We start from the raw sequence: 227,745 nt of genomic DNA, 5'->3' as shown, positions 1-227,745 counted from the left end.
GGCGAACCCGATCTCCCGGAACCTTTCAGCGAGATACCGCCGCGCCATCCCCGCAGCCTGGGCCGTAGCCCCCAGAACCAACGCCGGCATCTCCGGCGCCAGAGCCCCAACCACCATCCCCACACCTCCGAACGTGTCCGTTGTCTGCTCGTAATTGATGCAGGCGACCCTTCGGAGAAGTCATCAAGCGCGAGAGAAAAAGAAAACCGACCATCGCCAACTTGAAGACAAGTTGAGGCCAGTTGAGTCACCATGGCTGTATGGCAGCCTCCCGACAGCAAGGCAAACGCAACGGCGCGTCCCCCATGCTGATCGCCTTTGGCAAGGCACTGCGCCGCTACCGCACCGCCACCGGACTCAGCCAAGAACGATTGGCAGCAAAACTGGGCGTAACAACCCAGTACGTGTCTCTCGTAGAGCTCGGGCGCACTCGCTGCACCTTCGAGTTCGCCGCAGCGACAGATGGGGCGCTTGGGACTAATGGGGAGATTCAGGAACTCTGGAGAGACCTCGTCATGGACGCGGCCTACCCCACGTGGTTCGACTGGCCTACCGTCGAGGTCGAGGCGGCGGAGATCACGGCGTACGGCATGCCAGTGGTCCCAGGACTCCTACAAACCCCTGCGTACGCGAACGCCATCCTGCACGGAGACAAAGAAGCCGTGGATGCTCGTCTCAAGCGTCAGGAGATTCTCCAGAGGGAGAAGCCACCCGCGATGACCGTGCTGTTGGACGAGGTAGTCCTCACCCGCGAGGTCGGCAACAAGGAGATCATGCGCGAGCAGCTGGAATACTTGATCAGCATTGCCAGCCCCAACCTCACCATCCAGGTCGTTCCAAGTCGCGGCGAGCATGCGGGGAACTCAGGCGCGTTTGCTGTGGCCACTCTCGCGGACCGATCGGAGGTTGCGTACGTGGAGAGCGCGTATCGTGGTATCACCTTGAGCGAGCCCGATGCGCTAGCTATGATCGCAAAAACGCTACGGGAACTTCGCAGCCAGGCACTACCGATGGCTGCAAGCATCGAACTGATTCGCAGAACGGTGGACGAGAGATGGACCTGAGCAAAGCCGTGTGGCGCAAGGCCAGTCGCAGCACGTCCAACGGCGGTGACTGCATTGAAGTCGCCAGCGTCCCGCGGACCATAGCAATTCGGGACAGCAAGGATCCCGAGGGTCCCAGCATCATCATCAACCACAACGACTTCCGCCACCTCATTAAGACAATCAAAAACGCTTAGCGGACGGTGGACACGATGGACCCAAGTCACACCAGATGGCGCAAGGCCAGCCGCAGCACCTCCAATGGAGGCGAATGCATCGAAGTCGCCAGCAACCCTGGAGTCATAGCGCTTCGAGACAGCAAAGACCCCGAGATTGTGGTCAAGCGTAACGACTTCCAGCACCTCATCAACGCCCTTAAGAAGCTCTAACTCGGAAGCCCGCACCGCAGAACGGCAATGAGGCGGTCATGAATAACGCAGTGTGGCGCAAGGCAAGTAAGAGCACCGAGAACGGCGGGAACTGCGTAGAACTCGCGCCCCTAAACAACATCATCGCAATCCGCGACAGCAAGGATCCCAACGGCCCCAAACTCGTCATTGAACGCAACGACTTCCGCTGCCTTACTGAGGCACTCAAGAACGTCTGACCACGAAGTGCGTGCAGAGGAGCGGCAGACAGGCCGTCCCACAGAGCCGACTCGCCCTTGAGCGATTACCGACTTGGGTCGTTTTCCGTCTTAGAGACGAGGGTGTAGTCGGCTAGGCCGTCGGCGAGTTCTTCTTTGTCGCCGTCGCGGAGTGCGTAGAGGGCCTGTTGCAGGGCGAATGTGCCGCGGATTGCGGCGATGCGGGTCGTGAGTCCGTGGTCTGACCAGTTGCCCAGGGCGAGAATCCGCTCTAGGAACTCAGGGCCGTAGCTGGCGCCGATGGCTGCGAGGTCCTCGGCCGGGTCGCCTAGTGTGACGTCGTCCCAGTCGAGGACCCCGGAGAGGTGCGGCAGGCCGTCCGTCCACTCCCATAGGACGTTCTCGGCGCCGAGGTCGCCATGCACCACCGCTCGGGTGAGGTGGGGAAGGATGTCGAGTGCTGCTAGTTCCCGCTCGGCCTGTAGGCGTCCGCCGTCGGACATGAGCGGGAGCAGCTTCACGCGCACGTTCTCCGCGAACCGCCGCCACTGGCCTTCTGGGGCCGGAGGGATGACTGCTTGTGCCGTCTTGTCGGTACCGGCACGGGCTAGATCGGACAACAGCGCGGCATACTGCGCCGCCACGGTGTCGGCCACATGGGGATTGTTGAGTGCCTCCGCCTCCAGCGGTTCCCCAGGAATGCGGCTGAGGAGCAAGTACGTGGCCTCTTCGTCGCCGTGGGCGCCGCCCAGGAGCAGCGGCTCAGGTGTGTGGAAGCCGAGGTCAAGGCTGGCAAGTGAGTGCAGCGTGGCCGCCCGCTCGGGTAGCCGGATCGCTGCTGCCCGGGTACGCGGGAAGCACACGACGCGGTCAGAGCCAACGACCACGGTGTAGAACTGCCCCTCACGTACTGCGAGGTCGTCTGGACTGTCGTTGGGCAGCAGACTGCTAAGCAGTGCGCGATGAGTCGTACGGACGCTCACGATTTTGACCTCTGGATCTTTGATGGTACGGGTCCATCCAACCGCTCCTACTAAAACCCCACAAACCTATTCTCCGTAGTACTAGGTGGACGTACTCCTACTATCGCCAACCACTTTGGCGATCACGGTCCGTCACTGGTTCATAACTCTTGCCATTCGGTCACCCTGGTGATGGGTTACCTTTCCAGATGAAGTCCACAACAAAGGGGCGTACCGCGGTGGGGAAGCATGACGACAAAAGGGACGGCGATGCTCACAGGCCCGACAAGCCGATTCCTCCGCCTGAGAAGGACGAGAAGGGCAAGGGCAAAGGTAAGTGACCACCCCGACGGCGGACGAAGCGCGTAGGGTCGCGGCCAGGGTCGATCGGCTTGCCGACGCGCTTCAGGCCGTCGGGGATCTCACCGACCCACGGATACGCCGGGCCTTGCATGTTGTGCCGCGGCATTTGTTCGCGCCTGATCGGGGCTGGTGTGCGCCGGATGGGCCCGGGGAGCGCCAGGTGATCGACAAGCGTCGCGACTCGGAAGGCTGGTGGGAGGCCGTCTACTCTGATGCGTCCATTGTCACGCAGGTTGACGATGGTCGCGGTGATCCCGCAGGTGGAGTCGGAGAGGCTACGTCGTCGTTGTCGGCTCCCGGTGCCGTCGTGGCTTTTCTGGAACTTCTCGACCTCCAGCCCGGTGACCGTATCCTTGAGATCGGTACCGGCACTGGATGGACGGCCGCGCTGCTGACCGCGCTCGGCGCCCATGTCACCACTGTGGAGGTCGATTCGGGTCTTGCAGAGCAGGCCGCCGCGCGACTCGAACGGCATGGGAATGGCGTGGAGGTTCTTGTTCAGGACGGTGCCATTGGCGCGCCCGGCCGTGGCTCATTCGACGCCGTGCATGTCACCTGCGGGGTCACCCACCTGCCGTACGCCTGGGTGGAGCAGACCCGTCCCGGCGGTCGCATCGCCGCGCCGTGGATGCCGGAATGGGGAGACGGCCACAAGCTCAACCTGACCGTCACCGGCGACGGCCTGGCTTCCGGTCGCCTTGTGGGCGGCGCCGACTACATGATGCTTCGAGCCCAGCGCGGCACCCTTCGGGTTCCCAGTGATACGAGCGATGCGCGGGAGACGGGAACGCGGATCGACCCGCGTCGTGTCGCCTATGAGAGCTATGGTGCGGACGCTGCGATCGCGGGTCTTCTTCCCGACGTCGCGGGCGTCGCCTGCGACGGTGACCGGTTCGAGCTGGTCTTGGCGGACGTGGCGGGCACCTCGTGGGCGCGGTGCCGCCGAACCGGCACCGCCGAGCACCAGGTACTCCAGGCCGGTCCACGGAATTTGTGGGGCGAGGTCGCTGATGCCTACCAACGGTGGGAGAGCTGGGGTCGTCCGGGGCGGGGCAGATTCGGGTTGAGCGTCGGACCCGGTGGGCAGGTGGTGTGGCTCGACGATCCCTCCAACGTCCTGCGCCGATGAGTTTTCGTTCGCGTTCGGGTCAGCAGATCGAGGACTACTGGGGCCTCTGACGAGGAGGAAGCGAACGTGGAAGACGAGCGTCTGGTGCCGGTGAACGGTGTGAAGCTGTGCGTCCAGACCTTCGGGGAGCCGACCGGGTCGGGCGAGGTGCGCGAGTGGCTGGCCCGGACGCCGCGCCGGGTCGTCCGGTACGACCTGCGCGACACCGGCCAGTCCACCACCGGCGACCCGGACAACCCCGGCTACACCCTGCGCGACCTGGTCACCGACGCGGCGGAACTGCGTCCGTGACAGCAAAGACCTGGACTCTAGGTGGATGAGGTCGAAAAGCGAGCGACGGCAAGGACGGGCGAAGGACACGAACGACAGTTGTCCTACTTGCGGTGAAGTCCGTTGACCTGGCCCGTCCGATCCACGTCGCGCGTCGTTGGCGGGCCACTGGATGACGTGGCGTGCTGGATGGGAGGTGCTCGTGGGAGCGTGGATTCGCTAGGAAACACGAGGTGACGTACACGCCTCGGCCGCTACCTGTGGGAGGGCAGACCCAGTTCCTTGAGGTAGGTTATCCGGGCGCTTATGGCGGCAGAAAAGTGTTTCCAGTCGAGGCTTTCGACCAGTTCGATAGGTTTCGGATTTTCCGCTGATGACGTGATGTAACAGACGGCATCGTACAAGCCTTCCGCTACTAGACGTTCGCAGAACAACGCGAACCTCGCCTGGTACGACCTCCCGCGCCAAATATCTTCGACGGGCGAAGCGCCTTCCATGAGACGGACGGGGCGACTTGAGCCGGGAGCGTCCTGCATGATGAAGAAGTAGCCGAGCCAGGGTTTCTCACCGGAGTAGAGGTCGGCCAGTACCGCGCGTCTGAGGTCGACGGCACTGCCCAACGCCTCCTCTACCCGGTTGTTGTAGTTGTTGCCGAAGGAGGGCCCGCCGAGCGCCTTCAACTCGAATGCCGCGACGAGCGTGTTTCCATGCGACACCACAAGGTCCCATTGCTTCTGTGGACGATAGTAGCCGGGGAGTTCCAATCCCTGCCCCCTGGTGACCCGGATTTCTTCGGGGGCGTAGCCAGCTTCAAGGAAGAACTTGGCTAACAGGGCAGCTATGTCATCGAAGTGCTTGCCACTCCGCACCGAACCGGCGGTTCCTGCACCGACCGCATCTTTGATTCTGGAGAGCTCCCCCTGTGACTTTCTGGCACCCCAGTAAGCGGCGACCGCGTCCTCGAAGTCTTCGCGTGTGACAGCCAATACGTATTCCTCACTCGGGGAGTTCCGTGAGCCCGTAGGCCCGCAAAGCGGCCTCCGTGGCCGCCAGGGCGTCACGGCGGTCGAATGCTTCCGCCAATGCTCTGCCGGTCTCTTCATCGATCTCTGCGGGATCAGGCACCCGGATCTTGCGCAGGTACTGAGCTTGGAAGCGCAGTGTTCCGCCTCGCATCTTGACGGCGTACGCCTCCACAAACGCCTCAGCGACTCTGGAGAGCAGCAGGCCACCGAGCACTCTCAGATCCCATACATCGGAGACAACGAAGTACAGATTGTGATGAGGGTACAGGCCGCCTTCGTCCAGCACCGGGTGAATGACCTGCTTCATGTCCGGGACCAGAAGTTTGGGGCGTGTGTTCAGCCGAGGGTCGACCTTGTCTATCGTCTTGTACCAACGTTCCGGCTGTTTGATCGCAATATGACGCTTTTGTAGCGTGGCCCTGTTGCGTGTGAGATACGCGCGTAGTCGAGGATAGTCCGCCAGATCGACCAGGCCACCCGCATTGTTCCACGGATTGACCAGGTACTGGCCGCTCCAGAGAAGATGACCCGACGTCGTGTCGCGGACCATCGCGAGCGGAAGCAGCCGGTCTTCTTCCACCAGGTCAGGTTGTTCGGTGATGAAAACCTTGTCCGCACCCGTCGCGACGCCGATACCGACACGTGTGCCCGTGGTCTCGTCCTCGAGGAGACGGAACCGGTCGCTCAGGTCTTCCAGCACGGCCAAGCGTGCAGGAGAAGCAGCGGGCCAAGAGTCCTCGCCCGGAAACCAATGCGGTAGACGCACAGCATGAAAGGACGTCGCATCGATGGTTCGTTGTCTCGGATCGGCGACCCATCGGAGGAAGTCCTGTGCCTGGACGTGTCCAAACTCGCGGTCGCTGTCGGCGGCGATGGCGGGGCCCTGTGCACCGTTGCGGATGACGGTGATGGCTGGATAGGCGGAAACCTGGTCATGGAACGCGTCCACATCGTGCATCACGAGGACGAGATCCATGCTGTAACGCTGTGTCACCATCTGCCGGAGACGTCGTCCGTACTGGTTGCGCATCCAGCGATCGGCGCAGATGAAACCGAGTTTGCCCCCTGGCTTCAAACTGCGGAGACCGATCTCGTAGAAGCCCACGTAGATGTCGGCCCGGCCGCCCATCGTCGGGCAGGCTGACCGATAGGCCGCCATACGTCCGTCCGGTACGTCCTCAAGCCGGATGTACGGAGGATTGCCGACGACGAAGTCGGCTCCAGCCGTTCCGTCAGCGGTAAGGAGGTAATCCCCCTGGCGCACCCAGTCTTGTACCACGGTGTCGACCTCGGCGTCTTCCCAACCATCGGCTAGGAGCCGGTCGCGGACGAGCGCTCGTGCCAGCTCGACGTTGCCGCCGAGTAGATCCAAAGCCCCGATCGACTCAGCGGCATCCGCGAGCGAGCGTCCATGAGCGCGGCACGACCTGCTCAACCGCTCCACGATCGGGCCGAGGAAGGCACCCTGCCCGCACGCCGGTTCGACGAGCCGCAGGCCCGCGAGGTCACGATCAGCGGTGTAGCCCACAACGTCGAGGATCAGTTCGACGACCCAGCGGCGGGTGAAAATCTCACCATGCCGCACGGCCTCCTGCAACGCCACTGGAGGTGAAGCCTCATCGACATCGAACAGCGCCTGAGTGACCACCGACCAGACGATACCGGCAGACGCGCGAATCCCAAGGTCACACCGTCCACTTGTGGATAACTACGGGTGACGGACGCGACCGACACAGGTTCGCCGTGAGGAACCGGGCGCCGGTGCGCGGTAGAGAACCTGACACCCTGCGGTAGCAATCGTCCCTGGTGGAGCCGGGACGCAGGCCGGCACGGATGGCGATGTGTCCTCCAGGTATCCGCATTCGATCGCGTTATGGAGCTCACAACATCGAGACGACTCTCTCCTCAGCGACAGCGAGGAAGAGTCCGTAGCCATCGTGCAGGACGACCATCACCAAGACGTGTCCTCTGCTGGGGCGTGGTGAGGCCAATGCCCAACAGTGTCCAGTGGTGTTCGGGTCGGGCGCGATGAGTTTTCGTTCGCGTTCGGGTCAGCAGATCGAGGACTACTGGGGCCTCTGACGAGGAGGAAGCGAACGTGGATGACGAGCGCCTGGTGCCGGTGAACGGTGTGGAACTGTGTGTGCAGACCTTCGGCGAATCGGCTGCGCCGCCCGTGTTGCTGATTGGCAACACGTTGCTGACCTGGCCGGACGAGGTGTGCGAGCGGCTGACCCGGAGACCGCGTCGGGTCGTCCGGTACGACCTGCGCGACACCGGACGGTCCACCGTCGTCGACCCGGACAACCCCGGCTACACCCTGCGCGACCTGGTCACCGACGCGGCCGAGTTGCTGGCGGCGCTCGGGTTGCCCCGCGCGCATGTGGCGGGCTTCGGGGTCGGCGGGTGGATCGCGCAACTGCTGGCGCTCGACCACCCCGACCGGGTTTCCGCGCTCACCCTGATCGCGACCCGGCCGACCGCGCCGGGCCCGGCGGACGCCGACCTCCCGGAGCATGATCCGGAGCTGATGAAGTTCATCTTTTCGGCGCCGCAGCCGGACTGGGCCGACCGCGCTTCGGTGGTGGCGGCCATGGCGGAGAGCGCGCGGCACATGGCCGGGCGGGCAGGGTTCGACGAGGCCGCGGTGCGGGAACGGGCAGGTCGGATCTTCGACCGCGCGGTGGTGCCGGACGGCGCTGACCCCGCGGCCGTGCACCGCTCGAACCAGATCGGGACCGCGTTCGCGGCGATGGACTCCGGTGACCGCTGGCGCGAGCGGCTGGGTGAGATCAGCGCGCCGACCGTGGTGATCCACGGCGAGGACGACCCGTTCTTCCCCATCGGCAACGGCGAGGCGCTGGCCCGGGAGATCCCCGGCGCCGAGCTGATCCGGTTGCCGGGCACGGGCCAGGAATTGCCGCCCCGGGTGTGGGAGGAGGTCATCGCCGCACTCGCCCGTCCCTGAGACTCCACGTTAGGGCGTTGGTGATTGGTGGCGGCTTGCGGTGCGGGGGCGATGGGCGCGGATGTCCACGGGGCGCCCATCGGGGTCGTAAGCCGTCATCGTCCACTGCGTGGGCAGTGTCTCGATCTCTCCAACCGGGGACCCGGCGGCCAGGAGTCGTTCGCGCACCTCGCACAGTTGCGCGTGCGTTGCGACGCGCAGGCCCCAGCCCGCCCGGCTCAGCGGGTCGAGACCTGGGGTGGGGGCGGTGGCGGTTTCGACGATCATCAGATGGTCGTCTCCGCCGACGTCGACGACGGCGATTCGAGGATCAGAAGCGGTGGCGGCGCGCTCGAATGCCAGCCGCGCTCCGAGCAATTCCGTGTAGTACGTGACGAGACGGTCCAGGTCGGTCGTGGACAGCGTCAGATGGTTGATACCGAGCAGGTCGGGCATGATCAAGCGACTCTAGTACGGCTGCCGTCCTGCGCCCAGACCGTGATGGTTGCGGTCCTGGGCCTGGGCGATGGCGGCGCCGTTCTCTTCGGCCCAGCGGGTGAGCATGGCGATCGGCTCGATGAGCGTGTGCCCGAGCGCGGTGAGTTCATAGTCGACGCGCGGCGGGGCCTCGGCGTGGGCGGTGCGGAGCACCAGGCCGTGATGTTCCAATCGGCGCAGCGTCTGGGTGAGGACCTTCTTCGAGATGCCGCCAATGAGTTCGATCAGGTCCTTGTGACGGCGCGGCCCGCGGCTCAGGCCGTAGAGGACGACCACGGCCCACTTGTCGGCGATGATCTCGACGGCGAGGCGGGCGGGGCAGTCGGCCAGAAAGACGTCGCCGGGGCCGTCGAACTCGCTCACGTTCCGAAGGTTACCGGGAGGTTCCCGGCGGATTCCTAGCGTGGAGGGTGGCGACCGCCGCTCGGGCGGTCCGCTGTGATGGGGAGAGTCGTGAGCGATCGAATGCGTGCCGTCGTCCAGCGGTCCTTCGGTGGTCCGGAGGTGCTCGAGTACACCGAGGTCGAGCGGCCCGTGCCGTTGCCGACCGAAGTCTTGGTGCAGGTGCGGGCGATCGGGGTCAATCCCGTGGACGGGTTCATCCGGTCGGGTGCGTTCCCGATGCTGGGCGAACCTCCGTTCATCCTCGGCTGGGACGTGGCGGGCGTCGTGGTGGCCTTGGAGCCCGGCGTCACCCGTTTCGCTGTGGGGGACGAGGTGTACGGGATGCCGATGTTCCCCCGGCAGGCGGGCGGATACGCCGAATACGTCGCCGCGCCGTCGCGACATTTCGCCCGTAAGCCCAAAGGACTGGACGATGCCGAGGCCGCCGCGCTGCCGCTCGTCGGGCTGACCGCCTGGCAGAGCCTGGTGGACACCGGCGGGCTCCAGGACGGGCAACGCGTGCTCGTCCACGCGGCGGGCGGGGGCGTCGGGCATGTGGCGGTGCAGATCGCCAAGGCGCTGGGCGCCCATGTCACCGCGACCGCCAGCGCCGCCAAGAGCGAGTTCGTGCGGGGGCTCGGCGCGGACGAAATCGTCGATTACCGGGCTCGTGACTTCGCCGAGGTCGTAAACGACATGGACATCGTCCTGGACACCGTCGGTGGCGACACCGCGTTCCGTTCGATTCAGACCCTGCGTCCGGGTGGCCTGCTCGTCACGGTCGCCGACCGCCGCAACATGGAGCTGGCCGCGCGCACCGAGGCGGCCGGTCGGCGCTTCGCGGGTCTGACCGTGGAGCCCGATCACAGCGGGCTGGAGGCGTTGACGCGATTGGTGGAGACGGGCCGCCTGCGCGTCCACGTCTCGCACCGCATCCCCCTGGCCGAGGCGGCCAAGGCGCACGCCCTGGTCGACGAGGGCCGAAGCACCGGGAAGGTCGTCCTGACCCCTGATGACCGTTAGGACGGGCGGCGAGCGAGTAGGTAGGCGCGGCGGGTGTCGACCTCATCGGGATAGTGGACGCGCTCCATTTGCATTTCCAGTGTGAAGCCTGCGTCTTTCAGAAGGTCGATGACCTGTGTGGGCTCGTAGAAGTAGAAGTCGACGTTCACTTCGTGGTCCCACCACTCGTCCAGATGCCTGACCTCGGTGCCGACATGGAACGTCACGAGGAAGTGGCCGGACGGGCGCAGCACCCGGTAGACCTCCGCGAAGGCTTTGGGCAGTTCGGACGGCTCCAGGTGAATGACGGAGTAGCACGCGACCGCCGACCCGAACTCGCCGTCCGCGGCGGGCAATGCGAGCAGGTCGCCTTCGCGGAATTCCACGTCCGGGTACTCGCGCCGTCCAGCCGAGACCATCGCGGCGGAAAGGTCGATCCCGACGCTCTTCGCGCCCCTCTCGGCCATCCAGGCGGCCACATGACCCGGTCCACAGCCCAGGTCGGCGACCGGAAAACCGGGCTCCGACTGCTCAAGCAGGGACGCCAACAACGCACGATCCAGCGGCTTGCCAGCGAGTTCGTCACGAAATCTGGCGGCGTACGTTTCGGCAACGGTGTCGTAGCTCTGACGAGTCGCGTCGTGTCCCATACGCACCAGCCTCGCACGGACTTAACAGTCGGCCGTGTGGTGCGGTACGAAGGGAGCGTGCCGGAAACGGGTGTGGAACAGGCGCTGTCGTCCGCCGATGCCGAGGCGTTGTCCGATCTCCTGCGGGACGATCCGACGGCGGCGACCACGCCGATCGACGGGAAGGCACCGCTGCTGGTGTTGCTGAAACCGCTGTTGGGCGGCCCGGCGAATGCCAACCCCGGGATGCTTGAGTGCGCGCGGTTGCTGCTGGAGGCCGGCGCCGATCCCTCCAGCTACGAGGCGGGCGACTTTGAGCACGTCAGCGCGTTGTACTGCGCCATATCAGCCTGCCACGTCGAGCTGGTCGAACTGCTCCGTGCCCATGGCGCCGAGACCGACCAGGACGCCTGGGAGCACGCCGCCCTGAGCGCCGAAGGCTCCGTGGAGGACACGCCCGCGACGGAGATCTTCAGAATGCTCTAAAGGAGCATGCCAACAAGAATTGCAAGATCGGTGTCGAGCCCGGAGCCTGGGCCGCCGGTATCTACCGACCAGGAGCCGCGCCGGCGCGCGGCGAAACCCAGCCCGACCACGACTATTCGTCCGAAGGGGGCCAGGCCGCCGTTGGCCCCGCGACACCTTGCGGGATCATCAATGATCTCTCGTGTTCACAAGGACGCGGGCTGTGTAATGCCTGTTCGGGTTGCGATGCGGTATTCACCTGGTGTGGTGGCGTACTCGCGCCGGAATGCCTTGGCGAAAGCGAAGGCGGAGCCGTATCCGATGGCACCGGCTATCTGCTCCAGGGACTTGTCGGTGTCGCGGAGCAGGCGGGCGGCGATGGTCATCCGCCAACGCGTGAGGTAGGTCAAGGGCGGCTCGCCGACGAAGGTGGTGAACCGGCGTGCGAACGCGGCCCGGGACAGTCCCGCGATGAAACCCAGTTGCTCGACCGTCCAGGGACGTGCCGGCTCGGCGTGCATGGCGGCCAGAGCCCGTGCGGTCGCTGGATCAGCGAACGCCGCGGACCATCCGTCCGGTGTGTCGCGCAACCAGGCGCGCAGCATGTACACGAGGAGGGCGTCCACCAGCGACGGTGTCACCGCCGCGGCACCAGGGGACGGGGATTCCAACTCGTCGCCGAGGAGTTCGACCATGGCGCGGAGCCCGTGGTGCCGTCCTGGAAGCGCCGACAGGTGGACCACGTCCGGGAGATCCCGCAGGAGCGGGTGTGGCCGGTGCCTGCGCAGGCGGTAGGCACCGCAGACGATCGTGGACCGGGCACCCGGTCCGGGCAGGACCATCCGTCCAAGGGGTGAGGCCGTCGGATTTCGCACCGGTGAGAAGTCGGTGAGCGGCGTTCCGGGCGTTGACGTGATGGCGTGTTTGGCGCCGCTTCCGAGTAGCACCACGTCGCCGGGTCCGAGTTCCAACGGCGCGAACTGGGCGGTATCGCCGGGCAAGGGCGTCAGCCAGCACGAACCCTGGAGGACGACATGGAACCCGGCCCCGGTGGTGTGGTCGAACCGCAATCCCCACGGTGCGTGCGCTTCGGTGTGCGCCGCGACCGGTGTGCCCACACGCATGGCCGTAAGGATGTCCGCGAGTACGTCCACATAACCACGATAGACGTCTTCGTCCGCAAGACGCATGGACAAAGGCACGCGCTTCTGAGCCATCGCCCGTCTCGCTCGTCGAGAACTAGCGTGTTCATTCCAGTCACCGGCGAACGGAGGATGCAAATGACGGTATGGGTCGAGGGCGCTACCGGCAAGGCGGGCAGGCGCGTGGTGAGGGCCCTGGCCGACGCCGGTGTGCCGGTACGTGCCGCGAGCCGCCACCCCGGTGCGCCGTCCCGCGGCGTGGTGCCCGTGCGGTTCGACTGGTACGACCCGTCGACCTGGTCGTCGGCGTTGGGCGATGCCGACGCGCTGTTCCTCAAGGGCCTGGACGCCGACGACGACGCCGCCGAGGTGATGACCCGGTTGATCGCCGCCGCTCCGAACGTCCGGCACGTGGTGCTCATGTCGGCGGTGGGCGTCGACCGCGCACCGGACGAAACACCGCGTCGCGCCGTGGAGTCGGCGGTGCAGAACTCCGGAAGGCGATGGACCATCCTGCGGCCGAACTGGTTCCTGCAGAACTTCGACGAGGACGAGTGGGTGTTCGCCAAGGCGCTGCGAGAAGAGGGCGCGTTGTACGCCTCGGCGGGCCGGTCCGAGGTCGGTTTCGTCGACACCCGTGACATCGCCGACGCCGCCGTCACCGTGCTGACCCACGACGGGCACCACGGCCGCGGTTACACCCTCACCGGACCTGAATCGGTGACCTTCGGCCACGTGGCCGACACACTGAGCAAGGCCTCGGGTCGTCCCATCACGCACGTCGACGCGACACCCGACCAGCACCGCGCCTACTTCGCCAGGTCCGGTCTCTCCGAAGATTGGGTCGAGCACATGGTGGACCTGTTCGCCCTCGTCCGGGCCAACGTGTTCGCCCGAGTCTCCGACGATTACCAGGAGCTGACCGGTAACCCACCGCGCACCCTGGAGGCGTACGCCAAGGAAATGTGGAGCCGCTGATACTCCACTGTTCAGCGAACGGGCCCGGCGGCAGGTGCCGCCGGGCCCGTCCGTCAGGTGAGCGTCAGCGACCCTGGAGTCGGCGGACGTTGTCGCCGAACGTCCAGTTCTTCGAGCCGTCCCAGTTCATGGACCAGGTCATCAGGCCCTTGAGCTGGCCGTTGAAGCTGTTCCACGCCTGGGCGACCAGGCCCGGCGACATGTAGCCGCCACCGGCGCCCGGCTGCGCGGGCAGGCCCGGGGCCTGCTTGTCGTAGGGGACGCGGATGGTGGTGCCCTGGATGACGAGGCCCGCGTTCAGGCATTCGGTCTGCTTGACGAAGCCCTCGACGGTCCCGGCGGAGTAGGAGTCACCACGGCACCCGTACATGCTGCCGTTGTAGTACTGCATGTTCAGCCACCACAGGCGACCGTTGTCCGCGTACTTCTTGATGATCGGCAGGTAGGCGCCCCAGATGGAGCCGTAGGTGACGCTGCCGCCCGTGACGTAGGCGGTCTCGGGCGCCATGGTGAGCCCGAAGTTGGACGGCATCGCGGCGAGCACGCCGTCGATGATGCGGATCAGGTTGGACTGCGACGCCGACAGCTGGTTGATGTTGCCGGAGCCGGTGAGGCCGGTCTCGATGTCGATGTCGATGCCGTCGAAGTTGTACTTCTTCAGGATCGGGACGATCGTCTCGACGAACTTGTCCGCGACCGAGCTGGAGCTGAGGTCGATGCCCGCGGTCGCGCCGCCGATCGACATCAGGATGGTGGCACCGGCCTCCTTGGCCGCGCACATCTGCTCGGGGGTGGCGACCTTCACCGTGCTGTCCATGCCGTCCTCCCACAGGACGGTTCCGTCGGAGCGGATCACGGGGAACGCGGCGTTGTACACGTTGTAGCCGTGGTTCTTGAAGACCGGGTTCTCGATCGGGCTCCAGCCGAACGGCGGGTGGACGCCGTTGGACGCGCCGTCCCAGTTCTCCCAGTAGCCCTGAAGGATCTTGCCCGCGGGCTTGCCCTTCACCGCGCAGGTCGCGTCGCCGTTCCCGGGCGGATCGGTGGTGGGAGGCGTGGTGGGCGGCTGCGAGTCGTCGCAGGCGCCCAGGTCGCGCCAGAGCGTCGGGGTGGACGCGGGGTTCCAGTTCGAGCCCCGGTAGGCGGTGTGGGCGCTGCGGGCCTCGTAGCCACGGCCGCTGTAGGTGACCTTGCTTCCGGCCGTGTAGCTCTCGCCTTCGGCCCACGTGGGGAACGTACAGGCGACCAGGGACGGCTGGGCGGACGACGGCGCGGACAGCACGACCAGCGCGAGGGCCGACAGCAGGAGCGCCGCGGCGGCAGTCGCGACGGCGGTGACGGCCGCCGACCATCGCTTGTGCATAAATGACACACGTTTGTGCTGGGGGTTCACGGGACTCCTCGGCAGACGGGGGTACTGAGGAGCCGGTGCAGCGCCAAACACAAGTCCCGGACGGGACTCTCCCAGGGCGCATGGCACAAAACCGGCATGGACGCCAGTAGCAGAGTAGCCGCGTCGCTTCAGACCGGGAAGACCTCTAAATGGCGGGTGCGGACAGGGCGCAACCGAACGGGTTGTCGATCACGTAGCGCCAGTGGCCGTCGGGGCCGCGGCGGGCGACATCGGTGGCGGTGCCCTCGATGTGGACGGGACGGCCGGTACGGTCCACGCCGTCGATCACCCAGTCGACGATCAGCAGCGTGACGTCCCCGGTGGTGTAGGCATGGCGGGGGCGCACCGTGATCGGCACGCCGAGTTCCATGAAGGAGACGTTGGCGGCGAGGCCGTCCGCGCCCGCGAGGGGCTTGCCCGGTTCGGGGACGAACACGGCGTCGTCCTCGTACATCTCGGCGAGCGCGTTCGCGTCGCCGCTGTTGAAGCGGTCCGCGAAAGCCAGGGGCACGTCTTCGGGGCGGTCGGCCAGGGGGCGCATCGGCGTCCTTTTGGTAGACGAATGATCCATGCCCAGGACGCTAGAAGCCGCCTTCGTGACTCACCAAACGGTTCGCCGTCCCCTCTGTCTGAGGCTCGCAGTAGACATTGGTCATCACGGTGGTGCGGGTCGCCACCGACAGCGGCGCGGCGGGTTCGGGTAGACAGAAGGGCACGAACGGAACGCTAGGAGGCGCTCGTGACTCACCAAACGGTCGACCGGCCGGGGCTGCCCGACGATCCGCGGGCGTTCGTCACCGAGCCGAGCCCGTCCTGTCCGGTCGAGATCACCCTGGACGCGCTTCGTGGACGTTGGACGACCCTGGTGGTCCGTGAACTGCTGCGCGGCGACCATTCGTACACCGAGCTGCGGCGGGCGCTGCCCACGCTGTCGGACAAGGTGTTGACCGATCGGCTCGCGCATCTCGTGGACTGCGGGGTGCTAGACCGGCGACGCGAACCGGGGTGGCCGCCGCGCACGCACTACGCGTTGACCGCACGCGGTCGCCGCCTGGGCCCGGTCCTCCAGGCGCTGTGGGAGTGGGGTGCCGACACCGGGGCAGCGCCCTGATTCCGACCGCGTCGTCAGCTCTTCTCGGGTCGGGCGGCGGACGGAGGGAACTCGCAGTTGACGGTGACTTCGCCGTAGCAGGTGTCATGGCCGGGCCCGCCGTCGATCAGGTCCCAGCCGTTGTCGCCGTTGATCGTGTCGTCGCCTTCGTTGCCGAAGAGGTTGTCGTTGTCGTCACCGCCTCTGATGTCGTCCTTGCCCAGTCCGCCGTGGAGGGTGTCGACGCCGCCTTCGCCGAGGATATGGTCGTCGCCGTCGAGCCCCCAGATGGTGTCGGTGCCCTTGTTGCCGTTGAGGATGTCGCCGTTTCCGCCGCCCCGGATGGAGTCGCCGTCGTCGCCGCCCAGGACGGAGAGCGTGCCCCTGGCCGGAGAGTTGATGAAGCCGATGGAGTCGCTGCCCGCGTCACCGCAGATCACGACGTCGGACGAGAACGGGCTGTCTTCGACGGCGTCGTGGAAGAACCAGTCGTCGCCGTCCAGGCCGGAACTGACATCGGTCTGGATCAGCAGGAGCGCGTCGGCGTCGGGGGTTCCCGGCTTGGTGACGGTCAGGTTCAGCCCGGATTTCTGGTCGCGGCAGGTCGCGGAGTCGGCGTGGGCCGGGCCCGCCGCGGCGACCGGGCCGAGTGCCGCCCCCAGCAGGGTCAGTGTTCCAATGATCGGTCTGATGCGCATTGGATCGTTCCTTTCGGCGCCGATCGGTCGCCGACGCCACCCCTATTTCCGCCGCGTTTGTTTTCGGTCACAAGATGGTGGCCGGAAACGGACTCGCATGAAATACACCGCCGGTGCCCGTGCTCAGGATTGGAGTACGACAGCGATCACAGACCTAGGGCTATAAGGTCACGACCACGAGTATATTACTTGTTTATGACATGAATTGACCGGGATAGGTCATTGCAGTTCATGAAAAGCGGGTCCGAATTTCGGTGCGGCGTGTCGTCCGGCGGAGACTGAGCGTCGCGTCGGAGCGCGGCCCACGGATGCGTCATGATCTGCACGTGGGGCGATGGTGGAAAGGGGCCGATATGCGGGTGTTGCTGCACTACGACATGGACCACGAGGCGCCCGGCCTCGACATCGTGAGCTGCTCCGAGCAGGACGACGAGCGGTTCGCGGAGTTGCTGCCGGACACCGAGGTGCTCTGGCACGTGCTGCGTCCGTTCACCGCCGCCGACATGGACCGGGCGCCGAAGCTGCGGCTCATCCAGAAGCTCGGCACCGGGGTCAACACGATCGACCTGGACGCCGCCGCCGAACGCGGAATCGCCGTGGCGAACATGCCGGGACAGAACGCGCAGGCCGTCGCGGAGACGAGTCTGCTGCTGATGCTGGCCGTGCTGAGAAGGGTCGTGCCGTTCGACGCGCGGACGCGGCGGGGCGAGGGGTGGCCGGCCGACCGGGCGCTGGTGGGCGGGGAACTCGCCGGGCGCACCGTCGGGCTTCTCGGCGGCGGCGAGATCGCGGGCCTGTTGCGGGGCATGGTCGAGGCGGTCGGCGCCCGCGTCCTGTACACGTCGCGGCGACGCCGTCCCGGAGACCCGGCCTGGCGGGAGTTGGACGAGTTGCTGCGGGCCAGCGACATCGTGTCGGTGCACGTCCCGCTGACCGACGAGACCCACCATCTGCTGGACGCGGAGCGGCTCGCGCTGCTGCCGGACGGCGCGATCGTCGTGAACACGGCGCGCGGGGCCGTGGTCGACGAGGCCGCGCTGGTCGAGGCGTTGACGTCGGGACGGCTCGCCGGTGCCGGGCTGGACGTCTTCGAACAGGAGCCGGTCGACGCGGGCAACCCGCTGCTGAAGCTCGACAACGTCGTCGTCCTGCCGCATGTCGCGTGGCTGACCCGCGAGACTTGGGACCGGTACTTCGCGGTCGCGGTGGAGAACTGCCGCCGTCTCGGACGAGGCGACGAACTCCTCCACCGCGTCCGTTAGCCGAGGCTGTAGCGGACGGGCAGGCGTTTGAGGCCGCCGACGAACGTGGTCGCGATGCTCTCCGGCGGCCCCGCCAGCTCGATGGACGTGAGGCGCGGCAGCAGTTCCTCGAAGAACGCGCGGACCTCGATGCGGGCCAACGCCGCGCCCAGGCAGTAGTGGACGCCGAAACCGAACGCCAGGTGCTTGTTCGGGTCGCGTCCCACGTCGAACCGGAACGGAGCGTCGAAGACGTCCTCGTCCCGGTTGGCGGACGGGTACGACAGCAGCAGCGAATCGCGCTTCCGGATCGTGACGCCGTGCAGTTCGTAGTCTCGGGTGGCGGTGCGCATGAACTCCTTGACGGGCGTGACCCAGCGGATCATCTCGTCGACGGCGAGCGGCATCAGGTCCGGGTTCGCGCGGAGCCGGTCGAGCTGGTCGGGGTGCTCGATCAGGGCGTGCAGGCCACCGGCGATGGTGGCGCTGGTGGTGTCGTGCCCGGCCGTCGCGACGATGACGTAGTACGACGCGGCGTCGAAGTCGTTCAGCGGTTCCCCGTCGATACGGGCGTTGGCGATGGCGGACGCCAGGTCGTCGGTCGGGGTGGTGCGGCGAGCCTGCGTCAGCCCTTGGAAGTAGGCGAAGAAGTCGAGCAGGACCTGGAGTTTCTCCTCCTTCGACGTGCCGCGCTGGAAATCGTCGTCGTCGCCGCCGAACAGTTCCTGGGTGAGCTTAAGCATCCGGTCGAAGTCGCTCTCGGGCAACCCGAGCAGCGAGAGGATCACATACAGGGGGAAGTGGACGGCGATCTCCTGCGCGAAGTCGCATTCGCCGCCGAGGTCGACCATCCGGTCGACGTAGCGTTTCGCGAGTTCCCGGACGCGGGGTTCCAGCGCCCGCATCGCCCGGGGCCTGAACCAGTCAGCGCCGATCGCGCGGAACACCCGGTGGTCGGGGTCGTCCATGTGGACGAGGGTGCGCAGGCCGATGCCCTGTTTGGCGCGCTCGCGGTTCATCTGGTCGAGTTCGGCGGTGGCGAGCACCGGGCGCGGCGCGTTCAGGAACAGGTCGTGGTTGCGTTCGACCTCCATGACGTCGTCATGTTTCGTGACGGCCCAGAAGGGGGTGTAGTCGGGTGCCTCGACCCGGTGCACGGGCGAGTCGCGGCGCAGTAGGGCGAGCGCCTCGTGCAGCCGTTCGTCGTCGGCGTAGGTCTTGGGGTCGGCGAGCGCGAGCCCGGCCTCCTCCAGGGTCGGTGTCATGCGTTCGGCTCCTCCGTCGGGTCGGTCACCGCCGGTCGTCGATCAGCGCGCCGTCGGCCAGGTCCTTGAAGCGGTCGAGCTCCTCGGCCGGTGCGTCGATCGCGCGGAGCGGACCGGCGTCGGCGAGATGGGTCCGAGCGTAGAGCCGGGCGACGAGCGCCTTGCGATGGTTGCCGGTGTCGGCGCGTTCCCAGCCCGCCTGTTCCAGAAGCAGCGCCGCCGCGTATACATCTGCCATGAACTGGGCCAGCGGGTAGAGCCTCGCCTCGGCGACGGTCCTGTCGAGCCCCCGCCATTTTTCTATGGCCTGCCGGAGGTGGCCGATGCGTTCGTGGACGAGGTCGGCGGTCCCGTCGTCTCCGGTGGGGGCGTGCCGGGCGGCTTCGGTGAGCCGGTCGAGGAACGGTTCGTGCGCGTCGTGCCGTTCGACGGCGCGGCGCACGTCCAGGCAGAGGATGTTGTCGCCGCCCTCCCAGATGGGGTTGACCTGCGCGTCCCGGAGGATCCGCGCGACCGGCCACTGTTCGATGTAGCCGTTCCCGCCGTGGATCTCGACGGCGTCGCTCGCGGCGGTGACGCCGAGCCGCGCCGCCCGCAGTTTGATCAGCGCGGCGCCGATCCGCAGCGCCGGGCGACGGAGGTGCCCGTCGAACACGAGCGCCTGGACGGCCTCGGTCTCCACGATAAGTTCGGCGAGTTTCCTTCGCATGAGCGGCTGTTCGGCGAGCGGCGCGCCGAACGCCTCCCGCGCCCGCGTGTAGCAGAGCGACTCGACCAGGGCCCGCCGCGCGCATCCAAGGCCCATGGTCGCGATGGCGAGACGCGCGCCGTTCGTCAGCTCCATCATGCGGGCCATTCCCCTGCCGTCCCCGGCCGTGCCCTGGGGGGCGAGGAGGAACGCCTCGGCGCCGGTGAACTCGATCTCGGCGGACGCCACGGACCGGGTGCCGAGCTTGTCCTTCAGCCGCCGGATCCAGACGCCGTTGCGCGTCCCGTCCCGCCGCTCCTTCAGGACGAGGAACGGCGCGACGCCCCGGACCCCGTCGACGGCGCCCTCGGGTTTGGCCAGCACCACGAACGCCGAGCCGCCCGCGTTGGACGCGAACCATTTGAAGCCGTCGAGCCGCCACGCGTCGCCGTCCCTGCACGCGGTCGACTCCAGGGCGCCGAGATCGGAGCCGCCCGCGCGTTCGGTGAGCAGTTGTGCCGCCTCCCCGCACATCGTTCCGGCGGCGAACAGTTCCCGTACTCGCGCTTTGACGTCGTCGGGCGCGAACATCTCCGTCAGCGCCACGACCATCTCGCCGCCGGTGCCGAGCGCGCACGTCATGCCGATGTCGGCCTGGTTCAGCAGGTAGCCCCAGGCGAGGGCCAGCGGGGCGGGATCGGCGCCGTTCTTCCGCGCCTCCGCGACGAACTCGGGGCGGGTGAAGGAGGCGGCGACGAGGTCGCGCCTGGCGGCCTCGAACGACGGCGGCGGGACGACCCGGCTGATGTCGTGGCCCCACCGGTCGTACTTCTCCAGCCTCGGCGGGTTCCGGTCGGTCTCCTCGGCCCGTTCGGCGATCGGGCCGCCGATCAGCGCGCCCAGCTCGCGGAGCCGGGGCTCGGCCCAACCGAACCCGTCGCCGAGGTGGCGGCGCATCAGGAACCGCAGCGTGGGATCGCAGTCGTACCAGTTGAGACCCACCGCGCCGGGGTAGCGTTCGGTGGCGTACCGGCGGGCCTTTCCCGCGTGGCTGAAGGGGAGCCGGTCCAACGGCTCGACCGGATGGTCGGATCGGTTCGACGCCATAGCTGGGACATTACGCCTCATCATCGCATGGCGGAAGGTTGTAATCTGGAGAGGGTCTCCGCCCACCGGGATTAAGGTCTCGACCAGTTATGGAAAGCAGTCTGGAGATTCGCCCGCTCACCGCCCGTTCGATCGTCCTGAGCACGTTGTTGGGCGTCCATCCGCCCCGGTTGCCCGCCCGGTATCTGGTTCGCGTCGGCGAGATGTTCGGCGTCGCCGAAGGAACGGTCCGGGTAGCGCTCTCCCGCATGGTGAACTCCGGCGACCTGGTTCAGGGCGGCGGCGCCTACGCGCTGACCGAGCGGCTCCTCGAACGGCAGGCCCGCCAGGACGAGAGCCGCCTCCCCCGGGCCCTTCCCTGGGACGGCACCTGGGAGATCGCCGTCATCACCGCCGAGCGCCGTCCCGCCGCCGACCGCGCCGCGCTGCGGCAGGCCATGTCGGCGCTGCGGCTCGCCGAACTCCGCGAGGGCACCTGGCTGCGTCCGGCCAATCTGACCCGGCATGGGACGGACCCGGGCGGCGGCGAGGCGCAGGGCGCCCTGGACGACCGGCCCGGCATCGTCGCCCGGCAGTGCACGTTCCTGCGGGGACGTCCCGAGGGCGATCCCGCCGCGCTCGCCGCCGAACTCTGGGACCTGGACGCCTGGACGGCCAAGGCCCGAGCCCTCCAGACCGCCCTGACCGAGACAACCGGGATGGCCGAACGGTTCACGCTCGCCGCCGCCGTCCTCCGCCATCTCGTGGACGACCCGATCCTCCCGCCCGACCTGCTGCCCGCCGACTGGCCGGGCCCGGGTCTGCGCGCCGAGTACGAGCGTTTCGAGAAGGAGTTCGAGCGGCTCCTCACCGAGCAGGTGCTCGCCTGAGGGCGGGCCCTACTCGTCGTCGGCCCTCGGATTCAGGGTGCCCGCCCACTCCTGGTCGGACAGTTTGCGGATGGCGTCCATGACCTCGTCGGTGATGACGCGGCGGGCGCGGCCCGGCGGCAGGTCCTGGTAGCGGGAGAAGTCCATCGGCTCGCCGAAGCGGACGGTGGGACGGACGGAGAGCCGCGGCCGCCACGTGCCGAGCGGGATGATCTGGTCGCTTCCGCCGAGCGCGACGGGAACGACCTTCGCGCCGGACTTGAGGGCCAGCCAGGCGACGCCCCGTCGGCCGAGGTAGAGGCGCCCGTCCGGGGAACGACTGCCCTCCGGATAGATCGCGACGCCGCCGCCCGCGTCGAGGACGTCGACCATCCGGCCGAGGGCCCGGACGGCCGCGCGGGTGGGGCCGCGCCTGATCGGGACGTTCCCCAGCGCGAGCATGCCCCGCCGGATCAGGCGTCCACCGATGCCGGGGAGCTCGAAGTACTCCGACCTCGCGAGCCACCACAGCCGGCGGGGGATGACGGGTGACAGGACGAAGCTGTCGACCATCGACAGGTGGTTGCTCGCGAGGATGAACGGCCCGTCGGCCGGGATGTTCTCCCTGCCCTCCACCCGCGGGCGCAACGCCAGGCGGAGCAGGGGCCCGACCGTGTGGGCCAAGACACCGTAGAACACGCAGCCTCCCGTGACTCTGCGCACCCGGACGAGCAGGTGCGCGAGGCCGAATCTAGGGAGCCCGGCCCGGGTTCGCATCCGCCATGTGACCAGCCTCATGCTCGCACATCTGGAAATTAATCGAACGAGCGATTATTTTTTGGGGCATCGAGCGAGGAGGCAGTGATGCGAGACGAGCGGACACACGACAGGCGCAAGCCCATCGCCGTGCTGGTGGTGGTGTCGCTGATCGGACTGATCTTCACCGGGTCCTTCCTCGGGGCCCTGCACCACTTGGAGCCGCACAAGGTGCCCGTCGCCGTCGTCGCGCCGCCGCACGCCGTGGACCGGCTCGGCGCGTTGATGGAGCGGAAGGCCGAGGGCGCGTTCGACCTCACGGCGTACGACGACCAGCGGAAGGCGCGGGACGCGCTGCTGGAACGCGACGTCGACGCGGTCTTCGTCCCCGGCGCACCCGGCGCACCCGGCAAGGGCGGCGCGACGCTGATCGTCGCGGGCGCGAACGGACGGACCGTGCAGAACGCGGTGACGGCGGCTTTCCAGGGCGTCGGCCAGGCCACCGGGCAGCCGGTCACGGTCAAGGACGTCCGGCCGCTGCCGGACGGCGACAATAACGGGGTGTCCGCCATCTTCTTCGTGATCACGACGGTCATTCCGGCCGTGATCCTCGCGGTGCTGCTCGCGGTCGCCGCGCCGCGGGTCGGGGCGGGGCGGCGCCTCGGGCTGCTGGCCGCCGGGTCCGTCGCGCTCGGCGGGGTCAACGCCTGGGTCGCCGCCGGGCTGACCGGCGCGCTCACGGGAGCGCCACTGGAGCTGTGGGCCCTCGCGAGCCTCCTGGTGTTCGCGGTCGCGTCGTTCGCGGCGGGCGCGTGGCGCGTCGCCGGGCCGCCCGCCGTGGGACTGACCGCGCTGCTGTTCATCCCGATCGGCGTCCCGGCGAGCGGAGGCCCGATCGGACCGCAGTTCATCCCCCAGTGGTACGCGACGGTCGGTGACTGGCTGCCGGTGGCGGCCTCCGTCGACGCGGTGCGCAACACCGTCTACTTCGACGGCAACGCGATCGGCGGGCCGCTCCTCGTGCTGGCGCTCTGGGTCGCGGCCGGGCTCGCCCTGGTCGTGGTGCCGAAGAAGGCGCGGGAGCGGGCGGCGGTTACGACAGAACCCGCCGTGGGCTCGTGAAGCCGGACGACGACGCGAAGCGCGGAGGCAGGTCCACCGGAACGTCCGGTGGACCTGTCCGTCACGCTTCTCCCAGCGAACGAGGAGGTAGTAGAGGTGTCACTGAAGCCTGGGGGGCCGATGCGGCGGCGTCCGGGACGTCCGCCCAAGAAGGAGGCCGGGGACACCAAGGCCGAACTCGTCGAGGCGGCGCTGCGGCTCTTCGCGCAGAAGGGGTACACGGGCACGTCGATCCGCGCGATCGCCCGCGAGGTCGGGTTGAGCGAGAGCGTCCTGTACGCGCACTTCGCGGGCAAGCAGGACATCTTCGACGCGGCCGTGGCCAGGCTCGGGCCGCAGGGCCTGGTCACCGGCCTGGAGAGCCTCGATCCCGCGCTCGCCGACCGTGACCCCGCCGCGTATCTCCGCGCGCTGGTGACGCACGTCCTGGACGCGTGGGACTCGCCGAGCGGACGGCTCTTCATCAGCCTGATGGTCCGGGACGGGCTGGTCCACAGCGCCGCCATGGGCGACACCGTCATGCGGTCCATGGGCGAGACCGCGACGCTGTTCCAGAACTGGATCGACGCGGGTCGCATCCCCGCCGACCTGGGCGGTCCCGTCGATCTGGCGTGGGCGCTGTTCGGGCCGATCGGCCAGGCCCGGCTACTGTGGTTGCACGCCGACGCCGCCCCCGAGGAGCGGCGGGAGGCACGCGACAGGGCGCTTCGACACACCGAACTGTTCATCAGGGCGGTCTTCCGCGAGCGGCGGGAGCCGCCGACGGGTGATCGTGAAGGACGTGATCATTCATGACGGGCAGGGACGGTGAGTCCGCGCGGGCACCGGTGAACGTCGCGTCCGGGGGGCGTGGGGAGCCGCCCCACCAGGAGGGCACGACCATCCGGATTCTGCTGGCCGAGGACGTCGCGCTGCTCCGAGGGGCGCTGACCGGGCTGCTGGATCTGGAGCCCGACCTGGAGGTCGTGGCGGAGGTCGGCAGCGGCGACGCGATCGTCCGGGCGGCGCTGCGGCACCGTCCCGACGTCGCCGTGCTGGACGTCGACCTGCCCGGCATGGACGGCGTCACCGCCGCCGCCGAGCTGCACGAACGGCTACCGGAGTGCCGCGTCCTCATGCTGACGGGCCTCGGACGCCCCGGCGATCTGCGGCGCGCGCTGGACGCCCACGTGCACGGCTTCGTCCTGAAGGACGTGCCGCCCGCCGAACTGGCCGCCGCGATCCGGCGGGTCGCGGCGGGCGAACAGGTCGTCGATCCGCAGCTCGCGCTGGTGGCGCTGCGCCAGCCGGAGAGCCCGCTGACGCCCCGGGAGGCGCAGGTCCTGCGGCTGGCGGCGGAGGGCGCCGACGTGGACGACATCGCGATCGTCCTCAACCTGACGGTCGGGACCGTCCGCAACTACCTGGCGAGCTGCATCACCAAGCTCAACGCCCGCAACCGCATCGACGCCGTGCGCATCGCGGGCGAGTTCGGGTGGCTGTGACCGAGATCCCGGTTTGAGACCGGTATGAGAAACACATGGTCCGACCCCCGGGCGATTCACATGCGGATCGGTGCGCACCGCACTGGCCGGGCAGAACGCCCGATGAAACCCTCCAGGGCATGGTGGGGGAACCTCTGTACGGGCGCTCGGCCGAACTCGCCGAGATCGACCGGCTGCTCGACCGTGCCCTGTCGGGCGCGGGCGGCGGCGCGCTCGTCCTTCGGGGTGACGCCGGAATCGGCAAGACCGCGCTGCTCGACCACGCCGCGACGCGGGCGGCGGGGCTGTCCGGCGAGATGGACGTTCTCCGTGGAAGCGGCATCGAGGCGGAGAGCGGCGTCCCGTTCGCGGCCCTGCATCTCCTCCTCGACGGCCGGGCCGATCACCTTGCGTCCCTGCCCACCCCTCAGGCAGAGGCTTTGCGGGCCGCGCTCGGCCTGACCCGGCCGGACTCCTCGGACAGGCTCCTCACCGGCCTGGCACTGCTGAACCTCCTCGGCGGACCGGCCACCGACAAGCCGCTGCTGTGCCTCATCGACGACGCGCAGTGGCTCGACCGCGAATCGGCGGACGCGCTGCTGTTCGCCGCCCGCCGCGTCGCCTCACGCGGTGTCGTCTTCCTCATCGCCGTCCGGGACGACGGCCGACCGCGCACCGGGCTGCCCGAACTGAACCTGACCGGCCTCGACCCGGACGACGCGCGGCTCCTGATGGAGGAACGCGCCCCCGACATGCCCGCCGACCGGATCGATCGGCTGGTCGAGCAGGCGGGCGGCAACCCGCTCGCGCTCGTCGAGTTCGCCGCCGCCGGGTCGGGGCGGCTCGCCCGCGTCCCGGAGGAGTTCGCGCGCACCGTCCGTGACCTGCCCGAACAGGTGCGGCTGCTGCTCGCCGTCGCCGCCGCGGACGGCACCGCCGAGCCGGGCGTGGTCGTCCAGGCCGCCCGCGGGCTCGGGCTGCCGCCGGACGCGCTGGAGGCGGCGGAGGAGACCGGCCTGCTCGTCGTGACCCCCACCGCCATCGGGTTCCGGCATCCACTCGCGCGGGCCGCCGCGTACCAGGGCGTTCCGGTCACGCGGCGCATCGCCGTGCACCGGGCGCTCGCCGAGGCGCACGCGCGGGCCGGGGACGCCGACCTGCGGGTCCGGCATCTGGCCGCCGCCGCGCTCGGCACGGACGAGACGGTCGGCGCCGAACTGGAGTCCGCCGCCGACGACATCGCGGAGCGGTCGGGCCCGTCCGTCGCGGCGTTCGCCTACGAGCGCGCCGCCCGCCTCGCCGGTGACCCGGAGGTACGCGCCCGCCGGCTCGTCGCCGCGGCGGAGGCGGAACTCGCCGCCGGGCGGCTCTCCCCCGCCAGGACGCTCGCCGACGAGGCGGCCCGCACGGGCGACGCGGACGACACCTCGGCCCGGGTCGACATCGTGCGCGCGGGCGTCGAGCTGGAACACGGCGTCCCGGAGGCGGCCGGTCGGCTGCTGCTGGAGCGGGCCCGCGCCTACGACGATCCGGAGATCCGCGCACGGCTGCTCGAAGAGGCCGTGTTCCACGCGTGGTCGTGCGGAGACCGGGACACGGCCGTCCGGGCACGGGACGGGCTCGCGGGCGAAGAGCGTCCGTCCGTGCTGTTCGAGGCGTTGTCGGCGCTGCTCGACGGCGACGTCGCGGTCGCCCGGCGCGTCCTCGCGACCTCCGAGGGGGCAACGGACGAGCGGCTGCGGCTGCTCGCCGCCGAGATCGCCCTCCAGGCGGGTGACGACACGGCCGCCGCCGAGATGTCCGCGCACCTCGTGGCCCGGTGCCGCCGCCGGGGGCTGCTCGGCCTCGTCCCGCGCGGGCTCGTCGTCCAGGCGTGGTCGCGGCTGCTGTGCGGCGAGCACGACGAGGCCCGCGCCCTCGCCCGGGAGGCGCTGGAGGTCGCCGCGGAGACGGGCCAGCGCGGGCAGGCCGCCGCGCTGCGGTCGGTCCAGGCGCGGCAGGCGGCGATCGAGGGCGACGAGGTCCGCTGTCGCGCGCTCGCCGCCGACGGGCCGGTCGGCGACGCGCTCGGGCTTCTCGCCCTCGGTCTCGGACGTCCCGAGGACGCGTTGGAGCACCTCCAGGACGGCGCGCGCCTCGCCACGGCCGCCGACACCGTGGAGGCCGTCGTCGCGGCGGGCCGCCCGGACGGCGCCGCCGAGGCCATGGCCCGGCTGGAGGAGTTCGCCCGCGACGCCGGGCAGCCGTGGGCCGACGCGGTCGCGTCCCGATGCCGGGCCCTGCTCACCACCGACCCCGACGAGGCCGAACGGCACTTCACGCTCGCGCTCACGGCCCACCGCGAGGGCGGGCGGCCGTTCGAACGCGCCCGCACGGAACTGCTGTACGGGGAGTGGCTGCGCCGGTCGCGGCGCCGCGCGCAGGCCAGGGCGCGGCTGCGCGCCGCGCTGGACGTCTTCGAACGCCTCGGCGCGGTGCCGTGGGCGGAACGGGCGCGCGGCGAGCTGCGCGCCGCGGGCCAGGCCGTCCGCGCGGACGGCGACGACCTGCCGGCGCGGTTGACCGCGCAGGAGATGCAGGTGGTCCGGCTGGCGATGACCGGGGCGACGAACCGGCAGATCGCGGCGCAGCTCCGGCTCAGCCACCGCACGGTCGCCTACCACCTCTACAAGGCGTTTCCGAAGCTCGGAGTCGCCTCACGGGCCGAGTTGCACCGCCACGTTCCCGCCTGACCCGCACGCCACAAAACTGGCGCCGTGAAAATATTCACGCGCTTAGTTCCCTTGCCCAGACGGCTCCGGCGTTTCATCATCCGATGGGGCGGCGTTGAGGAGCCGGTGATCGAAGCGTGACCAGGGCACGACCAGCAAGACCCGGATGGCGGCGGGACGAGCCGGCGGGGCCAGGCGGCCTCGCGGGCCGGACGCCCCTGTTCGCGCGCACCATCACCGGGATGTACCTCGTCCTGATGCTCCAGACGAGGCTGGTGAAACAGGCGGAGACGGGGCCGGCGCACATGCTCCCGTCCGCCACCATCGTGATCTTCGGCATCTTCGCCGTGCAGTGGCTGCTGGTCCTGTACGGGCCGCGGTCGCAGCGCCCGCGCCGATGGGTGATCGTGACGCATCTGGCGACGCAGACGGCGCTGGCGCTGCTGCCGCTGCTGGTGTTCGGCAACGACTGGTATCCGGTCGTCGGCGGGTTCCTCGCCGGGTCGATGCTGCTGTTGCTGCGTCCGCCGCTGTCGTGGCTCATGGTGGCGCTCGTCACGGCCGGTGAGGGTCTGCTGCGGTACCACCAGGGCTGGTCGGCGGTCGACGTGTCGTTCTGCGTGGTGGCGACGGTGAACACCGGCATCGCCATGTACGCGATCACGCGGCTGTCGGGGTTCGTCCGGGAGCTGCACGCGACACGGGCGCAGTTCGCGGCGGCCGCGGCGGCGCGGGAACGCCTGGAGGCGGCGGGCAGCCTCCGCGCGGTGCTCGGCGCGGCCCTCACCCGCGTGGAGGAGCTGAGCCGCCGCGCCCGCGACCTGCTGCCGGTCGACCCGGCGGCGGCGCGCGACGACCTCGACGAGGTGGCCCGGACGTCGCGGCAGGCGGCCACGGACGTCCGGTCGATCGTCGGCGCGTTGCAGGGTCCGTCCCGCCGCCGGGAGCGTCCCGGCCGGGTGACGCAGTCCCGCCTCGCCTGGACGATCCTCGTCATCATGACCGTGGGCTTCGCGGCCGAGCAGGTCATCAACGTCCACGCGGGGTCCGGCGGGTCCGGGCGGGCGACGGCGGCGGCCGGGGCGGTGGCCGCCGCGATCTCCGCGCTGATGCTCCGGCACACCTCGACCCTGCTGCGCCGCAAGACGCCGCGCTTCGGCGCGTGGACGCTCGCCGCGCAGGTCCTTCTCGTGTTCGGGCCGTTCGCGCTGTTCGGCCCGGAGTGGGCGACGATGGCGTGCCTGGCGACCGGGTCGGTGCTGCTGGTGTCGCGGGGACGGCGCGCGTGGATCATGTTCGCGCTGACCATCGCGGCGTGGTGCGTCCCGGCGCTGTGGGCGTCGCACGGATTGCTCTTCTACCTCTACACGTGCGCGATCTCGGTGCAGATCGGCGTGGTCGTGTACGCGCTGTACCGGCTGCCGATGCTCGCCCGGGAGGTCGACGTCGCCCGGGAGCGGCTGGCGCGCATGGCGGCGCTGCACGAGCGGCTCCGGATCTCCCGCGACGTCCACGACCTGCTGGGCCTCGGGCTGTCGACGATCACGGTGAAGGCGGAGCTTGCGCGGCGGCTCGTCACCGTCGACCCCGTGCGGGCCGCCGAGGAGATCGGCGAACTGGCCGATCTCGCGGAGCGGTCGCGGGCGGAGGCCCGCGCCGTCGCCGCGGACGACCGTGCCCTGGCGCTACGGGACGAGGCCGTGTCGGCGCGGGCCGCGCTGGCAGCCGCGGGCGCCGACGTCCATGTGGACCTGCCCGACGAGACGGAGCTGCCGCCGTCCTCCCCGGTGGACGGCGTGTTGGCGGCCGTGCTCCGCGAATCCGTCACCAACGTCCTGCGGCACGCCCACCCGGAGCACTGCGCCGTCACGGTCACCGCGCAGGCCGGTGTGGTGCGCCTCACGGTGCACAACGACGGAGTCATCCCACCGTCGTTCACGGGCTCCGACCCCGGGTCGGGTAAGGGCCTCTCGAACCTCACCGCCAGAACGGGCGCGCTCGGCGGCTCACTGTCCGCCGGGACCGACGGGAAAGGCGGTTTCACCCTGGTCGCGGAGGTCCCCCTCGCGGCGGGCACGGGCACGAGGGACGTGCCCCGTCACATGACGGATTCGCCCCTTCCCTTCCGTGTCTAGCCTTGCCCGACATGACGCAGGACTTCCATCCGACGCGCGCCGGAACGCCCCCGCGTCACCGCATTTCCCAGACGGCCTCCGACTGGGCGCTGGCCCACGCAGGCGTACAGAGGAGGGGGGTCACCGCACCATGAGTGACAGGCTCGCCGGGCAGACGATTCTGCTCACCGGCGTCACCGGGTTCATCGGGCAGGCCATGCTGGAGCGCCTGCTGTCCGGATATCCCGACACCCGCGTCGTCGCGGTGCTGCGGGAGCGACCGGGCGTCACCGCCGACCAACGGCTGGACGAGCTCATCGCCAAGCCCGTGTTCGGACCGTGGCGGGAGCGGGTCGGGGAGGACGAGGCCCGCGAGATCGTGCGGAAGCGGGTGCGGATCGTCCCGGCCGACCTCACCGATTCCGTGCCGGAACTCCCCGACGACATCGACGCCATCGTGCACGGCGCGTCGATCGTGTCGTTCGACCCGCCGATCGACGAGGCGTTCCAGACGAACGTCGTCGGCACCGTCAGCCTGTACGAGGCGGTCAGGCGGGCCGGGGAGCGCGGCGGGAAGAAGCCGCACATCGTGCACGTGTCGACCGCGTACGTCGCGGGCTCGCGGAAGGGCATCGTCCCGGAGACGACCCTCGACCACGCCATCGACTGGGAGACCGAACTCGACTGCGCGGTGGACGCCCGCCGGACCGTGGAGCGCGGTTCGCGGCGCCCCGAGGTGCTCGGCCGGCTGCGCGCCGCCGCGCTCCGCGAACAGGGCAAGGCGGGCCCGACCGCCGTGGCCGCCGACACCGAGCGGCGCCGCCGCGAGCAGGTCGACGAACGCCTCATCGCCTACGGCCGGGAACGGGCCCGCAGCCTCGGCTGGCCGGACGTGTACACCTTCACCAAGGCGCTCGGGGAACGCGCCGCCGAGCAGACCGCCCATGACCTGCCGCTGTCGATCGTCCGTCCGGCGATCGTGGAGAGCAGCCTGCGGCACCCGTACCCGGGCTGGATCGACGGGTTCAAGATGGCCGACCCGCTGATCCTCGCCTACGGGCAGGGGCTGCTGCGGGCGCTGGCCGGAATCCCGGACGGCATCGTCGACATCATCCCCGTCGACCTGGTGGTGAACGCGCTGCTCGCCGCCGCCGCGTCACCGCCTGAGCCTGGCAGGCCCGCCTACTACCACGTCGGGTCCGGCGCCCGGAACCCGCTGACGCTGCAACGGCTCGTCGAGCTGGTCAAGGAGTACTTCAGCGAGCATCCGCTGCCCGCCGCGGACGGGCGCGGCGCGATCCGTCCCAGGGAACTGAAGCTGCTCAGCGAGGGCCGCGCCGAACAGATGCTGGGCACCGCCGAACGCGCCATGGAAGTGGCGGAGAAGGCGCTGCTGATGCTGCCGAGCGGCGACCGCACCCGAGGTTGGCAGCGCAACCTGTACAAGCAGGGACGCGAGGTCCGGCTGCTGCGCCGCTACCGCGACCTGTACGGCGCGTACGGCGCCGCCGAGGTGGTCTACGCCGACTCCGGCACCCAGTCCCTCAGCGCCTCGCTGCCGGACGACGAGGGCTGCGACTCCGCCGTCATCGACTGGACGTACTACCTCCGCGACGTGCACTGCCCGGCCGTGACGGCGGCGTTCCGCCTGATGCAGCAGCCCGTCAAGGCGCCGCGCCCGGTGCTGACGGCGGGTCCTCCGCCACGACCGCCGGTGAAGTTCGAGGAGCGCCGGGACGTCGTCGCGGTGTTCGACTTCGACGGCACGATCGTCGCGTCCGACGTCGTGGAGGCGCACCTGTGGGCGCGGCTGCTGGACGTCCCGCTGAAGTCGTGGCCGGGGACGCTGGCGCCCGTCCTGCGTAAGGTCCCCCACTACCTGCGCACCGAGCACCGCGACCGTGGCGAGTTCCTGCGGGAGTTCGTCCAGCGTTACGAGGGCGCGAACGAGGCGGAGCTGCGCGCCCTGGCCCGCGACCGGCTGTCGGACGTGCTGCTGCGCCGCGCGTGGCCACAGGCGATCCGCCGGATCCGGCGGCACCGGGAGGCCGGGCACCGCACCATCCTGCTCACCGGCACCCTCGACGTGTTCGTGGAGCCGCTGCGCACCCTGTTCGACGACATCCTGGCCGCCCGCCTCCGCGTCGTCGACGGACGCTGCACCGGCACCTTCGAACAGCCGCCGCTGATCGGGGAGGCACGCGGCGCGTGGCTGCGCGCCTGGGCCCGCGAAGAGGGCGTCGACCTCGCCGGCAGTTGGGCGTACGGCGACCACTACTCTGACCGTCCGGTGCTGGAGCAGGTCGGCAATCCCGTCGCCGTCAACCCCGACGCCCGCCTGTACCGGCACGCCAAGAAGCAGCGCTGGACGATCGCGGACTGGGACGGCGACGCCGGCGCCGTGTCCACGCTCCTCGACGCCGCCCTGGAGGAGGCCCGATGATTCTGGCGCTGGAGTACCACCGCTCACCCGCCCGGTACCTCGCCGCCTCGCGGCTCCCCGGCAGGTTCCGTTCGGCGGCGGTGCCGTCGCTGGCGCCGCTGCGGCTGACGAACCGGGAGGCGCCCGGACTGCCCGGCCCCGGCTGGGTGCGGCTGCGTCCCGTGCTGTCGGGGATCTGCGGATCCGACCTGTCGATGGCCGCCGGGAAGGTGTCGCCCTACCTGTCGCCGCTGGTGTCCATGCCGTTCGTGCCGGGCCACGAGGTGGTCGGTGAGCTGCTGGACGACGCGTCCGACGACATGCCCGCCGGGACCCGCGTCGTCATCGACCCGGTGCTGCCGTGCCGGGCGCGCGGCACCGGCCCCTGCCCGCCCTGCGCGGACGGCAACGAGAACCGGTGCGACCACATCACGTCCGGGCGGATCTCGTCGGGGTTGCAGACCGGGTTCTGCGCCGACACGGGCGGCGGCTGGTCGGAACGCCTCGTCGCGCACCGCACCCAGCTGCACCGGGTGCCGGAGTCGCTGCCGCCGATGCGGGCCGTGCTGGCGGAGCCGCTGGCGTGCGCGGTCCGGTCGGTGCGCCGCATCGACGTGCCGCGCGGCGCGTCCATCGTCGTGGTCGGCGCCGGGACGGTCGGGCTGCTGACCGTCCTCGCGCTGCGGGAACTCACCCCCGCCGGGTCGATCACCGTCATCGCCCGGCACGCGGGCCAGCGGCGCCGCGCCCTCGCGCTCGGCGCCACCGAGACCATCGACTCGTCGGCGGCGCTGCGCGGGCTGCGGCGCATCACCGGCGGGTCGCTCGTCCGTCCCGAACTCGGCCCCGGGTACCTGCTCGGCGGCGCCGACATCGTCGTCGAATGCACCGGCGGGGAGGGGCTCGACACGGCGCTGCGGCTCGTCCGCGCGGGCGGGACGGTGCTGCTGTCGGGCATGCCGGCGAAGCCGGTCGACCTGACGCCCGCCTGGTTCCGGGAGCTGAACATCGTCGGGTCCTACGCCAGTCGCGGCGCCGACGACTTCGGGGCCGCCCTCGACCTGGCCTCCCATGACGCGCTCGACGGCTTCGTCGACAGCGTCTACCCCCTCACCCGCTGGCGGGACGCGCTGTCGCACGCGCTGTCCGCCGGACGCTCCGGCAGCGTCAAGATCGCCTTCGACCCCCAGAACGGGGACGGGGCCGCGTACGGCGACACCACCTCGACCGCTGAAGGCACAGACCACCTCGAACGCGAAGGAGCCGATGGATGAGCAGACCGGGACTCGTGCTGGAGGTGGACGAGCGGACGCCCCCGCTGCTGGTGCACGAAGGAGAGGGGTTCCGGCTGGAACGGTTCCCGCTCGGCACCCGGGTGATCTACCCGCCGGATTCGCTGCCCGGCATCCGGGACGTCAACGGCCGGATCCGGGACGCGCTGCTGAACCCGCTCGGCAGCGAGCCGCTGCCCGAACTGCTGCACTCGGGCATGCGGCTGACGATCGTGTTCGACGACCTGTCGCTGCCGCTGCCGCCGATGCGGGCACCGGACGTCCGGGGCCGCGTCATCGAGCAGGTGCTGGAGATGGCGGCCGCCGCTGGCGTCGACGACGTCGAGCTGATCGCCGGTAACGCGCTGCACCGCCGGATGACGCCCGCCGAGATCAAGCACATCGTCGGCGACCGGGTGTTCAACTCGTTCTGGCCGGACCGGCTCCGCAACCACGACGCCGAGGACCGCGACAACCTCACCCTGCTCGGGCAGACCCGGCACGGCGAGGACGTCGAGATCAACCGGCGGGCCGCGGAGAGCGACCTGATCGTGTACGTGAACATCACGCTCGTCGCGATGAGCGGCGGCGCGAAGTCGGTGTCGGTGGGCCTCGCCTCGTACAAGAGCCTGCGGCACCACCACAACGTCCACACGCTGCGGCACTCCCGGTCGTTCAACGACCCGCCGAACTCGGCGATGCACCACTCGTACGAGCGGATGCACAAGCTCCTGTCGGAGTCGGTGCGCATCTTCCACATCGAGTGCACCGTCAACAACGACCAGTTCCCGTCGCCGTTCGAGTTCCTCAACAAGCGCGAATGGGAGTGGACGCTCAAGGACCAGGCGAAGTTCCTCGCCGCCAAACGCGCCAACGACCTCGCCCCGGCCGGAGCCCGGCACAAGGTGTGGCAGGGGATGCGCGCCCCCTATGGGATCACGGGCGTGCACGCGGGCGCGACGGACCTCGTCCACGAGAAGACCCTCGCGAGCGTGCACCGGCAGCAGCTCACCGAGGTGCACGGCCAGTCGGACGTCCTGATGCTGGGGCTCCCGTACCTGTGTCCGTACAACGTCAATTCGGTGATGAACCCGATCCTCGTGTACAGCCTGGGGCTCGGCTACTACTTCAACATGTACAAGAACAAGCCGCTGGTCCGTGAGGGCGGCGCGCTCATCATGTACCACCCGATGAAGTCGGAGTTCCATCCGCTGCACCACCCGAGCTACATCGACTTCTACGAGGAGGTGCTGACGCAGACGACGGACCCGGCGACGATCGAGACGAAGTTCGAGGAGCAGTACGCCACCGACCCCTGGTACATCCACCTGTACCGGAACTCGTACGCCTACCACGGCGTCCACCCGTTCTACATGTGGTACTGGGGCGCGCACGCCCTCAACCACCTCGGTGACGTCATCTGCGTGGGCGCCGACCGGCGGGTCGCGTCCCGGCTCGGTTTCCGTGCGGCGAGCACCCTCGCGGACGCGTTGGAGATGGCGGGCGACACCGTGGGACGCAGCCCCAGCATCAGCTACCTCCACACGCCGCCGATGACGCTGGCGGACGTCCGATGAGCGGCCGGAAGGGCCGGATGAAACTGGTCGAGGAGGTCCGGCTGCTGCGCCGCGGCCGCGACTGGCGTGGCCGGGCGCCCGCGCCCCGGTCGGCGCAGCCGTGGACGAAGGCCCCGCCCAGCCGCGCGTTCCCGACCGAGTGGGCGCGCACCCCGCTCGCCATCGCCGCCCGGAAGGTCGCGTTCGACGGCGTGCTGCGGACCGTCACGTGGAGCCAGACCCGGCCCGAGATCCACGGCGCGGAGATCCTCGACGACATCAAGGGCCCGGTCGTGTTCGTGGCGAACCACGCCAGCCACCTGGACACGCCGCTGATCCTCGGGTCGCTGCCCGTCCGGCTGCGCCGCCGCGTCGCGGTCGCCGCCGCCGCCGACTACTTCTTCGACGCCCGCTGGCGCGCGGTCGCGACCGCGTTGACGTTCAACGCGTTCCCGATCGAGCGGCGCGGCGCGGGCGGCGCCCTCGACCTCGCGACCGAGCTGCTCGAAGACGGCTGGAACCTGCTCATCTACCCGGAGGGCACCCGCTCGACGGACGGTTGGGCGCGCCGGTTCCGGATGGGCGCGTCGCTGCTGTGCCGCGAGCAGGGCGTTCCCGCCGTGCCGCTGGTGCTGCGCGGCACGTACCGGGCGATGCCGCGCGGCGGGTTCTGGGTGAAGAAGGGCCGCCCGGTCGTGTCGGTCCGGTACGGCAGGCCGCTCGTGCCCGAGCCCGACGAGACGACGACCGCGTTCAACGCCCGGCTGGAGGACGCGATCGGCCGCCTGTGGGTCGAGCACGACACGGACTGGTGGACGTCTCTGCACTCGTCCGACCGGCGCCGCGCCCCCCGGGGCCCGGAGGCGTCGGAGTGGCGCCGCAAGTGGGAGTCCACCCGTCCGCAGGCGCCCTCGTCCACCCACCACCGCGTCTGGCGCCGCCGCTGACCCGTGGGCGCCCGCCGCGTGGCGGGCGCCCAACGCGGACTACGCGGACTACGCGGTCTGGCCCAGGACGACCTGGGTCACGTTGGGGAAGTCCCCGAAGATCTTCGTTCCGGCGCCGAACCCGTTTCCGGTGACGGTCATCGCGGGCATCGGCCCGAACCCGTCGGCGAGGGTGACCAGCAGCGCCGTTCCGGTCGGCGTGGCCATCTCGGCGTCGATGTCGTGCCCCTGGATGGGGGCCTTGGCGCGGGCCAGCAGTTCCACGACCGCCGGGCCGGGGTTGGGGATCAGGCCGTGGCGGCACCGGATGAAGCCGCGTCCGACCGGGATCGGCGCGGCGCGCACCTCGTCCACGCCGAGGGTTTCGAGGGCGGCGCACGTCCCGACGACGTCGACGATCGCGTCGTGCCCGCCGACCTCGTGGAAGTGGACGTCCTTCGGCGGCATCCCGTGCACGGCGCCCTCCGCCTCCGCCAGCGTGCGGAACACCCTCAGCGCCCGGTCCCGGACCCGCTCCGGCAGCGGCGCGGCCTCGACGAGTTCCTCGATGACGGCGTGCGTCCGCGACACGGCGTCGTCCTCGACGTCGACGACGGCCCGCGTGGCGGCGATTCCCCGCCGCGACACCCGCTCCACGTCGAGGGACCAGCCGGGCACGTCCAGCCCCTTCAGCATGGCGCGGACCTCGCCCAGGTCGGCGCCCGCGTCGAGCAGCGACCCGAGCGCCATGTCACCCGCCACCCCGGCGAAACAGTTGAAATAGGCGATCTTCTTCATGCGAGCATCCTTCGCGCTAGTACCGCGGCCCCCAGGCCGTCGTCGATCCCGGTGACGACCAGCCCCGGCGCACCCGACGCGAGCAGCGCGGACAGCGCCGCGAGCCCGCCGCTCGAACTGCCGTAGCCGACGCTGGTCGGCACGGCCACCACGGGACGGCTCGTCACCCGCGCCACGACCGAGGGAAGCGCCCCGTCCATCCCGGCCGCGACGATGAGCAGCCGCGCCTCGTCGAGCCGCTCCCGGACGGCCAGCAGCCGGTGCAGCCCCGCCACCCCGACGTCGGCGATCAACGCGGCGTCGAGCCCGAACGCGGCCGACCCCGCCAGCGCCTCCTCCGCCACCGGCAGGTCGGCCGTCCCCGCCGAGACGACGGCGACAGGCGCAGACAGGGCCGGGCGCGGACGTGTCAGCACGACGAGCCCCGACCGTGGATGGTGGACGGCGTCCGGCGCGGCCTCCCGCGCCGCCTCGAACTGCTCCGCCGACGCCCGCCGGAGGAACGCCACCTCCGCGTCACGGGCGAGGAGTTCCTTGACCCGGCCGCGCACCTGGTCGGCGTCGAGCCCCGCGGCCTCGGCGACGGCGACGATGGGACGGTTCACCCGCCACCCCCGTTGATCAGGTGGGCGGCGTATCCGGCGCCGTACCCGTTGTCGATGTTCACCACGACGACGCCGGGCGAGCACGAGTTCAACGCGGACAGCAGCGCGGCCCGTCCCGGAAGCTCACCTCCGGCCGACGTCGGCAACGCGATGACCATGCGGTCGGTCAGCCCGGACACGAGGGTGGGCAGGGCACCGCCCGTCCCGTCCGCGACGACGAACACCCCGGGCGCGTCCTGCTCGCGCAGCCACCCGGGCAGCACGGCTGGGTCATGCACGGGGGCGTCATACCGCCGGACGACCCGGCTGCCCATCGCCTCTGCCACCAGCGCCGCCTCCTCGGCGACGGCCTCGTCCTCCGGCCGCCCGCACACCACGTCAACGCGTCCCACACCGGGCCCGGCGACCGGCGCCAACACCACCAACCTGGCGCGTTCGTGCACGACAGTGCCGGGAAAGGCGGAACGCAACGCGTCGCGTGTCTCCCTGTTCGCCCGCGTCGCGAGCACGTTCGTCGCGCCCGACCCGATCAGGCTCTCCGCGATCGCGACGACCTCGGCGACCGTCTTCCCCTCGCAGTAGACGGCCTCGGGATGCCCGCGGCGGCGTCCCCGCCCGATGTCGACCCGGGCGAACCCCAACTCCTCGACGGCTTCCCCGGTCACGTGGCGACCCGCACACGCGGCAGCCCCAGGACCGCGTTGTGGCTCCCCTGCCGGTACGGCTCCAGATCCAAGGTCACGTAGCGGAACCCGGCGGCCTTGAGCAGCGCGACGATCTCACCGGCCCGTTCGGCGGCCCGTCCGATGTCGCCCGCCTCCACCTCGATCCGCGCCAGGTCACCGCCCTGGTCACGCACCCGCATACGGCCACCGAACCCGGCCCCGCGCAGCGCGTCCTCGGCCTCCTCGACCCGCCGCAACGCCTCCAGCGTGACCGGCACCCCGTACGCGAGCCGCGACGACAGGCACGCCGACGCCGGTTTGTCGGACGTCGGCAGCCCGAACTCGCGGGCGGCGTCCCGCACGTCGGCCTTGCTCAACCCGGCGTCCACCATGGGGAACTTGGCGCCCAGCCGCCGCGCCGCGCTCTGCCCCGGCCGATGGTCGCCGAGGTCGTCGGTGTTCACGCCGAGCAGCACGGGCCAGTCCCCCGCCTCCGCCGCCACCGCGGCCAGCACCGAGACGAGCGCCTCCTTGCAGAACCGGCAGCGGTCCGCGCGGTTGGCGGCGTACCGCTCGTCCTCCATCTCCCGCGTCTGGACGACCCGGTGCCGTATCCCGAGCCGTTCGGCCTGCGCGCGGGCGTCCGCCAGCTCCGCCCTCGCGAGCGACGGCGAGTCGGCGGTGACCGCGAGGGCCCGGTCTCCCAGTTCCCGGTGGGCGAGGTAGGCGAGCAGCGAGCTGTCCACCCCGCCCGAGTAGGCCACGACGGCGCCGGGCAGCGCGGCCAGCGCCTCCCGCAGGTCCGTCACCTTGGTCGAAGCGAGGCTGTGGGCCATGCAATTCTCCTTCGGCGTCGTCCTCCCGCTGGTGAGGCTAGACGCACGGACCGCATGGTCGAATCCGTCATCCGACGGGCACGGCGCCCTCCAGGCCGCAGGGAAAGGGTTCTGAGCACGATCCCGGCCTGGAGAGCGCCGTGGTCTGGGGGTCAGCCGCGAGCCGCGTCGAAGCGCGACTTCACGTCCGACCAGTTGACGAGCGACCAGAGCTTCTCCACATAGTCGGGCCGCACGTTCCGGTATTGCAGGTAGTAGGCGTGCTCCCACGCGTCGAAGACCAGCAGTGGCGTGGTGTTCATACCCACGTTGCCGTGGTGGTCGTAGATCTGCTCCACCACGAGTCGTCCACCCAGCGGCTCCCAGGCCAGCACACCCCACCCGGAGCCCTGCACGGTGGACGTCGCCGTGGTCAGCTGTTTCTGGAACGCCTCGAACGACCCGAAGTGCTCGTTGATCGCGGCTGCCAGCTCTCCGTCCGGACGGTCCCCACCGTCCGGCGACAGGTTCTCCCAGAAGATCGAGTGCAGCACGTGCCCCGACAGGTTGAACGCGAACGTCTTCTCCAGACCGACCAGCCCGCCGTACTGCTCCTTGTCCCGCGCCTCCGCGAGCCGCTCCAACGTGTCGTTGGCGCCCTTGACGTAGGTGGCGTGGTGCTTGGAGTGATGCAGCTCCAGGATCTCCCCGGTGATCGCGGGCTCCAGCGCGGCGTAGTCGTAGGGCAGGTCGGGAAGCGTGTAGTCAGCCATACCGCCACTATTGCAAACTCATTGCAACTACGTCCAACCCGCAATAAGCCGATGTCTCCGGCTCCCGCTAGCGTCCGGCCGCATGGGAGCGAAGACGGCACTGCTGGCGTTCAGCGACGGCGACATCCGTCCAGTACTACGAGGCGCCACACGCTCGGACCGAACCGAAACCGAGGCCCTGGTGCGCCAGGTCCACCCGGGCCACTACGTCGAACCCGCCGGAGAGAAAACCCGTCCATCAAGACGGAGCAGATCCCTCTACACCGCTTCAAAGTCACCGACTTCCCGCTGTAGAGACGGATGGCGTTCTGTCTCCTGATTCGCGGGGTTTGACCGGTCGTGGACGGGCGGCTCGGCCTGTCGGTGGGTTCTGGCAGGGTGAGCACCGGTCAACTCGTGCGGGCGGTGGGAGCGGTTGTGAAGGCTGATGCGTTGAGCCCTCGGCAGTTGTTCGACGGGACGATGCATTACGAGATCCCGGCGTTCCAACGCCCCTACGTGTGGAACGAGGAAGACCAGTGGGCGCCGCTGTGGGCCGACGTCATCCGGGTCGCGGAAAGCCATGTGGTCGCCGACGGCGGCGAACCCGAGGTGCCGCATCACTTCCTCGGCGCGGTCGTCTACGAATCGAAACCGCCGGTCGTGGGCGATGTCACCCGGCACAAGGTGATCGACGGGCAGCAGCGCACCACGACGCTGCAACTGATGATCGACGCGGTGCAGTCGGTCGTCGCCGAACGCGGTCACGTGCTGCTCGCCGAAGACCTCGAGAACCTCATCCTGAACCGGTCGTCGGCGTTCCGGGGCAAGCCGGAGCGGTTCAAGCTGTGGCCGTCCAAGCAGGACCGGGCGGCGTTCGCCCAGGCGATGGACCCCGCTCCCGACTGGAGCGGGGAACACCGCATCCTGGAGGCGCACAGGTTCTTCGGCGACGAGGCGCGCACCTGGCTGTCGGGCACGCCCGACCCGGACGGCAACGAGCCACCGGGTACCGAGGAGCAGCGGGCCACCGCCCTGGCCGCCACGCTCCGCGACCGCCTGCTGCTCGTGGCGATCAACCTCACCCGTCATGACGAGTCGCAGGTGATCTTCGAGACCCTCAACGATCGTGGCACGCCGCTGCTGAAGGCCGACCTGATCAAGAACTGGGTGTTCCAGAAGGGCGACGCGATCGGCGCCGACGTCGAGGCGTGGACGGAGACCCACTGGGTCGACTTCGACGACGACTGGTGGCGAGCGGAGATCACTCAGGGCCGCCACCAACGTTCCCGGATCGACATCTTCATGCAGTACTGGCTCACCATGCGGCTGAGCAACGAGGTGAAGACCGAGCAGGTGTTCCGGGCGTTCAAGAACTACGCGGGCCCGCACATGGTCGACCCGCGGAGCGCGGACGGGTTCCTCCGCGAGTTCCGCCGGGACGCCGACACCTACCGGGCGCTGGCCGACCTGCCGGAGGACACGGCGCAGGGCTCGTTCTACTCCCGTGTCATCGAGACGATGGGGCTGGCGGCGACCAGCCCTCTGCTGCTGTGGCTCCTGTCCGACAACCACAAGGTGCCCGAGGACCAGATCGAGACCGCGCTGAGCGCCCTGGAGAGTTGGGTGCTGCGCCGCACGCTGCTGCGGATGACGATGAAGGACGTCAACCGGTTGATGGTCACGATCCTCAAGCTGCTCGACCGCGGCGAGGCGGCCACGGCCGGGGACACGGTTCGCGCCTTCCTGACAGCGCAGACGACCGACACGCGGTTGTGGCCGTCCGACGAACAGATGAAGTCGGATCTGCCCCGCCTGAGGCTGTACGGGTACCTGGGCCAGCCGCGCCTGCGCGTGGTGCTGGAGGCGATCGAGCGGAAGCTGCGCACCGACTTCCACGAGGACGTCCCGTTGCCGTCCAGGCTGGAGATCGAGCACGTCATGCCGCAGGCGTGGCGCACGTACTGGAACCCGGAACCACCCCTCACGCCCGAGCAGGCCGCCGAGCGGGACCACCGGCTCCAGACGCTCGGGAACCTGACCCTGGTGACCCGGAGTCTGAACGGGGCGCTGTCGCACCGTCCCTGGACGGACGCCCAGGCCGCGGGCATGAGGAGCGGCGGGGAGGCGGGCCTCGGCAAGCGCGGCCTGCTGGCGAAGTACAGCCTGCTCGCCCTGTCGAAGGATCTCGTCAACGGCCACCCGGACGCGTGGACCGACGACGACATCGACGCCCGGGGCGCCGAGATGACCGCGATCCTGTGCGAGGTGTGGCCGGGACCGCCCTCGGGCGGGGCTCCCGCCGAGGTCATCGAGGAGACCGGGGAGCCGAATCAGGCCGGTGAGCTGCCGCGCGTGGAATGGACTGTGGAGCAGCTCGCCGAGTTCGAGGCGTCCACGACCGACCTCACGCGGGGGTTCCTCGACTACGTCGCCAAGAACCTGCCCGGTGAACTGTTCGTCGGGGACGACCTGGAGAACTCCGGGTACGTCTCCGGCCAGGTCTCAGGCATCACCGGCGCGATGGCCCGCAGGACGTACCAGGAGTTCCAGCGCATCAACCCGCCCGTGGAGTTCGTGAACACCAACGGCCGCTGGCACTACCGGATGGACCCCGCCGTAGCGAAGTTCTGGCTGTCCGTCCGGAGCTGAGCCGCCCGACCTCGCGTTCAGGGGTGGAGTTCGAGGAGGACGCGGGTGGCGGCCCGGTCTGCTCGTGCCACGGTCAGCCCGGCCTCGACGGCCAGTGCGGACAGGTCGTCCACGGTCCGGTCCGGGTTGATGGTGACGGCCTCGCGGCGCAGGGTCATGGCGGTGTCCTCCAGCAGGAGGTCTTCGGGCAGGCAGACCTCGGTCACGAGGATCCTGCCGTCCTTGCCCGCGGCGTCGGCGCAGTTGCGCAGCAGCCGGATGGCGTGCTCGTCGTCCCAGTCGGCGAGGACGGCGCAGAGCAGGTAGATGTCGGCGCCCTCGGGCAGCGGCTCGAAGAAGCTCCGACCGACGGCGGTGGCCCGGTCCGCCAGCCCGGACTCGGCGAAGCGCCGTCCCGCCGCGTGCGCGAAGGCGGGCAGGTCAAGCATGGTCGCGCGCAGGTGCGGGTGTCTGGCGAGCAGCGCCTCGACCAGCGCGCCGGTGTTGCCGCCCACGTCCACGAACGTCTTCACTGCACGCCAGCACGGATCGTCCAGCACCAGCTCGACGTCGAATCCCGGTGTCAACTCGAAGTGGACGGGTGGTTCATTGTCAGTACTGCCGCTCTCATCGACATAGGACCATATGTCGCTTCCGAACATCTGGTGATATGCGGATTCCCCTGTTCTCAGTGTGTGCAGGAGATGGATGACGGCGAGTTCCGTCTGACCGACGACCTCATTGAGGTCCAACTGCTCGAACGGCCACGGCGAGTCGTCCTCTCGCCGCAAACTGGCACCCAATTCGGTCAGGCGATAACGACCGCCGTCAATAGCGATCATGTTCAGGGTGACCAGGTGATTCAGGAGCTTACCGAGCGGTCGGGGCTGTGTGCCGGTACGCTCCGCGAGATCCGCGAGGGTCGCTCCACCTTCACCCATGTGGTCCGCGATGCGGAGGGTGACCGCGGCCCTGACCGCCATGGGGGTGACCAGGTCTGATAACGCGATGATCTGTTGTTGGAGCGCGCCATCCGTCGTCATCGGCCCTCCCGTTCGCACGGTCGCCTTCACTCTGCCGCGTTAATGGTAAATCAGAAGAACGATCTAGCCAGTCCCCTGCGATTTCCTTCCGGAGAGTATGCGATTCGAGGCGGCCGGAAAGAGTAGAGGTGGTGGCCCGAGGGGAAGAGTGGGCGGGGGACGGCTGTTGGCATGGAGGTGAAGATCGGTCGAGCGGCGCAGGTGAGCGGGGCGAGCGTCAGGGCCCTGCGGTACTACGAGGATGAAGGGCTGATCACGCCCGGTCGTCTCGCGAACGGGTACCGCGACTACTGCCCGTCCACGATCGCGACCGTGCTCCAGGTTCGCGCGTTGTTGGAGGCCGGGCTGCCGGTGCGGCTGGTCCGGGAAGCGCTGCCGCAACCGGAAGCCGTCCCCGGCGATGAGTTCCTGGACGACGTGCGGCGTTACCGTGACCGGCTCGACCGGCACATCGCGGAACTCGCCGCGCGTCGAGCGGCCCTTGACGCGTACCTCCGCGAAGTCCGCGACCCGGCTTGACCCTGACGTATGCGTGAGGCTTCTACGGTCGCCGCATGGAGATCGCAGAGACGATGCGGGCCCTCGTCCAGAAGTCGCCGGGCGGGCCGCCGACACTGGTAGACGATGTTCCCCGTCCAATTCCGGGGCGGGGAGAGCTGCTGATCCGGGTCGCGGCGGCCGGGGTCAACTTCGCCGATGTCATGCAGGCTCAGGGGACGTACGGCGGTGGGCCCGAGACACCCTATGTCGCGGGTTTCGAGGCGGTCGGCGAGGTCATCGACGCCGGTCCGGGGACTGCGACACCCCTCGGCACCCGCGTCGTGGGGACGGGGCCGGGCGCGTTCGCCCAGTACATGACGATGCCGGACGCGGGCGTGCTCCAAGTGCCCGAAGGGTGGCCGGACGCCGCCGCGCTCGGCATGGTCTTGAACTGGGCCACCGCGCTGACCGCGTTGCGGCCCTTGGGGGACGTCCGACCCGGGTCCGTGGTGCTCGTCCACGCGGCTGCGGGAGGGGTCGGCCAGGCCGCCGTCCGGCTCGCCCTGCACCACGGCGCGCGAGTGATCGCCACCGCCTCACCGCCGAAGCACGACACGGTCCGCGCCCTGGGCGTCAAGGAGGTCCTGGACGGTTCCCGCCCCGACCTGGCGGACGCGATCATGCGCCTGACGGGCGGTGTGGACCTCGTCCTGGAATCGGTGGGCCTGACCACCTTCGCAGCGAGCCTGTCGGTGGCCAAGCCCTACACCGGACGAGTCGTGGTGTTCGGAGCGGCATCCGGTGACGCCTCACTGACCACACACGATCTTGTGTTCAGGTACCCGGTTCAGGTCAGGGGCCTGCACATCGGCACGTTCGCATCGACCGTCCCACACCTCTACGAAGAGGTGGTGGCCGAACTTCACGCACTCATCACCAAGGGCGTCTACCCACCCGGCAACCCGCACGTCCACGCCCTAGCGGACGGCCCGCAACTCCTCCAGGACCTCGAAGCCGGACGAACGATCGGCAAACACGCACTCGACCCATGGGCCTAGGACCTATGTCGAAGTGGCCTCAGCCCGCACGCGAACGCGTTACCCGCCCGGTGGAGCGAAGCCGGAGGCGAGCGGAGCCGGACGGATCGCGAAGCGATGTCGCGTTCGCCCCAGGCACGGTCACGTAGCGAGCCGCCAGGCGAGCGGAGTGGGCCGGGCCTGAATATTAACGCCGGGCGCCGCCGCCGCGGCGTTTGGACATCAGGCGGCGGACCTTGGCCTGGGTGCGCGGGTCACGGGCGAGCCGCTCCGCCCTGGCCCGCGCCTTCTGGCCCTGCGGGCTCCGGAGAAACATCTTGATACGGGTAATGATGGAAGCCAACGTTCTTCCTCCTCGGCCTGGCCTTTGACGGTCGCCGGGCCTTATCACCTCAACGCCTGCCCACTCAGGAAAGTTCGGAACCCCTCAGGGGCGTCGCGTGCGCCACATGGCCGCGAAAGTCAGGACGGTGAGAGCGGCCCCGAACCATAGCACGGCGGTCGTGGACGCTCCGTTGACCACGAAACCGCCGAAGAGGGCCCCGAGGGCGATGGCGAGGTTGAACACGACGGTGTTGAGGGCCGTGGCCGCTTCCGCGTGGTCGGGTGCCGCCTTCAGAATCCACATCTGGACGGTGACGGGCACACCACCGAACGCCAGACCCCAGAGAATCAGCAGCGCGACGCCCGACACGGCCACCGTGCCGAGGAGCGGGAACAACGCCAGGACGGCGGTGAGCAGAACCGTGACGGCGGCGATGGTGGCGCGCACGCTCCGTCCGGCGGCGGTTCCTGCGAGGAAGGTGCCCGCGACCCCGGCCGCGCCGAATACCAGCAGGAAGGGACCGACGAGGTTTTCGTCGACGCCGGATACGTCCTGGAGGATCGGGCTGACGAACGTGTAGGCCGCCGTGTGGCCGCCGACGAGCAGGAACGTCGCGATGGTGGCGCCCCGCACGAACGGGTCGCCGAACAGAGCGAGCAGCGCGCGCAGCCGGATCGATCCGGTCGCGGGGATACCGGGCAGCAGAAGGAACAGCGCCGCGAGGGCCAAGAGCCCGAGGCCGGAGAGAATGAGGAACGCGACGCGCCAGTCGGTGAGGCCACCGATGAGCGTCCCTGCGGGGACGCCCAGGACGTTGGCGGCGGTCGCGCCCCCGAACGCGATGGACGTGGCGCGCGGAACATGCCCGGACGGGACGAGTCGCACGGCGATCCCGGCCGCCAGGGCCCAGAACCCGCCGATGCTGATCCCGACCAGGAAACGGGACGCCAGCAGGAGCGGGAAGTTCGGCGCGGCGAACGACAGGAGGTTGGCCACCACCATCAAGCCGATCAGTCCGAGTAGCACGCTTCGACGGTCAAGCCGTCCGATCGCCACCGGGACGAGCAGCGCCCCCGCGGACGCGACCAGCCCGGGGACCGTGACCATGAGGCCCGCCGTCCCCTCGGAGACCCGCAGGTCACCACCGATGGAGGTCAGCAGCCCGACGGGCAGTTGCTCGGCCGTCACCACGAGGAAGGTCCCCACCGCGACCGCCACCACGGCCAGCCAGCGCCTGAGGGACACATGCTCGGAGACGGCCTCGGCCGTGTCGACGCGGGTCATCGCACTCGACTCCTTCGCTCAACATAGATCCAGTCAACGTAAACTATATGAACATTGAGATTATTTCCTCCGTAGTCGAAGCGGACGCGCACTACGACGACGTCCTGGCCTACGCGGCCAGACGCGTCGACCACGAGACCGCGCGGGACGTCGCCGCCGAGACGTTCCTGGTCGCGTGGCGGCGGCGGAAGGACATTCCCGCCGACCGCCCTTTCCCGTGGTTGCTGCACGTCGCCCGCAACGTCCTGGCGAACGAGGCCCGCGGACGGCGGTGGCGCGGACGGCTGTGGGGACGGTTGCGCGACGACCGGGACCACCAGCGTCCGGTCGACGACATCGCGACCGGGCTGGCGGAGGGCGGACGCATCCACGCGGCGCTGCGACGGCTCCCGGAACGCGACCGCGAGGCTCTGCGGCTCGTCGGCTGGGAGTGCCTGAACACCCAAACTGGAGATCTCGCCCACCGGCGCGTTGCCCCCGTCGGACTACGCGTCCCTCGCGGCGCTGCCACGCGACCCGGATGCTCTCCTGGCCTAGGTGCACAAGAACGCGGGAATTCCCGACTCCACCGACGAACAGCGCAACGCCAACGCGTTCGCCCTCCTCGGCAACCTGGAGGGACGCCCGGTACTGGCCGTCTCCCGCCTCGTCGAGGGCTGGCTGAGGCAGGAGATCATGTTCGTCCCCGACTCCTACACCTTCCACGGCGCACGGACCGTCGCCGCCAAGGACCACTCCGCCGACGGCTGGACGATCAAAAGGGCACCGTGGAGAACATCGTTTAACGTCGCACCGCCGGAATAGTCGACCACCCCGGCCAACACCCCACCTCGAACTGACCTAACCCAACCCCCTTAACCGCCCGTTCCTGGAACCATCCCGGGAACGGGCCATTTTCTTGGTGTGATCTTAACCACCTTGCCCTCTTATCCCCGGTGCCATTACCTTCGCTGTCAGCCCGCGTCACCCCGTAGTCAGATGCGCGGAACCCGAGTCCACAAAGGATGGGTCGAAGAGTCGCAGGTCGGGGTCACCACCGTGGCTGGAGCAGTGCTCGCCGCAGCGTTCGTCATGACAATGGATCGCGCCGCTATTTCGGGCTGAGCACGCGACGATCAAAACTGGCGGTCGCCACAGGTCTACGGAGAGCACTTGTCGCTCCAAGGGCCAGGGAGTTTTCGCTCGCGTACTGACCGGCGCGTCTGAAGAACCAGCCGAGAACCGGGTTCGCGCTTGATGTCGTCGCAAAGGACGCCCGTGGTACAGAAAGCGCTTCCCGACAGCACGGACTCTCTCAAACCGAAGGAGCGACCCCGGCACCCAAGGCTGGTCCTCAAGTTATTACCCGGTGCGGCGTGGGTCGCGGGTTCCGTCATGACCGCGCTGGCCGCCTACCATGCGCTCCATGGACCGGAGGGCGTCCACGGCCTGGACGACCTGGAGGTCTATCTCGGGGCCGTCGAGTCCTTCAGGCAGGGCGACGGGCTGTACACGTTCCATTCCGCGGACATCGGTGACGGGTTCGCGTACCCGCCGTTCGCCGCGATCACGATCATGCCGCTCGCCTCCGTCCCCTACACGTGGGCGGCGGTGCTGTGGACCTGTACCTGTGCGGCGTGCACGGTAATCATCGCGGTCGTCGTCGGCAGACACATCGCGAGGAAATGGCCGGACGGCGTCCTCGACGATCCGGCGTCCTCCAGCGGCCTGGTGTTCCTCGCCATCTCGGTCAGCGCGCCGTTGGCGAGCAACCTGCGATTCGGCCAGATCTCCATACTGTTATGCACCCTCGTCGTCGTCGACCTTCTGTGCCTCAGCCGCACACGCGCCGCAGGCGTCCTCGTGGGAATCGCCGCCGCGATCAAACTGACACCGCTGATCTTCATCCCGCTGCTCTGGCTCGCGGGTCGACGGCGCGCCACCGTAATGGCTTTGGGCACCTTCGCCCTCTGCATCATAGGTGCCTGGGCCGTTGGTCCCGCTGAGAGCGAAAAGTTCTGGTTCTCGGTGGTGTTCCAGGGGGACGCAGTACATGCGTTCACCTCCAGCGGGAACATTTCCTTGGACGCCTCCCTGCAACGACTCGGCCTGCATGGCAACGCGCATACGGCCGTCTGGGCGGTGCTCTGTCTCGCCGTCCTGGCCGCTGCGATGTACCGCGCGGCGCGGGCTGGTCGCGCTGGAGATCACTTCGCGGCGCTGGTCATCGTCGGTGCCGCGAGCCTCGTGGTGTCTCCCATTTCTTGGACGCACCATCAGATCTGGCTGGTGCTGGCGCCCTTCGCGGTCGTCCGGTGGCCCGAGTGGCGGTGGGTGACTCAGGGCGCGTGGGCGGCGGCGGTGCTGGCGGTCATGACGCTGTCGCTCGCGGAGGTCCGGCCGTTGCTGGCGATCGCCGTGGCCGCACTCGTGCCGTTCCGGAAACCCGCCGATAGCTGAGGTCGTGCTGTGGTGTGCCGGACGGTTACCCGAGCGGCACACCACAGGGGAAATCAGAAGGATTCGTTGAGGGTTACGGTGCCTTCGATGGCGACCTGGTAGGCGGAGACGCGGCGTTCGAAGAAGTTCGAGAGTTCCTGGACGTCCTGGAGGTCCATGAACGCGAACGGGTTCGCGGTGCCGTAGCGGGGCGGGACGCCGAGGCGGACGAGGCGTTGGTCGGCCACGTACTCCAGGTAGGCGCGCATGTCGTCGGCGCTCATTCCGGGCAGGCCGTCGCCGCACAGGTCATGGGCGAAGGCCAGTTCAGCCTGGACGGCCTCCTCCATCATGCGGGTGACCTGCTCTGTCAGTTCGGCGTCGAACAGTTCCGGTTCTTCGGCGCGGACGGTGTCCACCACGGAGAACGCGAAATCCATGTGCATGCTCTCGTCCCGAAAAACCCAATTGGTTCCGGAGGCGAGGCCGTTCAGGAGGCCGCGGGAGCGGAGCCAGTACACGTAGGCGAAGGCGCCGTAGAAGAACAGTCCCTCGATGCACGCGGCGAAACAGATGAGGTTGAGCAGGAACGAGCGGCGGTCGGTGGACGTGCGGAGCTCGTCCAGGGAACCGAGGGAGTCAATCCAGCGGAAGCAGAACTCCGCCTTCGCTCGGATGGACGGAATGTGCTCGACCGCCGCGAAAGCCTTGGCGCGCTCGTCGTGGTCGGGAAGGTAGGTGTCGAGGAGGGTCAGGTAGAACTGCACATGGACGGCCTCCTCGTACAGCTGCCGCGACAGGTAGAGGCGGGCCTCCGGGGCGTTGATGTGCTTGTAGAGGTTCAACACCAGGTTGTTCGCCACGATCGAGTCGCCGGTGGCGAAGAACGCGACCAGGCGGTTGACGAGGTGCAGCTCCGCGGGGGTCAGGCGCTTGAGGTCTGAGAGGTCGGACGCGAGGTCGACCTCCTCGACCGTCCAGGTGTTGCGGATCGCGGCGCGGTAGCGCTCGTAGAAGTCGGGGTAGCGCATGGGCCGCAGGGTCAGGTCCATACCGGGATCGAGCAGCATTACTGGCAGGCCTCGCAGGTCTCGGGGTTCTCCAGGGAGCAGACGGCGGCGGCGACCGTCGTCTGCGCGATGCGGGTGGCGGGACGGGAACGCAGGTAGTAGGTCGTCTTCAGGCCGCTGCGCCACGCGTAGGCGTACATCGAGGAGAGCTTCCCGATGGTCGGCGTCTCCATGAACAGGTTCAGGGAGTGGGCCTGGTCGATGTACGGGGTGCGGGCGGCGGCGAGGTCGATCAGGGACTTCTGTGGCAGTTCCCACGCCGTGCGGTAGAGGACGCGCATCTCGTCGGGGAGGTCGACGAGGCCCTGGACGGAGCCGTTCGCCTTCTTGATCGCCTCGCGGACGGCGGGCGTCCACAGGCCGAGCGACTTCAGATCGTCGACGAGATAGCCGTTGATCTGGAGGAACTCGCCGGACAGCGTCTCCCGCTTGAACAGGTTGGACACCTGCGGCTCGATGCACTCGTAGCAGCCCGCGATGGACGCGATCGTCGCGGTCGGCGCGATCGCGATCAGGAGGGAGTTGCGGAGCCCGACCTCGGCGACGCGTGCGCGGAGTCGCTCCCAGTCGGCGGGGCGGGTCGGCTCCGCGTCCGGGAAGTGGTCCAGGTGGAGTTGACCGCGGGACGTGCGGGTCCTGTCGTAGGCGGGCAGGGTGCCGTGGGCGGCGGCGAGGTCGGCGGACGCGTTGTAGGCGGCGAGGGCGATCTCCTCCGCGATGCGGGTCGACAGCGCGCGGGCCTCGGCGGAGTCGAACGGCAGGCGCAGCGTGAAGAACACGTCGGCGAGGCCCATGACCCCGAGCCCGACCGGACGCCATTCGCGGTTCGCCGCCTCCGCCTCCGGGGTCGGGTAGAACCCGCGGTCGATGGTGCGGTCCAGGAAGCGGACGGCGATGCGGACGGTCGCGCGGAGCCGCTCCCAGTCCATGCCGGACGGGCCCACGTGCGCGGCGAGGTTCACCGAGCCGAGGTTGCACACGGCCGCCTCGCCGTCGCTGGTCACCTCCAGGATCTCCGTGCAGAGGTTCGAGAGGTGGACGGTGTGACCGGGCTCGGCCGTCTGGTTGCAGGCGCGGTTGGCGGCGTCCTTGAACGTCATCCAGCCGTTGCCGGTCTCTGCGAGGGTGCGCATCATCCGCCCGTACAGCTTGCGGGCCGGGAGTTGCCGGACGAACCGTCCCGCCCGCTCGGCCGAGCGGTACGCCTCGTCGAACTCGTCGCCCCACAGGTCGGCGAGTTCGGGGACCTCCTTCGGGTCGAACAGCGACCAGGTCTCGTCGTTCTCGACGCGGCGCATGAACTCGTCGGGGATCCAGTTGGCGAGGTTCAGGTTGTGGGTGCGGCGCGCGTCCTCGCCGGTGTTGTCGCGCAGTTCGAGGAACTCCTCGACGTCGGCGTGCCACGGCTCCAGGTACACGCAGGCCGCGCCCTTGCGGCGTCCGCCCTGGTTGACGGCCGCGACGGACGAGTCGAGCGTCCGCAGCCACGGGACGATCCCGTTCGAGTACCCGTTGGTGCCCCGGATCAGGGAGCCGCGGGAACGCACCTTCGTCCAGGAGATCCCGATTCCGCCCGCGTACTTGCTGAGCCGGGCGACCTGCCCGTACCGCTCGTAGATCGACTCCAGTTCGTCGCGCGGCGAGTCGAGCAGGAAGCAGGACGACAGTTGCGGGCGCCGGGCCGCGGAGTTGAACAGGGTCGGTGAGCTGGGCAGATACGACAGGGTGCTGAGCAGCCCGTAGAGTTCGGCCGCCTCGTCGACGGTGTCGGCGAGGCCGCAGGCGACGCGGAGGAAGAAGTGCTGCGGACGTTCGAGGACGAGCCGCGACCGCGGATGTCTCAGCAGGTAACGGTCATAGAGGGTGCGGAGCCCGAAGTACTCGAAGCGGTCGTCCGCGGACTCGTCGATGAGCGCGTCGAGCGTCGCCGCGTTCGCGGCGACGAACTCGGCCGGGGCGTCGGCCAGCAGGCCCTCCCGGTGCGCGGCGGCGACCGACTCGGCGAACGTCCGGGCCCCGGCGGTCGCCGTCTCCTCCCGGATCCGCGTGCCGAGCAGCCGGGCGGCGACCCGGGAGTATCCCGGTTCGACGGCCACCAGCGCGCTCGCCTCGCCGATCGCGAGGTCCCGTAGGGCTGACGGGTCCAGCCCGTCGCGGACGGCGGCCAGCACCCGTTCCGCCTCGGTGCCGGGTATCCCGTCGCAGGCCGCCTCGACCTCGGCGGCGATCCCCGCCACTGCCGTGGACGGCGCGACCAGATCCTGTGTCACGTGCTCACTCCCCTCGCAGCCGCCCCGCGGACGGCATGCGAACGGGACACGGCGATCCCCACGCTGGGCAGGCCGCGCTCCGCCCCCGGCCCACCCGCGAAGCCTGGACGTACAACCGTGCGGGCAGGTCTTCGGACTCGCGGACATCGCCTCGTCTTCGAGGCGTCCTACTGGCCGTCGCTTCCCGGGCCGTCGCGGCCCAGTGCCTGATGACGGCGGTCGTTTCCGCTCACCGCTGCGGGGCAGCCCCGGATTCTCACCGGGTTCCCTCTTACGACGCCCCCGCCGATGAACGGCGGGGGCGAACCAGCACGGGACTCAGACCCTACATGTAGTTTCCGATCTCTGCACAACCCCAAGATGTTGGGCGTGTCGGAAAGTTCGCGGGGGCGCCTATACGCGTCACGGGAGTGGTGGGACGATGGGTGCGCCATGTCCCCGCGTCCCCCGCAGCCGGGCTTCCGAACCGCACGCGCGGTGGTCTTCGCCACCGTGTGCGTCACGCTGGCCTCCACCGGGCACATCCTCTCGGCGGGGACGACGATCCCGATGTGGGCGGTGCTGACGGGGTTCGTCGCGGTGCTGGGCGTGACGCTCGTGCTGGCGGGTCACGAACGCTCGCTGGCGACGATCCTGGGCGGCCTTCTCGGCGGCCAGTTCGCGCTGCACGTGCTCTTCACCCGCGCCACGGACCCGATTCAGCTCACGGTCGCGCACGACCCCGGCCACCCGGGGATGCACCGGCCGGGCGTCTCCGAGGCGGCGATGGCGGGCTCGGACCTCCTGATGCCGGTCGCGCACGCCACGGGCACCAGCACGATGACGCTGGCGCACACCATCGCCGCGCTGGTCGCGGCCTGGTGGTTGCGGCGCGGCGAGCGGGCCGCCTGGTCGCTGGCCCGGCGGATCGCCGGTGCCGCCGACCGTCCGATGCGGCTCCTGCCGGCGCTGCTCACGATGGACGTCCCGGAGGGCACGCCGCGCGCCTCCGCGGCACCGGCGACGACCGCCGTCAGGGCCGCGGGACGTGCCCTGCGGCACCAGGTCGTCCGGCGGGGTCCCCCGCCGCGTTCGAGGGCGCTCGTTTCCGCCTGCTCCTAGGGCGAGCGCCGAACGTCACCGGACGCCGAGGAACGGCGCATCCGGGTTCGGTTCGTACACTCGAACGGAGTTTCCGCCATGCCTTCTTTTCCCCATGCCGCCCGTAAAGTGGGCGCCGTCACAGTGCTGACCGCCATGTCGGTGATCGGGTTCGCCGCCGCGGCGTCCGCGCACGTCACCGTCAATCCGAAGACCGCCGAGCAGGGGGCGTACGCCAAGGTCGCGTTCCGCGTGCCGAACGAGCGCGACAACGCGTCCACGACCAAGCTCGTGGTGCACCTGCCAGGCGACCATCCGTTGTCGTCGGTGTCGGTCCGTCCCGTCCCCGGCTGGACGGTGAAGGTCGAGAAGTCGAAGCTCGCGACACCCATCAAGAAGCACGACCGCACGGTGACCGAGGCCGTCACCAAGATCACCTGGTCGGGCGGCGAGATCGAGTCCGGGCAGTTCCAGGAGTTCGACGTCTCCATGGGCCCGCTGCCGACGGACACCAACCAGCTGATCTTTAAGGCCGACCAGACGTACTCCAACGGCGAGGTCGTCAAGTGGGATCAGCAACCGGCCGAGGGCGCGGCCGAGCCCGACCATCCGGCGCCCGTGCTCAAACTCCTTCCGAAGGGTTCCTCAGACGTGACCACCAACACCGCCAAGCTGGTGTCCCAGGGCAAGACCGAAGTGACCGCGTCCTCCGATGACGGGGCGGCGCGGCTGCTCGGCGGCGCCGGTCTCGCCGTCGGTGTGATCGGCGTCGGTCTCGGCGCCTACGGCCTGACCCGCGCCCGGAGCCGGTCATGACGCGTACGGCAACGCGTAAGGCGACGCGCGGGGCGACGCGGGTCGCGGCCGGGGCCCTGGCCGTCGGGACGGTGCTGGCGATGACGGCGACCCCCGCCATGGCGCACACCAGGCTCACGGGTTCCGATCCGAAGAAGAACTCGTCGGTCGCGTCGCCGCAGCAGATCGAGCTGACGTACACGGATTCGATCCGGCTGCCACGCGTGATCCTGTCGGACGAGTCCGGCCGGCAGCGCCAGACCGGAAAGGCCGAGGCCGTCGACAACAAGGTCACGCTGCCGATCAGCGGCACGCTGGCCAACGGGAAGTACACGGTGGGCTGGCGTGTCGTGTCCGCCGACGGGCATCCGGTGACGGGCAGCTACTCGTTCACGGTGGAGGGCTCGTCCGGTGGCGCGGGGACGTCCACGGCCCCGTCGGCGCAGCCCGCGGCCCCGGCCCCGGCGCCGTCCCCCAGCAACGCCTCGGCCACCGAGGAATCGGACGGCGGCTCGTCGGGCTGGCTGTGGATCGGGCTGATCGCGCTCATCGGGGCGGCGGCGGCCGGTGCGGTCGCCTGGCTGCGCCGCTCGCGCACGTCCCAGGGTTGATCGACGCGCTACCGGTCGGGTGATTACAGGATTACAGTGATCACCCGACCGGTTTCGCGCGTCCTGGGGGCCTGATGATCGTCGAGTACGTCCGCTATCGCATCGACCCGGCGGAGTCGGAGGAGTTCGAGGCCGCCTACGCACGCGCGTCCGCCTCCCTGGCCGCCGCGCCGCAGTGCGTCGACTACGAACTCTCCCGGTGCGTCGAAGAGCCCACGTCCTACATACTGCGCATCGGCTGGACGTCCGCCGACGACCACATGCGGGGCTTCCGCGGCGGCGAGCACTTCCCGGCCTTCTTCGCCGAGATCAAGCCGTACGTGCGGCAGATCGAGGAGATGCGGCACTACGAGCGGACGGCGGTGCGCGGCGCGGGCTCGTCCGTCCCGACGATGTACGAGTGGGCGGGCGGCGGTGAGGCCCTCGAACGGCTCACCGAGGTCTTCTACGCGAACGTGATGAAGGACGACCTCCTCCTCCCCCTGTTCGAGCACATGGCCGCGGATCACCCGAAATGGGTCGCGATCTGGTTGGGCGAGGTGTTCCGCGGGCCGGAGCGCTACAGCCGGGAGCGCGGCGGCTACCACCACATGGTCCGGCAGCACCTCGGCAAGGCCATCACCGAGCCGCAGCGCCGCCGCTGGGTCTCACTGCTGATGGACGCCGCCGACACGGTCGGCCTCCCGGACGACCCCGAGTTCCGCGCCGCGTTCACGTCCTACATCGAGTGGGGCACCCGCATCGCGCTCGCCAACTCACAGCCGGACGCGAAGCCGCCCCTGGAGGCTCCGATGCCGCACTGGGACTGGGGTGTGGCGCCGCCCTACATCCCGTCCACACCCTGACCGGCCCGCATTCTCGGCCGTACCGCGACGAACGTGCCGCCCTCCCAGCACCACGGGAGGGCGGCACGTTCGCGTTGGAGCCCATGTTGACAGAATTCGCTACTTAACTAACACTTCCTATGTCAGTAGCGAAAGAAAGTGGGCTGTCATGGCGGTGTTCCTCGGTCGACTCGGCCGGTTCTGCTTCCGGCGGCGCCGCCTGGTCGCCCTGGTGTGGGTCGGGCTGCTCGTCGCCGCCGTGGCGGGCGCGGCCGCGCTGTCCGAACCGGCACCGGACACGTTCACGGTCCCCGGCACCGAGTCACAGCGCGCGAACGACCTGCTCAAGGAGCGGTTCCCGCAGGCCGCCGCCGACACGGCCACGGCGAGGGTCGTGTACGCGGTGCCCGCCGGACGTTCGCTGACCGAGCCCGGGAGCCGCGCCGCCGTCCAGCGGTCCGTCGCCCGGATCAAGGCCGTTCCGCGGGTCGCCGAGGCCACCGACCCGTACGCCCTCCGCGCCGTCTCCGGCGACGGCCGGACGGCCTTCGCCGAGGTCGCCTTCCGGGTCCCCGCGCACGAGTTGACCGGTGCCGACCGTGACGCGTTGCGCACCGCCGCGACCGTGCCCGGCCTGCGCGTGGAGCTGAGCGGCGACGCGGTGCCGCCGCCGGAGGAGGGCGCCGGGGAGCTGCTCGGCGTCGCCGCCGCCGCGATCGTGCTGCTCGTCACGCTGGGCTCGCTGGTCGCCGCCGGGCTGCCGCTGCTCACGGCGATCGTCGGCATCGTCATCGGCCTGTCGGTCATCAGCGCCGCGACCGCGTTCGTCGAGTTCAGTGAGGACGGCATGGCGCTCGCGCTGATGCTGGGTCTCGCCGTCGCGATCGACTACGCGCTGTTCATCATCTCCCGGTACCGGCAGGAGGTTCTGGACGGACGCGAACCCGTCGACGCCGCCGGTCATGCCGTGGGCACCGCCGGGTCCGCGGTCGTGTTCGCCGGGTTGACGGTCGTCATCGCCCTCGCCGGACTGGCCGTCGTGGACATTCCCGTCCTGACCAGGCTCGGTGTGGCCGCCGCGTTCACCGTCGCCGTCGCCGTCCTCGTCGCGCTGACGCTGCTGCCCGCCCTGCTCGGATTCACCGGACGCCGCGCCCGAGGCGGTCGCCGTCCGGCCACGGCGGCCGGGCGCCGGTGGGGACGGTTCGTCACCCGGCGCCGCGTCCCGGTCCTGGTCGTCGCGACCGCCGGGCTGCTCGCCGCGGCGACGCCCGCCCTGGACCTGCGGCTCGGGCTGCCCGACGACGGCACCGCCCCGTCCGGGACGACGCAGCGCAAGGCGTACGACCTGCTCGCGGAAGGGTTCGGTCCCGGCGTCAACGGCCCGCTGATCCTGATCGTCCAGGCGCCGAACGACACGAAGGCCGCCGCGGAACGGGTCGCCGCCACGGTCAAGTCCCTCGACGGCGTCGCCGCCGTCGAACCGCCCGCCGTCAACCCGGCGGGCGACACCGCGCTTCTCTCCGTGATCCCCACCGGCGGGCCGACCAGCGAGGGCACCGCCAACCTCCTCGACACCATCCGCGACCGATTCCGCTCCGACGACAAGGTCACGGTCTCCGTCACGGGCCAGACCGCGATCGACATCGACACGTCGAGCAAGCTCGCGGGCGCGCTCGTGCCTTATCTCGCTGTCGTCGTCGGCCTGGCGTTTCTGCTGCTCACGCTGGTGTTCCGCTCGTTCCTGGTCCCGTTGACGGCGACCGCCGGGTTCCTGCTGAGCGTCGCCGCGACCTTTGGCGCGGTCGTCGCGGTGTTCCAGTGGGGCTGGTTGAACGGGCCGCTCGGCGTCCACACGTCCGGCATCATCGTCAACCTGCTGCCGATCATGCTGATCGGCATGGTGTTCGGGCTGGCCATGGACTACCAGGTCTTCCTCGTCACGCGGATGCGCGAGGAGCATGTCCGCGGCGCGTCCCCGGTCGACGCGACCGTCACCGGCGTCGCGCACGGCGCCCGCGTGGTCACCGCCGCCGCGATCATCATGATGAGCGTGTTCGCCGGGTTCATCCTCTCCGACACCCCGATGGTGCAGTCGTTCGGCTTCGCGCTCGCCGCCGCCGTGTTCTTCGACGCTTTCGTCGTCCGGATGACGATCGTCCCCGCGGTGATGGCGCTGCTGGGCCGCGCGGGTTGGTGGCTGCCCGCCCGCCTCGACCGCGTCCTGCCCGACCTGGACGTGGAGGGCGCCCGGACCTCCCCGGGCCCGCCCCAGCCAGTAGGCTCCTCGAAGGCGAGTTGACCAAGAGGCGAGGGATGGCGCCAAAACAGGGTCTCCGCGAGTTGAAGAAGGCACGGACGCGCGCCGCGATCCAGCGGGAGGCACTGCGGCTCTTCACCGAGCGCGGGTACGAGTCCACGACCGTCGAGCAGGTCGCGCAGGCGGCGGAGGTCGCGCACACGACCGTCTTCCGCTACTTCCCCACCAAGGAGGACCTCGTCCTCAGCGACGACGCCGACCCGCTCTTCTTCGACGCTCTTCGCGCCCAGCCACAGGGCCTCACCCCGATCCGGACGCTGCGCGGCGCCCTGCGCGACGTCTTCGGCGGGTTCTCGTCCGACGACCTCGCCGCCGGACGCCGCCGGACGGTCCTCATCCTCTCCGTGCCCGCGCTGCGCGGCGCCGCGTTCGGCAACTTCGTCGACACCATGCGCACGGTCACGGCCATCCTCGCCGAACGCACCGGCCGCTCCCCCGACGAGGTCCGCACCCTCACCGGAGCCGCCTTCGGCATCATGCTCGACCTGATGCTTCGCTGGGCGGACGACCCGTCCCTGGATCTCCTCCAGGCCCTGGACGAGGCCCTCGCCACCCTCGACGCCTGACCACCCCGGCAGGCGATAGTCTGCGACGGACGTTCCGCCACTGCGACGAGGAGGTTGATGAATATGGCCTGCGCCGTGCTTCGTCAGCATGCCCTCGTCCGGGTCGCGCGGGGTTGAGCGCGGCCCGGTCGTCCAGTACGACCCAGGAGCGTTCATTGTCATCGCAACTCATCCCCGACCTGACCACCGAGCGTCTCGCCCTTCGACCGTGGACCATGGCCGAGGTGACCGCAGTTCTCGACGGTGACCGGCAGGCCCACTGGGCCGACGACTTCCCCGCCGAAGGCGACCGTGTCATCGCGGGCTTCATCGCCGAGCAGCACAGGACGGCGCTCGGCGAGTACGGCCAGCGCCAGATCGTCGAGCGGGCCACCGGCCTGGTCGTCGGCAGCGTCGGTCTGTTCTGGCCGCCCGTGGACGCCACGGTCGAGTTCGGTTACGGCGTCGTCGCGTCCCGGCGGGGCCGCGGCTACGCCACCAAAGCGGCCCGCGCCCTGGTGGCGCACGCGCTGACGGCACCGGGCGTCTCGTCCGTGGTGGCGAAGGTGGAGCTGTCGAACCCGGCGTCCGTCCGGGTTCTCGAGAACGCCGGGCTGCGCCGCCTCCACGGCGACGCGCTGACGGCCACGTTCGGCACCGCCTGACCCCGGTCACATGCCGCCCTCCCGGCATCGGCGCGGGAGGGCGGCTGGACGACCACCCGTCAGCTCTGGCCGAGGACGGCCCGCGTCTCCCGCTCGATGATCTCCCACAGCGGCGCACCGTCGCGGTTGGTGAGGATGACGCCGACCCAACCGGAGTCGGGATAGATGGTCCAGTTGGCGCCGACACCGGGGTTGGCACCGGCGCGAGCCCACAGCCACTGGCCACTGACCAGGCCGACCGGCATCTGATACGCGCCGAACCCCGCGTCGGCCGGAGCATTCCCCGCGGCCCGGCGAGCCAGGCCGCCGCCTCCTTCCGGAGCGAGCGGGAGCTTCGGCCCGGTGAGCAGCTCGGCGTAGTGCCGGTCCAGCAACGTGCCGTCGCCCAGGGCACGCGCGAACCGGACCAGATCCGGCGCGGTGGCGAAACCGCCGTCCCCGGGAGCGTCGATGAAGGCGCGGCCCGGGTTCTTGCCGAGGACGAACGGGTCCGAGCTGCCCTTGTCCAGGTTGCGGACCGCGTCCACCACGCTCCCGTCGGCCACCCGCATGTACGGGTGCGCGATGTGCTCGTCGGCGAGCCACTGCGGCCTGGTGTAGAACCCCGAACCGGTCATGCCGCAGCGCTTGAAGATGTTCTCCTGGACGTAGTCCCAGTACGTCGCGCCGGTCACCGCCTCGATGATCTGCGCGGGGATGGCGACCTCGGCGCCGGAGTGGCTGCTGGACGTGCCGGGCGGGGCCTCCGGCGTCGCCTGCCGGGCCCATCTCTCGTAGAAGTCGTGCACCTCCTTCTGACTCTGGAAGATCCGTTGCACGTCCTCGTCCGGGGTCTTCATGCCGGACGTACCGGTCAGCATGTGGTGGATGGTCACCTTCTCGGCGATCTCCTTGGCATAGCCCGTGAGGTAGGTGCCCACCGTGTCCGACAGCTTCACCTTGCCCTGCTGCGCCAGTTGCAGGATGGCGACCGCGTGGAACGGCTTGCCCGCCGAGCTGAGGCTGAACGCGGTGTTCATCCCGTTCCGGATCTTCCTCTCCTCGTCGGCCATGCCATGGCCGCGTGCCAGTACCGTCCGCCCCCGATGCGACAGCAACACCACGCCGGAGAACTTGCCCTCGGCGGCCAGCTTCGCCACGTACCGGTCGTACGCCCCGCCGGGCCGGGTGTCCGGTGGAATCGCGGGGGAGTCGGCCAAGGCCCGGGCGGTCCCGGGCCAGGCGTCAGTCGGCGGCGCCCCCGCCGCCACCGCACCGGCCGCCGCCAGCCCGCCCCACCCGAGCAGGCGCCGCCGGTCAACACCACGCACGGAGTCCGAGCCCATGATCACCTTTTCCTGTCGGCGAGCCGACCGTTGATGCGCTGTGGTCCATGCCGACCCAAACCGCCGGACCGTTGCGAGGGCGTATGCCCTTTTCGATACATCCGCGATACGTCCCAATCCCCGGGGATCGGCCATTCCCGGCAGGGGCCGAGGGTGGGTAGGACGGTCTCGACTACCCCCGTTCGGGGGTGGCGTGGGTCACTCGGGATGGCGAACGATCCTCCTACCGGGTGTCCGTGCGGCTTCGAGGAGAGACCATGCCCGCAGTCGAGTTCCGGGCGGCGCGCGACTTCCTGCTCGCGCATCGTGACGACTACGCGACCGCGTACGAGAAGTTCCGCTGGCCGGTCCTGACCGGGTTCAACTGGGCGCTGGACTGGTTCGACAAGATCGCTGAGAGCAATGACTCGCCCGCGTTGTGGATCGTCGAGGGGGACGACGGCACCGAGGCGAAGTACTCGTTCTCGCAGCTGTCGCGCCGGTCGAACCAGGTCGCGAACCTGCTGCGGCGGTCGGGGGTGCGGCGCGGCGACCGGATCATCCTGATGCTCGGCAACCAGGTCGAACTGTGGGAGACGGTGCTGGCGGCGATGAAGCTCGGCGCGGTGCTGATCCCGTGCACACCCCTCCTCGGGACGGCGGATCTCCAGGACCGGGTGGTGCGCGGCAAGGCCCGGCATGTGGTGGTGGGGTCGAAGGACACCGCGAAGTTCGACGGCGTCCGGGGAGACTTCACGAAGATCGCCGTCGGTGACCCGGTCGACGGGTGGGTGCGCTACAACGACGCCTACGAGGAGGCGGAGTCGTTCACCCCGTACGGCCTCACGATGTCGCGGGACACGCTGTTGCTCTATTTCACGTCCGGGACGACGGCGAAGCCGAAGCTGGTCGAGCACACGCACGCGTCCTACCCGGCCGGGCACCTGTCGACGATGTACTGGATCGGACTGCGGCCCGGGGACGTCCATCTGAACATCTCGTCGCCGGGCTGGGCGAAGCACGCGTGGAGCAACATCTTCGCGCCCTGGGACGCGGAGGCCTGCGTCTTCGTCTTCAACTACACGCGGTTCGACGCCGACCGGCTGCTCGACACCCTCGAACGATGCGGCGTCACGAGCTTCTGCGCGCCGCCGACCGTGTGGCGGATGCTGATCCAGTCGGATCTGGGCCGCCTCACGAACCCGCCACGCGAGGTCGTCGCGGCCGGGGAGCCGCTCAACCCCGAGGTGATCGAGCGGGTGAAGGTCGCCTGGGGCCGGACGATCCGGGACGGGTTCGGGCAGACCGAGACGAGCGTGCAGATCGCCAACACCCCTGGGCAGACGGTCAAGCCGGGGTCGATGGGACGGCCCGCGCCCGGCTACCGGGTGGCGTTGATCGACCCGGTGACCGGGCGACCGGGCGACGAGGGCGAGATCTGCCTCGACCTGGAGGACCGTCCGCTCGGACTGATGACCGGTTACCACGGCGACGACAAGCGCACCGAGGAGGCGATGGCCGACGGTTACTACCACACCGGCGACATCGGCTCCCGCGACGAGGACGGATACATCACCTATGTCGGGCGCGCGGACGACGTGTTCAAGGCGTCCGACTACAAGATCTCGCCGTTCGAGCTGGAGAGCGTGCTGATCGAACATGAGGCGGTGGCGGAGGCCGCGGTGGTGCCGTCGCCCGATCCCGTCCGCGCGGCCGTGCCGAAGGCGTACGTGACCCTCACCGCGGGGTGGGAGCCGAACGCGGACACGGCGAAGGCGATCTTCGAGCACAGCCGGGCACAGCTGTCGCCGTTCAAGCGCGTCCGGAGGCTGGAGTTCGGCGAACTGCCCAAAACCATCTCCGGCAAGATCCGCCGGGTCGAGCTACGGGACGGCGAACGCGTCAAGCACCCAGGTGCGGACGATCGACCGGAAGGCGAGTTCAGGGAGGATGAGCTGCGATGATGCGGCTCCACGCGTCGGGGTCGTACGCGTCCGGCACCTCGGCGACCCCGCTGCTCGGCGACACCATCGGCGCGAACCTCGCCAGGACGGTCGCCGCCTTCCCCGACCGTGACGTGCTCGTCGAGCGCGCGTCCGGGCGCCGCTGGACGTACGAGCAGTTCTCCGAGGACGTCGACGCGGTCGCGCTCGGCCTTCTCGACCTCGGCGTCGTCAAGGGCGACCGGGTGGGCATCTGGTCGCCGAACTGCGCCGAGTGGATGCTCGTCCAGTACGCCACGGCCAGGCTCGGCGCGATCCTCGTCAACATCAACCCGGCGTACCGCGTCCACGAACTGGAGTTCGTGCTCGCCCAGGCGGGCATCCGGACGCTGGTGTCGGCGACCACGTTCAAGACGTCCGACTACGCGGCGATGATCGACGAGGTCGCACCGAAGTGCCCCGCGCTGCACGATGTCGTCCTCATCGGCACCCCCGGCTGGGACGCGCTGCTGGAGGCCGGCCGAACAGGCCACCCCGCCGTCCTCACCGACATAGCTCGCACGCTCACCGCCGACGACCCGATCAACATCCAGTACACGTCCGGGACGACAGGTTTCCCGAAGGGCGCGACGCTGTCGCACCACAACATCCTGAACAACGGCTTCTTCGTCGGCGAACTGTGCGGCTACGACGAGGAGGACCGCGTCTGCGTGCCCGTGCCGTTCTACCACTGCTTCGGCATGGTGATGGGCAACCTCGCGGCGACGAGCCACGGGGCGTGCGTCGTCATCCCGGCACCCGCGTTCGACCCGAAAGCCACATTGGAGGCCGTCGCCGCCGAACGGTGCACGTCGCTGTACGGGGTGCCGACGATGTTCATCGCGATCCTGAACGAGCCGTCGCTGGACGGTCTCGATCTGTCCAGCCTCCGCACCGGCATCATGGCGGGGTCGCCGTGCCCCGTCGAGGTGATGAAGCAGGTCATCGAGCGGCTCGGCATGGCCGAGGTCGCGATCTGCTATGGGATGACGGAGACGTCGCCGGTGTCGACACAGACCCGGGCGAGTGACTCGCTCGACCGGCGCGTGTCCACCGTCGGGACCGTCCTGCCCCACCTGGAAATCAAGATCGTCGACCCGGAGACGGGCGTGACCGTCCCGCGCGGCACGCCCGGCGAACTCTGCACCCGCGGCTACTCGGTGATGCTCGGCTACTGGAACGAGCCCGACCGGACGGCCGAGGCGATCGACGCGGCCCGCTGGATGCACACCGGCGACCTCGCCGTGATGGACGGCGACGGCTACGTCACCATCACCGGCCGCATGAAGGACATGGTGATCCGCGGCGGCGAGAACATCTACCCGCGCGAGATCGAGGAGTTCCTCTACACCCACCCCGACATCGTCGACGCGCAGGTCATCGGCGTCCCCGACGAGAAGTACGGCGAGGAGCTGATGGCGTGGGTGCGCCTCCGCGAGGGTGTGCCGGACCTGACCGCGGCGGACCTGCGCGCGTTCTGCCAGGGCCGCCTCGCCCACTTCAAGATCCCGCGTTACGTCCATGTCGTGGACGAGTTCCCGATGACGGTCACCGGAAAGATCCGCAAGGTGCAGATGCGCGCGGAGGCCGTCGACATTCTGGCCCTCGGCGACTCCGAGGCCGCCGAGCGGTGATCGCCGGATGGGGCTTTCGAGACGCCGTCCCGCCGGGCATGCTCGGAGCATGGGTGTGCAGGACGACCGACTCCCCCGAAGGACACGTGACGACGCGGGCGCAGTGCGCTCGGGCATCCTGGCCCTGCACCGCACGACCGGTCTGCCCGTGGTGTTCGGCGGCGCCGTGTCCGGCGGCGCCCACGACCGGCTGCACATCACCGAACTCGTCGGCACCACGACGGACTCTTTGGACGGCCTGGTCGTCCGGCACGGCAACGGGCTCGGCGGCAAGGCGATGGCCATGGCCCGCCCCGTGTGGGTGAGCAACTACCCGACCTCCGCGTCGATCAGCCACGACTACGACAAGCCCGTCTCCCGTGAGGGACTGCTGTCGATCCTCGCGGTCCCGATCGTCGTCCGGCGTCGCGTCCGCGGCGTCCTGTACGGAGCCCTCCGCGAACCACTGTCCCTCGCCGACCGCGTCATCGGCTCGGCGATCCAAACCGCCCGCGACCTCGAACAGGACCTGGCCGTCCAGGACCGGGCGGACGAAGCCCTGGCCCGCTCCCGCCCCGACACGACCACCGCCCGCTGGGAGGAGGTCAGAGCCGTCCACGCGGAACTACGCGCCCTCGCCGAACAGGTCGACGACGTCACCACCCGCGACCGGCTCCGCGAAGCGTCCCTACGCCTGGCCGCCGCGGGCCTGTCCGAGCCGAACACGGCGCCCCGCCCCATCCTGTCGCCCCGAGAGCTGGACGTCCTGTCCTACGTGGCCCTCGGCTGCACCAACGCCGAAACCGCCGACCACCTGGGCCTCATGCCCGAAACGATCAAAAGCTACCTCCGCTCGGCCATGCGCAAACTAGACAGCCGCACCCGCCTGGAGGCAGTCAACACAGCCCGCCGCACGGGCCTCCTCCCTTAACCAAGGGAGACCCGCACCGCACCTGCGCGACAACCCCAGCCCGCCTCCGCAACCCCGCGACAACCCCGACCCCTGCGATCGCGTCCGAAGGCAGGTTCAAGCGAAGCGAGAACCTGATCGCGCAGCGAGCCGCCAGGCGAGCCGAAGCGATGCCAGCGATCGCACGCAGTTCACGACGATGGAGGGCCCCCAGGGCCCGAAGGAGGAGTGCACTGCAACAAACACAGCAGCGAGCCGCCAGGCGAGTCGGAGCGATGCCAGCGATCGCACCGCTTTATCGACGATGGAGGGCCCCCAGGGCCCGAAGGAGGAGAAAAAGCCAATAAACACAGCCCCGGCGGCGGGGTCAGCAGGTGTATGTGGCGGTTCGTACAGGGCAGATCGGCCCCCGTGGCGCACTGCCTGGACGGAACGTTCACCACACGCCGGCTGCGCCGGGCCGTGGATACGCACAGCACGGTAACACCTCTGCGAACAAACTTGTTCATAGTTATTTCGTTGCGGTGGGCTCCTTGATCACGTTGGTAGCTTGTGCGTGTGGACTCCGACGGCTTCCCCTCGCTGCCGCGCGGGCGTCATCACCTCACCCGCGCGCAGGTGTCGGCCTCCCAGCGTGATCGGCTGCTTCAGGGCATGACGCAGGCGGTCGCGGAGAAGGGCTACGCCTGTACTTCCGTCGCCGACGTGCTGAAGCGGGCGCACGTGTCCCGTGAGACGTTCTACGAGCATTTCACCGACAAGCAGGCGTGTTTCCTCGCCGCCTACCAGTCGGCCGCCGAACGTATCGAGGGTGTCGTCCGTGAGGCGCTCCAGGCCGCCGGTGAGCCGGTGATGGGACGGCTTGAGCGCGCGTTAGGCGCCTACCTGCGGGAGTTGGCGGCCGACGCGAGCGCGGCGCGCATGTTCCTGTTGGAGATCTACGCGGCGGGCCCGACGGCCGCGGCGGTGCGGCACGGCGTTCAGCGGGAGTTCGTCGAGCTCGTCGACGGGTTGTTGATGGAGGACGAGCGGTTCCGCCGCCTGCCCGACCACGAGTTCGCGTGCACGATGCTCGTCGGCGGGGTGGCGTCCATGGTGACGGGCGCGGTCGCGATGGGTCAGCACGCGTCGCTGCCGAAGTTGTGCGCGCCGATCCTGGCGCATTTCCGGTCGTTGCTCGACTCCTAGATGAAGACGCTCAGCCCGGCGGCCATCGCGAAGCCGACGATCGACAGGATCGTTTCCAGGACCGTCCAGGTCTTGATGGTGTCGCGTACCGACATGTTGAAGTAGCGGGAGATGATCCAGAAGCCGCCGTCGTTGACGTGGGAGGCGATGATGGAGCCCGCGGAGATCGCGATGGCGATGAGCGCGATGTGCGGGTCGGAGTAGTTCTCCGCCTGGACGAGCGGCGCGACGATGCCGCCGGTGGTGACGATCGCGACGGTCGCGGAGCCCTGGGCGATCCGGAGGCCGCAGGCGATGAGGTAGGCGAGCACGATCACCGGTAGGCCCGCGTCCGAGAGGGTGGTGGCGAGGGCCTTGCCGACGCCGGTCGCGGAGATGACGGCGCCGAAGAAGGCGCCGGCGCCGATGACCAGCAGGATCATGCCGATGGGGCGGAGCGCTCTGCCGGCCAGGTCGGACAGTTCCGCGGTGGACACGCCGCGGCGGATGCCGAGCGTGTACATGGCGAGCAGCACGGCGATGGTGAGGGCGACGACGGGGTTGCCGAGGAAGGTGAGCGTGGGCAGCGCGGGGCTGTCCTCCCACCAGACGGTGCCGAACGTGGCGAGCAGGATCAGGACGAGCGGCACCGCGATGATGAACGCGACGAGGGCGAGGGACGGCTCGGGCTCCGGCTCCTCCTTCTCGGCCTTCTCCTGCTCCGCGACGATGTACTCCTCGGGCACCTCGACGAACACGCGTTTGCCGATCCAGGCGCCCCAGGCGACACCGGCGACGAGGAACGCGGGGATGCCGCAGACCAGGCCGAAGATGATGAGCCAGCCGAGCGGGACTTCGAGGAGCCCGGCGGCGGCGACCGGGCCGGGGTGCGGCGGCAGGAACGCGTGCGTCATCGACAGCCCGGCGAGCAGCGGCATCGCGTACAGGACGAGGGAACGCCCGCCCTGCTTGGCGGTGACGTAGACGAGCGGCGCCAGGACGAATATGCCGACATCGAAAAAGACAGGCGTTCCAAAGATGAGTCCGGCGATGCCCATGGCGAGGGGCGCGCCGCGTTCCCCCGCGACGCTCAGCAGGCGGCGGGTGAGGACGTCGGCGCCGCCGGACCGCTCCAGGATCGCCCCGAGGATCGTGCCGAGCCCGACGATCGGCGCGATATGGCCGAGGAGCCCGCCGAAGCCCTTCTCCAGCACGGACTCCTTGGAGCTGAGCGCGGTGCCGACGATCTCCTCGACGCTCAGGCCGGCGACCAGCGCGAGCGCGAGGCCGGAGACGAGCAGCGCGATGAACGGTTCCAGCTTGACCTTGATGATGAGGAACAGCAGGACCGCGATGGACACGGCGCACAGCGTCAGCAGGCCGCCCGTCTCGTGTTGCAGCCAATGGACCATGGCGGGGGGACCCTCTCGGTGGTGGGGGTGGGGGGATCCGGGTCAGCGGGTCGTTCCGGTGGGCGTGCGGCGGAGGGAGCGGCCCGGGAGGGCGCCGGTATGGTGCCCGTCCTCGATGACGGCGGTTCCGCCGACGAGGACGTGGGTGATGCCTTCCGCCTGTTGTTTCGGGTCGTCGAACGTGGCTGTGTCGCGGACGGTCGCGGGGTCGAACAGGACGAGGTCGGCGTGGTGTCCGGGCCGGACCAGCCCGCGGTCTTCGAGGCGGAGCCGCCGCGCGGCCCGTCCGGTGAGGTGCGCGACGCACTCTTCGAGGGTCAGGACACCGAGGTCGCGGACGTAGTGGCCGAGGTAGCGCGGGAACGTCCCCCAGGCGCGCGGGTGCGGTTTCGCGGCGGCGAGGAGCCCGTCGCTGCCGCCGGTGTGGCACGGATGCCGCATGATCGCCTGGACGTTCTCCTCGTGCCCGACGTGCTGGAGGATCGTGGTGGCGAGGTCGTCGGCGATGAGCCGTTCGCAGTAGACGTCGAACGCGGGACGGCCGGACGTCGCGGCGAGGTCGGCGATGGTCCGCCCGACGACGGCGCGGTCGGGGGAGCCGGAGATCTCGATCGTCTCCCATTCGGCGGGGACGCCGTGGCAGCCGTCCGACCCCTCGACCTCCATCGCGTGTTTGATCCGGGCCCGTTCGGCGGGGTCGGTGAGCCGCGCGAGCAGCGCGGACGGGCCGCCCGCCGCCGCCCAGCTCGGCAGCAGTGCGGCGAGGGTCGTGGACCCGGGCAGGTACGGGTAGGTGTCGAGGGTGATGTCGCAGCCGTCCGCGATCGCCTCGTCGAGGAGGCTCAGCAGTTCGGGGGCGCGTCCCTTGTTGACGCCGAAGTTCATCGTGGCGTGCGCGAGGTGCAGGGCGCAGCCGGTGCGGCGCGACAGTTCGACCATCTCGGCGTACGCCTCCAGCGCGCCCGCCCCGTACGAGCGGTGGTGCGGCGCGTAGAAGCCGCCGAGGGACGCGACGACGCGGCACAGCTCGGCCAGTTCCTCGTCGGCGGCGTACATGCCGGGCACGTAGGTGAGGCCGCTGGACATCCCGACGGCGCCTTGGCGCAGGCCGGTCGCGACCAGTTCGCACTGCCGGTCGAGTTCGGCGGGCGTCGGCGGACGGTCGTCCCAGCCCATCGCGAGCATCCGCACCGTGCCCTGCGGGACGAGGTAGCAGGCGTTGACGGCGATGCCCCGGTCGAGCCGGTCGAGGTATTCGCCGACGCTGCGCCATGACCAGTCGAGGCCGGGCGGGTCGCTGTTCCAGCCCGCGATGGCGCGGCGGGTCTCGGCGAGGGTGGTGTCGTCGACGGGGGCGTAGGACAGGCCGTCCTGCCCGATGACCTCGGTCGTCACGCCCTGGCTGACCTTGGCGAGATGGTCGGGTTCGATGAGCAGCGCCAGGTCGGAGTGGGCGTGCATGTCGATGAATCCGGGCGCGAGGACGAGTCCGTCCGCGTCGATGGTGGTCGTGCCGGACAGGCCCGGCCCGATGTCGGTGATGCGGCCTTCGGCGACGGCGACGTCGGTGACGCGGCCGGGGGCGCCGGTGCCGTCCACGACGGTGGCGCCGCGGATGACGGTGCCGGGCATCAGAACCACGTCCTGACGAGGTCCACGACGACGGGCCGTTCGGCGTCGGCGTCGTCCACGACGGGGAGGAGCGTCCACTTGTCGAGCGCGGTGCACGGATGGGACAGGCCGAGTCTGACCACGTCGCCGACCTCCACGGACGGGTCGACGAGGAAGTCGACGAGGAACGCGTGCTGGTCGTTGACGGCGGCGACGCTGGCCTTCTCGACCGGTTCGGGGCCCTTGCCGCGGATGAGCTGCGGTTCGGGGAGCCCCTCGTCGAACGGCAGGTCGCGTTTGCCCGCGTCCAGCAGCGCGAGCGCGGGTTCCGGCCGGGACACGACGCGCGCCCAGCCGTGCATGGCCGAGCGCAGCGCCGTGCCCGTCGCTCCCCGCGAGAACGGTGAGATCTTCCGGTAGAAGCCGTCGTCGTGGACGATGTACGCCCCGGACCGCAGGACGACCCGCCCGTCGAGGCCGCCGAGCACGTCGGCGACCTGGTCGAAGAAGGAGCTGCCCCCGGCCGTCACGATCGGCTCGTCGGTCTCGTACTCCAGTCGCCCGAACAGGTGCGCCATCCGGCGCAGGTAGGCGTCGACGGAGCGGCGGCCCTCGTCGGACGCGTCGTGCGCCAGCGCGCCCTCGTATCCGGCGAGGCCGGCGAGGCGGAGCGTCGGCGCGGCCCGGACGGCGTCCGCGAGGGCGAGGGCGTCGCCGTCGTCGCGGACGCCGGTGCGCCCGTGCGGCCCGCCGATCTCGACGCACACGCCGACGCGGCGTTGGGCGTGGGCGAGGCGGAGCGCGTCGTCCATCAGCTCGACGGAGCGCACCGAGTCGACCCAGGACACGAACTCGAACTCGGGGTTCTCCTCCAGTTCGGCGGCCAGCCAGGCGAGGCCCGCCGGGTCGAGGAGCGCGTTGGCGAGCATGACCCGGCGGACGCCGAACGCGCGGGCCACGCGGAGCTGCGGCAGGTTCGCGACGGTGATGCCCCACGCGCCCGCGTCGAGCTGCCGCCGCCACAGCTGCGGGGCCATCGTCGTCTTCCCGTGGGGGGCGAGCGCGACCCCGGCCGCTTCGGCCCACTCGGCCATGGTGCGGAGGTTGTGGTCGAGGGCGCCCGCGTCCAGTGTCAGTAGCGGGGTGCCGAAGGCGTCCAGGGACGGGCGGGTGCGGCGCACCTCGGCGACCGTCGTTCCGTGCAGGGACGCCGGGATCGCCTTGAAGCGCCAGTCGAGCCGCTCGTCACCGAGGGCATCGACCGCCCCGACGTCGATGCTCGCGACCATCACGACCTCCCGTGTTGCGCAATATGCAACATTTATTGCGCTTCATGCTATTGTGGTTGTAGCACCGTGTGCGGGTGCCGGTCAACGATCCGGCTGGAAGACCCGGGAGACAGGGGAGTCGGATGAGCCAGAGCCTCGGCCGCGCGCTCACCATCCTCGGCGAGTTGGGCGAGGGGCCGCGCACGCTTGACGAGCTGGCCGCGAAGGTCGGCGTGCACAAGACGACCGTGCTGCGGCTGCTGCGCACCATGGAGGACGAACGCTTCGTCCACCGCGACTCCGACCACCGCTTCCACCTCGGGTCCCGCCTGTTCGCGCTGGCGGGCGCGGCGCTGGAACGGCGCGGCATCCGCGACGTCGCCGCCCCGCACCTCGCGCGGTTGAACGACGAGACCGGGCAGACCGTCCACCTCGGCGTGTACGAGGGCGGCAACGTCATCTACCTGGACAAGTACGATTCGCGGCACGCGATCCGGATGTACTCGCGGGTCGGGCTGAGCATGCCGCTGCACGCCACCGCGATCGCCAAGGTCCTGCTCGCCGACCTGCCCGAGCCGCGCCGCCGCCGTGTCGCCGCCGAGATCGAGTACACCTTGTTCACCGAGCACACCATCGACGGCCCGGCCGCCCTCCTGGACGAGCTGTCCCGCGTCGCCGACAAGGGCTACGCGCTCGACGACGCCGAACACGAGACGTTCATCCGCTGCGTCGCCGCACCCGTCCGGGACGCCACCGGACGCGTCGTCGCCGCCGTGTCGATCTCGGTGCCGGAGGTCCTGCTCAACCGTGACGAGGTCCTCGCCCTGCTGCCCGACCTGCTCCGTACCGTCCGCGCCATCTCCGCCGACTGCGGCCACGCCGAACCGTGACGGCACGGCCACGGGCGGTGCGGCCGTCCGGCGGTCACCGGCTCCCGACCTCACCTCATGTGCGGAGTGACCGTCCGGCAAATGAGATGAAGATCCCATAGCGTCCTCCTACCCCGTTAATCCTCGATAGCGTGGGAGTTGTGGAGGTTGATGTGGACGGTGCGGCGCCCTCCCCGCCATCTCGCCGCAGAGCACTCTGGCTGATGGGAGCGGCCGCCTTGGGGGTCACCGGGCTGGCGGCCGACGGCGCCCGGCCCGCCGAAGGTTCCGCGGCCTCGGCGGAGCCCACCGTGCGGGCGCGCCCGGTCATCCACCCGACGCCGACCCCGACGCCCACGCCCACACCGACGCCGCGTCCCGCGTCCTGGGGGCCCGCGAAGCTCACCTCGACGGAGACGCCCGTCCGCGAGCTGACGACGCTGTCGCCCCCGCCGCCGCCGAAGTCGATCGCGCTCACCATCGACGACGGCCCGCACCCGGAGTGGACGCCGCGGGTCCTCGACCTCCTCGCCGAGGAGAACGTGCGCGCGACGTTCTTCATCATCGGCGAGCAGGTGAAGGAGTACCCGGTGCTGACCCGCCGCATCGCCGACGCCGGCCACCAGATCTGCAACCACACCGAGACGCACCCGATCGACATCGCCGACCTGTCGACGAAGAGGGTCCGCCAGGAGATCGTCGACGCGCACGACCGGATCGCCGACACCACCGGCATCGTCCCGCGGTTCTTCCGGTCGCCGGGCGGCGCGTGGTCGGACACCGTCCTGGAACTGACCGCCGAGCACGGCATGCTTCCCATCGACTGGGCCGTCGACCCCCGCGACTGGGCCCGGCCGGGGACCGGCAGCATTCGCAGGGCGCTGCTGGAGGGCGGGGACGGTGACATCCTCCTCTGCCACGACGGCGGCGGCGACCGTTCCCAGACCGTCGCGGCGCTGAGGTCCGTTCTCCCCAAGATGAAGAAGCGCGGCCTGACGTTCGTCACCCTCTGAACAGACGGGAACGCCGCCCCGTGTCGCAGTTCACGGGACGGCGCTCGGCGACGTCAGCCGTTACCTACCGCAGTCAGGCGACCCTCTGCATGGGCACCAGCGTCTCGCCCGCCTGACGCTTGCTCATGTCGAAGAGGGTCAGAGAGGCGAACGTCGGGCCGTCCTTGCAACGGTTGTCGAGCAGCGTGGAGCGGCCCTTGAACGCGTTGATGGTGGAGTCCATGTAGGGGCCCTCAGGGCACAGGACCGTGAGCTGCACGGTACCCGCACCCATGCAGGTCGCCGCGACGAACGGGCCGGCCTTGCTGTCGAGGGAACAGGTGACCGGCGGCGGCTTGGGCTTGTCCTCGTCCGCGAACGCGGGGCCGATGCCAAGGCCGTACAGACCGAGGGCGGCGGCGCCGACACCGAGCGTGGACAGGGCGAACTTACGAGCCTTCATGACGCACTTCCCTATGGGTGGCTGGATGGTGGAAGCAGTGTGATCACGCTTGGCGCCGGCGTCGCATTACCGGCCTCGATTCCGCGGAACCGGACCGGCGAATGCAGACCCATCATCGGATGCCGCCGGCGGGGTAGGTAATACCAGAACCCCATCAGATTCAGTTATATCGACCTCTCACCATGGCAAACGATCAACGAACATGGCGGGGCCGTGTTGTGCGATGCAAAACCATTCGATCGATCTTGAAAATCTGACCATAATTGACAATGGTTCGACCTGGAACGGTAGCGAAAAATCGTTTGGTTTCGAATATGCCAACCGTCCGTGATAGCGCGTTAAAAAGGCCCGTCCGGAAATGCCGGTGCCCGCCGAGCCCGCAGCCGGCGGCACCGTCCGGGTGTAGCCAGGTACACCCCCGCTTCGGGTTCCGGGCACACTGTGCGTACGGCCGCTCGCCAGAAGACTGGACGTCATCGGGCAAGCGACCTGCGGAGGAACCGGTGGACGGCAACTTGGTGAGCGGCGGATCCGTGTCGGTGACACGGGCGGAAGAGACACCGATGGAAGAGACACGGCTACAGCGGCACATCAGAGCGCCATGGCGCGGGCTCGCGCTCTGGCTGCTCGGCATCCCGGCGACGCTCGTCGGGCTGTGGTTCCTCACGGTCGTCTCGATGATCACGAGCTTTGTGGGGGTGCTGCTGTTCCCGTCCGCGGCGATGCTGCTGCGCACCCAGCTCGACGCGTACCGGATCAGGATCAACCGGTGGACCGACGCCAAGATCCAGCGGCCGTACCTGCCCGAAGGGGAGATCGAGCCCGGTCTGAACGGGATGTTCAAGCGTTTCATCGCGCTGATCAAGGACCCGGCGACCTGGCGCGACTACCTGTGGGTGGTCGTCGACCCGTGCGTCACGGTGTTCACGGCGGCGCTGCCGGGCCTGCTGATCCTGTACGGCCTGTGGGGCTACACCCTCGCGCCGTTCACGGGCGGGCTGATCGGCCACTACGGCGGCAGTGACTGGTACGCCTACATCCCGATCGTCGACTCGCTCTCCCTGGACGCCGGCCGCTTCGTGTCCACTTTCACGATCGCGACGGTGTGCATCGTCGTCGGGTACCTCATCGGCCCGAAGATGCTGAACGTGTACGGGCAGTGGGGCCGGTTCATCCTGGGCCCGACGCGGAAGTCGGAGCTGGCGCTGCGCGTCCAGCACCTGACCGAGACCCGGTCGGACGCCGTGGACGCGTCCGCCGCCGAGCTGCGCCGCATCGAACGCGACCTGCACGACGGCGCCCAGGCCCGCCTCGTCGCGATGGGCATGAGCCTCGGCGCGATCGAGCACCTGCTCGACAAGGACCCGGAGAAGGCGAGGACCCTGCTGGCGGAGACGCGGGAGTCGTCCGCGAAGGCCCTGCACGAGCTGCGCGACCTCGTCCGCGGCATCCACCCGCCGGTGCTCGCCGACCGCGGCATCGCCGACGCGGTCAAGGCCCTCGGGCTCGACCACCCCCTGCGGGTCGAGGTCGACGCCGACCTTCCGGCCCGACCGGAACCGCCGGTGGAGTCGGCCGCCTACTTCGCCGTGTCGGAACTCCTCACGAACGCCGCCAAACACTCCGGCGCGTCCCGCGTCTGGATCGACCTGCGATACGAGAGCGGAATGCTGCGGATCACCGTCACCGACGACGGCCGCGGCGGCGCCACGATGACGAACGGCACGGGCCTGCGCGGCATCGAGCGACGGATCGGTACATTCGACGGCGTCCTCGCCCTCAGCTCGCCGGTGGGCGGCCCGACGATCGTGACCATGGAGCTGCCGTGCGCGTTGTCATCGCCGAAGACCTCGCCCTCCTGAGAGCGGGCCTGGTCAGCCTGCTGGAGACGCACGACTTCGAGATCGCGGCCGCCGTCGACAACGGCCCCTCGCTCCTGAAGGCGCTCCTCGACCACCGCCCGGACGTGGCGGTGGTCGATGTGCGTCTGCCGCCGTCCTTCACCGACGAGGGGCTTCAGGCCGCGCTGGAGGCGCGCCGCCGGGTGCCGGGCATGCCGATCCTGGTGTTGTCGCAGTACGTCGAGCAACTGTACGCGCGGGAGCTGCTCGCGGACGGCAGCGGCGGCATCGGCTACCTGCTGAAGGACCGGGTGTTCGACGCCGCGCAGTTCGTGGACGCGGTCCGCCGGGTCGCCGCCGGCGGCACCGCCATGGACCCCGAGGTGATCTCCCGGCTTGTCGCCAGCAACACCCGCGACACGCCACTGAGCCGCCTCACACCGCGCGAGACGGAGGTCCTGGAGCTGATGGCGCAGGGACGGTCGAACGCGGCCATCGCGGAACGACTCGTCGTCACCGAACGGGCCGTGACCAAGCACACCGCGAACATCTTCACCAAGCTGGACCTGCCCGTGACCGGCGACGACAACCGCCGCGTCCTGGCGGTGCTCGCCTATCTGAACCGCTGACACCGGACGCGCACACGGGCGCGGCGCCGTGGCTGCGCCGCGCCCGTGTCTCCCCCCGACCGGACCGCCGACGAATCGGCGGCCACCGGTTTCCTTCCGCCGTTCCCGCGGCCAGTGATGATCTTCCGTTCTGCATGTTGAGATGCACGGCGGACCCTCCAGGTTCGGACTTGTCGCCAATACTTGATCTGTCGCACGTCGCGAGGGGTGGCATAGTTTGCTCTCGCGAGATGGCCCTATTCAGGAGGGGCGCGATGACGGTGATTCTTGTCCTGCTCTGCCTGGCGATCGCAGGCCGGGAGCTGTATCTGGCGTTCGAGCGCAAGCGGATTCCGGCCGCGCCCGAGATCGCCGATATCCGCACCCAGCTCCGCGCGCTGCGGGGAACCCGGGACGAGCTGGAAAGCGTCCGCAGGTCCCAGGCGGAACGGCTCGACCGGCTGACCAGGGAGCAGGACCGCGACCGGGAGGCGCTCGGCGAGGCCGACGCCCGCATCCGGTCACTGATCACGCAGATCAACGACCGGATGGTGCCGGACGTCAACGACAAGCTCCACCGGCAACGGGAGGCGACGGAACGCCTGGCCGCCGACGTAGCCGGGCTGCGCACCCACCTGGCCCGGCGCCTCGACCAGGCCGTGGCCGCGTCCCTCGGCGCCGACCCCGTGGACATCGTCGCCGGAACGCTGCGCGTGGAACCACCGGAGGCCCGGCCCCCGGTCGCCGGCGCGTACGAGCGCTTCACCGCGCACCACGGCCTCCGGGTCGAGTTGACCGACCTGGACCGCTACTACCTGTCGGGCCGCAGCCCACGCGGCCTGGAACGAGACTTCATAGAACTCATGCGAGTGTCCCGAGCCGACGACGCCAAGGACACAGAACAACTCCAGGACCTCGAACGCGCCCTCCGCGACGCCGAATGGGGCATGGCCCAAATCGGCCCGCTCCTCCTCGTCCGAACCCCCGAATCGACGGCGTGCGGCGTCCTGCCACTCGCGGACCTCCTACGCCCCGAAACCGCCGGCCTCCTGGACGACCTACCCGCCGCCCTCCGCCGCCTACACCAACTCCCCGAAACCCGCTTCCACGTCCTCAGCGGGTCGGAGTCGTCCATGTGAAGACGGGTGGGCGGCCTGTGAGGAAGGCGGTGACGCCTTCCTCGCCCTCGGTGGTCGTGGTGGCCTCGTCCGTCCAGTGACGTGCCTTTTCCGCCACGTTGGTCGAGGTGACGATGGCGTCGACGAGGTCCTTGGCCGCCCGTTGGGTGAGCAGGGATCTTGACGCGAGTGTCGCGGTGAACTCGGCGACCCGCGTGTGGAGGGCCTCCGCGGGGACGACCTCGTCGAGGAGGCCGACGCGGAGCGCGTGGTCGGCGCTGATCAGATCCGCCGAGTAGAGCAGGTATTTCGCGGTGGACGGCCCCACCAGGCCGACGAGTCGGGCCGTCGCCGTCACCGGGTAGACGAGGCCGAGCTTCGCCGGGGTGACGCCGAACACGGCGTCGTCGGCCGCGAAACGTAGATCGCACGCCGCGGCGAGCTGGCAGCCGCCGCCCACGCAGTAGCCCTCGATCGCCGCGAGCGCCGGTTTCGGGAACGCGGCGAGCGCCCGCTCCGCGGCCACCGACAGGTGCGAATCGTCGGGGCGGTGGATGTCGTCCAGCTCGGCGATGTCGGCGCCGGCGCAGAAGTTCCCGCCCGCGCCCGCCAGCACCGCGACCCGCACGGCGGGATCGGCCGCCAGATCGTCCAGGATGCCGGGAAGCGCCCGCCACATCGCCGCCGACATGGCGTTGAGCTTGGCCGGACGGTCGATCACGACCGTGCCGACACCGTCCGCGACCTCCACGCGCAGCCGCCCGTCCGGCGACCCGGCCATGATCCTCCTCTGCTCGGACGCCGCTCATCGTAACGGGCGCCGGAACAATCTCACCGACCTCGGGGAATGCGAAACCGCCCTGGAGTGCTGTACTGTCGAGGCAGCGTCTTCGTATTCCGCGCCTCGCGGTGAGGGCGCTTCTTCCCCGCCCCGGGTCATCTGAGAGCCCGGTGACTTCCCCGGTTCGGGCGCGCGACGGGCGTCCCGAGCCACCGTCCAAGGGAGCCGACTTCAGCCCGGTGAACCGAGCTGCTTCTCTTTCTTTCCACTCGCGTACGAGCCGCGGAATCCGCCGCCATACGCGGGATTCGACCGCGGGCCACGCGGAACGTTCCGCGACGGCCTGAGAAGGGACCCGCATGTCCACTTCCACACTCACCACCGAACGTCCCACCACGGAACAGGCCACGAGCCGCACGGCGCCCGGCCGCAAGGTTCAGGGGGCGCACAGCGTCTCCGCGTCCGGCGGACGCAGGGGCGGCCGGCAGGCACGGCGGCCCGTCGAGGAGACGCCGACCGTCCCGTTCCACGGCATCCTCGCCGTCCAGGACAAGCACGCGTTCGTGCGCACCTCCGGCTACCAGTCAGGGCCGAACGACGTGTACGTATCGCTCGCCCAGGTCAAGGCCGCCAATCTGCGTCCCGGCGACGCCGTCGTGGGAACGGCCCGGCCGCCGAAGTCCAGCCGGGAGAAGTTCTCGGCCCTCGCCCACGTCGAAACCGTGAACGGCGTGACGCCCGAGCAGGCCGCGGACCGTCCCGCGTTCTCGCAGCTGACCCCGCTGTTCCCGGACGAGCGGCTCCGCCTCGACACCGGCCCGCTCGCCACCCGCGTCATCGACCTGATCGCGCCGATCGGCAAGGGCCAGCGCGGCCTCATCGTGTCGCCGCCGAAGGTCGGCAAGACGATGATGCTCCAGGCCCTCGCGAACGCGATCGCGCAGAACAACCCGGAAGTGCACCTCATGGTCGTGCTCATCGACGAGCGGCCGGAAGAGGTCACCGACATCCAGCGGACGGTCCGCGGCGAGGTCATCCACTCGACGTTCGACCGTCCCGCCGCCGACCACACCGAGCTCGCCGAACTGGCCGTCGAACGCGCCAAGCGCCTGGTCGAGCAGGGCCACGACGTCGTCATGCTGCTCGACTCGATCACCCGGCTGGGCCGCGCCTACAACCTCGCGGCGCCGTCCAGCAGCCGCATCCTCGCGGGCGGTGTCGCGACCACCGCGATCTACCCGCCGAAGAAGTTCTTCGGCGCCGCCCGCAACATCGAGAACGGCGGCTCGCTCACCATCCTCGCGACCGCGCTGGTGGAGACGGGGTCTCGCATGGACGACGTCTTCTTCGAGGAGTACAAGGGCACCGGCAACATGGAGCTTAAGCTCGACCGGGGCCTCGCCGACCGCCGCGTGTTCCCCGCCGTCGACATCGAGGCGTCCGGGACGCGCCGCGACGAGCTGCTCATGACGCGGGAGGAACTGGAACTCTCCTGGCGTCTGCGCCGCGCCCTCCAAGGGCTGGAGAGGCAGCAGGCCGTCGAGCAGCTTCTGGAGAAGATGAAGGGCACGTCGTCCAACGCCGAGTTCCTGCTCCGCCTCCAGCAGACGACCTAAGGCGCCCTTTCGGGACGGAACGACTTCAGAATTCGGTCGTAGAGGCGTTGGCCGGGCGTCCATTCCCGGTCGGGCGCGTGGAAACAGAACTCGTATCCGGCCGCCCGGCTGCACAGCACGTGCCTGGTCCTGTTCCCATGGGCGGTGTCCCGCCAGGTGAACTCCCACTCGGCGGCACCGGCGATGACCTCGGGCACGGCTTCGAGTCGCAGCCGCCGGTATTCGGGGTAGCGGCCCTCGGCGACGGCCGCCCGCTCCTCGGCGAGCAGACCGTCCAGGGGATTTCCGGCCGCCGGGGAGATGCGCAGCCCCCGGCTCGTGCGCAGGTCTCTCCACCGCATCACGGCCCCGCGCCTTTCCGCCTGCCATCCCGCGGGCACGCGCACGGAATAGGCGCCGGCCTCCCGGTACTTCGTCGTCTTCGCCGTCACCCCCGCCGCCGGACGCAACGCCACCGCGTCGCCCTTGCCGATCGACGTCCACCGGGCCGTCCACGTGCCGGTCCCGGCCGCGAGCGCGGCGAGCACCACCACCCCGAGGACGGCGCCGGGCCGCACCCGCCGTCCCACCGGCCCCCGCGCACCGCACGCCGCCGACACCCGCGGCGGCAACGTCCACGGGACGCGCGGCCCCCGAAACACCCGCGTCCGCACCGCGCTTCGCGAAACCCGGCGGGTCTTCGGGAGTGTCGCTCGCGTGGCCCCCGGTTTCGGAACGGTCCCAAGCACGTCCTGCAAGAGTTGTGCGGTGGCCTCGGCCGTCAGCCGATCTTCCGGCCGGGCCCGCAGCAGCCCCTCGATGATCGGCGTCAGCGGCCCGGCCCGCACCGGACGCGCGTAGTCGCCCATCAGCACCGCCACCATCGACGCCAACGCGTGGCAGCGCAGGAACGGCGAGAAACCCTCCACCGCCGTGTAAAGCGTCGCGCCCAGCGACCAGAGGTCGGACGCCTCCACGCCGGGCTGGCCGTTCACCCTTTCCGGCGGAAGATACGCGGGAGAACCCTCAATCCCCGCGGGCATCGTGTCGACGGACTCGCGCCCATTGTCGATGTGCACGGCCAGACCGAAGTCGGTGAGAAGCACCCGCCCGTCATCGCAGATGAGCACATTGCTGGGTTTGACGTCGCGATGCAGGATTCCCACCGCGTGCGACGCCCTCAGCACCGACAGGACGGCCGCGCCGATCTCGGCCGTCCGGCGCACGCCCAGCGGACCGTCCTCGGTGACGAGCCGGTGCAGCGAGCACGCCTCCAGGAACTCCATGACGATCCACGGACGCCCCTGTTCGATGAGCAGGTCGTGGACGGCGACGACCCCGGGATGTTTCAACGCCGCCGTGGCCCGCGCTTCAGCCAGCAGACGCCGACACATCACCTTGCGTTCGCTCTCGGTGACACGCCCCGGAAGGTGGACTTCTTTGACGGCGACGTCCCGGTCCAGCGTCTCGTCATAGGCCCGCCAGACGGTCCCCATGCCGCCCCGGCCGACCACAGAGAGCAGACGATACCGTCGCGCGAGCGGTATCAACCGATCCCTCTTCATGCGCAAGTTAATCGCCGGTACGCACCCAAGCCATGCTCCCACCGCCCCAATCATTTCTTGACCGGTGCGTGCAGTAGAGAAGGCGTCCGAGCGTGGTATAGGCCACACTCCGCACACAAGTCATAACTATCTGTAGCAACTTCGTGAACGACGCGCACACCTCAACCGGCCACGCCCGCCGTCCTTACACGGCTCTTATCCGGGTACCGGCATGCTTGGCAGTAACGATTCAGTATCAGACGGGGGTAGTGGTGAGCGCAGGCGCTATGGCGTGGACCCCGCCGACCTGGGAGGAGATCGTCACCGAGCACTCCACACGGGTGTTCCGGCTGGCGTTCCGGCTGACCGGCAACCGGCACGACGCCGAAGATCTGACCCAGGACGTCTTCATCCGGGTCTTCCGTTCGCTGTCGTCCTACAGCCCCGGCACGTTCGAGGGCTGGCTCCACCGCATCACCACGAACCTGTTCCTCGACCGCGCCCGCCGCAAGCAGCGCATCCGCTTCGACGCCCTCGCCGACGACGCCGCCGAACGCCTCCAGGGCCGCGAACCGTCCCCCGCCCAGGCCTACGACGACCGCCTCCTGGACGCCGACATCCAACGCGCCCTGGACGGCCTCGCCCCCGAGTACCGGGCCGCCGTCGTCCTGTGCGACATCGAGGGCCTCAGCTACGAGGAGATCGCCGCGTCCCTGAACGTCAAACTCGGCACCGTCCGCTCCCGCATCCACCGAGGCCGCGCCCAACTACGCGACGCCCTGGAGCACCGCCGCCCCACCGAAGTCCCCACCACCTGCCACCAATGACTAAGGGCAGGTCTTCCAGGCGAGTTGGACGTCGTGGTGAGGCAGGCCGGTTTCGTCTCCTATGGAGATGCTGCTGAGCTTAAACCGATCCGAGTAGCGCTGCTCAATCTGGAGTTCAGTGCGAGTGCTCAAATACCCATCCTCGTTGCACGGCTTCCAGGCGATCTCCATATGCGGCCACCCACCGGTGTACTCCCAGAAGCCGTCGAAAGGTTTGTTCACGGGATGCCAGAAGTAAGCGCCACAAGGGAAGAAGTAATACTCAATACCTATGGTGGCCTTCGAACGCCCTTGTATCCGAGCATATCCGCGGTGGGACGAGGACACGATGCCGTAGGTGAAGCCCTCCGGGACTATCGAGACATAGTGAGTTGCGGCGACACGCCTGCCAGCAGCATGATTGACGCCATGACGACACGAAAGGGCCATGCCGCGTAGGCGCCCACGAGATCTCAGAGCCAAACGATGCAGCCGACCCGACCGGAATCCGGCGGCCCAGGACCGGCTAGCGCTGCGCGTCTTCCGTTCCAGGCCTCCTGTGTTGCGCGGTGTTCACGTCCTGGTCGAGATCAACGACATACCGCTGCTGAACTCGTATCACGACGGAATCAGCCACGTCATCGGTGTACACCCGGAAACGTTCTTCGCCCCCGACAGCGCCCTGTTCCATAACGGTGAGAACCAGCAATACCTGCCCCTCGGTGATCCGATCGACGGCTGTGCCCACGACTGCTGTGGCGCCGGGGTAGCGGTCTGTCGGCAGGGAGCCCGCGTCCACTGGCGCCTGATCGGCGACAACTGGAACCGTCATCTACCGTCGACAGAGCTGACGTTCGACCGCGAGGAGTACCTGTTCACGATCGAATGGGCCCGCGACACATGGATTGCCCAGGAGCAATAGGCGTCGGCCTGGGCATGGTTCTAATCCGACCCGTCCACCGACACCCCGTTCCACGGTCGCGGACCACTAGGCCGTTTCTGACAAAACGCCGCCGCTGTGCGGCGGTGGTTTGCTTGATAAGGCGTGCAACGAGAACTTCCCCGGATGGGACGACCTCAAAGGCCCTGACGGCAAGCCGCTCCAGGAGTGCGACGAGTTTCCCTTCGCCTCAACCTACGACGGGGCTGGCAAGTTCAACTGGGACGGGGCGCAGTTCAGGACATGTTCTCCGCCCGCCCAGTCCACCGTGACCACAACAACGCCGGAGGCATCGCCTTGAAGCTGTGGTATCACTGGGATCGGATCACCGATAAGGACAAGTTTGACATCAAGGTGAAGTGACACGCTCAAGTGACGGCCCGGGGGGCGAGTCGGGACACAAGCCGGGCTCGCCCCCTTCATCTAATCAATGGATGGTTGAATGCCTGCGCAACAGAACTTTCACTTCCATGCTTCTTGGGACTGGCTGGTCAGCCCCTGGTACGGAACCATAACGGTCGATGCGCAGGAGCCGCCGTCGGACTCGATACCGGCCACACCTTTACACGGCTTCGTTGCCTGTCAAGGGTCCAAGCTGGTGATCTTCACCAGAGGGGAGGACAACCTGAGAATCCGTGTACGGGTGGAAAGCTGGAGCGGCGAACCAGTGATCGCTGACGACCACGCTGAGATCGGCCCCGAAACCTGCGAACTTACGACACCCTCAGGTGTCATCACCGTCAGCGATGGCGAGGCAAGCGTCAACAGGTTCGAACTCCCTGCCCCAGGTACTTACCACGTCCGTGTCACCGGCCATGGGATGGACGCAGCCGAGCTTTACCGCGCGGCCGAATCCGGTTCGACAGATTTCGAGGATGCACAGTTTCAGGCGGACTGGGCTCTGCTGCAAGGGCGGGAAACGTACATTGTGCGCTTGTGGCCCGCCACCTGATAGTCCCGCCTTTGGCGGGCTAGGGGGTTGCGTATCGAGTTTGTCCAGGGCCACCAGCTCTGAGGGGCCGGACGGTCGGACTAGGGGCAGGTCTTCCAGGCAAGGTCGTAGAGGTGGTGGTGGGAAGAGGCGTCCTCGGTCTCCATGGAGATGTAACTGATCTTCGATGGCTCCGAGCTTCCTTGGTAAGCCTGAAGGTCACTGGTGAAGTTGAGGTTCCAGTCCACGTTGCACGGCTTCCAGATAATCGAGTCCGACGGCGGGCGGTCCGCAAACCGCCACCTGTCGCCGAAGGGGCCGTAGATGGTATGCGTGACCTCTGACGGCGTGGACTCCTGGAAGAAGTGGCCGAGCTTCACCGTGGCGTACGCGCCTTCCTCCATGAAGGCGTCACCAGCGTTGGACGATGACGAGATGGCGTAGGTGAAGCCCTTTGGCACGATGAGTTTCAGGACGACCTTGCAGGTCTTGCGTCGGTCCAGGGGATGCGACGAACCGCCCGTCTGCGCCAAGGGGCCCTCGTAGTGGACGCTCAATCGCTTGTTGTCCGACAGGATGGCCGCCCAGACGGTGCCGGTCGGGCACCCGGAGCCGTAGTAGCCAACGATCTCGACGGTGACCCCGTCCGGTTCCCGGACGGGCCGAGAACCGGCCGCCGCCGGTGCGGCCGAGGTCACTGTCACGGCCAGCCCCGCAACGACCACGGCGGAAATGGCAAGCCCCTTACGCATGCGATCCCCATTTCACCGGCAACGACCGACCATAGCGGCGTCTTCCAAACCGCTCGAACGCCCAACATTGGACGGAAACTGAGAACTGGTCGGACGGTATCTCGCACCTCCGACACCGTCAATCGTCAGTTTTCAACAGCCTTGCCATCGCCAAAACCTCCGCCTCAGCCGCGCAGCCGCACACAATAAACCTGGCGACATCGGCGATCACCGCCGCAATAATGGCGAACGTGGAGGAGGTCGAGGTCGTCGTCGCCCACCAGGAGTGCGCGACCCTACGCGTTGGTGACGTGTTCCTGAAGATCGACGCCGATCAGGCGCGCACCGGCCTCGAGGTCGAGGCGATGGCCCTGGCGCCGATTCCGACTCCTGGAATCCTGTGGCGGAACCCGCCCGTGCTCGCGCTCGCCGCCCTCCCAGGAACGGCACTCGCCCGCCTCGGCAAGCCATCGAACGCGTCACCGGCGGCATGGGCCGCCGCGGGCGCCGCCGCACGGATGCTCCACGAAGCGCCACTGCCCCCCTGGCCGGGACGAAGCCACAACGAGATCGCCTCGGAGCTCGACGACCAATGCGAGTGGCTCCTCACCAACGGCGTCCTCCCCACCAAAGTGGTCACCCGTAGCCGCCGGATCGCCAAGGCCGCCCTCCGCCCCTGGACACCCGTATTCATTCACGGCGATCTCCAGGTCGCCCACGTGTTCGTCCACGGCGACAAGATCACCGGCGTCATCGATTGGACCGAAGCAAGCCAGGGCGACGCCCTCTTCGACCTCGCCACCCTGACCCTCGGACATCCGGAGCGCCTCAACGACGTCATCGCGGGCTACGGCACCGACGTGGATCTCGACGTGATCCACGCCTGGTGGTCACTGCGATGCCTGCGAGCCATCCCCTGGCTGATCGACCACGGCTTCGACCCATCCCCCGAGATCGCCGTACTGACCTCACGCCTGTAAGCCCGCCGCTCCCCCAGGGCGACGCACTCAAATTCCGGGGCAACTACGTCAGGTCGTATCGTCCAGCCAGGACGTCAGCGTGGAAGGCCCGCCAGGACGCGACGCTGAACGCCAACTTCGGCCCATCAGGGTCCTTGCTGTCCCGCACAGCCGTCCCACAGCACTCACACCCCCCAACCTCAACACAATCAACTCCGCCATCACCGCTATGACTGCTGATCCTCCAGGACGCCACCTCGACGCACGCTCCGTTGTTCCCACTGCGACTGCTCTTGCGCCACGTGAGTTCGTGGATCACTCTCATTTAGCTACCTCTTCACCGTGGGTTCTAGCTGCTTCCTTGATCAGCGAGCGCGACTCTTCGGGGCCAAGAGCGCGAGCGCGTAGTTGATCGAACACCGCAGAGTATGTTGCGATCTCGTCTGCCTGCTCGAGGTACAGTCCGATTGGGCGAAGCTCAAGGTAGACAACGTCCGGGTCAACTGGTTCGGGGAAGCCGAGGATGCTGAAACCACCAGTGGCGATAGCCGGATGGGCCCCCGCCGCGAAGGGCAGGACCTGGAGATCCACACTGTCGCGCTGAGATATGGCCACCAGGTGTTCAAGTTGATCGCGCATCACAGCTGAGCCTCCGACCCGTCGCCGGATCGCATCCTCGTTGAGGACGAACCAACTTTTCAACGGCTCATCCCCAACGAAGCGTTCCTGCCGCTTCATGCGAACGGCGACCGTTCGATCGATTTCCTCTTCAGAGTAAGCCCGCAAGTCTGCCGCGTGTAGTGCCCTGACATAGGCGTCCGTCTGGAGTGGGCCGGGAATCACATCCAGGCTGTAGTCCTGAAGGGTACTGGCCTCTTCCTCCAGCCCGGTGTAGGCGCTGACGAATTCCGGGAGGTCGTACTTCTGCCACCAGCCCTTGATGCGGCATTGGCGGGCCAGGGTGACCAGTTCGTCGGTCTCGCGGTCGCTGAGGGAGTAGAAGCGGCACAGCATGGCGATGTCGCCGGGCTTGGGGTTGTGGGCGGCGGCTTCGATGCGGCTGATCGTGACCGGGCTGATTCCGGCGAACGTCGCCGCCTCTTCGCGGGTCTTCTTCGCGTCCTTGCGGAGCTGGCGCATGATCGCGGCCAGACGTCGGCGGCGCACCGTGGGGCTCGTCCGTCTTGTCGCCATCGTTACCTCCCGGGAAGTTCATCCATCGGATGACCGCAGATTTTCTGAACTAGGTCACGCAAAGCGGTTGCCATCTCACGGATGGTCACCAACACTCGGAGCGTAGCGACTCATAACGCGGCGTGTTCGGGTCTTCTGGGGATTCGACGGGATACGTCCGCGCTGGACGAGGGGACGGCCTGATGGGCATCGTCGGACGGGTGGGCAGGCGGCTCATGACTCGGGAGGGCCTGGACGGCCAGCGGCGGCTGGTGAAGGGGTCTCTTCGGTTGGAGACCGAGATGGGGAACGTGTCGGTCGGGCGGCAGTGGCTGCGGGACGTTCTCCGGCAGGAGTTCGGGGTCGGGCACTCGGTCACCGACGATGCCGTTCAGGCGCTGTCGGAGATCCTCACGAACGCGATCCTCTATGGGACGGGGCGTTTTGTGCGGGTGACCTACCTGCTGGACGGCGAGTGGGCGGAAGTCGCTGTGCACAATGACCGGCGGGCGGACGGTGTGTGGCCGCGCAAGCAGTCGCCCGCGCCGGACGCCGAATGTGGGCGTGGGCTGGAACTCGTCGAGGCGTTCTGCGAGCAGTGGGGCATCACGGCTCTGCCCGACGACGCGGTCAAGGTCTGGTTCAAGGTGAGGTTCACGTGAACGGCTACCGGGCACCCGCGCGGCATCGGGGGCCGTCCGACCGGTATGCCCGGGGCATCGTGCACGGCGTGATCGTGGGGGTCGGCCTGGGGTTGGTGCTGCTTGGCTTGCTGCTTCTCGCGTGGGGTGGTTGAGGCCGAATCTGGCCTTGCGGCGGCGGAGTCTGGGATGGGTGGTTTGCGTCTACCTTGAGGGCGTGGGTGTCGCGTACGGGCTTCGGGTCGGAGAGTCAGCGATCCGGGTTTGACATGTTCTTGAACCCTCAACTAATCTTCGAGATGTCGTTGAAGTTTCAAGCATAGGAGCCAGCATGAGCATCACCGCCGTCGCGCCCGGACTGACCGCCGGTACCTGGAACATCGACCCCGCGCACTCCGAGGTCACCTTCGTCATCCGGCACCTGATGACCAAGGTGCGGGGCACGTTCACCGAGTTCAGCGGGTCCGTGCAGATCGCGGAGGAGCTCGCCGAGTCCACCGCCACGGCGGAGATCAAGGTCGCTTCGCTGGACACCCGTAACGCCGACCGGGACGCGCACGTGCGCACCGCCGACGTCCTCGACGTGGAGAACCACCCGACCATGACGTTCGTGACCACGGGCGTGCGCGCCGAGGACGGCGAGTACTACCTGGACGGCGACCTGACGATCAAGGGCGTGACCCGTCCGGTCAGCCTGGAGGTCGAGTTCAACGGCGTCGCCGAGGACCCCTGGGGCGGGACGCGCGCCGGGTTCTCCGCCTCCACCACGATCAACCGCAAGGACTGGGGCATCGAGTTCAACGTGCCGCTGAAGGGCGACAAGGCCCTGCTCGGCGACAAGGTCGACCTGCTGCTGGAGGTCCAGGCCGTCCGCGCCTGAATCCTTGTTGACCTGCGGCGTGTCGGGAGGGGCGGCACGCCGCATGTCAACGTGGCAGGCGTTCCAGGGTGGTGATCAGGGGGAGGCGGAGCGCGAAGCGGGCACCGTGCGGGTGGTCCTCGACGCGGAGCGTTCCGCCGTGCGCCTGGGCGACCTCGCGGGCGATCGCGAGGCCGAGGCCGGTGCCGCCCGCGTGGCGGCTGCGGGCGGTGTCGAGGCGGGTGAAGCGTTCGAAGACGCGTTCGCGGTCGGCGGGGGCGATGCCGACGCCGTCGTCGGTGACGGTGAGGACCGCGTGCCCGTTCTTGCGGGTCACCTCCAGCGTGATGGTCGAGTCGGCGTAGCGTTCGGCGTTGTCCAGGAGGTTGCCGAGGAGCCGGGCGAGCTGCACGCGGACGCCGCGCACCATCACATGCCGGTAGAGCTGTGTATTGATCTTCCGGTTGAAGGAGCGTCGGCGGATCTCGGTGGAGGCCAGCTCGGACAGGTCGATCGGCTCCAGGGCGAGCATCCCGCCGGTGCCGATGCGGGCGAGCAGCAGCAGGTCGGTGATGATCGCCTCCAGCCGGTCGGTGTCGCGCAGCGCCGACTCGACGACGGCGTGGAGGTCGTTGTCCTCCGGGTGCATCGAGGCGTCCTCCAGGTTGGCGCGCAGTGCCGTGATGGGCGTGCGCAGCTCATGGGACGCGTCGGAGGCGAACTGCCGCTGTCGCGCGACGGCGCGTTCGAGCCGGTCGAGGGTGGCGTTGGCGGTGCGGGCGAGCTGGCCTATCTCGTCCTCGCGCAGCGGTTCGGGGACGCGGCGGCTCAGGTCCGTGGCACTGATCACGGCGAGTTGGACGCGGATCGCCTCGACCGGGCCGAGGGTCCGGCCGACGACGCGCCAGGTGATCCACGCGACGAGACAGGTGAGTAGCAGGACGGCCAGCGCCAGGATCATCTCCAGCAGCCCGTTCACCAGGTAGGACGGGAGCCGCTCCGCCGAGTACACGACGACGGACTCGGGCGCGGTGGTGACACGAATGGCCTCGATGACGGAACACTCACGTATCGGCCACGCACCACGGCACTCTGTGTAGTCGCGGATGCGCACATTGCTCGACGGCCAGAGTCTGCTCACCGGCGGCAGACTCGCGGCGGCCGGGGTGGCGTTTGTCACACGTCCACCCGGCTCGACGACCTGAACCAGGACCCGCCCGCGGGTGCCGTCCGGGATCTGCCCCTCCAATGATCCGTCGCGGACGGCCGCGCTGATCCTCCTGCCCGGGACCTGCGTGTTCTGCATGAGATCGGCCTTGACGACCGTGCGGACGGTGACGTCGACACCGACGGCCGTGATGCCGAGGACGAGGGCGGCGATCACCGCGGCGATGATCGTGTCCCTGGCCCGGATGGACCGGGGGCGCATGCGCATGAAGCCCTCCGCCGGGGGGATAGGCGGGATTCCAGACGAAGCAACACGCTACCTGCCGGTTACGAAAGGGGCGCCGTAATCGACAGGCCTGGTTTTCACCTCCGCGCACCGGGAGATCCCGTTTATGACGGTTCCTCCGAATCACCAGGGACGGACACATGGGCAGGGACGTGGCCCCGGCCACCATCAGCGGCGAGGATCGGCGGCGGTACCGCGACAAGGTTCGCGCGTGCCTCGACGTGCTGGCCCGCATGCTGGGCGAATCCCAGTTCGACTTCCAGCACCCCCATATCGGGCTGGAGATCGAACTCAACCTGATCGACTCACTCGGTGACCCGCTGATGCGCAACGCGGACGTGCTCAAGGCGATCGCGGACCCGGCCTGGGCCACGGAGCTCGGCCAGTTCAACCTGGAGATCAACATCCCGCCCCGGGAGCTGGGCGGCGAGAGCACCGGCGAGTTGGAGGCGGAGGTCTGCGACCATCTGGCCCATGCCGACGCCCGCGCCCGCGAGCTGGGCGGACGGCTCGCCATGATCGGCATCCTGCCCACCCTGCGGCGCTCCGACATCGGCGAGGAGACCCTCTCCGCCAACGCCCGCTACAAGATGCTGAACGACCAGATCTTCGCGGCGCGCGGCGAGGAGATGCAGATCGCCATCGACGGCCCCGAGGCGCTGCGGATGCACACCGACAGCATCACCCCCGAGGCCGCGTGTACGAGCGTCCAGTTCCACCTCCAGGTGAGTCCGGACGAGTTCGGCGCCTACTGGAACGCGGCCCAGGCCGTGTCGGCGGCGCAGGTCGCGATGGGCGCCAACTCCCCGTACCTGTTCGGGCATCGGCTCTGGCAGGAGACCCGGATCACACTGTTCGAGCAGTCCACTGATACCCGTCCCGACGAGTTGAAGGCGCAGGGCGTCCGGCCGCGGGTCTGGTTCGGCGAACGCTGGATCACGTCCGTGTTCGATCTGTTCGAGGAGAACACCCGCTACTTCCCCGCGCTGCTGCCGCTGTGCGACGAGGAGGACCCGCGGGCCGTCCTGGAGGAGGGCGGCATCCCCGAGTTGGGCGAACTGACCCTCCACAACGGGACCATCTACCGCTGGAACCGTCCCATCTACGCGGTCGTGAAAGGGCGTCCGCACCTACGGGTGGAGAACCGTGTTCTGCCGGGTGGGCCTTCCGTCGCCGATGTCATCGCCAACGGCGCCTTCTACTACGGCGTCGTGCGCATGCTCGCCGAAGAGGAACGTCCCGTGTGGACGCGCATGTCGTTCTCCGCGGCGGAGGAGAACCTGCATCGCGCGGCCCGTGATGGGCTCGAAGCCAGCCTGTACTGGCCTGGGATGGGAGAAGTGCCCGCGTCGGAGCTTGTGTTGAAGACGCTTCTGCCGCTGGCCCACGAGGGGCTGACCCGGTGGGGCGTCGAACCGTCCCGCCGTGACCGTCTCCTCGGTATCGTCGAACGGCGCTGCGTCACCGGTCAGACCGGGGCCGCCTGGCAGATCGGTACCGTCGAGGCCATCGAGCAGTCCTCCGGCGTCTCGCGGCACGACGCCCTGCGCGTGATGACCCGCGCCTACGTGGAGCGGATGCGCGACAACGCCCCCGTCCATACCTGGCCGATCGGCCCCTGATCTTCACAACTCCTGCACATCTTCCGCTCAAGGCGGACAAGTCCGACTCCTAGAGTCTGGTTGCGTGACCGAGAACCAGACGCGGCTGCTCGTCGTCGAGGACGAACCGACGATCGCGCGGGCCGTGGCCGACCGGCTGGCGGCCGAGGGGTTCGCCGTCGACGTCGTCGGTGACGGCCCGTCGGCCGTCGAACGCGCCCGCGCGTTCGAGCCGCACCTGATCGTGCTGGACGTGATGCTGCCCGGATTCGACGGGTTGGAGGTCTGCCGTCGGGTGCAGGCGGAACGTCCCGTCCCGGTGCTGATGCTCACGGCCCGCGACGACGAGACGGACCTGCTCGTGGGGCTCGGAGTCGGTGCCGACGACTATGTGACCAAGCCGTTCAGCATGCGGGAACTCGTCGCCCGCGTCCGCGCGGTGCTGCGCCGCGTCGACCGGCCCCCGGCGAGCGCGCCGAAGGACGACGCGGTGCGGGTCGGGCCGCTGGAGGTCGATCAGCGGGGCCGCCGTGTCCGGCTGGACGGGCATGACGTGCACCTGACACCGACCGAGTTCGATCTGCTCGTCTGCCTGCTGCGCAACCGCGGAACCGTTCTGACCCGCGCCGTCCTGCTCGAACAGGTGTGGAACTGGGCGGACGCGTCCGGTACGCGCGTCGTCGACAGCCACGTCAAGGCGCTGCGCCGCAAGCTTGGGCAAGGGCTCATCCGGACCGTCCACGGCGTCGGGTACAGCTTGGACACGGCGTCGTGACCGCCGTCGACCGCGGCTTCGTCCACAGGCTGTGGGCAAGGTTGCCCCGACCGCTTGACCCGCTGCGCTCCATCAAGGTGAAGTTCGGCGTCGTGGTCGTCGTGACCGCGTGCGTCGCCGTCCTCATCGTCCTGTGGGGATACCCGATGGGGTTCCGGGCGCGGGAGACCCTGCCGGTCGGTGTGATCATCTCCCTGGTCGTGATCCAGCTTCTCGCGCACGGGATGACGGCGCCGCTGCGGGAGATGACGGCGGCGGCGCGGGCGATGGCGCGCGGCGACTACAGCCGCCGGGTGCGGGCCACGTCCCGGGACGAGGTCGGCGAGCTGGCGCAGGCGTTCAACCGGATGGCCGCCGACCTCGCCGAGGTCGACCGGCAGCGCCGCGAGTTCGTCGCGAACGTGTCACACGAGCTGCGCACCCCGATCAGCGCGCTGCACGCCGTGCTGGAGAACGTCGCGGACGGTGTCACGCCCGCGACGCCCGACGTCCTCGAAACGGCGCTGGAGCAGACCGAACGGCTCGGACGTCTCGTCACGCAGCTCCTCGACCTGTCCCGGGTCGAGGCGGGCGCGGCGGCCCTCGACGTCACCGACATCGACGTCGCCGCGTTCGTCGACGACGTCGTGGCGGAGGCCGCCGCCGGGCACCCGGACGCCGTGTTCGAGTTCGACGTGACGCCCGGCCTGCGCGCCGCCGCCGACCGCGACCGCCTCCACCAGATCGTCGCGAACCTGCTGGACAACGCGGTTCGGCACGGCCCGGACGGCCGGCCCGTCCTCGTCACCGCGCGTCCCTGGGCGGCGCCGGGCGGAATCGCCATCGAGGTGGCCGACGAGGGGCCCGGCATCCCGCCCGAGGAACGGTCCCGCGTGTTCGAACGGTTCACCCGCGGCTCGGCGTCCGGCCCGCCCGCCGGCACACCGGGCGGCGGCACCGGCCTCGGCCTCGCCATCGCGAGCTGGGCGACCGAGCTGCACGGCGGCGACATCACCGTCCTGGACACGGCGCGCGGCTGCCGCATCCGCGTCATGATCCCCCCGAACACCGGAGAGCACGGATGACCAACCCACCGCAGAACTCCCCCGACAAACCCGGCGAGTTCGTCCCGCCCGACCCCCCGGTGACGACGAAACGGCCACCTTCTTCCGCTCCCCCGCCGCCCCGCCGTCCGTACGGTCCTCCGGCCCCACCGCCGACGAAGCTGGGCAAAGCGATCGCGGGTTGGAAACATCCCGCTCTCCCGATGCCCCCGGCGCTCGCGGTCGGCGCGGTCATCGCGGGCTTGATCGGCGCGATCACGCTCGGCCCCACGCTGAGCAGCGGGCGTGTAGGCGTCGGCGTCCTCATCAGCGCGGCGGCCGTCGCGTACATGTCGGGGGTCTCGGTCTGGTCGGCGGGACGTCTCACCCGTCCCGCGAAAACCGGAACGGCACGCTTCAACCGGACCTGGCTCACGTTCGTGCCGCTCGCGCTCTGCTTGTCCGCGATACCGGCGGTCCGGGACGCGGAGTGGGTCGTCCTGCCCGCACTTCTGCTCGCCATGGCGATGGGCTCGTACGCGGCGTCCGGCGGAAGGTCCTGGGTGGAGGTCATCGGCGGCGGCGTCGCCATCCTGCCCGCGACCTTCCTGATGCTGCCCTGGGCCGGACGCGGCGCGTACCGGACGATGTCGTCCGGACGGGGCACCGCTTGGCCGATCATCCGGACGGGCCTGATCGCCGTGGGCCTGCTCGCGGTGTTCGGCGCGCTGTTCGTCGGCGCGGACGCCGCGTTCGGCACCCTCGCCTCCGGTCTCCTCCCGGAAGTGTCAACGAGCACCGTCGTCGCGTACGGATTCACGGGCATCGTGATCCTGCTGCTGGCGGCGTCGGCCGCGTTCCTCGGGCAGGCGCCGCCGCCGCTGCGGATGCTCAACCCCGACCCGGCGAAACCGGCCGGACGCTGGTCATGGATCGTGCCGATCGCCGCGCTCGACCTGCTCTTCCTGATGTTCTGCGCCATCCAGGCCCGCGTCTTCCTCGCCGACGACAAGAACGAACTGCTCCGCTCCACCGGCCTCACCTACGCCGAGTACGCGCGACAGGGCTTCTTCCAACTCGTCGTCGTCACGATCCTCGTCCTCGCGGTCGTCGCCGCCGCCATGCGGTACGCACCGTCCGCCGACCGCCGCGACCGCGTCACCGTCCGCGCCCTCCTCGGACTCCTGTGCGCCCTCACGCTCGTCGTCGTCGGCGTCGCCCTGCGGCGCCTATACTTGTACGAGGAGACGTTCGGCTGGACGCGCCTCCGCCTGTGGGTGCACGCGTTCGAACTGTGGCTCGGCTTCGTCATCGTCCTGGTAGCCGCCGCGGGCGTCGTGAAGGGCCGCGTCGCCTGGCTGCCCCGCGCGGTGGCGGCCAGCGGCGCGGTCATGATGCTCGCCCTGGCGTCGATCAACCCGGACGGCTACATCGCCGAGCACAACGTCGCCCGCTACCTCGAAACCCGCAAGATCGACGTCTACTACCTGCGGACCCTGTCCGCCGACGCCGTACCCGCCCTGGACCGGCTCCCGGAACCACGCCGAACCTGCGCCCTCATCGAACTCGCCGCCGACCTCTCCGACGACGAACCGTCCATGAGCGCCAACCTCGCCCGAGCCCAAGCCCGCAGAATCCTCACCGCCAAACCCATAGACCCCACCGCAGACTGCTACCCCACCTATTCCTTCTGAGCCGGACAGTTACAAACCCACGCCTGATAGCATGCGATGCATATAGCGTTCAAAGCATGGGACTGTATGAGGTCGAGATCGAACCTGAGGTCCGCGATTGGCTGGACAGACTCACCGATCGCGAATTCGGGCGTGTGGAAGAGTTCGTCGGGATTCTCGCAGAGCAAGCCGAGACGCTTGGGGAACCATGGTCCCGGCACCTCGGCGACGGTTTACGAGAACTTCGGATTCACCTACATCCACGCCAGGTGCGCATCACGTACTGGCTCGCGTCAGGTCGCCGCATCATCCTCCTCACGGTCTTCTACAAGACTCAGGACCGGGAGATCGCCCAAGTAGAACGAGCCAGACGCGCACGGAAGACGTGCGAAGCAGAACACGGCCACGCACAGGACGACTACTTCAGGGAGGCGTGAAGCGGTGGCACAGCAGCAGAGCCCGCACAGCCGGTGGGTGCTCGGGGCGGGGCGCGAGAGTGCAGAGGTCCGAGCGGGCCGCGAGGAGGCACGGCTGGCCTTTGAACTCGGCAACGCGGTCAGGGAGCGACGGCTGGCGCTCGGCCTGTCCCAGGCGGAACTGGCTAAAAGGGCCGGAATGACTCAGCCTGCCCTGTCGCGGCTTGAGTCGGGGGGTCCCACACCGACCATCGGCACGCTGGAGCGGCTCGCGCATGCTCTCGGAGCCAGGCTCACGGTGAAGTTCATCGACGCCGCCTAACCTCCCGGCGCACACGTGGGTGTGCTCTCTATCGGAGTTGCTCTTGGGGGCGGGGTTCGGTGGCGGTGATGTAGTGCTGGAGGGTCTGGCGGGAGCGGACGAGTGTGGTGATGTGGTCGTCCAGGTTCTGGAGGCGTTCGCGTAGGGCGGTCAGGAGTTCGGGGCACGGTTTCAGGTCGGGGTCCGTGCCGGTGGCGCAGGGGAGCAGGAAGCCGATCTCCTCGGTGGAGAGCCCGGCGTCGAGGAGTCTTCTGATCTGGGTCACGACCACGACGGCGTCATCGGTGTACTCGCGGTAGCCGTTCGAGCCGCGCCGGGGTCGGAGCAGGCCCTGGGCCTCGTAGTAGCGCAACTGGTGTGCGTTCACTCCCGTTCTGCGGCTCAGCTCCCCGATCAGCACGCCGTTTCCCCCTTGACCTTCATATCGGTGTGAACGTTGATGATTCTGCCATGACCACGAATTCTTCTCAGGTGGCGCGCATGGCGCGGAAGCACGACGGCAGTCCGGTGACGGTGCTGGGGCTGGGGTTGATGGGGCAGGCGCTCGCCGGGGCGTTTCTGCGCAAAGGGCACGCGACGACCGTCTGGAACCGGACGGCGTCGAAAGCGGAGCGGCTCGTCGCGCAGGGCGCGAAGCTCGCCGGGTCGGTGAGGGACGCGGCGGCGGCGAGCCCCCTCGTCGTCATCTGTGTCTCCGATCACGAGGTCGTCGGGGGCCTGCTGGAACAGCTGGACGACGTTCTCGACGGCAAGGTCGTGGTGAACCTCAGCTCCGGGACCTCGGCGCAGGCCCGTGACCTCGCCGCGCGGGCGGCGCGGCGGGGCGGTGCCCTTCTCGACGGCGCGATCATGGCCGTTCCGGACGAGGTCGGCTCGAAGGACGTCGCCGTCGTGTACAGCGGGTCGCGGGCGGCGTTCGACGCGTACGAGCCCGTGCTGCGCGACCTTGCCGAGGCGACGTACCTCGGTGAGGATCATGGGCTTTCGTCGCTGTACGAGGTGGCCGTGATGCCCTTGATGTGGGGCATTCTCAACGGGTTCCTGCACGGCGCGGCCATGCTCGGAGCGGTGAACGTGAACGCGTCGGCCTTCGCTCCGATCGCCGAACAGGCGATCGGGAGCGCCACCCGGTGGTTGGCGGGCTACGCCCGGCAGATCGACGAGGGAGTGTTCCCGCCCGTCGACGTCTCCATCGACCTGCACCGGGCCGAGATGCAACACGTCGTCGCCGAGAGCGAGGCCCTCGGCGTCAACGCCGAGCTGCCGAAGTTCATCAGGGCGATGGCCGACCGCGCGGTGGCGGCCGGGCACGGCGGCGAGAGCTACCCGGCCATGATCGAACTTTTCCGGGCGCCTGGATGACCTAGGGCCGCGTGGAAGGGGACGCGGGCGAGGCTTTGGCTTCCGTGAGCTGGGTAGCTGTGAGGCTGACAGAGGTTTCGACGGCTGGGTGTGACATGTTGAAGGTCGAGGACATTCGGGAGTGGCGCGGTCACCAGGTGATCGACGCGTCCGGGAGCAAGGTCGGCGAGATGGAGGCCGTCTACGTCGACACCGCGACCGACCGGCCGTCGTTCATCACCATCAAGGTCGGCCTGCCGACCCGGCAGCGGCTGGTGTTCGCGCCGCTCGACGGGGCCACGGTGGGGCCGGGGCACGTCCGCGTCGCCCACGGGAAGCGGCAGATCAAGAACGCCCCGTCGATCGGCATGGACGGCGAACTTCTCGCCGGGGACGAGCAGGCGGTCTTCGCCCACTACGACATGCCGTACGAGGCGGCCCCGGACGAACGCAGGCTGGCGCGTCGCTGAGGAGATTCCACGTGGCTTTGTTCCTGTTCATCCTGCTGGTCGCGCTCGCGCTGGGAATCGTGGGCTTCCTCATCGAGGGGCTGTTCTACCTGCTGGTGATCGGTGTGGTGCTGTTCCTGGCCGATCTCGTCCTGAGCGGAATGCGGATGGGGCGCCGGCGCGGTTCGCGTCCCGCGCGCTGACGCCCCATGCGCTTGCCGTGCTACTGGTGGACGATCCAGTGGTCATTGGCTCCCGCGCGGTCGAACTTCAACGTCGGGCACCCGTAGTCCTTCGGGTTCGGTTGGGCGGTGGGCTCCCAGGGGGAGTCGACCGGGCTCGCCAGACGCCAGACCTCCTTCAGCCGGAGCCGAATGGAGCTGCTTTCGAACACGTCGCTCTTCGCCTCGCTGCAGAAGTAGGAGGTTCCCGAGCTCGGGTCGCTGGTCGTGTAGAGCTCGAAGATGTCCCAGCCGTAGGTCACGTTGCTCTGGTCGCGGCCTGACTGGCGGTAGAAGAGGTCCCAGGCCGCCGTCTTGTGGTTGTAGAGGTAGGCCGCCCACTCGTTGGCGGCGGCGTCCGTCTGGACGAGCTGGACGTTGTACGCCGGGTGGTCGTTCACCGGTTTCGTGTAGGTCTCGATGAACGCGTCGTCGATTTTTATCTCTTTCGCGGGCCCCTCGTGGCCGCACCAGTCCCAGGCCCACAGGCCGTTCCCCATCGTCAGGGAATAGACGGTTGTGACCTCCACGCAGGATCCGGCCGCCTTGAGGGTGGGCGCATAGGTGAAGTCCTCGGAGGAGGAGACCCGGTAATTGGGGGCGACGCTTTGCGTGGCCATTATTCCGTCGTGCGTGTCGCCGGCGGGTCGGACACCCCAGTACCCATGGATTTCGTCGCGTGCGACGCGGGCGCGACGCAGTTCACGGAAACGGTCGGCGGCCCGGCTGTTCCGCGCGCCGGGCGCGAAGGCGTGCGCGCCCGCGACGATCCCGCTCTTCGGGGCGTTCGGATCCGGCGAGGCGGCGGTCCCGGGCCCCGCCTCGGTGGTCGCCGCGGCGGTACCGGCGGAGGTGAATGTGGTGGCGATGAGAACGGCGCACGCGAACAGGCTTCGACGTTTCATCACACGACTCCTTGCGACGCGGCGGGCGGGGACCTGGCGGCATGCAGGTCGGACCGTCCGGAATTGGAGCATTCATGCCGTCCACAAAGAATCCCGAAACGTCTCTCAACAGTCAATGAGCCATTTTTCAAACCGTTTCAAGGAGGACTCGAATATTTTTCAGTGCGCGTCACTCCGGTGCCCGGCCGTCGTCCAGGGCCTTGGCGGCCGCACGATTCAGCGCGATCCGCCGTCTCCACAGGCCGATGCACGCGGCGGTCCACAGCAGGCCGAACTCGGCGATGAGCGCGATGCCGACGACGACGGCCCAGTCCATCCCGTCCCCCTCGTTCAGGCCGGCCGGGGACATCAGGGTCATCTGGCTCTCACCGGCCGGGGCACGCGGTTCGCGGGGCGCCTGCAACGGCGGCAGGACGGCCGCGTCGGGCTGCGGCACGGGCGGGAGGAGCGGCGGACTCGGCGCCGCGGGCTCGGGCGGCAGACTCGGAGCCGGAGGCAGGTTCGGCGCCGGAATCTCCGGGATTTCTGCGTTCCCCGGGTTTTCTGGGTGCTCCGGCATTTCTGGGAATGCTTCGGCTTCGCCTGGCTCGTGCGTATCGGGTTCCGTCCCTCCGGCGCCGCCGGGCGGCATCGGGCCTGCCGGGCACTCGCCGCCCCGGCACGGCCGGTCGACGGAGGGCTCGGGATGCGGCCTCGTCTTACCGGGCACCCGCGACTTCGGACCGTCGCCGCCCTGGCATTCCCTGCCGCTTCTGCACGTCACGCTACCGCCCGGTCGCCGCGACGTCGGTTTGTGGGACGTCGGCTTGCGAGGCGAATCGCCGTTAGCGCCGGCTTGATGGCTGGGCTTCGGTGAGCGGGTCTTCGGCGTTGCCGTGTGGCATGTGGGTCTGCCCGAACTGCCCTTACACGGCTTGGTGGAGGGCTTGCCGTCTGCGCTCGGCTTCACCGGTGAAGGTCTCACCGTGGGCGGTTTCGCCGTGGAGGGCTTCTTCGTGGTCGGCTTTCCGCTTCTCGGTTTCCCCGACGGCTTGCCGTGCGTGCCGGAGGGAGCCCTCGGGCTCGGGCCGGGCGTGCGGCTACTCGGTGCGGTGGGTTCCGTTCTCGGCTTGGTGCTACCGCCGGGCGTCGGCCTCGTGGTGGTACTGGAGAAGTCGACGACAGCACGAATCCAGCGATGGGTCGCGTTGGCTGCGTCCGCCATGGCCAGGACGGTCAGAGACCCCGCGGACGTCTCCGAAACAGCGGAACCGGGAATTCGGACGATCGCCGTCCGTTCGACAGTCTTCGTGCCGACGTCGCCGAGATCGCACCTCACCCGGTAATCAGAACGGTCTCTCACGCACTCGGACGAGTACTTCAACCAAGTCATCGGACGCTCAGCGGTGAGCCGCAACGCCACATCCCGGGCCGTCCCGCCTTGGGCACGCACCCGAACCGTGTAGCTCAGGACGAAATCCCGGCCGGTCGCCATGGCGCCGTCGGCCTGCATGTCCATCATCAACCGGACGGACGACGAGCGTCCGGCCAGGAGGGCCGAGGCGCTCGGACCCGCAAGCGTCAACGCCAGTCCGGTCAGCGCGCCGCCCAGCGCGATCGCACGCCAAGGCCTTCTTCGGCGCCCTGTTCGCATCCGGTCCCCCTCGTCCGTACGGCTGCCGGGGGGCGGCGGCGTAGCGCCGGGCAACGACAGTTATTGCCAGGTCAACGCCACAAGTAACGTGCGTCACTCCACCAACCCGCTTTTCTTTCACATAGCGAAATAGCCCGTCCGTACACTCGGGGGTGTTCCGAGGGGGAAGGAGTCGGGGGTGGCGGAGGCGGTCCGCTCGCTGGAGCGTGCGTTCGACCTGCTCGAACATCTCGCGGACGCGGGGGGTGAGATGGCGCTGTCCGAGCTGACCGAGGTCTCCGGACTGCCGATGCCGACGATCTACCGGTTGATGCGGACGCTGGTGAACAAGGGGTACGTGCGTCAGGAGCCGTCCAAGCGGTACGCCCTCGGCCCGCGTCTCGTCCGGCTCGGGGAGGGCGCCGGCCGCCTGCTGGGCACCTGGGCGCGCCCGGTCCTGGCCCGTCTCGTGGACGAGGCCGGCGAGACCGCCAACATGGCGGTGCTGGAGGGCGACGAGGCCGTGTACGTGGCGCAGGTGCCGTCCAAGCACTCGATGCGGATGTTCACCGAAGTGGGACGGCGCGTCCAGCCCCACTGCACGGGTGTGGGGAAGGCGCTGCTGTCACAACTGCCCGATGAGAGGGTGCGCGAGATCCTCGCCCGGACGGGGATGGAAGCGCACACCCCCAACACCGTCACCGACGCGGACGCTCTGCTGACCGAACTGGAACGTATCCGCGAGCAGGGTTACGCCCTGGACGACGAGGAGCAGGAGATCGGCGTCCGCTGTGTGGCGGTACCGCTGCGCGGGGCTCCGGCGCTGACCGCGCTGTCGGTGTCCGGGCCGTCCGGTCGCATGACGCGTGACGCCGTCTCGAACGTCGTGCCCATCATGCGGGACGCCGCCGAACGCTTCACCCGGGAGCTGGGCCCGAGCGCGTAGGTCGCAGGTGGTCAGTCGACGGGTTCGCCGACGAGGACCGTCGGGCGTCCACCACGCTCCCAGCTGACGAAGTCGCCCGCGGACTTGACGAGAACCGCGAGCATCCACAGCGCCAGCCCGGTGTCGTCCATGATGCCGGCGACGGGGATCACGTCGGGAATGGCGTCGATCGGGGAGATGAGGTAGACGACGCCCAGGACCAGCAGTCCGAGTGTCTTGAAGGACAGTCCCTTGTACTGTCCGCGCATGACCGACTTGACCATCCGGGGAACGGCTCGTACGCGCTCCCAGAACCCGGGTGCGGTGGGTTCGAGCGTCTCGGCGTAGATCTGCCAGGCCTGCCCCGCGGCGGCCGCGCTGCGCTTCCTGTCCACGTGCACTCCTCAGCGGAACGATCAGGATCGGGGGGCGCGCCCCCGCGGCGCCCACGACTAACTACGACGCGATCAGTGCCGGAAATGTTCCCCGGAACCGTCCGGGAAACCCGTGTCACACGCGCCACACGCTCAACGGCACCGGAACTTTCGCGGAACCCGCTGTTCAGGCGCTCTCTCGAATACCGACGCCGAGTTACCTCAGGTGAGTTCTTCATCACTCTCATGGGCGAGGTGCGGCGATTCGCGGCGTGTTGCCCGGCGCCCGCTGGAAGCATGGGCAGGCGGCAGGTGCCGCCTCCCCCCGCACGACCGGCATCGCCCGTCGAGCACCGCAGGAGCTGAGTACCGACATGAGCGGCGACCACCATACGAACCACCCCGTCCACGGAACCGCGGCCGGCGACGCCTACATCGCGCTGCCTCCGACCGCCGTCGACGCGACCGTCAAGGGGTCCACCCGGCTGATCGTGGCGTGGCCCGGTTTCGATCCGCCCCGCACGGCGAGCGCGCTCGCCGCCGCCGTTCCGATGACGGGCGTACCGGTGTGGCGCGTCTACCTCGACCTGCCCGGCCGTTCGCCCGGCGGGCTCGGCTCCGGCGCGATCCTGGAGACCGAGACCATCGAGACGTACTGCGCGGCGGTTGAGAGCGCCGTGGAGCGCCTCCCGGCGGCCCTGGCGGACATCCGCCGCGACCTCGGGCTCGCCGACGGTCCCGTCGCCCTGGCGGGCTTCAGCGTGGGCGGGGCGGCGGCCCTGCTGGCGGTGGCGCGCGACGCCGTCCCGGTGACCGCGCTCGCCCTGGTCACGCCGGTCGTGTCGCCGTCACGGGCCGCACGGGCCGTGGAGAAGCGGTCCGGCCGCGACCGGACCTGGTCGGACTCCGCGACCGCGCTCGCGGACGGCCTCGACCTCGGCTCCCTCGCCGAGAACCTGGCCGGACGGAACGTGGCGACCCTCCTCATCGGCGGCGCCCAGGACCGTGTCGTTCCCGCCGGTGACATCACGTCCCTGCGCGACGCGCTGCGCCAGCACGGCACCGGGTCGGTCGAGTCGACGACGTTCCGCATGGGTCACGCGCTGGCGGCCGAGCCCGGCACCGAGGCCCGTCCTCCGATCACGGAGGCCGTGCGCGTGGACGGCGCCCTCACCGACTGGTTCCGCACCCGTCTCGCCCGATCCGTCCCGGTCCGGGCCGACAAGGCCTCGTCCGACACCGATGCCCGCGCGGTCGACACGAGCGCGGACGCCGGGTTCGACGAGGTCGACCTGGAGCAGACGCAGCCGGACGGCTTCGACCGGTGGCTGAACGTCGAGCCACCGCCCGCGGGCGCCAGACCAACGCTGCCCGACGACCCGCGACCGACGGACGTCCCACTCGGCGCCGAGGGAGACGGCACGTGGTCGAACGGCCCGCAGGACGTCCCCTCCGCACCCCAGGACACCTTGTCCACGCTTCAGGACCCGGTGTCGCACTCCACGGCGACCGTGAGCGCCGCCGAACAACCCCGGTAGGACGGCTCCCCTACGGCCCGATCAGGTCAGCCGCGGGAAAGAATCTCGTACCGGACGGGAATCACGCCCGACCCGGTGCCACCGACCTCCTCCATCGCGGCCTTCGACAGGTCCAGGCAGCGACCGCCCGCGTACGGGCCGCGGTCGTTGATGCGGACGATGACGGAACGGTCGTTGTTCTTGTTGGTCACACGCACCTTCGTGCCGAACGGCAGCGTCTTGTGCGCGGCCGTCAGCTCGCTGGGGTCGAAGCGTTCACCGCTGGCGGTCATCTGCCCCTCCCAGTAGTAGGAGGCCTGGCAGGAGCCCGTGCTCACGACGTTGGGCTTGCTGCTCTTCTTCTTGGGCTTCGCCACGTGGCCGGCGGTGCTGTCGGCCTTCTTCTTCGGCGATTTCGTCTTCTTCTTCTTCGTCGGGGACGGGTCCGGTGTGCGGTTCCCGCCGCGACTCGCGCGGGTGGGTTCCGTTCGCGGTTCGTCCCGCAGCGGTGCCGTGTCCTGCGGCACGGGCTGTGCGGCGGAGGCCGGTTTCGCGGGTGCGTTCCCGTCGACGAGGGCGAACGCCCCCACCGCGAGGACGGCGACGGCCGCGCCGGAGACGAGCAGGATGGTGCGGAGGCGCGCTCGAAGAAGACGCCTGACAGGGCTACCCACAGAGGAGTCCTTTGGTAGGGGACAGGACCCCGGACGCCCGGTGTTCTCACGGCGTGTTCAGGCGACGTCGTCGTCCGGCCCTGAAGTGCCCACCGTCCGCGGGCTCGTACGCCCGCCTCCGCGCCCTCGTTCGTGGCGCTCCCGCCTCATCGCGGTTCCGGCGTCCGGCAGGTGCGGCGAAGGAAAGGCATCTTTACTTTTGATCTCTAAGACGCCGCACAAGTCCTTGACCGTACGTCGCGTCCCACGTTGAACACGACAAAGACCGGGAAATTGTGGGGTTTGTCACCTCAGCTTTTGCCCTGAGGAGTTGATCAACTCCAGCGGGTAGCCGAGATGGTAGATCAGCTTTACTACCCATAGAAGCGGCGATCTCGGACATATAACAAGCGTCCGACCGCCGCCGGAACGGGACGTTCCGCGAATGCGCCACACCTCGCGCGCATCCACGGAACGCCCCTTCGAGTGATCGTTTTCGGGCCGGATCTCGATCGGCCGGACGGCTCGTCTCCGCCGACTACGGCAGGGACAGCGGGGCCGCGACCGGGCCCACGGCGCGGTCGCGTGACTTCAGCACCTCCACCACGCCGCGCACCTCGGTCGTGGCGTTGTCGACGCCGTCACCCGTCATGCCGACTCCCCGGGCCGCCTCGTCGAGCACGTCACCGGACGGCTTCGGCCCCGCGAGCCGTCCACCCGGAGCGACCCGCTGCCCCCCGAGCGGCAGACCGCCCTTCGCCACGCCCAGGGTGGACAGCACGTCCGGGAGGGGCAGGCTGATCGGGCTGGGAGTGGGCGGGTTCATCGCCACCCGGCGGCCGGAGGGGAGGCAGTCGCCCTTGGGCACCACGCCCAGGGCGTCCTTGCTGAGGGTCGGCAGCTTCGTTTCGGGGAGGCCGATCCCCGTGTGCGAGTTGACCGCCTTGCCCGGATTTAGCGTGCAGCGTCGTCCGGCCACGGAACGGAGCTTCGGTGAGACCGGCCCCGCCTTGACGGCCTTGTCGACGACGGTCGTGCCTCGTTCGGCGGTCTTGCCCGCGGTCCGGACGACCGGTTCGGGGAGGGATCGGGTGGCGGGCGCGGCGCCGGTGGCCGTCTCGTAGAGGAGCGTGGTGGTCGGCCCGGGCGCCGCGTTGGCCGGTGCGGCCGCGACGGCGAACGCCATCGCCGCCGGAACGAGAACGGAGACGGTCAGCAGGCTTTTGGCGGATCGATGCATTTTTCCCCCGGTTTTCGGATTGGCCCTGCACTTGTGGTGCGCGTCCGCGCGGCTTGCAAAACCGGCGCACCGTCGACCGGGGACGTTAGTACAGACGGTAGACCCACATGGGCCATTGGAACATCGATCGGTAAACTCCGTGTAGATCTCCACAGACACGACCGAATATGTCCCGGAATTTCCCGAATAAGGGGAAGGAAGCATCACTCGGCCGCGCCCGGGGAGATCATCTGCTCGACCTTGTAGCGCTTCTCGCTGACGACGATATGGACCCGCCCGGGACACGGAGGTCGGCGTACGGTCCGCCGTCACGCGAATGTAGCCGGAGGCGGCCCGGGGGGACCGGGCCGCGGGCGCGTGTCAGCGGGACTGGAGGGCGTCCAGGCCGACGGCCTGCGCGATGACCAGGCGCCGGTCCAGGCGCGGGTCCTTGATGTCGACGACGTAGCGGTCGCGGAACCCGAGCTTCTTGTCGACGGAAAAGACGACCTGGTCACCCGCGTAGAAGTCGAAATGGTACGGCCAGGCGAACGGCAGAACATCCACGTACGGGATCCACTGCCAGACGCGGCGTAGCACCGCCACGGCCTTGTTGCGCTCGCTGCCGGTCGTGACGCCGAGGCCCGGTTGCTCCAGATGCCAGGTCGACGCGAGAAGCGACTTCTTGAAGTCCTTGCGAAAGACGCCGATCGGCTGCCCGTTCGCGTCCGTGACGTCGTACGCGGAGGCCAGGTCGATGCGTTTCCTGGCCTTGAACCCGAGGATCGGACGCGTCTTGGAGTCGTCCGAGTAAAGGGTGACCTGTTCCTTGAACGCGAGACGCTTCTGCTGCGCGAACGCGAGCAACTCACCCTCGCCGCCGCCGGGGGCCTCGGCGTGCACTTCGTACTGGTTCACCATCAGACGCAGCCGCTGGCGGATCAGCAGCTTGTTCTGCGCCTGGAGCCGTTCTTCGTCCAGCGAACTCACCCGTTCTGTAGCGTTCTGCGGAGTCTGCCACAGATGATGGGGTGGGGTCAGGACTCCTCGATATGCGCGGCAAGGTAGCCGTGGATCAAACGTTCCGCCTCGGCGACGATCAGCGGATCGCCGTCCGGGTCGCGGCGGAACGCCATCTTCAGGACGGCGTCCCCGGCCTCCACCGCGATCGCGAGCGCGGTGGCCAGGGCGGGGGTGTCCTGGACGCCGAACGTCCCGACGATCATCTTGCGCAGCCGTCCCGCGACCACCGCGTTGTTGTCGGCGTCGGAGTCGAGCAGGTTGACGTCCGCGACGTCCCCGAACCGCAGCACACGGAAGCCTGGCACGGTGCGGTGCATGTCCACGAAGATCTCGATGATCGCCCCGACCGTGTCGGACCAGTCGGCGAAGCCGCCCTCGGCCAGCCGTGCCGAGATCCGCTCCCCGAACTCTTCCAGGTTCCGCAGCGCGAGCGCCTGCGCGACGGCGCGCTTGTCGGGAAAGAACTGGTACACCGAGCCGATGGCCACCTCGGCGCGCTGCGCGATCCGCGTCGTGCTGAGGCCGTCGTAGCCGTCCTCGTCGAGGATCTCCGCGCAGGCGTCGAGCATTCGCTGGACGCGTTCGGCACTGCGGCGCTGGGCGGGACGGCGGCGGAGCGGGGTCCGGGTCTCGGTCACCCCACCATTGTCACCCCAGGGCCACGGCACGGTACTCGAAGTGCGTACGGTTGGCGACCCGGGGTCAGGGGAGTCTTCCGTGCGCACCACCCGGGCGGGTGCCGTTCCGGGACGCGCGGTCCCGGAACGACCCCCTTCGAGTTCCCGGGGAGGTGACGCATGTCCGGCGCTCAGTCCCACGTCGTTCCGGCGGGTTCCCTGACGGACGCGTTGAGCCGGTTGAACATGTTCGTCATGCCGATCGTGAAGAGCAGCGCGGAGATCTGCTTCTCGTCGAACGCGTCGGTGACCCTGTCCCACAGTTCGTCGGGCACCGGCTCCTCCGACAGGTCGGCGAGGCGGGTGACCCGTTCGGTCAGCTCCAGGGCCGTCCGCTCGTCGTCGGTGAAGAACGGCGCCTCCCGCCAGGCCGCGACGGCCGCGATCCGCTCGGGTGTCTCACCCTCCTTGGTGAGGCCGTGGACGTGACCGTAGACGCAGGCGCTGCATCCGTTGATCTGGCTGGCGCGCAACGCGACCAGCTCCTTGAGCTGCTTGGAGATGCCGCCCTCCTCGATGGCCCGGACGAGGCCGCCGATCCCCTTCACGGCGCTCGGCAGGGCGTAGGCGGGGTTCTGCATCCGTGCTTGCATGGTCTCCTCCTGCGGTTTCGCATCGGCGCGGTTTCTGCGCCGGCCTTCACTGCACTGACGGAGCACCCGGGACGGATGTGACACGCCTGTTCGTCAGATCGTGAGGGTCGCCTCCACCGCGTAGTGGTCGGAGAGCGGCACGAGATCGCCGTCAGGGAGGCGGACGTGCTCCTCGAAGCGCAGCCGTGTGGTGGCCTCCACACCGGGCGTGACGAATATCTGGTCGATCGGCTCAAGAACCGCGTACTCGGGCCGGAAGGTGGGTGCGGTGTCGCCGTCGGTGGCGTCACGAAGACCCGTCCTGGACGCGAAATCGCGCAAATGCGCATGGGCGCGGGGAACGTTGAAGTCGCCCATGACGACCTTCGGTTCCGCCGGGTCGATTTTGCCGATGAGGGAGGCCAGTTCGCCCAACTCGGACTCCTCGACCTTCGTGTAGGCGTTGGCCGTGGACCAGTCCATGTCCATGTTCGCTGAGAGGTGCGTGTTGACTACGGTCAGAAACCCTTCCGGGAGCCGGACACGCGTGAACAGGGCCCCTTTGCGCAACAGCCATTCGGGCCGTGCCGGGCGGGTGGGCGTGAACGACTGGAAATGGCGGCGGGTGAGGGGACGGCGCGAAAGTGTCACCAGCCCGCCGCGCACGAGAGGGAAAGTCGACGCGTACGCGACGTGCTCGTACGACGTCGCGGCGCGGCGCAGGTGGGACAGGTTCCGTGGGGAGATGACCTCCTGAAGGCAGACGACGTCGTAGTCGGACTGCTCGATGAGCTGGGCGAACACCCCCAGGCGGTCCCGGGAGCGGTTCCGGAACAGGGTGTTGAACGTGAGGACGCGGACCCTCATGACGCGGGGCCGTACCCGGCGGCGCGGCGCCGTACTGCGTAGTCCCATTCGGCCATGCGGGCCACTCTACGTGGACGTGACGGCGACCCGCCGGATGGGCTGGCCAGGGCAAAATAATGGCAAAATCCCTAGCCGAAGTGCGCGGTGAGATGTCCGGTATGCGTTGATGTGACGGGAAGGCTCGTGCATCATTGAGGCCCAGCCCCGGCCGGTCTCTCGAAGGCGCGATACCTGCCCCTTGCCAAGGTGGTCATTGAAATTCGGACCACCACGGTAAGCCCCCCGCCACCGTTCACTCCGCGAGGCCCGAAGTGCCCCCGATACACCCCGCATATCACTCACCCGCCGACCGGCTCACATGCTCGACGGCCCGGTGCGGACGTCTGTCCTGTTTTCAGGTACGCGTGGAAACGGCGGCCGTCGCCTTGGACAGGCGCGGCGAACGCCCCTCCTGCGGCGCGCATCTCGGTGACGTCGTCCATGAGTTGGCGTTGTGGGCGCGGGGCCAGCCTCGGCGGCCCGCACGCGTCGTGGTGTACGCGATGACGGACGATCCGTCCTCGAACGCCACCGAACCCTTCGATCGGCTCGTCCTCGGCACCATCTCGGTGTGACCTCGGCCGCTTCCAGCCATTGCCTCCCACCGAAGGACTTGCGATATTGGGCGAGCACCGCCGTCAACGATCGGGCACGGAGCCGGTCACGGGGGCTGCCGCCGCGAACCACCCCGCCGATACGACCATGATGACCCTTTCCGAGACATCACCGCCCCTGTCCGCCTACAAGAGGGTCGCCAGCCACGACATCGACGTTCTCCACGACGCGGTCGAACCGTTCGCCGTGGGCCACGACCTCCAGGCACGCCGTCCCGGCACGCCGCTGGACGGCCAGGTCAACGCGCTCGGCGTCGGCGCGGTCAACCTCGTCTGGGTGCGGTACGGCGGCGACGGCGTCATCGTGGACGCGCCGCCCACCGAGGGACACTTCGCCATGTGCGTGCCCCTCGCGCCCATGGACATCGAATACCGGGTCTCCAACAGTCGACACACCATCGGCGACAGCCACGTCCTGCCCCACGACGAGCCGATGCGGGTGATCCCCGACCCTGCCCAGGGCTGTCTCGTCATCGCGACGAGCGCCGGGCGCCTCACCGACCATCTGTCCCGTCACCTCGGGGGCGAGCACGCCCCACCGCTGCGTTTCCTGCGCACCGGCAGACCGGCGCTGGCGTCCTCGATCATCGAACGCACCTGGCGGCACGTCTGCGACATGCTCGACGACGCGACGGCGGGCGGCGGGCTCCACCCGATGGCGGAACGCACTCTGGAAGAGTCGCTGCTCACCGCCATCCTGCTCGGCCTGCCGCACACGGCGACCGGCAGCCTCACGCAGGCGCCGTCCCCGCCCCCGCACCGCCTCGCGGGCGTCATCCGCGAATGGGTCGAGGCCCACCATCACCGTCCGATCGGCGTCACCGACATCGCCGCGGCGGTGGGCATCAGCGTCCGGCAACTCCAGGTCATCTGCCAGGAGCAGTGGGGCGTCACCCCGACGCGGCTGCTGCGCGCGGTGCGGCTCGACCACGCCCGCGCGGCGCTCCTCGCCGCCCGGCCCGGTCCGCGCACCGTCACGGACGTCGCCGAGGCGGCCGGATACCTGCACATGAGCCGTTTCGCCGCCCACTACCGGCAGCGATTCGGGGAGACGCCCACCCAGACCGTCAGGCGGAACGCGGCGCCGTAGGGCGCCCGTTCGCGCGGGCGCGGGCGAGCGCGGGGGTCTCCGGGGCGCCGTCCACGTGTTCGGCGAACTCGGCGACCCAGCGGGCGATCAGGTCGGGATGGCTGCGCGCCACCCAGTGCCCGGCCGGTGCGCGGCGCACGTACAGGCGGGTCGCCTGCCCGCGGGCGGACAGCAGCAGCGACGGCGACGCGTACCGGTCCCTGATCGGGACGATGAGCTGGACGGGCACGTCCGTGCGCCCGTCCCCGTCCCGGCTCGTGCCGCGTCGCAGCAGGTTCGCCCGGTACAGGCCGAGCCCGTTGCGGGCGTCCTCCGGAAGCGTCCTGGCCGGATGGCCGTCCCGGGGAGCGGCCCCCTCCCGCATCCTCAGCACCTGCGGAAACCCGAGGGCGACCAGGCGCGCCATGGCCTCGCCGACCTTCGGCGCCACCAGCACGGGCATGTAGGCGCTGCGCATCGCCTGGTCGGCGACCTGGAGCACGCCCCGCGGCCCCGACCGGACCGTCCGGGCGATCCAGGCCGCCATGTGCCGCCCGTCCGGCCCGGAGATCGAGGTGAACGACTTGATCCGGTGCCGTAGCCGGTCGCCGATCACGGCCTCCCAGCCCTGCACCGAACCCCAGTCGTGGCCGACCAGGTGGACGGGCTCGCCGGCGCCGACACCGTCCAGGACGGCTCCGAGGTCGCCGACGAGCGCGTCCAACCCGTAGTCGGCCGGGTCGGACGGGCTGGTGGACGCCCCGGCCCCGCGCACGTCGTACACGACGACGCGGAACCGTCCGGCGAGCCGGTCGGCGACCTCGTCCCACACCGCGCCCGTGTCCGGATATCCGTGGACGAGCACGACCGTCGACCGGTGCTCCTCACCCCGCACGCGTACGGCCAGCTGGATCTCGCCCGACCTCACCCGCTGCTCTCGCATGGCTCGCCCGTCAGGACGGGTCCGCCTGGAGCCCGGTGCAGTCGCGCAGGCCGTTCCACCGCTGGAGGGCGGACTGCGCCGCCGCGCCCTTCAGCGGGATCGGGAGGCCGCCGGAGATCCGCGCGGGCGCCCACTTGTCCTTGACGACCTTGCCGTCCTGTACGCGCAGGAACAGCACCCCGGACTCCGCGGTCTTGCCGTTCGCGGAGTAGAACACGAAGTTGCCCATGCCGTAGTGGACGTACGCGTTGTCCAGGTAGCCGCCGCCGAGCGGAATGTGCGCGTGGCCTCCGACGACGATGTCGGCGCCCGCCGCGACGAGTTGCTTGGCGAGTTCCTGCTGGCGCGGCAGCGGGCAAGGCTGAAGCTCCGCTCCCCAGTGCAGGTGGACGATGACGACGTCGGCTCCCTGGCGCGCCTCCTTCACCGCCTGCACCATCCGGGGGACGTCCTTCGCCGACGCGAGCCCGCCCTTGGTGTCGGTGGCCGTCCACGCCTGGATCAGGTTGTCGTCCAGTACCTGGGTCGCACCGACGATGGCGAGTTTGTTGCCCTTGACGGTGACGCGGTACGGACGGAAGGCGTCGTTGGCGTTCTTACCGATGCCGACGACGGGGAACCCGCTGCGTTTGATGGCGGCCAGCGACTCGCGCAGGCCGCCTTCCATGTAGTCCATGCCGTGGTTGTTCGCCATGGACACGACGTCGACCCCGGCGGCCTTGAGCGCGGTGAACGCGGTCGGCGGGGCGCGGAACGTGAACGCCTTGGGCGCGGGCGTCCCACCGCCCGTCGTGATCGCCGTCTCCAGGTTGATCATGGCGAGGTCGGCGGCGCGCAACTGCTTCGCCACCGGCCCGAGCGCCGTTTCGGGGTTGCCGAGCCGGGACCGCAGCATCCCCTCGAAATGCGTGTCGCCGCCGAACGCGAGAAGGATCGGCTGTTTGGCGCGCGGCGCGGACGACCTCCCGCCGGAAGAGCCGCCCTTCCCCTTGGACGCGGACGGCTTCGTCGCGCCCTCCACGGTGGACCCGTCGGTGCCGCCGCACGCCGCCGCGGCCAGCGCCATCGTCCCGGCCACGGCCGCCGCCGCGACCCTCCTGGCACCCCTGCCCATCGCCCACCTCCCGCCCGGCCCGACACGGACCCGCTCCATCGGACGCCCAGCATCCCACGGCGGGCGTTCACGTCCACCCCACGGGTGTCACCCGACCCGCTAAAGATCCACGTCTTCGAGCCGTGAGGTGGGGGCGCTGACCGTGTGGTTTAGGCCCTGCCCGCTACAGGTAGGTATGACTGGCCGCGGGGGAACGCGGAAAGCTAGGGTCGCGACAGGGAGCCGGCACGACCGCGGAGGAGGGGACATGGAACGCCGAGCGAAGATCTTCCGTCGTATGTCCCGGCCGCAGGGATCGACGCGGCTGGCCGATGCGACCGAAAGCCTCGAACACGTCCGCGGTCTCGACCGCGTCATCCGCGTCATGGCCACGGGGGTGCGGCGGACGCTGCGTCCCGGGCCGGTGAAGGACGCCCTCCACGGCGTCCCCCTCGGGCATCCGGCGCACCCGCCGCTGTCCGACATGCCGATCGGGTTCTGGGTGTCCGCGGCCGTTCTCGACCTTCTGCCGGGCGGGCGCCGGGCGTCCCAGACGCTCGTGGCGGCCGGGCTCGCGAGCGCCGTCCCGACCGTCCTCACCGGAATCGCCGACTGGTCGGCGCTGCACCGCGAGCAGCAGCGCGTCGGCCTCGTCCACGCGGCGGGCATGGCCACGGCGAGCACGCTGTACACGGTGTCGCTCGTGGCCCGCGGCCAGGGACGGGACGCCGCCGGACGCGCCTTCGGCTTCGCCGGGCTCGGCGTTCTGTTCGCGGGCGCCTACCTCGGTGGCCATCTGGCGTTCCGGCAGGCCGCGGGCGCCAGCCACGCCGACCAGATCAGCCACCTTGTCCCGCTCGGCTGGCACGACCTGTGCGCCGCCGACGAACTGCCGGACGGCTGGCCCGTCCATCGCCGCCTCGGCTACATCAGCCTGTTCGTCCTGCGGAAGGGCGGCGACATCCACGTCCTCGCCGACCGGTGCAGCCACCTCGCCGGGCCGTTGCACCAGGGGCGCATCGTCACCGACGACAACGCCGACACCTGCGTCATCTGCCCGTGGCACGGCAGCACGTTCCGCGTGGACGACGGCTCCGTCGTGCACGGCCCGGCGACCGCGCGCCAGCCCGCGTTCGAGTCCCGCGTAACCGACGAGGGCACCGTCCAGGTCCGTCCCTACTGAGGTCCGCGCCGACCAGGCCGCACCTGGCGTCCCGCATGAACGGATTCGGACCGCACGTGAAGACGCACGCCTTGCTCGGCAGTGGAAGCGCGGCCACATCGATCCGGCGAGGCATCGGTGGGGCGAGAGTCCACCGGGAGGGAAAACCCGGAACTAGGCGTTTTCGGGAGGGACGGAGACGGGGTGTTCGACGAGGGCGAGGACGCGGCTGGACATGAAGCGGGCCGTGCGGACGGCGGTGCCCGTGCGGGTCACCTCGCTGACCTCCACGACGCCACGCCGGTTGGCGATCTCCACGCGGCGGCCCGCACGGCTCGCCACGACCTCGTACGTTCGCGTTCCCTCGCCCCCGGCATCGATGACGATCTCGACCCTGTCGCCCTTCATCGGCACGAACCTCCGGTAGTCGAACGTATATTCGATCTATACCCCGAAAGGCGGGCCGCCAACCGCGTGCGGCGGGGCGTACGGCCTGGTCAGGCAAGCAGATTGACGATCGCGATGACGCCGACCGCGACGATGACGCCGCGCAGCGCCAGCGGCGGGATACGGCGGCCGACCCTGGCCCCCAGCAGCCCGCCGACCGTGGTGCCGAGCGCGATGAGCAGCACCACACCCCAGTCGATCTTCGTGTCGAAGAACATCCAGGTGAGGATGAACAGCACCGCGGCGGCCCCGTTCACGACGGCCGACAGAACGATCTTGGCCGCGTTCACCCGCTGGAGCTCCTCGTCCAGCAGGATGCCGAGGAGCGCGATGAGGATGATGCCCTGCGCGGCGCCGAAATAGCCGCCGTAGACGCCCGTGAGCAGGATGGCGACCCAGAGCACCGGGCCGCCATGGGGACGGTGCTCACCCTCCCGGCGCCGCAGCACCCACCGCTGGAGGCGCGGCTGCGCCACCACCAGGATCAACGCGATCATGATCAGCGCGATGACGATGACGTTGAACGCCTCCGCCGGGAGACCGAGCAGGAGGAGGGCGCCGATCACGGCGCCGATGACGGAGGCGATGGCGAACCGCAGCAGCCGCGAGCGCTGCCCCCGCAACTCCTCGCGGTACCCGTAGGCTCCGGCCACGCCGCCCGGGACGAGCCCGAGGTTGTTGGACACGTTCGCCACCACCGGCGGATACCCGAGCGCCACCAGGGTCGGGAACGTGATCAGGGACCCGGATCCGACGATCGTGTTGATGCCGCCCGCGGCGACCCCGGCCGCGAACACGGCGACCGCGTCCAGGACGTCCACGTAAGCACCACCCCGGCCCTATGAGATCCCCACGGCGCACACATCGTAGGTTCCACGCCGCCCTCAACCGTCGATGGGGTGGCGGTTCCTGGGTGATTAAATCGGATTCAGCGGGTGGAACGTGCGTACCAGCGGCCATTCTGACGGTCCACGGCGAGCGGAAGGCCGAATGTGGCCGACAGGTGCTCCGCGGTGAACACCTCGTCCACCTTGCCCTGCGTGACGACCTCACCGCCGCGCAGCAGCAACGCGTGCGTGAAACCCTCGGGGACCTCTTCCACGTGGTGGGTGACCAACGCCATCGTGGGCGCGGCGGGGTCGTCGGCGAGGGCGGCGAGACGGGTGACGAGGTCTTCGCGTCCGCCGAGATCGAGGCCCGCGGCGGGCTCGTCCAGCAACAGCAGTTCGGGGTCGGGCATCATCGCGCGGGCGATCTGGACGCGTTTGCGCTCGCCCTCCGACAGCGTGCCGAACGTGCGGCGGACCAGATCGGCGCAGCCGAGCGCGTCGAGCAGCGCGACCGCGCGGTCCACGTCCGTGGAGTCGTACTCCTCCCGCCAGCGTCCGAGGATCGCGTACGAAGCGGTCAGCACCAGGTCGATGACCTTCTCCTCGGGCGGCACCTCCGCCGCGAGGGACGAGCTGGCGAGGCCGATCCGGGGACGCAACTCGAACACGTCCGTGCGGCCGAGCCGCTCCTCCAGCAGGACGGCCGTGCCCTCGGTCGGATGCATCATCGCGGCCGCGATCTGGAGCAGGGTCGTCTTGCCCGCGCCGTTCGGTCCGACGATGACCCACCGGTCGCCCTCGTTCACCGTCCATGTGACATCGCGCAGCAGGTTCGACCTCCCGCGCCTGACCCCGACTCCGCGGAGCTGAAGTACCTCGCCGGCCATCGCGCGCCTTCGTCCAATCCGCTGGTCCCTGAATTCTCAGGAAAGAACCTATGCGATGCCTTGGTGGACGTGGCGCCCGGGTTTGCCGTCGGAGAGGCTTCGGCGCAAGAGGTTCCTTACGGTCCGGTGGCGTCGTCGGTCCGAACGCTTATGGTGGGTCGCATGCCCATCAGGGAGTGTTGGGAACGGCGATGAGCAAGGACGTTGCGACCGCACTGGCCGCCTGGGGCAATGCCTGGCTGGCGGGTCACGTCGGCCTGGACGAGGCGGTCGACGCGGTCGAGAAGAGTTCCGGGCCGCAGATCCTCGACTGCGAATCCGCCGAGGTGCCGTTGCGCCGCGGCCTCGGCGAACTGCGCGTCGGCGGGATGACGGCGCTGCGGCTGTCGCTGCCCGAACCGGGCGACCCGCTGGGGCTGACCGGCCCGCCCGCCCTCAACCGCGCCGCGATCGACGCGGGCGCCGCCGTCCTAGCCGTGCTCGGCGACCGGACCATCGGGCTCGTCCCGTCGGAGGACCGGCGCGGCTCGTCGTACGTCGGGGTCCGCTGGGCCGCCCATGACGCGTCGCCCGGCCCGCCGGACGTCCCGTCCCTCGCGGACGCCGACCGGCAGCTCACCCTGGCGATGCGGGACGCCACCGAGGCGCTGGTGACCGTCGACGACGTCGCCGCCGTTCCACCCGAGATCACCGACGCGCTCGCCGCGCTGCGCGACCCGGACCGCGGCGACCATCCACTCGCCCCCGGCTACCCGGCCCGCGCGCACCGCGTCGCCGCGCTCGCGCGCCGCCTGTCCCTCGTCGTCGACCTCGCCCGACAGATGGACGACCGTGGCCTCGGAGCCGACCAGATACGCCGCCGGGGTGAGGCCCTGCGGCTGCTGGACGGTGCCGTCCGGCGGGCCCTCGTCGCCGCGTGCAACAGCGCGTTCGACCCCGTCCCGTAATGAGAAACGGGGCGCCCCCGGAAGGGACGCCCCGTTCATCGTGACTCGGCTCAGTTGCGGACCACGATGGTGTTGCAGATCTTGTCGGCGAAGGTCTGCTTGCGCTCGTCCCACAGCGGCCAGAGGTAGCCGATGCAGCACAGGGCCTGGTCGAGGAAGTGCGCGAGCCGGCGAACGAACGCCATGCCGAACCCGATCGGCTGACCGGTCTGCGCGCTGACGAGCCGGATGCCCATCTGCCGCTTGCCGATCGTCTGGCCCGTGGTGCCCTCCTGGTAGCACAACCACAGGGCGCCACCGAACTGGACGCCGATGGCGATGATGTAGAACAACACGCCGATCAGGGCGGCGCCGCTGCTGCCGGAACCGAACAGCAGGCCCGCGACGATGAAGAGCACAATGGCCGGAGCCGCGATGACCAGGCCGTCGATGATGAGGCCACCCGCCCGCGAACCCCACTCGGCCAGCTGACCGGTCGAGCCGTAGTGGTGGTGGTGCACCTCCTGGTAGCCCGCCTGTGCGGGCTGCGCCGGCGCCCCGTACCCGGGCTGCGCGGCGGGAGGCGGCTGCTGCCCGTAGCCGGGCTGCGCGGCGGGCTGGCCGTAGCCCGGCTGCTGCTGACCGTAGCCCGGCTGGGCCGGAGGCTGGCCGTACCCGGGCTGGGCCGGGGGCTGCTGGCCGTACCCGGGCTGTTGCTGCCCGTAGCCCGGCTGCTGGCCGTAGGGGTCGTAGGGGTTACCCACACTTGCTCCTTATTGATTGACCCTGTCTTAGGTGACGCCCGCCGGACCCGGTGGGCTCCGCAAGTCTGACCGAGGACCGACCGCGGCTCAAACCCGCAGAACGCCGAACCGGACGAGCTGCCACAGCTCCGACCCCACCAGGGCGGTGCCGAGCATCCAGGCACGGGTTGTCGGCTGGAGTGCCCACCACCGTCGTCCCGTGCCCAGCGGCGCGAGCACCAGCGCGACCGCGCCGGTGAGGGCCACCGGGTTCGCGAGCACGGCCTGACCGGGACGGCCCGAACCGAGCTCGATGAAGACGGTGGTCCCCCCGCACAGGGGACACGGAATTCCGGTGAACGCCCGAAGGGGACAGAGCACGCCGGGGTCGTTGACACGGTGGATCCATGCCGCGCCGATGGCCGCGACGGCCAACGCCGCGACGCGCAGCACGACACCCTGGGGTCCGTGCCGCGCCGCGGTGAGGGTCCGGTCGACGAGCCCGCCGAGCGCACCTCGCGGTGCACCGGCGACCACCGTCCCGGGCGACTCCCCCAACGAAATCCTCCGCCTCGATGACATACAGGTGAGTGACCCGTATATCGGGTTCACCCGGAGGCGGGTCAAGCCCGGACCACGATCCGCGATCGGACCGTTACCCCACGCTCGGCGACACCGCCCCAGAGCAAGAGTAGGACAAATCACCAGCTACGTGGGCGTCCTTTCGCCCGAACCGTCGAACGAATCCCCAAACCCCCGACGCTGCCACACCTGAGACGACTCGCCCCGTTTCAGACGGAGAACCGGTCCAGCACGAAGCGGCAGGACGGGCCGGCGGCGCCGCCTCGGGTGGTGCGAGATCTGTTGACGCGGACTCTCGAAACGAGAGGAGCGGGCGGGGGATCGACGGTCAGTGCGGCGTTAGGGCATGCCGGAGGAGCATCGCGGGAAAAGCGGGGCGGGGGGCGAGCACGGGTCGGCAGGGCTCGCGGCGTCTGCTCGGCTTGTGCGGGGCGTGTCGAGGCGGACGCTGGGTCAGGACTGGGCGGCCGCGCCCACGATCAGGGGGGGTTCGTTGCCGGTGACGTGGTCGGGTTCGACGACGTCGGCGACGACCGCGGTGATGTTGTCGGGGCCGCCGTTGTCGCGGGCCTGCTCGATCAGGCGGTCGACGGCGCGTTGCGGGTCGGCCTCGGCGGAGAGCACCTCGTAGATGCGCTGGGCGTCGACCGGGCCGCTCAGGCCGTCCGAGCAGAGGAGGTACCGGTCGCCGAGGCGGGCCTCGCGGAGGCGCAGGTCGGGTTCGCGGTCCTCGCGTCCGTCCAGGACCCGGTAGAGCACGTGCGACAGGCGGGACGTCTCGGCGGGGTCGGCCTGCTGGCCCGCCTGTTCCGCCTCCGCCTTGAGCAGTTCGTCCATGGTGTGGTCCTGCGTCATCTGGAACAGCTCGCCGTCGCGCAGGAGGTAGCCGCGCGAGTCGCCGACGTGCGCGAGGGCGACCGCGTCGCCCGACCAGAGCATGGCGGTGAGCGTGGTGCCCATGCGGCTCAGGTCGGGACGTTCCTCCCGGACGATGCGCAGCTTCTCATTGGCCTCCGCCACGGCGCGGCCCAGTATCTCGACGAGGTCGTCCTTGGGGGCGCCCGTGTCCAGGGAGCGCAACGAGCCGATCACGGTGGAACTCGCGACTTCGCCGCCCGCGTAGCCGCCCATGCCGTCCGCGACCGCGATCAGCCGCGCACCGGCGTAACCCGAGTCCTCGTTGTTCTCTCGGTTGCAGCCGATGTCGCTGCCTGCTGCGTATCTGATTGCTACGTTCATACCAATTTCGATGACGATCCGGTCAGAGGAGTTGTATCAGTCACGGGCGGCGGCGTCGCCATCGGCGTCGGACGGGCCGACGCCGTGCCGGACGGCGTACAGAGCCGCCTGTGTACGATCCTGGACTCCCAGTTTCATGAGCAGATTACTGACGTGCGTCTTGACCGTCTTCTCGGACACCACGAGCGCACGGGCGATCTCCCGGTTGGACCTGCCCCGCGCGATATGCACGAGCACCTCCCGTTCGCGTTCGGTCAGCGCGGCCAGGCCGCGGTCGTCATGCGATTCCGGCCCGCCCGCCAGCATCGCCTCGGCCGCGTCGGCCGCGAAAAGCACATGTCCATCGTTGACCGCCCGGATCGCCTGGACGAGCGCCTGCGGGTCGACGTCCTTGTACAGGTACCCGGCAGCGCCCGCTTGAACGGCGGGCAGCACATGCCCGCGTTCGGTGACGCTGGTCAGGACCAGGACCCGTGCCGCGACCCCGCGCGCCCGCAGCTCCGTCAGCGCGACCAGGCCGTCGGCGCCCGGCATCTTGAGGTCCATGAGCACGATATCGGGCTCCAGGGATTCGGCCAGCTTCACGGCCGACACGCCGTCCTCGGCCTCGCCGACGACCTCGATGTCGTCCTGGATGCCGAGGAAGGTGCGCAGCCCCTGCCGGACGACCGGATGGTCGTCGGCGATCAGGACCCTGATCGGCCCGCGCCCGTTCGCGGTCACAGCGGCACCTCCAGCCGGACGGTCGTGCCCTTCCCCGGCGCGGCGTCGATCGTCAGCTCCCCGCCGATCGAGTACGCGCGGTCGCGCATGGACGCGAGGCCCAGCCCGTTCTGCGGCTCGGCCGTCCCGCCGCCGGACGCGTCGAACCCGGAGCCGTCGTCGGCGACCTCCAGCACGGCCTGGCCGTCCCTGGTGCCGAGTCGCACCTCCACGGTCCGCGCGCCGGCGTGCCGCAGCGCGTTGTAGAGCGCCTCCTGGGTGATGCGGAACGCGACGGCCTCGTGCTCCTCGGGGAGGACGACGGCCTCGTCGGCGGCGATGCGCACGCTCGTCTCGTGCGCGCGGTCGAGGACCTCGACGTGCTTGCGCAGCGAGGCGACGAGTCCGTCCACGAGGTCGGCCGGACGCAGCTCGAAGATCACGGCGCGGAGTTCGGCGAGGGCCTCGGCGGCGAGCCGCTCGACCTGTTCCAGCTCCCGGACGGTCCGGGCCGGATCCCGCTCGGCCAGCGCGGACGCGGTGCGGGCGGTCAGGCGCAGCGAGAACAGCTTCTGCGCGACGGCGTCGTGCAGCTCACGGGCCATGCGGTTGCGTTCGGCGACGACCGTCAGTTCCCGGTTGTGCTCGTACAGGCGGGCGTTGGTGATGGCGATCGCGGCGTGCGCGGCGAACAGGGTGAGCAGCTCTTCGTCCTCGTCGGTGAAACCGCCGGGGCTCCGCTTGTTGGCGAGGAAGACGATGCCGAGGACGCTCTCGCCGTCGCGGATCGGGACGCCGAGGAAGTCCTTCAGGACGGGATGCGCGTGCGGCCACCCCTCAAACTCCGGTTCCCTGCGGATGTCGGTGAGCCGTTTCGGCGCGTCGTCGCGCAGCATCGCGGCGAGCATCCCGTGCTGGCGGGGCAGCGGGCCGATGCGCTCCCAGTCCTCCTCGGTGACGCCCTCGACGACGAACTCGGCGAACGAGCCCTCGTCGTCCGGGACGCCGAGCGCCGCGTACCGGACGTCCAGCAGCCGCGCCGCCGCCCGCACGATCACCTGGAGGACCTCGTGGACGGACAGATGCCGGGTCACCGCGAGCACGGCGGAGCTCACGGCGTGCAGGGTCGCGCCCTGATCGCCGCGGCGGCCGTCGCCCGTTTCCATCCGGTCTCTCGTCTCCGCTGGCCGAGCACCCGATGGCGCTCACATGTGAAGACCGTACTCGCTGCGCGGCCCTTCCCGAATCAGCCCCCGGGAGGACGTCTCCGCCCGCGCGGTCGAGACGTCCGGGACGCCGGTCCTAGGACCATCTGACCAGCACCCGAACGGGCCCTCGGCCGATGCCGCGAAGCCCGCGGGTCCCTAGCGTCGAGAGCATGAGAACAGCATTGATCACCGGGGCCTCGCGGGGGCTCGGCCGGGCACTGGCCCGCGAGCTCGCCCGGGACGGCTGGCGGCTCGTCGTCGACGCGCGGGACGCGGACGCGCTCTCGGCGGCGGCCCGCGCCATCGGCGGCGACGCCGACCCGGGGAACATCACCGCGATCGCCGGGGACGTCGCCGACCCGGCGCACCGCGCCGACCTCGTCCGCGCGGTGGACGGCGGGCTCGACCTGCTCGTCAACAACGCGAGCACCCTCGGCCCGACACCGATGCACCGGCTCGCGGCCCTGCCCGTCACCGACCTGGCGGACACGTTCGCGACGAACGTCCTGGCGCCGCTGGCGCTGATCCAGGACGTCCTGCCGGGCCTGCGGGAACGGCGCGGCGCGATCCTGAACGTCACCTCGGACGCGGCCGTGGAGAACTACGAGACGTGGGGCGGCTACGGGTTGACGAAGGCGGCCCTGGAGCAGTTGTCGAACGTCCTCGCCGCCGAGGAGCCCGAGGTGGCCGTGTGGTGGGCGGATCCGGGCGAGATGAACACCGACATGCTGCGCGCGGCCGGTGAGGACGCCGACGCCGCTCCGCCGCCGGAGGAGGCCGCGGCCGCGTTCCACCGCCTTGTGACCGAGCGTCCGCCCAGTGGACGCTACCGGGCCGCCGACCTGGCCGGCACGCGATGACCACCGTCCTCGAACCCGAACACACGGCGGGGGCCGTCCCCGGGCGGGGCCTGCTCGGCGCCGGATACCGGGGGACGACGTTCGGGATCGTCCTGGTCGTCACGCTGCTGGCGTTCGAGACCATGGCCGTCGGAACCGTGATGCCGGTCGTCGCGGACGACCTCGACGGCCTGTCCCTGTACGCGTGGGGCTTCAGCGCCACGCTGATCATGAGCCTGCTGTCGACGGTGCTGGCGGGCGGCTGGATCGACCGGTCGGGGCCCGTCCGACCGCTCATGATCGGGCTCGGCACCTTCGTCGCCGGGCTGCTGGTCGCGGGCGCGGCGCCGACCATGTGGCTGTTCGTCGTGGGCCGCGCCGTGCAGGGCCTCGGCACGGGCGTGTCGCTGGTCGCGCTGTACGTCGTGATCGCCCGCGTGTACCCGGAGGCGCTGCGTTCCCGGGTGTTCGCGGCGCTGTCGGCGGCGTGGGTGCTGCCGTCGCTGATCGGCCCGGCGGTCGGCGGGGTCGTCGCCGAGCACGTCGACTGGCGCTGGGTGTTCCTCGGGCTGGTCCCGCTGGTGATCCCGCCGACGCTGCTGCTGGTGCCCGCGCTGCGCGGCATCGAGAAGACCAGGGGCTCCGCGTCCGAGGGCAGGGGCCGCGTGGTGGCCGCCGTCGCGGTCGCGGCCGGTGCCGGGATCCTGCTGTACGGCCTGGACAGGTCCGCCTGGACGATGGCGCTCGCCGCCATCGCCGGGGTCGGGGGCCTCGCCTACGGGCTGCCGAGGCTGCTGCCCGCCGGGACGCTCCGGCTGCGCCGCGGGCTGCCGAGCGTCGTCCTCGTCCGGGGCCTGCTCGCCGGGGCGTTCTTCGGCGCCGACGTGTTCATCCCGCTGGCGCTGACCCGGCTGCACGACTTCACCGCGACGCAGGCGGGGATCGTGTTGACCGTCGGGGCGCTCGGCTGGTCGGCGGCGTCGCAGATCCAGGGCCGGTCCGAGCGTCCCCGCGAGTTCTACGCGCTGCTCGGCGCCGTGCTCGTCACGGTCGGGACCCTCGCCGTCGCGGTCGCGCTCCAGATCTCCGGCTGGCTCGCCGTGCCCGCGTGGATCATCGGCGGCGCCGGAATGGGCTTCTCGATCGGCAGCCTCTCCGTCCTGCTTCTCGACCTGTCGCCCGAGGACGAGCAGGGCGTCAACTCGTCCGCGTTGCAGATCAGCGACACCCTCGGCTCCTCCCTCGTGGTCGGGATCGCGGGCGCGCTGGTCACCGGCTTCGGCGGCGACCGGCTCGGCACGGGCCTCGCCGTCGCCGGGGCGCTGTTCGCGGCGATCGCCGCGTTCGGTGTGATCGCCGCACTTCGCCTGGAGGTCCGGACATGACTGTAGATTTCACCCTTCCCACCGCTTTGGAGGCCCATGAGCCTCCGGAGGCGCGCGGCCGGACCCGCGACGGCGTCCGGCTCCTCGTCTCCCGCCGCGCCACCGGCGAGATCACCCACCACGAGTTCCGCGACCTGCCGGACCTGCTCGACCCGGGCGACCTCCTGGTCGTCAACACCTCGTCCACGCTGCCCGCCGCCGTCCGGCTCGACCGGATCAGCGTGCACTTCTCCACGCCGGTCCCGGGCGCTGACGACCGGCTCTGGCTCGTCGAACTTCGCCGCATCACCGGCAAGGCCAGCAAGCCCTACACGGGCGGCTGCGCCGGCGAGTGGATCCCCCTTCCCGGCGGCGCCACCCTGACCCTCGTCGGACGCCACGGGAAGTCAGAACGGCTCTGGGAAGCGCGGTTGAGCACGGACGTCGTCCCTTACCTGCGGCGCCACGGCACACCGATCCGGTACGGGTACGTCCGCCGAGACTGGCCGACCGCCGCCTACCAGACCGTGTTCGCCCACGACCGGTCCACCGGCAGCGCCGAGATGCCGAGCGCCGCCCGCCCCTTCACACCCGAACTGGTGACCCGGCTCGTGGCGCGCGGCGTCCTCATGGCGCCGATCACGTTGCACACCGGCGTCGCGTCGCCCGAGGCCCACGAACCGCCCTACGCCGAACGCTACGAGGTCCCCGGCTCGACGGCCGCGCTGGTCGAACACGTCCGCTCCCACGGCGGCCGGGTCATCGCCGTCGGCACGACCGCCGTTCGGGCCCTGGAGACGTCCGTGGACGCCTCCGGGCACGTCAGGGCGTCCACCGGGTGGACGGAGCACGTCGTGACTCCCGACCGCGGCGTCCGGGCCGTGGACGGCCTCCTCACCGGCCTGCACGAACCGAGGTCGTCCCACCTGATGATGCTCACCGCCCTCGCGGGCCCCGACCTGCTCACCGCCACCTACGACGCCGCCCTCACCGAGGGCTACCTCTGGCACGAATTCGGCGACGCGAACCTCATTCTGGCCTGAGCGGACGCGCGGCGGACCCTCGTGCACGGACCGTTCATCTCCGCCCGGTACCGTTGTGACCAGCTATGGACGGGTCAGCGCAACGCACACTGCTCATCACGCTCACCGGGCGCGACCGGCCCGGCGTGACCTCGCGACTGTTCACCACACTCGCCGAGTTCCCGCTCACCGTCGCCGACGTCGAGCAGGTCGTCATCCGGGGGCGGCTCATCCTCGGCGTCCTGCTCTCCTACAGCGAGGGCACCGACATCGGCCGCGTCTGGAACGCCGCCGAACGCGTCGCGAACGACCTCGACATGGAGATCGAGTTGGCGACGGGCCGCAACAAGCGGACACCGAAGCGCCGCGGCCGCCTCCACGTCACCGTCCTCGGCGCGCCGCTGAAGCCCGCCGCCATGGCCGGGATCTCCGGCCGGATCTCCGCGCACGGCGCCAACATCGACCGCATCGAACGGCTCGCGCACACGCCCGTCACCTGCATCGAGATGGACGTGTCCGGCGCCGACCCCGACGCCCTGCGCGCCGGGCTCGCCGCCGAGGCCGCGCAGCAGCAGGTGGACGTCGCCGTCCAGCAGAGCGGCCTGCACCGGCGCGCGAAACGCCTGATCGTCATGGACGTCGACTCCACCCTCATCCAGGGCGAGGTCATCGAACTGCTCGCCGAGCACGCCGGCTGTCTCGACGAGGTCGCCAAGGTCACCGAGGCCGCGATGCGCGGCGAACTCGACTTCGAGGGCTCCCTCCGCGAACGCGTCGCGCTCCTCGCCGGGCTGGACGCCGCCGCGATCGACGACGTCCGCGACAAGGTCCGGCTCGCCGCGGGCGCCCGCACCATGGTCCGCACGCTGAAGCGCCTCGACTACAAGTTCGCCATCGTCAGCGGCGGCTTCACCCAGGTCACCGACGCCCTCGTCGAGGATCTCGGCATCGACTACTCCGCCGCCAACACTTTGGAGATCGAGAACGGCAAGATCACCGGCCGGATCATCGGCCCGGTCATCGACCGCGCCGGCAAGGCCACCGCCCTCGAACGCTTCGCCCGCGAGGCCGGGATCCCGATCAGCCAGACCGTCGCCATCGGCGACGGCGCCAACGACCTCGACATGCTCCAGGCGGCGGGCCTCGGCATCGCCTACAACGCCAAACCCGTCGTCCGGCAGGCCGCCGACACCGCCGTGAGCGTCCCCTACCTCGACACGATCCTGTTCCTCCTCGGCATCTCCCACGAGGAGGTAGAGGCCGCCGACGCCCTCGACCCCCAGGGAACCGGCTGAATCCTCGGGGGGACGCACCGTGCACAGGCGGGCGCGCGAAGCCTACGCCCAGGTGGGCGGGGCCGCGGCGCCGATGTACGGGGTGGCGGCGGCGCTCGCCATGGCGGTGCCGCTGCTCGTCGGCGCGCTGACCGGCCACGACGCGCAGGGCTCGATGATCGCGCTGGGCGCGTACCTGGTGGCGTTGCGGGCGCCGGAAGGCCCGTACGGGGCACGGGCCAGGGACCTCGCCGTCGGGGTTCTCGTCGTCTCCGTCGGGGCCGCGGTCGGCGGGCTGCTCGCCGGGCACACCTGGCCGTCCGTCATCGTCGTCCCGCCGCTGATCGCGCTCGGCGTCGCCGTGCCGCGGATCGGGCCCACGGCCGGGCTCGCGGTGCTGCTCAGCGCCGTCCGGCCGCCGTCCGCCGACGTCATCGGCATCGGGCTGCTGGAGTTGACCGGCGGGCTGCTCACCGCCGGTCTCCTCCTCGCACCATGGCCCGCGCGGCGGCTCCGTCCCCTGCGCGCGGCCCTGAGCGACGCCGCCGACGCGGTCGCCGAGGCGCTGGACGCGGTCGCGCAGGACGTCGCGGCCCCCGACAGCAGCCCCCTCGACGCGGTCGACCTGACGAACCCGGACCTGCTCGCCGTCACCCGTATCCCCGACTGGGAGGCCAAACGGCGCGCTGCGTCCGAGGCGCTCACCGCGGCACGCACCACCTACGGCCTCTACAGATCGGGACGCAGCGACCCGACCCGACCGGAACGACTCATCGACGGCCTAGGCCGCGTCCTCCACGAGACGGTGACGCTCCAGGCCGTCCTGGAGGCCGCGAAGAACTACCCACCGGACCGCGACTGGGAACTCGAGACACGGACCGCGATCTCGGCGCTCGCCGCACGCCTGCGGCTGCTGGCCGGCGCCATCGCCACCGCCGGTGACGCGCCGCTCGGCGGGGAGGAGTCCGCCGCCGTCCGCCGCATGGGACGGGCCGCCGAACACATCAGACGCGCCGGGCTCGCCGGCGACGAGGACCTCATCGCGGTGTCGCTGATCGGCCAGGTGCGCCGCTCGATCGACCGCATCGCGGGCGAGGTCGCGTCCACCCGCCGCATCGTCGCGGGCGGCCTGCGGCTCCGCCCCCGCGCGCCCAAAATGCCGGAGACTCTCGACCCGATGCCGATCTGGGCGCGGATGCGGCGCGCCGTCCGCACCCGCTCCCCCGGATTCCGGCAGGTCGCACGCGTCTTCGTGACGGCCCTCGTGGCGATGTCGCTGGCCGCCGCCCTCGGCCTCTCCCACGGGCACTGGATGACGATCACCGCGATGCTGAGCCTGCGCGCCACCTACGGCGAGACGGTCGAACGGGTCGTCCAGCGCGTCGGCGGCACCGCCGCCGGATCCGTCATCGCCGCCGTGATCCTCACCCTCGCCCCCGGCCCACCCACCGTCGCCGTGATCGTCTTCGGTTTCGCGCTCGCCGGATTCGCCATGCGCGCGGTCAACTACGCCTACTGGGCCCTGTTCGGAACCCCCTTGGCGATGATGCTGCTCGACTTCTCCACACCCGCCGACTGGCGCACCGCCGGGGAACGGATCGTGCTGACCTTCGCCGGGACACTCCTGACCTACCTCGCCGTAAGGCTGCTTTGGCCCACCGGTCACCTCGAACGGCTACCCGTCCAACTCGAACGGCTCCTCAGCGCCCACGCCCGTCTCGTCCGGACGACGGCGGACGTCCTCGCCGGGGAACGCGTCCGGCTCCCCCACGACACGATCGTCGCCGCCGAACGCTCCGCGGAGGCCGTCGCCGAGACCCGCGCCCGCCTCGGCCACGAACGCCTCCCCGACCTCGATCTGATCGGAGAACTCCGCACCGCCGTGGACGCCGCGCACCGCACCCGCGACCACCTCATCGCCGTCGCGCGGCTGTCCCGCGAGGAGGCCGTCGACACCGGCCCGATCCCCGAAATCCTGGACCGCCTGGCCGACCAACTCGAAGAGGCCGCGGAGAACCTGGAGGAACCCGAGGACATCGACCCGGACGCGGCCACCCCCGCCGACGAACTCCGCGAAGAACTAGCCGATCTCGACTCCCACCTGTCCACGCTGACCCGCCGCCGCCGCGCCGAGATCAAGTCGGGCGTCGGGCGGGACGACTTCACCCCCGTCCAGCACGCCCTCTTCCAGGTATCCGGCACCCGCCACACCATCAGATCACTACGCCGCGACACCGCCACGGTCATCGAGTCATCCCTGTCCGCCGCCACCCCACGCCCCTGAACCGTGTCTCAGCGGCGCACAGGCGTCCGCCACACCCCGATCCAGCGACGCGAGACGGGCATCAGCGCACTCCATGAAACGACGTAGAGTTCGCCGACGGCCCGGCGCCGTCACCAGCGTCCATGGGCAGTACAGCTAGTCCTTCGGCGTGTGGACCGTACGAAGCGTTCCGACGCCCGGACGGACGTCCGCCCACGTGCCCGGCACCTCGATCACGGCGAGCGCGCAGGTCGGGAACGCGTCCGGCGCCTCCCCGGAGAGGTCATGGACGAGCTGGTGCACGGACGGGTTGTGCCCGACCAGCAACACCCGCTCGACGTCGTCCGGGACCTGGGCGACCAGGTCGAGCAGCCCGTCCGGGTCGTTGTCGTAGATGCCGGACTCGAACCTCACCTCGGCGTCGACCGCGAGCAGGGCCAACGTCTCCCGCGTCCGCGCGGCCGTGGAGCAGAGCACCAGCCGGGGAACGAGATCGTTGGCCCGCAGCCACTCCCCGGCCGCCGCGGCGTCCCGCCGTCCGCGCTCATTGAGCGTTCGATCGACGTCCGGGATCCCCAACCCCGCGACGGCCTTGGCGTGACGAAGCACTACTAGTTCTGGCATCTCTCTCCTCCATCGGCCCGGGGATCGTCGAGAAACGCGACGCGATCACCGGCATCGTCTCGCTTCTGCTTCAGCCCCCGGCCGGGCCTTCGGACGCGATCGCGAACCTGGAGATCGTGGCGGGGTCGCCGTGGTGACCGGTGTCGTCGCGGAACGCGGGACGCCGTGCTCACAGGAAACGCGCGGCGGACGTCAGGGGGCGACGAGGGCCGCCAGGCCCCAGATCAGAAGCAGGATGCCGAGCATCGCGCCGAGCATGAGCGCCATGCCCTTCGGTCCCGACATCGTCGGCTTGTCGCCGCTCGCCACAGCGCCTCCCGCGTTCACTGCTCCCGCGCCGCCCGATGGACGTCCGCACTTCCCAACAGCGTATGGCCGCCGTCCACCAGACCATAACGAGGCACCCACACGGCTGAGCCGCACCCGGCCGTGACGACCCCGAGACACCGTCCCCAACCGCGACTGGAGACCGACGGCAGCTGCGCCGTCGCTCCTCATGGTGAACGCTCAGGCTTTGTGAGCCTGTCCGAGCCTTTCGGACGCAGGCGTCCGCGCCGGTCACCGGGCCCACGGTGGCGGGCACGCCACCGATCCCGCCGATCGACCAGTCAGGCCCTGCCGAAGACTCTCCACCACACAGACCTCCACAAACGCCGACCAGCCGGTCACCGGCCCGGAGGGGGTGGCTGCGGGACATCGTCCTCGAAATGCGCACGGGGACCGGTGGCGGGTGAGCCACCGGTCCCCGTGGTCAGACGGTCAGGCCTTGTTCGTGGACGATTCTTCGGTTCCGGACTCGGCCGCGGTGCCGTTGTCGGCGCCGACGGCCGCCTCCTCGGGGGCGCCCTTCTCGATGGCGCCGCCCTTGGCCGCGCCGCTCTCCGTCGCGCTCGGCTCGGGCGGGCCGCCCTCGACGGCGGGTTCGGCGATCGGGTCGGCGCGCCGCTTGGAGACGAGGATGGCCGCGACCACGACGGCGACGGACAGCGCGGTCACCGCGACCCGCAGGACCATGTTGCCCGCGTAGGTCACGACCGCGTCCGCGATCAGCAACGCGACCAGGTTCATCACCTTGATCAGCGGGTTGATCGCGGGCCCGGCGGTGTCCTTGAACGGGTCGCCGACGGTGTCACCGATGATCGTGGCCTCGTGCGCCTCGCTGCCCTTGCCGCCGAGGTGGCCCTCCTCGACGAGCTTCTTGGCGTTGTCCCAGGCGCCGCCGGAGTTGGCGAGGAACACCGCCATCAGCACACCGGCCGCGATCGCGCCGCCCAGGTACGCGCCGAGCGGCGCGTAGCCGAGGGCGAAACCGACCGCGATCGGGGTCATGATCGCCAGCAGTCCGGGGGTGGCGAGCTCACGCTGCGCGTCCCGGGTGCAGATGTCCACGACCCGGTCGTAGTCGGGCTTCTCGGTGTAGTCCATGATCCCGGGCTTGGTGCGGAACTGCTCGCGCACCTCGACGACGACGCGTCCGGCCGCGCGGCCGACCGCCATGATCGCCAGGCCGGAGAACAGGAACACCACCGCGGCGCCGATGATCAGACCGATCAGGACGTTCGGGTTGTCGATCGACAGGCTGAAGACGCTGAAGTCGCCGAGGGCGTCCTTGGCGTCGTCGGACGCGTCGTTCAGCGCGGAGATGACCGTCGTCCGGAACGAGCCGAACAACGCCGTCGCGGCGAGCACGGCCGTGGCGATCGCGATGCCCTTGGTGATCGCCTTGGTGGTGTTGCCGACGGCGTCCAGCCGCTCCAGGACGGCCGCGGCCTCGCCCTGCACGTCCCCGGACATCTCGGCGATGCCCTGCGCGTTGTCGGACACGGGACCGAAGGTGTCCATCGAGACGATCACGCCGACCGTGGTCAGCAGCCCGGTACCGGCCATCGCCACCGCGAACAGCGCGACGGTGGTGTTGCCGAAGCCGAGCAGGAACGCCCCGTACACGGCGCCGCCGATGACGAGCGCGGTGTAGACGGCGGACTCCAGGCCGAGCGAGATACCGGACAGGATGACGGTCGCGGGGCCCGTGCGGGCGCTGTTGGTGACCTCCTGGACCGGCTTGCGGTTCGTCTCGGTGAAGTAGCCGGTGAGTAGCTGGATCGCACTGGCCAGCACGATGCCGATGATGACCGCGCCGAGCGCCACCAGGCGCGGGTCGGCGTCCAGGCCGCGGATCTCGGTGTCGGTGACGCCGTTCAGCTCGGCGAACGACGAGGGCAGGTACGCGAACGCGGCGATCGCCACGAGCACCGCCGAGATCGCCGCGGAGATGAAGAAGCCCCGGTTGATCGCCGTCATACCGGAGCGGTCGCCTTCGCGGGGCGCCACCGCGAAGATTCCGATCACCGCGGTGATGACACCGATCATCGGGACGATCAGCGGGAACACCAGGCCCTCGGTACCGAACGCCGCGGTGCCGAGGATGAGCGCCGCGACCAGCATCACCGCGTACGACTCGAACAGGTCGGCGGCCATGCCCGCGCAGTCGCCGACGTTGTCGCCCACGTTGTCGGCGATGGTGGCGGCGTTGCGCGGGTCGTCCTCGGGGATGCCCTGCTCGACCTTGCCGACCAGGTCGGCGCCGACGTCGGCGGCCTTGGTGAAGATGCCGCCGCCGACCCGCATGAACATCGCGAGCAGCGCCGCACCGAAACCGAAGCCCTCCAGGACCTTGGGCGCGTCGCCCTGGTAGGCCAACACGACGACCGCCGCGCCGAACAGGCCGAGCCCGACGGTGAACATGCCCGCGACGCCGCCGGTGCGGAACGCGATGCGCATCGCGACCCGCTCGCCGCCCTCCTCACGGGCGGCCGCGGCGACCCGGACGTTGCCCCGGACCGCCAGCCACATGCCGGTGAACCCGGTGACGGCCGAGAACAGCGCACCGATGACGAAGAAGACCGACCGTCCGATCCGCTCACCGGTGGAGTCGGCCGGCAGCAGCAACAGAACGAGCGGGATCAGGACGACGAAGACCGCGACCGTTCGGAACTGGCGTTTCAGATAGGCACCCGCGCCTACCTGAACGGCCCGCGCGATCTCTTGCATCTTCGTGGTGCCCTGGCCCGCGGCCAGTACCTCACGTACGAGACCCGCGGCGACGGCCAGTGCCAACAGTGCGATCACGGCGACGACGACGACCAAAGAAAGGTCGCCGCCGCCGAGATCCACCTCCGCGCTGGCCGGGCTTGACAGGGAAAGCCCAGACATCCGTCCTCCTCGACAGGGGTTTTGCGATCTCGACCGTCAAAAGACGATCTTTACCGCGTACCCCGCGAGTCATGATTTCGAACGCCTCGCACGGCAGCGCGGGTCCCGGGAGTCTACGCACGCGACAGTCGATTGTTAAGGCCGCACGGCCATGGACAGAGATGTCGCCGAATTGCAACAAACGATATGCCGGAATTTGACATGACTGCCGATCCATGCGGCATTTCCGCAGGTCAGCCCTGGTTAGCCCGCTATTACCCCGCGGCCACACCGGCAGGCGCGCACCACACTCCACACATCAGCGCCCTACCAGCACTCCATTTAAGCTAGGCATTAAATCGCAAAATGTCTAGACCTAAATCCACACCAACCAAGATCAACAGCCGCAGGCCCGCGCCACCCACACCCCACAAGTCACATCAGCCCCAGAAGAAACTCCCCCCGGAACCTCCGTCCGGACCCCCCGGACGCCTGCCCTACCTCCGCCGGCACACCCGGCACCCAACGCACCCACACTCGGGGACCAAGACGTCCCACCACACCACCCAGCACATGCGCTGAGGCGTGTTTCAGGACGCTCGCCCGACGGCTCACGCCGCTGCTGGCCGTCAGTGAACTCGACGTCCCTTCGCAGAGCGCCCCATCACGCCCACATCTCAGGGCGGACGGCGGCGCTCCGCTGGGCGTTGCCGTCCGCCGCGCGGGGGCTGCCGTCGCCGCATCAGCTCAGCCCGACGCCTGCGCGACACGGCCGGGGTCCGCCCCCAACCACCAGCGCGCCGCCAACCCACAGCAGCGTCCCGACACTGCATGTCCTAGTTGCCCGCCCTGGCACACCGTCGACCGCCCCACCCTCATCCAAGCTAGGACGTCCTAGACCACACCCCCGCCACGCACCAAGGCTCTGTCTCAAGTGCCGTAGGAGCGCTCGCCTTGCCGCAGCGAATCCGACGCTCCTTCGCAAAGTGTCCCCATATGCCCACTCCCGCGCCTGCTCGGACGCTGACGCATGACTGAAGGCCAACCTTGAGACACCCCTGGGCTCCCACCTACTGTCGCGCTCGCAGCCAAGGGCCTCACGTCCCTGGCCCCGCACCGCCTGCGGTACTCCCCAGCCCCCGATCACTGACGCAACACCCATCCATCAATCTGCGGCAGTTCGGAGATCGAGGCGGTGGCATTGCCTCGTTTTGCAGGACGTCACGATGAAGGCCCTGTCGCGGGTGCGGCAGGGCCTTCGTCGAAATCGGGCGCGTCAGATGGTCGCCTCGGCTTCGGCCGGCCAGCTCATCCGTATCTGGACCCCCTTGGGCGTCGCGGCGATCTCCACATCGTCGGCGAGCCCGGCGATGACGGCCAGGCCGAGTTCGGCGGCGTCCTCGCCAAAGCCGTACTCGAACTCCGCCGCGTCCGGGGCCGTCGGCAGGCCGCCCGCCGGGTCGTCGCCGGGGACGGTGTCGCTGACGGTCACCTCGAACCGGCGGTCGGCGCCGCTCAGTTCCAGGCGGACGGGCTCGTCGGGGCAGTGCCGGCGATGTGTCTCCACCGCACGCGAGCACGCCTCCCCGACCGCGAGCCTGACCTCGTCCAGCAGTGACTCCGCGACACCGCTGCGGCGGGCCACGGCGGTCACGATCAGCCGGGCGGTCCGGACATGGACGGGCAGCGCGCTGAAGGACAGTTCGACGGTCGACATCTCAGCCGCGGGCCGCCTACTTGGCGCCCTTACGCTTCTCCTCGGCCTCGGCGATCGAGTCGTGGATGCCGAAGACCTTGGTCAGACCCGTGATCCGGAAGATCTTGAGGATGCGCTCCTGGGTGCACACCAGTTCCAGCGAGCCGTCGTGGGCGCGCACCCGCTTCAGCCCGCCGACGAGGACACCGAGGCCGGTGGAGTCGAGGAACTCCACCTTCTCCATGTCCACGAGCAGGTGGAACTTGCCCTTGTTGACCAGGTCGATGAGCTTCTCGCGAAGCTTCGGCGCCGTGTAGACGTCGATCTCGCCCTCCACGTTGATGACGGTCAGGCCATCGTCGGTGGTGTAGTCGTTCACCTTCAGGTCCACAGATCCATCCTCCAGCGCGCCGTGCAGCACTATCCGATCTCGAATTCCGGCCCCCCGGGGAGGTGACCGGCCATCGAGACTTCGCCGTGATTCAACCACGCTCCAGCACCCGGCACGCACGTTATCGTCCACACGGACGTAAGTTCGCGTCGTCCCGCCTGACCTGCTGATCTCATGGGCAGGATAGGGGGAACCAAGCCACCGGCGCCGGGGCGTTCCCGTTGTTTTGCCCCGGCTGGCAAACTGAAAACCTGATGGGCGCCCAAAGAACCTCAACCCCTCTCGACCGGCTGCTGGCCGACCCCACGCGACGCGACCGCATCACCCACGTCGAGGACGTTCCCGCACGTCAGGGCCGTCACGCCGAATGGCCCGCCTGGTCGACGCCGCTTTTGCTGCAGCGGCTCGCCGCGGCGGGCATCGACGCTCCCTGGGAGCACCAGGCCATCGCGGCCGACCACGCCCACGCGGGACGCTCTGTGATCATCGCCACAGGGACCGCGTCCGGTAAATCGCTCGCCTACCTGCTGCCTTCCGTCGCGGCGATCTACACCGAGGACGACAATCCCCGGTACGAGGGGACGGTCCTCTACCTGTCGCCGACCAAGGCGCTCGCCGCCGACCAGTTGCGCGCGCTCCGCTCGCTGCGGCTCACGCGGGTGCGGGCGGCGACATACGACGGCGACACCCCGCAGGACGAGCGGACCTGGATCCGGCAGCACGCCAACTATGTGCTGACGAACCCGGACATGTTGCATCGGTCGATCCTGCCCGGCCACGCCCGCTGGTCATCGTTCCTGCGCCGCCTCCGGTACGTCATCGTCGACGAGGCCCACGGCTACCGTGGCGTCTTCGGATCGCACGTCGCGCAGGTCCTGCGCCGGTTGCGCCGGTTGTGCGGCCGCTATCACGCGGACCCGACGTTCATCCTCGCCTCGGCCACCACGTCCGAGCCGGCGACCACCGCGTCCCGCCTCACCGGCCTCGACGTCGTCGCCGTCGAAGACGACGCCTCGCCACGCGGCCCCGCGACGTTCGCGCTCTGGGAGCCGCCCCTGACCGAGCTGCGCGGCGAGCGCGGCGCCCCCGTCCGCCGCACCGCCACGGCCGAGGCGGGAGACCTTCTGGCCGACCTCGTCGTCGAGGGCGTCCAGACGCTGGCGTTCGTTCGTTCCAGACGCGGGGCGGAATCGGTCGCACTGAGCGCCAAACGCGCCCTGCGTGAAGTCGAACCCGCCCTGGCCGAACAGGTCGCCGCCTACCGCGCCGGGTATCTCCCGGAGGAGCGGCGCGCCCTCGAAGCCGCCCTGCGTTCCCGCTCGCTCATCGGCTTGGCGAGCACCAACGCCCTCGAACTCGGCGTGGACGTCTCCGGGCTGGACGCCGTCGTCGTCTGCGGGTGGCCCGGTACTCGCGCGTCACTGTGGCAACAGGCCGGACGTGCGGGACGCTCCGGACAGTCGTCGCTTTCCATACTGGTGGCCCGGGACGATCCGCTCGACACGTTCCTCGTCCACCATCCCGAGGCGATCTTCGGGACCCCGGTGGAGGCGACCGTCCTCGACCCCGACAACCCGTACGTCCTGGAACCCCACCTTTGTTCGGCGGCGTCCGAGATGCCGCTGACCGAGGACGATCTACCCCTGTTCGGCCCGGCCACCGCCGATCTGCTGCCCGACCTCGTCCGCCGGGGCTTCCTCCGCCGCCGTCCAGCGGGCTGGTACTGGACGCGCCGCGAGAAGGCCTCCGCCCTGGCGGACATCCGAGGCGCAGGGGGCGAACCCATCCAGGTCGTCGAGATGGGTACGGGACGCCTCCTCGGCACCGTGGACGAAGCGTCCGCGCACACCACCGTCCACGACGGCGCGGTCTACATCCACCAGGGCGACTCGTTCATCGTCCAGACGCTCGACCTGGACGATTCCGTCGCTCTCGTTGAATCAGCCGACCCCGACTACTCCACCACCGCCCGCGACGTCACCGACATCACCATCATCGAACAGCTCCGCTCCATCTCTTGGGGCGACGCGACCCTCTCCTTCGGCACGGTGGAAGTCACCCGCCAGGTCGTCGCCTACCAGATGCGTCGCCTGCAAACGGGCGAGATGCTCGGCGAGAAACCCCTCGACCTCCCACCCCGCACCCTGCGCACCCGCGCCGTCTGGTGGACACTGTCCGACGCGCAGATCTCCGACCTCGACCTCGACCTCCCCGGCGCCGCCCACGCCGCCGAGCACGCCGCCATCGGCCTGCTCCCCCTCTTCGCCACCTGCGACCGCTGGGACATCGGAGGCGTCTCCACGGCCGTCCACCCGGACACCGGCCTCCTCACCGTCTTCGTTTACGACGGCCACGAGGGCGGAGCGGGCTTCGCCGAACGCGGCTACGCCAACGCCCCGTCCTGGCTACACGCCACCCGCGACGCGATCGCCTCCTGCGAGTGCGACACAGGCTGCCCGTCCTGTATCCAGTCACCCAAATGCGGCAACGGCAACGACCCCCTGGACAAACACGGCGCCCTGAACCTCCTGGCCATCCTCCTCGCCGAGGCCCCCACCCCTCCGCACTGACACAAACCCTCACCCGCACCAACCCCGGCCACGCACAACGAAGGCCGACCCACACCAGCAAGACTCCGTCTCACCCCTGACGCGAAAGCGCACCCACACAAACGCACCCCACCACCCAGGCGCACCGACCAAGACCCGGACCGGCGGCGAAAGAAGACTGTTCAACCAGCCAGACCACCAACGGGCAACCCGCGCCACCTAGACAACGCCCCAGACCCGACCCAGAAGCGCACCCACGCGAACGCCATCCACCGCCCACCGACACGTACGGCGATGGGCCCTACCTAGGCAGCGTCTCAACATGACCAGCGGACACGCGCCGGCGTCCGAGCGGACGACGGGACGCAAGCACTCTCTGAACCACGTCGAGTTCGCTGCGGCGTAGGCTCTTAGGCGAGCGCTCTGACGGCACTCTGAGCCACGCCCTAACCGCCTGTCCGATCCACACGCAACGCGTCGAGCATCCGAGCCAGGGGCGGCCAGACCTCGACAAGGCCGCTCCCCGGGTCACCGGACGCGGCCAGCCACAGCGCCGCCTCGTTCATCGCCCCCGACAGGAGATGTGTCAACGGAGCGACCGGCTGCGCCCCGATCACACCCTCCGCGATCAACTCGCCGAGCGCGTCTGCGAGGTGGTGGGCCGAGCCGGACTCGTCCATCGCCCGCCACTCGTTCCAGCCCAGCACCGCCGGACCGTCGACGAGCATGATCCGCTGGACGTCCGGGGCCGTGCTGGCGGTGAGGAACGCCCGGCAACCGGCCGTGAAGCGCGTCCACGGGTCGTCTTCGCCGTCGGCGGTGTGCGCCACCGTCCGGGCCACCTCTTGCTGCACCTGCTCCAGGACGGCTCGAAACAGGTCCGCCTTGCCCTGAAACAGGTGGTACAGCGCACCCTTGGTGACCCCGGCCGCGCCGACGATCTCCGCGAGGCTCACCTCGCCGTATCCCCGTGTGGCGAACAGTCGCCTGCTCTCGCGCAGCAGCAACTCACGCGTCCGCTCCCGCTGCTGAACCCTGACGTTCACGCGCCCTCCTTGACATACCGCCGGTATGTCAGCGTATCTTCACATACCAACGGTACGCGAAAAGGAGAGACCATGCGACTGACGAGCTTCTACCCGGTGATCGGCACGACCCGCCTCCGGGAATCACACCGCTTCTACACCGAACTGTTCGGCTTCGAGACCACGTTCGAGGCCGACTGGTATGTGAGCCTGCGCCTTCCAGGGCCGTCCCCCTACGAACTGGCCCTGCTCGACCCCACCCACCCGACGGTGCCTGAGGGCTACCGCGTCCCCGTCCAGGGACTCCTGCTGAACTTTGAGGTGGAGGACGTCGACGCCGAATGGGAACGGCTCGTCCTCCAGGGAGGCCTGCACCCGGAACTCCGCCTACGCGACGAGGACTTCGGGCAGCGCCACTTCATCGTCGCCGACCCCAACGGGGTCCTCATCGACGTCATCACACCCATCGCCCCGACGGACTCCTACGAGGCCCAGTACCTGACCACGTGACCCCCACGGGTCAGGTCGAAGCAACCCGCTGGGCCGGCACCGCCGCCTGCTCTTCCATCCCGCGCCGCGCCTGGGCCAGCGCCTGCTGCAACTTCCGCCGCTCCAGCTCCAGCGTCTCCAAGGACTCCTGGTGCTCGTCCCGCAGATCCCTCAACTCCCGCCGCATGCTGATCGCGCGCTTGAATCCCAGCGCCGCGATCATCACCCCGACCATGAGAACGATCGCCAGCACGGCCCCGGCGGTGAACACATGCCACTGTTCTGTGATCCCCGGAATCTCGCTACCGAACATGGTCATCTGGGCTCCGCCCGAGTTGTCCAGCACCACCGCGACGCCCGCCGCAACAGCGGCGAACACCACGATCAGCCCCAAGAACATCATGCGGAGGGTCTCCTCTCCATCAGGCCCTTTCTTTCGTCCCGGTCGGGACGGGGCCGAAGTCTCGGACGATAGGCATGCATTGCCGGACGATCCGGGCGATCCGACTGGCAAGGCAGCCTAGACCCCGACGCGCCGTCAGACCAGACCACCCAGAACCAACCGCACCGCCCCACACCACTCACGCCCACCAAAAAGCACAGGCCACCACCCCCAACATGCTGATCATCTGAGTTGCAGGCGTTCCGGAGGCCAAGCGTCGTCCTGAGTTGTACCGATCCCACACCTGACGAAATTCGGCCGCGGCGAATTCCCGTGAGATCCCCTCAACCAGCGAACGGCGCGAGTACCTGCAAGAGCACGACCCGACGCTGCCGATGACCAGGACGCACCCGATCTCATCGCATTGGCGGACCCGGCGACGCGCAATCGCATGCACGATCCCCGAACCTGCCGACCAGCTCGGTAACCGCGAGCGACGCGGCTCGACCGGCGGCCACCCGCCCGGTTTCGATCCTGAGGACTACAAGGCACGGCACGCCGTCGAGTGCGGCATCAACCGGCTCAAACGCCACCGGGCCGTGGCGACCGGGTACGACAAGCTCGTCGTCAGATTCGAGGCCACCGTCTTGATCGCGATGATCAACGATTGGCTACGACCGGTGTGGGCCGACCTGCGATGGTGGGATGTTCCGCGTACGGATCGACAACGGTGAGGGACGGGCTGATGGGGCAGGACTACTTCCCGTTGATGGCCGAAACCGAGAACGGCGAGTTCATCGGCGAGCCGTCCGAGGACGCTGTTTTCGGGCTGATCGTCGAGTTGGCCGGCCCGGACAACACCTTTGTCATCATCGAGCCCGACGAAGACGACCCCGCCTGGTTCGCCTCGGTATCCCTGCTCGATGACGGCCGGTACGAGGTCGAACTCCGCGACCCGACCCACCACCGGCACAAGCTCAGTACCGACACCAGCCCCGACAAGATCGCCAACGCCGTCACCCACTGGATCACCGAGACGGCCCGCGCCCACGCCAGACTGCGCAAATCCCAGCGTTAACGGACTCCTGAAACACGCCCTAGGTCGATGCCATCTCAGTGCTTCCGCGCATGCAATCTGTCGCCGCGCCTGCCTGACCCGCTCGCGACCGTTCTACCTCGCCTCCTCACCAGAAGCCGAGGTGGACCCGGCAACGCGAACGACCACACCAGCGGATCGCTCACCAGCACTCGCCGCACTCCCAACAGCCTTCACGTCCTTAAACGACAGGGTGTGGGCCACCGTGTCGCCGGAGCGTGAACCATTCAGGTTCTCGCCTCTTTCCTTAGCAGCGTCTCCGAGTTCGGCCGGTGCTGCCTTGGCGAGTGCTTCAGCGCGTGCGATCTCGCGCTGGGCCTGCCTGACCCGCTCGCGACCGGTCCCGCTGCGCGCCATGCGTGCTGCCGTGCCACTCCTGCTCACCCGGGCTTGAGCGACACGCGAACCGCGCGTCCACATCCCGAGGTGGGCGGCGACGATCAGCAGAATCAGCGCGATACCGATGTTCTTGGCCCATCGGAGGCGGTCAGTAGCCGCGACGTGCTGTGCCTCCGTCGCACCATTGGCGACCTGCGGCGCCGGATAGGCGACGCCGGGCGCCGCACCATCGGGCCGGGCGGACGGCAAGGTGACCGGCGACTGGTCGTTGAGCGGTGCCAACGGAGTGTCAACGCCAGGTAGTCGGCCCGAACCCGCAGACGACGAATCGCCCCCCTGCAACCTCGAACCACCGCTCACGGTGGCACTCGCAGTCGCGGTACCCGAATACAGCGACCCACCCTTGCCTGCGGAACGGCGTGCTCGAACACCCACGGACACCAAACCGCTCGACCGTGTCACCGAAAGCTTGGTGGAGCAGCTCGTTTCCTGGCAGAACGAGCCAACAGAACCGGACTTGGACGCGACACCGGAACCCGAAAGCGTGTAACCGGTCAGATCGTCCTCGGAGCCACGCTTCCAGCCCACGACAAGTTCGCGCCCGGACACCCGCGCCGAAACCCCAGATGGCACCGCCGGAGCTATGCGCACTTTGATGGTGTTGGAGTCGTAGATACGCCCGGTCTGCTTGCCTCTCAAGTAGACCGTGTACTCACCGTTCCGGCCGATGGGAAATGTGCCGGACAACTTGCCCGTGAGAACCCGCTCCTGCAGGAACTTGTTACCGATCCCGGGGCCCTCGACCCAGAGCTGCATCGTGAGCGCCAACTCAAAGCGTGCCGTGGCGCTCAATTCGGAGCCGCTAGTAATGACCGCGCCGTTCGCGGGGGTGATGACGCTCGGCGCAGCGGCCTGCGCAGGTGCGGCGGCGAACACCGGGACACCCATCGCAAGCAGAGCCGCCAACGCGACTGCACCGATCCTGCGCATGAAGGTCACGGCCTGATCCCTTCGACAACGTCCGGTTCGTTTCGTCCCGCCGAAGACCGGTGGGGACACGGTGTCGAGTGATGATTACGCGCTACGGCAGGGTAACGTACCACTGAGTAGCGGTGGCGAAGAGCGACAAAACGGTTTCATCTCGTCGACCTCATCGACACCCGATGCAACGATCTCCGCCAGACATTCGCACCGCAGGGCCGGCCCTCGCCCGTGACCCCACCGTCATGGCACCAAGGCCCATAGGCACCAGAACGTCCACCGTCACCGAGACCTCCACGTCCTCTCCCTGTACCTGGCAGCGCACCAACCGCGCCCCCGACTCGGCGGCAATGCTCTTCGCCCTCCCGCACGCACCCACCTGCCCTTCCATCACCCGTCCCGCGCCCGCCAACGCCGCCAAGTCAGCCGCCGCGTCCGCCCGATGCCGAGCAGCCCGCACTCCGCCGACCGCCACAGCGGCAACCCCACCGACCCAGATAACGGCAGCAAAAGCCACCACCCAGATCGTCCCCGACCCGCGGTCGGCCCCCCACCCAACCCTGCGCACGAACACCCCTACCTCACCTCCCATTCGGCCCCTTCGGACACTTCCCGGCCCGCCACCCACACGACCGCGAACAATCAGCGCCCACAAACAAACAACGATCACCAACCAGACCACTCACACATCGGCGCCCCGCCCCACACCAGCGCCCGCACGCCCCCACCGCTCCGGCCGACCGACCGACCACGAACGACCAGGCCCGGGCCTAACAACCGCCACCGAGCAGATCGGTCGCCCGTCGGGGCACCCACGGCCTGACCGCTCCGTTGCTCCAGCCACGCAACCTGAATGGCCAGCGCCTGCTCCTAACAACTGTCATAGAGCAGATCACTCAGCCACCGGCGCACCCGGCTCCACGGCAGCAGTCACCTGGCCATCGGCTCGACCCGCTTGGCCCTTTATGACCAGGGCCCCGTGTTCGGACAAAGGTCACCGAGCAGGTCGCTGACCCGTCTACGGGCTCGGGCCCGTGGCGGCGGACGCGTAAGTACACCCTGTTCCAGTCGACCGGCTATTAACGATCAGGACCACGGCCGAACAACCTCCTTAGAGCAGATCACTCGTCCTAAGCACTCGAACCCTCTGCGGCGGTCGCATGAACAGTCAGTGCTGGCGTCCGGACGACGGTTGTCGGGGTGGTCACTCGCTCGTTGAGGCGCCCGGTTCCGTGGCGGCGGTTGCGTGACCGTGGACGGTTAGAGCTGGGAGTTCTGCGGCCGCAGGTGCCCTGACGCGGGTGGAGACGTCCACTTGGACGGTGGCTTCGTCTCGGTGCACCCGCACTGTCGCTCCATCGGGGACGGCCTTCACCACGAGTTCGCGTACGGCGGTGAGGGATTCGCCTCTTGCCGCGGCGCGGGCACCGGTTCGGGCGGCATCCGTGCAGGTGAGTTGGACGGAGGCGACCCTCAGACCCCACAACGCGATCGCGGTGATCAGAACCAGGGTGGGGAGCGCCACGGCGATCTCCGCCGTGACCATCCCGCCGTCGCTCAACCGGCCAGATTGAGGGCCCTCTCGATGATCTGTGAGAGGAGGGACTTCACCTGCGAACTGGTCACGATCTTGAACAGGACACCGGCGAACGCGGCCGCGGCGATCGTGCCGACCGCGTATTCGGCGGTGGACATCCCGCGATCCTTGGTTACTCGGGAACAGCGTCGCACCGCCTTCTGTATGGCCCGCATAAGGGCTCCTTTCGCTTGTGGTTCTCCTCAGCTTGCTTCGGCGAGGGCTCGGCGGACGGAGAAACGTCGACCTGTGGATAACCCAGCTCATCTGGGGAGGAGGATCGTTGAGGCGATCCCGGCGATGGCCGGGACGACGCCGAGCAGCACGAAGGCGGGCAGGAAGCACAGGCCCAGTGGGGCAAGCGCGCGGATGCCCGCCGCTCGAGCTCTGGCAGCAGCGGCCGTCCGCGCCACCCGCCGTTGGTCTCGTGCGAGCCGACTTAGGGACGGCGCCAGCGACGCGCCAGTTGAGGCCGTGCGCCCCGCCGTCCGAGCCAGGGGAGCAAGCGCCGGTTCCTTCGCGAGCGCCCGCCAAGCGTCGGCAGGATCGGCCCCGAGCCGGATCTGGACGGAAACGGCGTTCAACTCGTCGCCGAGCGGGCCACCCACCGCATCCGCAACCGCGTCCACCGCCTCGTTCCAGGGAGCGCCACCGCGCAGACAAGCCGCCAACAGATCAACTGCCACGGGCAGGTCAGCGACGAGGCGCGCCCGCCTGCGTCTCCGTTCCGCACCCCCGAGGCGACCGAATGAGACCCAGACGCCGACCGCGGCCAGAACTCCGGTCGCGATGCCGAGCAGCCCGCCAAGCGTCGCCACACCCACGATTCCAGCCACGCCCGCTGCCGCGCGCCGGAGTAGAACATCACGATGCCCAGGGCGCTCGCCCGAAGAAGGCTCGGTCGCACGACTCGAGACCTGCTCATCGGCACCTTGAGGCCCCAGGCAAGCACCGGCGTTCCCCCGACCCCACGAGCCCCCCTGCTGGACGAGATGGGAACTCGAGGTTTCGGAACCCGAGGGTGTCCTCGGGAATTGGGCTGTGAGTCTCCGTGTGGCAGTGTTCGGCCACTTGGGAAAGAGGAAGCCCGCAGCCATCGCGCAGAGCACGGCCAACAAGATCGTCATGCGTCACCTGCTCGTCGAGGTCCGGTTGCTTCATCGTCGGGGTCTGTCTGTGGGTGGGGCTTTGGCAGCCCGTTTGGGGTCCGGCGATTTGGATGGGGTGGGAAGCGACGGGGCGGCGACGGTCGTGTGAGGCGATGTGTGGTGTTGCCGGGTCGCTTCGTCTGCGGTTGGGCCGGGGTGGTCCTGGGTGCCTTTAGTGGGGGGACTCGGCGGACTTGGCGAGGCGGCGGGTCCAGTAGAGGCCGGTCAGGTTGAGGGCTGTGCCTGTGACCAGGCATGCCATGCCTGGGAGCGTTCCGAAGAGGAAGGGCAGCGGATGTGCGCCCAGGGCGGCGGCCATGGCCAGGCCCAGGAGGGGAAGTACGGCGAGGAGGCGGGCTGTCGCGCGGGGCCCGGCGAGTTGGACGGAGACGTCTTGGCGTTGGGCCTCCTCATCTCGGAGGGCCGTGGCCAGGCCGTCCAGCACGGTGGCGAGGGTTCCGCCGCGTTCGGCTCCCACGCGCCAGCATGCCGCCAGCAGACGCAGCCCCTCGGCGCCCGGCCGGGCCGCGAGTTCTGCCAGGTGGTCGGGAGGTGGACGGGGGATGCCTAGGAGTTCCTTGGAGACGCGCGGATCCAGGGTGGTGGTGGCCGCTGTGAACGCCTCGTCAGGAGTGCGGCCCGCGGCGAGTTCGGCGGCCATCGCGTCGCAGAGTTCGATGACGGACGTGCGCCGGAGCTGGGGGAGAGCCCGGCGTTCACGCAGTGCCACCGTTCTGGCTTTGACGGTGAGTAGGAGGTCGACGGGGTTGCCGGGAGGAGAGGTGAGACGGTTCAGGCGGTGGACGGCGGGAGGCGGGGCCAGAAACGTCCATACCGCGACCGCCGCGCACAGGGCCGTAAGCGTGGTGATCACGTTGCTCCTTCTCGGGCGTTCGGGTGGTCGCGCAGTCCACCTCGCCCGGCAAGATCGAGGCGGTCAGGGAGGCGGGCCCCCAATCTGGTGGTGAGGGCCTGGGCGCCGGAACCGAAGTGGATCTCGCCGGATGCGGTGAACGACACCGCCGGGACGACGCCGACCAGGCCGTCGGGCCCTCGGCGAAGGAGGCATATCTCGGCGACGCGTCGGTGGCCTCCACCCGGGTCGCGCACCAGGTGGACGACGATGTCCAGGGCGGCGGCCAGTTGGCTGTGGACGGCCTCCCGGGACAGGCCCGCCGCGCAGGCCAGCGCTTCGAGCCGCGCCGGTACATCCGCCGCTGTGTTCGCGTGGAGTGTTCCGCAACCTCCCTCATGTCCCGTGTTCAGGGCCTGGAGTAGGACCACCACTTCGGAGCCTCTGCATTCGCCCACGACGAGGCGATCCGGGCGCATGCGGAGGGCTTGGCGTACCAGGTCGTTCAAGGTGACGCCTCCGGCGCCCTCCATGTTGGGCGGACGTGACTCCAGGCGGACCACGTGCGGGTGGGACGGGCGCAGTTCGGCGGAGTCTTCCACCAAGACGAGCCGTTCGCCGGGGTCGACCAGCGAAAGGACACAGCTCAGGAGAGTCGTCTTGCCGCTTCCTGTGCCGCCGGTGATCAAGAACGCGGCATGGGATCGGATCAGGGCCGCGAGCAGTTCGGCACCCTCGGGTGGGACGGTGCGGGCCGCGACCAGCTCGTCCAGCGTGAAGGCGCGGCGTCTGGGAAGGCGCAGGGAAAGGCACGTGCCGGTGGCGGCGACCGGTGGTAGTACGGCGTGCAGGCGCACCCCGCCGGGGAGTCGGGCGTCGGCGTATGGGGAGGCGTCGTCGAGGCGGCGTCCCGCCGCGGCGGTGAGGCGTTGGGCCAGGCGGCGGACGGACTGCTCGTCCGGAAAGCTCAAGGATGTGCGGACGAGGCCGGAACCCGTGTCGACCCAGATCTCGTCCGGGCCGTTGACAAGAACGTCGGTGACGTCTGGAGAGCGCAGAAGCGGCTCCAGTGGACCGGCGCCGACGAACTCGGCGCGTAACTCGTCGGCGAGTGTCAGGACTTCGCGGTCGCCGAGCAGTCGCTCCTCCGCGCGGAGTGCGGCGGCGACCTGGCCGGTGGTCGGTTCGCCGCCGGTGCCCGCGAGCCGGTCACGCACGGCATCAGACAACCTGGTCATGCGATTCCCCTTTGAGGATTGGCTGGCCACTGCTACGCCGAGGCCCCGTACCTGAACCTCCGAACGGGGACGTCTGGGAGCCGTCGTGCGACTGGGGCCCCGCGCCCGCACGAGAGAACCCTGAGAGCCCAGAGCCGCCCGCGCGTTGTTCGGTTCGCGTTTGACGACCTCCTGAGTCGTAACGTGGATGCCGTCTCGCGAGCCAAGTTCGAGGCCGTTTCGCCGCACTGGGGAGTGGCCATAAATCCGGTGGCCAGGACGTCGGGGCTTGTCGGCGGCCCCTTCACAGTGGGCGCACCGGCCGGAGATCGAAGTCGGCGAGAACGCCGGTGCAACCGAGGAGCACCAGAGTCGGGATGTGGATGCCTGCTGCGTAGGGTCTCGCGCGCAAAGGTCGAGGGCCGTTTGCGCTGCGCTGGGAGTGGCTAGAGGTCCGGTGGCCAGGACGTCGGGGCTTGTCGGCGGCCCCTTCGCGGTAGGCGTACTGGCCGGAGGTCCAAGTCGGCGAGGACGCCAGTGCAAATGAGGAGGATGGGAATCAGGGCGTGGATGCCCGTTGCGGCGCATCTCGCGAGCCAAGTCCATGGGCCGACTGCGCCGCGCTGCGGACCAGGAGCTCGGGGCCTGTTCGGTAGGCATTAGGCGGCCTCCTCGCGGTACGCGTACGGCTGGAGGGCGAGGTCGGCGAGGATCTCGGTGCAGAACTCGGTGAGGGGGCCTCGGCGGCAGGCCCGTTCGAGGCCGCCCTCGTCGATGGCGGCGGGGAGGCGGCGGTCGCGTTCGAACGCGCCTGCGGACGGGAGGTCGAGCGCCTGCACGACCGCGTCGGGCGTCAGCCCGCCCGGGGCCGGGCCCTGGACGACGAGGCGCAGGTCGGTGGTGTGGCGGCGGAGGGCGGTGGCGAGGCCGTCGGCGGCTACGGTCGCGCGGACCTCGGCCGGGACGAGGAGGAATGTCGTGTCGGCGGAGCGCAGGGCGGCGCGGCCGAGGTCGTCGGGGTAGCGGGGGACGTCCACGACGACCAGGTCGAAGCCGCGCACGGCGGCGTCGAAGAGGGACCGGGCCGCCTCGTAGGAGACGGGGACGGGTTCACCGCGCAGCCAGGACAGGACCGACAGGTCGCCGGATCGCGGCAGCGCCTCGCGCAGGGTGGCGGTGTTGAGCCGTCCCCGCCGCTCGGCCAGGTCGGGCCAGCGGACGCCCTCGTGCTTCTCCAGCCCGAGCATGAGGTCGACGCCTCCGCCGAAGGGGTCGGCGTCCACGAGGAGTGTGCGCAGGCCTTGCCCGGCGGCGGCCAGGCCGAGCGCGGTCGCGAGGACGCTGGCGCCCGCGCCGCCTCGGGAACCGACGACGCACAGGGTCGTCGCCCAGCCGCTTTCGGGTTCGCTGGCGGTCGCGAAGGCGTTGATCAGCCAGTCTTCGTGGTCGGGAAGGGTCGCGACGTCCTGCGCACCGGCCTCCACCGCCAAGCGGAACGTGTCGGGTGTGGCCGCTGAAGCCGTGACCAGGACGAGGCCCGGTCGGCGCTGGAGGTCGGCGGACGCCACGTCCTCGGCCACGTCGGCGCCGACGAGGATGAGGGCGGGCCACGTCCAGGCGGCTCTCGCCTCATCGGCGCCGTAGGCGACCTCCGCGTGGGCGTCGGCGGCGGCCGCGAGACGGAGCAGGCCGTCGGCGAGCGCGGAGTCGCCGGTGACGATCAGTGCCGCGAGGTTCATCGGGATGCTCCTTCGACGTTCGGAGGTCTCCACCTTGCGGTCCCAGGCGTCGGCCCTGAAGTCCTTCGGCGAATTGTGGATAACTTCGCCCCGGGCGGCACGTGACCTGCTGATCAGGGACTCGGCGGGCTTGTTCCCCTCGGACCGGGCCGAGTCGCGGGTCGGGAACGGTCGTTCGGCGCGATGGCACGTCCATGCGCTGCCGCACTGCTCGGGCGAGGGGGCAGCCTCAGACCTCCTCGGACGGTGGGGGCGGAACTCGGGAGGTGGGCCGGTGAGCGAATACGGGAGCAGCAGGGGAGGCGATGTCGACGCTGGCGGCCTTGTTAACGGTGGCGGCGTCGCTGACTTGGGCGTCGTTCGCGTCTCAGCCTGACGTGTCGCAAGGATTCACCGCCGCTCTCCGGCGGGAGCGGAAGCCGGGGCAGACCGTGGAGCGACCGAAGGGAGCGCGGTGGTGACGTTGGAGGCATTGGGAGGTGGGTGTTGTTCGCGTCTCAGCCTGGCGTGTCCCCGGAACTCACGGCTGATCTCCAGTGGAAGCGGAGCCAAGGGCGGGCCGTTCAGCGACGCTGAGGAGCAAGAAGAGCGTCGCGGTGACGTTGGTCGCGTTACTGATGGGGGCGTTGTTCGCGGACCAGCCTGACATGTCGCAAGGCTGGTCTCCAGTGGGAGCGGGAGTCAGGCGGGCTGCAGCGGGGAGGCGACGTTGGAGGCGTCGGGGGGAATGTGTTCGCGTCTCAGCCTGAGGGGTCGCAGTGCACTACCGCCGGTCTCCGGTATGAGCGGTAGCCGGGACCGGGTCGTTGAGCGAGTGTGAGAACCGGCGTGATGCCGGGCAGCGGCGGAACCCAACGGCGGGGGCATCGGACCCGCCCGCGCCAAAGAAATGATCCTGCTCGGCGAGCCAATCGACGCCGACCACGGCATCGGCCTCGTCACCCGCGTCGTCGACGACGGACAGGGCGCCTGGACGGCGTCCGCGACATGGCGGAGACGCTCGCCTCCCGCAGGTTCGTCGCGAGACAACTACCCGGCAGGGGGCGTGGTGTGGGAGGTGTTGTTCGCGTTCAGGTTGAGGGGGCGGCGGGGGGGTTGCCGTTGGGGTTCGGTGGGGTGGCCTGTTCAGGGTGGCGGAGTTGGGGGGTTCGTGTCGGAGGAGGGTATGGGACTGCCCATGTTCGGGGTCGTCTCAGGGGTGTCTGCACGTTCAGGGCGCGGCGGCGGGTTGGCGCTCGGGGACGTGCGGAGCGTGGTGTGGTCGGGCGGTGGCGTTGGGGCGCCACCGCCCGACCGGTGAAGACTGGGCGACCCCCGCCGGGGGGGAGAGCGGGGGTCGCCAGGCGGTCCGGCTCCGGGGGGGTAGAGCCGGGCCGCTTTCCCAAGAAAGTCTCAGGGAGTTCGGTATGCCGGACACAAGTCTGCCCTAAGGAGAGGCAAACTCACTGCCTCCAGTCTAGGCAGATACAACATATGCTGCCCGATCGTTGATAGTTCCGTCGAGGCGCAAAGTCGCCCGCCAGGTGACGATTTTTCTCATCTGGTTGGGACGATCCCTTCGACACGTGGCGAGTCGGTGCCTCAGGCACCGTCCCGCCCTCGACGGGGCAACCCCGATCCCCAGCACATGGAGTACATCAGAACAGGAGTGGGAGCGTACAGGAGAACTAAAGATCTTTCCGGCTACACCGTCGGATCAGTCCTTTCCAATGGAAACGATCACAGTGAGTGATCAATTCCGGAAGCATCACGTAGTTCCGGTTAGTCCGGAATAGCGTGTTCCCTCCCAGGCTGCCGCGAGTGCGGTGCTCGGGGCGGTACTCGTCGGACGGACGAGTTTCCCGAACAAGGGCTTGTCAACTGGGCAAATGAGGCGTAGACAGGTCATACGGACCACGTGTCCGCGCACGGCAGCCGGGCACCCACGCGCGACCAGCCGCGGGAGGCGCGTCGAGACGGGCTTGACCCGGTCCGACGGATATGAGGTGCACGCTTGGTAACCCGGTATGACGTGCTCTGCGGCGGCGTCCCGGCAGTGGGACGCCGTTCGCTTGTTCAGGATGCCCGGTCGCGGACGTCCAGACCCAGGGCCGTCGCCAGGACAACCGCCTGATATGTGTCGATCACCGTACGCTTCAGATCGGTGGTGTGCGGGTCCAGCGACGAGATGTCGCTTCCGCGGAGGTCGCAGCCGGAGAAGTCGGCCTGGTGAAGCCAGGAGCCGGACAGATCGACGTCGCGGAACTCGGCGCCCGCGCATCGCGCGCCGGTGAGGTCCGTTTCGCGCATGCGGACGTCCGTGAACGACGCACGGCGGAGGTCGGCCCCGGGCAGGCCGGTGAACGACCAGTCGCCGCCCTTCACCTTCAGCAGGTCGTACGTGCAGCCGTCGAACATGCTGCCGACGAGCTTGCATCCGGTGAAGGTGGCGTCGAAGAACCCGCAGCGGACGAAGGCGCAGTTCACGAACGCCGCGTCGGTGTGGGTGGACGCGTTGAAGCGAACACCACGGAACGTGCAGTCGGTGAAGACGGCGCCGACGCCACTGGCCTCGGTCATGTCCACGTCCACGAACAGGACACGTTCGTGCTCTTCACCCGTCAGGTCGCGCGAATCCCAGTTCGCCGAAGCGATGGTGGTCTCGGTGGGTGAGGCTTTGCGTTCGGCCATCCGCCCAGCATGCAGGAGACCACTGACAGCCTCAGCCGCGCATGAACGCCTCGCAGATGGCCTGCGAGTCCCGTGCCGCAGCTGCCACCGCGTCGGAGCAGTGCCCGATCCACCGGGCGACGCCCTCCGAAGTGCCGGACGCGTAGGAGCGGAGCGCTTCGGCGTACTCCTCGGAGAGTTCCAGGTGTCCTACTTCTGGGGCGACCAGCGATTTGGGGTCGAGTCCACGGGCGATGAGCGTGAGCCGCTGTGCGGCCCGTGCGATGAGCCCGTCCCCCCAGCCGAACGGACGCAGGGTCAGCAGTTCGCCGTGTACGACGGCCGCGACCACTAGCGCGGGTGCCTTCGTCGGTGTGGTCAGCAGGGTGCTGAGCACGTCCAGGCGGGCGGCCACGTCGGACGGCTCAGGCGCGTCATCGAGGCTGTGGTCGCGCGGACGTCCGAGTACTGCGCTATCGACCGCGTCCGCTGCCGCGAGGACGTGGAGCCGTGCGAGGGCCTGCCTGGGCGCTTTTCGCCATGTCTCGGTCAAGGTCCCCAGTTCTGCCGATACCCGCAGGGACCCCTGGACGACCGGGTCGGACGGGTGTTCCGTGGCACGCAGTTCGTCCAACGTGACGGAGACTCCTTCGAGGACGGCCGAGGCTCGGGCACCTCGCAGCGCCGACTCCGTGGACACTTCGGCACTACGTCGACGCAGAACGCGGTGCCCGAGAAGTCGATCCACAGCGGAACGCGCGTCGTCGACGGCGCCGGACACACCGCGCAGGTTCGCCACGTCAGCAAGGGCATCGGTCACGGGCCGACCCTACGCGGTGGGTCGCCAGCGTGGACGAGAGGGTATGCGGGCACGTAAAACGGAAGCGATTCCCTGACCAGATATCGGGAAGGTCTGCTGTGTCGGGCGTCACACGACACCATCGACGGTCGTCCGCGCAGGTCGCGCTCATCCGTGACTTCCGGTACCGCGGCCTTGTGGGACAGCGGACCTTCCTGGTGAAGTGGGGATACCGGGCGACCCCCGCTTCCGCTACCAAGGAGTATTCGCGTTGAGCCAGAGCCAAGAGACACTGTCGAACCTGCTGCAGGAGACGCGCCGCTTCGCCCCGCCCGCAGAACTCGCCGCGTCGGCCAATGTCAAGGCCGAGGCGTACGAGCGAGCGTCCGAGGATCGCCTGGGGTTCTGGGCGGAGCAGGCGGACCGGCTGTCCTGGACGAAACGTTGGGACGAAGTCCTCGACTGGAGCAATCCCCCCTTCGCCAAGTGGTTCGTGGGTGGCGAACTGAACGTCGCCTACAACTGTGTCGACCGTCATGTCGAGGCGGGACGCGGGGCCAAGGTCGCCTACCACTGGGAGGGTGAGCCGGGCGACTCCCGTACCCTTACCTACGCCGACCTCCAGCGTGAGGTGAACAAGGCCGCCAACGCCTTGCTGGAGCTGGGTGTCCGCAAGGGCGACCGGGTCGCGATCTACCTGCCGATGATTCCGGAGCTGCCGATCTCGATGCTGGCGTGCGCCCGTATCGGCGCGACCCACTCGGTCGTGTTCGGCGGGTTCTCGGCCGAGGCGCTCCGCACCCGGATCGACGACGCGCAGGCCAAGCTCGTGATCACCGCTGACGGCGGGTTCCGGCGCGGCAAGCCGTCCGACCTGAAGGGCATCGTCGACGAGGCCGTCGCACAGACGCCGACGATCGAGCATGTCCTCGTCGTCCGTCGCACGGGTGAGCCGGTCGCCGAGAACGACCGTGATCTGTGGTGGAGCGACGTCGTCGACCGGCAGAGTGACCAGCACACGGCCGAACCGATGGACTCCGAGCACCCGCTGTACATCCTGTACACGTCCGGGACGACGGGTAAGCCGAAGGGCATCCTGCACACCACGGGCGGCTACCTGACCCAGTGCGCGTACACGCACTACGCGGTGTTCGATCTGAAGCCGGAGACGGACGTCTACTGGTGTTCGGCCGACATCGGCTGGGTGACCGGCCACTCCTACATCGTGTACGGGCCGCTCGCCAACGGCGCGACCAGCGTCATCTACGAGGGGACGCCCGACACCCCCAACAAGGGACGCTGGTGGGACGTCATCCAGAAGTACAAGGTGACCATCTTCTACACCGCGCCCACGGCGATCCGCACCTTCATGAAGTGGGGCGACGACATCCCGGCTCAGTACGACCTGTCGTCTCTGCGCGTGCTGGGCTCGGTCGGTGAGCCGATCAACCCGGAGGCGTACGTCTGGTACCGGAAGCACATCGGCGGCGACAAGACGCCGGTGGTCGACACGTGGTGGCAGACGGAGACCGGCGCCATCATGATCAGTCCGCTGCCGGGTGTGACGGAGGGCAAGCCGGGCGCGGCGATGCGTCCACTGCCGGGCATCGCCGCGGACGTGGTGGACGACCAGGGCCGGTCCGTCCCGAACGGCGGCGGTGGGTTCATGGTGGTCCGGGAGCCCTGGCCGAGCATGCTCCGCACGATCTGGGGCGACGACGAGCGCTACGTCAAGACCTACTGGTCGCGCTTCGACGGCCTGTACTTCGCCGGTGACGGCGCGAAGAAGGACGAGGACGGCGACATGTGGCTGCTCGGCCGCGTCGACGACGTCATGCTCGTGTCCGGTCACAACATCTCCACGACGGAGGTGGAGTCGGCACTGGTCGCGCACCCGAAGGTCGCCGAGTCGGCGGTGGTCGGCGCGACGGACCCGGTCACCGGGCAGGCCATCGTCGCGTTCGTCATCCCGCGCGGGGACGCCGGCGGGGACGTGGAGGGCGAGGAGTTCCTGCGGGAGCTGCGCGACCATGTCGCCAAGACGCTCGGCCCGATCGCCAAGCCCCGCCAGATCATGATCGTGCCGGAGCTGCCCAAGACCCGCTCCGGCAAGATCATGCGGCGTCTGCTGCGGGACGTCGCCGAGAACCGCAGCATCGGCGACGTCACGACGCTCGCCGACAGCACGGTCATGGACCTGATCTCGGAGAAACTTCCGAGCGCCAAGTCCGAGGACTGACCCTCGCGAGGACGGCCCGCGCCCGGCACGCACCGGACGCGGGCCGTCGCATGACCGGCCCCAGCTGCCCAACCGTCGCATGACCGGTCACACCACGCCCGGTCACACCACGCCCGGTCACACCACGCCCGGTCACACCACGCCCGGTCACACCACGCCCGGTCACACCACGCCCGGTCACACCACGCCCGGTAACACCACGCCCGGTCACACCACGCCCGGTCACACCACGCCCGGTCACACCACGCCCGGTCACACCACGCCCGGTCACACCACGCCCGGTTGCAGCAGGACCGAGAGCGCTAGGCGGAGCGCGGGACCGGGGCGCGGGAATGGGAGTGTTCGGCCGGGGGCCGGGGCTGGTGAAATCGCCCACTCAGGAGGTGTCGCCCTATAACCGGCAGCGATTGTGCAGGTAGGGTCTGAAGTGGTGCGCCGGGAAGTCTGGTCGGCAACGCCGGGTCCGTCGCGCATGGCGGGCCGGGCTTGGACCTGACCGTTCGCCACCTCCCGGGAGTCACCCATGACGCGCCCTCCTGTGCGGCGCCGCGTCGCCGCGACGTGGCCGTTTCGTCCGACCGTCCGCTACGGCACGCAGGTCGCCATGGCGTTGCGCACGGAGACGATCGGCGGCGTGGTCATGTTGCTCGCCGCGGTCGCGGCGCTCGTGTGGGCGAACACGCCCTGGGCGGACGCCTACAAGAAGCTCCAGACGTTCGAGATCAGTCCGCACTGGCTGCACCTCGGGCACATGGACGTCCAGCACTGGGCGTCCAGCGGCCTGCTCGTGGTGTTCTTCTTCATCGCCGGGCTGGAGCTGCGCGAGGAGCTGACGCACGGGGAGTTGCGCCACGCGAAGGACGCGGCGTTGCCGGTGCTCGCCGCCGTCGCCGGAGTGGCCGCCCCGGCGTTGATCTTCCTTGTGGTGAGCGCGGGCGAGACGGGCGCGGGACGCGGCTGGGCGGTGCCGACGGCGACGGACATCGCGTTCGCGTTGGCGGTGCTGGCAGTGACGTTCACGGCGTGTCCGCCTCCCCTGCGCGCGTTCCTGCTGACGCTCGCAGTGGTGGACGACCTGATCGCCATCACCATCATCGCGTTGTTCTACACCGATGAGATGCACTGGACGCCGCTCGCCCTCGGAGTGGTCCTCATCGCCGTGTACGGGCTGTTGCAGTACAGGAACGTCCGATCCCCCTGGATTTACGTGCCGCTCGCCGTTCTTGCCTGGTACTGCCTCCAGCGGAGCGGTGTTCACGCGACCGTAGCGGGCGTGGCGCTGGGAATGCTCACCAGTTCGAAGGAGGCCCCGGACGGACGACCCACGAACGCGGAACGCGCCGACCATGCGCTCCGTCCGTTCTCGGCGGGCGTGTGCGTACCGGTCTTCGCGTTCGTCTCGGCGGGCGTCGGGCTCGGCGTTTCCCAGTTGGGGGACGTGTTCCAGGACCGGGTGGCCCTCGGTGTGATCGCCGGTCTGGTCGTCGGTAAGTTCGTGGGGGTCTTCGGCGGCGCGTGGGCGGCCGTGCGGCTGGGATGGGCCACGCTCGGGGAGGACCTGCACTGGCATGAGATCGCGGGGGTCGCGCTGCTCGCCGGGGTGGGTTTCACCGTTTCGCTGCTGATCGGCGGTTTGGCCTATACCGACCCGTCACAATTCGAGAGAGTGACGACTGCGGTCCTGATCGCGAGCGTTCTCGCCTCGGCGGCCGCGGCCGTCGTCTTCCGGAGAAGGGCGCGTCTGCGTGCGGGCCCGGACTAAAGGAGAAGCAGCGATATGTCCGAGGTAGTACCGGAGGAGCGCGTCGAGGACAAGTCTGTCGGTGAGCTGGTCGCGCTGGCGTTGAGCGACGTCTCCGCCTCCATCAAGCTGGAGATGGAGCTGGCGAAGGTCGAGCTCAAGGCCGACGCCAAGAAGGCCGCCGTCAGCAGCGTGATGTTCACCATCGCCGCGGTGATGGGCGGAATCGTCGTCATTCTGCTGTCGATCTCGTTGGCGTACGGGCTGATCGGACTGGGTTTGTGGCGGTGGGCCGCGTTCCTCAGCGTCGCGGTCGTGTACGTGATTCTCGCGCTCGTGTTGATGCTCGTCGCGAAACGCATCATCAAGAAGATCGAAGGGGCGAAACGTACCCGGAAGTCGCTGAAGGGCGACCTGTCGAAGTTGCGGCGCCGCGGTGACTCCGACGTCCCCGAGCTGACGGAGTGACCGGACGCCATGTCGGGGCACGACGCGTCCCTGGTCGAGGTCGAAGGGCCGTGGACCCACCGGCAGGTCAGCGCCGGGGGGACGCGGTTCCACGTCGCCGAGGCCGGTGAGGGGCCGCTGGTCCTGCTGCTGCACGGCTTCCCGGAGTTCTGGTGGTCGTGGCACAACCAGCTGGTGTCGCTGCCCGCGGCGGGCTACCGCGCGGCCGCCGTGGACCTGCGTGGATACGGCGGGAGCGACAAGCCGCCGCGCGGGTACGACCTGGTCACGCTGGCGGGGGACGCGGCCGGGCTCGTCCGGGCGCTCGGCGAGGCCAACGCGATCGTGGTCGGGCACGACTGGGGCGGGCTGCTGGCCTGGACGATGGGCGTCTACCACTCGAAGGTCGTCCAGCGGCTGGCGGTGGTGAGCGCCCCGCATCCGCTGCGGCTGCGCCAGTCCTTCGCCGGTGATCCGCGTGGGCAGGGCTGGGCGGCGCGCCACACGTTCGGTTTCCAGGTGCCGCTGTGGCCGGAACGGCGCCTCGTCCGGGACGACGCCGCCCTCGTGGGGAAACTCCTGCACGACTGGTCAGCCCAGGGATGGCCGGACGAACGCACCGAGCGGCTCGTCCGGAAGGCCGTCCAGATCCCCGGGGCGGCGCACAGCGCGCTTGAGTATCACCGTTGGTTGTTCCGGTCACAGGCCCGCCCGGACGGCATCCGCTACGCGCACCGTATGCGCGCCACCATCCAGGTGCCGACACTCCAACTGCACGGCGCGCTGGACACGTGCACACTCCCCGCCAGCGCCCAAGGCTCCGGACGTTACGTGTCGGCTCCTTACCGCTGGAAGCTCATCGACGGGGCCGGTCACTTCCCGCACCAGGAACGTCCCGACGCGTTCGACGCCCAACTCCTCGGTTGGCTCTCCGATCCCGAACCCGAACGCTGACTACGACGTACGTTTGAAGCATGCGCGATCGGGACGAGTCTGGACGCCCACGCAACGCACGGCCCAGGGACGCCTACGGCCGTCCACTGCCCCACGGCACGTCCGGTATACCCACGATGCCGGACGACCTCGACATGCCCCCGGAAGAGGCCCTGGTAGAAGCACAGCGGCTCCTGGACGCCGACCGACCGTTTCATGCGCACGAGGTACTGGAAGCGGTCTGGAAGGCCGCTCCGGAGCCCGAACGGGAACTCTGGAGGGGTCTGGCGCAGGTCGCAGTAGGGGTGACCCATCTCCGTCGAGGAAACACGCGCGGCGCCGAAGCGCTCCTCAGTCGCGCCGCCGAACGTCTCGTCCCGTACGAATCCGCCCCTCCGCACGGTGTAGACGTCCAGGGGATCGTCGAACGCGCACGCGACCTGGCGGCCAACGCTCCCGCTAGCGGTCCCATCACGTTCCGGCTAACGCACGGCTGACGCGGGGCCAGCTCAGTCGGAGCACCTCTGTGTGGACACCGGTTCGGTGGCCTTCGCGCCCGCACGCACATCAGGGGCGACCTCGTCGGCAGTGAGCGCGTACCCCGTGGACGGGGTGTCCAGCGCCGCAGCGAAAATGACGCCGTAGACCCGGCCGTCAGTAGACAGCAACGGCCCGCCCGAGTTACCGGGCTCGACCTTGCCACGGATGGCGTAGATCTCGCGGGTGACCTGGCCGGAGTGGTAGATGTCCGGGCCGCGCGCCGTCTGCCGGGCGCGGATGCGGGCGGCCCCAGGCGTGAACGGCTGGTTCTTCGGGAACCCGGCGATGATCGCGCTGTCGCGGACGCGGGCCTCGTCGGCGAACTTCAGCGGCGGCGCGTCCAGCCCCGGCACGTACAGGACCGCCACGTCGCGCTTCGGGTCGTACAGGACGACCCGTCCGCGGCCGGTCTCTCCCTCCACGGTGGCGACGCTGGACTGGCCGCGGGCACCGGCGACGACGTGCGCGTTGGTCATGATGTGCTGCGGCGCGAACACGAACCCGGTGCCCTCGATCCGGCGCTGGCACTGCGGCGCCGTGCTGACGATCTTCACGATGCTGGCGCGGGCGGCCCGCAGCCCCCGCGTGTTCAGCACGGACTCGTCCGGCGGCGGCACCTGCACCACCGACTCGCCGCCGAGCCCGTTGAAGACCTGCGGGAAGTCGCTGCTCTTCACGAAGCCCTGGAAGGACGTGAACCAGGTCTGGGCCTGCGTGGGCATCACGTCGTCGATGCCGTTGATGATCGAGGAGCCCTTGACCTGCGTCCGGACGGGCTTGAACTCGGAGTTGGCGACCAGGCTCCCGAAGAACCAGGCGACGATCAGCAGCGACAGGGCGCTGACGAGGGTTCCGCCGACCGCGTCCACCGTGCGCGCGCTCATCCCCGTCACACGGTTGCGCAGGACGGCGCCGAGCGAGGAGGCGACGAGTTGCCCCAGGGTGGCGGCCAGGAACGCGATCACGATGGCGAGCAGTGCCTGTTGCGCGGCGCCGTCCACCGCGGCCTCCGCGATCGGTGGGGCGATCAGCACCCCGGCGACGCCTCCGCCGACGAAGCCGACGAAGCTGAGCAGGCTCACGATGAAGCCCTGCCGGTAGCCCGAGACTCCGAACAGCACGACGAGCACGAGCAATATGAGATCGAGAACGTGGTCGTGCAGCACCGCTTCACCGTACTGTGCCGCGACGCCGCTTAACGTCCCCTCGATGTACCAGATTGGGGCGTGTTGGGTAGCCGTCTGGTGTGATGCCGTTCCGTCCGCGTCGTCGTTCTGGATGAGGGTGGCCGTCTGACCTGCGGTCGGACGCGTCGTCGGTCATGCGACCACGCGGTGGAGGCCGTCAGTCGCGTACGGCGAGGTTCACGATGTCCTGCGGGAGTTCTTCGACGCGGTCGGTGTTCCAGGGTCGGTTCCACCCTCCGGCGTCCAGGACGCGGGTGAGCAGCGCCGCCGTGAACCCCCACACGAACATGTCACGGACGCGGAACGCGGGCCCCAACCTGAGCCCGGTCGTGTGCCGGACCATCACCCGGTTGCTCGGATCGACGAGCTCGGCGATAGGGACGCGCGCCACCGCCTCGACCTCTCCAGGGTGCCCGGGTGCGATCTCCGACGGTTCGCGCCACCAGGCGGCGACGGGCGTGACCCGGTGTTCGCTGTGCGACAGGTACAGCTCGGGCAGCATGCACAGGACGTCCACGCCGGACGGTTCGACCCCGGCCTCCTCCCACGCCTCACGGAGCGCGGCGCCGACCGGGCCGTCGTCGCCCGGGTCGATGCGGCCGCCGGGGAACGCGGGCTGTCCGGCGTGCTTGTTCAGGGTGGCGGCCCGCTGGGTGAGCAGGATGTCGGGGCCGTCCGGTCCCTCACCGAAGAGGATCAGGACGGCCGCGGCGCGGGCGCCCGGGGTCGGCTCGGTCATCGGCGGCGCCGTCATCCGGGGCCCTTCCACCTGGAAACGGGCCAACCAGGGAGGGCCGATAGGGGAGATGTCGGTCACGTCCGTCCCAACTCCGGTACGTCCGTGTTCCTTCCCGCAGGCCCGGAGGCGCGGGTCATGAGAAGGGCCCCGGTTTGACGAGCTTGCGGGCCGTCTCCTCGTCCGTCGGCCCTTCGCCGAAGGAGGGGCAGAGGCGGGCGACCGGGCACGCTCCACAGGCCGGACGGCGGGCGTGGCAGATGCGGCGACCGTGCCAGATCAGCCGGTGGGACAGGATCGTCCAGTCCTTGCGCGGGATGAGCGTGCCGATCTCCTGTTCGACCTTCACGGGGTCCTCTTCGGACGTCCACGCGAAACGTCGGGCGAGACGTCCGAAATGCGTGTCGACGGTGATTCCAGGGACGTCGAACGCGTTGCCCAGAACGACGTTGGCCGTCTTACGTCCAACACCGGGCAGGGTGACGAGGTCTTCGAGCCGCCCTGGAACCTCACCGTCGAACCGGTCGCGCAGTGCCGCGGACAGCCCCATGACCGACTTGGTCTTGGCGCGGAAGAACCCGGTGGGTTTGAGGATCTCCTCGACCTCTTCCGGGTTGGCGGCGGCCAGGTCCTCCGGCGTGGGGTATTTGGCGAACAGCGCGGGGGTGGTCAGGTTCACCCGCACGTCCGTGGTCTGCGCCGACAGGACGGTCGCGACGAGAAGCTGGAACGGTGTACCGAAGTTCAGTTCGCAGTGCGCGTCCGGGTACGTCTCGGCCAGGATCCGGTTGATCCGGCGGGCCCGCCGCACGAGCCCCAACCGCGTCTCGTTCTGCCATTTCCGGGCTCGCGGCCTCGCGGACGCCTCCGTCGCCATACCGGCCAGCCTAAGGCCTCACCGGGGCCGTCCGGCTTCTCTCGAGCCATCTCGGGCCGTCCCGGGCCGTCGCCTGCTCCTTGGGACCCACGAGGTCGCGACCCGTTCCGTTCGACTCCAATATCACGCAACGTGAGCATGACCACACTTCAAGGAAGGCGGACGAACCCTCCCCCGGCCGTGACAGGACCCCTCGACTCCGCGTGACGGCGCGTGTTCGCCCCTGGGGAACGGGCCCGGAGCAATCCCGGACATCTGATCAAATTACGGCACGGCCGATACTTGCCCGGGACGTCCGGTAACAGGTGTTGAGACCGGTGTGATGGCATTCACCCAATGGTCCGTACACTGGGCGAACGGGACCGCGGCGGCCCCGGGGAGGACGGTAAGCCCGGTCTTTCGTTTCGGCGCGCCGTGACCCTGCCTTCACGTACGCGGTGGGACGTACGTCACACTAGGCATGTCGGTGTTCGAGGAGGAAGAAGCGTGACCGATCGCGACGTGGACGTTCTGAGCAGAGCCCCGCTCTTCGAAGCCCTCGACGAGCAGGGCGCCAAGGCGCTGCGCGCCAACGTGGCCGAGGTGCGGCTCGCCCGCGGTCAGACGCTCTTCAACGAGGGCGAGACCGGGGACCGGCTCTACGTCGTCCTCGAAGGGAAGATCAAGCTGACCAGGACGGCCCCGGACGGCCGGGAGAACCTGCTGAGCGTGCTCGGGCCGAGCGAGATGTTCGGCGAGCTGTCGCTGTTCGACCCGCGTCCGCGCACCGCGAGCGCCATCGCGGTGACCGAGTGCCGCCTGGCCGGGCTCGGCCACGACGACCTGCGGCCCTGGCTGACGGGACACCCGGAGGTCGCCGTCCAGCTCCTACGTGCGCTGGCGCAGCGGTTGCGCAAGACCAACGACGTCATGGCCGACCTGGTGTTCACCGACGTGCCGGGGCGTGTCGCCAAGGCGCTTCTCGACCTGGCGGAACGGTTCGGGCAGCCGTCCGAGGCGGGTCTGCACGTGCATCACGACCTCACGCAGGAGGAGCTGGCGCAGCTCGTCGGCGCGTCCCGCGAGACGGTCAACAAGGCGCTCGCCGACTTCGCCCAGCGCAACTGGCTGCGGATCGAGGCCCGCGCCGTCGTGATCCTCGACATCGAGCGCCTCCGCAAGCGCTCCAAGTGACCGTACGTCCCGTTTGATCCCCGGTTGACCATCGGGCCGCCGCCGCGCCCGCGTCACACAGCGTCGTGTGGCCCCCGGCGTTCGTTCAGATAGTCGAGCTGCGCCTGGACGGACCACTCGGCCGCCCCCCACAGGGACCTGTCGACGTCCGCGTACACGCGTTCGACGACCTCCCGCGCCGTGCGCGCACCCGCGGCGACGGCCGCCTCCACCTGGGCGAGACGCTCGCGGCGATGATCGATGTAGTGGTCGAGGACGGCGATCGGATCGTCCAGCTTCGGCCCGTGACCGGGGAGGATCGTCGCGGCCTCGACATCGGCGGCGAACGCGCGGAGCCGGTCGAGCGAGGCGAGATAGTCGCCGAGGCTCCCCTCCAGGACGGTCGTCCCGTACCCGAGGACCGTGTCTCCGGTGAGGACGGCGCCGTCCGCCGGAAGCCAGAACGTCAGCGAGTCGTCGCTGTGACCGGGCGTCTCCATGATCCGCAACTCCAGGCCGCCCAGGGTGATCACGTCGCCCTCGCCGAGCCCTTCGTCACCGAGCCGGTGCCGGGGGTCGAGCGCCCGGACCTGCACCGAACCGCCCGCGAGCCGCGCGAACTTTCCGGCCCCGGCCGAATGGTCGGGATGGCCGTGCGTCAGCAGAACCAGGCCGACCCGGCGTCCCTGGGCCTCGACCGTCTCCAGGACGCGCCTGAGATGCTTGCCGTCCTTGGGGCCCGGATCGACGACGACGGCCTCGTCCGAGCCGGGCTCGGCGATGATCCAGGTGTTGGTGCCGTCCAGGGTCATGGCGGACGGGTTCGGGGCGAGTACGCACGTCGCCCGCTCGGTGCCCATCCCGTCGATCTCCGACATGCCACCCATCCTGCCCGAGGCCCGATCCGGGTGACGGACCGGGTTCCAGCGGAAACGGTCGAGACGCCGCAGCGCCGACGTCCCCGCCAGCCACCGCAGCGCGGCCCTGGACACCGGGTCCCGACGGCTCATCGGTAGTGCCGCGCCGCCGACTCGGGGAGCACGAGGTACGCCTCGCCGTCGATGATCTCGGCGGTGGGCTCGTGGGCGACGATCTCACGGGACGCGGCGAGCACGTCCGCGACCGTCTCGAACTCGGCGAGATCGGCCAGCGTCGCGAGCGTCGGCGGCAACATCGGCCACGCGCCGTCGAGGGCCCGTTCGACGGCCTCCGCCGGACGCACCCACGCCACCCGGTCCGCCTCCGTGCTGACGTCCCTGGCCCGCTGCCCCTCCGGCATCGCGGCGACGAAGAAACGGGTGTCGTAGCGCTTCGTCTCGATCTTCGGGGTGATCCAGTGCGCCCACGGCCGCAGCAGGTCCGAACGGAGGACGAGGCCGCGCCGGTCGAGGAACCCGCCGAACGACCGGGAGCGATCCAGCAGTGCCCGGCGGTCGGCCTCCCAGCCCTCACCGCGCGTGTCCGCCACGACCGTCCGCGCGGTCGGCCCGGCGAGCAGCACGAGCGTCTCCTCGAACGTCTCCCGGACGGCCGCGCACACCAGTTCGCGGGCGAGCGTCTCGTCCGCGTTGAGCGCCTCGCCCCACACGGCCGGCGACGGACCGGACCACGCGAGGTCCGCCTCCCCGTCCCGCGGATCGACCGCGCCGCCGGGGAACACGTACATGCCGGGCGCGAACGCCATGGACCGGACACGGCGTAGCAAGAATGCCTGCAGCCCATGCCTCTGGTGATCGCGAAGTACGGCGACGGTGGCCGCGGGACGCGCGGGAACGGGCTCGATCCTGCCCGACCGGAGGTCCTCGACCCGGCCCCGGAACGACTCCGGCAACTTGCGCCCGTTCACTTCACCCCATCCGAAACGGCACTCCCGGCGGCCCATTCGGACACACCGAACGTCATTCCGTCAACCCCGCCCGCACGGCCCGGGTGCCGCCCGACCTGCCTGAGCCGCCCCGGCCGTCCCGGTCACCGATCTGGGGCCGCCTTCGGTGACCGCGCATCGTGACGCTCACGGGCGGCATGGACCTCGCTCATGTGGTGATTCGCCCAGTGCAGCATCGACTGGATCAACGGGATGACGCGCTCACCCAGCGGCGTCAGCGCGTACTCCACAACGCCCTGCTGTCCTGACCTAGTGCCTCGGCCCGGCGTCCCGCCGAGCGTTCCGGCCGAGCGTCTGGCCCGGCATTGTGGACGCCGCGGCGTTGGGCCGCCGGGGGTCAGGCGATCTCGGCGATCAGCTCTACCTCGACTGGGGCGTTGAGTGGCAGGACGGCGACGCCCACGGCGCTGCGTGCGTGCTTGCCCGCGTCCCCGAACACCTCGACCAGCAGATCGCTCGCACCGTTGATCACCTGAGGCTGCCCGTGGAAGTCCGGCGCGCTGGCGACGAAGCCGACGACCTTGACGATCCGCGCGACCCTGGACAGCTCGCCGACCTCGGCCTTGAGCGCCGCGATCGCGTTCAGGGCGCAGATGCGCGCCTGCCGGGCCGCCTCCTCCGCGTCGACCTCCGCGCCCACCTTTCCGGTGACCGCCAGCTCACCCTTGACCACCGGGACCTGCCCGGACGTGTAGACGAGCGACCCCGTCCGCGCCGTCGGGACGTACGACGCGACCGGCGGAACGGGCTCGGGCAGCTCAAGCCCCAGTTCGCGGATTCGTTCTTCAGGCGTGCTCATGACCACTCCTCGTGAAAGCGCTGCTCGATCGGTTCAGGACTGCACTTCGCGCTTGAAGTAAGCCACGAGATTCTCAGGATTCGGCCCCGGCAGGACGGTCACGAGCTCCCACCCGTCCTGGCCCCAGTTGTCAAGAATCTGCTTGGTCGCGTGCACCAGCAACGGAACGGTCGCGTACTCCCACTTCTTCATGGGCCTCACCTTAGCGATCGACCCAGCCACGTCCCTCTGGAACCCGCCCGTACGCCCCGACAGGCGCGGACTCGACCGGTTCCCGGCCCCCGCGCGTCCTTCGGCCGCAGCGATGCACGGATCGCTATCGATGCGGCTCGAGACAGCATCGCCGTTTTGTTGATCTTCACATATCCGCTGCGCAGAGTCGAAGCGACAAATCCGGCTACGCCCCGACTTCTGCACGGCCATTGCCGGAAAACGGGGTACAAGGAGAGGCAACGAGTATTGAAGGCCGCCATGGCACTGGTCGCCATGGTGCCGCTCGGCGTAGTCGGGCTGTCCGCACCGGCTTCGGCGGGAGAGTGGTGTGGATGGAACGAAATCTGCATGTTCGAGGACGCCCTCTACCGCGGTGACCGGTACGTCAGCCATACGGCGGTTCCGGGGAGATACCAGATCGACTGGTGGAACGGCGACAACGAGATCTCTTCGGCGATGAACAACTCGTTCGACTTCTGCGTCCGGCTCTATGACAACGACGACTGGACCGGGGCCACCTACACGATCGGCTACGACGAAGTGCACAGCACCCTCCCCGGCTTCAACGACCGGGCGGAAAGCTTCATCGTGTGGCGATGCCGATAACGGTCACCGTCATCCCCTGGGGGTGACCGCTTTACCGGACCCGGGCCCCGCCCCGCGGGGCGGGGCCCGGGTTCGCTGCGGCAAGCGGTCGGTACGCCACCATCCGCGCCGCCTGCCGGACGGCCAGGACATGCGGTTCGTTCCCTCGCGACGACGACCACACCAGCGCCGACGTGCACGGCGACAGACCAACGACATCGACGTACGCGACACCTGGTCGGGGGAAGAACCGGCGCGCTGCCTCCGGCATGAACGCGATCCCCGTCCCTGCGCGACCGTCGCCAGGATCGACTCCACGTCCTGGGCGACCGGCCCGTCCACCACCGGTGACCCGTCCGGCCATGGATCGACCGCCCAGAAGTCCCGCCACACCTCGGGGCAGGCGTCGGGGGCCGACACGACGGCGCGTCCGGCGAGATCCGCCAGTGTGACGGCGTTCCGTTCGGCCAGCGGGTCCCCGATCGGCACGCACGCCACCCGGGGTTCGGTCGCAAGTTGGAGGGTGCGGATGCCGTCGGGCGCCGGGGGGCGGCAGAACGCCAGGTCGACCTCGGCCCGCTCCAGGGAGCGGTGGTGCTCGATCAGGTTCAGCAGTCGCAGTTCCACCTGCAAGTCCGGGCTGCGCCGCCTGAGTTCGGTCAGGACCGCGTGGACGTGCGGCATCGCCCCCTCGGCGCCGACGGTGCCGATGACGACGTGAGCGCTCACCACACGCGCGTGCGCCCGCGCCACGCGCCCCAACCGCGACAGGCCGTCGACCACCGTGCGCGCCTCGACCAGCGACGCCTGCCCCGCCGGTGTGAGGGCGACCGACCGGCTGGTCCGCTCGACCACGGCGCGCCAGCATCAGGAACGCCTGCAACTGCGCCGCGGTCGGCGTCGCCACGTCTTCCACCATGACCTCCGGTGGCCGTCCCTCACGCCCCGGGCCGCAACACCCCGGCGACCGGGCGGGCTTCCACCAACCTTGATCTTCCTCTTCGCCTCCCACGTTCTGGAGGCCACCACCCGGACATACGCCCGGACGTCAACGATCCGAAGGACGGCGGCGCCGTGCGCGGGCGACAGGCCGAGGGTCAGAACGCGGACCGGCACAGCGCGGACGTGCTCGTTTAGCCAGGGGTCAAGACCGCACGGCGCGAACCATGACGGAGCGGAGCAGACCAGACAGGACGCGGCGCCCGTCCGCGTTGAAGGACGCCGAGCAGCCGGGCGACCTCGCCCGAGCGCACACGTCGGGCGGACCCAGGGTCAAGAGTTCTCGGCGCGGAGCATGACGCGGCGGAGCAAGTCGGAGAGGACGCGGCGCTCGTTCGCGTTGAGGACGCCGAGCAGCCGGTACTCCTCGTGCCCCACACCGCCCATGGCGGCGAGCCACACGCCCCGCCCCTCGTCGGTGAGTTCGACGACGATCCTGCGGCGGTCGGTGGCGGACGGCGTCCGGCGGACGAACCCGCGGCGTTCCAGCCCGTCCAGCCGCCCGGTGATCGAGTTCGGGGCCATGCCGAGGTCGGCGGCGAGTTGCGAGGGTGTGGCGGAGCCGTGCCGTCCGGCGAGCGCGTGGAGCGTGTCGTACTCGTGTCGTTGCAGGTCTGAGGCCACAAGGGAACGGTCACGGACGTGCTTGAGGTGTTCGACGAGTTTGACCATCCGGGTGACGGCGCCCTCGATGTCGGGGTCGAGGCCGGGCAGGATCGGCGTCCACCGCTCCACATGTTCGTCCGTCCGGTCCCGTGCCGTGTCGCCCATGACCGCGATCGTAGCGACCGCTCCCCATTACTTCGACACCGAGTATTTCGTTGACGATTAATTCGGTGACGAACTAGATTCACCCGGTATGGCCCATCCACTGCGCGGTCGGGACTTCCGGTTGCTGTACGGCGCCCGCGTCCTGTCCCTGACCGGCGAGGCCGCGGTTCCGGCCGCGCTCGCCCTCGCCGTGCTGCGCGCGACCGGGTCCGCCTCCGCGCTGGCCCTGGTCCTCGCCTGCGCGATGGTTCCCCGCGTGCTCCTCCTTCCACTCGGCGGTGTCGCCGCGGACCGCCTCAACGCGCGCCGCGTCGCGCTGGTCACCGACATCGTCGGATGCGCCGCCCAGCTCGTCGCCGGGATCGAACTCCTCCGCGGAGATCCCGAGCTGTGGCACCTCGCCGTCACCCAGGCGATCGGCGGCACCGCCTCGGCGTTCCAGACCCCGACGATCTCGCCGCTGGTCGCCGGAACCGTGGAACCGTCCGGGTTACAGAAGGCCAACTCCCTCCTCGGCGCCGCCACCGGCGCCGCCCGGCTCGCCGGTCCCGCCCTCGCCGGAACGTTCGTGCTCACCATCGGCCCCGGCTGGACGTTCGTGCTCGACGCCGCCACGTTCGCCGCCAGCGGCGCCCTGCTCGCGGCGACGCGCGTCCGGCACGTGCCGCAGCCGGACCTCCCGGACGGCCGGACCGGCGCGTTCCAGCGACTCACACGCGACATGGCCGAAGGCTGGACGGAGGTCCGGACGCGCGACTGGTACTGGACGAGCCTGATCGCCCACGGCGTCTGGAACGGCGCGTCCGCCGTCCTCCTCACCCTCGGACCGGCCATCGCGATCGAACACCTCGGCGGCGAGGAGACATGGATCGCGACCGTCCAGGTCGGCGCCGTCGGGCTCGTCGCCGGGTCGCTGCTGGCGTCCCGCATCCACCTGCGCCGCCCGGTCCTCGTCGCGAACCTGGGCCTCGCGATCTTCGCCCTGCCGCTCGCCCTGCTGGCCGTCCCCGCGCCCGCGCCGCTGGTCATCGGCTCGTACGGGCTGGCGCTCGCCGGGCTCGGCGTCCTCAACCCGACGTGGCAGACGGTCGTCCAGCTGACCATTCCGCAGCACGCGCTGGCCCGGGTGACGTCCTACGACTGGCTGCTCTCCCTAGCGGCGGCACCACTCGGCTACGCGCTCGCGCCGTTGGCGGCGTCGGCGTGGGGAACGGCCGTGCCGCTGACGGTCTCCGCGTTCCTGGTCGCCGCGTCCTGCCTGGGCACGGCCGCGGTGCCGGGCGTCCGCCGACTGACCATGCCCACGCCAGAGCCCCCGGCGCTCCTCAAGACCCCTGGTACCGAGCCCGCCCAGTAACAGCGGGGGCGGCCTTGCCAACCGTCAGGCAAGGTTCCCGGTCACCGCATCAGGGAGCGGCGGTCGGTGGGTCGCCGGGCTGGGGGTCGCCGCCCGTGATGCCGGGCCGGTCGTCGGACGACCGATCCCGCACGGCCGGTGCCTCGTCACGCTGCTTCGGCTCGTCCAGGCCGATGACCGGCGGAACGTCCTCGGGGGACTCCAGCGCGGCGGAGGCCTCCGCCGCCTTCGCCAGTTCCTCCTCCGCCTTGGCGAGCCGCTCCCCGAGACCCGGCCCGCCCTGCTTGCCCGCGGCATCGCCTCGACCGGTGTCGCTCGTGACACGGTCGAAGAACCGCAGCACCTCCACCGGCAGCGGCATGACCAGCGTGCTGTTCTTCTCCGCGGAGACCTCGACGACCGTCTGCAACAACCGGAGCTGGAGGGCCGCCGGGTCCTGCGACATGATCTCCGCGGCGGCGGCGAGCCGCTTGGACGCCTGGAACTCGCCGTCCGCGGTGATGATGCGGGCACGCCGCTCCCGCTCCGCCTCGGCCTGCCGGGCCATCGACCGCTTCATGCCCTCCGGCAGCGAGACGTCCTTGATCTCGACCATCTCGATCCGGATGCCCCACGGCCCCTCGGTGATCTCGTCGATGATCGACCGCAGCCGCGTGTTGATCTTCGCGCGCTCGCCGAGGAGTTCCTGCATGTCGGCCTGGCCGATGACCGACCGCAGCGACGTCTGCGCCACCTGGGAGACCGCGTACCCGTAGTTCTGGACGTTCACGATCGCCTTCACCGGATCGATCACCCGGAAGTACACGACGGCGTCCACACGGACGCTCACGTTGTCCTGGGTGATGCCGTCCTGGCCCGGAACACCCATCGTGACCGTCTGCCGACTGACCTTCTGCATCCGTTCGATGATCGGCACGATCGCCGTGATGCCGGGCTCGCGGACCGCGCCGGGCCGCAACTGCCCGCCCCGCTGCACCTGGCCGAATCTGAACACGATGCCGTGCTCGTACTGCTGGACGACGCGGATCGAAGACGTCAGGACGATCAGCCCGCCGACGAGGACGATCAGCAAGACGACAAGGGCCACCGCTTCCATCACGGGCACCTTTCTCTCGTGATCGGCGGGACCACGGGGAGCGCCCAGGCCCCGACAGCTCGGAACCACCCGGAGGACGGTTCACGTTTCCCAGCTAACCGCGCGGGCACGCCGATTGACAGTGCCCGCGCCAACGATCGTGGCCGGAACCGTGTCTGGGATCACTTGCAGCGGGACGGGCGCACTCTCAAGTGTTTGTCGAGTGAACGATATGGTCGATCGAGTGAGCGCGAGAGACACCGACTGGGACGGCGTACGCCTCCACGTGGTCACCGGGAAAGGCGGAACCGGGAAGACCACCGTTGCCGCCGCACTCGCCCTCGCGTTGGCCGCCGGAGGCCGCAAGGTCCTGCTCGTCGAGGTCGAGGGACGCCAGGGCATCGCCCAGCTGTTCGACTGCCCGCCCCTGCCGTACGGGGAACGGCGCGTCGCCGTCGCACCGGACGGCGGCGACGTCTACGCGCTCGCCATCGACACCGAAGAGGCGCTTCTCGAGTACCTCGAAATGTTCTACAACCTCAAACGCGCCGGGAAGGCGATGACCCGACTCGGCGTCGTCGACTTCGTCACCACCATCGCGCCCGGTCTACGCGACGTGATCCTCACCGGCAAGACCAGCGAATCCGTCCGGCGCAAGAACAAGGACGGCTCGTTCGTCTACGACGCCGTCGTCATGGACGCGCCGCCCACGGGCCGCATCACCAAGTTCCTGAACGTCAACGACGAAGTCTCCGGCCTCGCCAAGGTCGGGCCCGTGCGCAACCATGCCGACACCGTGATGAAGGTCGTGCGCAGCCCCGAAACGGCCGTGCATTTCGTCACGATGCTCGAGGAGATGCCCGTCCAGGAGACGATGGACGGCATCCGTGACCTCACCGAGGTGGGCCTGCCCATCGGCGGCGTCATCGTCAACATGGAGCACCCGCCCGTCCTCCCCGAAGACGCGCTCGCCGCCGCCGCGTCCGGCGACCTCGACATGGACGAGATCATCCGTGGCGTGAAGGCGGCCGGTCTGGAACACGACGCCGAGTCGATCGCCGCGGTCCTCGCCGCGGAGGCCGCCGACCACGCCCGCCGCACCGCACTCCAGCGGCGCGAGAAGGAACGCCTCGAATCGATCGACCGTCCCCGCTACACCCTCCCGCTCCTGTCGGACGGCATGGACCTCGCGGGCCTGTACGACCTGGCCGCCGCCCTCCGCGCGCAGGGCGCCGCATGACCGAGCACAGCGGGAGGTACATGACCGGCGACGACCGTGTCGCGACGGAAGGGGCGAACGGATGAGCCCGACCGGCGGCAAGACCCCGCCCGCTCTCGACGTGAACGCGCTCCTCGACGACCCGCGCACGAAGATCATCGTGTGTTGCGGCTCCGGTGGCGTCGGCAAGACGACGACGGCCGCGGCCCTCGGTGTCCGCGCCGCCGAACGGGGCCGTGACGTGGTCGTCCTCACCGTCGACCCGGCCCGGCGGCTCGCCCAGTCGATGGGCCTGTCCGAGCTCGACAACAACCCGCGCAAGATCGAGGTCGAGGGCGACGGCGAGTTGCACGCCATGATGCTCGACATGAAGCGCACCTTCGACGAGATCGTCGAAGCGCACGCCGACCCCGACCGGGCCAAGCAGATCCTCGCCAACCCGTTCTACCAGTCGCTGTCGTCCAGCCTGTCCGGGACGCAGGAGTACATGGCGATGGAGAAGCTCGGCCAGCTGCACCGCTCCGGCGCCTGGGACCTGATCATCGTGGACACTCCGCCGTCCCGGAACGCGCTCGATTTCCTGGACGCGCCCGAGCGGATGGGCCGGTTCCTCGACGGCCGCTTCATGCGGATCCTCGCCACCCCGGCCAAGACCGGCGGACGGTTCGGCGTCAAGGTGATCAGCGCCGGTTTCGGCATGGTCACGGGCGTGCTCAACAAGGTCATCGGCGTGCAGCTCCTCCGGGACGTCCAGACGTTCGTCGCCGCGTTCGACACGATGTTCGGCGGGTTCCGGGAACGGGCCGAGAAGACGTTCCGGCTCCTCCAGACGCCCGGCACGGCGTTCCTCGTCGTCGCCGCACCGGAACCGGACGCGCTCCGCGAAGCCTCCTATTTCGTGGAACGTCTCGCGGAGGAGCGCATGCCGCTCGCCGGACTCGTCGTCAACCGCGTCCACGAGTCCGCCGTCGACACGCTCTCCGCGGCCCGCGGCCAGGCCGCCGCCGAAACCCTGGAGGAACGCGGCGAACACACGCTGACCGCGGCCCTGCTGCGCCTCCACACCCAGCGGCTGCAACGCTCCGCCCGCGAGGAACGGCTCCGCGAGCATTTCGCGTCGGCGCACCCGAACGTCCCGGTCACGGCCGTCGCCGCGCAGGCGGAGGACGTCCACGACCTGGACGGCCTGCGCCGAGTCGGCGAGGACCTCGCCGCCTGACCTACCTGTTCGGCACGACCCTCCACCAGGTGAGGCAACGCCACACCCACTCCGCGGGCCCGTACCGCGCATGGCGCAGCCACCACGAACTGAAGGCCGCCTCGGCCACGAACACGCACACACCAAGGACCATGACCTCGGCCGCCGTCCCGAGCCTCAGGAAATGATCCGCCGCCACGACCATAACGGTGGCCCCCAAATAATTGGTCAACGCCATCCGTCCGGCTGGCGCAAGTCTCAACAGCACACCCCAAGCACGCGAACGCAACAACACCAGAACCGCCCCCACATAGGCGGACGCAGTCACCAACCCCGCCACCGCCGAAAGCCGCGCCCCACCACCGATCTGCCAGACATTCAGAACGATCGCCCCCAGAAAAACACCCCCCACCCCCAAGGCGAGTCCGCGCCCAGAAAGACTCGACAACCTCCCAATCCCGTAACGCTCCGCACCGTACCCCAGCAGGAACAAGCCAGGGATCAACACGCTGCCACCCCCTGTGACCAGCACCGCGACTATCTCGGCGACGACTCCGATCACCAACACGAAACGTCGCGACAAAAACGACGCAGGCAGAAGAACGCCAATGCCGACAACCGCGTAGGTCAACAACACTTCGTCCGGCTGCAACACCCGATGCATCGCACCGAAGGGCACAAGAAACCCCAACCGAGCCAGCACGACCAGCCGCGGATGACGCGTTCTCTCCCGTACCACATCGAGAAACAGCCCAAAGCTAACCCCGAACAGAAACGCGAAGACAGGAAAGAACCGCTGATGCAACAGGGTCTCGTAGACCCAGTTCGCCACCCCGCCCGTGGACACCCCACTGAGCCCAACGGCGTTCACGATCGAGATGCCGAAAAGAGCGAACCCGCGGAGCACATCGACCTCAACGAGGCGCGCCGTCTCAGGCCCAGCGGACGTCTCAGAGGTTCGGGACGAAGTCGGCACTACCCCCTCCCAGAGCCCAGCCAACACCCCACGAAACCACGCCCAACCTCGCCCCCGCACCAGCAAAGGCACCCAACTCACACCACACGGCCCGCATCACCGACCGAACACCAGTCGCACTCGTGGGCGACACCCTCATCCCGTCCGCCACCACCTCATCGTCCCAAGCCGAAGCATCACAACGAACGAACCAAGCACACAGCACAGCCCAGACGACGAGCATGGCCGAGCCCGAAGGCGACGTTCCATCCGGTGGCCAGCGCCCTCACCCCCGCTACCGCCGGACAAAACGAAGGCACGTGCTGGTCTGCCCAACGGGCGGAGCCGTGGATGTTCGGACCGAAGTCGACACTGCCCCCATCTCGCAGCCCAGCCAACGAAACCCAGACCACGCCCAACCCCGACCGCCACCACCAACCTCGCCCCCGCACCAGCGAAGGCATCAAACGCACACCGCACGGCCCGTATCACCGACCGACACAACCGACTTCACCGCACAACAACCGATTGCGAGCGACAGTCGAACTTGCGGGGGGATGCCGCCCTCACCACCTCACCATCCCCAGAAGCCGCATCCATACAGGCGACAGCCCGCCGACAAACGCCCACACCACACCAACAGGCAGCGGACGACGAACCGTGGAACACGGCAGGTGCGTTCGGCGCTGAGGGTCAACGATGCCGAAGGACATGCGACGCCCGACCACGTCCGGGAACGTGTTGACAGGCTCGCATCTCGGTGTGATACGAGCCCGCTGTCACGCTCGCGAGTGGACCGGGTAGGTCATCAGCCTTGGACGGGCCGCTCTCAAAGCCCGTGAAATCAGACGATCGCCGTCGCGGCGTATCGGGTCAGCTCGCGACGAGTTCCTGCTCGTCAACGTCGACCGACCGCTCGTACTCCTCCTTGGCGGTCTCCAGAAGGTCGCGCCACGAACGTACGTCCGGCCGCCGACGCAGCAGAGCGCGACGTTCCCGCTCGGTCATCCCGCCCCACACGCCGAACTCGATCCGATTGTCGAGGGCGTCAGCGAGACACTCCGTGCGCACCGGGCAGCCGCGGCAGATCATCTTGGCCCGGTTCTGCGCTGCTCCCTGCACGAACAGGGCGTCCGGATCCGCGTTACGGCAGGCGGCGCGGGCGGTCCAATCCGTGATCCACATCTTGGCCCCACTCCCCTAGGGTCTGTGTGTCGATTTGCGCTCCTTGGCCGGACGGGCGCGGACGTCAGGCCGCCAAACGAAAGCCGTGGGGAAGAACTTACGGAAGCGAGGCACGTTTCGACAGTCCCCGATGGGCCCATTCTCGATATGGCCCACCGGGGCCATATCGCCGGAACGGACTAGTTACCTGTAGTAGACGCGCCAGACACCGCGCAGGTTGTCATGAGGAGGGCATAAGGGACGAACGTCATGGTCAGCGAGGGCCCGGAAGGTACGACGACGGGGGGCGCGTCCCAAATGCACTGGTCATCCCGCGTACCCTAGTGCCCGTGCGCGTTGCGAATATGGATCGGGCGAAGGCGGCATCCACTCTTCTCAGGCTTCTCGGGGCGGGGGTCGTCGCAGGCGTCCTCGCCGCCTTCATCGCGCTGCCAGCCGTGGGCAGCGCCGGGCTGACCGCACGCGACGCCGCGAACAACTTCGAGGACATGGACAGCCAACTGAAGACGACACCACCGTCCGAGAAGACGGTGGTGTACGACTCGGAGGGCAAGCCGTTCGCCACGTTCTTCGACAAGTACCGCGAATCCGTCCGGCTCGACCAGGTCGCGCCCGTCATGCGGCAGGCGATCATCGACATCGAGGACTCGCGGTTCTACGAGCACGGCGCCCTCGACCTGAAGGGCACCCTCCGCGCGCTGGCGACCAACGTGGAGTCCGAGAAGACACAGGGCGGATCGACCCTCACCCAGCAGTACGTCAAGAACCTGCTGGTCGACGCCGCTCGGACGCGTGAGGAGTACCGCGACGCCACCGCACCGACCGTCGGACGAAAGGTCCGCGAACTGCGTTACGCCCTCGACATCGAGGAGCGGTTGTCGAAGGACCAGATCCTTGAGGGTTACCTCAACATCTCGTACTTCGGCGCGGGCGCGTACGGAGTCCAGGCCGCGGCCAAGCGGTACTTCAGCGTCCCCGCGTCCCGGCTCACGCTCGGCCAGGCCGCGCTGCTCGCGGGCATCACGCAGAACCCCACGGCCTACGACCCCATCCGCAACCCGAAGGACGCCCGGAGCCGCCGCGACATCGTCCTTAACCGGATGGCGGAACTAGGCCACATCACGAAGCAGCAGGCCGCCGCGGAGGCCGCCAAGCCGATCGAACTGAACCCCACCGATCCTGTCGGTGGTTGCGAGACCAGCAAGGCGCCCTACTTCTGCGAGTACGTGAAGTACGACCTGCTGAACATCCTGTCGGACGGCAAGTACTGGCAGCTCACCCCGAAGGAGCAGGAGAACGTCGTCAACAAGCTCAACCGGAACGGCTACACGATCCGCACCACCCTCGACCCCCAGAGCCAGCGCGCCGTCGACAAGACCCTGCGCAGCACGGTGCCGCCGGCCGGCAACCGCGTCGCCGCCGAGGCGATGGTCGAGCCCGGCACCGGCAAGGTCAGGGCGATCGGGCTGAGCAAGCAGTTCGGCCCCGGCAAGGGCCGGACGACCATCAACCTCCCCGCCGACGCCGCGCACGGCGGAGGCAACGGGGTGTCCGCGGGCTCGACGTTCAAGGTCTTCACGCTCGCCGCCGCCATCAACCAGGGCATTCCGGTCAGCACGACGATCAACTCGCCGCAGACCACCACCGTCGGCGGCTTCCAGTCGTGCAAGTACACCGGGAACTACCAGGGCAAGAAGTACGAGAACGACACTCTCGGCGGCGGGACCTGGACGTTGTCCAACGCGGGTGACAGCGAGAAGGGCAACTTCAACCTCAAGACCGGCACCTGGCACTCGGTCAACACCTTCTACGCGTACCTGGAGAAGCGCGTCGGCGTCTGCAACGCGGTGAAGATGGCCGAGAAGTTCGGCATGAAGCAGGGCAACGGCAACGCGCTGCTGCCGCTCCCGTCCCAGGTCCTCGGCGTCAACGACATCGACATGGTCCACCTCGCCGCCGCGTACGCCGGATTCGCCGCCCGCGGCAAGTACTGCGCCCCGATCTCGGTGACGGAGGTCGTCGACGCCGAGGGCAAGCAACTCGAACTGCCCAAATCGGACTGCCGCCAGGCCCTCGACGAGGACGTCGCCGACAAGGTCAACTCGATCCTCCAGGGCGTCCTCACCCAAGGGACCGCCACGGGCCGCGGAATCGGCCGTCCCGCCGCGGGCAAGACCGGCACCTGCGAAGAGTTCACCTGCGCCGTGTTCGCCGGTTTCACCCCGAACATGGCCGCGGCCACCGCCTACTGGGACTACCGCGGCCCCTGGCGGTACAAGGTCCACGGCGTGTACGGCGCCGACATCCCCGGCGGCATCTGGCAGCAGAGCATGCAGCGCGCCCTCGCCGGAAGGCCCGCCCCCGGGTTCCGGACCCCGTCCCGCGACTTCGGCGACACCGCCCGCGTCCCGGACGTGAAGGGCAACACCATCGCGCAGGCCACCGCCAAACTCCACGCCGCCGGCCTCAGGGCCCGTGTCGCGCCCGGCTCCGTCCCCTCGGACAAGCCCAAGGGGACGGTCGTCTCCACCTCACCGGCCGCCGGCAGCGAGGCCCCACCCGGAACCAGCGTCATCCTCTACGTGAGCAACGGCGAGAACCGCGGCGGCTCCCCGGGCGGCGGCCGCCCCCGACGTGGCGGCGACTGACACCCGGGGCTCACGCCGCAGCCAGACCTACGTCACTTCACCGAGCCCGCAGCGGCCACGTTGGCCGGGGGACGGTCAGTCGATGAGTCGTTGGGAGGACGGTCCACTTCGCGCCGCCCCCTCAGACGCTGGCACAGACTGTGGACGCCAGGCCAAGGGCCCTACTGCGCGAGCTGACGCTTGACCTCGGCGGCGACACGTCCGCCCTCGGCGCGCCCCGAGACCTTCGGGTTGACGACCTTCATGACCTGACCCATCGCGCGGGGCCCGGCCGCGCCCGTCTCGGCGATCGCGTCCGCCACCAGCGCCGCCAACTCTTCATCCCCGAGCTGCGCGGGAAGGTACCCTTCCAGCACCTCGCCCTCGGCCCGCTCCGCCTGGGCCTGCTCCTCGCGCCCGGCGTCCCCGAACGCGGCCGCCGCCTCGCGCCGCTTCTTCGCCTCCCGGGTCAGCACCCTGACGACGTCCTCGTCCGACAGGGCACGCGACTGCTTGCCGGCGACCTCCTCGTTCTTCACGGCCGTGAGCGCCATCCGCAAGGTACGGGTCCGCACCTCGTCGCGCGCCTTCATCGCCGCCGAAAGATCGGTCTCCAGCTTCTCCTTCAAGGTCATGCACACCATCATGCCCCTCCGGCATCCCAAGCCCCATCAGGATTACCGCGCCGTGCAATTCTCTGGAAGCATGGAGGGGTGCGAAAGTTCTACGCCGTGCCGCTGGCGCTCCTCGGCGCGGGCGCCGCGACCTTCGGGTACGCCTCGGTGATCGAGCGGAATTGGTTCCGCCTCCGCCGCGTCGACGTGCCGATACTCGCGCCTGGCCGCCCGCCGGTGAAGATCCTGCACATCTCCGACGCGCACCTGACGCCCGGCCGGACCCGCCTCATCGACTGGGTCCGTTCCCTGGACGCCCTGGAACCCGACCTCGTCGTCAACACCGGCGACTCCGTCTCCCACCGCGACGCGGTCGGCCCCTTCCTGGACGCGCTCGGCCCCCTCCTCGAACGCCCCGGCGTCTTCGTCTACGGCTCCAACGACTTCTACTCGCCGATCTTCAAGAACCCTCTCCGCTACATCTGGCGGACCAGCAAGTCCGACTACGACCGGCACCGCCGGGAACCCGACCTCCCCTACCGGGAGCTCGGCTCGTCCCTCCAGACCGCCGGCTGGCTCGACCTCAACAACCGCATCGGCCGCCTCAAGGTCGGCGAACTGGACATCGAGTTCGGCGGCATCGACGACTCCCACATCAACCGCGACCGCTACGACAAGATCGCGGGCCCGGTCGACCCGCAGGCCGACGTCCACCTCGGCGTCATGCACTCGCCCGAACCCCGCAACCTCGACCGCTTCACCGCCGACGGCTACGACCTCCTCCTCGCCGGTCACACCCACGGCGGCCAGGTCCGCGTCCCCTTCTACGGCGCCCTCGCCACCAACTGCGGCATCGACCGTCCCCGCGTCAAGGGCCTCCACCGGCACCGCGGCGCCTGGCTCCACGTCTCCGCGGGCCTCGGCACGTCCCCGAAGGCCCCCATGCGTTTCTGCTGCCCGCCCGAAGCCTCCCTCCTCACGCTGGTCCCACGCCAATGAACCTGCGCGAACGCTGGAAAGTCGGCGGCTTCCAAGCCGCCGCCTACGACTACGCCGTCCAGAACCCCTACCTCTCCCGCCTGGGCGCCCGCCTCCTCTGGAACTACGACATCACGCACCTGCGACAGAACATCGCCGCCCAGGACCCGTCCGCCCTCACCCTCGACATCCCCTGCGGCGGCGGCGTCGCCTTCGGAGACAACCCCCGCCACGTAGGCGTCGACCTCTCCTGGACGATGCTCACCCGCGCCCGCCGCAAGACGTCCACCCTCCTCCAGGCTGACGTCTACGCCCTCCCCTTCCCCACCGACACCTTCGACGCCTGCGTCACCTACAACGGCCTCCACTGCCTGACCGACCCACCCGCCGCCATCGCCGAGATGGCCCGCGTCCTCCGCCCGGGCGGCACCCTCCGCGGCACGACCATCGTCCGCGGCACCTCCCGCGACCGCGTCATCCGCCACATGCAGCGCCGCGGCCTCTTCGGCCCGTCCGGCACCGCCGACGACGTCCGCACCTGGCTGACCTCCGCCGGCCTGACCTCCATCGAACTAACCCGCTCCGGAGCCATGACCGGCTTCACAGCCCGCAAATAGAGGACGCAAGCACCCCTCACCATCCGCTAAGGTGTACTAGGCGCCGGGAGAACGTACGCCTCCCGGGCAGCCACCACCGGGGTGTAGCGCAGCTTGGCAGCGCGCTTCGTTCGGGACGAAGAGGTCGTGGGTTCAAATCCCGCCACCCCGACAAAAACCGCCAGATCAGAGGCCGGCTCTCCCCCAAGGAGACCGGCCTCAAGATCTTTTCTCCGCCATTCGTCCGCGAACTCTGCCGCCACCCACGAACACCGTCCGCCCCGGACCAGCACCGACCGGACCACCTCCACCCACAACAGGTTCAGATCCCCATCCCCTCCGCCCCTCATCTGCCCCCACTCACCCAGACGCCCCTCCACCATTCGGGACTTGCTCAGCAGACTCCTGAACACCGAGATTGCAGTCGGGTCCGGCCTGCCAAGGGCCCCGCATCACCTCGGCTCCATGATCCTGGGATGCTGATCGCCGGTTTGCGCCGCTCATCTGCACTCGCACCGTTGCATTAAGTGCTCTCGGCTCACCAACGCCATCGATGCAGTTTTAGAGGGTCGCTGCGTCGCTACATCCGACCCGCCTAGGGCGGTCAGTGACAGGACTTCGTACGTAGGAGACATGCCAGACCTCAAGCGCATGGCGAATTGCGGCCGTCCCGCGCTCGTAACTACACTCGACCGGTTAGCTATGAGGCTGCAGTTTCCGCGCAGTAGGCAGGATGGGGAGCAACAGGTGAGGACGGACAAGCGCAGGGCAGTGGTCCTGCTGAGTGGTGGCCTCGATTCGACCACCGTGCTGGCGATCGCCCGGGATGAGGAATACGAGACATACGCCCTCAGCTTCCGGTATGGACAGCGGCACACCGAGGAGCTCGACGCAGCGCAGAAGGTGGCTCGCGAGCTGGGGGCGACCGACCACGTGATCGCTGACATCAATCTTGCCGTCTTCGGTGGCTCGGCACTCACTGATGAATCCCTGGCTGTCCCTCACCACGCCAATGCGGACGAGTTGGGCGAGGAGATCCCGGTCACCTACGTGCCTGCGCGTAACACCGTCTTCCTGTCGTTCGCGCTCGCCTGGGCCGAGACCCTGGGCTCATCGGATGTGTTCATCGGTGTCAACGCCATGGACTACAGCGGCTACCCCGACTGCCGACCGGAGTATATCCAGGCGTACGAACGCATGGCGAACCTCGCCACCAAGGCCGGCGTCGAAGGCACTCAGAAGCTCAAGATCCACACCCCGCTGATCGATCTGACCAAAGCTCAGACCATCGAGCGAGGTCTGTCCCTCGGCGTGGACTATGGCTGGACGCACAGCTGCTACGACCCCGTCGACGGCCGCGCCTGCGAGACGTGCGACTCGTGCCTGCTTCGCAGCCGGGGCTTCGCCGAACTCGGCCTTGCGGACCCCTCCTTCACGTCAGCGAAGGCTTGACGGGCCTTATGTATCGAGTCAAAGAGATCTTCTACACGCTTCAGGGCGAAGGGAGCCACGCGGGGCGTCCTTCCGTGTTCTGCCGTTTTACCAGCTGCAATCTGTGGACCGGCCGCGAGAAGGACCGCCATCGGGCGATATGCCAGTTCTGTGACACTGACTTCGTCGGAACCGACGGCCCAGGCGGCGGCCGGTTCCAGACAGCCGCCGATCTCACAGCGGCCGTCGCCAAGACCTGGCAGGGACGCGCACACCCGCGCAGCCGCCCATACGTGGTCTGCACAGGCGGCGAACCACTCCTGCAACTGGACCGCGAGGCTGTAGATGCTCTGCACACCGAAGGGTTCGAGGTCGCAATCGAGACCAACGGAACACGCCCCGCCCCAGAGGGTCTCGACTGGATCTGTGTCAGCCCCAAAGCCGGCACAGAGATCGTGCTGACCTCGGGAAATGACCTGAAGTTGGTCTATCCCCAGATCGGGGCCGAGCCCGAACGCTTTGAACACCTGGCTTTCGACCGGCTGCTCCTGCAACCGATGGACGGTCCTGACCTCGTCGCCAACACACGGGCGGCGATCGACTACTGCCTCGCCAACCCGCAGTGGCAGTTGAGCGTCCAGACCCACAAGACCCTGGGAATCCGTTGATGGAGATCTTCCGCGAGTTCACGTTCGAGGCTGCCCACCGGCTGCCGAACGTGCCCGACGGCCATAAGTGCGCTCGACTGCATGGCCACAGCTACCGCTTCGAGGTGCACGTAAGCGGCGAAGTCGACCCGGCCATGGGGTGGCTGATGGACTTCGCGGAGATCAAGGCCGCTGTCAAGCCACTGGTCGCACGACTCGACCACTACTACCTTAACGAGGTGCCAGGGCTGGAGAACCCGACCAGTGAGGTGCTTGCTAAGTGGATATGGGACAGGCTGGTCGATAAGTTGCTGCTCTCGGCCGTCATGGTGCGTGAAACCTGCACTTCCGGCTGCGTCTACCGGGGGGAAGAGTGATTCTCCAGGACGTTCAGGCCACGCCGGACTCGCGTGGTGTCCCCCTTGACGAGGTCGGCGTGGAAGGGCTTCGTTATCCCGTCCTGGTCGCCGACGGCCAGGGCGCCAAGCGTGAGACCGTCGGCACCGCCGCCATGTCGGTCAGCCTCGGCCCAGAAGTCAAAGGAGCGCATCTCAGCCGCTTCATTGAGGTGCTACACGAAGCTCGTGAGCAACTCAGCCTCAGCAGCATCGCCACCCTCGCCGAGGACCTGCGGCAACGTATGTCCGGTCCCACAGCGCGTGTCAGCCTCGACTTCCCCTACTTCCTTGAGCGGTCTGCCCCGGTGACCGGGGCGCGCGGCTTTGTTGACTATGCGTGCTCACTGGCCGCCGTCAGCGCCCCCGAGGAAAGCCGGGTCACGATGGCCGTCACGGTACCTGTGACCAGTGTCTGCCCATGCAGCAAGGCCATCAGTGATCGGGGCGCCCACAACCAGCGTGGCCACATCACGATCGTGGTTGAGCCGACCGAGCCACAAGGCGGTCTCTGGTTTGACGACCTGATCGACATCGCGGAGCAGGCGGCGTCCTCGCCCGTCTACGCCGTCCTCAAGCGGCCGGACGAGCGCCACGTGACCATGGCGGCCTATGACCATCCTGTCTTCGTCGAGGACATGGTCCGCAACGTCGCCCAGGTTTTGAGGACGCTGGACACCATCGCCGCGTACCGGATTCGGGCATTCAACGACGAGAGCATCCACAATCATGCCGCATACGCAACGGTGTCCTGGACTCGCCGAGCCGGCGAAGCATAGGCGATGGGCGACAAAACGAGCACTCCAGGCGAACGGTCTGTCCACCTGGTCGTCACCTGCGCTAACCGCAAGCGAGGCTCGCTTTCCTCCACGCTCCGGGCACGCGAACTTCCCCAGAACCAGGACACACAAGCGCGTTGCCACGACTGGATCCGCCGCCTCGCCGTCAGCGCAGCGACCACCCGCGCAGCCGACCTGTACGCCGGCGAGTATTGGCAGGTAGCGAAACAACTTGGAGCAGTGGTTGGCCCCTCTGCTTCGATGTGGGTTTGCTCCGCCGGATACGGGCTGATGCCGGAGGACGCATCCATCGCCGCCTATGCGGCCACCTTCGCCTTCGGGCAGAAGGACTCTGTCGCCTCCACAACCGACGATGCCCGCAGGTGGTGGGGAGCCTTGGCCGAGTGGCCCGGCCCCGCCCCCGGTGCTCCTCGGACGTTCACCGACCTCGCCGCCAGCAACCCGGACGCTGCCGTCATTGCCGTCATGTCGGACGCCTATCTGAGGCCATGCGCTCACGATCTTCAGCAAGCGGCCGAGAAGCTAGTCGATCCGGACAACTTTGTCATCATCGGGCCTGGCCACCGGTACCCGGACCTGGAGAACTTCATCGTCCCTGTCTCCGCGGCGGTCCAGCCTGCAGTAGGCGGGAGCCTGCTCTCCTTGCATGCACGGGCCGCCCGCCACGTGCTGGAGATGGCCAGAAAGCAGCAAAAACCGTTCACGCGGCCGACGCTTGCCGCCCTTATGAAGGAGCTGAGGGAGTCGGCTCCCCCAGCAATCTCCCGGACTCCGGGTGCCAGGCTTAGCGACGATGAGGTGTTCGCCTTCATTCGCACAGCCATGGCAGAGGAAGCAGGACCCGTCTCTGCGACCAAGCTGCTGCGCCGGCTACGCAGTTCTGGGCGGTCTTGCGAACAGGCCCGCTTCAAGGGGCTGTTTCAGAAGATCATGCAGGAAGACGCGCTCAAGGACTGGTCCTGATGTCCATGTCCAGAAGCGAGCCGTCCATCGAGGTGCGAGCACTTCGGATCATCCAGGTCAAGGACTACCCGCTCTACATCTTCATGTTGAAGGCCGAGCAGGTCCTAGAGTTCGCCGACATCTCCCGCGTGAGCCGCGATGAGGCAGGCAAGCTGATCGGCTATCAGCGCCCCCAGGTACGCAAGCACATCCAGGAAATCGTCGAGTATCTGGACAGCCCGCTACCGATCTTCCCTAACCCGATCATCATGGCGCTCTCGCCTGACGTCCGTTTCAAAGCCACCCGCGGCGGCAACCGGCTCCCAGATGATGGCGCCTCCGACACTGGCCGGTTGTTCCTTCCCCTGCCGAGGGAAGGCAAGCCGAAGCCCGCCTGGATCGTCGATGGACAGCAACGCGCGTTGGCCTTGGCGCAAGCTAAACGCAGAGACTTGCCCGTCCCAGTCACGGCATTTGTCGCCGATACAGTGAGTTTGCAGCGCGATCAGTTTGTGCGCATCAATAATACACGCCCACTTCCTCGCGGCTTGGTCACCGAATTGCTACCCGAGGTGGACAGCCCCCTACCGGCTCGCCTAGCGGTACGCAAGGCTCCATCGAGCCTATGCGACGTGCTGAACACCGACGGAAAATCCCCCTTTCATGGGATGATCAAACGAGCTTCCAGTGCCGGGAGCCGCCAGCCAGGCCCGGTAGTTACCGACACTTGCGTCGTCGACATGATCCAAGAAAGCCTCACCTCCCCTTCCGGCTGCCTGTTTCCATATCGCGACATCGGTCGCGGCGAAACGGATTACGACGGAATCATTCAGGCCTTGACCATCTACTGGACGGCAGTCCGGGACACTTTCCCTGAAGCTTGGGGCAAACCACCGGAAAAAAGCCGGTTGATGCATGGTGCTGGAATTAAGGCAATGGGTCGCCTCATGGATCGCATCCTCGGTACTATTGATCCTCAGCGCGATGATGCATACGAGCAGATTCGCCAACACCTCGAACTCATCGCTCCACACTGTCACTGGACCACTGGGACCTGGGAGGGCCTTGGGCATCGCTGGAACGAGATTGAGAATGTGGGGAAGCATGTCCAAGAGCTTTCCAACTACCTGATCCGTCTGTACCAGAGCGCACGCAGGGAACTCCTTTGAAGTTTTTCTTCCCAGATAGCCAAGACCAGGTCAGCCCGACCTTTGACTTCCGCAATGAGGAATATTCTCCGTACCGTGTACGGCAGCGCGACGACCGCTATGCGCATGAGGTCCTGGCGAAGCGCCCTTACCACGGGATCCTGGTCAGCAAAGCTATCGTGGACGGCTCGGTTAGGGGATCCGGGAAGTACACGATGCCGCAGCGGGAACGGCTTCATAGGTTGGGCGTACAGAAATACTTCAGGCTGCCGGATGGCGTCACCACGCTGGGCGATTGTGGCGCCTTCAACTATATTGACGAAATCGAGCCGCCGTACAGCGTGCCCGATGTCGTGGATTTCTATGAACGCTGCGGATTTGATGAAGGCGTTAGCGTTGACCACGTGATCTTTCACTACGACCGGGACGCCACAGAATCCACCATCGAACCAAAGTGGGCTGAACGCCGCAGGATCACACTCAAGTACGCGCGCGATTTTCTCGATGAGGTGGAGAAGCGAAAGCATTCCATCGTCCCGGTGGGCGCTGCCCAGGGGTGGAGTCCCGCCAGTTACGCCGACAGCGTCCACCAACTCGAAGAGATGGGCTACCGCCGCATAGCGCTCGGAGGAATGGTGCCCTTGCGGACTGAGGACATCTTGGACTGTCTCTACGAGATCGAAAAGGTGCGGCAGAACGCAGAGTTGCATCTGTTGGGGATCACTCGGGTCGGCACCATCGAAGAGTTCGCCACTCTCGGAGTCACCAGTTTCGACAGCACATCGCCCTTTCGCCAGTCGTTCATGGACGACAAGAATAACTACCACACCGCTGATGGCGCTTACATGGCAATCCGGGTGCCTCAGGTCGACGGAAACCCGTCCCTGAAGCGAAAGGTGCTAGCTGGCGAGGTGTCACAAGCCGAAGCCAAGCGCCTCGAGCGCGAGACACTTCGCCTACTGCGAGGCTACGACGAAGGTGACACTAGAGCCTCTCTGGAGAAGGTACTGAACACCCTTCGCGACTATGAGCAGCTGGTTGAAGGCGACAAGTTGGATCCTAAGAAGGGCGCCAAGAAGTCTCGTATCCCCAAGTATGAGATACTTCTTCAAGAGAAACCATGGAAGACATGCAACTGTGGACTGTGCAGCAAGCTTGGCATTGAGATAGCCGTATTCCGAGGCACGGAACGGAACAAGAGCCGCGGCTTCCACAACCTTGCGGTCTTCGCCGCTAAGATTCAGCACATCGGCCGTGCGCCTAGTCAGGAGAACCAATGACCGACCAGCACACGCTTCGTCTTCCGGCGCTGGAGGTCCGGCAGGGTGATCGCCGCATCTACTGCTTCGCGGTTGACGGCAAGCGCCTGCATGAGTTCGCGGCCGTGTCCCGAATCCGACGGGATGACCAGGAAGAGTTGCACGGCTACCAGCGTCCGGAGGTAGCCAACCACATCAAAGCGATCAAGCGCTATCTTGAGTCACCCTCGGCGATGTTGCCGAACGCGATCGTGCTGGCATTCGACAGCAGGGTGAAGTTCGAAGCCGGGACAACCCCTGAGACAGGGGAAGGCTACTCGGTGCCCGGAGTACTCGTCATACCCGTGGACGAGGACCTTCCCGAGTACCAGAAACCCGCTTGGCTGGTGGACGGCCAGCAGCGCAGTGCTGCCATCAGGGAAGCAGAGATCGACACGTTTCCCGTCGCAGCCGTAGGCTTTATCGCCGACAACGAGGCTGAACAGCGAGCCCAGTTCATCCTGGTCAACAACACCAAGCCGCTGCCCAAGGGCCTGATCCACGAGCTACTCCCCAACACCAGAGGTCACCTGCCGCCGGCTTATGCCCGCCGGCAGTTGCCGGCGGTGCTCATGACCCGGCTGAACGGTACCGGCGCCGGCCCGTTCTACAAGGCGATCGCAACCCCCACCTCGCCGGACGGCTACATCAAGGACAACAGCGTCCTGAAGATGATCGAGAACAGCATGTACGAGGGGGCGCTCTACCAGTACCGCGACGAGCAAGGCGGCGGAGACGTCGAACGCATGCTGCTCCACCTCAACACGTTCTGGGGCTTGGTCAGGGACGTCTTCCCGGACGCTTGGAGCAAGCCGCCCCGCACGTCGCGGCTAACTCACGGCGTCGGCATCCAGGCCATGGGTTACGTGATGGACAAGCTCACCGAAGACGAGCCGGCCGAAAAGCTCGACCGCCACCACATCCTCGAGAAGCTGAGGAACATCAAGGTCGTAGCGGCCTGGACCGAAGGAAGCTGGCACTTCGGCAGGGACGATGAGCGCAAGTGGAACGGCCTCCAGAACACCCCCAACGACGTGAAGTGGCTGACCAAGGGCCTCCTCGTCATGGTCGACCAGGACCCGCTGTTCTGATCCTTCACTGAGCCTGGGCCCCGGGTCCTCACAGGTGCGTGTTGCGGTGTGGACAGCCATAAGTTTCGAAGTGCGGAATCCAGTGGCCGTCCATAATCGACCAGCCATTATGCGGACGAGAGATGCTGTTCAAGAGCCTGCATGAAGCCCGTGACTCCTTGGCCCTGCGGCATGATCTGTTTGTCTCTATCCCTCGCTTGATCGATCGCGGATGTCGCGGGATGGGTAGCGTGCCATGTGTCAACGATCAAGTAGTCGGCCCGGGCGGCGAGCGAGCGCAAAGTTGCTGTTCCCACCTTGTCGGTGTTGCCCTCGACTGCCCTGGGAGAGCAGAGTCTGGACAGGCGCTTTTCAAGTGACGCAGCCGCTCGAGGCAGAAGTGAGTAGACACCGACTACCGAACCGTCTAGCCGCTTCCAGACGGTGTCCACGTCGGATGTCTGCTCGTGCGGCTGCCGGACCGGGAGGCCGGCCTCGCCTGCCAGGGTCTCCAACTCTGAGTCCTGGCGCGAGCTGAGCCTTTGCTGGAAGCTCCGGATTTTGTTGATCACCTCGGAGACGGTGGCCAGTCTCGCTTCCGGCACAGGCGAGGGAGCATAGAGCAGGACGTCCACGAGGCTGAGCCCCCAGTCAACCGCAGCAGGCGAGGAGATCCGTCTCCACAGGAGCAGCGCATGGTTCAGGGTCTCTTGGTAACGGGACTCGGTAGGTCCGCCTTCCAGAAGCCTTACGATGAGGAGCAAGTAGGCATCACGTACTGGAGCGCTCAGACTCGGCTGATCCACCAGCAGCATCAGGACGACGTCGAAGAACTCTCCTGCTTGTATCGTCGCGGCCGCTTTGGCCGCTGCGCTGCATAGCAGGTCCAGCGCAGCCACAATCTGTTCTTGGTTTGCGCCTGCCCAAGCGCTGAGAACGTTGTCGGCCGCCGCACGGGCCTCGGCATACGACAGTGACCCCAACCCCGCCCATTGATGGTGCTGCGCCCGCAGGACCTGCGCTGCATCAGGCCAGTGCTCGTTTCGTCCCAGACGGGCACACCACTCCGTCCAACTGTGGCAAGATCCCCCGACCAGCCGGTCCAACTCCTCCAGGTCTCTGAGCAACCGGCGGTCCGGACGCAGCCGTCCCTCTTCGACAAACCCAGACACCAGTGAGCGGACGGCGGGTGCTTGGTTGGTCTCTTCGCCTTCGAGAACGGCCTGCACTGCCATATCGGCTTCGGACGGCTCAGGTGATTCGAGGAAGGCACGGGTTACTGCGCCGTACTGTGCCTGTTGAAACAGTTCCTGAATGGTCGGGAGGATGACTGGTCGCGGGCGCGCAGCAGTATCACCATGTGTGACCAGAGACCGCAACCACCCACGTTCGGCGTCGGTGGCGGCGGCGCGCAGCAGCCTCTCCAGTCGGCCTCGGTCCCCTTGTACCTGAGCGGCTACGGCCGTAACCTTCCGGCCGTTCTCCGTGATGGGCACATCAACGGCGTTGAGGATCACTCCGTAACGAGAGTTGAGGTCCGCGCGTGTGTAGACGTCCTCAGCGGACAATTCTGAGGTAGAAAGAGGGGCTACCTCCTTCCACCACAGCATCTCCAGGAGGATCTCGTTTACCGCACGGGGTCGCCGGGCGCGGAGCATCTCCTGAAGGTAGGGAAGATCTTGCAGTTCGCTCCAGCGCTCGAGACGACCGAGCAACTCCACCTTCAGGAACCTGAGGTTCTCGGCGCTTAGCCGCCCGGTCAGCCGCAGTTCGTCCAGGGCGTGCTCGGCGACGCGACCGTTCCCCCGCAACAGCGCCAGCCGGAAGTCACGGAGCAGGTCCACGTGCGATGGCCGAACAGAACGCCGCCGTACGTCCGTCCCGGTCACGGTCGCGACCGCATCCTCCAACCGCTCAAGCATGACCAGCGCCGATGCGTCCGTACGTTGCAAATGGGACAGATGGTTGATCCCAACAGCCCGCAGTATCCCGTCGGCCCCTTCGTTTCCTGGAGATATCGGCGCTGGTTCGATAGTAGCGACCGTTGGGCCGAGGAAGGCAGCGAGCACCTCCTGTCCGCACCGCTGTCCTTCACGGTCTTCGGATATTAAGTAGAAACCGGCGGGTTCGCGGTCCACTGGCATCACCAGCCAGCCACTCGTCCCCCTGGACCAAGTGCGCACTTGGCCTTCGAAAAGAACTTCTATTCGATCTCGCAGCGAATTAAAGCGCGCCGTGTCACCGAGAACCCGACGCAACGCTTCGAAAGCACTCACAAGTCATCCCCGAACCGGTCGCGGGCGTCCATACGAGCCTGGGCCACGTAAGCTGGGTCCGTGTTCAGTTCCACCTGCTCCTCGCGCAGGTGGATACCATTGTAGGTAATGTTCATACTGCCCGCCAACGCATACCCATCCCCGGTGAGCGACTTCGTATGCAGCAGGCCGGTTGGATCTGTCACCACCTTGATATTTGTTTCAACGTCCAGGTCACGGGCGAGAAATTGGAGTCGGCGCTTGAAGGTGTTGTTATGACTGTCGATTGTCGTGGCAACGATCACATATGTGCGTTCCGCCGCCAACGTGGCCAGGACTTCGGCAAGGCGGATGTGGCGCCGTCCGAAACGGGTGAGCGCGGGAAAGGTACCGAGGGTGTTGTCGATGACACCGACATCTGAGATCCAGGGAGAGACGAGCCAAAGGTGGGTGCTCTGATGAACGAGTTCCGCAGCAAATAGTGCACCGAGAAGGTCCAGGACCTCGTTGGAACTCTGAGCACTGGACTTGCGGATGACTCTGTTCATAGCGCCTCCCTTAGCAGTACGCGGGCCTCAACGTACTGAGTCGTAATGCGAGTCCCGACCACGACTGGATGACATAGAAGCGTTCCGACCTCGACCGGGCGAGTCTGCAGGTCCAGGATGGCTGATCGGAGAACGGCGCTGTTCGTGTGAGGTGCGAGCAGAATTGTCTCGCCGCACTCCCGGAGGATGTCGTGCACTGCATCTCGGCGTTCATCGTCCCAGGGAACGGCGCTAAGTGAGGGCGGGCTGAAGTTGACAAAAGCGCGCAGCGCCGGAATCGAAGCCCGGAGTCCCGAAGCGTACGGGTTGTGCGAGAGGTCCGCTTGCGCAGTCTCGCCCCACGGCCACAAAACATTGGCCACGGCGCGAGCACGCCGTTGCCTAGTCGTTCTCTCGCTGAGATGCAGGATCTCGTCCAGACCTTCGTCTTCGGCGACAAGGGCAGCCAATGTCCTGGCACCTACTGCAAACCCTGCCTTGACAACGACCGTGTCGCGCAGATCGAGCCAGGATCTGACTGCGGCCTGCAGGCCAGAATGGGCGCCGGGTCCGGCAATGCGAGTGCTCAAAATGGAACGGGCCGGGCCGCCCAGGGCGAGACCGTGGTTCCGGGCGACATCGTCCAGCCGCTGCGCCGCGAACGCCACGACCGCATGACCTCCCCGCCAAGCGTCCCGAAGCCCGGCCAGCGCGGACTGTACCTCGTCTGCGTCATTGCGTAGAAGGGTCGTGAGTTCGTGGTCCACGGTCTCAATCGAGGAGGGATATAGCGCATCCTCAAGTGCTCGTGTACATGCCTCGGGCTCCTGTACGAGTACGCGGACAAATGCCTCGATCTGGCCAGTGCCTCCAGGGGTCGGTTCCGAGATCCAGAATCGGCCTTCGTCACCCGGGGCAAGATCGACCAAAAGTTCTTCCGCATCCACTCCAGGGCAGAGTGCCGAGAGCGCAGCCAGCACCAGGTGTGCGGCGGATAGTGTATGGCGCCCACGCCACCAGGACGTCCAAGCGTCCGAACGTACCTTGTGCTCGGCTTCCGCGAGTGCTTCGCGGACTGCGGACAACACATCCGGGTCCTCGAACCAGTCGGTCCACGATCTACTGGCTCGGCCTTCATGTTGTGCATCCTCAGTGAGCAGTCCAAGGGTGGTCGCGGCCTCCCTCATTGCTCCCGCCAACTCGGTCTCCCAGCGCGGTGATTCCTCCTCCAACTTCGTGGTGGTCACCGCCAGCAGGACGACCTCGACGAGTGTCTCCCGGTCGAAGGATGACATCGTGGCGGGGAGAGTCGCCTCGACCTCGAGGACATGCCGCAGACGCTGGCTACGTTCCTCCGAGCCGGGTGGCTCCACGTGGTCGGGCAATCGGACAACGCCCTCGAGTGCGTCACAGTGATGTTCGACCCCGAGCGCTTCCGACCTCCAGTCGTCTTTGACGCCGTGGCCAAAGCGGAGCCGAACTGGTCTCGACCGCGGGTCCCAGACCGTCCCGGACGCCGTCTTGGCGTAACGCAAGGTGCGTGCACCGCCCCCTTGAACATGCAGATGCGCGGTGATTCCTGTGATGAGTTTGTCCGCCCCCGGGGCAACACGTAGTTCGCACCCCTGGCCGAGAGGTGACACCTGGAACTCCCAGTCCGGTCGAACTGCGGAGGCATCCTTCACCAGCTTGGGAACAGCCTCCAACGCGGCGACCGTCGGTGCGTAGACCGTCACACGCTCGTTCCCAGTCTCGACAACATCAACAGGGACGCCACGATACAGCTTCACGACGTCGATCCTGTGCTCGTCCGTTCCGGGAGCCATGGCGGGGAGGGGAACCCAGTGCCGCTTGTTGGTAGCCCACACTCCGAAGTGCCTGCTCACATTGCCGGGGCAGAACTCACGAAGCGTCCGAAATGCGGGGAGATTTTCGACTTGGACGTCTTGCTGTAGACCAGGCACGAGCAGTTCCACATCGGGAACCAGAAGATCGTCGAAGAGATTGCCTGGTACGAACTGGCGCAGGGGTGTGCGCGTCCGCAATCCGGTGTCCCGCGGCAAAGGCTCCTCCCCCCTCCACTGATTTTGCAGTCGACGTCGTATCGTCGGGACGACAGCCAGCAGCAACGGCCGGGGGGAGTCCCATAGCAGGCTGTCAACCACAGACTCCGCCCGTTCCCCGGCGCCCAGTCCAAGCGCAGTCCGAAGATGGCGCCGAAGCCGTTCGCGTTCGGGTCCGGGCCGAAGTAGCCGAGTCAGCAGGTCCGCGATCCGCGTTTGACGGATCAGAGCCTGATCCTGCCTAGATGTGCTATTCGGATAGAGTGCTCTCGCAGGGCCGGCGAGATCCTCCCAGGTCGATTCGCGACCGGAGTAGCGCAACTCGATGGCTAGCCAGTCAAGGAGTGCGTAAACCGCCTGGATCCTTAGCACATATAGATTCTCGAGAGGGAGGTTACGCGGTGGGAGTTCAGGGTCGAAGAGGGCATCGTATGCCTCCCATGCCCGGCGGTCCCTGCCCCAGTCACTGAGCACCACCACTGTCCAGGGACGGGTCGCCGGGTTTCGTCCAGCGCGTCCTTTACGCTGTAGAAACTGCGCAGGATCATGTGGGGCCTTGTGCTGCACAACCGCACCGACACGGTCGTCGTCGAATCCCACTTCGAGCGTCGCCGTCGCGATGACCACTTGAGCATCGGCTGATACACCGCGATCCTGCGAACTGGTGCGGCCTAGCCGCTGTGGGCGGTCGGCTTCGACTCCATGTCCCAAGTGCTCCGGCAGCCACCACCACTGCCCGTCAAGATCACGCTTCCCGGCCGGCTCTTGGCGTTTTGCATCCAGACGTCCCTGTCTCTCTGCCCGTAGGTGAGCAAGAGTCAGGACTCGTCTCTCATGGGGTCGGCCCGGCCAGCGCCAGCCTTCAGCATCCAGGAGGTCCCAGAAGAGCCGATTGGTGCTGTCGAGCTTGTCGGTAAAAGCAAAGAGTCTGCTTCCGAAGACTCCATCAGAGTTAGGCGGCGGGTTGAAGGGGTTGTCCGCCTTCGAGTCGAGGCAGCGGGCCAGCGCCATGCACGTCTGGATGCTGGTGGAAATTGTCCCAGTCTTGGAGTGCGGATCGTGCCGGAGTGCCAACAGGTATTCGGCTCCGGACTCCTCCAGTTCCTCGGTCCTGGGCTGGACGACGGTCACCGCGCCCGGCGATAGGCCGACCAGTTGGGCGAAGAAATCCCCCGCATTGCGCAACGTGGCGGAGAGCCCGACCCAGACAGGTGAGCGGCGTAGCGTCTGCGAAAGGCGGCGCAGGAGGATTGCATTTTGCGCTCCGGTCGTGCCCTCATAGGTGTGTACCTCGTCTAGAAGAACAGCGGCGAGGGTCGCCGGACGTACCCCGAATGCTCCGAGATTGCCGGGAGCGGAGAGTTGACGGTTGAGCGACTCTGTGGTGCTGAGCATGAGATCGGCGGGGTTCTGGCGCGCGCTCTCGCGAGTCAGTCGTAGGAGTTGCCCGTCTACTTCGGACCGGCAGGTGCCCGCACCGCAGACCAGCCGTTCCCGGTTCATATCCAGATCGACTCTGCGCCAGAGCAGTTCCGAGTCGCAGTCCAGGCAGCGAAGGTATGGGCAGACGTAATCGTCGCCACGCTTACTCCAGCCCTCCGCCCATCCCTGCTTGACCGTGTAGACGGACGCCGGAGTCAGGCCGAACCAGGTGGCCAGGCTCGGGGGGGCGGTCTGGAGGTCACCGGCGACCTGAAGACCCTGGACGTAACCTAGAAGTGCTCGGAGCTGATCCTTGAGGAGTTCATTTCGCGGGTACAACGCCAGTGCCAAAGTTCCGGCACTCCGTCGTCTTTCTGGCTGATCTGCGAGCCATGAGAGAAGCGGCAGGTAGAACGCCAGAGTTTTTCCACTGCCCGTACCAGCGGTTACCACGACGCCCGAGGATTGAGTGCTCCCGAGCGCGTCGATGATAGCGTTAGCGCTGCGCCGTTGGAATCCCGAGAGTTCAACCGGCAGAAGCCGTTGCGCGACAGCAGAACCACCCGGACCTAGCAACTCTCGGATCTCATCCAGCACCTCCTGAGCAGGGATACTGCGCTTGGGCCGACGCCGCGGACGGTGCAGGAACCTGTAGTCCAGCACCAGGGGCCTGCCATCGGTAACCCGCTGTTGGGGAAATGCCTGTCTGAGCGTGGCGAGCAGCCGGATTGTCTCCGCACTGCGGGAGCGGTAGCCGCCGTGAGGCGTGCGGACGACCAGAGCTGCTTCAACTAGCTGGGACAAAAGTTCCGAGGCGCTCCCGTACGCCGATAGGACCGTGAGGAGTTCGCCTTCAGTCCACTCAGCCCCCACTGCCCCCCAGGAGAGAAGTTCCGCCTCCCGGAGTTCGATCATGGTCAAAGCCTCAAGCAAGTATTCATCCATGTCGCACCTCCTGGGGGCGTCCCGGGACCGCCCTGAAGTTTTGCAGAGCGCCGTTGTCGATAAGCCATTCCCGTACTTCGGCATCAACCAGTTCGAGTGAGGCACCGCCGCGCGCCGCGGCGGACACGAAGGTCTTCACCGCTGCGGGCAGTCTTCCCTCCAAAAGCCCGAAGAGCGCACTAACCTCATCGAGGACCTCGAGCGAACGTGTGTCGGGCAGTCGCCTCTCGAGCCTGGCCAGCCTGCCGAGGGCTTCGTTGAGCTGTCGGGCTACATCGGCGATACCTTCGGCGCCGGATAGCACTTGCATCAGGTCACGCAACTCGGCGGCGTCGCCGGCTTGCGACGCAACGTACTCCTTCCAGGCGGCCATAGCTGACTCACGCAACCGTGGTTCCAGGCGAGTGAGCTGTCGTGCGACGTTCGTCAGCTTTCGCCTCTCCAGGGCTTGTTGCCGCGTACCCAGGCCTGTCTGAGCCTTGTCCAAATCAGCCAGCAGGCCAGGATTGACGTCCAAGCCGGTCCACCAGACGCCCCGGCCCAGTTCCGCAGCGTTGTGGAGTTCAGCAAGGCTGGGCAGAACCTGGCCCAGTTCTTCCGACGCCGTGATTAGGGCCTCGAAATCCATCTGAGCGCGGTCCGCCTGACCAGCCCGGTCGACCGCTACGCGTGTCTCCTCGATCCATTGAGGGATGTCAGCAGCCATCGTTCTCCTTCTCGGCACTGCCCAGTGCGTGAAGGTGTTTCTTGGCCTGGCCTAGTTTTTGACGCACGTCCTGCGCCTGTTGATCCAGGTTCCCGCTGACGCCGTCGCTCCGCTCGCACTCCAGCCGGGTCGCCATCATGCTCCGCCGGATCACTTCAAGTGCTCTCGCACCTCTCACAGCCACACGGGTCCAATGTTGTGTGGTAAGGGCGTCCGACGCCTCATGTCGTCTGTCGCCGACGTATTGCTCGAGGGGGAGTCCAGCGGGTACAGACTTCAGCGTGTCCAGCGCGTCACTGAAAGCGTTCCAGCCGTCAGCGGGCCTGAAAAACCCACTCTCCAACGCCCGTCGCCCAACTTCACGGGCTGCCCTGGCCACTGACGCCGGCTCCTGCCCTTCGAGACCCAGCACGAGTGTCTCAACCGCTGTGCCGATCTCATGCAATTGGGCAGGGGCCGCCTGTTCCACTGCGGTTACCAGAGTGTCCGCTGATCCGGCCAAGACTGGAGCTGCCTCACGGAACTCCTCGACCACGTTTCGGAGGAAGACAACAGGTGCTCGCAGGGTCTGCTTAAGTCCCTCTTCTAGCTCGACCGCATCGACGAGTTCAGCAGCACCAGTGTCGCCTTGCCGTACCCCAGCGACCTCACCGACCAGGTCGTGAATTGAGGAGTTCAACAGGATGTCCCGGGCAGCCCGATCCGCAGCCGCCCAAGACGGCGTGGCTGGAGTGGAGGCAGGCGCCCCGGCGGTCATGATGTCGTCGACCCGCTGAACCGACGCAGGCGACAGCCCTGCCGCGATTAGCGCGACGGCACGCGTCCCGACGGCCGCACGGGCCAAACCGCGGCCTCGAACCCGCTCTATAAAGGCTGTGCGGACCTGGTCAGCCCAGTCATCTAGGCGGCATTCGAGGGCTAGCATCAGATCGAATGGATCGTAACCCTCAGGCCAGGGCCAGACCCCGTTCTCCGGGATCCAATGACCGTTGTCGTAGAACCATCGCGCAGCCGCCAGCACTCTGATGGTTTCATCATCACGTCCGATGCTGAAAAGCACTTTCCCGGTACCCGCGCGACGGCCTCTCGCGTCCTTCCCGAAGTCAAAAGAGGTCCGGTTGAAAAGTTCGTTCAGGATCCTTGCTCCCTCGCCACTCGCAGTGTGGAACAAGGCGTGCTCGAGATCCAGTCGGGAGCGGACCAGGCGATAGAGAAGATCTCGGTAGAGATCTGTCTCACTGTCGGGAAGACGGTCTCCAACCTGCCATTGGAAAAGTTGAGGGAGCGGACTCGACCTAAGAGGGAGGGGCTTCTCCCCCGGATCAGGTTTCGGCGGGGAATCCTTCGGAGGCGTCGGACTTACGGACTCCCGCCCGGCCGGCACTTCCAGAGCGAAAGCGTCGGCCACTATCGAGTTGAGGCTCGACTCATCACCCCAGACCACCAAGGCGCGAAATAGTCGGTCGGCCTGCTCGCCGACGTGTCCTGCCAGGATGGTGTCTTTGGAACGCCTGATCGTGAAATCGAAACGGTCACGTACCCGATCATGCGGGTAAGTGCCCCGTCCAATGTGCGCATCGGCCTCGATCAACGTCTCTGAGACGCAGACATCGAGGATGTCTCGCGGGGTGGCGCCCTTGCCTCTGTTGTTCAACGAACGACGTACTGCTACGTCGTTGTAGGGATAGAGACCCACACGACCGAGGCCGGAAACTTCAACTGTTCCGAAGCCTGCGTGGCACTCCTCCCTAACCCGGCATGGCAGCCCGTCTTCCCGGGTATCACAGGCGTTGCGGACCCAGCCCTCCGTACTGTCGTCCTGGACCCGCGACCAGGCGGACTCGACGTCCTTACGTCCAACCCTGACGAGGTTGAGATAGCGGGCGACAAATGCCTCACGGTCAGCAAGAGCAGATGATTCGATCTTGAACTGGTGTGTGATTCGCGTCTGGACGGTCTCCGGAAGCTTATTGTATGGAGCGTCGGTCACCGCGAACACAACCCGCAAAGGCGCGAGATCGGCCCCCGGCTGAGTGGCGAACTGATCATATAGTTCACCATCGATAAGACCGAACTGAGCCAAGTCTTCAAAGATAAGGACCAGTTCCTTTTCCTGCCTTCGCATCAACTGTCGGGAACGGCGAAAGAGCTCGTCAAGCGTTACCCCACTGCCGGAAGTCCGCATGCCAAGCGCCCTAGGTACTGCCTTGCGCAGGGCTTCGTCGAGCAAGTCAAGGGCCGGTTCGGGATCGTAGCGGACGACCTCCCACAGCCCTTTGAGGTCTACGTTTCCTGCCAGTGCCCTCAGTACTCCGGTCTCACGCAACGGGAGATCCTCTGGCTCGAACTCCTCCTGCTCCCCGTCACGCCGTGAGGTCTCCTCGTACACGGACGCCACGAACCGATGAAGTCGGCCTTCCTTGCGGAGCAGGACGCGGTTCACCGGGGGCAAGGCCAGTAGATCCGCCAGGCCGTTTCGTCGTTTACCCAAATCATCGGTGTCACCGAGCAGGCTGTTGCGTTCCTCCCGGGCCTCTCGTTCCTTCTCGCTCTCACCGTCCCGGGGAAGTTGGGGTTCGAGCGCCCAGTTCAACGCGAAACGCATCTCCTCCAAGAGTCGGTCCTGGAGTTCCGCGGGGCCTGTGTTACCCACCGCCGCATCGATCCGTTCCATGAACTCATCGCCGCCGTCACCGGGCAGCCCGACCACGATCCTGCGCAACAGTTCCCTGATGGTCTGGACCGCCCGCGGCACATAGAGGACGTGATACCGCTCGTCAGCCCGATCCAGGTGAGCGTGTACCCAGCGCACGACATGGCTTTTGCCGGCGCCGGACCCTCCGGTCACGGCGATGAGGGTGTTCCTGTCTTCGTCTCCAATACCGGAGAGCAGGGCGTCAAGCACCTGTCGCTCATCTGAGTCAGAATCCGGCTGTTGTTCCCCCTTAGGGTGGGCCAGCGTCATGGGGGAGTGCGCGGCGAGAAACACAGCGTCAGCACCGCTGGGTAGCGCTCCGATATCGGAGTACACCGTTTCTCGGACTGACCTGGCGCTCCAGCAGCGAAATCCCTTCATCGAATTGCTCACGCCAGGGCCTCCAGGATGTGCACCTCACCGATGCGGCGGTCGCCTCTAGCGAGTCGCAGGGCGACGGCGTTGCTCGAGTCATCCGAAGCGACGAGCTTTAACTTCCCCATGCGTTCCAGTTTCCTCATCGCGAGCACGACTGGCATTGGAACCTCATCGACGGAGCCACTGACCTGCGGTAGAACAGATGCCAGCCTCGAGTCGCCCAGAACCGGCAGAAGTGAGTGCAGGTGCCGGAACCACTCATCGGCGAGCAGTCGACTAGGCATCTCGCCCAGGACGATCTCTATGGCTCGCGTCGGATCAGCGATCAGAGCCGATTTCTGCCCTCCAAAATCAGCGCGGACAGCAAGCCCCAAAGATCTTGCCCACCTCATGAAAGAGCGCCACTGCTCCGCGTTGCCAACCGGGGGGTGATCTTCTTTCCACCCATCTTTGAAGGCAGCCTCTGGACCGTCCCCCCAAGTGACGGAAAAAGGCGCGAGCGGGTTCTGCATGAGAAACCAAGTGAGCGCAAGCCCGAGGTCCGGCGGCGGGTCCCCTGCCTCGATGGCAGTCGCCGCACGAGCGCCCAAGCGGCGCAACACGAGGCTCCTGACGATCTGAGCGCCGGGTGACGTGTCCCTTTCGATCGCCTCCTGCAGGGATTCACTCACAGCCCAACGGCGCCGGTTACGCGAGACCTCCTGGGGCTCGATGATCCTCAGATCCTGACCGACTCTCAGCGAGGCGACGAAAACGCCGCCATCCGACCTGGTTCCCTGACTCTTAGCCGGAACGTGCGGTTGTAGGGCACTTCGGAGTTCGGCTTCTTCTACGCCCTGGGGGTGTGCGGCCAGATACCTGCAGATGACGACGAGCGCAGGAGCGCTGGCTGTGACATGGCCTTTCAGATAGTCCACGGTTAACCTCCGAGAACTTGGAGCGCGGTCACGGCGTCGAGCGCGGGCAGGTCGGGTCCTACCTTCCGATCCCCGACGGTAGCGCCGCGCGGAAGCAGGAGGACATCGAACGCGGGTAGAGCGCCACCGTGCTGGGTCAGTCGTCTCCTCGACCTCAACCAGGTGCCCGGGACTCGACTCGCCGGCGGGTACACGACGAAGGACGAACAGGGGGTCAGGTCGCCGGGTCCTATAGGCAACGAGTCGACAAACAGCCAGTCTCCATGGTGTATCGGCTCACCTATCGGACCAGCGAGATGCCTCACTCCGCGACGGACCATAGCCCGTGCCAAGGGCAAGGCCACGGTGTCGTGGTTGTCGGTCGTAAGTAACACGAGCCGGTCTTGGGCAGCGGCGGCATTCGCGAGATCCTCAAGCCGGGGGGTGAGGTAATTCGAGACGGGCCATTGCTGGATAGGACTGGGGGACGGGTCTTCGGGCGGGGCAACGCCGTCTTGCCGACATCCTGGGCACCTGCCGCAAGGAGTCAGCGGTTCAGCCCAAGCAGTGGAGGGACCGAAGATACGGCGGGTCTCCTCGTCGGGCCGGTAGGACCCTGCGATCGCCTCGCACGCGCGCACGGATCCGCGTACCAGATTGACAACGGAGTCCAAGGCCCTTCGTGATCTCAGCCATTCCTGCTTCTGCCATGGCGTCCAAAAATTGGACCAGAAGGACGAGTCTCTTAGGTCGCCACGACACACCTCGACACAGGCCCACTCGCGCTGTTCTCCGGTCTCGTCAGCCAAGTCTACCAAGTCCTCGACATCCATTTGAAACCGCCGAAGCGCGTCCAACTCGACCAGTCCCTGGACGAGCTGAGCATTCCAGCGACGGTTGTAAGAGCCGCGAGCCGCCGTACCACGGCTACCTTCCAGGTCGACAAAAGATCGGTCTGCGAGTTGCTGACGGTGACTCCAGAGGTCCGACCATCGCTGCTTCGCGGTGTCGGCCGTGAGTACCTTGGTAGTAAGCTTCTCCGCCTCGCGTCGGTCCGTTGGCGCAGTCAGCAGGAACGCGGCGGACGCGGCACCGTCACGCCCTCCCCGCCCCAGTTCTTGATACCAGCGATCCACGGTTTCCGGCATGCAGGCGTGCACCACAGTGCGCACATGGGGGTAGTCGATGCCGAGACCGAAGGCCGAGGTGGCGACGACGAGGTCCACCGTCGCGGCCTTTTCGGCGCTCCACCGCAACTCGGCGAGGACACGCGCCCTTTCCTCTGTGCTCGTCTTACCAGTCACGAGAGCGAGCCGCCGATAACCGACCCCCCGCAGGCGGGACAGCCAGTCTTCGGCAGCCTCCGGCGCCGTCACGTAAAGGATTGCCGGCCGTGGCAGATGTGCAAGTGCCTCCAAGACCCATGCTTCTCTCTGCCCCGGATCGTCCGCTGCCGCCGTCCACAACTCCGGTTCGGCACGCAGGGCGTTGGCCGCAACGAGCGTGCACGGGCCAGGCTCCGCGAACATACGGTGCAGGTCACGAAGTTCGAACGCTCCTAGCGTCGCGCTGAGCAACAGTGTTATCGGGCTAGGATGACCCGTGTCGGCTGCCTTGCGTATTAGGTCGCGCCTCAGGTTCGCCAACGTGCGAAACTCAGGCCGAAAGTCTCTGCCCCACTGTGTGACCAAATGTGCCTCATCGAAGACAAAGCCCCCTATGCGCCCCGTACCGGCTGCTTCCAGCAGCAGCAGTCGGAGCGCACGGGTCATCGATTCCGGCGATGTGACCAGAATCGGCTGTATGCCCTCCCGTACGCGCGACCGCATGCGCTCCCGTAGATACTCCGGAGTGCTCGCAGTCCAGGCGAAATGAAGGGAGTTCCGGTCTATCCGGGTGCTCCGACGCGCATAGTGATCTCGGAATCTGCGTTCGAAGTCGTAGGCTAGAGCAACCGTCGGGACCACGATCAGGGTGACCGCATCATTCCGTTGGTCTGCCAGGCAGAGCGCCACCTCGGTCTTGCCTGACCCTGTGGGAAGCATTGCAATCACGGTGCTGCCTGCCGGAACGGAAACTACAGCGCGGCAGGCGGCCCTCTGCCCCGGCGTGCTGTAGTAGCCATGGCCAGTGCACTTCGTGAAAAACGGGTCTGCGATCAGTTGAACGTCAGAGAATCTCGCTCCGCGCATCGTTCCCGCAGCCGCCGCGCCGTCCGGATCTCCTTGAAAGTTGAGCCAGGTTGGATTCCAGGGTATCGCGGACCAAGTATCTGTCGGGCGTTCCCGCAACTGCGTAAGCGTCGCTACCTTGCGCAGCCGCGCCGAGATCTCCGGAGTGGTGACCACGGTGTTTCGACGGCCATCCCGCAGTGACCATCTCCGGAGGAGGTGGCGGATCAGCACCGCCGTATCGAGTTCGCTGCTCTGGGGATCCACGGTGGCATAAGCCAGGCGCGTGTAGAGGTCGTCCGCAAAGTCGGGCGGTCTTCCTCCATCCGCTGCCCGCAGCCAGTGACGGAGAAGTTCATCCTGGTCGGAATAGAGTTCGTCTGTCATGGCGTTGGCCAAAGCACGATCGCGCCGCAGGCGATGGTCGATACGGCCGGTTGTGCAGTACCTCTCACCAATGCAGCCCCGAGGGACTCCTCCCGCTCCATCTCCAGATGGGCTGCTCTGCGTTCGGCTTCTGTCGGCAGCCGCTGCGATCTGGCTCGCAAAACTGCGGTTCGGGCCGAGGCCTCCTCTTGAGCCCGTCGCGCCGCCGCCGGAGGTTCTGTGCTGAGGGCCGGGAGGGAACGAATGTGGTCGATTGCCGCGTCGGCACTCAAGCGGCAGAGTTGCTGCCAGTCCGGCAGCGCGGTCAGCACGTCCCCCCACGCCCTCCCCCGCAGCACCTGGTCCGAATCGGGATCAAAGGGGGCATCCAGAATCTCCAGCGCAGGTGCGGACGCCGGACCGGTGGGGTTTGTCCACGTACGGAGGACGCTTGGTGGGAGCAGAGCGTCGCCTCGTCGGCGAAGCCGACGTCTAACGCCCTCATCCTCAGCCACCAAGTGGGAAGCGTCGAATTCCACCAGAAAGTCGCATGACATCCAGAGCGACGGTTCGTGCACATCGTCACAAGGACGAATGATCGCGCGGGCTCGGCCACGCTCGTCCGTACGAAGATACCGCTCGAGCCAGTCGACGAGCGGGTCTCCGAGCCGAAGTGGAGCTACCCCCCTCCGGCACGTCGCGGCGGAGCGTGCGTACACTCGCGGGCGCCTCAACAGGGGAAGGACCTCAGCGGCCAAATCATCCGGGAGCCCGGGAACGTACCGAGAGTCGGTACGAAGACGCAGCAGCTCCCCGTCTGGAGCCACCTGCGGTCGCAGGCCTACGCCGCCTCGTGCCGAGGTAAACCTGAGAAACGCGTTCTGCAGATCCTCGATATCCTCCTCTGTCCGCCGCAGGTCGGCCATGGTCGCCTCATCGAAATCGGATGCCGCCGTGACAGATTCGAGCTCCTCTAGGAGATCCACCTCAGTACGCTCATCTTCGATACCTCTCCGCAACTCCGTCAAGTCGAATGAGAAAACACCGCTACCCTCGCACTCGACCTGTGCAATGATTTCGTTAAGGATTTCAGTTAGTTTTCGCTGCAATGTGGCGACAGAAGCAGTGAAGATACCTATACCTTCATGCAGTAGGCGAACATGTCCGCTGACCCACTCACTATCGGGTTCCACGAATGTCACGATCTCTGCAGGCTCCGCCCGGAGTGCAAACCGGTCGAGACGCCCTATCCGCTGTTCCAGCCGATTAGGATCCAAGGGCAGGTCAAGGTTGATGAGCACATGTGCCGCTTGCAGGTTCCTCCCTTCCTCAAGGGTGAAATCACCGACGAGAACATGCCCGCCAGAATTATTCAAGAAGGCTAGGGTCTCTCTCTCGCGAACTGCCTGCTCCATAGAGATCAGATGCCCGGTCACATTGTTTCCCCACCGTTCCTGTGCTGCCTCATAGAACTCCCGTGCTATGTCGGACGAGGTCCCGACCACCACTATTTTGAGATCTTTGGCCAGCCGGTCAGCAACGATATCAAGCGCGACGCGCGACCGAGTGCCCGTGTCGACCATCTGAAGTCGCGCGACCATCGCCTCATTCAGAGCCCGGTCGTCCTGTTCTACGGTGAGACTTCGCCGGAGGTAATGAAGGAAGGCACGAGGTCCACCCAGAGCATGAAGAACCATTTGCGCAAAACGCTTAGGACTTCCCACGAGTGCAGGGTTGTTCGCAAGATGATCACGGTATTGTTCAAGGAATTCGTCGACCATACGCCGTGTCGAATCTTCAAGCGCTACGAAAACAGGCCGACGCCCTACCACTGGATAGTCTTCGGCGACGCCGCTGTTCCTCCGATGGCGAATCATTCTCCGGCTGATGCGGTAGGTTTCCCGTACATAGTCGCTAAGATCCACCCATGCGGAGGACATTGGTTCGGCAGAGTAGCATTGCTCTACTAGTCGAGCGACCGTGGGGTCCTTACCATGCGTCCTGAGCAGTTCGTCTAGCGCGGCGCTCCGCAGGCGTGGACTCGCACGCCGAGAGGTAAGCACCTGCAGATTCGTCGCCTCTCTCTCACGTCCTTTCACCCGCTCACGGAAAGACTTAGGGTCGTTCGTCGGATACGCGACCGGGTCTACGAGATTGAGCAGATTGAGCAAGACTGAAAGGTTCCCGCTCATGGGCGTAGCCGAAAGCAACAACAGGCTCTTGGCCTGGTGCAGGTCGGTTCGAAGATGGGGGTGGAGAGAGAACTGGGAGACGAGCCGGTGGGCTTCATCTACCACAACGATGGCGTGCTCACTCAGTCTGACTTCACCCGCAAGATCTTGATGGGAAACAAGGCGAACACGCTGCTCCCCCATCTCCTCTCCAAGAAGAAACCTTTCTCGGAGTTCGACCCCCCATTGCTGGAGCAGAGTGGAGGGGACTGCTATGAGCGCTGTCGCCCGGCTGTCGTCAAGGAGCAACTGTCGGACGACAATACATGCTTCGACCGTCTTACCCAATCCGACCTCGTCGGCCAGTAGATAGCGAAGCACAGGATCGGACAATACTCTGGCCGCCGTATCGAGTTGGTGCTGGTAAAGCTCCACAGGTGCGGACAGAAAAGCTGTGTAACCCCTCGAAACTCTCCGCTGAAGCACTAGTTGATCCAGGAAATCCCGGCGCGCTTCGTAGTACTCAGGGGAGTCACAGAATCCTTGGACAACGGCACTGACCGGATCCGTCAAGGGCCGATCCCAGCGGATCTTGAATTGATCACCCGACAACTTCAGGTCTGTATGGATTCCGCTGACCCGAACCCGGTAGTCACCGAACGCGGTGAGTCCCGTTACCTCTGCGGCATGCCAACCGTAGGGCTCACCCTTCACCCAGACGCGAGACCCAGGCGAGACACGAGGGAAGATCAAATCCTCCACTGCTGCTATCTCGCGAACCTCGGCACTGCCTGGGATATCGGTGTACACGACGACCGCGCCTTCTGGCCGCTTCTCGCGGCAGAAGGCGAATCCCAGACGACTGGATCGCACCTGCACCCAACGACCGACGTAGGCGTCAGGCGAGGAGTGTCGGTTCAGCAAGCCCACACCCTCACGTTCCTCGGAGGCATCCCCTTACTGTATGCCACCATTCGTCCCGGTCGCCAGCAAAGTCAGACTTCCTCCCTAGAGGGGGGACCGTTACCAGATCGTTGCTAGGTCACGGACCGTGACGCAGAAGCCCTCCATTTCGATGCCACACCTAAGGAAGCAATTGCGCAGCCTATCCGGGAGTAGTCGAGGGGTTGCAATACGGATGCGGCGCCGAATTTTGGGCAACAAGAAGCCCAATGATATTGCGAGCTAAGCTATCGACATTTCTAGGCCGTGTCAACCAACTCGCGAGCTTTCAACCAAACTTACCCGCAGTGACCAAATCGCCGACCCGGCACATCTGACAGCGGTTCGGCAACCTTGCCGACGGTCCGGGGAGCCCACTAAATTTGAAACAAATTCCAAGTTCAGGAGCGTGTCACTGGAGAGCATTCGTAGTTGCCACGATCACCGTTCGCAGATTGCCACTAGAACGGCTTACCCGGCATCGGCTCTATTTCTCTACGAGGCGAACAGAGCCTGCCGAGTCACCTCACACTGCTTTCGCTAGATTGACGGTCGGCGAGAGGTTGCCCCCTCTCGCCGACCATGCGAAACGCCCCCAGGCCCTGACCTCGTCTAAGTCACGCCAAGGAGTGTCGCGTTGACATTTCACCCACCTGAGGACCCAGAGTCAAGTTCAGAGCCGGTGAAGCGTTGTCGGATCGATGAACATGCCTGGTGTCCAGAGACCGTGCAGTGCCAGTTCTGCGGGCTTCCCTACACCGAGCACGATAATTTAGAGGCGGATGACTGACAATAGTTGACACCCGGGTCTCGCCAACTGTCGCGAGACCAGGGTGACTTGATCTTCGCTGGACGGTGTATAGATCGACGCCCGGCACCTGGTGGTGGGTGGAGGACGTCGGCGAACGAGGCACACCCTTGAACGGTGTCGCAGGCTGCGGTCCGGCGAGTGAGGCTGTCGCGGGCAACCAGGGCGCCGGCATTCAGGCGCCCAGGATGCGCCGCGGCAGTCGGTCGGCAGCGCTCCTCGCCAGCCGCCTACGCGGCGCGGTTAGGGACACGCTTCGTCGGTGATGCGACGCGCCGCCCGGCCAGCGGACGTCCCAGTCCCCCGAGGGCAGAATCGACCGGGTCGCTGTCCGCACCCGGCAGCGACACACCGCCATCCAAGCCCTACTGGACCAGGGACGCACCATCAAACAGATCACCGCTGAGTTGCAGGTGAGCCGCAACACTGTCCGCCGGTTCGCCCGGGCCACCGACCCCGGATGGGTCATGGGTTCCACGCTCGTGCCTCCGGGAGGTTCGTGCGGCGGGGGAAGTGGATGGGGTTGTGTCGTTCGCTGGCCGGAGGCGGTGCGAGGAGTGGTGGGTCGGTGATTAGCCTAGAGAAGTCTTCCGCTGCTGCTAGGCCAGCGTCGTCCTGGCGTGTCTCGCCTCTGGCCGTCGGGGACACCGCGCGTCCGCCCTCATGCCGCCATCCGGTCGGTAGCGATCTGCAGCAGTTGTCCGTGTGGACGGTGCGCCAGCACCCGCACGTTGCGGGTCGCCAGTTGGACGGCGTGCTGGACGGTGAGGGCGTAGGGCTTCTCCTTCCATACCGCGATGTGCGCGTCAGTCAGCCGCAGCGCCGCCTCTTGGTGCAGGTCGTGCGGACAAGCCAGGATCGCTACCTGGTACGGGCCTGCGGCAAGGGCTCGTTCCAGCTCGACGAACACCGGTATGCCTTCGGTCGATCGGTCGGCTTCTTCCTGCGCAGTGATTCGAGCTGCGACGGTGGGGTCGGGGTCGCAGATCGCTGCGACCTGAGCGGTCGGCATGGCCCGGTGCAACGCCGGCAGCAGCACCTCGACGGTGCGCTGTCCGGCACCGACGAGCAGGAACCGCAGATTCCGGTCCGCGGTCGGCGATTCGGAGGGAGCCGAGTGAGTCATCGAGAGCCTCCTCAGATTGTCGTCACGGGCAAGGAGACTCTCGATACGTTCTGTGAGGCTACGCTGACGTGACCTCATTCACTGTTCATTCATTTCCTCAGCCCGGATTGAAGGGATGATTGGGCCATGGGCGCCCAGCAACCCGCCGAGGATCCAGAGTCCGCCTCCGCAGAGGGGACGCCCTCGTTCGGGGCGGTCCTGACCCGGTGGCGCGAACACCGGGCGATGTCGAAGAAGAAGCTGGCGGCTGCGATGGGTTTCGACCCGTCCTACGTCAGTCACGTGGAGGCTGGACGCCACCCTGCCAGTGAGGACTTCGCCCGCAAGGCCGACGTCGTGCTCAGCGCGGATGGCTCGCTGTGGCAGGCGTGGCGAGCCGACGGACCGTCCAGAACGATCGGCGTCAGCGCCGGTGCGGGCAACGTCGAGGGCTTGGTCGTGGAGGAGGACCATGCCCGCCTGGAATACGACGAGATGACGTACCGGCCGATGCAGCGGCGCCGGCTGTTCAACGGCGGCGCCGAACCGGTCACCCGCTACCTGATCCGCATCAGCGTCGACCGCCACCTCGGCCAGCCCGAGTGGCCCCGTGCCGGACGAAGCAACTGCAATTCTGACGTCGTCGCCTGGCGAGAGCCGACCAGTGCGCCTGCGCTGCGGGTCTCCGACTCGGATCGCAATCGGCTTATTGAAGTGCTGTGTACGGCCGTGGCCACGGTCGTACTAACCGCCTCCCCAGAGCGGACCAGCGACTAGTCGAACGGTCTCGGCGAGACGCCAACCCGACGACATCCAGGACCGCATACGCCGGAGCGGGGGCGACCTTCTCCACCGTGAGGCGTTGCACTGCTCTTCGCTGTCACCGCCATCACCCTGAACGTGCTCAAGGGTTCCGGAGAGCCATTTCGGAGCTGCCGTCCTTGGCACGTTCGGGGCTCGGCCGGAAGCGCCATGGGCGTAGGGGGCGTCGACGGGTCGAGCACCGTGACGTTAATCGATCGGTTGTTCGGCGGAGTCGAGTCGATGGCTGGATGCCTCTGGCCGTGGCGCTTTTTCGCCAGGTCGAAACTCGCCATCTCGCGGTGGAGTGCCGATTGAATCGGTGTGGATCGGCTGGGATACTGTCCGAGTTTTGATCGTTTGCCAGGCAAAATTCTTCTCGCTTAGGGTCTTTCGATCGTTCCATAATACACGTGAAGTGGTCATGAGCAGGGCGGATATCCCCAAGGTTCGGGGCCGGCCGTGGACGTGGCGGCCTCGTCCGCGCGTCGGTGGACGCCGGGCGAGGGAGAGGTGGCGTAGTCATGATCGGTTCGGATGGTGGGGCGGGGCGTGGCCCGGGCTTCGCAGGTGTGTTGAGCAGGGTTGCGCGGGCCTCTTTGGTGCGTGTGGTCGCCGTGTGTGCGCTTATGCTGCCGCTGGCCGCGTGTGCGACGCCGCCTACCACTAGGGACATGTTCGCCGAGTACCTGCGGTCGACGGATGTCGTCGGCGACGAGTTCGAGAGTGGTAGTTCCGAGACTCGGGTGGCCGTTTTCGCCAGCATCGGGTCGCCGGAAGAGGTCATCGGACGGCTGATGGCGCCGCGCCCTTGCAGTAAGTCCGGATGTGCCCGGCCGTGGAAGGAGGGTGGTACCAATAAGCCGCTGCCGGGCTTGGACGCAGCCCACGCCATCGCGGGGTCGAGCGGCAGGGTCTACGAACGCAAGATTCTGGTCAAGCGGGACGATAAAAAGCTCGAACTGATCTCGCTCTATCTGGTGCACAAGGCCGATGGAACTAAGGTGCTGGTCGATTCCAACAAGGAAGCGCACACCGGTGGACTGGACGGCTTCCGAGAAACGAACGACGTGCTCGCGTCCGACGACTTCATGCTCGTGACCCGCGACATCACCGCCCTGACGGGAAGGAGTGAGATCGTGGTCGTCTCCGGGCACACCCCGCCTAGTCGGAAACCGTGGCTCATCGGCGTGGGTGTCGCCCTGGTGGCCATTATCGCGCTCGTGGTGATTACCCGTCGCCTCCGCAAGGATTGACGTCATCCGCCCTGCACATCAGGGAAAGCCCCTGCTCGTCTCGACGCCGCAGAGTGTGGGCACCGCGCACAACTCATAGTAAGCCCATGTCAGCAGCGGCAGGATCCACAGCTCAGGGCGGTCGGACTTCCAGGCCGAAACCGCTAGGACGATGACCGCGGCCCACCAGATCAAGATTGCGTTACTGCGCTTCTCTGCTTTGGTCAGTCGCCGCGCCATCATTCCCCTTTCCGCGCTGTGTTACTCGGTGAAAGCAGTGTAGGCCCGAGCGCTTCGTCTGTGTATGCATTTTGACACACTGGAGGGCGATCCAGTTATCGCCGATCAACGATCTTCTAACGTTAACTTTGTTATGGACAATCGGCCTACATTTTGGCGCATGTGTCGATATGGGAGAGTGTCATGTCTGCGCGAGTTCCATAACCGCTGGCTCTCAGGTGTTGGTGGGGTGGCTGGAGGCCCAGGCGGTTTGGAAAAGCTGGAGCGCGTAGTCGTACATCAATCCTGGTCGGCGTACGAGGAGGGTGGGGCAGTTGCGTCCGTGTTCGGTGGGTGAGTAGATGGTCAGGTAGGCGGCCCGGTCGGTGATGACGAGGCGGTGGAGGTGGGGCAGGTCATAGAACCTCAGCTCGATAGCGCGGCGGTGGTGGGCGATTTCGCGGATGTAGGCGGCGTTGAGGCGGACTTGCTCTGCGAGCAGGCCGCGGGAGAAGCCGGGGTCGATGCGTCGCACGTCCTCCTCGCGTCGGCTCAGCCAGGAGGAAGGCCCCAGCTCGCTGTCCGGTAGGAGGACTTGGACGGATTCGATCCGCTGGCCCGCGTCCTCCCAGAGGGGGGCGAAGGTGTCGCGGGTCAGTTCGTTACCGCGGCCGGTCAGCACGCACACCCACCTGGCGCGGCTCAGTTCGGCTTTGATCTGTCTGGCGGCGAGTTGTTGGCGGGGTGCGACCCGCCATACACCGAGTCCGGTGAATCGGGACAGCAGGATCATCCAAGCACGCAAGCACATGGATGACGCTCGGCCACAGAGAACGGTGAGGCCTGCGACGAACAGGGAACTCGCCACGGCCAGCACGAAGGATTCCATGGCTGGTGGTTCAGGTGTGAGTGTCATCGTCGATCGGCAGGTAAGGGAGGAGTGTCTTCAGCACTTGCGCGGCTCGTCGTGCGGCGAGTTGGTGGTGGTCGTAGTTTCTGTGCGCGCTGGCGTCGTCGGAGATTCCGCGGACAATTACCCACCCTCGCACTGCCGTCCTGCCGGTTTGTTCGTGGAAGGCCTCGGACAGGCCGGCGCCTTCCATGTCGATCGCGCGGGTGTGTTCGTTGAAGCCGGTCAGATAGCGGATGATGTGGGAATCGGAATCGGTGATCACCGCGTCGCCTGAGCCAATCGGGCCTGTGTGGACGCGGTATTGGCTTCGCGTCTCATCGTCGTCGAGGACGGCGGGCTCACCGTGGTCGTCGAAGTAGGAGTTCAGGGCGCGTCCGATGGCGGCGGGTGCTTCCAGTGCTTCGCCTCGGTATCGCGGGCCTTGAGGTGTCTCTCGCCGCTGGTCGTAGTAGATGACGCGGTTGGTGATGACGACGTCGCCGATCGCCGCGTCGGGGTGGATGCCGCCACCGATGCCGGTCAGGGCGATCACCGTGGGTGAGTAGTGGTCACGAAGTTGCTGGAAGGTGGCCATGGTCGACCGTGGTCCCATTTTCAGCGTGCGGATCGCGGCAATGTCGATGTTCCGGCCTGCTGCTAATACGTTTCCTTCCATGAAGGGGAGTTCGCCCTTATGAACGCGGCGCAGGCCGAGTACTTCTCGGACGGCGTTGGCCTCCTCGCTGAGCACGGTGATGACACCGACACCTGAGGGACGGTCGGCAGCGGACTCAGCAGCGCGGCCGAAGGTGACCTGCGCACCGGGACCGACGGCGGACTGGTCGACGTTGGTCTGTCCACCTGTGGTGAGGATGCCGCTGTTGGTGATGTTCTGGTTCATTGCAAACTCCTCGGTTTCGAGGCGGTTACGAATCGCCTGGGATTTCGCGCTCGTCGTGCCATCGGGCGCCCGGGCCTATTGCCGATTGGTTGACCTCGACCGAGCCGCGGCCCATGTTCAGCACGCCCTGGTTGATAATCTGCTGTGCCTGCCTGCGCAAGTTCGAGGTGTCGACCTTGTGTGCGGACAAGAAGTCCTCGGTGGCCGCCAGCAGTCGCTCTTGGATGATTTTGATGTAGTCATGGATCATGGGCCGGTCCAGTTCGGCCTTGTCCCACGGCATGGCCTTGTCCTCCCGGACGCTGACCTCCCCGCATATCGGTAGCGGCGCCCTGGCCGCACGGGCGCGTAGGGCTCCGTACAGGAGCGGAGGAACCTCGACGAGGTGCCATAGGTCGGCGACTTCTACGGGAAGGTCACGTAGCTTGCGCAGGATAATTCGCAGGACGGCACCCGGGCCGCTCCGCCCGTGAACACCGAGTGAGTGGTAGGCATCCGGTGTCCGAGTCAGCGCGCATGCGGCGAAGTCAAGGCTCAGCGTTCTGCCCTTGACCGTCACCCGGAGGAAGACCGTCGTCACCAGTTCGCCCCCACGCATGGAGACACTGGCTTCCAGGAAATGATGCACGAGGCCATGAGGGTCGCCGATGATCCGATTTATCTCGTCCTGGCTCGGAGAACTCCACAGCCAGGCGGGACAGCGGTGCACATCCGCCTCGGCCACGTAGAGCCGATCTCTCACGGTGAGCCCCGGGACCCGAGTGGCCTCGTCCGCTTCCGCGAGCATCTCCATCGTCCTGGCCAGGCGCTGGATCAAAGTTCGCGTCGCGAACGGTGGCGTGGCCCACTCGCGCATCTCCAGCGGTTTGTTCTTGTCCTCGTCCGTGTGCAGGAGTTGAACGGTGACCGGGGGAAGCCATCGATGAACTAGCTTGCCCGCGCCGACGAACTGGCTTACGGCCTCGTCGTCGAGACTCCGGCCAGCCTGCTTCAAGGCGTCAGATTGCTCCTTGGGCACCGAAGGGGGTCTGCGATAGATCACGTAGGGGTGGCGCTGCTGCCGGGCTATGACCACTTGCCTGTGGCTCGATTTTCGCGGCTCCGCCAAGTCACCGTGATGGGCATCGTTGATCGCGGCTCGGAAGAACAACTCGCCCGTCACGACGATCGCCGCGAGCCCTAAGACAAGGACTACGGCCAGCCGCCACAGTTCCGCCGGTGACATGCCGGCGGCTCCGGCCACCAACGACGGTGTCATCGCTGCGGCAACGCAACCCGCCAGGGAGAGCAACGTCAGTCGCTTCTGATGTTCGAGGTTGAGCCCTTCGCTCTTCCACCTGGACCGGCGCAGCCACGCGTCCACCTTCTCTTTGGCGTGCAAGGCGATCGCCGCCGGAGCGTGCTTGAGGACCATCCTGGTCATAAACCAGAGCACCAGGATGGCCAAGACGGCCACGAAGGCGGCCCGGTGTACCGCGAGCACCACCGCGAGGGCCGTCAAGAGAGCCATACGCTGGGCGGTTTCGATGATCCACGCCCGCCATGCGTGCGTGATGACAGGAACCAGGTCGAAGCCGTACGACGGAGGGACCACCCGGAGCGGCTCGTTGTGGATGCGCCGGAGCACCATCCGTTGGAAGGCCCTGTCCAGGTACACGCCGATGCATAAGTGGCGGGTGGCGGCGTCCTCCGGGAGTGCGTCGTCGTCCCGTCGCTCCACCGGTTCGGTTCGGGTCTGGGCCATGTGCGCCTCCCCAGCTGGTCGGACCACGTAAAAGTCATACTGACCATAAGTGAGTTGCGTCTTTGGGTCAAGGTGACTTTTATGGAGCCATGACCATCGAGGACGCCGAGTGGAAGCCGCCGATCGTCACCGTGACCGTGGACCTGGTGATCTTCACCGTCCGCGACGGCGACCTTCAGGTGCTGTTGATCGATCGCGGGATCGAGCCCTACCTCGGCTACCCCGCCCTCCCCGGCGGCTACATCGACAAGGGTGAGACCTTGGAAGAGGCGGCGCTCCGAGAACTCCACGAGGAGACAGGCCTGGACGCGCGCACGCTCCATCTGGAGCAGCTACATGCCTATAGTGACCCGCGACGTGATCCACGCGGCAGGGTCATCACCGTTGCCTATCTCGCCCTCGGCCCTGACCTGCCCGTCCCGGTCAGCGGCACGGACGCCGCAGCGGCCTCCTGGGCGCCGGTGTCGGACGCACTCGCCGGCCGACTGGCATTCGACCATGCAGGCATACTCCGTGACGGGCTAGAGCGTGCCCGATCCCAACTGGAGCACACTACTGTCGCCGCCGCCTTCTGTGTCGAGCCCTTCACCATTAGCGACCTACGCCACATCTACGAGGCCGTGTGGGGCTTCAAACTCGACCCCAGTAATTTCCGTCGTAAGGTCACCCGAACCGAAGGTTTCCTCGAACCCACCGGGGAGCGCTACGTTCCCCAAATCGGCCGCCCTGCTCTGCTGTACCGTCGCGGGAACGCTGCAGCCCTCTCCCCGCCTTTGTTGCGTACCAGCCAGTTGTCCAGCGCCGGAGGGAATGCGGCCGACAGGACGATGCCACTTGTCCCCCAAGAGAACGCCGGGTTGGCGGGCTCGGACTGATGGCAGCGCAGTTCGCCCCCTGGCAGCCGCGCAGGCTCCGTGCTCAGACGGCACTTTAAGCGGCGTGGCGACGTCCCAACGCTGGCCAGATTCGTCGGTCTTGGTGCCGGACGAGGGGTGTGTGCGCTCGCCGTCAGCTTCGAGTTGCCGCTCGAACTGGGAGACGGCAAACCAAATGTCGGTGCGTTGGGATTCGGCTTGCGGTGCCATGGCAGCGAGTAAGCCGTGAGGTACTTTTCGGGGGTTGTGGTTTGAAGGCCGTAGCGCGGGTGCTGCTGTGGAGGGTAGGTGGCGGTAGTTTTGGGGTGTGATCAGTGTTGAGGTTAGTGAGTTATCGGTTGGGTTTGGGTGGCTCGTCCGGCGGGTTGAGGAGACCGGGGAGCGGGTGCGGGTTAGCGACGGTGGTGAGGCGGTGGGGGTGCTGCTTTCGGCGGCGGAGTTGGCTGAGCTGGAGCATTACGCGCAACGTGGGGGGTATCGGCGGCCTCGGGTGAAGGCGGTGCGGGACTATCCTCTCGGTCCGGAGCGGCAAGGTCCGTATGTTCGGTACGTGCATAGCGATGGGGTGCGGAGGACGTTTACGCGGGGGCGTGTTGTTGTGGCCGAATTTCGGTCCGTGGATGAGGTCGACTGGCTGGAGGAACGTGCGCGTATCGGTCGCCGGAGTCTCGTGCCTCCGGATCAGGATGAGCACGCGCGCATTGGCCATCACAACATGGGTCCGGAGCAGGCGGCGGCGTTTGAGGAGTTTCTTGGCCGACAGCCGCCGATCGGTGATGGCATAGCGTGGATCGCCGACGGTTGGAAAAATCAAGAGCCGTTTACGGTGATCGAGTTCATCAAGGGTGTGGCCGCCGAAGATGTTGTTCTGGCCTATGGGGCCGATGCTCAGGACGTTAGGGACGGGCTGACGCTGGAGCATGTGTGGGCGTGCGATAAGCGCGAAGGCACTGATGGTGTCTACGAGGTGCTGGCTTTCGGGGAAGAGGGTGGATGGACATGGCTGGGGCACCACAACACCGATTACGTCTTCTCGCGCGTCCTTGATCCGCCTCCCGCGCAGGAGATCACGTTGATGGCCATCATGGCCAGGACCATTTATTCCTTCAGCTACTACAAGGACGGCGAGTACCAGAACCGGTCCCCGGTCGAGGACGGCACTGAAAAGCAGCATGAGATGTACGAGCTCATCTGGTACACCCCGGGTGAAGAGCCGTTCGAGCCGGATGCACCGCTGGCCTTCCTCAACACCTATATTCGCGGTGCGGAGGAAGGCACGGAATGGGTGGACGGAATTGCGCTGTTCTTCGCCGGGCTGGAACGGGCCTTCGGCCTGTCGCTGCCGCAAGACGCGATCATGTCCGGTCGGGTGCGCTGTGCGCGTCCGGCCCGGCGTTGAACACCGAGGGCTCGACCGACCGGCGGGTTAGAGCCTTACCAGCATCTTGCCGATGTTGCCGCCGCGCATCAGGTCCAGGAAGGCGGTGGGTGCTGCTTCGAGGCCCTCGGCGACGGTCACCTCGGTGTGCAGGGAGCCGTCGGCCAGCCAGTTGGTCGCCTTGTCGATCCATTCGGGGAAAAGCGGGAAGTAGGTGTTGATCAACATGCCGCGCAGGGTGGCGTCCTTGGGGGCCAGGTGGAACAGGTTGCTCGGGCCGGGGACGGGTTCGGTCGCGTTGTAGGTGCTGATCGCGCCGACCATCGCGATCCGGCCGCCGTCGCGGAGGGCGTCGATGGCCGCGGTGAGGTGGTCGCCGCCGACGTTGTCGAGGTAGACGTCGATGCCGTCGGGGGCAGCCTCGGCCAGTTGGGCGGCGATGGGGGCGGCGCGGTAGTCGATCGCGGCGTCGTAGCCGAAGTCCTCGACGAGCTTCTTGGCCTTTCGGGCGTCGCCCGTCGAGCCGATGACGCGGGAGGCGCCGAGCTTGCGGGCGAGTTGTCCGGCGATGGTGCCTACTGCTCCGGCGGCGGTGGAGACGAAGACGATGTCGCCTTCGCGGACGGGGGCCACCTGGGTCAGGGCCGCGTAGGCGGTCAACCCGGTGGTGCCGAGCACGCCGAGCCAGTGCTCGGCGGGGGCGACGTCTAGGTCGACGACGGTCGCCTCCGTGGGGTCGACCACGGCGTAGTCGCGCCAGCCCAGCCAGTGCACGACGGTCGCGCCCACGGGGATGTCCGCTGAGCGGGACGCCACGACCTCGCCGATCGCCGGGCCGTCCAGTGCCTCACCGAGTTGGAGTGGTGGGAGGTAGGTGTCGACGACGTGCATCCGTTCGCGCATGTAGGGGTCGACCGACATCCAGGTGTTGCGGACCAGGATCTGGCCTTCGGCCGGTTCGGGCAGTGCGGTGGTGACCAGTTCGAAGATCGCGGGATGCGGTTCGCCCTTCGGGTGGGCGAGGAGGTGGATCTCGCGGTTCACGGTCATTGTGTTGCTCCTTGGTGGTGGTTCTTATGGGCTCCACCTTGGTCGGGGCCGCGCACGGTCGGCTGGGGGTTCGCTGCGGGTACCGTGACCTGGTGCGATTCGGTGTGCTTGGCCCGCTTTCGGTGTGGACGGACGACGGTCGGCCCGTCCGGATTCCCGAGGTGAAGGTCCGAGCGCTGTTGACCGATCTGCTGGTCAACGACGGGCGGCCGGTGTCGGCCGATCGGCTTGCCGAGGATTTGTGGGGGAACGACCCGCCGGGCAACCCTGTCAACACGTTGCAGACGAAGGTGTCGCAGTTGCGCCGGGTTCTGGAGCAGGCGGAGCCGGGTGGCCGCGGGTTGGTGGTCTTCGAGGCGCCGGGCTACATCCTGCGCGCCCCTGATGTTGATGCCGCCCGTTTCGCGGCGCTGATCGAGCGGTCCCGCGCCGCTACGGATCTTCAGGTGAAGGCCGGGCTGTTGTCGGACGCGCTGAGACTATGGCGCGGTCCAGCCTGCGTTGAATTTCGCGACGAGGAGTTCGTCCGCGCCGCCGTCACGCGTCTGGAGGAGCAGCGTCTGACCGCGCTGGAGGAGTGGGCGGAGGTCAGGCTGGAGCTGGGTGAGCATCGTGTTCTGGCCGACGAGTTGGGTGAGGCGGTGGCCGAGCACCCGCTGCGCGAGCGGCTGCGCGCCGTTCAACTGCGCGCGCTGTACCGGTCGGGACGGCAGGCGCAGGCGCTGGCCTCCTATGACGACCTGCGGCACCGGCTGGCCGACGAGCTCGGTCTCGACCCGAGTCCGGAGTTGGTCGCCCTCCATCGGGCGATGCTGCGGCAGGACGCCTCGCTTGCGCCTGACCGGCCACGCACGAACCTTCCCGCTCCCCTCACCGGGTTGATCGGCCGCGACCAGGCCGTGGCCGAGGTCGGCGCGCTTCTTGAGGCGGGGCGTCTTGTCACGTTGACCGGGCCCGGTGGCGTCGGCAAGACCAGGCTCGCGCTGGCGGTCGCGGAGCGTCCCGGCGACGCTTTTCCCGACGGTGTGTGGCTGGTTGAACTGGCGGGCACGTCGGGTGGGACGGTGGCGGAGGTGGTGGCCGCGGAGTTGGATGTCCGCGATGACACGGCGACCGGTCCGCGTCCGGCTGGTCTGGCGCACCGGCTCGCCGATGCGCTACGCGGACGACGCATGCTGCTCGTTCTCGACAACTGCGAGCATCTGATCGAACCGGTCGCCGAACTGGTGGGTCTGCTGCTGCGCACCGCCCCGGGCCTTCGGGTACTGGCGACCAGTCACGAGTCTTTGGCGATTCCCGGGGAGACGCTGTACGTCGTACCGCCGCTCGAAATACCGGAGCCCGGCGGCGATCCAGGGGGAGCGGGTTCTGTGCGGTTGTTCGTGGCGCGTGCCGCTGCCGCCGCGCCCGGGTTCGTGTTGGACGAGGAGAGCGCGCCCTCGGTAGCGGCGATCTGCCGGAGGCTCGACGGGTTGCCGCTGGCGCTGGAATTGGCCGCGGCCCGGGTACGTACCTTGGGCGTTCGTGGGGTCGCAGAACGGCTGGACGACCGTTTCCATCTGCTCACGGTTTCTGGTCGGGGACGTCCGGCCCGCCAACAGACCCTGCGCGCGGTCATCGACTGGAGCTGGGACCAGCTCACCGAGCAGCAGCGGCTGGTTCTGCTGCGACTGGCCGTCCACCCGGGTGGTTGCATGTTGGAGGCCGCCGAAGCGGTGTGCGCCGGTCCGGGACTGGACGTGCCCGACCTGCTGGATCAGCTGGTGGCGAGGTCGCTGGTGGAACCGTCCAGGGGGCCGCGTTACCGGCTGCTGGAAACGATCGCGGCCTACTGCCTCGAACGCCTTCCCGGCGACGATCCCGTGTTCCGGCGGCGTGATCGCTACTACGTCGAGTTGGCCGAACGCGCCAAACCCCATCTGCACGGGCCGGAACAGCGGCGGTGGCTGGAACGCCTGGACGCCGAGGCGGCCAATCTGCGGGCCGTCCTCGCGCACACCACAGGTGCTACGCCCGTGCAGCGTCCGGCCGATGCCACGTCCGCGCTGCGTCTGGTCGATGCCCTGGCCTGGTACTGGTATTTGCGCGGTCGTCATCGGGAGGGTCGCGCCGCCTTCGCCGCGGCCCTGGCGTCGTCCGAGGCCGACTGCCCGCGGACGGCGGCGTGGGAGGCCGGGTTCGCGATGTTGACCGGCGACGGCACCGACCTGCTGGAGCGGAGCCGCGCGGCGGCGCGAGCGCTGGACCCCGGTGACGCCCGATCGAGGTGGTTCCTGGCGCTCGCCCATCTGAGTTTCGGGGACGCCCCCACCGCGCGGGGCCTGCTGGCGGACGCGCTGGCCGGGTTCCGCGCGACCGGCGACCGTTGGGGCGAGGCGGCGGCGCTGGCGAGTCGTGCCAGGCAGGCGATGCTCCAGGGCGACCATGCGCTCGCCGAACGGTCCGGCACGGAGAGTCTGGCGCTTTTCGATGACCTGGGCGACGGCTGGGGACGGCTCCAGGCGTCCGACATGCTCGGCTACCTCGCCGAGATCACCGGTGACTACGAACGGGCGGCCTTCCTGCACAATGAGGGCCTGGCCGTCGCCGAGGATCTGAGGTTGTGGACGGACGCGTCCTACCGGCTGTCCAGCCTTGGCCGGATCGCTCTGCTGACCGGCGACCTGGATTGCTCCCGGGAACTTCACCGTCGCGGGATGCGCCTCGCGGCCGAGCAGTCCAACGGCTTCGCGGAGGAGTTCGCCCGGGTCGGCCTCGGCCTCGTGGCCCGCCGCGCCGGTGATCTCGACACGGCCGAGCGGCTCTTCCGGCAGTCGCTGGCCTGGAATCGTCGCCTGGAGGCCGACTACGGCGTGCCCTTCTACGGGATGGCGCTGCTGCTGGCCGAACTCGGCTTCGTCGCCGAGCAGCGCGGCGACCTCGACACGGCCAGGTCACTGCATGCGGAGGGACTCGCCGCGGCCCGCCAGGCGGCCGATCCGCGCGCCATCGCCCTGGCCCGGGAAGGGCTGGCCGGGGTCGCGGCCGCCGAGGGCGATCACCGGGAAGCGGCGTCCCTGCTCGACGAGGCCGCCGCGCTCAGGCGGTCGGTGGGCGCACCGCTGCCTCCGGCGGAACGCGGTGACGTCGACCGGATCACCGCCACCATCCGCGCCGCGACGGGGCCGTCCAGGCGTTGACCCTTTCGGTGAATCCTTTCGGGGCGTGGTGGCCTCTTATGGGTGACGGCCTCACCGGAGGGAGACGACGTGGCTGACCGTTCGTGGGTGAGCACGCAGCTCATCGAGGCGGCGCAGGCGGGTGATCACGAGTCGATCACCGCGGTCGTCCAGGGCGCTCATCCGCATGTGCGGCGGTTCGCGGAGCATCTGTGCGCGTCGCCGCAGGACGCCGAGGACGCCGCGCAGGAGGCGCTGATCATCCTCTACCGGAAGATCGGCTCGCTGCGCGCGACGGGGGCGCTGGCCTCGTGGATGTTCCGCATCATCCGGAACGAGTGCCTCCGCCGCGCTCGGGTCCTGGTCGAACGGCACGACGGCGTCGAAGCCGGGGTCACGGCGTCGGCCGAGGACGAGGTCGTCCGGCGGCTGGAGGCCGAACGCGTCGCGCAGGTGATCCAGGAGTTGCCGGACGTGCAGCGCAGGGTCCTGATCATGCGGGACGTGCTGGGCTATCCGGGACGGACGGTCGCGCAGACGCTCAACCTGAGCAACGCGGCGATGAAATCGCACCTCCACAGGGCCCGCACGCGGCTCCGCCTTCGCCTGGCCGCCGCGAACGGCCTCACCCAAATCTGAAAGGTAGTTCCACCATGCTTCAAGCCGGTTCGCCCGTGCCCGAGATAGCGCTGCAAGATACTGAGGGACGGGTTGTGCGCCTTTCCGACTTTCAGGGTGAGCGGGCCGTACTCATCTATTTCCTTCGGGCGACGTCGTGCCCGGTTTGTAACCGGCATGTCCAAGACCTCATCAGGAGCCGCGACGAGTTCGCGGCCAACGGCGTGCAGGTGCTGATCGCGGCGCCTGACGGGCGTGCGAAGGCGGACGCGTGGAAGGCCAGGCGCCTGGTCCCGTTCCCCGTGCTGGTGGGCCGGGAGGGCAGCCCGCACGAGACGTTCGGTCTGCACAGAAAGGTCTTCGGGACGATGCGACAGAGCGGCAGCGTGCTCATCGATTCCCAGGGCATCGTGCGCCACGTTCACGGCGCCACGATGCCGACCAGCGGTTACGACAAGAAGGCGATCAACGCGGCCATTCGGAGGCTCCGCGCCCACGCTCCCGGCACCTGATGGAACGACCGGATTCGTCCCAGAGGGCCTGGTTCTCTTAGCTTTTCGGCAGGTAGATGCTTAGATACGTGCGTGAGCGTCAGACCTTCGTTCGATCCTGCCGTCACGGCGGAGGACCGCGTCCTGCTGGAGGCGCGGCCGGACCTGCTTCACCCGGCCGCCGGGGTGCGGCCGCTGGGGCGTCTCGGTGGGCGAACGCCCAGAGATGTCCTTTTCAGTCTCTGGAACGCTCCGTTGTGGGCCGTTCTGCCGCTCGTCATCGCGCCGTTCTACGGGCGGAAGGCGACTGTCGCCGGAGCGGTCGGGCAGGTCGCGGCGGGCGCGGTGCTGGTTCTCGCGCCCGGCGGCGTGTTCGTGCTGATGGGAGCGACCGTCGTCGCGTTCGGTGTGCTGCTGGCCCGCTGCGGACAGGGTCGGGTCGGCACCCTCGCGCGGCGGCTCCACGCGTCCTATGTGGTGCCGGGCGATCTCGACGCCGCCACGTCCGCCCTGCTCGGACGGGCCCAGCGGGCGATCAAGGCGGTGCTGACCGCCGAGGTCACCAGGGACGGCCTGCTCGACGACCTGCGCAACGCCGTGATGCTGCCCGCGCAGGAATGGGACATCGCCCAGACCCTGCGGGAGATCAGCCGCTTGTCGGAAGAGCAGCGGACGGCCCGCCAGGCCGGGCACAACGCCGATCTCGCGCAGGTGATGGGCCCGCAGGCCAAGGCGCTGAAGCTGGCCACGGCGTCGGTCACCGAGCGGATCGAGGCGATCGAGCGGTACGCCGAGCAGGTGAAGGCCGCCGACCGGGCGCTTCTGCAGTGGAAGACCCTGCAGCGTTTGGCCGACAACAACGACGCCTACGGCGAACTGCTCGCGCGGACCGTCCGGGACGAGTTGGCGATCGCGGAGATCGACGGGCTCACCGACGAGGCGAGGCAGGTCGAGGAGGCGCTGCGCCGGAGTGTCGAGAAGGCGCGCAGGACCGGGCTCACCCTGCTGCCCGGCGGGCTGGCGGAGGCGGGCTGATGGCGTCCAGGGACAGGGGCCCCAAGGTCAAGGACAGGCACGGCAAGCTCAGAAGCGCCGAGGTCGAGACGTACCCGACGCTGTCGCCGGGCGGTGAGGAGCTGTTCGGACGGTTGCCGGTCTGGGCGAACGTCCTCGGCGGGATCGTCCTCGCCGCCCTGCTCTGCGTGCCGCTCTTCCTCTGATCAGAGGTCGAGGATCATTTCGCGGAGCGGCTCACCGGTGATCTTCCACCAGGCCGCGGTCAGGGCCAGGGTGCCGACCGTCGCGAGCACGATCCGCCAGCCGGGCAGACCGCCGTGCTGGAGGATCGGGCCGCGGGCGTGCGGGTCGAACATCCGCTGGATGTGGAGCCTGCCCCAGAATCCGAGCTTGGACGACACCGCGCTGGTGCCCCCGAAACCGACTCCGGCCTGGACGACCACGCCGATGGCGGCCATCCCGGCCGCGAAGAAGCCGAAGGCCGCCTGGCCGAGGGCGAAGACACCCGTGGCGAGCTGGCCGATGGCGACGACACCGCGCGCCAACTGGCCGATGGCGACGACGCCGTTGGCGACCTGACCGAGAGCGATGATCCCCGTGGCTTCTTGCCCGGCCGCGAACACGCCGACGGCCTGAGGCCCGATCGCGAAGACCGCCGGAATGCCATCCCCAACTGCCACAAGCTGCATACGGCGAGCTTAAAGGATCCTTTGCTCAAGATAGTGGACATACGCGTTGAATCCGGCGCGTCCTGACCAGCATCCCGTCATCGTCCGAGGCGGAGCCTCCGGCCTGGTCGCCACGAGGAGGAACAGGGGCAAAGGCGGCACGCCGAACCCGGGCGGCTCACAACGCCTCGGTCACGTTCGGGTCGCTGGTCGTGTTCGCGTCGGTGAGTGAGGATGGCCGGACGACCTCGGCTGTCGACTTTTGTGCGATGTGCCGTTTCAAGCGCGCCTCTTTCGGTTGTGGAGTTCTCCGCTGTTTTGTCGGAGGTAGGGCGCACATTGGCCCCTCCGGGGATCGGTCGCAGGGATGTGATGTCGAAGCTGAAGCGCGCCGTCCGGCGGGTTCGCCGTAGAACGTGACGGTAATGCCTCTCCCGCTGCCGGACATAGGGAGACGACCAGCGCAGATCACGACACAGCTGAAGGAGGCGGGGGTGGACGATGACCGGGAGAGATTTACGGTCCTGTTCGAACGTCACTATCCCGACGTCCTGCGTTACGCATCGCGAAGGATCGATCCTGACCAGGCCCGGGATGTGGCCGCCGAGACTTTCCTGGTCGCCTGGCGGCGTTTCGAGGAAGTGCCCAGTGAGGCGGACGAGGTGCTGCCCTGGCTGTATTCGGTCGCCCGCAACACCTTGGCGAACCAGCAACGTGGCGATCGCCGCAGAACGCGACTGGGCGCTCGACTGAAAGCGGCGCCACAGCGAATGACCGGGGCAGACCACGCCGGGCCGGTGGTGGAGTCGCTGTGGCTACGTGAGGCGATGGCGACGCTCTCGGCCAAGGACCGGGAGGCGTTGCAGCTGGTGGGCTGGGAGGAGTTGGACGTGACGTCCGCCGCCACCGTCGTCGGCTGCTCGCCCAGCACGTTCGCCGTGCGGTTGCACCGCGCCCGGCGGCGTCTGGACCGTGCCCTCGCCGAGCGCGGCGGTCAGGAAGCCGGTGCTCATCGTCAACCAGCGATGAAGGAGGCGCGATCATGAGGCGGACGGGGACCTCGACGGACGAGACGGTGGCGCACGTCCGGCAGGTGTTGGGCCGCGGCGATCCCGTGGGCCCGGACGAGCACACCGATGCGGCACAGGACGCCGAGGGGCGCCGCGTGCTGGCACAGATCCTGAGGGCGGAGCGGGAGACGGACGAGCGGCGGTCACCCAGGTGGGGGCGTCGCGGCGTGATCGTGCTCGCCACCATGCTGACCGTGGGGACGGTCGGAGCCATGGCCGATGCGGGCGGATTCATCCCCACCGGAGTGATCAAGGCCTTTCAGGGCGCGCAGGACGAGAACAGCGATTGGGGGAAGTTGGACACCGCCCGAGCCAGAAAACTCATCGACGCGCGGAGCCCGCGGGGCGACCTCGTCGAACTGTGGACGGCGCCCAGCACCAAGGGCGCGGAGTGCGCCTACCTGCGCCGGATCGAGGACGGCGGCCGGACGGAGGACGGCTCCATCGAGTGCAGCGACGCCGTCACGCCCGCGGGCTCCGCACGGCAGGGGACCTGGCCGGGGAACTCGCGACTCAGCGCGCGCTACGGTCCGCTGGTCAAGGACGACATGGGCGTCCTGGGTTGGGCGGCGGAACCGGCCACCGCCATTCGGGTGACTCTGCAAGATGGGCGGCAGCACCTCGTGCCGGTCAGGACGGGCGGCTTCTTCATGGCGTTCCTCGACCACAAGCGGGGACCCGGTCCGAGGTGGACCGAACCTCCCGAAGACCCGCACGAGGGTTTCGAACACGCTGACCTCGCGGCCGTCGACGCCAAGGGACGCGTACTCAGCACCCTCCGGGCTCATGAGAGCGCGATGTAGCAGCGAAATACCCGCCGATCTCCGGTCCGGCCGCGGGGGCTCGAACCGGAGGTCGGCGCCGTCCGACTGCGATGCGCTGGGCCGTTCTGCCGCTTGGCGCGTTGCGGTCGTTAATCAAGAGTTTGGGGCCCCGCGCCGAGGCGCATGGTCGTCCTTCTGATTTCTCGACGTTCGGAACGATGAGCGTGTACAGGGACGGGGAATTCCGCCCTAATTTATCCGGACGAGGCGTTTTCGGCGCGGGATTTGTGCGCCAGAGCCGCCAGGGTTTCCCAGATCAGGCGATGGGCGTTGTTGACTGTGAGGTCCGCGTGGTCGTACGGAGGGCAGACCTCGGTGACGTCCAGCGCCACCACGTTGGTCTGCAAGGCGACCTGGCGGACGGCGCGGAGGAGGTCGACCGGGGCGAGGCCGCCGGGCTCGGGGGTGCCGGTGCCCGGAGCGAAGCCGGGGTCGAGGACGTCGATGTCGATCGACAGGTAGATGCCGTCGGTGCCGTCGTTCGCCTCGGCGATGACGTCGTCCATCACGCTGCCGATCCCGCGTTCCCAGATCTCCTGCATGGTGTGGTGCCGCATGCCCTGCTCGCGCATCCACTCCTGCACGTCGGCCGGTGGCCAGTAGCCGCGCAGGCCCACCTGCACGAAGTCCCTGCCCGCGATCGCCCCCGACTCGATCAGCCGCCGCATCGGTGTTCCGTGGCTGGCGAGGTTGCCGCGCAGGATGTCCGCGGTGTCGGCGTGCGCGTCGAAGTGGACCATGCCGATCCGGCCGTGATGGGCGGCGACCGCCGTTCCGCTCGGCCAGGTCACGGAGTGGTCGCCGCCGATCACGACGGGAATGATTCCGCGGCTCACGACGTCCAGGACCCGCTGCTCGATCGCCCCGCGGGACGGCTCCCACATGCCGGGCTGGACGATCGCGTCGCCGTAGTCGACCACGGTCAGATGGTCGAAGATCTCGACTTCCAGGTCGAGGTGGTAGCTGCCCGCGTCGTAGGCGTTCGCGCGCAGCGCCCGGGGCCCGAAGCGGGCGCCGGGACGGTTCGTGGTGTTGTCGTCCCACGGCGCGCCGATCACCGCGACGTCGGGGCGCCATTCGTCCAGTTGCTCCGGTTCGGTCAGGTGGGGGCGCAGCCCGAACGTCGGCACGCCCATGTACGAGGACGAGTCGAGCTGGGCCCGCATGCCGGGCGGCGGCTCACCGGGTTCGCGTGTCATACGGACAGTTCACGGCCCTCGTGGCCCGCGGCCAACGAATGTAGCGTGCGCCTTAATGATCAGCTTTGTGCTCGGTGTCGAGGACCTCGCCGACGCCCGGTTCGCCGTCTCGCCTCTGCAGGAGACCGTCCTCAGCCTGCGGGTGCTGCGCGATCCCGGGCTGTCCGCGTCGCATCTGCCGTGGCGCAGGTCGGTGCTCGGGCGCCTCGGCGCCCTCGACACGAAACTGTTGTTCTCCCTGGTGGGGTGGCGTCTGGCGCTTCCCGATCTCCTGACGCCGCCGCCGACCGTGTTCGCTCCCGCCTTCGAGGACGAACTGGACGTGGTACGCCGCAGCCCCCTTGATCTGGTGCGACGTGACCTGAGCGCCGTGCATGCGCCGCGCCCGCTTCCCGAGGCGCTGCGTGCGGCGACCGCCGACGACGCGTCCGTGGCCGGGCTGTGCGATCTCCTGTGCCAGTACTGGCGCGCGGCCGTCGAACCGGTCTGGCCGCAGATGCGGCTGGTGCTGGAGGCGGACATGACCTACCGCGCACGCCGTCTGGCCATGGGCGGCGCGCGCCTTCTCTTCGCCGACATGCACCCGAACCTGCGGTGGCGGGACGGCGTTCTCACGATCGACAGGACGATCGGTGAGTTCCGCGTCGCGTCGTCGGGGCGGGGACTCCTGCTGATCCCTTCGGTGTTCGCGCATCAACCGGCGCCACCGGTCAGTCCGGACGAGCCGCCGATCCTGGCCTATCCCAGCCGGGCGGTGGCAACGTTGTGGGCCCCGGCGCCCGCACCCGACCCGACTGTGCTCGCCGCGCTCGTCGGCGAACCCAAGGCCAGGTTGCTCCGTCTGCTTGAGGAGCCGTTGGCGACGGTGGAACTGGCGCACCGGTTGAGAGTGACTCCGAGCGCCGTCTCCCAGCATCTGCGCGTCCTGTTCGACTCCGGTCTGGTGACCCGAACCCGGGATGGACGACGCGTCCTGTACCACCGAAGTTCTCTTGGCGACCGACTGCTCGGTGAACCGGCTTGAATCACCGCGCGTCCGGTGTCGGCCATTTTTCATCCTGTTGTCAGGAGGAGGCGAACTTCATCCTGGGAGCGATTGTGTCGCCCGGTCAGGGAAGAGGGTTCCGATGGACGGGGACATCCGACTGAGGCAGCGGCTCGCGGCGGGTGACGACGGCGCGCTGCGGCTCGCCTATGACCGATGTTCGCCGCTCGTGTACGGGTTGGCGTTACGGGTGACCCGGAGCCGGGAGGCCGCGGAGGAGATAACGCAGGACGTGTTCGTGTCCCTGTGGGAACGCCCCTACGACTTCGACCCGAACCGCGGGAGCCTGCGCACGTGGCTGGCGTTGCTCGCGCACCGGCGCTCCGTCGACTGGGTCCGCAGGGAGGAGCGGCAGCGGAACCTGCTGGACACGGTCGGTGACTCCGAGCCGTCCACCCTCATACTCGACATGATCATCGCCGAGGAGACGGGGGCGCGGGTGCGGCGGGCGGTGGCGGCGCTTCCACAGCGGCTACGGGAGGCGGTCGAACTCGCCTACTACCACGGACGGACCTACCGGCAGGCGGCGGTCGAGCTGGGCTTACCGGAGGGCACCGTGAAATCGCGCATCCGATCCGGGTTACGTCGCATCGCCGACTCTCTGGCCGAGGAAGGCAGTGCATCATGACCGAACCCCCTCTGGACCTGCGTGCGCGTACGCTCCGCGCCGCGCTGTCGAGGCGCGCCCCGGCCCGTCCTGCGCCCGGCTTCGCCCGCCCGTACGCCGCGATCGTCTCCATGCTGGACGCGCTGCTCACCGACCTGCCGGAGGCCGACTGGACGACGATCGCCGTCAACGGGTGGGACACGCGGGACCTGGTCGCGCACCTGACCGCCACCGACGGGCTCCTGGTGGAGGCCATCGCGGGTGTCGAGTCGTCGGCCGACGACGTCCCGGCCCGCACGGCGGAGCTGACCGGGCGCCGTCTCCCGCTCCGTGACACACGCCGGACATGGCGCCGCCAGGCGGACGAACTGTGCGACCGGCTGGGCGACTCGGACGCCGACCGCCAGGTCGAGATGGGCGGTTTCAGGATGTGTCTCAGCGACCATCTCTTCGCACGCGCCTTCGAAACGTGGATCCATGCCACCGACATCGGCCAGGCGACGGGCCGTGCCCTGCCGCCGCCTCTCGCCGAACACGTGCACCCGCTCGCGGACTTCGGCGCGCGGATCCTGCCCTCGGCGCTCGTCCTGACGGGCCGCGAACACCCGGACCAGACGCTGCGGCTGATTCTGGACGGTCCCGGCGGTGGGGAGTGGACGGTTCCGTTGGGGAGTGGCACCGCAGACGTCGAACCGTCCGTGCGGGTGAGGATGGACGTCATCGAGTTCTGCTTCCTGGCCGGAGGGCGCCGCGATCCCGAGAGCGTGCGCGCCGAGACCAGCGGGGACCCGGCCGTCACGCGCGACGTCCTGGCGTCGGTACCGGCCTTCTCCGGCCCGTAGGGCGGGGGCGCCGGCGTCAGGGGCGGTGCCGGGTCGTCCAGGAACCCGGCACTTCGGGCGCTGCGGGGTCATGTGCGGAGGGGGGCGAGGACCCGCCACCAGCCGAAGGCGGTACATGACCCCGCTGGTAACGGGTCCTCGAACGGGCGGTGTGGGCCGCGTACTGAACGATGAGGGGCCGGATTCGCCTCCTTTCCACTGGTCGACCGGGCTCGTCCCGGATCTCACGGGGTTCGTGCCACCCTGACGGGTCATCAGGTGACGGAGACATCGCCGCCCACGGCGACTGTCGGTGAGCGCCTGTCTCACCCGGAATTCGCGCGGCGACGCCATCTGGATGAGAGACGGTCAGGGTTTGCGGGCGACGGCGCCGTACATGGCCACTTCCTTCGGGTCGCCCCAGGGGGTGGCCTCGGGACGCCAACGTGAGCAGGAGACCAGGCCTGGGTCGAGGAGTTCGAGGCCGTCGAAGAAGCGGGCGATCTGCTGTGGGGTGCGTTGGGTCAGCCTGGGGGTGCCGTACTTGTTCCAGTACGCGACCGCTTCGTCCACGTCCGGCATGGAGGGGCTGCTGATGGTGTGGGACAGGACGAGGTGGCTGCCTGAGGGGAGCGCGTCCATCAGGTGACGGACGATGCGGCGGGCCTCATCGTCGTCCTCGATGAAGATGACCACGCCGAGGAGGGTGAGCGCGGTCGGTTCAGCGAGGTCGAGTGTGTCGGCGGCCCGTTCGAGGATGGTGTCGGGGTCGCGCAGGTCGGCGTCCAGGTAGGCGGTGGCGCCTCCGGGGGTGCTGGTCAGCAGTGCGTTGGCGTGGACGAGGACGAGCGGGTCGTTGTCCACATAGACGACGCGGCACGTCGGGTCCACGCGTTGGGCGACCTCGTGGGTGTTGTCGTGGGTGGGGAGACCGGTGCCGATGTCCAGAAATTGACGAATGCCCACTTTTTCGGCGAGATGACGGACGGCGCGTCCGAGAAATACGCGATCGGCGCGACCGTAGTCGATGATGCCGGGGTGCAGGCGCTTGATCTGATCACCGATCAGCCGGTCGATTTCGTAGTAATCCTTGCCGCCGAGCCAGTAGTTCCAGATGCGCGCGGTGTGGGCCACCGATGTGTCGATTTCGGGTGTGCGGCCGAGCTCGGGTGGGATGCCGGTCACGGGGCGTCGCTCCTCCGCTCGCCTGCGCTGCTCTCCCGAACGTAGCAGCGCAGACGGCCCTGCCAAGGGCAGCCGCAAAAATACGGAAAGCGGATGGCTCGGATTGCGGTTTTGTGATGCGCCCAGACACGGGGACGTTCCCGAAATTGATGGGGATTGCGCGACTAGCCCGCTTGAAGAGGGTTAGTCGACCTTCATTTACATCGCCGCTTTACGGGGCATGAGTCGACATTCGGGAGTGTTGTCGTCCAAGCCTCGGCCCCGAGCGCACACCGTGGGCCGGGTGGCTGACCGAAACATGACCGACCGGTGGGGTTATGCGGAGATCGTCCGGCTAAGGGGGGAAGGACCGCGAAGGCCGGATGGAGGCGGAGTGGCATGGCCCGAAGAAGCGGTGTCTCGCTCAGCTGGGAACTGCTCCTGGGACTGGTGACGATCGGGTTCCTCATCTACCTGTGGGTCTGGGCGGCCACACAGGGCGGACCGCCCTGGTAGAGGACTCAGCGGGTCAGCAGCGTCCTCAACTCCTTGGTGATCTCGTCGGGGGCCTCCTCGGCCATGTAGTGACCGCAGGTGACGGTGCTGTGGTGCAGGTCAGCGGCCCATGCCCGCCAGAGGGCGACCGCGTCGAAGCCCAGGGCGGCGCCCCAGTCCTGTTGGAGGACGGTGACCGGCATGGCGAGCCGGTTGCCCGCGTTCCGGTCGGCCTGGTCGTGCTCGATGTCGATCCCGGCGGACGCGCGGTAGTCGGCGACGATCGACGGGATCGCGTCGCGGCAGGCGTCCAGGTAGGCGGCGCGGACGTCGGGCGGGATCGCGGACGGGTCGTTCGCCCACAGGTCGAGGAAGTGCCCGAAGAACGCGTCGGGCGCCGCGCCGATCATCCGTTCGGGCAGGCCGGACGGCTGGGCCATCAGGTAGAGGTGGAAACCGACCGCGGCGGTGACACCGTGCATCGCGTCCCACATGTCGAGGGTCGGCAGGACGTCGAGGCACGCGAGATGCGTGATCGTGGACGGGTGGTCGAGCCCGGCGCGGAAGGCGACGAGGGCGCCGCGGTCGTGACCGGCCAGGGCGAACCGCTCGTGGTCGAGGGCGCGGGCCAGGGCGACGATGTCGGCGGCCATGGTGCGCTTGGAATAGCCGTCGGCGGGCTTGTCGCTGGCGCCGTAGCCCCGCAGGTCGGGGCAGATGACGGTGTGGTCGGACGCGAGGTCGGCGGCGACGTGGCGCCACATCAGATGCGTCTGCGGGAAGCCGTGCAGGAGGACGATCGGGGGGCCGGAGCCGCCCACGGCGGTGTGGAGGGAGACCCCGTCGGCGACGGGGACGCGGTGCTGGTCGATGCCTGGGATGGTCGGCACGGTTCTGTCCTTTCTCGTGGGATGTCTCCAGGCTGCCGGGTGTGGATGAGCATCCGATGAGCGCGCTATAGCGTGGCCGGTGTGGGGGTCGTGTTCGGGGTGTTGGGGCCGGTGACGGCCTGGGACGGCTCCGGCGACGTGATCGCGTTGAAGGGGCCGAAGCATCGGGCTGTGCTGGCGCGGCTGATCGTTGCCCGTGGGCGGGTCGTCCCGGTGACGCGGCTGGTCGACGACCTGTGGATCGATCCCCCTGCGGACGCCGTCGGGACGGTTCGCACGTTCGTGGCGGCGCTGCGCCGGGCGCTGGAGCCTGATCGTCCACCGAGGTCGCCGTCCCGGACGCTGGTCACCGAGGGCCCGGGGTACGCGCTGCGGGCCGGCCCGGACGAGGTGGACGCGTGGCGCTTCGCACGGGCGGTCGGCGCGAACCGTCCGGCGAGGGAGCTGGTCACGAGCCTGGACGAGGCGCTCGGCTGGTGGCGCGGGCCCGCGTTCGCGGAGTTCGCCGAGGACGGCTGGGCGCGGGCGGAACGTTCCCGCCTGACGGAGCTGCGGCTGCGGGCCGTCGAGCGGCGCGCCGAGGCGATGCTGGAGGCGGGCCTCGCCGCCGACGCGGCACCCGACCTGGACGCGCACCTCGCCGAGCATCCCTGGCGGGAGGACGCCTGGGGCCTCCTGGCGCTCGCCCTGTACCGCACGGGACGCCAAGCGGACGCGCTCGCCGTGCTGCGCCGGGCGCGGACGCTGCTCGTGGATCGGCTCGGCATCGACCCCGGGCCGGCGCTCCGACGCCTGGAGCAGGACATCCTTCGCCAGGCCGACCATTTGGACCCGGGCGGCGACGCGGCGGCGCGGGTGTGGGCACGGGCGGCCGCCGCCTACGACCGGACGGTCGCGTCCGGGGCGCGGGACCGGCTGGAGTCGACGGTGGGCTTGCTGCGCAACCTCGCGGTGACCGGGGGCGGCGGCCTGGAGGCGGCCCGCGAACAGCGCATGGCGACGATCGCGGCGGCCGAGGAACTCGGCGACGCGGAACTGACCGCGCGGGTGATCGGCGCGTACGACGTCCCGGCGATCTGGACCCGGTCGGACGACCCGCGCCAGGCCGCCGAGATCGTGGCGGCGGCCGAACGCACCCTGGCGGCCCTCCACGGCGAGCACGACGGGGTCAGGGCACGACTGCTGGCGACGATCGCGCTGGAGTCTCGCGGGTCCGGCACCGAACGGGCGCGTGCGGCGGCATTGGAGGCGGAGCGGATCGCGCGCCGCCTGGACGAACCCGCTTTGCTGGCGTTCGCCCTCAACGGCGTGTTCATGCAGACGTTCCACCGGGCGGGGCTGGCGCCGCGGCGGGACGAGATCGGGGCCGAGTTGGTCGCGTTGTCCGTCCGGCATGGCCTGGTCCCGTTCGAGGTCCTCGGTCACCTCGTCCGCCTCCAGGCGCTCAGCGCGCTCGGGGACTTCGCGGCGGCCGACCACCATGCCGCCGCGGTCGACCGGCTGGCCGAACGGCATCAGCGGCCGTTGGCGGGGGTCTTCACGGAGTGGTATCGGGCGTTGCGGCTCGCCGCGTCCGACGAAACGGCGGCCGGCGAGGTCGAAGCCGCCTACCGCCGGGCGATCGCGCGGTTGGACGGCTCC

General features: G+C 68.4%; 216 protein-coding genes, 1 tRNA gene, 4 pseudogenes and 1 riboswitch (2 of these 222 cut by a window edge). Of the genes and pseudogenes, 118 read left to right on the top strand and 103 right to left on the bottom strand.

What is annotated here, in order from left to right:
- Window positions 1-117, bottom strand: the start of a protein-coding gene (locus tag D0T12_RS02985; RefSeq protein ID WP_117397669.1) for an ATP-binding protein. 282 nt of this gene lie to the left of the window's left edge; 117 of the gene's 399 nt are visible here — the first part of the coding sequence; its start codon is at window positions 115-117; its stop codon lies beyond the left edge, outside the window.
- 143 nt (window positions 118-260) lie between these two features.
- Here D0T12_RS02985 and D0T12_RS02980 point away from each other — a divergent pair, with 143 nt between their 5' ends.
- The 4 genes from D0T12_RS02980 to D0T12_RS02965 are packed head-to-tail and all read left to right on the top strand — an operon-like array spanning window position 261 to window position 1,650.
- A complete protein-coding gene (locus D0T12_RS02980; RefSeq protein WP_117397668.1) occupies window positions 261-1,064 on the top strand; it encodes a helix-turn-helix domain-containing protein in 804 nt (267 codons plus the stop codon).
- Window positions 1,055-1,240 (top strand): DUF397 domain-containing protein, encoded by a 186-nt coding sequence (locus tag D0T12_RS02975; RefSeq protein ID WP_117397667.1) that lies wholly within the window; start codon window positions 1,055-1,057, stop codon window positions 1,238-1,240. The genes D0T12_RS02980 and D0T12_RS02975 overlap by 10 nt, the downstream gene beginning before the upstream one ends.
- Before the next feature lie 15 nt (window positions 1,241-1,255).
- Window positions 1,256-1,432, top strand: coding sequence for a DUF397 domain-containing protein (locus tag D0T12_RS02970; protein WP_117398022.1), 177 nt, complete (start codon window positions 1,256-1,258; stop codon window positions 1,430-1,432).
- Between the two features lie 38 nt (window positions 1,433-1,470).
- Window positions 1,471-1,650 (top strand): DUF397 domain-containing protein, encoded by a 180-nt coding sequence (locus D0T12_RS02965; protein WP_117397666.1) that lies wholly within the window; start codon window positions 1,471-1,473, stop codon window positions 1,648-1,650.
- Between the two features lie 65 nt (window positions 1,651-1,715).
- On the opposite strand, the gene vph is transcribed toward D0T12_RS02965, so the two are convergent.
- Window positions 1,716-2,612 (bottom strand): viomycin phosphotransferase, encoded by an 897-nt coding sequence (gene vph / locus D0T12_RS02960; protein ID WP_117397665.1) that lies wholly within the window; start codon window positions 2,610-2,612, stop codon window positions 1,716-1,718.
- Window positions 2,613-3,114: 502 nt separating this feature from the next.
- Between vph and D0T12_RS02955 the strand changes: the two genes are divergently transcribed.
- Together D0T12_RS02955 and D0T12_RS35775 are read left to right on the top strand one after the other, a co-directional pair.
- Entirely contained in the window at window positions 3,115-4,083 is a 969-nt protein-coding gene (locus D0T12_RS02955) for a methyltransferase domain-containing protein (protein WP_233525823.1), read from the top strand.
- A gap of 66 nt (window positions 4,084-4,149) precedes the next feature.
- Window positions 4,150-4,374 carry an alpha/beta fold hydrolase gene (locus D0T12_RS35775; protein ID WP_199487256.1) on the top strand — a complete coding sequence of 75 codons (225 nt, stop codon included), beginning with the start codon at window positions 4,150-4,152 and terminating at the stop codon, window positions 4,372-4,374.
- Window positions 4,375-4,607: 233 nt separating this feature from the next.
- Here D0T12_RS35775 and D0T12_RS02945 read toward each other — a convergent pair whose 3' ends face one another.
- Both D0T12_RS02945 and D0T12_RS02940 read right to left on the bottom strand, forming a co-directional pair.
- Complete coding sequence (locus D0T12_RS02945; RefSeq protein WP_117397663.1) at window positions 4,608-5,339, bottom strand: PaeR7I family type II restriction endonuclease; 732 nt, start codon at window positions 5,337-5,339, stop codon at window positions 4,608-4,610.
- Window positions 5,340-5,349: 10 nt separating this feature from the next.
- Window positions 5,350-7,026, bottom strand: coding sequence for an Eco57I restriction-modification methylase domain-containing protein (locus tag D0T12_RS02940; protein ID WP_117397662.1), 1,677 nt, complete (start codon window positions 7,024-7,026; stop codon window positions 5,350-5,352).
- 450 nt (window positions 7,027-7,476) lie between these two features.
- On the opposite strand from D0T12_RS02940, the gene D0T12_RS02935 reads away from it, so the two are divergent.
- Entirely contained in the window at window positions 7,477-8,346 is an 870-nt protein-coding gene (locus D0T12_RS02935) for an alpha/beta fold hydrolase (RefSeq protein ID WP_199487255.1), read from the top strand.
- Between the two features lie 9 nt (window positions 8,347-8,355).
- Here the strand turns inward: D0T12_RS02935 and D0T12_RS02930 are convergent, their stop codons facing one another.
- Both D0T12_RS02930 and D0T12_RS02925 read right to left on the bottom strand, forming a co-directional pair.
- Window positions 8,356-8,781, bottom strand: coding sequence for a VOC family protein (locus D0T12_RS02930; protein WP_117398020.1), 426 nt, complete (start codon window positions 8,779-8,781; stop codon window positions 8,356-8,358).
- A gap of 12 nt (window positions 8,782-8,793) precedes the next feature.
- A complete protein-coding gene (locus D0T12_RS02925) occupies window positions 8,794-9,186 on the bottom strand; it encodes a winged helix-turn-helix transcriptional regulator (RefSeq protein WP_117397661.1) in 393 nt (130 codons plus the stop codon).
- A 90-nt stretch (window positions 9,187-9,276) separates the two neighbouring features.
- Between D0T12_RS02925 and D0T12_RS02920 the strand changes: the two genes are divergently transcribed.
- Window positions 9,277-10,230 carry an NADP-dependent oxidoreductase gene (locus D0T12_RS02920; RefSeq protein ID WP_233525822.1) on the top strand — a complete coding sequence of 318 codons (954 nt, stop codon included), beginning with the start codon at window positions 9,277-9,279 and terminating at the stop codon, window positions 10,228-10,230.
- On the opposite strand, the gene D0T12_RS02915 is transcribed toward D0T12_RS02920, so the two are convergent.
- Complete coding sequence (locus D0T12_RS02915) at window positions 10,227-10,757, bottom strand: class I SAM-dependent methyltransferase (RefSeq protein ID WP_199487254.1); 531 nt, start codon at window positions 10,755-10,757, stop codon at window positions 10,227-10,229. The two genes, D0T12_RS02920 and D0T12_RS02915, sit on opposite strands and share 4 nt — an antisense overlap.
- Between D0T12_RS02915 and D0T12_RS35770 the strand changes: the two genes are divergently transcribed.
- Complete coding sequence (locus tag D0T12_RS35770; protein ID WP_199487296.1) at window positions 10,689-11,324, top strand: ankyrin repeat domain-containing protein; 636 nt, start codon at window positions 10,689-10,691, stop codon at window positions 11,322-11,324. The two genes, D0T12_RS02915 and D0T12_RS35770, sit on opposite strands and share 69 nt — an antisense overlap.
- Window positions 11,325-11,509: 185 nt before the next feature.
- On the opposite strand, the gene D0T12_RS02910 is transcribed toward D0T12_RS35770, so the two are convergent.
- On the bottom strand, window positions 11,510-12,457 hold the full coding sequence (locus D0T12_RS02910; RefSeq protein WP_117398019.1) for an AraC family transcriptional regulator: 948 nt from the start codon (window positions 12,455-12,457) through the stop codon (window positions 11,510-11,512).
- A 126-nt stretch (window positions 12,458-12,583) separates the two neighbouring features.
- Between D0T12_RS02910 and D0T12_RS02905 the strand changes: the two genes are divergently transcribed.
- Window positions 12,584-13,423: an SDR family oxidoreductase gene (locus tag D0T12_RS02905; protein ID WP_158581377.1), complete on the top strand. Its 840-nt coding sequence runs from the start codon at window positions 12,584-12,586 to the stop codon at window positions 13,421-13,423.
- Window positions 13,424-13,487: 64 nt separating this feature from the next.
- On the opposite strand, the gene D0T12_RS02900 is transcribed toward D0T12_RS02905, so the two are convergent.
- The gene (locus D0T12_RS02900) at window positions 13,488-14,786 is read right to left on the bottom strand and encodes a carbohydrate-binding protein (RefSeq protein WP_117397657.1); all 1,299 of its coding nucleotides are present in this window, start codon (window positions 14,784-14,786) and stop codon (window positions 13,488-13,490) included.
- A 175-nt stretch (window positions 14,787-14,961) separates the two neighbouring features.
- Entirely contained in the window at window positions 14,962-15,387 is a 426-nt protein-coding gene (locus D0T12_RS02895) for a YybH family protein (RefSeq protein WP_233525821.1), read from the bottom strand.
- A gap of 168 nt (window positions 15,388-15,555) precedes the next feature.
- Between D0T12_RS02895 and D0T12_RS02890 the strand changes: the two genes are divergently transcribed.
- On the top strand, window positions 15,556-15,927 hold the full coding sequence (locus D0T12_RS02890) for a winged helix-turn-helix transcriptional regulator (protein ID WP_117397655.1): 372 nt from the start codon (window positions 15,556-15,558) through the stop codon (window positions 15,925-15,927).
- A 14-nt stretch (window positions 15,928-15,941) separates the two neighbouring features.
- Here the strand turns inward: D0T12_RS02890 and D0T12_RS02885 are convergent, their stop codons facing one another.
- Window positions 15,942-16,604 (bottom strand): calcium-binding protein, encoded by a 663-nt coding sequence (locus tag D0T12_RS02885; protein WP_117397654.1) that lies wholly within the window; start codon window positions 16,602-16,604, stop codon window positions 15,942-15,944.
- Between the two features lie 353 nt (window positions 16,605-16,957).
- Here D0T12_RS02885 and D0T12_RS02880 point away from each other — a divergent pair, with 353 nt between their 5' ends.
- Window positions 16,958-17,866, top strand: a complete 909-nt coding sequence (locus tag D0T12_RS02880; RefSeq protein ID WP_117397653.1) for a 2-hydroxyacid dehydrogenase — start codon at window positions 16,958-16,960, stop codon at window positions 17,864-17,866.
- Here D0T12_RS02880 and D0T12_RS02875 read toward each other — a convergent pair.
- Complete coding sequence (locus tag D0T12_RS02875; protein WP_117397652.1) at window positions 17,863-19,110, bottom strand: cytochrome P450; 1,248 nt, start codon at window positions 19,108-19,110, stop codon at window positions 17,863-17,865. The two genes, D0T12_RS02880 and D0T12_RS02875, sit on opposite strands and share 4 nt — an antisense overlap.
- A 25-nt stretch (window positions 19,111-19,135) precedes the next feature.
- Window positions 19,136-20,905 (bottom strand): acyl-CoA dehydrogenase family protein, encoded by a 1,770-nt coding sequence (locus D0T12_RS02870; RefSeq protein WP_117397651.1) that lies wholly within the window; start codon window positions 20,903-20,905, stop codon window positions 19,136-19,138.
- Between the two features lie 89 nt (window positions 20,906-20,994).
- Between D0T12_RS02870 and D0T12_RS02865 the strand changes: the two genes are divergently transcribed.
- Window positions 20,995-21,774, top strand: a complete 780-nt coding sequence (locus D0T12_RS02865; RefSeq protein ID WP_117397650.1) for a PaaX family transcriptional regulator C-terminal domain-containing protein — start codon at window positions 20,995-20,997, stop codon at window positions 21,772-21,774.
- A gap of 9 nt (window positions 21,775-21,783) precedes the next feature.
- Here D0T12_RS02865 and D0T12_RS02860 read toward each other — a convergent pair whose 3' ends face one another.
- Window positions 21,784-22,551, bottom strand: a complete 768-nt coding sequence (locus tag D0T12_RS02860; protein ID WP_233525820.1) for a lysophospholipid acyltransferase family protein — start codon at window positions 22,549-22,551, stop codon at window positions 21,784-21,786.
- Window positions 22,552-22,617: 66 nt separating this feature from the next.
- Here D0T12_RS02860 and D0T12_RS02855 point away from each other — a divergent pair, with 66 nt between their 5' ends.
- From D0T12_RS02855 to D0T12_RS02815, 9 genes are all read left to right on the top strand, one after another.
- Window positions 22,618-23,631, top strand: coding sequence for an ABC transporter permease (locus D0T12_RS02855; protein ID WP_117397648.1), 1,014 nt, complete (start codon window positions 22,618-22,620; stop codon window positions 23,629-23,631).
- 96 nt (window positions 23,632-23,727) lie between these two features.
- Entirely contained in the window at window positions 23,728-24,426 is a 699-nt protein-coding gene (locus D0T12_RS02850; RefSeq protein WP_199487253.1) for a TetR/AcrR family transcriptional regulator, read from the top strand.
- Window positions 24,423-25,115 (top strand): response regulator transcription factor, encoded by a 693-nt coding sequence (locus D0T12_RS02845; protein WP_117397646.1) that lies wholly within the window; start codon window positions 24,423-24,425, stop codon window positions 25,113-25,115. Before D0T12_RS02850 ends, D0T12_RS02845 begins: the two co-directional genes overlap by 4 nt.
- A gap of 119 nt (window positions 25,116-25,234) precedes the next feature.
- Window positions 25,235-27,826 (top strand): helix-turn-helix transcriptional regulator, encoded by a 2,592-nt coding sequence (locus tag D0T12_RS02840; protein WP_199487252.1) that lies wholly within the window; start codon window positions 25,235-25,237, stop codon window positions 27,824-27,826.
- 116 nt (window positions 27,827-27,942) lie between these two features.
- Window positions 27,943-29,940: a sensor histidine kinase gene (locus D0T12_RS02835; protein ID WP_147339350.1), complete on the top strand. Its 1,998-nt coding sequence runs from the start codon at window positions 27,943-27,945 to the stop codon at window positions 29,938-29,940.
- A gap of 130 nt (window positions 29,941-30,070) precedes the next feature.
- Window positions 30,071-32,362, top strand: a complete 2,292-nt coding sequence (locus D0T12_RS02830) for an HAD-IB family hydrolase (RefSeq protein WP_117397644.1) — start codon at window positions 30,071-30,073, stop codon at window positions 32,360-32,362.
- Window positions 32,359-33,615 (top strand): zinc-dependent alcohol dehydrogenase, encoded by a 1,257-nt coding sequence (locus tag D0T12_RS02825; protein ID WP_117397643.1) that lies wholly within the window; start codon window positions 32,359-32,361, stop codon window positions 33,613-33,615. The genes D0T12_RS02830 and D0T12_RS02825 overlap by 4 nt, the downstream gene beginning before the upstream one ends.
- A complete protein-coding gene (locus D0T12_RS02820; protein WP_199487251.1) occupies window positions 33,612-35,189 on the top strand; it encodes a lactate racemase domain-containing protein in 1,578 nt (525 codons plus the stop codon). Before D0T12_RS02825 ends, D0T12_RS02820 begins: the two co-directional genes overlap by 4 nt.
- The gene (locus tag D0T12_RS02815; RefSeq protein WP_199487250.1) at window positions 35,186-36,115 is read left to right on the top strand and encodes a lysophospholipid acyltransferase family protein; all 930 of its coding nucleotides are present in this window, start codon (window positions 35,186-35,188) and stop codon (window positions 36,113-36,115) included. Before D0T12_RS02820 ends, D0T12_RS02815 begins: the two co-directional genes overlap by 4 nt.
- A gap of 48 nt (window positions 36,116-36,163) precedes the next feature.
- Here D0T12_RS02815 and larC read toward each other — a convergent pair whose 3' ends face one another.
- From larC to D0T12_RS02790, 5 genes are all read right to left on the bottom strand, one after another.
- Complete coding sequence (larC, locus tag D0T12_RS02810; protein ID WP_117397642.1) at window positions 36,164-36,892, bottom strand: nickel pincer cofactor biosynthesis protein LarC; 729 nt, start codon at window positions 36,890-36,892, stop codon at window positions 36,164-36,166.
- Window positions 36,889-37,497: a nickel pincer cofactor biosynthesis protein LarB gene (gene larB, locus D0T12_RS02805; protein ID WP_199487249.1), complete on the bottom strand. Its 609-nt coding sequence runs from the start codon at window positions 37,495-37,497 to the stop codon at window positions 36,889-36,891. The genes larC and larB overlap by 4 nt, the downstream gene beginning before the upstream one ends.
- Window positions 37,494-38,162: an AIR carboxylase family protein gene (locus D0T12_RS02800; protein ID WP_117397641.1), complete on the bottom strand. Its 669-nt coding sequence runs from the start codon at window positions 38,160-38,162 to the stop codon at window positions 37,494-37,496. The genes larB and D0T12_RS02800 overlap by 4 nt, the downstream gene beginning before the upstream one ends.
- Window positions 38,159-38,998: an ATP-dependent sacrificial sulfur transferase LarE gene (gene larE, locus D0T12_RS02795; RefSeq protein ID WP_117397640.1), complete on the bottom strand. Its 840-nt coding sequence runs from the start codon at window positions 38,996-38,998 to the stop codon at window positions 38,159-38,161. Before larE ends, D0T12_RS02800 begins: the two co-directional genes overlap by 4 nt.
- Window positions 38,999-39,150: 152 nt before the next feature.
- The gene (locus D0T12_RS02790) at window positions 39,151-39,750 is read right to left on the bottom strand and encodes a superoxide dismutase (RefSeq protein ID WP_117397639.1); all 600 of its coding nucleotides are present in this window, start codon (window positions 39,748-39,750) and stop codon (window positions 39,151-39,153) included.
- Between the two features lie 82 nt (window positions 39,751-39,832).
- Here D0T12_RS02790 and D0T12_RS37300 point away from each other — a divergent pair, with 82 nt between their 5' ends.
- Window positions 39,833-40,069 (top strand): DUF6928 family protein, encoded by a 237-nt coding sequence (locus D0T12_RS37300; protein WP_407642029.1) that lies wholly within the window; start codon window positions 39,833-39,835, stop codon window positions 40,067-40,069.
- A 113-nt stretch (window positions 40,070-40,182) separates the two neighbouring features.
- On the top strand, window positions 40,183-42,381 hold the full coding sequence (locus D0T12_RS02785) for a DUF262 domain-containing protein (protein WP_147339349.1): 2,199 nt from the start codon (window positions 40,183-40,185) through the stop codon (window positions 42,379-42,381).
- A gap of 17 nt (window positions 42,382-42,398) precedes the next feature.
- Here D0T12_RS02785 and D0T12_RS36335 read toward each other — a convergent pair whose 3' ends face one another.
- Window positions 42,399-43,022, bottom strand: a complete 624-nt coding sequence (locus D0T12_RS36335) for a methyltransferase (RefSeq protein WP_233525819.1) — start codon at window positions 43,020-43,022, stop codon at window positions 42,399-42,401.
- A gap of 192 nt (window positions 43,023-43,214) precedes the next feature.
- A pseudogene (locus D0T12_RS37505) lies at window positions 43,215-43,343 on the bottom strand (methyltransferase); the annotation flags it as partial.
- A gap of 231 nt (window positions 43,344-43,574) precedes the next feature.
- On the opposite strand from D0T12_RS37505, the gene D0T12_RS02775 reads away from it, so the two are divergent.
- Window positions 43,575-43,922: a MerR family transcriptional regulator gene (locus D0T12_RS02775; RefSeq protein ID WP_233525817.1), complete on the top strand. Its 348-nt coding sequence runs from the start codon at window positions 43,575-43,577 to the stop codon at window positions 43,920-43,922.
- 35 nt (window positions 43,923-43,957) lie between these two features.
- Window positions 43,958-44,941, top strand: a complete 984-nt coding sequence (locus tag D0T12_RS02770) for a zinc-binding dehydrogenase (RefSeq protein WP_117397636.1) — start codon at window positions 43,958-43,960, stop codon at window positions 44,939-44,941.
- Between the two features lie 166 nt (window positions 44,942-45,107).
- On the opposite strand, the gene D0T12_RS35765 is transcribed toward D0T12_RS02770, so the two are convergent.
- Both D0T12_RS35765 and D0T12_RS02765 read right to left on the bottom strand, forming a co-directional pair.
- Window positions 45,108-45,263 (bottom strand): hypothetical protein, encoded by a 156-nt coding sequence (locus tag D0T12_RS35765; RefSeq protein WP_199487248.1) that lies wholly within the window; start codon window positions 45,261-45,263, stop codon window positions 45,108-45,110.
- A gap of 84 nt (window positions 45,264-45,347) precedes the next feature.
- Complete coding sequence (locus tag D0T12_RS02765) at window positions 45,348-46,529, bottom strand: MFS transporter (protein ID WP_117397635.1); 1,182 nt, start codon at window positions 46,527-46,529, stop codon at window positions 45,348-45,350.
- Between the two features lie 47 nt (window positions 46,530-46,576).
- Here D0T12_RS02765 and D0T12_RS37295 point away from each other — a divergent pair.
- The 3 genes and pseudogenes from D0T12_RS37295 to D0T12_RS02755 form a co-directional block, all read left to right on the top strand.
- Window positions 46,577-46,747, top strand: a pseudogene (locus D0T12_RS37295) (hypothetical protein); the annotation flags it as partial.
- 319 nt (window positions 46,748-47,066) lie between these two features.
- Window positions 47,067-47,333, top strand: coding sequence for a hypothetical protein (locus tag D0T12_RS36320; protein ID WP_233525815.1), 267 nt, complete (start codon window positions 47,067-47,069; stop codon window positions 47,331-47,333).
- 570 nt (window positions 47,334-47,903) lie between these two features.
- Complete coding sequence (locus D0T12_RS02755; RefSeq protein WP_158581376.1) at window positions 47,904-48,968, top strand: glycosyltransferase 87 family protein; 1,065 nt, start codon at window positions 47,904-47,906, stop codon at window positions 48,966-48,968.
- A 53-nt stretch (window positions 48,969-49,021) separates the two neighbouring features.
- On the opposite strand, the gene D0T12_RS02750 is transcribed toward D0T12_RS02755, so the two are convergent.
- Window positions 49,022-49,999: a ribonucleotide-diphosphate reductase subunit beta gene (locus D0T12_RS02750; protein WP_233525814.1), complete on the bottom strand. Its 978-nt coding sequence runs from the start codon at window positions 49,997-49,999 to the stop codon at window positions 49,022-49,024.
- A gap of 17 nt (window positions 50,000-50,016) precedes the next feature.
- The gene (locus tag D0T12_RS02745; protein WP_117397631.1) at window positions 50,017-52,287 is read right to left on the bottom strand and encodes a ribonucleoside-diphosphate reductase subunit alpha; all 2,271 of its coding nucleotides are present in this window, start codon (window positions 52,285-52,287) and stop codon (window positions 50,017-50,019) included.
- A 105-nt stretch (window positions 52,288-52,392) separates the two neighbouring features.
- Window positions 52,393-52,613, bottom strand: a riboswitch (cobalamin riboswitch).
- Window positions 52,614-52,719: 106 nt separating this feature from the next.
- Here D0T12_RS02745 and D0T12_RS02740 point away from each other — a divergent pair.
- The 7 genes from D0T12_RS02740 to D0T12_RS02710 all read left to right on the top strand — a co-directional run bounded on the left by D0T12_RS02740 (window position 52,720) and on the right by D0T12_RS02710 (window position 59,127).
- A complete protein-coding gene (locus D0T12_RS02740; protein WP_117397630.1) occupies window positions 52,720-53,388 on the top strand; it encodes a hypothetical protein in 669 nt (222 codons plus the stop codon).
- Window positions 53,389-53,466: 78 nt separating this feature from the next.
- Entirely contained in the window at window positions 53,467-54,183 is a 717-nt protein-coding gene (locus D0T12_RS02735; RefSeq protein WP_117397629.1) for a YcnI family copper-binding membrane protein, read from the top strand.
- Window positions 54,180-54,773, top strand: a complete 594-nt coding sequence (locus D0T12_RS02730) for a copper resistance CopC family protein (RefSeq protein ID WP_233525813.1) — start codon at window positions 54,180-54,182, stop codon at window positions 54,771-54,773. The genes D0T12_RS02735 and D0T12_RS02730 overlap by 4 nt, the downstream gene beginning before the upstream one ends.
- A gap of 74 nt (window positions 54,774-54,847) precedes the next feature.
- On the top strand, window positions 54,848-55,618 hold the full coding sequence (locus D0T12_RS02725) for a group II truncated hemoglobin (RefSeq protein ID WP_117397628.1): 771 nt from the start codon (window positions 54,848-54,850) through the stop codon (window positions 55,616-55,618).
- 148 nt (window positions 55,619-55,766) lie between these two features.
- Window positions 55,767-57,899: an MMPL family transporter gene (locus D0T12_RS02720; RefSeq protein WP_117397627.1), complete on the top strand. Its 2,133-nt coding sequence runs from the start codon at window positions 55,767-55,769 to the stop codon at window positions 57,897-57,899.
- Window positions 57,900-57,913: 14 nt separating this feature from the next.
- Window positions 57,914-58,483: an acyl-CoA-like ligand-binding transcription factor gene (locus D0T12_RS02715; RefSeq protein ID WP_117397626.1), complete on the top strand. Its 570-nt coding sequence runs from the start codon at window positions 57,914-57,916 to the stop codon at window positions 58,481-58,483.
- 155 nt (window positions 58,484-58,638) lie between these two features.
- The gene (locus D0T12_RS02710) at window positions 58,639-59,127 is read left to right on the top strand and encodes a GNAT family N-acetyltransferase (RefSeq protein WP_117397625.1); all 489 of its coding nucleotides are present in this window, start codon (window positions 58,639-58,641) and stop codon (window positions 59,125-59,127) included.
- Window positions 59,128-59,186: 59 nt separating this feature from the next.
- On the opposite strand, the gene D0T12_RS02705 is transcribed toward D0T12_RS02710, so the two are convergent.
- A complete protein-coding gene (locus D0T12_RS02705) occupies window positions 59,187-60,452 on the bottom strand; it encodes a serine hydrolase domain-containing protein (protein ID WP_117397624.1) in 1,266 nt (421 codons plus the stop codon).
- Between the two features lie 257 nt (window positions 60,453-60,709).
- Between D0T12_RS02705 and D0T12_RS02700 the strand changes: the two genes are divergently transcribed.
- From D0T12_RS02700 to D0T12_RS02685, 4 genes are all read left to right on the top strand, one after another.
- Window positions 60,710-62,395, top strand: a complete 1,686-nt coding sequence (locus D0T12_RS02700; protein ID WP_117397623.1) for an AMP-binding protein — start codon at window positions 60,710-60,712, stop codon at window positions 62,393-62,395.
- On the top strand, window positions 62,392-64,047 hold the full coding sequence (locus D0T12_RS02695) for an AMP-binding protein (protein WP_117397622.1): 1,656 nt from the start codon (window positions 62,392-62,394) through the stop codon (window positions 64,045-64,047). The genes D0T12_RS02700 and D0T12_RS02695 overlap by 4 nt, the downstream gene beginning before the upstream one ends.
- A 49-nt stretch (window positions 64,048-64,096) precedes the next feature.
- Entirely contained in the window at window positions 64,097-64,957 is an 861-nt protein-coding gene (locus D0T12_RS02690; RefSeq protein WP_117397621.1) for a helix-turn-helix transcriptional regulator, read from the top strand.
- 537 nt (window positions 64,958-65,494) lie between these two features.
- Window positions 65,495-66,124, top strand: coding sequence for a TetR/AcrR family transcriptional regulator (locus D0T12_RS02685; protein ID WP_117397620.1), 630 nt, complete (start codon window positions 65,495-65,497; stop codon window positions 66,122-66,124).
- Here D0T12_RS02685 and D0T12_RS02680 read toward each other — a convergent pair.
- Genes D0T12_RS02680 through D0T12_RS02670 form a run of 3 tightly spaced genes read right to left on the bottom strand, consistent with a single transcriptional unit; the run spans window position 66,121 to window position 70,415 of the window.
- Entirely contained in the window at window positions 66,121-67,515 is a 1,395-nt protein-coding gene (locus D0T12_RS02680; protein WP_117397619.1) for a GntP family permease, read from the bottom strand. The two genes, D0T12_RS02685 and D0T12_RS02680, sit on opposite strands and share 4 nt — an antisense overlap.
- Before the next feature lie 42 nt (window positions 67,516-67,557).
- Complete coding sequence (locus D0T12_RS02675) at window positions 67,558-69,147, bottom strand: N-acyl-D-amino-acid deacylase family protein (RefSeq protein ID WP_117397618.1); 1,590 nt, start codon at window positions 69,145-69,147, stop codon at window positions 67,558-67,560.
- Window positions 69,147-70,415: an amino acid deaminase gene (locus D0T12_RS02670; protein WP_117397617.1), complete on the bottom strand. Its 1,269-nt coding sequence runs from the start codon at window positions 70,413-70,415 to the stop codon at window positions 69,147-69,149. Before D0T12_RS02670 ends, D0T12_RS02675 begins: the two co-directional genes overlap by 1 nt.
- Window positions 70,416-70,537: 122 nt before the next feature.
- Between D0T12_RS02670 and D0T12_RS02665 the strand changes: the two genes are divergently transcribed.
- Both D0T12_RS02665 and D0T12_RS02660 read left to right on the top strand, forming a co-directional pair.
- Window positions 70,538-71,284 (top strand): IclR family transcriptional regulator, encoded by a 747-nt coding sequence (locus tag D0T12_RS02665; RefSeq protein ID WP_117397616.1) that lies wholly within the window; start codon window positions 70,538-70,540, stop codon window positions 71,282-71,284.
- Between the two features lie 203 nt (window positions 71,285-71,487).
- The gene (locus tag D0T12_RS02660) at window positions 71,488-72,276 is read left to right on the top strand and encodes a polysaccharide deacetylase family protein (RefSeq protein WP_117397615.1); all 789 of its coding nucleotides are present in this window, start codon (window positions 71,488-71,490) and stop codon (window positions 72,274-72,276) included.
- 73 nt (window positions 72,277-72,349) lie between these two features.
- Here D0T12_RS02660 and D0T12_RS02655 read toward each other — a convergent pair whose 3' ends face one another.
- Entirely contained in the window at window positions 72,350-72,718 is a 369-nt protein-coding gene (locus tag D0T12_RS02655; RefSeq protein WP_117397614.1) for a hypothetical protein, read from the bottom strand.
- Window positions 72,719-73,281: 563 nt separating this feature from the next.
- Between D0T12_RS02655 and D0T12_RS02650 the strand changes: the two genes are divergently transcribed.
- The 3 genes from D0T12_RS02650 (at window position 73,282) to D0T12_RS02640 (ending at window position 76,306) form a co-directional block, all read left to right on the top strand.
- Entirely contained in the window at window positions 73,282-74,580 is a 1,299-nt protein-coding gene (locus D0T12_RS02650; RefSeq protein WP_117398012.1) for a sensor histidine kinase, read from the top strand.
- Window positions 74,544-75,188, top strand: a complete 645-nt coding sequence (locus D0T12_RS02645) for a LuxR C-terminal-related transcriptional regulator (protein ID WP_117397613.1) — start codon at window positions 74,544-74,546, stop codon at window positions 75,186-75,188. The genes D0T12_RS02650 and D0T12_RS02645 overlap by 37 nt, the downstream gene beginning before the upstream one ends.
- A gap of 254 nt (window positions 75,189-75,442) precedes the next feature.
- Window positions 75,443-76,306: a hypothetical protein gene (locus D0T12_RS02640; RefSeq protein ID WP_117397612.1), complete on the top strand. Its 864-nt coding sequence runs from the start codon at window positions 75,443-75,445 to the stop codon at window positions 76,304-76,306.
- Here D0T12_RS02640 and D0T12_RS02635 read toward each other — a convergent pair.
- The gene (locus D0T12_RS02635; RefSeq protein WP_117397611.1) at window positions 76,281-77,066 is read right to left on the bottom strand and encodes an enoyl-CoA hydratase/isomerase family protein; all 786 of its coding nucleotides are present in this window, start codon (window positions 77,064-77,066) and stop codon (window positions 76,281-76,283) included. The two genes, D0T12_RS02640 and D0T12_RS02635, sit on opposite strands and share 26 nt — an antisense overlap.
- Before the next feature lie 437 nt (window positions 77,067-77,503).
- Here D0T12_RS02635 and rho point away from each other — a divergent pair.
- Window positions 77,504-78,682 (top strand): annotated as a pseudogene (rho, locus tag D0T12_RS02630) (transcription termination factor Rho); the annotation flags it as partial.
- Here the strand turns inward: rho and D0T12_RS02625 are convergent.
- On the bottom strand, window positions 78,679-80,226 hold the full coding sequence (locus D0T12_RS02625) for a serine/threonine-protein kinase (protein WP_267900385.1): 1,548 nt from the start codon (window positions 80,224-80,226) through the stop codon (window positions 78,679-78,681). The pseudogene rho and the gene D0T12_RS02625 sit on opposite strands and share 4 nt — an antisense overlap.
- Before the next feature lie 266 nt (window positions 80,227-80,492).
- On the opposite strand from D0T12_RS02625, the gene sigE reads away from it, so the two are divergent.
- Window positions 80,493-81,032, top strand: coding sequence for an RNA polymerase sigma factor SigE (gene sigE / locus D0T12_RS02620; RefSeq protein WP_117397608.1), 540 nt, complete (start codon window positions 80,493-80,495; stop codon window positions 81,030-81,032).
- On the opposite strand, the gene D0T12_RS37290 is transcribed toward sigE, so the two are convergent.
- Window positions 81,033-81,461 (bottom strand): DUF4360 domain-containing protein, encoded by a 429-nt coding sequence (locus D0T12_RS37290; protein WP_117397607.1) that lies wholly within the window; start codon window positions 81,459-81,461, stop codon window positions 81,033-81,035. It abuts the gene before it with no gap.
- A 109-nt stretch (window positions 81,462-81,570) separates the two neighbouring features.
- On the opposite strand from D0T12_RS37290, the gene D0T12_RS02610 reads away from it, so the two are divergent.
- The 3 genes from D0T12_RS02610 to D0T12_RS34705 all read left to right on the top strand — a co-directional run bounded on the left by D0T12_RS02610 (window position 81,571) and on the right by D0T12_RS34705 (window position 82,903).
- The gene (locus tag D0T12_RS02610; RefSeq protein WP_117397606.1) at window positions 81,571-81,933 is read left to right on the top strand and encodes a hypothetical protein; all 363 of its coding nucleotides are present in this window, start codon (window positions 81,571-81,573) and stop codon (window positions 81,931-81,933) included.
- A 109-nt stretch (window positions 81,934-82,042) separates the two neighbouring features.
- Window positions 82,043-82,252, top strand: coding sequence for a NucA/NucB deoxyribonuclease domain-containing protein (locus D0T12_RS37500; RefSeq protein ID WP_456318660.1), 210 nt, complete (start codon window positions 82,043-82,045; stop codon window positions 82,250-82,252).
- Between the two features lie 141 nt (window positions 82,253-82,393).
- Window positions 82,394-82,903, top strand: a complete 510-nt coding sequence (locus D0T12_RS34705) for a hypothetical protein (RefSeq protein ID WP_147339348.1) — start codon at window positions 82,394-82,396, stop codon at window positions 82,901-82,903.
- 80 nt (window positions 82,904-82,983) lie between these two features.
- On the opposite strand, the gene D0T12_RS02600 is transcribed toward D0T12_RS34705, so the two are convergent.
- On the bottom strand, window positions 82,984-83,634 hold the full coding sequence (locus D0T12_RS02600; protein WP_117397604.1) for a DUF4360 domain-containing protein: 651 nt from the start codon (window positions 83,632-83,634) through the stop codon (window positions 82,984-82,986).
- A gap of 230 nt (window positions 83,635-83,864) precedes the next feature.
- On the opposite strand from D0T12_RS02600, the gene D0T12_RS02595 reads away from it, so the two are divergent.
- Window positions 83,865-84,593, top strand: coding sequence for a phosphotransferase (locus tag D0T12_RS02595; protein WP_117398011.1), 729 nt, complete (start codon window positions 83,865-83,867; stop codon window positions 84,591-84,593).
- A 43-nt stretch (window positions 84,594-84,636) separates the two neighbouring features.
- Here the strand turns inward: D0T12_RS02595 and D0T12_RS02590 are convergent, their stop codons facing one another.
- Together D0T12_RS02590 and D0T12_RS02585 are read right to left on the bottom strand one after the other, a co-directional pair.
- Window positions 84,637-84,897 (bottom strand): DUF397 domain-containing protein, encoded by a 261-nt coding sequence (locus tag D0T12_RS02590; RefSeq protein ID WP_199487246.1) that lies wholly within the window; start codon window positions 84,895-84,897, stop codon window positions 84,637-84,639.
- Window positions 84,894-85,766, bottom strand: coding sequence for a helix-turn-helix domain-containing protein (locus D0T12_RS02585; RefSeq protein WP_117397603.1), 873 nt, complete (start codon window positions 85,764-85,766; stop codon window positions 84,894-84,896). Before D0T12_RS02585 ends, D0T12_RS02590 begins: the two co-directional genes overlap by 4 nt.
- A gap of 182 nt (window positions 85,767-85,948) precedes the next feature.
- Here D0T12_RS02585 and D0T12_RS02580 point away from each other — a divergent pair, with 182 nt between their 5' ends.
- From D0T12_RS02580 to D0T12_RS02575, 3 genes are all read left to right on the top strand, one after another.
- Window positions 85,949-86,407 (top strand): ATP-binding protein, encoded by a 459-nt coding sequence (locus tag D0T12_RS02580; protein ID WP_117397602.1) that lies wholly within the window; start codon window positions 85,949-85,951, stop codon window positions 86,405-86,407.
- The gene (locus D0T12_RS35205) at window positions 86,404-86,541 is read left to right on the top strand and encodes a hypothetical protein (RefSeq protein WP_158581373.1); all 138 of its coding nucleotides are present in this window, start codon (window positions 86,404-86,406) and stop codon (window positions 86,539-86,541) included. Before D0T12_RS02580 ends, D0T12_RS35205 begins: the two co-directional genes overlap by 4 nt.
- A 176-nt stretch (window positions 86,542-86,717) precedes the next feature.
- Window positions 86,718-87,266 carry a YceI family protein gene (locus D0T12_RS02575; RefSeq protein WP_117397601.1) on the top strand — a complete coding sequence of 183 codons (549 nt, stop codon included), beginning with the start codon at window positions 86,718-86,720 and terminating at the stop codon, window positions 87,264-87,266.
- 46 nt (window positions 87,267-87,312) lie between these two features.
- On the opposite strand, the gene D0T12_RS02570 is transcribed toward D0T12_RS02575, so the two are convergent.
- Window positions 87,313-88,680, bottom strand: coding sequence for a sensor histidine kinase (locus D0T12_RS02570; RefSeq protein WP_117397600.1), 1,368 nt, complete (start codon window positions 88,678-88,680; stop codon window positions 87,313-87,315).
- A 158-nt stretch (window positions 88,681-88,838) separates the two neighbouring features.
- On the opposite strand from D0T12_RS02570, the gene D0T12_RS02565 reads away from it, so the two are divergent.
- From D0T12_RS02565 to D0T12_RS02540, 6 genes are all read left to right on the top strand, one after another.
- A complete protein-coding gene (locus D0T12_RS02565) occupies window positions 88,839-90,320 on the top strand; it encodes a glutamate--cysteine ligase family protein (RefSeq protein ID WP_117397599.1) in 1,482 nt (493 codons plus the stop codon).
- A gap of 64 nt (window positions 90,321-90,384) precedes the next feature.
- The gene (locus D0T12_RS02560) at window positions 90,385-91,074 is read left to right on the top strand and encodes a response regulator transcription factor (protein WP_117397598.1); all 690 of its coding nucleotides are present in this window, start codon (window positions 90,385-90,387) and stop codon (window positions 91,072-91,074) included.
- Complete coding sequence (locus tag D0T12_RS02555; RefSeq protein WP_233525812.1) at window positions 91,071-92,138, top strand: HAMP domain-containing sensor histidine kinase; 1,068 nt, start codon at window positions 91,071-91,073, stop codon at window positions 92,136-92,138. Before D0T12_RS02560 ends, D0T12_RS02555 begins: the two co-directional genes overlap by 4 nt.
- Window positions 92,135-93,790, top strand: a complete 1,656-nt coding sequence (locus D0T12_RS02550) for a DUF4153 domain-containing protein (RefSeq protein WP_117397597.1) — start codon at window positions 92,135-92,137, stop codon at window positions 93,788-93,790. The genes D0T12_RS02555 and D0T12_RS02550 overlap by 4 nt, the downstream gene beginning before the upstream one ends.
- A 56-nt stretch (window positions 93,791-93,846) precedes the next feature.
- On the top strand, window positions 93,847-94,206 hold the full coding sequence (locus tag D0T12_RS02545; protein WP_117397596.1) for a type II toxin-antitoxin system RelE/ParE family toxin: 360 nt from the start codon (window positions 93,847-93,849) through the stop codon (window positions 94,204-94,206).
- A gap of 4 nt (window positions 94,207-94,210) precedes the next feature.
- Window positions 94,211-94,507 carry a helix-turn-helix domain-containing protein gene (locus tag D0T12_RS02540; RefSeq protein WP_233525811.1) on the top strand — a complete coding sequence of 99 codons (297 nt, stop codon included), beginning with the start codon at window positions 94,211-94,213 and terminating at the stop codon, window positions 94,505-94,507.
- A gap of 28 nt (window positions 94,508-94,535) precedes the next feature.
- On the opposite strand, the gene D0T12_RS02535 is transcribed toward D0T12_RS02540, so the two are convergent.
- Entirely contained in the window at window positions 94,536-94,907 is a 372-nt protein-coding gene (locus D0T12_RS02535) for a MerR family transcriptional regulator (RefSeq protein WP_117397595.1), read from the bottom strand.
- 50 nt (window positions 94,908-94,957) lie between these two features.
- Here D0T12_RS02535 and D0T12_RS02530 point away from each other — a divergent pair, with 50 nt between their 5' ends.
- The 3 genes from D0T12_RS02530 (at window position 94,958) to D0T12_RS35760 (ending at window position 96,500) form a co-directional block, all read left to right on the top strand.
- Window positions 94,958-95,869, top strand: a complete 912-nt coding sequence (locus tag D0T12_RS02530) for an NAD(P)-dependent oxidoreductase (protein ID WP_158581372.1) — start codon at window positions 94,958-94,960, stop codon at window positions 95,867-95,869.
- A 95-nt stretch (window positions 95,870-95,964) separates the two neighbouring features.
- Entirely contained in the window at window positions 95,965-96,318 is a 354-nt protein-coding gene (locus D0T12_RS02525) for a PRC-barrel domain-containing protein (RefSeq protein ID WP_117397593.1), read from the top strand.
- Between the two features lie 11 nt (window positions 96,319-96,329).
- On the top strand, window positions 96,330-96,500 hold the full coding sequence (locus D0T12_RS35760) for a hypothetical protein (RefSeq protein WP_199487245.1): 171 nt from the start codon (window positions 96,330-96,332) through the stop codon (window positions 96,498-96,500).
- A 20-nt stretch (window positions 96,501-96,520) separates the two neighbouring features.
- Here the strand turns inward: D0T12_RS35760 and D0T12_RS02520 are convergent, their stop codons facing one another.
- Window positions 96,521-97,423 (bottom strand): carbohydrate-binding protein, encoded by a 903-nt coding sequence (locus D0T12_RS02520; protein WP_117397592.1) that lies wholly within the window; start codon window positions 97,421-97,423, stop codon window positions 96,521-96,523.
- A 169-nt stretch (window positions 97,424-97,592) separates the two neighbouring features.
- Window positions 97,593-97,859: a hypothetical protein gene (locus tag D0T12_RS02515; protein ID WP_117397591.1), complete on the bottom strand. Its 267-nt coding sequence runs from the start codon at window positions 97,857-97,859 to the stop codon at window positions 97,593-97,595.
- 448 nt (window positions 97,860-98,307) lie between these two features.
- Here D0T12_RS02515 and D0T12_RS02510 point away from each other — a divergent pair, with 448 nt between their 5' ends.
- Both D0T12_RS02510 and D0T12_RS02505 read left to right on the top strand, forming a co-directional pair.
- Window positions 98,308-98,748, top strand: a complete 441-nt coding sequence (locus tag D0T12_RS02510) for a hypothetical protein (RefSeq protein WP_117397590.1) — start codon at window positions 98,308-98,310, stop codon at window positions 98,746-98,748.
- A 486-nt stretch (window positions 98,749-99,234) separates the two neighbouring features.
- Window positions 99,235-99,981, top strand: a complete 747-nt coding sequence (locus D0T12_RS02505) for an IclR family transcriptional regulator (protein ID WP_267900384.1) — start codon at window positions 99,235-99,237, stop codon at window positions 99,979-99,981.
- Between the two features lie 11 nt (window positions 99,982-99,992).
- Here D0T12_RS02505 and D0T12_RS02500 read toward each other — a convergent pair whose 3' ends face one another.
- Entirely contained in the window at window positions 99,993-100,355 is a 363-nt protein-coding gene (locus D0T12_RS02500) for a YkvA family protein (RefSeq protein ID WP_117397589.1), read from the bottom strand.
- Window positions 100,356-100,708: 353 nt separating this feature from the next.
- Between D0T12_RS02500 and D0T12_RS02495 the strand changes: the two genes are divergently transcribed.
- Entirely contained in the window at window positions 100,709-101,872 is a 1,164-nt protein-coding gene (locus D0T12_RS02495) for a hypothetical protein (RefSeq protein ID WP_117397588.1), read from the top strand.
- A 26-nt stretch (window positions 101,873-101,898) separates the two neighbouring features.
- On the opposite strand, the gene D0T12_RS02490 is transcribed toward D0T12_RS02495, so the two are convergent.
- The 6 genes from D0T12_RS02490 to D0T12_RS02465 form a co-directional block, all read right to left on the bottom strand.
- A complete protein-coding gene (locus D0T12_RS02490) occupies window positions 101,899-102,525 on the bottom strand; it encodes a septal ring lytic transglycosylase RlpA family protein (protein ID WP_117397587.1) in 627 nt (208 codons plus the stop codon).
- Between the two features lie 517 nt (window positions 102,526-103,042).
- A complete protein-coding gene (locus D0T12_RS02485; RefSeq protein ID WP_117397586.1) occupies window positions 103,043-103,744 on the bottom strand; it encodes a hypothetical protein in 702 nt (233 codons plus the stop codon).
- 360 nt (window positions 103,745-104,104) lie between these two features.
- On the bottom strand, window positions 104,105-104,713 hold the full coding sequence (locus tag D0T12_RS02480; RefSeq protein ID WP_233525810.1) for an LURP-one-related/scramblase family protein: 609 nt from the start codon (window positions 104,711-104,713) through the stop codon (window positions 104,105-104,107).
- 47 nt (window positions 104,714-104,760) lie between these two features.
- Window positions 104,761-105,384: a TetR/AcrR family transcriptional regulator gene (locus D0T12_RS02475; RefSeq protein WP_117397585.1), complete on the bottom strand. Its 624-nt coding sequence runs from the start codon at window positions 105,382-105,384 to the stop codon at window positions 104,761-104,763.
- Window positions 105,385-105,554: 170 nt separating this feature from the next.
- Window positions 105,555-106,016: a carboxymuconolactone decarboxylase family protein gene (locus D0T12_RS02470; protein WP_117397584.1), complete on the bottom strand. Its 462-nt coding sequence runs from the start codon at window positions 106,014-106,016 to the stop codon at window positions 105,555-105,557.
- 93 nt (window positions 106,017-106,109) lie between these two features.
- On the bottom strand, window positions 106,110-106,862 hold the full coding sequence (locus D0T12_RS02465) for an endonuclease/exonuclease/phosphatase family protein (RefSeq protein WP_158581371.1): 753 nt from the start codon (window positions 106,860-106,862) through the stop codon (window positions 106,110-106,112).
- Window positions 106,863-107,266: 404 nt separating this feature from the next.
- Here D0T12_RS02465 and D0T12_RS02460 point away from each other — a divergent pair, with 404 nt between their 5' ends.
- Both D0T12_RS02460 and D0T12_RS02455 read left to right on the top strand, forming a co-directional pair.
- The gene (locus D0T12_RS02460; RefSeq protein ID WP_117397582.1) at window positions 107,267-107,476 is read left to right on the top strand and encodes a hypothetical protein; all 210 of its coding nucleotides are present in this window, start codon (window positions 107,267-107,269) and stop codon (window positions 107,474-107,476) included.
- Window positions 107,477-107,603: 127 nt separating this feature from the next.
- Window positions 107,604-108,605 (top strand): AraC family transcriptional regulator, encoded by a 1,002-nt coding sequence (locus tag D0T12_RS02455; RefSeq protein WP_117397581.1) that lies wholly within the window; start codon window positions 107,604-107,606, stop codon window positions 108,603-108,605.
- On the opposite strand, the gene D0T12_RS02450 is transcribed toward D0T12_RS02455, so the two are convergent.
- Complete coding sequence (locus tag D0T12_RS02450) at window positions 108,583-109,527, bottom strand: alpha/beta fold hydrolase (RefSeq protein ID WP_117397580.1); 945 nt, start codon at window positions 109,525-109,527, stop codon at window positions 108,583-108,585. The two genes, D0T12_RS02455 and D0T12_RS02450, sit on opposite strands and share 23 nt — an antisense overlap.
- Window positions 109,528-109,537: 10 nt before the next feature.
- On the bottom strand, window positions 109,538-110,641 hold the full coding sequence (locus tag D0T12_RS02445) for a CapA family protein (protein WP_117397579.1): 1,104 nt from the start codon (window positions 110,639-110,641) through the stop codon (window positions 109,538-109,540).
- A 247-nt stretch (window positions 110,642-110,888) separates the two neighbouring features.
- Here D0T12_RS02445 and D0T12_RS02440 point away from each other — a divergent pair, with 247 nt between their 5' ends.
- Window positions 110,889-111,803: a Rieske (2Fe-2S) protein gene (locus D0T12_RS02440; RefSeq protein WP_117397578.1), complete on the top strand. Its 915-nt coding sequence runs from the start codon at window positions 110,889-110,891 to the stop codon at window positions 111,801-111,803.
- Between the two features lie 153 nt (window positions 111,804-111,956).
- On the opposite strand, the gene D0T12_RS02435 is transcribed toward D0T12_RS02440, so the two are convergent.
- The 3 genes from D0T12_RS02435 to D0T12_RS02425 form a co-directional block, all read right to left on the bottom strand.
- Window positions 111,957-112,190 carry a hypothetical protein gene (locus D0T12_RS02435; protein ID WP_117397577.1) on the bottom strand — a complete coding sequence of 78 codons (234 nt, stop codon included), beginning with the start codon at window positions 112,188-112,190 and terminating at the stop codon, window positions 111,957-111,959.
- A gap of 89 nt (window positions 112,191-112,279) precedes the next feature.
- Window positions 112,280-113,050 carry a sulfite exporter TauE/SafE family protein gene (locus D0T12_RS02430; protein WP_117397576.1) on the bottom strand — a complete coding sequence of 257 codons (771 nt, stop codon included), beginning with the start codon at window positions 113,048-113,050 and terminating at the stop codon, window positions 112,280-112,282.
- Window positions 113,051-113,157: 107 nt separating this feature from the next.
- Entirely contained in the window at window positions 113,158-113,946 is a 789-nt protein-coding gene (locus tag D0T12_RS02425; protein WP_117397575.1) for an ABC transporter ATP-binding protein, read from the bottom strand.
- A 191-nt stretch (window positions 113,947-114,137) separates the two neighbouring features.
- Here D0T12_RS02425 and D0T12_RS02420 point away from each other — a divergent pair, with 191 nt between their 5' ends.
- Window positions 114,138-114,893, top strand: a complete 756-nt coding sequence (locus D0T12_RS02420) for a hypothetical protein (RefSeq protein ID WP_117397574.1) — start codon at window positions 114,138-114,140, stop codon at window positions 114,891-114,893.
- Window positions 114,894-114,943: 50 nt separating this feature from the next.
- Here D0T12_RS02420 and D0T12_RS02415 read toward each other — a convergent pair whose 3' ends face one another.
- The 5 genes from D0T12_RS02415 to D0T12_RS02395 all read right to left on the bottom strand — a co-directional run bounded on the left by D0T12_RS02415 (window position 114,944) and on the right by D0T12_RS02395 (window position 119,304).
- A complete protein-coding gene (locus D0T12_RS02415) occupies window positions 114,944-115,636 on the bottom strand; it encodes an RDD family protein (protein ID WP_117397573.1) in 693 nt (230 codons plus the stop codon).
- 87 nt (window positions 115,637-115,723) lie between these two features.
- Window positions 115,724-116,173 (bottom strand): DUF2752 domain-containing protein, encoded by a 450-nt coding sequence (locus D0T12_RS02410; RefSeq protein ID WP_233525809.1) that lies wholly within the window; start codon window positions 116,171-116,173, stop codon window positions 115,724-115,726.
- A gap of 477 nt (window positions 116,174-116,650) precedes the next feature.
- Window positions 116,651-117,436, bottom strand: a complete 786-nt coding sequence (locus D0T12_RS02405; protein WP_117397571.1) for a PP2C family protein-serine/threonine phosphatase — start codon at window positions 117,434-117,436, stop codon at window positions 116,651-116,653.
- 36 nt (window positions 117,437-117,472) lie between these two features.
- Window positions 117,473-118,159 (bottom strand): response regulator, encoded by a 687-nt coding sequence (locus D0T12_RS02400; RefSeq protein WP_117397570.1) that lies wholly within the window; start codon window positions 118,157-118,159, stop codon window positions 117,473-117,475.
- Window positions 118,156-119,304, bottom strand: coding sequence for a GAF domain-containing sensor histidine kinase (locus D0T12_RS02395; protein ID WP_117397569.1), 1,149 nt, complete (start codon window positions 119,302-119,304; stop codon window positions 118,156-118,158). Before D0T12_RS02395 ends, D0T12_RS02400 begins: the two co-directional genes overlap by 4 nt.
- Before the next feature lie 212 nt (window positions 119,305-119,516).
- Here D0T12_RS02395 and D0T12_RS02390 point away from each other — a divergent pair, with 212 nt between their 5' ends.
- The 5 genes from D0T12_RS02390 to D0T12_RS02370 all read left to right on the top strand — a co-directional run bounded on the left by D0T12_RS02390 (window position 119,517) and on the right by D0T12_RS02370 (window position 126,129).
- Window positions 119,517-120,206, top strand: coding sequence for an SDR family NAD(P)-dependent oxidoreductase (locus D0T12_RS02390; protein WP_117397568.1), 690 nt, complete (start codon window positions 119,517-119,519; stop codon window positions 120,204-120,206).
- Window positions 120,203-121,570, top strand: a complete 1,368-nt coding sequence (locus D0T12_RS02385; protein ID WP_117397567.1) for an MFS transporter — start codon at window positions 120,203-120,205, stop codon at window positions 121,568-121,570. Before D0T12_RS02390 ends, D0T12_RS02385 begins: the two co-directional genes overlap by 4 nt.
- On the top strand, window positions 121,567-122,592 hold the full coding sequence (locus D0T12_RS02380; RefSeq protein ID WP_117397566.1) for an S-adenosylmethionine:tRNA ribosyltransferase-isomerase: 1,026 nt from the start codon (window positions 121,567-121,569) through the stop codon (window positions 122,590-122,592). The genes D0T12_RS02385 and D0T12_RS02380 overlap by 4 nt, the downstream gene beginning before the upstream one ends.
- 65 nt (window positions 122,593-122,657) lie before the next feature.
- Window positions 122,658-123,866, top strand: a complete 1,209-nt coding sequence (gene serB / locus D0T12_RS02375; protein ID WP_117397565.1) for a phosphoserine phosphatase SerB — start codon at window positions 122,658-122,660, stop codon at window positions 123,864-123,866.
- A 19-nt stretch (window positions 123,867-123,885) separates the two neighbouring features.
- Window positions 123,886-126,129, top strand: coding sequence for an FUSC family protein (locus D0T12_RS02370; protein WP_117397564.1), 2,244 nt, complete (start codon window positions 123,886-123,888; stop codon window positions 126,127-126,129).
- 135 nt (window positions 126,130-126,264) lie between these two features.
- On the opposite strand, the gene D0T12_RS02365 is transcribed toward D0T12_RS02370, so the two are convergent.
- From D0T12_RS02365 to D0T12_RS02350, 4 genes are all read right to left on the bottom strand, one after another.
- Window positions 126,265-126,732, bottom strand: a complete 468-nt coding sequence (locus D0T12_RS02365) for a SixA phosphatase family protein (protein ID WP_117397563.1) — start codon at window positions 126,730-126,732, stop codon at window positions 126,265-126,267.
- Between the two features lie 759 nt (window positions 126,733-127,491).
- On the bottom strand, window positions 127,492-129,945 hold the full coding sequence (locus D0T12_RS02360; RefSeq protein WP_233525808.1) for a sodium-translocating pyrophosphatase: 2,454 nt from the start codon (window positions 129,943-129,945) through the stop codon (window positions 127,492-127,494).
- Between the two features lie 1,255 nt (window positions 129,946-131,200).
- Complete coding sequence (locus tag D0T12_RS02355) at window positions 131,201-131,641, bottom strand: ATP-binding protein (RefSeq protein ID WP_117397561.1); 441 nt, start codon at window positions 131,639-131,641, stop codon at window positions 131,201-131,203.
- A gap of 16 nt (window positions 131,642-131,657) precedes the next feature.
- Complete coding sequence (locus D0T12_RS02350) at window positions 131,658-132,011, bottom strand: STAS domain-containing protein (protein ID WP_021597910.1); 354 nt, start codon at window positions 132,009-132,011, stop codon at window positions 131,658-131,660.
- 254 nt (window positions 132,012-132,265) lie between these two features.
- Between D0T12_RS02350 and D0T12_RS02345 the strand changes: the two genes are divergently transcribed.
- Window positions 132,266-134,581 (top strand): DEAD/DEAH box helicase, encoded by a 2,316-nt coding sequence (locus D0T12_RS02345; protein WP_117397560.1) that lies wholly within the window; start codon window positions 132,266-132,268, stop codon window positions 134,579-134,581.
- 425 nt (window positions 134,582-135,006) lie between these two features.
- Here the strand turns inward: D0T12_RS02345 and D0T12_RS02340 are convergent, their stop codons facing one another.
- Window positions 135,007-135,606, bottom strand: coding sequence for a TetR/AcrR family transcriptional regulator (locus D0T12_RS02340; RefSeq protein WP_117397559.1), 600 nt, complete (start codon window positions 135,604-135,606; stop codon window positions 135,007-135,009).
- Window positions 135,607-135,678: 72 nt separating this feature from the next.
- Between D0T12_RS02340 and D0T12_RS02335 the strand changes: the two genes are divergently transcribed.
- Window positions 135,679-136,095: a VOC family protein gene (locus D0T12_RS02335; protein WP_117397558.1), complete on the top strand. Its 417-nt coding sequence runs from the start codon at window positions 135,679-135,681 to the stop codon at window positions 136,093-136,095.
- 10 nt (window positions 136,096-136,105) lie between these two features.
- On the opposite strand, the gene D0T12_RS02330 is transcribed toward D0T12_RS02335, so the two are convergent.
- Window positions 136,106-136,477: a hypothetical protein gene (locus D0T12_RS02330; RefSeq protein ID WP_117397557.1), complete on the bottom strand. Its 372-nt coding sequence runs from the start codon at window positions 136,475-136,477 to the stop codon at window positions 136,106-136,108.
- A 374-nt stretch (window positions 136,478-136,851) separates the two neighbouring features.
- Here D0T12_RS02330 and D0T12_RS02325 point away from each other — a divergent pair, with 374 nt between their 5' ends.
- Window positions 136,852-137,190: a transposase gene (locus tag D0T12_RS02325; RefSeq protein WP_199487243.1), complete on the top strand. Its 339-nt coding sequence runs from the start codon at window positions 136,852-136,854 to the stop codon at window positions 137,188-137,190.
- The gene (locus tag D0T12_RS02320) at window positions 137,187-137,534 is read left to right on the top strand and encodes a hypothetical protein (protein WP_199487242.1); all 348 of its coding nucleotides are present in this window, start codon (window positions 137,187-137,189) and stop codon (window positions 137,532-137,534) included. The genes D0T12_RS02325 and D0T12_RS02320 overlap by 4 nt, the downstream gene beginning before the upstream one ends.
- 93 nt (window positions 137,535-137,627) lie before the next feature.
- On the opposite strand, the gene D0T12_RS34700 is transcribed toward D0T12_RS02320, so the two are convergent.
- The 10 genes from D0T12_RS34700 to D0T12_RS02265 all read right to left on the bottom strand — a co-directional run bounded on the left by D0T12_RS34700 (window position 137,628) and on the right by D0T12_RS02265 (window position 148,874).
- On the bottom strand, window positions 137,628-138,890 hold the full coding sequence (locus D0T12_RS34700; RefSeq protein WP_147339347.1) for a hypothetical protein: 1,263 nt from the start codon (window positions 138,888-138,890) through the stop codon (window positions 137,628-137,630).
- A 151-nt stretch (window positions 138,891-139,041) separates the two neighbouring features.
- The gene (locus tag D0T12_RS37285; RefSeq protein ID WP_117397556.1) at window positions 139,042-139,464 is read right to left on the bottom strand and encodes an Rv3654c family TadE-like protein; all 423 of its coding nucleotides are present in this window, start codon (window positions 139,462-139,464) and stop codon (window positions 139,042-139,044) included.
- A 612-nt stretch (window positions 139,465-140,076) separates the two neighbouring features.
- Window positions 140,077-140,433 carry a TadE family type IV pilus minor pilin gene (locus D0T12_RS02305; protein WP_233525807.1) on the bottom strand — a complete coding sequence of 119 codons (357 nt, stop codon included), beginning with the start codon at window positions 140,431-140,433 and terminating at the stop codon, window positions 140,077-140,079.
- A complete protein-coding gene (locus tag D0T12_RS02300; protein WP_117397553.1) occupies window positions 140,430-140,624 on the bottom strand; it encodes a DUF4244 domain-containing protein in 195 nt (64 codons plus the stop codon). The genes D0T12_RS02305 and D0T12_RS02300 overlap by 4 nt, the downstream gene beginning before the upstream one ends.
- A gap of 87 nt (window positions 140,625-140,711) precedes the next feature.
- Window positions 140,712-141,266, bottom strand: a complete 555-nt coding sequence (locus D0T12_RS36315) for a type II secretion system F family protein (protein ID WP_233525806.1) — start codon at window positions 141,264-141,266, stop codon at window positions 140,712-140,714.
- 502 nt (window positions 141,267-141,768) lie between these two features.
- A complete protein-coding gene (locus D0T12_RS02290; RefSeq protein ID WP_233525805.1) occupies window positions 141,769-142,470 on the bottom strand; it encodes a type II secretion system F family protein in 702 nt (233 codons plus the stop codon).
- Entirely contained in the window at window positions 142,467-143,687 is a 1,221-nt protein-coding gene (locus D0T12_RS02285; RefSeq protein ID WP_117397551.1) for a TadA family conjugal transfer-associated ATPase, read from the bottom strand. Before D0T12_RS02285 ends, D0T12_RS02290 begins: the two co-directional genes overlap by 4 nt.
- A 638-nt stretch (window positions 143,688-144,325) precedes the next feature.
- Window positions 144,326-145,405 carry a septum site-determining protein Ssd gene (gene ssd / locus D0T12_RS02280; protein WP_117397550.1) on the bottom strand — a complete coding sequence of 360 codons (1,080 nt, stop codon included), beginning with the start codon at window positions 145,403-145,405 and terminating at the stop codon, window positions 144,326-144,328.
- A gap of 2,055 nt (window positions 145,406-147,460) precedes the next feature.
- A complete protein-coding gene (locus D0T12_RS02270; RefSeq protein ID WP_117397549.1) occupies window positions 147,461-148,075 on the bottom strand; it encodes a pentapeptide repeat-containing protein in 615 nt (204 codons plus the stop codon).
- Window positions 148,076-148,106: 31 nt separating this feature from the next.
- The gene (locus D0T12_RS02265) at window positions 148,107-148,874 is read right to left on the bottom strand and encodes a Fic family protein (protein WP_117397548.1); all 768 of its coding nucleotides are present in this window, start codon (window positions 148,872-148,874) and stop codon (window positions 148,107-148,109) included.
- Window positions 148,875-149,124: 250 nt separating this feature from the next.
- Between D0T12_RS02265 and acs the strand changes: the two genes are divergently transcribed.
- From acs to D0T12_RS02235, 5 genes are all read left to right on the top strand, one after another.
- Complete coding sequence (gene acs / locus D0T12_RS02260; protein WP_117397547.1) at window positions 149,125-151,092, top strand: acetate--CoA ligase; 1,968 nt, start codon at window positions 149,125-149,127, stop codon at window positions 151,090-151,092.
- Window positions 151,093-151,615: 523 nt separating this feature from the next.
- Entirely contained in the window at window positions 151,616-152,854 is a 1,239-nt protein-coding gene (nhaA, locus tag D0T12_RS02250) for a Na+/H+ antiporter NhaA (protein WP_233525804.1), read from the top strand.
- 15 nt (window positions 152,855-152,869) lie between these two features.
- Entirely contained in the window at window positions 152,870-153,301 is a 432-nt protein-coding gene (locus D0T12_RS02245) for a phage holin family protein (RefSeq protein WP_117397544.1), read from the top strand.
- Between the two features lie 9 nt (window positions 153,302-153,310).
- Complete coding sequence (locus D0T12_RS02240) at window positions 153,311-154,234, top strand: alpha/beta fold hydrolase (RefSeq protein ID WP_117397543.1); 924 nt, start codon at window positions 153,311-153,313, stop codon at window positions 154,232-154,234.
- 20 nt (window positions 154,235-154,254) lie between these two features.
- A complete protein-coding gene (locus D0T12_RS02235; protein WP_117397542.1) occupies window positions 154,255-154,710 on the top strand; it encodes a DUF309 domain-containing protein in 456 nt (151 codons plus the stop codon).
- Window positions 154,711-154,722: 12 nt separating this feature from the next.
- On the opposite strand, the gene D0T12_RS02230 is transcribed toward D0T12_RS02235, so the two are convergent.
- From D0T12_RS02230 to nth, 3 genes are all read right to left on the bottom strand, one after another.
- A complete protein-coding gene (locus D0T12_RS02230; protein WP_199487241.1) occupies window positions 154,723-155,919 on the bottom strand; it encodes a MarP family serine protease in 1,197 nt (398 codons plus the stop codon).
- A gap of 178 nt (window positions 155,920-156,097) precedes the next feature.
- Entirely contained in the window at window positions 156,098-156,679 is a 582-nt protein-coding gene (locus tag D0T12_RS02225; RefSeq protein ID WP_233525803.1) for an NUDIX hydrolase, read from the bottom strand.
- 133 nt (window positions 156,680-156,812) lie between these two features.
- Window positions 156,813-157,553 carry an endonuclease III gene (gene nth / locus D0T12_RS02220; RefSeq protein ID WP_117397540.1) on the bottom strand — a complete coding sequence of 247 codons (741 nt, stop codon included), beginning with the start codon at window positions 157,551-157,553 and terminating at the stop codon, window positions 156,813-156,815.
- A gap of 486 nt (window positions 157,554-158,039) precedes the next feature.
- Between nth and D0T12_RS02215 the strand changes: the two genes are divergently transcribed.
- Window positions 158,040-158,726: a Crp/Fnr family transcriptional regulator gene (locus D0T12_RS02215; RefSeq protein ID WP_117397539.1), complete on the top strand. Its 687-nt coding sequence runs from the start codon at window positions 158,040-158,042 to the stop codon at window positions 158,724-158,726.
- A 53-nt stretch (window positions 158,727-158,779) separates the two neighbouring features.
- On the opposite strand, the gene D0T12_RS02210 is transcribed toward D0T12_RS02215, so the two are convergent.
- From D0T12_RS02210 to D0T12_RS02195, 4 genes are all read right to left on the bottom strand, one after another.
- Complete coding sequence (locus D0T12_RS02210; protein WP_117397538.1) at window positions 158,780-159,715, bottom strand: MBL fold metallo-hydrolase; 936 nt, start codon at window positions 159,713-159,715, stop codon at window positions 158,780-158,782.
- The gene (locus tag D0T12_RS02205; protein ID WP_325050724.1) at window positions 159,712-160,389 is read right to left on the bottom strand and encodes an NUDIX hydrolase; all 678 of its coding nucleotides are present in this window, start codon (window positions 160,387-160,389) and stop codon (window positions 159,712-159,714) included. Before D0T12_RS02205 ends, D0T12_RS02210 begins: the two co-directional genes overlap by 4 nt.
- Window positions 160,390-160,927: 538 nt before the next feature.
- Window positions 160,928-161,389: a RidA family protein gene (locus D0T12_RS02200; RefSeq protein WP_117397537.1), complete on the bottom strand. Its 462-nt coding sequence runs from the start codon at window positions 161,387-161,389 to the stop codon at window positions 160,928-160,930.
- A 33-nt stretch (window positions 161,390-161,422) separates the two neighbouring features.
- Window positions 161,423-161,581: a DUF4177 domain-containing protein gene (locus D0T12_RS02195; RefSeq protein WP_021591512.1), complete on the bottom strand. Its 159-nt coding sequence runs from the start codon at window positions 161,579-161,581 to the stop codon at window positions 161,423-161,425.
- A gap of 279 nt (window positions 161,582-161,860) precedes the next feature.
- Between D0T12_RS02195 and D0T12_RS02190 the strand changes: the two genes are divergently transcribed.
- On the top strand, window positions 161,861-162,208 hold the full coding sequence (locus tag D0T12_RS02190; RefSeq protein ID WP_117397536.1) for a peptidase inhibitor family I36 protein: 348 nt from the start codon (window positions 161,861-161,863) through the stop codon (window positions 162,206-162,208).
- A 9-nt stretch (window positions 162,209-162,217) separates the two neighbouring features.
- Here D0T12_RS02190 and D0T12_RS02185 read toward each other — a convergent pair whose 3' ends face one another.
- Window positions 162,218-163,042 carry a LysR family transcriptional regulator gene (locus D0T12_RS02185; protein WP_117397535.1) on the bottom strand — a complete coding sequence of 275 codons (825 nt, stop codon included), beginning with the start codon at window positions 163,040-163,042 and terminating at the stop codon, window positions 162,218-162,220.
- 417 nt (window positions 163,043-163,459) lie between these two features.
- The gene (locus tag D0T12_RS02180; protein WP_117397534.1) at window positions 163,460-163,957 is read right to left on the bottom strand and encodes a MarR family winged helix-turn-helix transcriptional regulator; all 498 of its coding nucleotides are present in this window, start codon (window positions 163,955-163,957) and stop codon (window positions 163,460-163,462) included.
- Between the two features lie 88 nt (window positions 163,958-164,045).
- Between D0T12_RS02180 and D0T12_RS02175 the strand changes: the two genes are divergently transcribed.
- Window positions 164,046-165,314, top strand: coding sequence for an MFS transporter (locus D0T12_RS02175; RefSeq protein ID WP_117397533.1), 1,269 nt, complete (start codon window positions 164,046-164,048; stop codon window positions 165,312-165,314).
- A gap of 49 nt (window positions 165,315-165,363) precedes the next feature.
- On the opposite strand, the gene D0T12_RS02170 is transcribed toward D0T12_RS02175, so the two are convergent.
- Entirely contained in the window at window positions 165,364-166,410 is a 1,047-nt protein-coding gene (locus D0T12_RS02170; RefSeq protein WP_117397532.1) for a slipin family protein, read from the bottom strand.
- A 223-nt stretch (window positions 166,411-166,633) separates the two neighbouring features.
- On the opposite strand from D0T12_RS02170, the gene D0T12_RS02165 reads away from it, so the two are divergent.
- Both D0T12_RS02165 and D0T12_RS02160 read left to right on the top strand, forming a co-directional pair.
- Window positions 166,634-167,629, top strand: coding sequence for an ArsA-related P-loop ATPase (locus D0T12_RS02165; RefSeq protein WP_117397531.1), 996 nt, complete (start codon window positions 166,634-166,636; stop codon window positions 167,627-167,629).
- Between the two features lie 61 nt (window positions 167,630-167,690).
- Window positions 167,691-168,827, top strand: a complete 1,137-nt coding sequence (locus D0T12_RS02160) for an ArsA family ATPase (protein WP_117397530.1) — start codon at window positions 167,691-167,693, stop codon at window positions 168,825-168,827.
- Window position 168,828: 1 nt separating this feature from the next.
- Here D0T12_RS02160 and D0T12_RS02155 read toward each other — a convergent pair whose 3' ends face one another.
- Entirely contained in the window at window positions 168,829-169,638 is an 810-nt protein-coding gene (locus D0T12_RS02155) for a DUF418 domain-containing protein (protein WP_147339346.1), read from the bottom strand.
- A 996-nt stretch (window positions 169,639-170,634) separates the two neighbouring features.
- Window positions 170,635-170,946 (bottom strand): WhiB family transcriptional regulator, encoded by a 312-nt coding sequence (locus D0T12_RS02150; protein ID WP_117397528.1) that lies wholly within the window; start codon window positions 170,944-170,946, stop codon window positions 170,635-170,637.
- Between the two features lie 329 nt (window positions 170,947-171,275).
- On the opposite strand from D0T12_RS02150, the gene D0T12_RS02145 reads away from it, so the two are divergent.
- Entirely contained in the window at window positions 171,276-173,594 is a 2,319-nt protein-coding gene (locus D0T12_RS02145; protein WP_147339345.1) for a penicillin-binding protein, read from the top strand.
- Window positions 173,595-173,755: 161 nt separating this feature from the next.
- Here the strand turns inward: D0T12_RS02145 and D0T12_RS02140 are convergent, their stop codons facing one another.
- Complete coding sequence (locus D0T12_RS02140) at window positions 173,756-174,208, bottom strand: GatB/YqeY domain-containing protein (RefSeq protein ID WP_199487239.1); 453 nt, start codon at window positions 174,206-174,208, stop codon at window positions 173,756-173,758.
- A 78-nt stretch (window positions 174,209-174,286) separates the two neighbouring features.
- Here D0T12_RS02140 and D0T12_RS02135 point away from each other — a divergent pair, with 78 nt between their 5' ends.
- The 11 genes from D0T12_RS02135 to dbpB (D0T12_RS02085) all read left to right on the top strand — a co-directional run bounded on the left by D0T12_RS02135 (window position 174,287) and on the right by dbpB (D0T12_RS02085) (window position 183,513).
- A complete protein-coding gene (locus tag D0T12_RS02135) occupies window positions 174,287-175,186 on the top strand; it encodes a metallophosphoesterase (protein WP_117397525.1) in 900 nt (299 codons plus the stop codon).
- Window positions 175,183-175,782 carry a class I SAM-dependent methyltransferase gene (locus D0T12_RS02130; protein WP_117397524.1) on the top strand — a complete coding sequence of 200 codons (600 nt, stop codon included), beginning with the start codon at window positions 175,183-175,185 and terminating at the stop codon, window positions 175,780-175,782. The genes D0T12_RS02135 and D0T12_RS02130 overlap by 4 nt, the downstream gene beginning before the upstream one ends.
- A gap of 77 nt (window positions 175,783-175,859) precedes the next feature.
- Window positions 175,860-175,933, top strand: a tRNA-Pro gene (locus D0T12_RS02125).
- 575 nt (window positions 175,934-176,508) lie between these two features.
- The gene (gene queC, locus D0T12_RS02120; protein ID WP_233525801.1) at window positions 176,509-177,213 is read left to right on the top strand and encodes a 7-cyano-7-deazaguanine synthase QueC; all 705 of its coding nucleotides are present in this window, start codon (window positions 176,509-176,511) and stop codon (window positions 177,211-177,213) included.
- Window positions 177,214-177,221: 8 nt separating this feature from the next.
- Window positions 177,222-177,860 (top strand): 7-carboxy-7-deazaguanine synthase, encoded by a 639-nt coding sequence (gene queE / locus D0T12_RS02115; RefSeq protein WP_117397522.1) that lies wholly within the window; start codon window positions 177,222-177,224, stop codon window positions 177,858-177,860.
- Complete coding sequence (gene queD / locus D0T12_RS02110; RefSeq protein ID WP_117397521.1) at window positions 177,860-178,216, top strand: 6-carboxytetrahydropterin synthase QueD; 357 nt, start codon at window positions 177,860-177,862, stop codon at window positions 178,214-178,216. The genes queE and queD overlap by 1 nt, the downstream gene beginning before the upstream one ends.
- Entirely contained in the window at window positions 178,213-179,013 is an 801-nt protein-coding gene (gene folE2, locus D0T12_RS02105) for a GTP cyclohydrolase FolE2 (protein WP_199487238.1), read from the top strand. Before queD ends, folE2 begins: the two co-directional genes overlap by 4 nt.
- Window positions 179,014-179,016: 3 nt before the next feature.
- Window positions 179,017-179,997: a hypothetical protein gene (locus tag D0T12_RS02100; RefSeq protein WP_147339344.1), complete on the top strand. Its 981-nt coding sequence runs from the start codon at window positions 179,017-179,019 to the stop codon at window positions 179,995-179,997.
- Window positions 179,997-181,145, top strand: coding sequence for a DGQHR domain-containing protein DpdB (gene dbpB / locus D0T12_RS02095; RefSeq protein ID WP_117397519.1), 1,149 nt, complete (start codon window positions 179,997-179,999; stop codon window positions 181,143-181,145). Before D0T12_RS02100 ends, dbpB (D0T12_RS02095) begins: the two co-directional genes overlap by 1 nt.
- On the top strand, window positions 181,142-182,404 hold the full coding sequence (gene dpdA / locus D0T12_RS02090; protein WP_117397518.1) for a tRNA-guanine transglycosylase DpdA: 1,263 nt from the start codon (window positions 181,142-181,144) through the stop codon (window positions 182,402-182,404). Before dbpB (D0T12_RS02095) ends, dpdA begins: the two co-directional genes overlap by 4 nt.
- On the top strand, window positions 182,401-183,513 hold the full coding sequence (dbpB, locus tag D0T12_RS02085; protein WP_117397517.1) for a DGQHR domain-containing protein DpdB: 1,113 nt from the start codon (window positions 182,401-182,403) through the stop codon (window positions 183,511-183,513). The genes dpdA and dbpB (D0T12_RS02085) overlap by 4 nt, the downstream gene beginning before the upstream one ends.
- A 107-nt stretch (window positions 183,514-183,620) precedes the next feature.
- Here the strand turns inward: dbpB (D0T12_RS02085) and dpdD are convergent, their stop codons facing one another.
- The 8 genes from dpdD to dpdE all read right to left on the bottom strand — a co-directional run bounded on the left by dpdD (window position 183,621) and on the right by dpdE (window position 200,966).
- On the bottom strand, window positions 183,621-185,768 hold the full coding sequence (gene dpdD, locus D0T12_RS02080; RefSeq protein WP_147339343.1) for a protein DpdD: 2,148 nt from the start codon (window positions 185,766-185,768) through the stop codon (window positions 183,621-183,623).
- Entirely contained in the window at window positions 185,765-186,295 is a 531-nt protein-coding gene (dpdK, locus tag D0T12_RS02075; RefSeq protein ID WP_117397515.1) for a phospholipase D-like domain-containing protein DpdK, read from the bottom strand. The genes dpdD and dpdK overlap by 4 nt, the downstream gene beginning before the upstream one ends.
- Window positions 186,292-190,704, bottom strand: a complete 4,413-nt coding sequence (gene dpdJ / locus D0T12_RS02070) for a protein DpdJ (protein ID WP_158581370.1) — start codon at window positions 190,702-190,704, stop codon at window positions 186,292-186,294. Before dpdJ ends, dpdK begins: the two co-directional genes overlap by 4 nt.
- Window positions 190,697-191,410: a hypothetical protein gene (locus tag D0T12_RS02065; RefSeq protein WP_117397513.1), complete on the bottom strand. Its 714-nt coding sequence runs from the start codon at window positions 191,408-191,410 to the stop codon at window positions 190,697-190,699. The genes dpdJ and D0T12_RS02065 overlap by 8 nt, the downstream gene beginning before the upstream one ends.
- The gene (locus D0T12_RS02060; protein ID WP_117397512.1) at window positions 191,400-194,315 is read right to left on the bottom strand and encodes an ATP-binding protein; all 2,916 of its coding nucleotides are present in this window, start codon (window positions 194,313-194,315) and stop codon (window positions 191,400-191,402) included. The genes D0T12_RS02065 and D0T12_RS02060 overlap by 11 nt, the downstream gene beginning before the upstream one ends.
- 179 nt (window positions 194,316-194,494) lie before the next feature.
- The gene (locus D0T12_RS02055) at window positions 194,495-195,400 is read right to left on the bottom strand and encodes a hypothetical protein (protein WP_147339342.1); all 906 of its coding nucleotides are present in this window, start codon (window positions 195,398-195,400) and stop codon (window positions 194,495-194,497) included.
- 2 nt (window positions 195,401-195,402) lie between these two features.
- Window positions 195,403-197,937 carry a protein DpdF gene (dpdF, locus tag D0T12_RS02050; protein WP_117397510.1) on the bottom strand — a complete coding sequence of 845 codons (2,535 nt, stop codon included), beginning with the start codon at window positions 197,935-197,937 and terminating at the stop codon, window positions 195,403-195,405.
- Window positions 197,934-200,966 (bottom strand): protein DpdE, encoded by a 3,033-nt coding sequence (gene dpdE / locus D0T12_RS02045; protein WP_267900388.1) that lies wholly within the window; start codon window positions 200,964-200,966, stop codon window positions 197,934-197,936. The genes dpdF and dpdE overlap by 4 nt, the downstream gene beginning before the upstream one ends.
- Before the next feature lie 1,185 nt (window positions 200,967-202,151).
- On the opposite strand from dpdE, the gene D0T12_RS37280 reads away from it, so the two are divergent.
- On the top strand, window positions 202,152-202,409 hold the full coding sequence (locus D0T12_RS37280) for a helix-turn-helix domain-containing protein (RefSeq protein ID WP_117397508.1): 258 nt from the start codon (window positions 202,152-202,154) through the stop codon (window positions 202,407-202,409).
- A gap of 89 nt (window positions 202,410-202,498) precedes the next feature.
- On the opposite strand, the gene D0T12_RS02035 is transcribed toward D0T12_RS37280, so the two are convergent.
- Window positions 202,499-202,963, bottom strand: coding sequence for a Gfo/Idh/MocA family oxidoreductase (locus tag D0T12_RS02035; RefSeq protein ID WP_158581369.1), 465 nt, complete (start codon window positions 202,961-202,963; stop codon window positions 202,499-202,501).
- Window positions 202,964-203,089: 126 nt separating this feature from the next.
- Here D0T12_RS02035 and D0T12_RS02030 point away from each other — a divergent pair, with 126 nt between their 5' ends.
- The gene (locus tag D0T12_RS02030) at window positions 203,090-203,719 is read left to right on the top strand and encodes a helix-turn-helix domain-containing protein (protein WP_117397506.1); all 630 of its coding nucleotides are present in this window, start codon (window positions 203,090-203,092) and stop codon (window positions 203,717-203,719) included.
- 698 nt (window positions 203,720-204,417) lie between these two features.
- Window positions 204,418-204,999 carry a hypothetical protein gene (locus D0T12_RS02025; protein ID WP_147339340.1) on the top strand — a complete coding sequence of 194 codons (582 nt, stop codon included), beginning with the start codon at window positions 204,418-204,420 and terminating at the stop codon, window positions 204,997-204,999.
- Between the two features lie 433 nt (window positions 205,000-205,432).
- Here D0T12_RS02025 and D0T12_RS02015 read toward each other — a convergent pair whose 3' ends face one another.
- From D0T12_RS02015 to D0T12_RS02005, 3 genes are all read right to left on the bottom strand, one after another.
- Entirely contained in the window at window positions 205,433-205,990 is a 558-nt protein-coding gene (locus tag D0T12_RS02015) for a hypothetical protein (protein WP_233525800.1), read from the bottom strand.
- Between the two features lie 106 nt (window positions 205,991-206,096).
- Window positions 206,097-206,990, bottom strand: a complete 894-nt coding sequence (locus D0T12_RS02010) for a 5'-methylthioadenosine/S-adenosylhomocysteine nucleosidase family protein (protein WP_117397502.1) — start codon at window positions 206,988-206,990, stop codon at window positions 206,097-206,099.
- Window positions 206,991-207,015: 25 nt separating this feature from the next.
- Window positions 207,016-208,734: a hypothetical protein gene (locus D0T12_RS02005; protein ID WP_117397501.1), complete on the bottom strand. Its 1,719-nt coding sequence runs from the start codon at window positions 208,732-208,734 to the stop codon at window positions 207,016-207,018.
- Between the two features lie 89 nt (window positions 208,735-208,823).
- On the opposite strand from D0T12_RS02005, the gene D0T12_RS02000 reads away from it, so the two are divergent.
- The 3 genes and pseudogenes from D0T12_RS02000 (at window position 208,824) to D0T12_RS01995 (ending at window position 211,008) form a co-directional block, all read left to right on the top strand.
- Window positions 208,824-209,609, top strand: coding sequence for an NUDIX hydrolase (locus D0T12_RS02000; RefSeq protein WP_117397500.1), 786 nt, complete (start codon window positions 208,824-208,826; stop codon window positions 209,607-209,609).
- A 307-nt stretch (window positions 209,610-209,916) separates the two neighbouring features.
- A pseudogene (locus D0T12_RS37275) lies at window positions 209,917-210,051 on the top strand (type II toxin-antitoxin system prevent-host-death family antitoxin); the annotation flags it as partial.
- A 174-nt stretch (window positions 210,052-210,225) separates the two neighbouring features.
- Window positions 210,226-211,008 (top strand): hypothetical protein, encoded by a 783-nt coding sequence (locus D0T12_RS01995; RefSeq protein ID WP_233525799.1) that lies wholly within the window; start codon window positions 210,226-210,228, stop codon window positions 211,006-211,008.
- A 27-nt stretch (window positions 211,009-211,035) separates the two neighbouring features.
- On the opposite strand, the gene D0T12_RS01990 is transcribed toward D0T12_RS01995, so the two are convergent.
- Window positions 211,036-212,037, bottom strand: a complete 1,002-nt coding sequence (locus D0T12_RS01990; RefSeq protein WP_117397498.1) for an NADP-dependent oxidoreductase — start codon at window positions 212,035-212,037, stop codon at window positions 211,036-211,038.
- Window positions 212,038-212,129: 92 nt separating this feature from the next.
- On the opposite strand from D0T12_RS01990, the gene D0T12_RS01985 reads away from it, so the two are divergent.
- The 5 genes from D0T12_RS01985 to D0T12_RS01965 all read left to right on the top strand — a co-directional run bounded on the left by D0T12_RS01985 (window position 212,130) and on the right by D0T12_RS01965 (window position 217,524).
- Window positions 212,130-215,216 (top strand): BTAD domain-containing putative transcriptional regulator, encoded by a 3,087-nt coding sequence (locus D0T12_RS01985; RefSeq protein ID WP_117398001.1) that lies wholly within the window; start codon window positions 212,130-212,132, stop codon window positions 215,214-215,216.
- A gap of 69 nt (window positions 215,217-215,285) precedes the next feature.
- Window positions 215,286-215,834, top strand: a complete 549-nt coding sequence (locus D0T12_RS01980) for an RNA polymerase sigma factor (protein WP_117397497.1) — start codon at window positions 215,286-215,288, stop codon at window positions 215,832-215,834.
- A 14-nt stretch (window positions 215,835-215,848) separates the two neighbouring features.
- Entirely contained in the window at window positions 215,849-216,325 is a 477-nt protein-coding gene (locus D0T12_RS01975; RefSeq protein ID WP_117397496.1) for a peroxiredoxin family protein, read from the top strand.
- Window positions 216,326-216,397: 72 nt separating this feature from the next.
- Window positions 216,398-217,339 carry a hypothetical protein gene (locus D0T12_RS01970; protein ID WP_147339339.1) on the top strand — a complete coding sequence of 314 codons (942 nt, stop codon included), beginning with the start codon at window positions 216,398-216,400 and terminating at the stop codon, window positions 217,337-217,339.
- Entirely contained in the window at window positions 217,339-217,524 is a 186-nt protein-coding gene (locus D0T12_RS01965; RefSeq protein ID WP_117397494.1) for a hypothetical protein, read from the top strand. Before D0T12_RS01970 ends, D0T12_RS01965 begins: the two co-directional genes overlap by 1 nt.
- Here D0T12_RS01965 and D0T12_RS01960 read toward each other — a convergent pair whose 3' ends face one another.
- Window positions 217,525-218,001, bottom strand: coding sequence for a hypothetical protein (locus tag D0T12_RS01960; protein ID WP_147339338.1), 477 nt, complete (start codon window positions 217,999-218,001; stop codon window positions 217,525-217,527).
- 482 nt (window positions 218,002-218,483) lie between these two features.
- On the opposite strand from D0T12_RS01960, the gene D0T12_RS01955 reads away from it, so the two are divergent.
- Both D0T12_RS01955 and D0T12_RS01950 read left to right on the top strand, forming a co-directional pair.
- Window positions 218,484-219,035, top strand: coding sequence for an RNA polymerase sigma factor (locus D0T12_RS01955; RefSeq protein WP_117397492.1), 552 nt, complete (start codon window positions 218,484-218,486; stop codon window positions 219,033-219,035).
- Complete coding sequence (locus tag D0T12_RS01950) at window positions 219,032-219,862, top strand: hypothetical protein (RefSeq protein ID WP_117397491.1); 831 nt, start codon at window positions 219,032-219,034, stop codon at window positions 219,860-219,862. The genes D0T12_RS01955 and D0T12_RS01950 overlap by 4 nt, the downstream gene beginning before the upstream one ends.
- A gap of 215 nt (window positions 219,863-220,077) precedes the next feature.
- Here D0T12_RS01950 and speB read toward each other — a convergent pair whose 3' ends face one another.
- On the bottom strand, window positions 220,078-221,082 hold the full coding sequence (speB, locus tag D0T12_RS01945) for an agmatinase (RefSeq protein ID WP_117397490.1): 1,005 nt from the start codon (window positions 221,080-221,082) through the stop codon (window positions 220,078-220,080).
- 55 nt (window positions 221,083-221,137) lie between these two features.
- Between speB and D0T12_RS01940 the strand changes: the two genes are divergently transcribed.
- From D0T12_RS01940 to D0T12_RS01930, 3 genes are all read left to right on the top strand, one after another.
- The gene (locus D0T12_RS01940; RefSeq protein ID WP_117397489.1) at window positions 221,138-222,106 is read left to right on the top strand and encodes an ArsR/SmtB family transcription factor; all 969 of its coding nucleotides are present in this window, start codon (window positions 221,138-221,140) and stop codon (window positions 222,104-222,106) included.
- Between the two features lie 103 nt (window positions 222,107-222,209).
- Window positions 222,210-222,755: an RNA polymerase sigma factor gene (locus D0T12_RS01935; RefSeq protein ID WP_117397488.1), complete on the top strand. Its 546-nt coding sequence runs from the start codon at window positions 222,210-222,212 to the stop codon at window positions 222,753-222,755.
- Complete coding sequence (locus D0T12_RS01930) at window positions 222,752-223,576, top strand: maleylpyruvate isomerase family mycothiol-dependent enzyme (protein ID WP_117397487.1); 825 nt, start codon at window positions 222,752-222,754, stop codon at window positions 223,574-223,576. Before D0T12_RS01935 ends, D0T12_RS01930 begins: the two co-directional genes overlap by 4 nt.
- 348 nt (window positions 223,577-223,924) lie before the next feature.
- Here D0T12_RS01930 and D0T12_RS01925 read toward each other — a convergent pair whose 3' ends face one another.
- Both D0T12_RS01925 and D0T12_RS01920 read right to left on the bottom strand, forming a co-directional pair.
- Window positions 223,925-224,731: an SAM-dependent methyltransferase gene (locus D0T12_RS01925; RefSeq protein ID WP_199487287.1), complete on the bottom strand. Its 807-nt coding sequence runs from the start codon at window positions 224,729-224,731 to the stop codon at window positions 223,925-223,927.
- 509 nt (window positions 224,732-225,240) lie between these two features.
- Entirely contained in the window at window positions 225,241-226,104 is an 864-nt protein-coding gene (locus D0T12_RS01920; protein ID WP_117397485.1) for an alpha/beta fold hydrolase, read from the bottom strand.
- A gap of 81 nt (window positions 226,105-226,185) precedes the next feature.
- Between D0T12_RS01920 and D0T12_RS01915 the strand changes: the two genes are divergently transcribed.
- Window positions 226,186-227,745, top strand: partial view of an AfsR/SARP family transcriptional regulator gene (locus tag D0T12_RS01915; protein WP_117398000.1) — the 5' portion only. 384 nt of this gene lie beyond the right edge of the window; 1,560 of the gene's 1,944 nt are visible here — the first part of the coding sequence; its start codon is at window positions 226,186-226,188; the stop codon falls past the right edge of the window.

Source organism: Actinomadura spongiicola, from assembly GCF_003432485.1.
GTDB classification, from domain to species: Bacteria; Actinomycetota; Actinomycetes; order Streptosporangiales; family Streptosporangiaceae; genus Spirillospora; species Spirillospora spongiicola.
The sequence above is the reverse complement of the archived record's forward strand: the minus strand, read 5'-3'. Positions and strand labels throughout refer to the sequence as shown.

Coding starts and splice junctions, on each gene's coding strand:
- D0T12_RS02665 (WP_117397616.1), top strand. CDS start 70,538: ATGAGCCAGAGCCTCGGCCGCGCGCTCACCATCCTCGGCGAGTTGGGC.
- D0T12_RS35770 (WP_199487296.1), top strand. CDS start 10,689: ATGACCCGGTCCACAGCCCAGGTCGGCGACCGGAAAACCGGGCTCCGA.
- D0T12_RS02820 (WP_199487251.1), top strand. CDS start 33,612: ATGAGCAGACCGGGACTCGTGCTGGAGGTGGACGAGCGGACGCCCCCG.
- sigE (WP_117397608.1), top strand. CDS start 80,493: ATGGCGTGGACCCCGCCGACCTGGGAGGAGATCGTCACCGAGCACTCC.
- D0T12_RS02815 (WP_199487250.1), top strand. CDS start 35,186: ATGAGCGGCCGGAAGGGCCGGATGAAACTGGTCGAGGAGGTCCGGCTG.
- nhaA (WP_233525804.1), top strand. CDS start 151,616: ATGACGCGCCCTCCTGTGCGGCGCCGCGTCGCCGCGACGTGGCCGTTT.
- D0T12_RS02585 (WP_117397603.1), bottom strand. CDS start 85,766: ATGGCGACAAGACGGACGAGCCCCACGGTGCGCCGCCGACGTCTGGCC.
- D0T12_RS01950 (WP_117397491.1), top strand. CDS start 219,032: ATGAGGCGGACGGGGACCTCGACGGACGAGACGGTGGCGCACGTCCGG.
- D0T12_RS02635 (WP_117397611.1), bottom strand. CDS start 77,066: ATGGCCGGGTCGCCGGACGGGCGGCTGCGCGTGGAGGTCGCGGACGGT.
- nth (WP_117397540.1), bottom strand. CDS start 157,553: ATGGCGACGGAGGCGTCCGCGAGGCCGCGAGCCCGGAAATGGCAGAAC.
- D0T12_RS02870 (WP_117397651.1), bottom strand. CDS start 20,905: ATGGCGTCGAACCGATCCGACCATCCGGTCGAGCCGTTGGACCGGCTC.
- D0T12_RS02930 (WP_117398020.1), bottom strand. CDS start 8,781: ATGCCCGACCTGCTCGGTATCAACCATCTGACGCTGTCCACGACCGAC.
- D0T12_RS02880 (WP_117397653.1), top strand. CDS start 16,958: ATGCGGGTGTTGCTGCACTACGACATGGACCACGAGGCGCCCGGCCTC.
- D0T12_RS37300 (WP_407642029.1), top strand. CDS start 39,833: ATGGGAGCGAAGACGGCACTGCTGGCGTTCAGCGACGGCGACATCCGT.
- larC (WP_117397642.1), bottom strand. CDS start 36,892: ATGAAGAAGATCGCCTATTTCAACTGTTTCGCCGGGGTGGCGGGTGAC.
- D0T12_RS02855 (WP_117397648.1), top strand. CDS start 22,618: ATGCGAGACGAGCGGACACACGACAGGCGCAAGCCCATCGCCGTGCTG.
- D0T12_RS02900 (WP_117397657.1), bottom strand. CDS start 14,786: ATGCACAAGCGATGGTCGGCGGCCGTCACCGCCGTCGCGACTGCCGCC.
- D0T12_RS02575 (WP_117397601.1), top strand. CDS start 86,718: ATGAGCATCACCGCCGTCGCGCCCGGACTGACCGCCGGTACCTGGAAC.
- D0T12_RS02150 (WP_117397528.1), bottom strand. CDS start 170,946: ATGTGGATCACGGATTGGACCGCCCGCGCCGCCTGCCGTAACGCGGAT.
- speB (WP_117397490.1), bottom strand. CDS start 221,082: ATGACACGCGAACCCGGTGAGCCGCCGCCCGGCATGCGGGCCCAGCTC.
- D0T12_RS02445 (WP_117397579.1), bottom strand. CDS start 110,641: ATGGGCAGGGGTGCCAGGAGGGTCGCGGCGGCGGCCGTGGCCGGGACG.
- D0T12_RS02885 (WP_117397654.1), bottom strand. CDS start 16,604: ATGCGCATCAGACCGATCATTGGAACACTGACCCTGCTGGGGGCGGCA.
- D0T12_RS02235 (WP_117397542.1), top strand. CDS start 154,255: ATGCGCGATCGGGACGAGTCTGGACGCCCACGCAACGCACGGCCCAGG.
- D0T12_RS02730 (WP_233525813.1), top strand. CDS start 54,180: ATGACGCGTACGGCAACGCGTAAGGCGACGCGCGGGGCGACGCGGGTC.
- dpdK (WP_117397515.1), bottom strand. CDS start 186,295: ATGAACAGAGTCATCCGCAAGTCCAGTGCTCAGAGTTCCAACGAGGTC.
- D0T12_RS02270 (WP_117397549.1), bottom strand. CDS start 148,075: ATGGCCGAACGCAAAGCCTCACCCACCGAGACCACCATCGCTTCGGCG.
- D0T12_RS02660 (WP_117397615.1), top strand. CDS start 71,488: ATGGGAGCGGCCGCCTTGGGGGTCACCGGGCTGGCGGCCGACGGCGCC.
- D0T12_RS02360 (WP_233525808.1), bottom strand. CDS start 129,945: ATGTCTGGGCTTTCCCTGTCAAGCCCGGCCAGCGCGGAGGTGGATCTC.
- D0T12_RS01975 (WP_117397496.1), top strand. CDS start 215,849: ATGCTTCAAGCCGGTTCGCCCGTGCCCGAGATAGCGCTGCAAGATACT.
- D0T12_RS02865 (WP_117397650.1), top strand. CDS start 20,995: ATGGAAAGCAGTCTGGAGATTCGCCCGCTCACCGCCCGTTCGATCGTC.
- D0T12_RS36335 (WP_233525819.1), bottom strand. CDS start 43,022: ATGTTCGGAAGCGACATATGGTCCTATGTCGATGAGAGCGGCAGTACT.
- D0T12_RS02725 (WP_117397628.1), top strand. CDS start 54,848: ATGATCGTCGAGTACGTCCGCTATCGCATCGACCCGGCGGAGTCGGAG.
- D0T12_RS02845 (WP_117397646.1), top strand. CDS start 24,423: ATGACGGGCAGGGACGGTGAGTCCGCGCGGGCACCGGTGAACGTCGCG.
- D0T12_RS02675 (WP_117397618.1), bottom strand. CDS start 69,147: ATGCCCGGCACCGTCATCCGCGGCGCCACCGTCGTGGACGGCACCGGC.
- D0T12_RS02720 (WP_117397627.1), top strand. CDS start 55,767: ATGGCGGTGTTCCTCGGTCGACTCGGCCGGTTCTGCTTCCGGCGGCGC.
- D0T12_RS02715 (WP_117397626.1), top strand. CDS start 57,914: ATGGCGCCAAAACAGGGTCTCCGCGAGTTGAAGAAGGCACGGACGCGC.
- D0T12_RS02030 (WP_117397506.1), top strand. CDS start 203,090: ATGGGCGCCCAGCAACCCGCCGAGGATCCAGAGTCCGCCTCCGCAGAG.
- D0T12_RS02225 (WP_233525803.1), bottom strand. CDS start 156,679: ATGACCGAGCCGACCCCGGGCGCCCGCGCCGCGGCCGTCCTGATCCTC.
- D0T12_RS02170 (WP_117397532.1), bottom strand. CDS start 166,410: ATGGAAGCGGTGGCCCTTGTCGTCTTGCTGATCGTCCTCGTCGGCGGG.
- D0T12_RS01990 (WP_117397498.1), bottom strand. CDS start 212,037: ATGACCGTGAACCGCGAGATCCACCTCCTCGCCCACCCGAAGGGCGAA.
- D0T12_RS02015 (WP_233525800.1), bottom strand. CDS start 205,990: ATGATCCTGCTGTCCCGATTCACCGGACTCGGTGTATGGCGGGTCGCA.
- D0T12_RS02735 (WP_117397629.1), top strand. CDS start 53,467: ATGCCTTCTTTTCCCCATGCCGCCCGTAAAGTGGGCGCCGTCACAGTG.
- serB (WP_117397565.1), top strand. CDS start 122,658: ATGGACGGGTCAGCGCAACGCACACTGCTCATCACGCTCACCGGGCGC.
- D0T12_RS02700 (WP_117397623.1), top strand. CDS start 60,710: ATGCCCGCAGTCGAGTTCCGGGCGGCGCGCGACTTCCTGCTCGCGCAT.
- D0T12_RS02740 (WP_117397630.1), top strand. CDS start 52,720: ATGTCCCCGCGTCCCCCGCAGCCGGGCTTCCGAACCGCACGCGCGGTG.
- D0T12_RS02130 (WP_117397524.1), top strand. CDS start 175,183: ATGAACCTGCGCGAACGCTGGAAAGTCGGCGGCTTCCAAGCCGCCGCC.
- D0T12_RS02875 (WP_117397652.1), bottom strand. CDS start 19,110: ATGACACCGACCCTGGAGGAGGCCGGGCTCGCGCTCGCCGACCCCAAG.
- D0T12_RS02750 (WP_233525814.1), bottom strand. CDS start 49,999: ATGGACCTGACCCTGCGGCCCATGCGCTACCCCGACTTCTACGAGCGC.
- larE (WP_117397640.1), bottom strand. CDS start 38,998: ATGGCCCACAGCCTCGCTTCGACCAAGGTGACGGACCTGCGGGAGGCG.
- D0T12_RS02980 (WP_117397668.1), top strand. CDS start 261: ATGGCAGCCTCCCGACAGCAAGGCAAACGCAACGGCGCGTCCCCCATG.
- D0T12_RS02830 (WP_117397644.1), top strand. CDS start 30,071: ATGAGTGACAGGCTCGCCGGGCAGACGATTCTGCTCACCGGCGTCACC.
- D0T12_RS02205 (WP_325050724.1), bottom strand. CDS start 160,389: ATGGCGTTCGCGCCCGGCATGTACGTGTTCCCCGGCGGCGCGGTCGAT.
- D0T12_RS02365 (WP_117397563.1), bottom strand. CDS start 126,732: ATGCCAGAACTAGTAGTGCTTCGTCACGCCAAGGCCGTCGCGGGGTTG.
- D0T12_RS02140 (WP_199487239.1), bottom strand. CDS start 174,208: ATGACCTTGAAGGAGAAGCTGGAGACCGATCTTTCGGCGGCGATGAAG.
- D0T12_RS02695 (WP_117397622.1), top strand. CDS start 62,392: ATGATGCGGCTCCACGCGTCGGGGTCGTACGCGTCCGGCACCTCGGCG.
- D0T12_RS02705 (WP_117397624.1), bottom strand. CDS start 60,452: ATGGGCTCGGACTCCGTGCGTGGTGTTGACCGGCGGCGCCTGCTCGGG.
- D0T12_RS02245 (WP_117397544.1), top strand. CDS start 152,870: ATGTCCGAGGTAGTACCGGAGGAGCGCGTCGAGGACAAGTCTGTCGGT.
- D0T12_RS02335 (WP_117397558.1), top strand. CDS start 135,679: ATGCGACTGACGAGCTTCTACCCGGTGATCGGCACGACCCGCCTCCGG.
- D0T12_RS02965 (WP_117397666.1), top strand. CDS start 1,471: ATGAATAACGCAGTGTGGCGCAAGGCAAGTAAGAGCACCGAGAACGGC.
- D0T12_RS02420 (WP_117397574.1), top strand. CDS start 114,138: ATGAGCAAGGACGTTGCGACCGCACTGGCCGCCTGGGGCAATGCCTGG.
- D0T12_RS02550 (WP_117397597.1), top strand. CDS start 92,135: ATGACCAACCCACCGCAGAACTCCCCCGACAAACCCGGCGAGTTCGTC.
- D0T12_RS02010 (WP_117397502.1), bottom strand. CDS start 206,990: ATGAACCAGAACATCACCAACAGCGGCATCCTCACCACAGGTGGACAG.
- D0T12_RS02600 (WP_117397604.1), bottom strand. CDS start 83,634: ATGCGTAAGGGGCTTGCCATTTCCGCCGTGGTCGTTGCGGGGCTGGCC.
- D0T12_RS34705 (WP_147339348.1), top strand. CDS start 82,394: ATGCCTGCGCAACAGAACTTTCACTTCCATGCTTCTTGGGACTGGCTG.
- D0T12_RS02390 (WP_117397568.1), top strand. CDS start 119,517: ATGAGAACAGCATTGATCACCGGGGCCTCGCGGGGGCTCGGCCGGGCA.
- D0T12_RS02440 (WP_117397578.1), top strand. CDS start 110,889: ATGGAACGCCGAGCGAAGATCTTCCGTCGTATGTCCCGGCCGCAGGGA.
- D0T12_RS02345 (WP_117397560.1), top strand. CDS start 132,266: ATGGGCGCCCAAAGAACCTCAACCCCTCTCGACCGGCTGCTGGCCGAC.
- D0T12_RS02525 (WP_117397593.1), top strand. CDS start 95,965: ATGTTGAAGGTCGAGGACATTCGGGAGTGGCGCGGTCACCAGGTGATC.
- D0T12_RS02285 (WP_117397551.1), bottom strand. CDS start 143,687: ATGACCAGGTTGTCTGATGCCGTGCGTGACCGGCTCGCGGGCACCGGC.
- dpdJ (WP_158581370.1), bottom strand. CDS start 190,704: ATGGATGAATACTTGCTTGAGGCTTTGACCATGATCGAACTCCGGGAG.
- D0T12_RS02190 (WP_117397536.1), top strand. CDS start 161,861: ATGGCACTGGTCGCCATGGTGCCGCTCGGCGTAGTCGGGCTGTCCGCA.
- D0T12_RS02520 (WP_117397592.1), bottom strand. CDS start 97,423: ATGAAACGTCGAAGCCTGTTCGCGTGCGCCGTTCTCATCGCCACCACA.
- D0T12_RS02790 (WP_117397639.1), bottom strand. CDS start 39,750: ATGGCTGACTACACGCTTCCCGACCTGCCCTACGACTACGCCGCGCTG.
- queE (WP_117397522.1), top strand. CDS start 177,222: ATGTATCGAGTCAAAGAGATCTTCTACACGCTTCAGGGCGAAGGGAGC.
- D0T12_RS37290 (WP_117397607.1), bottom strand. CDS start 81,461: ATGGCCCTTTCGTGTCGTCATGGCGTCAATCATGCTGCTGGCAGGCGT.
- D0T12_RS02195 (WP_021591512.1), bottom strand. CDS start 161,581: ATGAAGAAGTGGGAGTACGCGACCGTTCCGTTGCTGGTGCACGCGACC.
- D0T12_RS02655 (WP_117397614.1), bottom strand. CDS start 72,718: ATGAAGGCTCGTAAGTTCGCCCTGTCCACGCTCGGTGTCGGCGCCGCC.
- D0T12_RS02465 (WP_158581371.1), bottom strand. CDS start 106,862: ATGAGGGTCCGCGTCCTCACGTTCAACACCCTGTTCCGGAACCGCTCC.
- D0T12_RS01935 (WP_117397488.1), top strand. CDS start 222,210: ATGGACGGGGACATCCGACTGAGGCAGCGGCTCGCGGCGGGTGACGAC.
- D0T12_RS02380 (WP_117397566.1), top strand. CDS start 121,567: ATGACTGTAGATTTCACCCTTCCCACCGCTTTGGAGGCCCATGAGCCT.
- D0T12_RS02905 (WP_158581377.1), top strand. CDS start 12,584: ATGACGGTATGGGTCGAGGGCGCTACCGGCAAGGCGGGCAGGCGCGTG.
- D0T12_RS02755 (WP_158581376.1), top strand. CDS start 47,904: ATGACCGCGCTGGCCGCCTACCATGCGCTCCATGGACCGGAGGGCGTC.
- queD (WP_117397521.1), top strand. CDS start 177,860: ATGGAGATCTTCCGCGAGTTCACGTTCGAGGCTGCCCACCGGCTGCCG.
- D0T12_RS02450 (WP_117397580.1), bottom strand. CDS start 109,527: ATGCGAGAGCAGCGGGTGAGGTCGGGCGAGATCCAGCTGGCCGTACGC.
- D0T12_RS02770 (WP_117397636.1), top strand. CDS start 43,958: ATGGAGATCGCAGAGACGATGCGGGCCCTCGTCCAGAAGTCGCCGGGC.
- D0T12_RS02765 (WP_117397635.1), bottom strand. CDS start 46,529: ATGACCCGCGTCGACACGGCCGAGGCCGTCTCCGAGCATGTGTCCCTC.
- D0T12_RS02975 (WP_117397667.1), top strand. CDS start 1,055: ATGGACCTGAGCAAAGCCGTGTGGCGCAAGGCCAGTCGCAGCACGTCC.
- D0T12_RS02455 (WP_117397581.1), top strand. CDS start 107,604: ATGATGACCCTTTCCGAGACATCACCGCCCCTGTCCGCCTACAAGAGG.
- D0T12_RS02485 (WP_117397586.1), bottom strand. CDS start 103,744: ATGCATCGATCCGCCAAAAGCCTGCTGACCGTCTCCGTTCTCGTTCCG.
- D0T12_RS02210 (WP_117397538.1), bottom strand. CDS start 159,715: ATGAGCCGTCGGGACCCGGTGTCCAGGGCCGCGCTGCGGTGGCTGGCG.
- D0T12_RS02680 (WP_117397619.1), bottom strand. CDS start 67,515: ATGGTCCATTGGCTGCAACACGAGACGGGCGGCCTGCTGACGCTGTGC.
- D0T12_RS02775 (WP_233525817.1), top strand. CDS start 43,575: ATGGAGGTGAAGATCGGTCGAGCGGCGCAGGTGAGCGGGGCGAGCGTC.
- ssd (WP_117397550.1), bottom strand. CDS start 145,405: ATGAACCTCGCGGCACTGATCGTCACCGGCGACTCCGCGCTCGCCGAC.
- dbpB (WP_117397519.1), top strand. CDS start 179,997: ATGTCCATGTCCAGAAGCGAGCCGTCCATCGAGGTGCGAGCACTTCGG.
- D0T12_RS02300 (WP_117397553.1), bottom strand. CDS start 140,624: ATGCGGGCCATACAGAAGGCGGTGCGACGCTGTTCCCGAGTAACCAAG.
- D0T12_RS02670 (WP_117397617.1), bottom strand. CDS start 70,415: ATGGTCGCGAGCATCGACGTCGGGGCGGTCGATGCCCTCGGTGACGAG.
- D0T12_RS02330 (WP_117397557.1), bottom strand. CDS start 136,477: ATGATGTTCTTGGGGCTGATCGTGGTGTTCGCCGCTGTTGCGGCGGGC.
- D0T12_RS02160 (WP_117397530.1), top strand. CDS start 167,691: ATGAGCCCGACCGGCGGCAAGACCCCGCCCGCTCTCGACGTGAACGCG.
- D0T12_RS02355 (WP_117397561.1), bottom strand. CDS start 131,641: ATGTCGACCGTCGAACTGTCCTTCAGCGCGCTGCCCGTCCATGTCCGG.
- D0T12_RS02650 (WP_117398012.1), top strand. CDS start 73,282: ATGGAAGAGACACGGCTACAGCGGCACATCAGAGCGCCATGGCGCGGG.
- D0T12_RS02435 (WP_117397577.1), bottom strand. CDS start 112,190: ATGAAGGGCGACAGGGTCGAGATCGTCATCGATGCCGGGGGCGAGGGA.
- D0T12_RS02470 (WP_117397584.1), bottom strand. CDS start 106,016: ATGCAAGCACGGATGCAGAACCCCGCCTACGCCCTGCCGAGCGCCGTG.
- D0T12_RS02035 (WP_158581369.1), bottom strand. CDS start 202,963: ATGACTCACTCGGCTCCCTCCGAATCGCCGACCGCGGACCGGAATCTG.
- D0T12_RS02385 (WP_117397567.1), top strand. CDS start 120,203: ATGACCACCGTCCTCGAACCCGAACACACGGCGGGGGCCGTCCCCGGG.
- D0T12_RS02065 (WP_117397513.1), bottom strand. CDS start 191,410: ATGGCTGCTGACATCCCTCAATGGATCGAGGAGACACGCGTAGCGGTC.
- D0T12_RS37285 (WP_117397556.1), bottom strand. CDS start 139,464: ATGGGAGGTGAGGTAGGGGTGTTCGTGCGCAGGGTTGGGTGGGGGGCC.
- D0T12_RS02580 (WP_117397602.1), top strand. CDS start 85,949: ATGGGCATCGTCGGACGGGTGGGCAGGCGGCTCATGACTCGGGAGGGC.
- dbpB (WP_117397517.1), top strand. CDS start 182,401: ATGACCGACCAGCACACGCTTCGTCTTCCGGCGCTGGAGGTCCGGCAG.
- D0T12_RS02545 (WP_117397596.1), top strand. CDS start 93,847: ATGGGACTGTATGAGGTCGAGATCGAACCTGAGGTCCGCGATTGGCTG.
- D0T12_RS02005 (WP_117397501.1), bottom strand. CDS start 208,734: ATGGCCCAGACCCGAACCGAACCGGTGGAGCGACGGGACGACGACGCA.
- dpdF (WP_117397510.1), bottom strand. CDS start 197,937: ATGACAGACGAACTCTATTCCGACCAGGATGAACTTCTCCGTCACTGG.
- D0T12_RS02625 (WP_267900385.1), bottom strand. CDS start 80,226: ATGAAGAGGGATCGGTTGATACCGCTCGCGCGACGGTATCGTCTGCTC.
- D0T12_RS02970 (WP_117398022.1), top strand. CDS start 1,256: ATGGACCCAAGTCACACCAGATGGCGCAAGGCCAGCCGCAGCACCTCC.
- D0T12_RS02840 (WP_199487252.1), top strand. CDS start 25,235: ATGGTGGGGGAACCTCTGTACGGGCGCTCGGCCGAACTCGCCGAGATC.
- D0T12_RS02000 (WP_117397500.1), top strand. CDS start 208,824: ATGACCATCGAGGACGCCGAGTGGAAGCCGCCGATCGTCACCGTGACC.
- D0T12_RS02180 (WP_117397534.1), bottom strand. CDS start 163,957: ATGGGCGACACGGCACGGGACCGGACGGACGAACATGTGGAGCGGTGG.
- D0T12_RS02405 (WP_117397571.1), bottom strand. CDS start 117,436: ATGAACGTAGCAATCAGATACGCAGCAGGCAGCGACATCGGCTGCAAC.
- D0T12_RS02860 (WP_233525820.1), bottom strand. CDS start 22,551: ATGAGGCTGGTCACATGGCGGATGCGAACCCGGGCCGGGCTCCCTAGA.
- D0T12_RS01930 (WP_117397487.1), top strand. CDS start 222,752: ATGACCGAACCCCCTCTGGACCTGCGTGCGCGTACGCTCCGCGCCGCG.
- D0T12_RS02570 (WP_117397600.1), bottom strand. CDS start 88,680: ATGCGCATGCGCCCCCGGTCCATCCGGGCCAGGGACACGATCATCGCC.
- D0T12_RS02495 (WP_117397588.1), top strand. CDS start 100,709: ATGAGCGGCGACCACCATACGAACCACCCCGTCCACGGAACCGCGGCC.
- D0T12_RS01965 (WP_117397494.1), top strand. CDS start 217,339: ATGGCGTCCAGGGACAGGGGCCCCAAGGTCAAGGACAGGCACGGCAAG.
- D0T12_RS02100 (WP_147339344.1), top strand. CDS start 179,017: ATGGGCGACAAAACGAGCACTCCAGGCGAACGGTCTGTCCACCTGGTC.
- D0T12_RS02825 (WP_117397643.1), top strand. CDS start 32,359: ATGATTCTGGCGCTGGAGTACCACCGCTCACCCGCCCGGTACCTCGCC.
- D0T12_RS02200 (WP_117397537.1), bottom strand. CDS start 161,389: ATGAGCACGCCTGAAGAACGAATCCGCGAACTGGGGCTTGAGCTGCCC.
- D0T12_RS02395 (WP_117397569.1), bottom strand. CDS start 119,304: ATGGAAACGGGCGACGGCCGCCGCGGCGATCAGGGCGCGACCCTGCAC.
- D0T12_RS02565 (WP_117397599.1), top strand. CDS start 88,839: ATGGGCAGGGACGTGGCCCCGGCCACCATCAGCGGCGAGGATCGGCGG.
- D0T12_RS02590 (WP_199487246.1), bottom strand. CDS start 84,897: ATGAGAGTGATCCACGAACTCACGTGGCGCAAGAGCAGTCGCAGTGGG.
- D0T12_RS01940 (WP_117397489.1), top strand. CDS start 221,138: ATGATCAGCTTTGTGCTCGGTGTCGAGGACCTCGCCGACGCCCGGTTC.
- D0T12_RS02175 (WP_117397533.1), top strand. CDS start 164,046: ATGGCCCATCCACTGCGCGGTCGGGACTTCCGGTTGCTGTACGGCGCC.
- D0T12_RS02325 (WP_199487243.1), top strand. CDS start 136,852: ATGACCAGGACGCACCCGATCTCATCGCATTGGCGGACCCGGCGACGC.
- D0T12_RS02025 (WP_147339340.1), top strand. CDS start 204,418: ATGTTCGCCGAGTACCTGCGGTCGACGGATGTCGTCGGCGACGAGTTC.
- D0T12_RS02690 (WP_117397621.1), top strand. CDS start 64,097: ATGGGTGTGCAGGACGACCGACTCCCCCGAAGGACACGTGACGACGCG.
- D0T12_RS02895 (WP_233525821.1), bottom strand. CDS start 15,387: ATGGATCATTCGTCTACCAAAAGGACGCCGATGCGCCCCCTGGCCGAC.
- D0T12_RS02240 (WP_117397543.1), top strand. CDS start 153,311: ATGTCGGGGCACGACGCGTCCCTGGTCGAGGTCGAAGGGCCGTGGACC.
- D0T12_RS02425 (WP_117397575.1), bottom strand. CDS start 113,946: ATGGCCGGCGAGGTACTTCAGCTCCGCGGAGTCGGGGTCAGGCGCGGG.
- D0T12_RS02640 (WP_117397612.1), top strand. CDS start 75,443: ATGACGGTGATTCTTGTCCTGCTCTGCCTGGCGATCGCAGGCCGGGAG.
- D0T12_RS02530 (WP_158581372.1), top strand. CDS start 94,958: ATGACCACGAATTCTTCTCAGGTGGCGCGCATGGCGCGGAAGCACGAC.